Origin of the sequence: Streptomyces sp. NPDC051218, assembly GCF_044455475.1 — a bacterium.
Lineage (GTDB): Bacteria > Actinomycetota > Actinomycetes > Streptomycetales > Streptomycetaceae > Streptomyces.
In genome coordinates this window covers 1,195,132-1,419,777 of the sequence record NZ_JBITEU010000001.1, presented here as the reverse complement: position 1 = coordinate 1,419,777, position 224,646 = coordinate 1,195,132, and the positions used below count along the sequence as shown (strand labels likewise).

188 protein-coding genes, 3 tRNA genes, 1 rRNA gene, 1 other RNA gene, 1 pseudogene and 2 riboswitches (1 of these 196 only partly in view) are annotated in these 224,646 nt (G+C 70.3%); of the genes and pseudogenes, 125 read left to right on the top strand and 69 right to left on the bottom strand.

Features of this window, described 5'->3' with window-relative positions; genetic code table 11:
* Window positions 1-164 precede the first annotated feature (164 nt).
* Window positions 165-281, top strand: a 5S ribosomal RNA gene (gene rrf, locus ACIBCK_RS06335).
* Between the two features lie 108 nt (window positions 282-389).
* Here the strand turns inward: rrf and ACIBCK_RS06330 are convergent.
* The 5 genes from ACIBCK_RS06330 to ACIBCK_RS06310 form a co-directional block, all read right to left on the bottom strand.
* Window positions 390-1,700, bottom strand: a complete 1,311-nt coding sequence (locus ACIBCK_RS06330; RefSeq protein WP_399387150.1) for a DUF58 domain-containing protein — start codon at window positions 1,698-1,700, stop codon at window positions 390-392.
* Window positions 1,700-2,680 carry an AAA family ATPase gene (locus ACIBCK_RS06325; RefSeq protein WP_399387291.1) on the bottom strand — a complete coding sequence of 327 codons (981 nt, stop codon included), beginning with the start codon at window positions 2,678-2,680 and terminating at the stop codon, window positions 1,700-1,702. The genes ACIBCK_RS06330 and ACIBCK_RS06325 overlap by 1 nt, the downstream gene beginning before the upstream one ends.
* Complete coding sequence (locus ACIBCK_RS06320; protein WP_399387289.1) at window positions 2,680-3,996, bottom strand: DUF4350 domain-containing protein; 1,317 nt, start codon at window positions 3,994-3,996, stop codon at window positions 2,680-2,682. The genes ACIBCK_RS06325 and ACIBCK_RS06320 overlap by 1 nt, the downstream gene beginning before the upstream one ends.
* Window positions 3,997-4,550: 554 nt before the next feature.
* The gene (locus tag ACIBCK_RS06315; protein WP_399387148.1) at window positions 4,551-5,243 is read right to left on the bottom strand and encodes a DUF4129 domain-containing protein; all 693 of its coding nucleotides are present in this window, start codon (window positions 5,241-5,243) and stop codon (window positions 4,551-4,553) included.
* A 4-nt stretch (window positions 5,244-5,247) separates the two neighbouring features.
* Window positions 5,248-6,558, bottom strand: coding sequence for a glycerophosphoryl diester phosphodiesterase membrane domain-containing protein (locus ACIBCK_RS06310; RefSeq protein WP_399387146.1), 1,311 nt, complete (start codon window positions 6,556-6,558; stop codon window positions 5,248-5,250).
* 140 nt (window positions 6,559-6,698) lie between these two features.
* On the opposite strand from ACIBCK_RS06310, the gene mtnA reads away from it, so the two are divergent.
* From mtnA to ACIBCK_RS06275, 7 genes are all read left to right on the top strand, one after another.
* Window positions 6,699-7,892, top strand: coding sequence for an S-methyl-5-thioribose-1-phosphate isomerase (gene mtnA / locus ACIBCK_RS06305; protein WP_399387145.1), 1,194 nt, complete (start codon window positions 6,699-6,701; stop codon window positions 7,890-7,892).
* Between the two features lie 4 nt (window positions 7,893-7,896).
* Window positions 7,897-8,586, top strand: coding sequence for a two-component system response regulator MtrA (mtrA, locus tag ACIBCK_RS06300; protein ID WP_202121190.1), 690 nt, complete (start codon window positions 7,897-7,899; stop codon window positions 8,584-8,586).
* A gap of 1 nt (window position 8,587) precedes the next feature.
* Entirely contained in the window at window positions 8,588-10,714 is a 2,127-nt protein-coding gene (mtrB, locus tag ACIBCK_RS06295; protein ID WP_399387144.1) for an MtrAB system histidine kinase MtrB, read from the top strand.
* Window positions 10,704-12,557: an LpqB family beta-propeller domain-containing protein gene (locus ACIBCK_RS06290; RefSeq protein ID WP_399387143.1), complete on the top strand. Its 1,854-nt coding sequence runs from the start codon at window positions 10,704-10,706 to the stop codon at window positions 12,555-12,557. Before mtrB ends, ACIBCK_RS06290 begins: the two co-directional genes overlap by 11 nt.
* A 109-nt stretch (window positions 12,558-12,666) precedes the next feature.
* A complete protein-coding gene (locus ACIBCK_RS06285) occupies window positions 12,667-13,500 on the top strand; it encodes a ComF family protein (protein ID WP_399387141.1) in 834 nt (277 codons plus the stop codon).
* A gap of 316 nt (window positions 13,501-13,816) precedes the next feature.
* Window positions 13,817-14,509, top strand: a complete 693-nt coding sequence (gene hpf, locus ACIBCK_RS06280) for a ribosome hibernation-promoting factor, HPF/YfiA family (RefSeq protein WP_399387140.1) — start codon at window positions 13,817-13,819, stop codon at window positions 14,507-14,509.
* Window positions 14,510-14,705: 196 nt separating this feature from the next.
* Window positions 14,706-15,449: a response regulator gene (locus tag ACIBCK_RS06275; RefSeq protein WP_399387138.1), complete on the top strand. Its 744-nt coding sequence runs from the start codon at window positions 14,706-14,708 to the stop codon at window positions 15,447-15,449.
* Between the two features lie 7 nt (window positions 15,450-15,456).
* Here the strand turns inward: ACIBCK_RS06275 and ACIBCK_RS06270 are convergent, their stop codons facing one another.
* Together ACIBCK_RS06270 and ACIBCK_RS06265 are read right to left on the bottom strand one after the other, a co-directional pair.
* The gene (locus tag ACIBCK_RS06270) at window positions 15,457-16,644 is read right to left on the bottom strand and encodes a winged helix-turn-helix domain-containing protein (RefSeq protein WP_399387136.1); all 1,188 of its coding nucleotides are present in this window, start codon (window positions 16,642-16,644) and stop codon (window positions 15,457-15,459) included.
* An 82-nt stretch (window positions 16,645-16,726) separates the two neighbouring features.
* Complete coding sequence (locus tag ACIBCK_RS06265; RefSeq protein ID WP_399387135.1) at window positions 16,727-17,299, bottom strand: GNAT family N-acetyltransferase; 573 nt, start codon at window positions 17,297-17,299, stop codon at window positions 16,727-16,729.
* A gap of 223 nt (window positions 17,300-17,522) precedes the next feature.
* Here ACIBCK_RS06265 and secA point away from each other — a divergent pair, with 223 nt between their 5' ends.
* On the top strand, window positions 17,523-20,366 hold the full coding sequence (gene secA, locus ACIBCK_RS06260) for a preprotein translocase subunit SecA (RefSeq protein ID WP_399387133.1): 2,844 nt from the start codon (window positions 17,523-17,525) through the stop codon (window positions 20,364-20,366).
* 87 nt (window positions 20,367-20,453) lie between these two features.
* Here secA and ACIBCK_RS06255 read toward each other — a convergent pair whose 3' ends face one another.
* Window positions 20,454-20,900: an Rv3235 family protein gene (locus ACIBCK_RS06255; protein WP_399387132.1), complete on the bottom strand. Its 447-nt coding sequence runs from the start codon at window positions 20,898-20,900 to the stop codon at window positions 20,454-20,456.
* Between the two features lie 372 nt (window positions 20,901-21,272).
* Between ACIBCK_RS06255 and ACIBCK_RS06250 the strand changes: the two genes are divergently transcribed.
* On the top strand, window positions 21,273-21,722 hold the full coding sequence (locus ACIBCK_RS06250) for a DUF6912 family protein (protein ID WP_399387130.1): 450 nt from the start codon (window positions 21,273-21,275) through the stop codon (window positions 21,720-21,722).
* 177 nt (window positions 21,723-21,899) lie between these two features.
* Window positions 21,900-22,577 (top strand): HAD family hydrolase, encoded by a 678-nt coding sequence (locus ACIBCK_RS06245; protein WP_399387128.1) that lies wholly within the window; start codon window positions 21,900-21,902, stop codon window positions 22,575-22,577.
* A gap of 41 nt (window positions 22,578-22,618) precedes the next feature.
* Here ACIBCK_RS06245 and ACIBCK_RS06240 read toward each other — a convergent pair whose 3' ends face one another.
* Window positions 22,619-23,185 (bottom strand): DJ-1/PfpI family protein, encoded by a 567-nt coding sequence (locus ACIBCK_RS06240; protein ID WP_367042505.1) that lies wholly within the window; start codon window positions 23,183-23,185, stop codon window positions 22,619-22,621.
* 496 nt (window positions 23,186-23,681) lie between these two features.
* Here ACIBCK_RS06240 and ACIBCK_RS06235 point away from each other — a divergent pair, with 496 nt between their 5' ends.
* The 3 genes from ACIBCK_RS06235 (at window position 23,682) to ACIBCK_RS06225 (ending at window position 32,881) form a co-directional block, all read left to right on the top strand.
* Entirely contained in the window at window positions 23,682-28,628 is a 4,947-nt protein-coding gene (locus tag ACIBCK_RS06235; protein ID WP_399387126.1) for an NAD-glutamate dehydrogenase, read from the top strand.
* A gap of 192 nt (window positions 28,629-28,820) precedes the next feature.
* On the top strand, window positions 28,821-31,709 hold the full coding sequence (locus ACIBCK_RS06230; RefSeq protein ID WP_399387124.1) for a CDP-glycerol glycerophosphotransferase family protein: 2,889 nt from the start codon (window positions 28,821-28,823) through the stop codon (window positions 31,707-31,709).
* A complete protein-coding gene (locus ACIBCK_RS06225) occupies window positions 31,706-32,881 on the top strand; it encodes a glycosyltransferase (RefSeq protein WP_399387123.1) in 1,176 nt (391 codons plus the stop codon). The genes ACIBCK_RS06230 and ACIBCK_RS06225 overlap by 4 nt, the downstream gene beginning before the upstream one ends.
* Before the next feature lie 17 nt (window positions 32,882-32,898).
* Here ACIBCK_RS06225 and ACIBCK_RS06220 read toward each other — a convergent pair whose 3' ends face one another.
* Both ACIBCK_RS06220 and ACIBCK_RS06215 read right to left on the bottom strand, forming a co-directional pair.
* Entirely contained in the window at window positions 32,899-33,732 is an 834-nt protein-coding gene (locus ACIBCK_RS06220; RefSeq protein ID WP_399387121.1) for an ABC transporter ATP-binding protein, read from the bottom strand.
* Window positions 33,725-34,636, bottom strand: a complete 912-nt coding sequence (locus tag ACIBCK_RS06215; protein ID WP_399387119.1) for an ABC transporter permease — start codon at window positions 34,634-34,636, stop codon at window positions 33,725-33,727. Before ACIBCK_RS06215 ends, ACIBCK_RS06220 begins: the two co-directional genes overlap by 8 nt.
* A gap of 115 nt (window positions 34,637-34,751) precedes the next feature.
* Between ACIBCK_RS06215 and ACIBCK_RS06210 the strand changes: the two genes are divergently transcribed.
* The gene (locus tag ACIBCK_RS06210; RefSeq protein WP_399387118.1) at window positions 34,752-35,384 is read left to right on the top strand and encodes a TetR/AcrR family transcriptional regulator; all 633 of its coding nucleotides are present in this window, start codon (window positions 34,752-34,754) and stop codon (window positions 35,382-35,384) included.
* Between the two features lie 18 nt (window positions 35,385-35,402).
* Here ACIBCK_RS06210 and ACIBCK_RS06205 read toward each other — a convergent pair whose 3' ends face one another.
* Window positions 35,403-35,585: a hypothetical protein gene (locus tag ACIBCK_RS06205; protein WP_399387116.1), complete on the bottom strand. Its 183-nt coding sequence runs from the start codon at window positions 35,583-35,585 to the stop codon at window positions 35,403-35,405.
* Window positions 35,586-35,769: 184 nt separating this feature from the next.
* Between ACIBCK_RS06205 and ACIBCK_RS06200 the strand changes: the two genes are divergently transcribed.
* Together ACIBCK_RS06200 and ACIBCK_RS06195 are read left to right on the top strand one after the other, a co-directional pair.
* Window positions 35,770-36,936 carry a sensor histidine kinase gene (locus ACIBCK_RS06200; RefSeq protein WP_399387113.1) on the top strand — a complete coding sequence of 389 codons (1,167 nt, stop codon included), beginning with the start codon at window positions 35,770-35,772 and terminating at the stop codon, window positions 36,934-36,936.
* A complete protein-coding gene (locus tag ACIBCK_RS06195; protein ID WP_399387111.1) occupies window positions 36,924-37,568 on the top strand; it encodes a response regulator transcription factor in 645 nt (214 codons plus the stop codon). Before ACIBCK_RS06200 ends, ACIBCK_RS06195 begins: the two co-directional genes overlap by 13 nt.
* 49 nt (window positions 37,569-37,617) lie before the next feature.
* Here the strand turns inward: ACIBCK_RS06195 and galE are convergent, their stop codons facing one another.
* The 4 genes from galE to ACIBCK_RS06175 form a co-directional block, all read right to left on the bottom strand.
* Complete coding sequence (galE, locus tag ACIBCK_RS06190) at window positions 37,618-38,613, bottom strand: UDP-glucose 4-epimerase GalE (protein WP_399387110.1); 996 nt, start codon at window positions 38,611-38,613, stop codon at window positions 37,618-37,620.
* A 73-nt stretch (window positions 38,614-38,686) separates the two neighbouring features.
* A complete protein-coding gene (locus tag ACIBCK_RS06185; protein WP_399387108.1) occupies window positions 38,687-40,324 on the bottom strand; it encodes a glycosyltransferase family 2 protein in 1,638 nt (545 codons plus the stop codon).
* 35 nt (window positions 40,325-40,359) lie between these two features.
* Window positions 40,360-41,949 (bottom strand): hypothetical protein, encoded by a 1,590-nt coding sequence (locus tag ACIBCK_RS06180; RefSeq protein ID WP_399387106.1) that lies wholly within the window; start codon window positions 41,947-41,949, stop codon window positions 40,360-40,362.
* A complete protein-coding gene (locus ACIBCK_RS06175) occupies window positions 41,946-45,437 on the bottom strand; it encodes a CDP-glycerol glycerophosphotransferase family protein (RefSeq protein ID WP_399387104.1) in 3,492 nt (1,163 codons plus the stop codon). The genes ACIBCK_RS06180 and ACIBCK_RS06175 overlap by 4 nt, the downstream gene beginning before the upstream one ends.
* A 151-nt stretch (window positions 45,438-45,588) precedes the next feature.
* Between ACIBCK_RS06175 and ACIBCK_RS06170 the strand changes: the two genes are divergently transcribed.
* Window positions 45,589-47,688, top strand: a complete 2,100-nt coding sequence (locus tag ACIBCK_RS06170; RefSeq protein ID WP_399387102.1) for a CDP-glycerol glycerophosphotransferase family protein — start codon at window positions 45,589-45,591, stop codon at window positions 47,686-47,688.
* Here ACIBCK_RS06170 and ACIBCK_RS06165 read toward each other — a convergent pair.
* Both ACIBCK_RS06165 and ACIBCK_RS06160 read right to left on the bottom strand, forming a co-directional pair.
* Window positions 47,670-50,495 (bottom strand): stealth conserved region 3 domain-containing protein, encoded by a 2,826-nt coding sequence (locus tag ACIBCK_RS06165; protein WP_399387100.1) that lies wholly within the window; start codon window positions 50,493-50,495, stop codon window positions 47,670-47,672. The genes ACIBCK_RS06170 and ACIBCK_RS06165 overlap by 19 nt on opposite strands.
* Window positions 50,492-51,460: a hypothetical protein gene (locus tag ACIBCK_RS06160; RefSeq protein ID WP_399387097.1), complete on the bottom strand. Its 969-nt coding sequence runs from the start codon at window positions 51,458-51,460 to the stop codon at window positions 50,492-50,494. The genes ACIBCK_RS06165 and ACIBCK_RS06160 overlap by 4 nt, the downstream gene beginning before the upstream one ends.
* 155 nt (window positions 51,461-51,615) lie before the next feature.
* Here ACIBCK_RS06160 and ACIBCK_RS06155 point away from each other — a divergent pair, with 155 nt between their 5' ends.
* From ACIBCK_RS06155 to ACIBCK_RS06125, 7 genes are all read left to right on the top strand, one after another.
* Window positions 51,616-53,361 (top strand): hypothetical protein, encoded by a 1,746-nt coding sequence (locus tag ACIBCK_RS06155; protein ID WP_399387095.1) that lies wholly within the window; start codon window positions 51,616-51,618, stop codon window positions 53,359-53,361.
* On the top strand, window positions 53,358-54,521 hold the full coding sequence (locus tag ACIBCK_RS06150; RefSeq protein ID WP_399387093.1) for an acyltransferase family protein: 1,164 nt from the start codon (window positions 53,358-53,360) through the stop codon (window positions 54,519-54,521). Before ACIBCK_RS06155 ends, ACIBCK_RS06150 begins: the two co-directional genes overlap by 4 nt.
* 59 nt (window positions 54,522-54,580) lie before the next feature.
* Window positions 54,581-55,321 (top strand): methyltransferase domain-containing protein, encoded by a 741-nt coding sequence (locus ACIBCK_RS06145; protein WP_399387092.1) that lies wholly within the window; start codon window positions 54,581-54,583, stop codon window positions 55,319-55,321.
* A 55-nt stretch (window positions 55,322-55,376) separates the two neighbouring features.
* Window positions 55,377-56,195: a TylF/MycF/NovP-related O-methyltransferase gene (locus ACIBCK_RS06140; RefSeq protein WP_399387090.1), complete on the top strand. Its 819-nt coding sequence runs from the start codon at window positions 55,377-55,379 to the stop codon at window positions 56,193-56,195.
* A 186-nt stretch (window positions 56,196-56,381) separates the two neighbouring features.
* Entirely contained in the window at window positions 56,382-59,876 is a 3,495-nt protein-coding gene (locus tag ACIBCK_RS06135; protein WP_399387088.1) for a CDP-glycerol glycerophosphotransferase family protein, read from the top strand.
* On the top strand, window positions 59,873-62,719 hold the full coding sequence (locus tag ACIBCK_RS06130) for a CDP-glycerol glycerophosphotransferase family protein (protein ID WP_399387086.1): 2,847 nt from the start codon (window positions 59,873-59,875) through the stop codon (window positions 62,717-62,719). The genes ACIBCK_RS06135 and ACIBCK_RS06130 overlap by 4 nt, the downstream gene beginning before the upstream one ends.
* Window positions 62,716-63,897, top strand: coding sequence for a glycosyltransferase (locus ACIBCK_RS06125; RefSeq protein ID WP_399387085.1), 1,182 nt, complete (start codon window positions 62,716-62,718; stop codon window positions 63,895-63,897). Before ACIBCK_RS06130 ends, ACIBCK_RS06125 begins: the two co-directional genes overlap by 4 nt.
* 12 nt (window positions 63,898-63,909) lie before the next feature.
* Here the strand turns inward: ACIBCK_RS06125 and ACIBCK_RS06120 are convergent, their stop codons facing one another.
* The 6 genes from ACIBCK_RS06120 to ACIBCK_RS06095 all read right to left on the bottom strand — a co-directional run bounded on the left by ACIBCK_RS06120 (window position 63,910) and on the right by ACIBCK_RS06095 (window position 74,225).
* The gene (locus ACIBCK_RS06120; RefSeq protein WP_399387083.1) at window positions 63,910-64,797 is read right to left on the bottom strand and encodes a class I SAM-dependent methyltransferase; all 888 of its coding nucleotides are present in this window, start codon (window positions 64,795-64,797) and stop codon (window positions 63,910-63,912) included.
* 42 nt (window positions 64,798-64,839) lie between these two features.
* On the bottom strand, window positions 64,840-67,089 hold the full coding sequence (locus ACIBCK_RS06115) for a CDP-glycerol glycerophosphotransferase family protein (protein ID WP_399387082.1): 2,250 nt from the start codon (window positions 67,087-67,089) through the stop codon (window positions 64,840-64,842).
* Between the two features lie 160 nt (window positions 67,090-67,249).
* The gene (locus ACIBCK_RS06110; protein WP_399387080.1) at window positions 67,250-68,131 is read right to left on the bottom strand and encodes a carbohydrate ABC transporter permease; all 882 of its coding nucleotides are present in this window, start codon (window positions 68,129-68,131) and stop codon (window positions 67,250-67,252) included.
* A complete protein-coding gene (locus ACIBCK_RS06105) occupies window positions 68,128-69,408 on the bottom strand; it encodes a carbohydrate ABC transporter permease (protein ID WP_399387287.1) in 1,281 nt (426 codons plus the stop codon). Before ACIBCK_RS06105 ends, ACIBCK_RS06110 begins: the two co-directional genes overlap by 4 nt.
* A gap of 73 nt (window positions 69,409-69,481) precedes the next feature.
* A complete protein-coding gene (locus tag ACIBCK_RS06100) occupies window positions 69,482-70,876 on the bottom strand; it encodes an ABC transporter substrate-binding protein (RefSeq protein ID WP_399387079.1) in 1,395 nt (464 codons plus the stop codon).
* 154 nt (window positions 70,877-71,030) lie between these two features.
* Window positions 71,031-74,225 (bottom strand): FHA domain-containing protein, encoded by a 3,195-nt coding sequence (locus ACIBCK_RS06095; RefSeq protein ID WP_399387078.1) that lies wholly within the window; start codon window positions 74,223-74,225, stop codon window positions 71,031-71,033.
* A gap of 425 nt (window positions 74,226-74,650) precedes the next feature.
* Between ACIBCK_RS06095 and ACIBCK_RS06090 the strand changes: the two genes are divergently transcribed.
* From ACIBCK_RS06090 to ACIBCK_RS06075, 4 genes are all read left to right on the top strand, one after another.
* Window positions 74,651-76,273 carry a serine/threonine-protein kinase gene (locus ACIBCK_RS06090; protein WP_399387076.1) on the top strand — a complete coding sequence of 541 codons (1,623 nt, stop codon included), beginning with the start codon at window positions 74,651-74,653 and terminating at the stop codon, window positions 76,271-76,273.
* A 142-nt stretch (window positions 76,274-76,415) separates the two neighbouring features.
* Window positions 76,416-77,654: a serine/threonine-protein kinase gene (locus ACIBCK_RS06085; RefSeq protein ID WP_399387074.1), complete on the top strand. Its 1,239-nt coding sequence runs from the start codon at window positions 76,416-76,418 to the stop codon at window positions 77,652-77,654.
* Window positions 77,655-77,742: 88 nt separating this feature from the next.
* Window positions 77,743-78,849, top strand: a complete 1,107-nt coding sequence (gene prfB, locus ACIBCK_RS06080) for a peptide chain release factor 2 (protein ID WP_399387073.1) — start codon at window positions 77,743-77,745, stop codon at window positions 78,847-78,849.
* 290 nt (window positions 78,850-79,139) lie between these two features.
* On the top strand, window positions 79,140-79,802 hold the full coding sequence (locus ACIBCK_RS06075) for a hypothetical protein (protein WP_399387071.1): 663 nt from the start codon (window positions 79,140-79,142) through the stop codon (window positions 79,800-79,802).
* Between the two features lie 124 nt (window positions 79,803-79,926).
* Here the strand turns inward: ACIBCK_RS06075 and ACIBCK_RS06070 are convergent, their stop codons facing one another.
* Window positions 79,927-80,118 (bottom strand): hypothetical protein, encoded by a 192-nt coding sequence (locus ACIBCK_RS06070; protein ID WP_160505338.1) that lies wholly within the window; start codon window positions 80,116-80,118, stop codon window positions 79,927-79,929.
* Between the two features lie 240 nt (window positions 80,119-80,358).
* On the opposite strand from ACIBCK_RS06070, the gene ftsE reads away from it, so the two are divergent.
* From ftsE to dacB, 8 genes are all read left to right on the top strand, one after another.
* Window positions 80,359-81,048 carry a cell division ATP-binding protein FtsE gene (gene ftsE / locus ACIBCK_RS06065; protein WP_030788113.1) on the top strand — a complete coding sequence of 230 codons (690 nt, stop codon included), beginning with the start codon at window positions 80,359-80,361 and terminating at the stop codon, window positions 81,046-81,048.
* A gap of 43 nt (window positions 81,049-81,091) precedes the next feature.
* Window positions 81,092-82,009, top strand: coding sequence for a permease-like cell division protein FtsX (ftsX, locus tag ACIBCK_RS06060; protein ID WP_399387069.1), 918 nt, complete (start codon window positions 81,092-81,094; stop codon window positions 82,007-82,009).
* A gap of 78 nt (window positions 82,010-82,087) precedes the next feature.
* Window positions 82,088-83,269, top strand: a complete 1,182-nt coding sequence (locus tag ACIBCK_RS06055) for a S41 family peptidase (RefSeq protein WP_399387067.1) — start codon at window positions 82,088-82,090, stop codon at window positions 83,267-83,269.
* Between the two features lie 18 nt (window positions 83,270-83,287).
* Window positions 83,288-83,809, top strand: a complete 522-nt coding sequence (smpB, locus tag ACIBCK_RS06050) for an SsrA-binding protein SmpB (RefSeq protein ID WP_399387066.1) — start codon at window positions 83,288-83,290, stop codon at window positions 83,807-83,809.
* A 131-nt stretch (window positions 83,810-83,940) separates the two neighbouring features.
* Window positions 83,941-84,329, top strand: a transfer-messenger RNA (tmRNA) gene (ssrA, locus tag ACIBCK_RS06045).
* A 182-nt stretch (window positions 84,330-84,511) separates the two neighbouring features.
* On the top strand, window positions 84,512-84,784 hold the full coding sequence (locus ACIBCK_RS06040) for a hypothetical protein (protein ID WP_367042440.1): 273 nt from the start codon (window positions 84,512-84,514) through the stop codon (window positions 84,782-84,784).
* The gene (locus ACIBCK_RS06035) at window positions 84,781-85,575 is read left to right on the top strand and encodes a collagen-like protein (RefSeq protein WP_399387064.1); all 795 of its coding nucleotides are present in this window, start codon (window positions 84,781-84,783) and stop codon (window positions 85,573-85,575) included. The genes ACIBCK_RS06040 and ACIBCK_RS06035 overlap by 4 nt, the downstream gene beginning before the upstream one ends.
* A gap of 573 nt (window positions 85,576-86,148) precedes the next feature.
* Window positions 86,149-87,741 (top strand): D-alanyl-D-alanine carboxypeptidase/D-alanyl-D-alanine-endopeptidase, encoded by a 1,593-nt coding sequence (gene dacB, locus ACIBCK_RS06030; protein ID WP_399387062.1) that lies wholly within the window; start codon window positions 86,149-86,151, stop codon window positions 87,739-87,741.
* Here the strand turns inward: dacB and ACIBCK_RS06025 are convergent.
* Window positions 87,665-88,984 carry an MFS transporter gene (locus tag ACIBCK_RS06025; RefSeq protein WP_399387060.1) on the bottom strand — a complete coding sequence of 440 codons (1,320 nt, stop codon included), beginning with the start codon at window positions 88,982-88,984 and terminating at the stop codon, window positions 87,665-87,667. The two genes, dacB and ACIBCK_RS06025, sit on opposite strands and share 77 nt — an antisense overlap.
* Before the next feature lie 83 nt (window positions 88,985-89,067).
* Between ACIBCK_RS06025 and ACIBCK_RS06020 the strand changes: the two genes are divergently transcribed.
* From ACIBCK_RS06020 to ACIBCK_RS06005, 4 genes are all read left to right on the top strand, one after another.
* Window positions 89,068-90,090 (top strand): LysR family transcriptional regulator, encoded by a 1,023-nt coding sequence (locus tag ACIBCK_RS06020; RefSeq protein WP_399387059.1) that lies wholly within the window; start codon window positions 89,068-89,070, stop codon window positions 90,088-90,090.
* Window positions 90,091-90,432: 342 nt separating this feature from the next.
* A complete protein-coding gene (locus ACIBCK_RS06015) occupies window positions 90,433-91,023 on the top strand; it encodes a hypothetical protein (protein WP_399387058.1) in 591 nt (196 codons plus the stop codon).
* Window positions 91,020-93,314, top strand: coding sequence for a polysaccharide deacetylase family protein (locus ACIBCK_RS06010; protein ID WP_399387056.1), 2,295 nt, complete (start codon window positions 91,020-91,022; stop codon window positions 93,312-93,314). Before ACIBCK_RS06015 ends, ACIBCK_RS06010 begins: the two co-directional genes overlap by 4 nt.
* A complete protein-coding gene (locus ACIBCK_RS06005; RefSeq protein WP_399387054.1) occupies window positions 93,311-94,597 on the top strand; it encodes an acyltransferase in 1,287 nt (428 codons plus the stop codon). The genes ACIBCK_RS06010 and ACIBCK_RS06005 overlap by 4 nt, the downstream gene beginning before the upstream one ends.
* Before the next feature lie 66 nt (window positions 94,598-94,663).
* On the opposite strand, the gene ACIBCK_RS06000 is transcribed toward ACIBCK_RS06005, so the two are convergent.
* On the bottom strand, window positions 94,664-95,311 hold the full coding sequence (locus ACIBCK_RS06000; RefSeq protein ID WP_399387052.1) for an NAD(P)-dependent oxidoreductase: 648 nt from the start codon (window positions 95,309-95,311) through the stop codon (window positions 94,664-94,666).
* Between the two features lie 74 nt (window positions 95,312-95,385).
* On the bottom strand, window positions 95,386-96,336 hold the full coding sequence (locus tag ACIBCK_RS05995) for an EamA family transporter (protein WP_399387050.1): 951 nt from the start codon (window positions 96,334-96,336) through the stop codon (window positions 95,386-95,388).
* A gap of 145 nt (window positions 96,337-96,481) precedes the next feature.
* Here ACIBCK_RS05995 and ACIBCK_RS05990 point away from each other — a divergent pair, with 145 nt between their 5' ends.
* The 5 genes from ACIBCK_RS05990 (at window position 96,482) to ACIBCK_RS05970 (ending at window position 101,722) form a co-directional block, all read left to right on the top strand.
* Window positions 96,482-97,021, top strand: coding sequence for a MarR family winged helix-turn-helix transcriptional regulator (locus tag ACIBCK_RS05990; protein ID WP_399387049.1), 540 nt, complete (start codon window positions 96,482-96,484; stop codon window positions 97,019-97,021).
* Between the two features lie 234 nt (window positions 97,022-97,255).
* Window positions 97,256-97,918, top strand: a complete 663-nt coding sequence (locus ACIBCK_RS05985) for a hypothetical protein (RefSeq protein ID WP_399387047.1) — start codon at window positions 97,256-97,258, stop codon at window positions 97,916-97,918.
* A 26-nt stretch (window positions 97,919-97,944) separates the two neighbouring features.
* On the top strand, window positions 97,945-98,943 hold the full coding sequence (locus ACIBCK_RS05980) for a hypothetical protein (RefSeq protein WP_399387045.1): 999 nt from the start codon (window positions 97,945-97,947) through the stop codon (window positions 98,941-98,943).
* A 125-nt stretch (window positions 98,944-99,068) separates the two neighbouring features.
* Entirely contained in the window at window positions 99,069-100,427 is a 1,359-nt protein-coding gene (locus tag ACIBCK_RS05975; protein ID WP_399387043.1) for a nitrate/nitrite transporter, read from the top strand.
* Between the two features lie 131 nt (window positions 100,428-100,558).
* Window positions 100,559-101,722: a uroporphyrinogen-III synthase gene (locus ACIBCK_RS05970; protein WP_399387041.1), complete on the top strand. Its 1,164-nt coding sequence runs from the start codon at window positions 100,559-100,561 to the stop codon at window positions 101,720-101,722.
* Here ACIBCK_RS05970 and ACIBCK_RS05965 read toward each other — a convergent pair.
* The gene (locus ACIBCK_RS05965) at window positions 101,674-102,258 is read right to left on the bottom strand and encodes a DUF1772 domain-containing protein (protein WP_399387039.1); all 585 of its coding nucleotides are present in this window, start codon (window positions 102,256-102,258) and stop codon (window positions 101,674-101,676) included. The genes ACIBCK_RS05970 and ACIBCK_RS05965 overlap by 49 nt on opposite strands.
* 166 nt (window positions 102,259-102,424) lie before the next feature.
* Between ACIBCK_RS05965 and ACIBCK_RS05960 the strand changes: the two genes are divergently transcribed.
* The 6 genes from ACIBCK_RS05960 (at window position 102,425) to ACIBCK_RS05935 (ending at window position 109,363) form a co-directional block, all read left to right on the top strand.
* The gene (locus tag ACIBCK_RS05960; RefSeq protein WP_399387038.1) at window positions 102,425-103,012 is read left to right on the top strand and encodes a CGNR zinc finger domain-containing protein; all 588 of its coding nucleotides are present in this window, start codon (window positions 102,425-102,427) and stop codon (window positions 103,010-103,012) included.
* A gap of 96 nt (window positions 103,013-103,108) precedes the next feature.
* Window positions 103,109-103,693, top strand: a complete 585-nt coding sequence (locus tag ACIBCK_RS05955) for a sigma-70 family RNA polymerase sigma factor (protein ID WP_399387036.1) — start codon at window positions 103,109-103,111, stop codon at window positions 103,691-103,693.
* Window positions 103,690-104,490 carry an anti-sigma factor family protein gene (locus ACIBCK_RS05950; RefSeq protein WP_399387034.1) on the top strand — a complete coding sequence of 267 codons (801 nt, stop codon included), beginning with the start codon at window positions 103,690-103,692 and terminating at the stop codon, window positions 104,488-104,490. The genes ACIBCK_RS05955 and ACIBCK_RS05950 overlap by 4 nt, the downstream gene beginning before the upstream one ends.
* Before the next feature lie 82 nt (window positions 104,491-104,572).
* Entirely contained in the window at window positions 104,573-106,936 is a 2,364-nt protein-coding gene (locus tag ACIBCK_RS05945; protein WP_399387033.1) for a HelD family protein, read from the top strand.
* Window positions 106,937-107,340: 404 nt separating this feature from the next.
* Window positions 107,341-108,786, top strand: coding sequence for an NAD-dependent malic enzyme (locus ACIBCK_RS05940; protein ID WP_399387032.1), 1,446 nt, complete (start codon window positions 107,341-107,343; stop codon window positions 108,784-108,786).
* Between the two features lie 295 nt (window positions 108,787-109,081).
* Window positions 109,082-109,363: an HU family DNA-binding protein gene (locus tag ACIBCK_RS05935; RefSeq protein ID WP_016645140.1), complete on the top strand. Its 282-nt coding sequence runs from the start codon at window positions 109,082-109,084 to the stop codon at window positions 109,361-109,363.
* Window positions 109,364-109,456: 93 nt separating this feature from the next.
* Here the strand turns inward: ACIBCK_RS05935 and murA are convergent, their stop codons facing one another.
* The gene (gene murA / locus ACIBCK_RS05930; RefSeq protein ID WP_399387030.1) at window positions 109,457-110,797 is read right to left on the bottom strand and encodes a UDP-N-acetylglucosamine 1-carboxyvinyltransferase; all 1,341 of its coding nucleotides are present in this window, start codon (window positions 110,795-110,797) and stop codon (window positions 109,457-109,459) included.
* Window positions 110,798-111,041: 244 nt separating this feature from the next.
* Between murA and ACIBCK_RS05925 the strand changes: the two genes are divergently transcribed.
* Entirely contained in the window at window positions 111,042-111,650 is a 609-nt protein-coding gene (locus ACIBCK_RS05925) for a YqgE/AlgH family protein (protein WP_399387028.1), read from the top strand.
* Here ACIBCK_RS05925 and ACIBCK_RS05920 read toward each other — a convergent pair.
* Window positions 111,619-111,963 carry a LysR family transcriptional regulator substrate-binding protein gene (locus ACIBCK_RS05920; RefSeq protein ID WP_399387026.1) on the bottom strand — a complete coding sequence of 115 codons (345 nt, stop codon included), beginning with the start codon at window positions 111,961-111,963 and terminating at the stop codon, window positions 111,619-111,621. The two genes, ACIBCK_RS05925 and ACIBCK_RS05920, sit on opposite strands and share 32 nt — an antisense overlap.
* Before the next feature lie 92 nt (window positions 111,964-112,055).
* On the opposite strand from ACIBCK_RS05920, the gene ACIBCK_RS05915 reads away from it, so the two are divergent.
* From ACIBCK_RS05915 to ACIBCK_RS05890, 6 genes are all read left to right on the top strand, one after another.
* Window positions 112,056-112,364, top strand: coding sequence for a DUF3039 domain-containing protein (locus tag ACIBCK_RS05915; RefSeq protein ID WP_160505308.1), 309 nt, complete (start codon window positions 112,056-112,058; stop codon window positions 112,362-112,364).
* 96 nt (window positions 112,365-112,460) lie between these two features.
* Window positions 112,461-114,077: a beta-N-acetylhexosaminidase gene (locus ACIBCK_RS05910; protein WP_399387025.1), complete on the top strand. Its 1,617-nt coding sequence runs from the start codon at window positions 112,461-112,463 to the stop codon at window positions 114,075-114,077.
* Window positions 114,078-114,374: 297 nt separating this feature from the next.
* Complete coding sequence (locus ACIBCK_RS05905; RefSeq protein ID WP_399387024.1) at window positions 114,375-115,277, top strand: FAD binding domain-containing protein; 903 nt, start codon at window positions 114,375-114,377, stop codon at window positions 115,275-115,277.
* Window positions 115,274-116,953 (top strand): 2Fe-2S iron-sulfur cluster-binding protein, encoded by a 1,680-nt coding sequence (locus ACIBCK_RS05900; protein WP_399387022.1) that lies wholly within the window; start codon window positions 115,274-115,276, stop codon window positions 116,951-116,953. The genes ACIBCK_RS05905 and ACIBCK_RS05900 overlap by 4 nt, the downstream gene beginning before the upstream one ends.
* Window positions 116,950-119,262 carry a xanthine dehydrogenase family protein molybdopterin-binding subunit gene (locus ACIBCK_RS05895; RefSeq protein ID WP_399387020.1) on the top strand — a complete coding sequence of 771 codons (2,313 nt, stop codon included), beginning with the start codon at window positions 116,950-116,952 and terminating at the stop codon, window positions 119,260-119,262. The genes ACIBCK_RS05900 and ACIBCK_RS05895 overlap by 4 nt, the downstream gene beginning before the upstream one ends.
* A gap of 8 nt (window positions 119,263-119,270) precedes the next feature.
* Entirely contained in the window at window positions 119,271-119,795 is a 525-nt protein-coding gene (locus tag ACIBCK_RS05890; protein WP_399387285.1) for an AAA family ATPase, read from the top strand.
* Between the two features lies 1 nt (window position 119,796).
* On the opposite strand, the gene ACIBCK_RS05885 is transcribed toward ACIBCK_RS05890, so the two are convergent.
* The 3 genes from ACIBCK_RS05885 to ACIBCK_RS05875 all read right to left on the bottom strand — a co-directional run bounded on the left by ACIBCK_RS05885 (window position 119,797) and on the right by ACIBCK_RS05875 (window position 120,635).
* Window positions 119,797-119,871 (bottom strand) — tRNA-Cys (locus ACIBCK_RS05885).
* A gap of 96 nt (window positions 119,872-119,967) precedes the next feature.
* Entirely contained in the window at window positions 119,968-120,375 is a 408-nt protein-coding gene (locus ACIBCK_RS05880) for a PIN domain nuclease (RefSeq protein ID WP_399387018.1), read from the bottom strand.
* Entirely contained in the window at window positions 120,372-120,635 is a 264-nt protein-coding gene (locus ACIBCK_RS05875) for a type II toxin-antitoxin system VapB family antitoxin (protein WP_399387017.1), read from the bottom strand. The genes ACIBCK_RS05880 and ACIBCK_RS05875 overlap by 4 nt, the downstream gene beginning before the upstream one ends.
* 141 nt (window positions 120,636-120,776) lie before the next feature.
* Between ACIBCK_RS05875 and ACIBCK_RS05870 the strand changes: the two genes are divergently transcribed.
* The 4 genes from ACIBCK_RS05870 to ACIBCK_RS05855 all read left to right on the top strand — a co-directional run bounded on the left by ACIBCK_RS05870 (window position 120,777) and on the right by ACIBCK_RS05855 (window position 126,068).
* The gene (locus ACIBCK_RS05870) at window positions 120,777-122,228 is read left to right on the top strand and encodes an MFS transporter (RefSeq protein ID WP_399387015.1); all 1,452 of its coding nucleotides are present in this window, start codon (window positions 120,777-120,779) and stop codon (window positions 122,226-122,228) included.
* 122 nt (window positions 122,229-122,350) lie between these two features.
* Entirely contained in the window at window positions 122,351-124,147 is a 1,797-nt protein-coding gene (locus ACIBCK_RS05865) for a DEAD/DEAH box helicase (RefSeq protein WP_367042373.1), read from the top strand.
* 330 nt (window positions 124,148-124,477) lie between these two features.
* Window positions 124,478-125,119 carry a helix-turn-helix domain-containing protein gene (locus ACIBCK_RS05860; RefSeq protein ID WP_160505296.1) on the top strand — a complete coding sequence of 214 codons (642 nt, stop codon included), beginning with the start codon at window positions 124,478-124,480 and terminating at the stop codon, window positions 125,117-125,119.
* 142 nt (window positions 125,120-125,261) lie between these two features.
* On the top strand, window positions 125,262-126,068 hold the full coding sequence (locus ACIBCK_RS05855; RefSeq protein WP_399387013.1) for a S16 family serine protease: 807 nt from the start codon (window positions 125,262-125,264) through the stop codon (window positions 126,066-126,068).
* Between the two features lie 147 nt (window positions 126,069-126,215).
* Here ACIBCK_RS05855 and ACIBCK_RS05850 read toward each other — a convergent pair whose 3' ends face one another.
* The 6 genes from ACIBCK_RS05850 to ACIBCK_RS05825 form a co-directional block, all read right to left on the bottom strand.
* The gene (locus tag ACIBCK_RS05850; protein WP_399387011.1) at window positions 126,216-126,830 is read right to left on the bottom strand and encodes an ArsR/SmtB family transcription factor; all 615 of its coding nucleotides are present in this window, start codon (window positions 126,828-126,830) and stop codon (window positions 126,216-126,218) included.
* A gap of 90 nt (window positions 126,831-126,920) precedes the next feature.
* Entirely contained in the window at window positions 126,921-127,892 is a 972-nt protein-coding gene (locus ACIBCK_RS05845; RefSeq protein ID WP_399387009.1) for a glycine betaine ABC transporter substrate-binding protein, read from the bottom strand.
* A complete protein-coding gene (locus tag ACIBCK_RS05840; RefSeq protein WP_399387283.1) occupies window positions 127,889-128,773 on the bottom strand; it encodes an ABC transporter permease in 885 nt (294 codons plus the stop codon). The genes ACIBCK_RS05845 and ACIBCK_RS05840 overlap by 4 nt, the downstream gene beginning before the upstream one ends.
* Window positions 128,774-128,799: 26 nt before the next feature.
* Window positions 128,800-130,092 (bottom strand): betaine/proline/choline family ABC transporter ATP-binding protein, encoded by a 1,293-nt coding sequence (locus ACIBCK_RS05835; protein WP_399387008.1) that lies wholly within the window; start codon window positions 130,090-130,092, stop codon window positions 128,800-128,802.
* Window positions 130,085-130,732 (bottom strand): ABC transporter permease, encoded by a 648-nt coding sequence (locus ACIBCK_RS05830; protein WP_399387006.1) that lies wholly within the window; start codon window positions 130,730-130,732, stop codon window positions 130,085-130,087. Before ACIBCK_RS05830 ends, ACIBCK_RS05835 begins: the two co-directional genes overlap by 8 nt.
* A gap of 103 nt (window positions 130,733-130,835) precedes the next feature.
* Window positions 130,836-131,306, bottom strand: a complete 471-nt coding sequence (locus ACIBCK_RS05825) for an Lrp/AsnC family transcriptional regulator (protein ID WP_399387004.1) — start codon at window positions 131,304-131,306, stop codon at window positions 130,836-130,838.
* A gap of 133 nt (window positions 131,307-131,439) precedes the next feature.
* Here ACIBCK_RS05825 and hppD point away from each other — a divergent pair, with 133 nt between their 5' ends.
* Window positions 131,440-132,609, top strand: a complete 1,170-nt coding sequence (gene hppD, locus ACIBCK_RS05820; RefSeq protein ID WP_399387002.1) for a 4-hydroxyphenylpyruvate dioxygenase — start codon at window positions 131,440-131,442, stop codon at window positions 132,607-132,609.
* Window positions 132,610-132,655: 46 nt separating this feature from the next.
* Here hppD and ACIBCK_RS05815 read toward each other — a convergent pair whose 3' ends face one another.
* Complete coding sequence (locus ACIBCK_RS05815; RefSeq protein WP_399387000.1) at window positions 132,656-134,248, bottom strand: tetratricopeptide repeat protein; 1,593 nt, start codon at window positions 134,246-134,248, stop codon at window positions 132,656-132,658.
* A 98-nt stretch (window positions 134,249-134,346) separates the two neighbouring features.
* On the opposite strand from ACIBCK_RS05815, the gene ACIBCK_RS05810 reads away from it, so the two are divergent.
* The gene (locus tag ACIBCK_RS05810; protein WP_399386998.1) at window positions 134,347-135,726 is read left to right on the top strand and encodes an FAD-binding oxidoreductase; all 1,380 of its coding nucleotides are present in this window, start codon (window positions 134,347-134,349) and stop codon (window positions 135,724-135,726) included.
* 37 nt (window positions 135,727-135,763) lie between these two features.
* Here the strand turns inward: ACIBCK_RS05810 and ACIBCK_RS05805 are convergent, their stop codons facing one another.
* A complete protein-coding gene (locus tag ACIBCK_RS05805) occupies window positions 135,764-136,243 on the bottom strand; it encodes an SsgA family sporulation/cell division regulator (RefSeq protein WP_399386996.1) in 480 nt (159 codons plus the stop codon).
* Between the two features lie 220 nt (window positions 136,244-136,463).
* Between ACIBCK_RS05805 and ACIBCK_RS05800 the strand changes: the two genes are divergently transcribed.
* Window positions 136,464-137,954: an RDD family protein gene (locus ACIBCK_RS05800; protein ID WP_399386994.1), complete on the top strand. Its 1,491-nt coding sequence runs from the start codon at window positions 136,464-136,466 to the stop codon at window positions 137,952-137,954.
* Between the two features lie 104 nt (window positions 137,955-138,058).
* Window positions 138,059-138,706, top strand: coding sequence for an RDD family protein (locus tag ACIBCK_RS05795; protein WP_399386993.1), 648 nt, complete (start codon window positions 138,059-138,061; stop codon window positions 138,704-138,706).
* 61 nt (window positions 138,707-138,767) lie between these two features.
* Here the strand turns inward: ACIBCK_RS05795 and ACIBCK_RS05790 are convergent, their stop codons facing one another.
* Complete coding sequence (locus tag ACIBCK_RS05790) at window positions 138,768-139,061, bottom strand: hypothetical protein (RefSeq protein ID WP_399387281.1); 294 nt, start codon at window positions 139,059-139,061, stop codon at window positions 138,768-138,770.
* A gap of 473 nt (window positions 139,062-139,534) precedes the next feature.
* Here ACIBCK_RS05790 and ACIBCK_RS05785 point away from each other — a divergent pair, with 473 nt between their 5' ends.
* Complete coding sequence (locus ACIBCK_RS05785; RefSeq protein WP_399386991.1) at window positions 139,535-141,949, top strand: immune inhibitor A domain-containing protein; 2,415 nt, start codon at window positions 139,535-139,537, stop codon at window positions 141,947-141,949.
* 147 nt (window positions 141,950-142,096) lie between these two features.
* Window positions 142,097-142,450 carry a hypothetical protein gene (locus ACIBCK_RS05780; protein WP_399386989.1) on the top strand — a complete coding sequence of 118 codons (354 nt, stop codon included), beginning with the start codon at window positions 142,097-142,099 and terminating at the stop codon, window positions 142,448-142,450.
* A gap of 181 nt (window positions 142,451-142,631) precedes the next feature.
* Here ACIBCK_RS05780 and ACIBCK_RS05775 read toward each other — a convergent pair whose 3' ends face one another.
* Both ACIBCK_RS05775 and ACIBCK_RS05770 read right to left on the bottom strand, forming a co-directional pair.
* Window positions 142,632-143,216 carry an isochorismatase family protein gene (locus tag ACIBCK_RS05775; RefSeq protein WP_399386987.1) on the bottom strand — a complete coding sequence of 195 codons (585 nt, stop codon included), beginning with the start codon at window positions 143,214-143,216 and terminating at the stop codon, window positions 142,632-142,634.
* Window positions 143,217-143,363: 147 nt separating this feature from the next.
* Window positions 143,364-144,692: a nicotinate phosphoribosyltransferase gene (locus ACIBCK_RS05770; RefSeq protein WP_399386985.1), complete on the bottom strand. Its 1,329-nt coding sequence runs from the start codon at window positions 144,690-144,692 to the stop codon at window positions 143,364-143,366.
* 80 nt (window positions 144,693-144,772) lie between these two features.
* Here ACIBCK_RS05770 and clpS point away from each other — a divergent pair, with 80 nt between their 5' ends.
* The 10 genes from clpS to ACIBCK_RS05720 all read left to right on the top strand — a co-directional run bounded on the left by clpS (window position 144,773) and on the right by ACIBCK_RS05720 (window position 152,739).
* Window positions 144,773-145,087, top strand: a complete 315-nt coding sequence (gene clpS, locus ACIBCK_RS05765; RefSeq protein WP_160505277.1) for an ATP-dependent Clp protease adapter ClpS — start codon at window positions 144,773-144,775, stop codon at window positions 145,085-145,087.
* Window positions 145,088-145,098: 11 nt separating this feature from the next.
* Window positions 145,099-145,695 (top strand): DUF2017 domain-containing protein, encoded by a 597-nt coding sequence (locus ACIBCK_RS05760; protein WP_399386983.1) that lies wholly within the window; start codon window positions 145,099-145,101, stop codon window positions 145,693-145,695.
* Window positions 145,696-146,057: 362 nt separating this feature from the next.
* The gene (locus tag ACIBCK_RS05755; protein ID WP_399386981.1) at window positions 146,058-147,533 is read left to right on the top strand and encodes an amino acid permease; all 1,476 of its coding nucleotides are present in this window, start codon (window positions 146,058-146,060) and stop codon (window positions 147,531-147,533) included.
* A gap of 90 nt (window positions 147,534-147,623) precedes the next feature.
* A complete protein-coding gene (locus ACIBCK_RS05750) occupies window positions 147,624-148,046 on the top strand; it encodes a Mov34/MPN/PAD-1 family protein (RefSeq protein WP_399386979.1) in 423 nt (140 codons plus the stop codon).
* Window positions 148,036-148,184: riboswitch (cobalamin riboswitch) on the top strand. (Overlaps the previous gene by 11 nt.)
* Before the next feature lie 44 nt (window positions 148,185-148,228).
* Window positions 148,229-149,179, top strand: coding sequence for an ABC transporter substrate-binding protein (locus ACIBCK_RS05745; protein ID WP_399386976.1), 951 nt, complete (start codon window positions 148,229-148,231; stop codon window positions 149,177-149,179).
* Between the two features lie 131 nt (window positions 149,180-149,310).
* Window positions 149,311-150,396: a FecCD family ABC transporter permease gene (locus tag ACIBCK_RS05740; RefSeq protein ID WP_399386974.1), complete on the top strand. Its 1,086-nt coding sequence runs from the start codon at window positions 149,311-149,313 to the stop codon at window positions 150,394-150,396.
* On the top strand, window positions 150,393-151,199 hold the full coding sequence (locus tag ACIBCK_RS05735) for an ABC transporter ATP-binding protein (RefSeq protein WP_399386972.1): 807 nt from the start codon (window positions 150,393-150,395) through the stop codon (window positions 151,197-151,199). Before ACIBCK_RS05740 ends, ACIBCK_RS05735 begins: the two co-directional genes overlap by 4 nt.
* Before the next feature lie 44 nt (window positions 151,200-151,243).
* A complete protein-coding gene (locus ACIBCK_RS05730) occupies window positions 151,244-151,345 on the top strand; it encodes a putative leader peptide (RefSeq protein WP_336605789.1) in 102 nt (33 codons plus the stop codon).
* Between the two features lie 155 nt (window positions 151,346-151,500).
* The gene (locus ACIBCK_RS05725) at window positions 151,501-151,779 is read left to right on the top strand and encodes a MoaD/ThiS family protein (protein WP_367042342.1); all 279 of its coding nucleotides are present in this window, start codon (window positions 151,501-151,503) and stop codon (window positions 151,777-151,779) included.
* A gap of 6 nt (window positions 151,780-151,785) precedes the next feature.
* Window positions 151,786-152,739, top strand: a complete 954-nt coding sequence (locus ACIBCK_RS05720; protein ID WP_399386970.1) for a PLP-dependent cysteine synthase family protein — start codon at window positions 151,786-151,788, stop codon at window positions 152,737-152,739.
* Window positions 152,740-152,819: 80 nt separating this feature from the next.
* Here the strand turns inward: ACIBCK_RS05720 and ACIBCK_RS05715 are convergent, their stop codons facing one another.
* The gene (locus ACIBCK_RS05715; protein WP_399386968.1) at window positions 152,820-153,281 is read right to left on the bottom strand and encodes a type II toxin-antitoxin system PemK/MazF family toxin; all 462 of its coding nucleotides are present in this window, start codon (window positions 153,279-153,281) and stop codon (window positions 152,820-152,822) included.
* Between the two features lie 223 nt (window positions 153,282-153,504).
* On the opposite strand from ACIBCK_RS05715, the gene ACIBCK_RS05710 reads away from it, so the two are divergent.
* Entirely contained in the window at window positions 153,505-154,257 is a 753-nt protein-coding gene (locus ACIBCK_RS05710) for an MBL fold metallo-hydrolase (RefSeq protein ID WP_399386966.1), read from the top strand.
* A gap of 11 nt (window positions 154,258-154,268) precedes the next feature.
* On the opposite strand, the gene ACIBCK_RS05705 is transcribed toward ACIBCK_RS05710, so the two are convergent.
* The 3 genes from ACIBCK_RS05705 to ACIBCK_RS05695 form a co-directional block, all read right to left on the bottom strand.
* A complete protein-coding gene (locus ACIBCK_RS05705) occupies window positions 154,269-155,186 on the bottom strand; it encodes a hypothetical protein (protein ID WP_399386965.1) in 918 nt (305 codons plus the stop codon).
* Between the two features lie 88 nt (window positions 155,187-155,274).
* Window positions 155,275-156,540 carry a PTS transporter subunit EIIC gene (locus ACIBCK_RS05700; RefSeq protein ID WP_399386963.1) on the bottom strand — a complete coding sequence of 422 codons (1,266 nt, stop codon included), beginning with the start codon at window positions 156,538-156,540 and terminating at the stop codon, window positions 155,275-155,277.
* A gap of 266 nt (window positions 156,541-156,806) precedes the next feature.
* Window positions 156,807-158,120 carry a PTS transporter subunit EIIC gene (locus tag ACIBCK_RS05695; protein WP_399386961.1) on the bottom strand — a complete coding sequence of 438 codons (1,314 nt, stop codon included), beginning with the start codon at window positions 158,118-158,120 and terminating at the stop codon, window positions 156,807-156,809.
* A gap of 235 nt (window positions 158,121-158,355) precedes the next feature.
* On the opposite strand from ACIBCK_RS05695, the gene ACIBCK_RS05690 reads away from it, so the two are divergent.
* The 4 genes from ACIBCK_RS05690 to rdgB all read left to right on the top strand — a co-directional run bounded on the left by ACIBCK_RS05690 (window position 158,356) and on the right by rdgB (window position 160,651).
* Window positions 158,356-158,589 (top strand): PTS glucose/sucrose transporter subunit IIB, encoded by a 234-nt coding sequence (locus tag ACIBCK_RS05690; protein ID WP_367042331.1) that lies wholly within the window; start codon window positions 158,356-158,358, stop codon window positions 158,587-158,589.
* Window positions 158,590-158,691: 102 nt separating this feature from the next.
* Entirely contained in the window at window positions 158,692-159,444 is a 753-nt protein-coding gene (gene rph / locus ACIBCK_RS05685; protein WP_399386959.1) for a ribonuclease PH, read from the top strand.
* Between the two features lie 168 nt (window positions 159,445-159,612).
* Window positions 159,613-160,008 carry a hypothetical protein gene (locus tag ACIBCK_RS05680; protein ID WP_399386957.1) on the top strand — a complete coding sequence of 132 codons (396 nt, stop codon included), beginning with the start codon at window positions 159,613-159,615 and terminating at the stop codon, window positions 160,006-160,008.
* Window positions 160,009-160,045: 37 nt separating this feature from the next.
* Entirely contained in the window at window positions 160,046-160,651 is a 606-nt protein-coding gene (gene rdgB, locus ACIBCK_RS05675; protein ID WP_399386955.1) for an RdgB/HAM1 family non-canonical purine NTP pyrophosphatase, read from the top strand.
* Between the two features lie 68 nt (window positions 160,652-160,719).
* Here rdgB and ACIBCK_RS05670 read toward each other — a convergent pair.
* From ACIBCK_RS05670 to bcp, 4 genes are all read right to left on the bottom strand, one after another.
* Window positions 160,720-160,803, bottom strand: a tRNA-Leu gene (locus ACIBCK_RS05670).
* A 14-nt stretch (window positions 160,804-160,817) separates the two neighbouring features.
* Complete coding sequence (locus ACIBCK_RS05665) at window positions 160,818-161,861, bottom strand: HNH endonuclease (RefSeq protein WP_399386953.1); 1,044 nt, start codon at window positions 161,859-161,861, stop codon at window positions 160,818-160,820.
* Window positions 161,862-161,994: 133 nt separating this feature from the next.
* Entirely contained in the window at window positions 161,995-163,491 is a 1,497-nt protein-coding gene (gene proP / locus ACIBCK_RS05660) for a glycine betaine/L-proline transporter ProP (RefSeq protein WP_399386951.1), read from the bottom strand.
* Between the two features lie 134 nt (window positions 163,492-163,625).
* Window positions 163,626-164,093 (bottom strand): thioredoxin-dependent thiol peroxidase, encoded by a 468-nt coding sequence (gene bcp, locus ACIBCK_RS05655; RefSeq protein ID WP_399386949.1) that lies wholly within the window; start codon window positions 164,091-164,093, stop codon window positions 163,626-163,628.
* A gap of 203 nt (window positions 164,094-164,296) precedes the next feature.
* On the opposite strand from bcp, the gene ACIBCK_RS05650 reads away from it, so the two are divergent.
* From ACIBCK_RS05650 to ACIBCK_RS05640, 3 genes are all read left to right on the top strand, one after another.
* Complete coding sequence (locus tag ACIBCK_RS05650) at window positions 164,297-164,626, top strand: DUF3618 domain-containing protein (RefSeq protein WP_367042322.1); 330 nt, start codon at window positions 164,297-164,299, stop codon at window positions 164,624-164,626.
* Window positions 164,627-164,791: 165 nt separating this feature from the next.
* Window positions 164,792-165,094: a co-chaperone GroES gene (locus ACIBCK_RS05645; RefSeq protein ID WP_190080540.1), complete on the top strand. Its 303-nt coding sequence runs from the start codon at window positions 164,792-164,794 to the stop codon at window positions 165,092-165,094.
* A gap of 84 nt (window positions 165,095-165,178) precedes the next feature.
* Window positions 165,179-165,240: riboswitch (guanidine-III (ykkC-III) riboswitch) on the top strand.
* 49 nt (window positions 165,241-165,289) lie between these two features.
* A complete protein-coding gene (locus tag ACIBCK_RS05640) occupies window positions 165,290-165,610 on the top strand; it encodes a DMT family transporter (protein ID WP_399386947.1) in 321 nt (106 codons plus the stop codon).
* A 29-nt stretch (window positions 165,611-165,639) separates the two neighbouring features.
* On the opposite strand, the gene ACIBCK_RS05635 is transcribed toward ACIBCK_RS05640, so the two are convergent.
* Entirely contained in the window at window positions 165,640-168,171 is a 2,532-nt protein-coding gene (locus tag ACIBCK_RS05635; protein ID WP_399386945.1) for a transglycosylase domain-containing protein, read from the bottom strand.
* Between the two features lie 197 nt (window positions 168,172-168,368).
* Between ACIBCK_RS05635 and ACIBCK_RS05630 the strand changes: the two genes are divergently transcribed.
* The 4 genes from ACIBCK_RS05630 to ACIBCK_RS05615 are packed head-to-tail and all read left to right on the top strand — an operon-like array spanning window position 168,369 to window position 171,838.
* Entirely contained in the window at window positions 168,369-169,190 is an 822-nt protein-coding gene (locus ACIBCK_RS05630) for an ABC transporter permease (RefSeq protein ID WP_399386943.1), read from the top strand.
* On the top strand, window positions 169,183-170,046 hold the full coding sequence (locus ACIBCK_RS05625) for an ABC transporter permease (RefSeq protein ID WP_399386941.1): 864 nt from the start codon (window positions 169,183-169,185) through the stop codon (window positions 170,044-170,046). The genes ACIBCK_RS05630 and ACIBCK_RS05625 overlap by 8 nt, the downstream gene beginning before the upstream one ends.
* Window positions 170,047-170,052: 6 nt before the next feature.
* Window positions 170,053-171,018 carry an ATP-binding cassette domain-containing protein gene (locus ACIBCK_RS05620; protein ID WP_399386940.1) on the top strand — a complete coding sequence of 322 codons (966 nt, stop codon included), beginning with the start codon at window positions 170,053-170,055 and terminating at the stop codon, window positions 171,016-171,018.
* A 10-nt stretch (window positions 171,019-171,028) separates the two neighbouring features.
* Entirely contained in the window at window positions 171,029-171,838 is an 810-nt protein-coding gene (locus tag ACIBCK_RS05615) for a DUF1707 domain-containing protein (RefSeq protein ID WP_399386938.1), read from the top strand.
* A 10-nt stretch (window positions 171,839-171,848) separates the two neighbouring features.
* On the opposite strand, the gene ACIBCK_RS05610 is transcribed toward ACIBCK_RS05615, so the two are convergent.
* Window positions 171,849-173,168, bottom strand: coding sequence for an SGNH/GDSL hydrolase family protein (locus ACIBCK_RS05610; RefSeq protein WP_399386936.1), 1,320 nt, complete (start codon window positions 173,166-173,168; stop codon window positions 171,849-171,851).
* A 430-nt stretch (window positions 173,169-173,598) separates the two neighbouring features.
* Between ACIBCK_RS05610 and ACIBCK_RS05605 the strand changes: the two genes are divergently transcribed.
* Window positions 173,599-174,810 carry a DUF445 domain-containing protein gene (locus tag ACIBCK_RS05605; protein ID WP_399387279.1) on the top strand — a complete coding sequence of 404 codons (1,212 nt, stop codon included), beginning with the start codon at window positions 173,599-173,601 and terminating at the stop codon, window positions 174,808-174,810.
* A gap of 99 nt (window positions 174,811-174,909) precedes the next feature.
* Window positions 174,910-176,367: an MFS transporter gene (locus ACIBCK_RS05600; RefSeq protein ID WP_399386934.1), complete on the top strand. Its 1,458-nt coding sequence runs from the start codon at window positions 174,910-174,912 to the stop codon at window positions 176,365-176,367.
* A 110-nt stretch (window positions 176,368-176,477) separates the two neighbouring features.
* Here the strand turns inward: ACIBCK_RS05600 and ACIBCK_RS05595 are convergent, their stop codons facing one another.
* Complete coding sequence (locus ACIBCK_RS05595; protein WP_399387278.1) at window positions 176,478-177,410, bottom strand: GlxA family transcriptional regulator; 933 nt, start codon at window positions 177,408-177,410, stop codon at window positions 176,478-176,480.
* A gap of 263 nt (window positions 177,411-177,673) precedes the next feature.
* On the opposite strand from ACIBCK_RS05595, the gene ACIBCK_RS05590 reads away from it, so the two are divergent.
* Both ACIBCK_RS05590 and ACIBCK_RS05585 read left to right on the top strand, forming a co-directional pair.
* The gene (locus ACIBCK_RS05590) at window positions 177,674-178,915 is read left to right on the top strand and encodes a cytochrome P450 (RefSeq protein ID WP_399386933.1); all 1,242 of its coding nucleotides are present in this window, start codon (window positions 177,674-177,676) and stop codon (window positions 178,913-178,915) included.
* Window positions 178,916-179,084: 169 nt separating this feature from the next.
* Window positions 179,085-179,558 carry a hypothetical protein gene (locus tag ACIBCK_RS05585; RefSeq protein ID WP_399386931.1) on the top strand — a complete coding sequence of 158 codons (474 nt, stop codon included), beginning with the start codon at window positions 179,085-179,087 and terminating at the stop codon, window positions 179,556-179,558.
* Between the two features lie 63 nt (window positions 179,559-179,621).
* Here the strand turns inward: ACIBCK_RS05585 and ACIBCK_RS05580 are convergent, their stop codons facing one another.
* Window positions 179,622-179,948: a hypothetical protein gene (locus tag ACIBCK_RS05580; RefSeq protein WP_399387276.1), complete on the bottom strand. Its 327-nt coding sequence runs from the start codon at window positions 179,946-179,948 to the stop codon at window positions 179,622-179,624.
* A gap of 219 nt (window positions 179,949-180,167) precedes the next feature.
* Between ACIBCK_RS05580 and ACIBCK_RS05575 the strand changes: the two genes are divergently transcribed.
* Together ACIBCK_RS05575 and ACIBCK_RS05570 are read left to right on the top strand one after the other, a co-directional pair.
* Entirely contained in the window at window positions 180,168-181,430 is a 1,263-nt protein-coding gene (locus ACIBCK_RS05575; RefSeq protein WP_399386929.1) for an FAD-dependent oxidoreductase, read from the top strand.
* A gap of 255 nt (window positions 181,431-181,685) precedes the next feature.
* Complete coding sequence (locus ACIBCK_RS05570) at window positions 181,686-181,958, top strand: hypothetical protein (protein WP_399386927.1); 273 nt, start codon at window positions 181,686-181,688, stop codon at window positions 181,956-181,958.
* A 311-nt stretch (window positions 181,959-182,269) separates the two neighbouring features.
* On the opposite strand, the gene ACIBCK_RS05565 is transcribed toward ACIBCK_RS05570, so the two are convergent.
* The 3 genes from ACIBCK_RS05565 to ACIBCK_RS05555 form a co-directional block, all read right to left on the bottom strand.
* Complete coding sequence (locus ACIBCK_RS05565) at window positions 182,270-183,328, bottom strand: hypothetical protein (RefSeq protein WP_399386925.1); 1,059 nt, start codon at window positions 183,326-183,328, stop codon at window positions 182,270-182,272.
* 683 nt (window positions 183,329-184,011) lie between these two features.
* A complete protein-coding gene (locus tag ACIBCK_RS05560; RefSeq protein WP_367042294.1) occupies window positions 184,012-184,209 on the bottom strand; it encodes a DUF397 domain-containing protein in 198 nt (65 codons plus the stop codon).
* Window positions 184,206-185,054, bottom strand: a complete 849-nt coding sequence (locus tag ACIBCK_RS05555; protein ID WP_399386924.1) for a helix-turn-helix domain-containing protein — start codon at window positions 185,052-185,054, stop codon at window positions 184,206-184,208. Before ACIBCK_RS05555 ends, ACIBCK_RS05560 begins: the two co-directional genes overlap by 4 nt.
* Window positions 185,055-185,353: 299 nt before the next feature.
* On the opposite strand from ACIBCK_RS05555, the gene ACIBCK_RS05550 reads away from it, so the two are divergent.
* Window positions 185,354-185,896, top strand: a complete 543-nt coding sequence (locus tag ACIBCK_RS05550) for an ATP-binding protein (RefSeq protein ID WP_399386922.1) — start codon at window positions 185,354-185,356, stop codon at window positions 185,894-185,896.
* A 23-nt stretch (window positions 185,897-185,919) separates the two neighbouring features.
* On the opposite strand, the pseudogene ACIBCK_RS05545 reads toward ACIBCK_RS05550, so the two are convergent.
* Window positions 185,920-188,142: pseudogene (locus ACIBCK_RS05545) on the bottom strand (DUF3427 domain-containing protein); the annotation flags it as partial.
* Window positions 188,143-188,251: 109 nt separating this feature from the next.
* Window positions 188,252-189,277, bottom strand: coding sequence for an SEC-C metal-binding domain-containing protein (locus ACIBCK_RS05540; RefSeq protein ID WP_399386921.1), 1,026 nt, complete (start codon window positions 189,275-189,277; stop codon window positions 188,252-188,254).
* 126 nt (window positions 189,278-189,403) lie between these two features.
* On the opposite strand from ACIBCK_RS05540, the gene ACIBCK_RS05535 reads away from it, so the two are divergent.
* The 4 genes from ACIBCK_RS05535 to ACIBCK_RS05520 all read left to right on the top strand — a co-directional run bounded on the left by ACIBCK_RS05535 (window position 189,404) and on the right by ACIBCK_RS05520 (window position 192,720).
* Complete coding sequence (locus tag ACIBCK_RS05535; RefSeq protein WP_399387275.1) at window positions 189,404-190,222, top strand: class E sortase; 819 nt, start codon at window positions 189,404-189,406, stop codon at window positions 190,220-190,222.
* Between the two features lie 185 nt (window positions 190,223-190,407).
* Window positions 190,408-190,737: a DUF6412 domain-containing protein gene (locus tag ACIBCK_RS05530; protein ID WP_399386920.1), complete on the top strand. Its 330-nt coding sequence runs from the start codon at window positions 190,408-190,410 to the stop codon at window positions 190,735-190,737.
* Between the two features lie 110 nt (window positions 190,738-190,847).
* Window positions 190,848-191,630 carry a YidC/Oxa1 family membrane protein insertase gene (locus ACIBCK_RS05525; protein ID WP_399387273.1) on the top strand — a complete coding sequence of 261 codons (783 nt, stop codon included), beginning with the start codon at window positions 190,848-190,850 and terminating at the stop codon, window positions 191,628-191,630.
* A gap of 232 nt (window positions 191,631-191,862) precedes the next feature.
* A complete protein-coding gene (locus tag ACIBCK_RS05520; protein ID WP_399386918.1) occupies window positions 191,863-192,720 on the top strand; it encodes a fumarylacetoacetate hydrolase family protein in 858 nt (285 codons plus the stop codon).
* A 142-nt stretch (window positions 192,721-192,862) separates the two neighbouring features.
* Here ACIBCK_RS05520 and ACIBCK_RS05515 read toward each other — a convergent pair whose 3' ends face one another.
* Both ACIBCK_RS05515 and ACIBCK_RS05510 read right to left on the bottom strand, forming a co-directional pair.
* Window positions 192,863-193,393: a heme-degrading domain-containing protein gene (locus ACIBCK_RS05515; RefSeq protein ID WP_399386916.1), complete on the bottom strand. Its 531-nt coding sequence runs from the start codon at window positions 193,391-193,393 to the stop codon at window positions 192,863-192,865.
* The gene (locus ACIBCK_RS05510) at window positions 193,390-194,514 is read right to left on the bottom strand and encodes a Gfo/Idh/MocA family oxidoreductase (RefSeq protein ID WP_399386915.1); all 1,125 of its coding nucleotides are present in this window, start codon (window positions 194,512-194,514) and stop codon (window positions 193,390-193,392) included. The genes ACIBCK_RS05515 and ACIBCK_RS05510 overlap by 4 nt, the downstream gene beginning before the upstream one ends.
* Window positions 194,515-194,579: 65 nt before the next feature.
* Between ACIBCK_RS05510 and ACIBCK_RS05505 the strand changes: the two genes are divergently transcribed.
* From ACIBCK_RS05505 to ACIBCK_RS05445, 13 genes are all read left to right on the top strand, one after another.
* On the top strand, window positions 194,580-195,794 hold the full coding sequence (locus ACIBCK_RS05505) for an ROK family protein (protein WP_399386914.1): 1,215 nt from the start codon (window positions 194,580-194,582) through the stop codon (window positions 195,792-195,794).
* Window positions 195,795-196,398: 604 nt separating this feature from the next.
* Window positions 196,399-197,301, top strand: a complete 903-nt coding sequence (locus ACIBCK_RS05500; RefSeq protein ID WP_399386912.1) for a hypothetical protein — start codon at window positions 196,399-196,401, stop codon at window positions 197,299-197,301.
* A gap of 347 nt (window positions 197,302-197,648) precedes the next feature.
* Window positions 197,649-198,407 (top strand): GntR family transcriptional regulator, encoded by a 759-nt coding sequence (locus ACIBCK_RS05495; RefSeq protein ID WP_399387272.1) that lies wholly within the window; start codon window positions 197,649-197,651, stop codon window positions 198,405-198,407.
* Between the two features lie 164 nt (window positions 198,408-198,571).
* Complete coding sequence (locus ACIBCK_RS05490; protein ID WP_399386909.1) at window positions 198,572-199,696, top strand: TIGR03364 family FAD-dependent oxidoreductase; 1,125 nt, start codon at window positions 198,572-198,574, stop codon at window positions 199,694-199,696.
* A gap of 5 nt (window positions 199,697-199,701) precedes the next feature.
* The gene (locus ACIBCK_RS05485) at window positions 199,702-200,403 is read left to right on the top strand and encodes a phosphonatase-like hydrolase (protein WP_399386907.1); all 702 of its coding nucleotides are present in this window, start codon (window positions 199,702-199,704) and stop codon (window positions 200,401-200,403) included.
* Entirely contained in the window at window positions 200,400-201,476 is a 1,077-nt protein-coding gene (locus tag ACIBCK_RS05480) for an ABC transporter ATP-binding protein (protein ID WP_399386906.1), read from the top strand. The genes ACIBCK_RS05485 and ACIBCK_RS05480 overlap by 4 nt, the downstream gene beginning before the upstream one ends.
* Entirely contained in the window at window positions 201,469-202,341 is an 873-nt protein-coding gene (locus tag ACIBCK_RS05475) for a 2-aminoethylphosphonate ABC transporter permease subunit (protein ID WP_399386904.1), read from the top strand. The genes ACIBCK_RS05480 and ACIBCK_RS05475 overlap by 8 nt, the downstream gene beginning before the upstream one ends.
* Entirely contained in the window at window positions 202,328-203,125 is a 798-nt protein-coding gene (locus tag ACIBCK_RS05470) for an ABC transporter permease (RefSeq protein WP_399386901.1), read from the top strand. The genes ACIBCK_RS05475 and ACIBCK_RS05470 overlap by 14 nt, the downstream gene beginning before the upstream one ends.
* Before the next feature lie 42 nt (window positions 203,126-203,167).
* Entirely contained in the window at window positions 203,168-204,253 is a 1,086-nt protein-coding gene (locus ACIBCK_RS05465) for a 2-aminoethylphosphonate ABC transporter substrate-binding protein (protein ID WP_399386899.1), read from the top strand.
* Between the two features lie 178 nt (window positions 204,254-204,431).
* Window positions 204,432-205,928 (top strand): alkaline phosphatase family protein, encoded by a 1,497-nt coding sequence (locus ACIBCK_RS05460; protein ID WP_399386896.1) that lies wholly within the window; start codon window positions 204,432-204,434, stop codon window positions 205,926-205,928.
* Between the two features lie 71 nt (window positions 205,929-205,999).
* The gene (locus ACIBCK_RS05455; protein ID WP_399386894.1) at window positions 206,000-206,779 is read left to right on the top strand and encodes an HAD-IIA family hydrolase; all 780 of its coding nucleotides are present in this window, start codon (window positions 206,000-206,002) and stop codon (window positions 206,777-206,779) included.
* A 71-nt stretch (window positions 206,780-206,850) separates the two neighbouring features.
* Complete coding sequence (locus ACIBCK_RS05450; RefSeq protein ID WP_399386893.1) at window positions 206,851-207,414, top strand: hypothetical protein; 564 nt, start codon at window positions 206,851-206,853, stop codon at window positions 207,412-207,414.
* A 15-nt stretch (window positions 207,415-207,429) separates the two neighbouring features.
* Window positions 207,430-208,107 carry a class F sortase gene (locus ACIBCK_RS05445; RefSeq protein WP_399386891.1) on the top strand — a complete coding sequence of 226 codons (678 nt, stop codon included), beginning with the start codon at window positions 207,430-207,432 and terminating at the stop codon, window positions 208,105-208,107.
* 308 nt (window positions 208,108-208,415) lie between these two features.
* Here ACIBCK_RS05445 and ACIBCK_RS05440 read toward each other — a convergent pair whose 3' ends face one another.
* Window positions 208,416-209,174 carry an ANTAR domain-containing protein gene (locus tag ACIBCK_RS05440; RefSeq protein WP_399386890.1) on the bottom strand — a complete coding sequence of 253 codons (759 nt, stop codon included), beginning with the start codon at window positions 209,172-209,174 and terminating at the stop codon, window positions 208,416-208,418.
* 162 nt (window positions 209,175-209,336) lie between these two features.
* Between ACIBCK_RS05440 and ACIBCK_RS05435 the strand changes: the two genes are divergently transcribed.
* Window positions 209,337-210,371, top strand: coding sequence for a glycoside hydrolase family 6 protein (locus tag ACIBCK_RS05435; protein ID WP_399386887.1), 1,035 nt, complete (start codon window positions 209,337-209,339; stop codon window positions 210,369-210,371).
* 99 nt (window positions 210,372-210,470) lie between these two features.
* Here the strand turns inward: ACIBCK_RS05435 and ACIBCK_RS05430 are convergent, their stop codons facing one another.
* The 4 genes from ACIBCK_RS05430 to ACIBCK_RS05415 all read right to left on the bottom strand — a co-directional run bounded on the left by ACIBCK_RS05430 (window position 210,471) and on the right by ACIBCK_RS05415 (window position 215,575).
* Window positions 210,471-212,411 (bottom strand): galactose oxidase-like domain-containing protein, encoded by a 1,941-nt coding sequence (locus ACIBCK_RS05430; RefSeq protein ID WP_399386885.1) that lies wholly within the window; start codon window positions 212,409-212,411, stop codon window positions 210,471-210,473.
* Window positions 212,408-214,393 (bottom strand): glycosyltransferase family 2 protein, encoded by a 1,986-nt coding sequence (locus ACIBCK_RS05425; protein WP_399386883.1) that lies wholly within the window; start codon window positions 214,391-214,393, stop codon window positions 212,408-212,410. The genes ACIBCK_RS05430 and ACIBCK_RS05425 overlap by 4 nt, the downstream gene beginning before the upstream one ends.
* Window positions 214,394-214,694: 301 nt before the next feature.
* Window positions 214,695-215,423 (bottom strand): FadR/GntR family transcriptional regulator, encoded by a 729-nt coding sequence (locus tag ACIBCK_RS05420; protein WP_399386881.1) that lies wholly within the window; start codon window positions 215,421-215,423, stop codon window positions 214,695-214,697.
* A gap of 78 nt (window positions 215,424-215,501) precedes the next feature.
* Window positions 215,502-215,575: transfer RNA gene (locus ACIBCK_RS05415), tRNA-Lys, on the bottom strand.
* Window positions 215,576-215,808: 233 nt separating this feature from the next.
* On the opposite strand from ACIBCK_RS05415, the gene ACIBCK_RS05410 reads away from it, so the two are divergent.
* From ACIBCK_RS05410 to ACIBCK_RS05370, 9 genes are all read left to right on the top strand, one after another.
* Entirely contained in the window at window positions 215,809-217,113 is a 1,305-nt protein-coding gene (locus ACIBCK_RS05410; protein ID WP_399386879.1) for a peptidoglycan-binding protein, read from the top strand.
* A 97-nt stretch (window positions 217,114-217,210) separates the two neighbouring features.
* Window positions 217,211-218,401 carry an SPFH domain-containing protein gene (locus ACIBCK_RS05405; protein ID WP_399386878.1) on the top strand — a complete coding sequence of 397 codons (1,191 nt, stop codon included), beginning with the start codon at window positions 217,211-217,213 and terminating at the stop codon, window positions 218,399-218,401.
* Complete coding sequence (locus ACIBCK_RS05400; RefSeq protein WP_399386876.1) at window positions 218,388-219,101, top strand: nucleoside/nucleotide kinase family protein; 714 nt, start codon at window positions 218,388-218,390, stop codon at window positions 219,099-219,101. The genes ACIBCK_RS05405 and ACIBCK_RS05400 overlap by 14 nt, the downstream gene beginning before the upstream one ends.
* Before the next feature lie 65 nt (window positions 219,102-219,166).
* Entirely contained in the window at window positions 219,167-219,769 is a 603-nt protein-coding gene (locus tag ACIBCK_RS05395) for a lytic polysaccharide monooxygenase (RefSeq protein ID WP_399386874.1), read from the top strand.
* Between the two features lie 119 nt (window positions 219,770-219,888).
* Entirely contained in the window at window positions 219,889-220,389 is a 501-nt protein-coding gene (locus ACIBCK_RS05390) for a DUF3592 domain-containing protein (protein ID WP_399386873.1), read from the top strand.
* Between the two features lie 53 nt (window positions 220,390-220,442).
* Window positions 220,443-222,107: an AMP-binding protein gene (locus ACIBCK_RS05385; protein ID WP_399386871.1), complete on the top strand. Its 1,665-nt coding sequence runs from the start codon at window positions 220,443-220,445 to the stop codon at window positions 222,105-222,107.
* A gap of 452 nt (window positions 222,108-222,559) precedes the next feature.
* The gene (locus ACIBCK_RS05380; protein WP_399386869.1) at window positions 222,560-223,843 is read left to right on the top strand and encodes a sensor histidine kinase; all 1,284 of its coding nucleotides are present in this window, start codon (window positions 222,560-222,562) and stop codon (window positions 223,841-223,843) included.
* Complete coding sequence (locus tag ACIBCK_RS05375; protein ID WP_399387270.1) at window positions 223,828-224,481, top strand: LuxR C-terminal-related transcriptional regulator; 654 nt, start codon at window positions 223,828-223,830, stop codon at window positions 224,479-224,481. The genes ACIBCK_RS05380 and ACIBCK_RS05375 overlap by 16 nt, the downstream gene beginning before the upstream one ends.
* A gap of 51 nt (window positions 224,482-224,532) precedes the next feature.
* Window positions 224,533-224,646, top strand: partial view of a hypothetical protein gene (locus tag ACIBCK_RS05370; RefSeq protein ID WP_160505209.1) — the start only. 168 nt of this gene lie beyond the right edge of the window; only the first 114 of its 282 coding nucleotides appear in the window; it begins with the start codon at window positions 224,533-224,535; its stop codon lies off the right edge, out of view.

The window sequence follows — 224,646 nt, the reverse complement described above, 5'->3', positions numbered from 1 at the left end:
GTTGATAGGCCAGATCTGGAAGCCCGGTAACGGGTGGAGGTGACTGGTACTAATAGGCCGAGGGCTTGTCCTCAGTTGCTCGCGTCCACTGTGTTGGTTCTGAAACCACGAACAACCCCGTATGTCGGGCCACGACTACGGTGCGGTTGACAGTTTCATAGTGTTTCGGTGGTCATAGCGTGAGGGAAACGCCCGGTTACATTCCGAACCCGGAAGCTAAGCCTCACAGCGCCGATGGTACTGCAGGGGGGACCCTGTGGGAGAGTAGGACGCCGCCGAACTATTATTGACGGGAAACCCCCGCACCCTCTGGGTGCGGGGGTTTTCTGCGTTATGGACTTTTGTTGGTCAGGGCCCCTTTCCGGGGCCTTTTTTGTTTCCGTCTCCGGTCAGAGGCGGCCGGCTGCCTTTAGGGACAGGTAGGCGTCTGCCAGTGCCGGGGCCAAGTTCGTCGGTGTCGCGTCTACGACCGTGACTCCGTGGCGGATGAGTTGTTCTGCCGTGCGGTGGCGTTCTGTGTGGGCCTGGGCGGCGGCGGCAGCGTCGTACACGGCCTCTGTTGTTCCGCGGGCCCTGGACATCTGCTCTATGTGCGGGTCGGCCACCGATGCCACGACGACTGTGTGGCGTTGGGTGAGGCGGGAGAGCACGGGGAGCAGGCCTTCCTCGATGGGGGCCGCGTCCAGGCTGGTCAGCAGCACTACCAGGGAGCTGCGGGTTGCCGTACGGAGGGCCGTTGAGGTCAGGCCTCGGGCGTCCGTTTCGACGAGTTCCGGTTCGAGCGTGGCCAGTGCGTTGACGACCGAGGGGAGTACCTCGCCTGCGGCTTTGCCTTGGACCAGGGCGCGTACCCGACGGTCGTATGCGAGGAGATCCACCCTGTCGCCCGCTCGGGAAGCCAGGGCCGCGAGGAGAAGGGCCGCGTCCATCGAGGCGTCGAGGCGCGGGGCGTCGCCGACGCGGCCCGCCGAGGTGCGGCCGGTGTCGAGGACCAGCAGGATGTGGCGGTCGCGTTCGGGGCGCCAGGTGCGGATCGCGACATTCGACTGGCGGGCGGTGGCGCGCCAGTCGATGGAGCGGGTGTCGTCGCCGGGGACGTAGTCGCGGAGGCTGTCGAATTCCGTGCCCTGGCCGCGGGTCAGGACGCTGGTGCGGCCGTCGAGTTCGCGGAGGCGGGCCAGCTTGGACGGGAGGTGCTTCCGGCTGGTGAAGGGGGGCAGGACGCGGAGGGTCCAGGGGACTTTGTGGCTGCCCTGGCGGGTGAGGAGGCCGAGGGGGCCGTACGAGCGGATGGTGACGCGGTCCGCCTGGTGGTCGCCTCGGCGGGTGGGGCGCAGGCGGGTGGTGAGCCGGCGGCGTTCGCCGGGAGGCACCGTCAGGCGGTGGCGGGATGCGTCGACCTCGGTGCCGGGCTGCCAGCTGCTCGGGGGCCAGGCGTCGCGGAGCTGGGCGCGCAAGGGCCGGCCTGAGGGGTTGGTGACGGTCAGCTCGATGTCGGCGGGTTCTCCGAGTCGTACGGAGGTGTCGCCTGTGCGGGTCAGGCCCAGGCGTCGTACGGGAGCGGCCAGGGCGAAGTCGCAGGCGCAGGCCAGGGCCAGCGGGGCGTTCACGGCGAGGATGCCTGTCCAGCTGGGCTCCCAGATGCCTACGGGGAGGCTGCCGAGGGCCGCCAGGAGGGCTGTGCGGCCGGTGAGGGCCATCAGCGGGGGACCGGGACGTGGGCGAGGATCGCGTTGATCACGGAGTCTGCTGTCACGCCCTCCATCTCGGCCTCCGGGCGGAGTTGGACGCGGTGGCGGAGGGTGGGGAGGGCGAGGGCCTTCACGTCGTCGGGGATCACGTAGTCGCGGCCCGTCAGCCAGGCCCAGGCGCGGGCTGTCGAGAGGAGCGCGGTCGCGCCTCGCGGGGAGGCGCCCAGGGTGAGGGACGGGGACTCGCGGGTGGCGCGGCAGATGTCCACCACGTACGCGGTGATCTCCGGGGAGATGGATGTCTTGGCGACCGCGTTCCGAGCTGCCTCCAGGTCGGCGGGGCCCGCTACGGGGCGGATGCCGGCGGCCTTGAGGTCGCGGGGGTTGAAGCCTTCCGCATGGCGGGTGAGGACGTTGATCTCGTCCTGGCGGGAGGGGAGCGGGACGGTGAGCTTGAGGAGGAAACGGTCCAGCTGGGCTTCGGGGAGGGGGTACGTGCCCTCGTACTCGACCGGGTTCTGGGTGGCTGCGACGAGGAAGGGCTCGGGGAGGGGGCGCGGGGTGCCGTCGACCGTGACCTGGCGTTCCTCCATCGCTTCGAGGAGGGAGGACTGGGTCTTGGGCGGGGTGCGGTTGATCTCGTCGGCGAGGAGGAGGTTGGTGAAGACCGGGCCGGGCTGGAACGAGAACTCCGTGGTGCGGGCGTCGTAGATGAGGGAGCCGGTGACGTCGCTCGGCATCAGGTCCGGGGTGAACTGGACGCGCTTGGTGTCGAGTTCGAGGGAGGCGGCGAGGGCGCGGACGAGCAGGGTCTTCGCGACTCCCGGGACGCCTTCGAGAAGGACGTGGCCGCGGCAGAGGAGGGCCACGACGAGGCCCGTCACCGCGGGGTCCTGGCCGACCACGGCCTTGGAGATCTCGGTGCGCAGGGACTCCAGGGAGGAGCGGGCGCTGCCGGAGCTCCCGGCGTTGTCAGTGGTCGGGTCCATCATGAAGTACGTACCTCTCTTTCGAGGGCGTCGAGTTGGTCGGCGAGGGTGATGAGTGCTGTGTCGGTGGCGGGGGGTGGGCCGAAGAGGAGGGGGTGGAGGTCCTGGCCGGGGGCGTGGAGCCTGGTGGACAGGGCGGGGAGCAGGGTCTCGGGTGTATGCGCCTGGGCGGGGGAGACACCGAGGAGGGGGGCGATGCGGGTGCGGGTGGCCGAGCGGAGGGCGGCGGAAGCGCGATCGCGGGCGTTCGCCTTGCGGTAGAGGCGGGCTCGGCCTTCGACGGTTTCGGAGGCGCGGATGGCGACGGGGAGGCGTTCGGGGACCAGCGGGCCGAGGCGGCGGGCTCGCCACAGGGCGGCGAGTGCGGCGGCGACGGTGAGTTGCAGGGTGCCCCAGAGCCAGCCGTCGGGGATGAGGTCGAAGAAGCTGCGGTCGGCGGTGTCGTCGGTCGCCGCGTCGTCGGCGGGGGAGGGGAGGTACCAGACCAAGTTCGGGCGGGAGCCGAGGAGTTGCAGGGCCAGTGAGGCGTTGCCCTGTTCGTCGAGGCGGTCGTTGAAGAGGATGTCGGGGGCGCCGATTACGACGGTGTCGCCGGGCCCTTCCGCGGCCGGGAGCCGCAGCAGGCCGGGGAGGCCGTCGCTGAGGTAGCAGGCGTCGGCTGCCGGGGCGAGGGTGTCGTAGCGGCGGCCGCCGACGTCGGCGGGGCCTGCGCGTTCGGCGGCGGGGAGGTCGCAGCGGGGGGAGAGCGTCGAGTCGAGGCTGGGGGTGGCGTCCACCGTGACCCCGGGCGCGAGGGTGCTGGTCGATGGGGTGCCGGGGGCGAGCAGCACGGTGCGGCCCCGGGAGTCCTCGGTGACCGCGCGCAGGCGTGACTGCTGGCGCTCGGTGAGCCGGTCGGGCTCGGCCACCAGGAGTGTGGTGTCCCTACCCGCCGCTGACCTGGCCTCCTCGGAGGTGGTGACCACGCGGGTGGATACGCCGCGGTCGGCGAGGAGTTCGGCGACGGCGCGGCTGCCGTAGGGGTCGGCGGAGCGCGGGTCGAGGCGCCCGTGCTGGCCGCCGGAGCGGACGGCCGCGATGGCGATGGCGGCTGCCAGGAGGACGACCAGGGCGAGGAGGATGCCGCGGGTCCTGGTCCAGAGCTGGCGGGGGGTGGGGGCGGAGGAGGTGGGCGCCGGGGAGGTGGGGGTGACGGGGCCGGGGGAGGCCCCGAGGCCGGGTTCCGCCTCGGCGCCGGGCCCGGCTGCCGGATCGGGGGCGAGGGCTGTGGTGGCGCGGGTGGTAGGGGTTGTAGTGGCTGTGGCGGAGGGTGCCATGGTCACGCGGGTGGCCGGGGTGGCCGGGGTGGCCGGGGTGGTGGTGGGGGCTGGGATCGCAGAGGTGGTGGTGCTGCCGGTGGGTCCGGCATCGATGCTGCTTTCGCTTTCGCCGGGGTGTGGGCTCGCGCCGGGGCGGGTGCTGTTCTGGTCCTTGCCCTGAGTGGCGTGGGTGCTGTCCTCGCCCCTGGCGGCGTAGGCGTTGCTCGCGTCCCCGCCTCCACTGGGGCGGGCGTCGTCGTTGTCCTCGCCGTTCTTGTTCGTCGTGGCGTCGGCGCGGGTGTTGTTCCGGTCTTCGCCCTCGGCGGCGTAGGTGCTGTTCGTGTCCTCGCCGCTGTCGGGGCAGGCGTCGGTTCTGTCCTCGTCGTTCGCGGCTGTCGTCGTATCCGCGCGGGCGTCGCCGTCGGCCTCGTCCCCGGGTGGCGTGGGGCCCTCGGCTCCGGGCGTTCCGCCGGGGGCGCGGGCGTTGCGCTCATTCTCGTTCGCCGTCGCGTCGGGCGTAGGGGAGGAGGGGTTTGGGGCGTCGGCCGGGTTGGGTGGGTCCTGGGGGGCCGTCACTTGGGGGCTCCCTGAGGGGTGTGGGGCAGGGTTGGTTTTGTTGCTGTTAGGGCCTTGTCCAGGGTGGTCAGGCGGTTGTACGTCGGCTCTGTCGCTGTGCGGGCGCCGTACGTGATGGCGTCGAACGACTGGGCTGCCACGCGGAGTTCGGCGGCGTGGGTCGGCATGACGACGGCGGCTTCCGCTGCTGCTTCGTCCGCTGTGCGGCCCGGACGGGGGTCGAGGAGCGCGCGCTCCTCCAGGGAGCGGACCATCGCCCGCATGCGTTCCTGGACGGCTTGGTTCCAGTGGCCCTGGGCTGCGTGTGCCTCGGCGGCGGCGCGGTGTTCCGCCGCGGTGCGCGGGCGGTCGTCGAAGAGGGCGGGGGACGCGGTGGGGGCGCGGTGCGGGGTGCCGAGGCGCCACCACAGGGCCGCCGCGATGGCCAGTACGGCGACGATGATGACGAAGAGGCCGAGGGCGCCGCCCGGGGTTGCCCCCGAGGCGGCGGTGAACAGGCCGTCCACCCACTCCCAGAAGCGGTTCAGGGCGCGTTGCAGGAGGCTGGGGTCGTTCTCGTGGTACGCGGGGTCGGACAGTTCGCGTTCGGCCGCCTCCCGTGCGGGGGCGCGCGGGATCGTCACCGGTGGGTCGTCGTCGCCCCTGCGCAGGACGACCGCCGTTGCTCCGCGCAGCGCTGCCCCCGTCACCGCATCAGCTCCCCGGAGTTCCGGGGGTGTTGGGGCCGCCGGTGCCCTGGAGGCCCGCCGCGCGCGCCAGTTCGAGGTCGAGAGCCTCGCGGCGGATGCGCTGGTCGATGTAGAGCAGGACCGTGACGCCTGCCGTGATCGGGAACGTGAGCATCGAGCCGATGACCGAGCCGATGCCGCTGACGATCAGGAAGGTCCAGCCGAGGTCGCCGGTGCCGCTGTCGAGGAAGCCGGTGACGCCGTCGCCGCTCACCGCGCCCGCGATGAGGGTGAAGGGGATGACGATGATCGACGCCACTACGTTGGCGATGATCGCGGCGAGCAGCTGGATGCCGAAGACACGCCACCAGGAGCCGCGCACCAGCTTCACCGAGCGAGTCATCGACTTTTTCACGCCCTGCTTCTCCAGCATCAGGGCGGGCGAGGCGAGCGAGAAGCGGACGAGCAGCCAGATGGCGACGATCAGGGCGGCGAAACCGCCGAGGACCGCCAGGCTGATGCCCGCGTCCGTCGCACCGGCCACCGCGATCAGTACGCCGGGCACGGAGCCGGCGGCGACGACGGCCACGCCGATGAGCGGCAGCAGCAGCGTCAGGCCGATCAGCCTCGGCAGCTGTGGCTTGGCGTCCTGCCAGGCCTCGGTCGTGGTGACCGACTTGCCGAGCACCGCGCGGCTGGTGACCATCGTCAGCAGGGCGGTGGCGACGACCGTGCCGAGCAGGGTGATCAGCAGGACCACGCCGGAGCTCAGCAGGGTGTCGCCCAAGGCGCGGGTCAGTTCGCCGACGGTCGCGCTCGGGTCGTCCAGCGCCTCCGTGGAAGCGCTGTCGTTGAGGACGAGCCCCTGGAGCAGGATGACGACGATCTCCGTGAACACGGCCACGGCGAGGGAGATGCCGAGCACGGTGCGCCAGTACGTACGCATCGTGGAGACCGCGCCGTCCAGGATCTCGCCGACGCCCAGGGGCCGCAGCGGGATCACGCCGGGCTTGGCGGCGGGCGGCGGGCCCTGCCAGGAGCCCCAGCCGGGGTAGCCGCCAGGACCACCGGGACCACCGGGGCCGGGGCCGCCCGGACGTCCGCCGCCCCAGCCGCCGCCGGACGGCGGCGGGGGAGGAGGCGGGGTCTGGCCGGGGGCCGGCGGGCTGGGGGCGGACCACTGGGCGGGCGGCGGCTGTTCCTTGGACCACTTCGATGGAGGACCGTCGGGCCGGTCCGCGGGCTCGGCGGGTTCGCGCGTGCCGGAGTCCTGTCCGTCGTCGGAGGGGTCGGAGGGGGCAGATCCGGGCGAAGCCCAGCCCGGAGAGTCGTTCATCGTCGCTCCTTCACGGTGCCCGTCCGCGGTCGCGGCGGCAGGTTGCCAGCCATCGTGCCACGGCACACCCGTGCGGTGACCGGGCAGCGTATGGGCTGCACACCTTCAATTGTCCGTCAGGTACGGGGCAGACTGGGCGGATGGCTGATCAGTACGCGCAATCAGGCGAGGACACACGGCCGACCGGGACGCCGACGAGCTCGGCCGACACAGGCAAGGCGGCGCAGCCAGGGATCTCCGCGATCCGCTGGGCCGAGCCGCCGGAGGGCCCCGTGCTGGTCCTCCTGGACCAGACCAGGCTGCCCGGCGAGGAGACCGAGCTGGTGTGCACGGACGCGCCCGCCCTGGTGCAGGCGATCCGCACGCTGGCGGTGCGCGGGGCGCCGCTGCTCGGCATAGCAGGTGCCTACGGCGTCGCGCTGGCCGCCGTACGCGGCTTCGACGTGGCCGAGGCCGCGGGCGCGATCGCGGGGGCGAGGCCCACCGCGGTGAACCTCGGGTACGGCGTACGCAGGGCCCTGACGGCATACCGCGCGGCGCTCGCGGACGGGGCCGGCCAGGAGCGGGCGGGCGCAGCGGCGCTGGCGGCGGCGCGGGCGCTGCACCGGGAGGACGCCGAGGCCAGCGGGAGGATGGCGGAGCACGGTCTGGCGCTCCTCGACGAGCTGCTGCCCGGCGGCGGTCACCGGATTCTCACGCACTGCAACACGGGGGCGCTGGTCTCCGGCGGGGAGGGTACGGCGTTCGCGGTGGCCCTTGCCGCGCACCGGCAGGGACGTCTTCGCAGGCTGTGGGTGGACGAGACGCGTCCCTTGCTGCAGGGTTCGAGGCTGACCGCGTATGAGGCGGCGCGGGCCGGAATGGCGTACACCTTGCTTACGGACAATGCGGCGGGGTCGCTGTTCGCGGCGGGTGAGGTGGACGCCGTGCTGATCGGCGCGGACCGCATCGCGGCCGACGGTTCGGTGGCCAACAAGGTGGGGAGCTATCCGCTCGCGGTGCTCGCCCGCTACCACCATGTGCCGTTCATCGTGGTGGCGCCGGTCACGACCGTGGACCCGGACACCCCGGACGGAGCGTCCATCGAGGTGGAGCAGCGGGCGAGTCATGAAGTGACGGAGGTCACGGCACCCTATGTGCCGATGGCCGGGCTTGAAGCGGGAGGCGGGATCGCGGTGGCACCTCTGGGGACCCAGGCGTACAACCCCGCGTTCGATGTGACACCGCCGGAGTTGGTGACGGCGATCGTCACCGAGGAAGGCGTCGTGTCGCCCGTGACAGCAGGGGGCCTGGGCGAGCTGTGTGCCAGGTCACGCCAGGTATCGATGAGCTAATGGGATGATGTCAGGCATGAAGGGACGAGTCCTTGTCGTCGACGACGACACCGCACTGGCCGAGATGCTCGGGATTGTGCTGCGTGGTGAAGGTTTTGAGCCGTCGTTCGTAGCTGATGGCGACAAGGCGCTGGCCGCTTTCAGGGAGGCAAAGCCGGATCTTGTACTGCTGGATTTGATGTTGCCGGGCCGTGATGGCATCGAGGTGTGCCGCCTGATCAGGGCGGAGTCCGGGGTGCCGATCGTCATGCTCACGGCCAAGAGCGACACCGTGGACGTCGTCGTCGGCCTTGAGTCCGGCGCCGATGACTACATCGTGAAGCCCTTCAAGCCGAAGGAGCTCGTGGCCCGCATCAGGGCGCGGCTGCGGAGGTCCGAGGAGCCGGCGCCGGAGCAGCTGACCATCGGTGACCTGGTCATCGACGTGGCGGGGCACTCCGTGAAGCGGGAGGGCCAGTCGATCGCGCTGACCCCGCTGGAGTTCGACCTGCTCGTCGCGCTGGCCCGCAAGCCGTGGCAGGTGTTCACGCGTGAGGTGCTGCTCGAGCAGGTCTGGGGCTACCGCCACGCGGCTGACACCCGCCTGGTGAACGTGCACGTCCAGCGGCTGCGCTCGAAGGTCGAGCGGGACCCCGAGCGCCCGGAGATCGTGGTGACCGTCCGCGGTGTCGGCTACAAGGCCGGACCGAGCTGACATGTCACGGGACAGTTCCCCCGTGCCGCCCGGGGCTCCGGCTCCGGGCGGTCGCCCGGGGCGGACTGGGGGGCGGCGGGCCTCGACGTTCGGGCGGCTCCTCGACGGCGGTCTGCTGCTGCAGGACGGGGTCCAGGGCAGTCCCGTCCTGAGGCTCTTCGTGCGCTGGGTGCGGCGTCCGCTGCTGCCCGCCGTGCGGCTGTGGCGGCGCAACATCCAGCTGAAGGTCGTCGTCACGACCCTGCTGATGTCGCTCGGCGTCGTGCTCATGCTCGGTTTCGCCGTCATGAGCTCCGTGAACAACGGCCTGCTCAAGGCCAAGGTGAAGGCCTCGCAGAGCCAGGCCGACGGTGGATTCAGGGCGGCTCAGGAGGAGGCGAACTCCGCTCGGCCGCGCTCCGGGCAGGACAGCGGTGGCGGCACGCCCGACGGAGGGGCCACGCCGCCCACGGCCGTGTGGATGTCCGACCTGGTCGAGCAGCTCTCCAGTGGTGGCCAGAGCGCGTTCAACGTGGTGACGCTGAGCCCGACGTCGCCCGCCCGCGACGACAGTGTGCGCGGGCCGCGTGCCTCCGGGGGCGTGGACCCGATCCAGAGCGTTCCCGAGGCGCTGCGCAGCAGCGTCGACGAGGGCACCAGGGCCTATCAGAGCAATACGCGGATCGTCTTCAACGACGGTCGTGACGCACAGCCGGGCCTGGTCATCGGCAAGCGTCTGAACGACCTGAACGGCAAGCCGTACCAGCTGTACTACCTCTTCCCGCTGACGCAGGAGGAGGAGTCCCTCGGCGTCGTCAGGACGACGCTGGCCACCGCGGGTCTGTTCGTCGTCGTGCTCCTCGGTGCCATCGCCTGGCTGGTGGTGCGCCAGGTCGTCACGCCGGTACGGATGGCGGCGGGCATCGCCGAGCGGCTGTCCGCCGGGCGCCTTCAGGAACGTATGAAGGTCACCGGCGAGGACGACATCGCGCGGCTCGGTGAGGCCTTCAACAAGATGGCGCAGAACCTCCAGCTGAAGATCCAGCAGCTGGAGGAGCTCTCGCGGATGCAGCGGCGGTTCGTCTCGGACGTCTCGCACGAGCTGCGCACGCCGCTGACGACCGTACGGATGGCGGCCGATGTCATCCATGACGCGCGCGTGGACTTCGATCCGGTGACCGCGCGGTCGGCCGAACTGCTCGCCGACCAGCTGGACCGCTTCGAGACGCTGCTCGCGGATCTCCTGGAGATCAGCCGGTTCGACGCGGGCGCGGCGGCCCTGGAGGCCGAGCCGATAGACCTGCGTGAGGTCGTACGACGGGTCGTGGGCGGCGCGGAGCCGCTGGCGGAGCGCAAGGGGACGCACATAAGGATCGTCGGGGACCAGCAGCCCGTGGTCGCCGAGGCCGACGCGCGCCGTGTGGAGCGTGTCCTTCGCAATCTCGTGGTCAACGCCGTGGAGCACGGAGAGGGCCAGGACGTCGTGGTGCGGCTCGCGGTGGCGGGCGGCGCGGTCGCGGTAGCGGTGCGGGACTACGGGGTGGGCCTCAAGCCCGGCGAGGCGACCCGGGTGTTCAGCCGCTTCTGGCGGGCCGACCCGGCACGCGCGCGTACCACCGGTGGTACGGGCCTCGGGCTCTCCATCGCACTCGAAGACGCACGGCTGCACGGCGGCTGGCTGCAGGCGTGGGGTGAGCCGGGCGGCGGTTCGCAGTTCCGTCTGACGCTGCCGCGCACGGCGGACGAGGCGCTGCGGGGCTCGCCGATACCGCTGGAGCCCGAGGATTCGCGGCGCCACCGGGGCTTGAACGACGCGGGCCTTCCGCTCGGCGGCGGGAACAAGCTCGCCACGGTGCCCGCGCAGCCCGCGGTGTCGGAGCGGGTGCCGCCGCCTGTCCCGGCGAAGGCGCCGATCGCGCCGCGCCTCGCCCAGGCGGCCACGACGGCGGATCCCACGGCGTTGCCCGGCAGCGGTGCGCGGGTCGTGCCGCGGCGCCCGCTGGACGACGAGGACCCGGGCTCCGGCTCCGATGTCCCGGGGGCGGACGCCGCGACGGACTCGGGGCGCGCGAGGGCCGGCGCGGGCGAGCACGCGGGCGAGACGGATACGGATCCCGCAAGGGAAGGGGAGGCCTCTCGTGGGCGCTGACCACGACCGCCGCGCTCGTCGGCGTCCGCTGCGGGCCGGTGTGCTGTTCGGCTCCTGCGGGGTGCTGCTCGCGGGGTGTGCCTCCATGCCCGACAGCGGGAACCTGAAGGCGGTCGACGCCTCCCAGCGGCCGGACTCGCAGTCGCAGGTGCGGGTCTACGCGATGCCGCCCGGCGAGGACGCGGCCCCGGTGGAGATCGTCCAGGGCTTCCTGGAGGCGCTGACCAGCGATGACCCCGAGTTCGCGATGGCACGCAAGTATCTGACCAAGAGGGCGTCCAAGACCTGGAACCCCGATGTGCAGACCACGGTGCTCGAGAACGGCCTGACCCCGGGGACGGGCAGCGTCGGGGACGACGGTGACACCGGGCGCTCGTTCCCGCTGACCGGCCGCAAGGTCGCCACCGTGGACAAGGAGCACGCTTACCAGCTGGACGACCGCCCGTACAGCGAGTTCGTGCACCTCACCCAGCAGGACGGGCCGAACGGCAAGGAGTGGCGGATCGACCGGGTTCCGCAGGGCGTCGTGCTCGGACAGTCCGACTTCCAGCGCATCTACTGGTCCGTCAACAAGTACTACTTCGCGACGCGTTCGTCCGGCACGCCCAGTGGCGGCCAGGAGGGGCTCGTCGCCGACCCCGTCTACATACGCCAGCGAATAGACCCGGTGACGGAGACGGTCAAGGCGTTGCTCGACGGGCCGACCGCCTGGCTCAAGCAGGTCGTGGGCACGCGCTTCCCGTCGGACACGCGGCTCAAGGCGGGCACCAAGACGCTGGCGCCCGACGACCAGGGCAAACTGACGGTGCCGTTGAACGGGAAGGCCGACGCCATAGACCAGGAGCGGTGCACGGAGATGGCCGCCCAACTGCTCTTCACCCTCCAGGACTTGACGTCATCCGGCGTCAAGGAGGTGGAGCTCCAGCGCCACAACGGCTCGCAGCTGTGCGTCCTGAGCAAGGAGCGGGCCGAGTCCGTCGCCTCGCGCCGCACCGCGGAGAACCCCGTCTACCAGTACCTCATCGACGACAAGCGGCGCCTGGTGCGGATGCGGGCCGGCGAGAGCGACAAGAAGCCACCGGAGCCCGTGCGGGGGCAGTTGGGCAGTGGCGGGCAGCCGCTGCGCTCCGCCGCCGTGTCGCGGGACGAGGAGCGGGCGGCCGGGGTGTCGCTCGACGGGCGCTCGCTCTACATGGGGTCGCTGGTCTCCGAGAGCGCGCTCGGCAAGCCTGAGGTGCGCAGCAAGGCCAAGTCGGAGGAGGACGGTCTCTCGACGCCGAGTTGGGACGGCCGAGGCGACCTGTGGGTGGCCGACCGCGACCCGAAGCGGCCGCGGCTCCTGTGGCTCGAGCAGGGCGCGGGTGAGCCGCTGTCGGTCAAGATCCCCAACCTGGACGGGCGGATCGAGGCGGTGCGGGTGTCGGCGGACGGTGTGCGGGTCGCGCTCCTCGTGAAGAAGGACGGCAAGACGTCCCTGCAGATCGGCCGGGTCGAGCGGACCGGCGCCAAGGGCGAGCAGCCGGAGATCTCCGTGGACGAACTGCGCCGGGCCGCACCGCAGATGGAGGAGGTCACCGCCATGTCGTGGGCGGGCGGCAGCCGCCTCGTGGTGGTCGGGCGTGAGTCCGGCGGTGTGCAGCAGATGCGGTACGTGCAGAGCGACGGTTCGGTGCCCGTGGGCGCGACGCTGCCCGGCCTCACCGGCGTGAAGGAGATAGCGGCCTCCGAGAACGAGCGCCAGCCGCTGGTGGCGCACTCGGACGACGGGATAGTGCGGCTGCCGACGGGTGCGCAGTGGCAGACGGTGGTCAAGGAGGGGACGGCGCCGGTTTATCCGGGCTGAGCCCTGATCCCCTGGCCCCGATCAACGCGGTGTCCGCGTCCCGGAGTTGTCCACAGGCGGTTGTCCACAGGGGTGGCAGGGGTGCGTGCGTCTTGGCACAGTGGAGGGCATGCCGAGGTGGTGGCAGGACCTCACCGATCTGGTGCTGCCGGCCGAGTGCGGAGGCTGCGGCAGGCCTCGTGCGGCGCTCTGCGCACAGTGCCGCGAGGCCTTGTACGGGGCTGCGCCGCGCCGAGTGAGCCCTGATCCCCGGCCGCGGGGGCTGCCGGTGGTGCACGCGGCGGCTCCGTACGGGGACGCGGTGCGGGCGGTGCTGCTCGCGCACAAGGAGCGGGGTGCCCTGGGGCTCGTGGGGCCGCTGGGTGCGGGGCTGGCCGGGGCTGTGCGTGCGGGGCTGCGGGAGAGCGCGGGGCGGGAGAGCGAGGGGCGGGAGGGGGTTGCGATGCGGCAGGGTGACGGTGCGCGGGAGGGCGCAGCTGGGGTCGCCGGTGACGCTCCGGTACTGCTCGTGCCCGTGCCGTCGGCTCCCGCGGCCGTGCGAGCGCGAGGGCACGATCCCGTACGGCGGATCGCGCTGGCCGCCGCGGGTGAGCTGCGGCGGGGCGGGACACGGGCCCAGGTGCTCGGCGTGCTGCGCCAGCGGCGAGCCGTGGCCGACCAGGCGGGGCTCAACTCCCGTCAGCGGCAGGTGAATCTGCGGGGTGCCCTTGAGGTGACCGCCGGGGGCGGGCGGCTCCTCGCCGGTGGGCGGATCGTGATCGTGGACGACCTGATGACCACGGGCGCGTCCCTGGCCGAGGCCGCGCGCGCAATACGTGACGTACACACGGAAGGTAAAGGGCCGGCCGCGTTGGTAACAGCCCGTGAAATTACCCGCGAGAACACGATCACCGCGGCTGTTGTTGCCTCCTCACCGGATTCTTTCGGAATAAACCGGAACTGACTGGGAACTTGCATCGTTGCAGGTAGTGAGAGGGTCAATGCACCTGAATGGGGGTACGCGACAGTAGAGGGTGACGACATCCGTCCGGGCGAGATATGTTCAGTTGTGAGGAATGGCGGAGGCCGTGCCTCGCATATCGGAATGCCGGTCGCCGGGTTTTTTCGTAAACAACCGGGCCGGTCGGGGTGGAGATCTTGTTCACGGGGGAGGAGGAGGTGGAAGTCACCGAGTCCGAGGCTCCGGGAGTCACCGGGGCCTGGTGCAAAAGGGAGATGCTCCGCCGCCGAAGCGGGGCGATCCGGGAACGGAGTTCTGCGTGGACATCGTCGTCAAGGGCCGCAAGACCGAGGTGCCCGAGCGGTTCCGCAAGCACGTGGCCGAGAAGCTGAACCTGGAGAAGATCCAGAAGCTCGACGGCAAGGTGATCAGCCTGGACGTCGAGGTGTCCAAGGAGGCCAACCCGCGTCAGGCCGACCGTTCCGACCGCGTGGAGATCACACTCCGCGGGCGTGGACCCGTGATTCGCGCGGAGGCCTCGGCAACCGATCCGTACGCGGCGCTGGACCTGGCCACAGCCAAGCTCGACGCACGGCTGCGCAAGCAGCACGAGAAGCGCCACAACCGGCGCGGCACCGGCAGGCTCTCCGCAGCCGAGGTGGCCGAGCGGGTGCCGGACGCGGCGACTCTCAACGGAGACGGCACCGTCGTACGTGAGGAAGAGCCGGACGGTATCCCCGTCAAGAGGATCGGCTCACTGGAGATCCAGGGCGAAGGCCCGCTCGTGGTCCGCGAGAAGAGCCACGTGGCGGCCCCGATGTCGCTCGACCAGGCGCTCTACGAGATGGAACTGGTCGGACACGACTTCTACTTGTTCGTCGACTCGGAGTCGAAGGAACCGAGTGTCGTCTACCGGCGGCACGCCTACGACTACGGCGTCATCCGCCTCAACACCGACCCCATGGTCGCGCGGGCCGAGTCCGCCGGCGGGGGCGGTGCGCTCGGCGGCTGATCCAGGCCGGTCGAAGGCCGAGATGGTGCCCCTGGAGCGCGTGTGCGCCCCCAGGGGCACCATCATGCGACCCCTGCGCGCACCGCGCGGCCGTCCGGGCATGAAATCATGGGCGGAGCCGGCCAACCGGTGTGCTGCTGCCTCGGGTTGGCGGCAGCCGACGCACAACGGGCCATGGCCTTCAGGGGGAGGAACGATGGCGGACAGTTTCGGACCGATGCGGGATGCCGATGACGACGACGGCATCGGTATCGGCACCGACATGGGCGCACCGCGCAAGGAGCCCATCAGGGTCCTTGTGGTGGACGACCACGCGCTCTTCCGCCGGGGCCTGGAGATCGTCCTCGCCGCCGAGGAGGACATCCAGGTGGTGGGGGAGGCCGGTGACGGCGCCGAGGCGGTGGACAAGGCCGCGGACCTGCTGCCGGACATCGTCCTGATGGACGTACGCATGCCCAAGCGCGGCGGGATCGAGGCGTGCACCTCCATCAAGGAGGTCGCGCCGAGCGCGAAGATCATCATGCTGACGATCAGCGACGAGGAAGCCGACCTCTACGAAGCGATCAAGGCGGGCGCCACCGGCTATCTCCTCAAGGAGATCTCCACGGACGAAGTGGCCACGGCGATCCGCGCGGTGGCCGACGGGCAGTCGCAGATCAGCCCGTCCATGGCGTCGAAACTGCTCACCGAGTTCAAGTCGATGATCCAGCGCACCGATGAGCGCAGACTCGTGCCCGCGCCGCGGCTGACCGAACGTGAACTCGAAGTGCTGAAACTTGTGGCGACGGGGATGAACAACCGCGACATCGCGAAGGAATTGTTCATCTCCGAGAACACCGTGAAGAACCACGTCCGCAACATCCTGGAGAAGCTGCAGCTGCACTCCAGGATGGAGGCGGTCGTCTACGCGATGCGGGAGAAGATCCTGGAGATCCGCTGAGGCCCGCTCAGCCCAGGGCGCGGACCAGCTCGGCGGTCAGCTCGGGACGGTCCACACGCTCCACCCGTACGGCATCGCAGTTGACCCAGGTCGCCGCTTCACGCAGTGCCTGAGCCACGGCGGGCACGGACTTGGGGCCGTCCAGCGACACCTGCTTGGCGACCAGCGTGCTGCCCGCGCGGGCCGGGTCCACCCGGCCGACAAGGTGGCCGCCGGCCAGGACCGGCATCGCGAAATAGCCGTGGATCCGCTTGGGCTTGGGCACGTACGCCTCCAGGCGGTGGGTGAAGCCGAAGATCCGTTCCGTACGGGCCCGCTCCCAGATGAGGGAGTCGAAGGGGGACAGGAGCGTCGTGCGGTGGCGGCCGCGCGGGGTCGTCTCCAGGGCCGCGGGGTCGGCCCAGGCGGGCTTGTCCCAGCCCTGCACCGTCACGGGGACCAGGCCCGAGTCTGCGACCACCGCGTCGAACTGCTCGCCCTTGAGGCGGTGATAGTCCGCGATGTCCGCGCGCGTGCCGACGCCTAGTGCCTGTCCCGCCAGACGCACCAGACGGCGCAGGCACTCCGCGTCGTCCAGATCGTCATGGAGCAGCGCTTCCGGAATGGCGCGCTCCGCGAGGTCGTACACCCGCTTCCAGCTGCGCCGCTCCGTGCAGACCACCTCGCCGTACATCAGTGCCCGCTCCACGGCGACCTTCGCGTCCGACCAGTCCCACCACTCGCCCTTGTTCTTCGCGCCGCCCAACTCCGTAGCAGTGAGGGGGCCTTCGGCGGTGAGCTGCTTGATGACCGTGTCGTACGCACCGTCCGGCAGGTCGTGGTGCCAGTGCGGGCGGGTGCGGTAGGCACGGCGGCGGAAGGCGAAGTGCGGCCACTCCTCGATGGGCAGGATGCACGCGGCGTGCGACCAGTACTCGAAGGCGTGCGGCCGGGCGGGTCCTGTGCCCGAGGTCCCGTCCCAGTACGCCGCCTCGATCCTGCCGCGGCCGACGGCGCCGAGCCTGGCGTACGGAATCAGCTCGTGCGAGCGGGCGAGGACCGAGATCGTGTCGAGCTGGACCGCCCCGAGATGCCGCAGCACGCCCCGCACACCGGACCTGCGGTCCGGCGCGCCCAGGAACCCCTGGGCGCGGAGCGCGATGCGGCGGGCCTCGTCGGCGGAGAGGTCGAAGGCGGGGAGCGGCGGGCTCGTCATGCCGGAAACGATAGGGGGCGGCACTGACAACGCCGCCTGGCCTGCGGGAACGGGGTGGCGGCGCGGGAGGCCGGAACGCGCTTTAGTGCCGCGCGGGCAGGTACGGCTGGATCGACGGCAGACCCATGTCGCCCGGCAGCAGGGCGCCCACCCAGCAGTCACGGAGCGTGGCCTTGTTGAGGAGGGCGCCGCGCAGGGTGCCCTCGAAAGTGAACCCGGCCTTCTCCACCACCGCGCGCGAGCCCGCGTTGCCGACCTCGGCGCGCCACTCCAGGCGGTTGCAGCCCAGGTCGGTGAAGGCCCACCTGGCCAGACCGAGGACGATCTCCGTCATGTAGCCGCTGCCCCGGTGCTCCTTCGCCGTCCAGAAGCCGACCTCCCAGGCGCCCGAGCGCGGGTGGTGGAGGCTGGCGGCCGCGATCAGCGGGCCGCCGCCCCGGGGGCGTACGGCGAAGGTGTACTCCATGTCGTGGCGCCAGCCGTCCGGCACCATGCGCGTGATGAAGCCCTCCGCGTCCGCGCGCGCGTACGGCGAGGGGATCGTGGTCCAGCGCTGGATGTCGGCGTCCTGGCAGGCTTCGAACGTCTCGTCCGTGTCGGCGGGCGTGAACGTGCGCAGGATCAGGCGTTCGGTGGTGAGGGTGACGGGCTCCATCCGGTGATTCTGCGGGGGTGAGGCCCGGTGGGCCAGTGCTTTTGGCCGAGCTTTCACCCGCATTTCGCCGAGCGCTGATCGGCACAACCCGGCACCTTCCAGGCCCCCCGTCCGTTGACGTACCGGCAGACCTCCCGGCGCGGCCCGCTCCTCGCTTACGATGGCCGTTGCCCTATGAGTAAACCGACCATGCCAGGCCCGACCGGCAAGGAGACCAACCCCCGTGTCCGTCCTCTCGAAGATCATGCGTGCAGGCGAAGGCAAGATCCTGCGCAAGCTGCACCGCATCGCGGACCAGGTCAACTCCATCGAAGAGGACTTCGTCAGCCTCTCCGACGCCGAGCTGCGCGCGCTGACCGAGGAGTACAAGGAGCGTTACGCCGACGGCGAGACCCTTGACGACCTCCTCCCCGAAGCCTTTGCCACGGTGCGTGAGGCCGCCAAGCGCGTCCTCGGCCAGCGGCACTACGACGTCCAGATGATGGGCGGCGCCGCGCTGCACCTCGGCTATGTGGCCGAGATGAAGACCGGTGAGGGCAAGACGCTCGTCGGCACCCTCCCCGCGTACCTCAACGCCCTGTCGGGCAAGGGCGTGCACCTGATCACGGTCAACGACTACCTGGCCGAGCGCGACTCCGAGATGATGGGCCGCGTCCACAAGTTCCTGGGCCTGTCCGTCGGCTGCATCATCGCCAACATGACGCCGGCCCAGCGCCGCGAGCAGTACGCCAGCGACATCACGTACGGCACGAACAACGAGTTCGGCTTCGACTACCTGCGCGACAACATGGCGTGGTCGAAGGAAGAACTGGTGCAGCGCGGCCACAACTTCGCGATCGTCGACGAGGTCGACTCGATCCTGGTGGACGAGGCCCGTACGCCGCTGATCATCTCCGGCCCCGCCGACCAGGCCACCAAGTGGTACGGCGACTTCGCCAAGTTGGTCACCCGCCTCACCAAGGGCGAGGCGGGCAACACCCTCAAGGGCATCGAGGAGACCGGGGACTACGAGGTCGACGAGAAGAAGCGCACCGTCGCCATCCACGAGTCCGGTGTCGCCAAGGTCGAGGACTGGCTGGGCATCGACAACCTCTACGAGTCGGTGAACACGCCGCTCGTGGGTTATCTGAACAACGCCATCAAGGCCAAGGAACTCTTCAAGAAGGACAAGGACTACGTCGTCATCGACGGCGAAGTCATGATCGTCGACGAGCACACCGGCCGTATCCTCGCCGGCCGCCGCTACAACGAGGGCATGCACCAGGCGATCGAGGCGAAGGAAGGGGTGGACATCAAGGACGAGAACCAGACGCTCGCCACGATCACCCTGCAGAACTTCTTCCGCCTCTACAAGCGCCACGACCACGACGGCAAGGAGACCCCCGGTCTCTGCGGCATGACCGGTACGGCCATGACCGAGGCCGCCGAGTTCCACCAGATCTACAAGCTGGGCGTCGTGCCGATCCCGACGAACCGGCCCATGGTCCGCGCCGACCAGTCGGACCTGATCTACCGCACCGAGGTCGCGAAGTTCGCCGCCGTCGTCGACGACATCGCCGAGAAGCACGAGCAGGGCCAGCCGATCCTGGTCGGCACGACCTCCGTGGAGAAGTCGGAGTACCTCTCCCAGCAGCTCTCCAAGCGCGGCGTCCAGCACGAGGTCCTCAACGCCAAGCAGCACGACCGTGAGGCGCCGATCATCGCCCAGGCCGGCCGCAAGGGCGCCGTCACCGTCGCCACGAACATGGCCGGACGAGGCACGGACATCAAGCTCGGCGGCAACCCCGACGACCTCGCCGAGGCGGAGCTGCGCCAGCGCGGCCTCGACCCCGTCGAGCACGTCGAGGAGTGGGCCGCGGCGCTCCCCGCCGCCCTGGAGAAGGCCGAGCGGTCCGTGAAGGCGGAGTTCGAGGAGGTCAAGAGCCTCGGCGGGCTCTACGTCCTTGGCACCGAGCGCCACGAGTCGCGCCGTATCGACAACCAGCTGCGCGGTCGTTCCGGCCGTCAGGGCGACCCCGGCGAGTCCCGCTTCTACCTCTCGCTCGGCGACGACCTGATGCGCCTGTTCAAGGCCCAGATGGTCGAGCGCGTGATGGCCATGGCGAACGTCCCGGACGACGTGCCCATCGAGAACAAGATGGTGACGCGCGCGATCGCGTCCGCCCAGTCGCAGGTCGAGCAGCAGAACTTCGAGACGCGTAAGAACGTCCTGAAGTACGACGAGGTCCTCAACCGCCAGCGCGAGGTCATCTACGGCGAGCGTCGCCGCGTCCTGGAGGGCGAGAACCTCCAGGAGCAGGTCACGCACTTCATGGACGACACGATCGACGCGTACATCGCGGCGGAGACCGCCGAGGGCTTCGCCGAGGAGTGGGACCTGGACCGGCTGTGGGGCGCCTTCAAGCAGCTCTACCCGGTGCGGGTCACCATCGAGGAGCTCGAGGAGGACGCGGGTGACCGCGCGGGTCTGACCGCCGAGTTCATCTCCGAGTCCATCAAGGACGACATCCACCAGCAGTACGAGGCGCGTGAGGAGCAGCTCGGCTCCGAGATCATGCGTGAGCTGGAGCGGCGGGTCGTCCTCTCGGTGCTCGACCGCAAGTGGCGCGAGCACCTCTACGAGATGGACTACCTCCAGGAGGGCATCGGCCTGCGCGCCATGGCGCAGAAGGACCCGCTGGTCGAGTACCAGCGCGAGGGCTTCGACATGTTCAACGCCATGATGGACGGCATCAAGGAAGAGTCCGTCGGCTACCTCTTCAACCTGGAGGTCCAGGTCGAGCAGCAGGTCGAGGAGGTCCCGGTGACGGACTCCGCCGCGGCCGGGGCTTCCCTGGACAAGAAGGACGCCGTTCCCGCCGGTGGCGGCCGTCCCGAGATCCGCGCCAAGGGCCTTGAGGCCCCGCAGCGGCCCGACCGTCTGCACTTCCAGGCGCCGAACGCCGAGGGCGGGGTCGACGAGGGTGACTTCGAGACCGAGGACGCGGGGGTGCGGTCCGAGTCGGACGGCATGACCCGGGCGGAGCGGCGCAAGGCTCAGAAGGGCGGGCGGCGCCGCAAGAAGTGACGCTGCGCTGAGCTGTGGCGGTGTCGGCGCTGCCGGCGGTTGCCATGACGTGGGGCCGGGCACGGGTGTGTCCGGCCCTTCGCGCTGTCAGGGGGGCGGGGGGCCGACCTCCACTGCTGTGCAGCGCCACCTCTGGTCCGAGCCGAGGCTCAGGCGGAACGCCAGGGCTCTGAGGGCGGGGCCCGCGCCGATCCTCGCGAAGACCTCGTAGACGCCGGGGCGGGGCTCGTAGTGGCCGATGCGGTGGATCGTGGGGCGGCGGCCGTTCACGGTCAGGGGGGTGCGCTCGGCGAGGCGGGTCAGGTCGTCGAAGGCGGTGTGGGCGATGTGGCGTGCCGCCCAGTGGACCGGCTTCTGGCCGCTGAGGACCAGGAGCAGCCGCTCGGTGAAGAGCTCCGTGGGGTGTGGTGGGGGCTGGGGCGGGGTCCTGAGGGGGCGCGTGGGCGTCCGTGGGGTACGTGCTGCCGTGGGGCGGCGGGGGTCCGTGCGGCCCGGTGGGCGGGTGGTCGCCGGGCGGGTGCGGGGCCTGGTCATCACCTTGTGCATTCCGTGTCGCCTCCGGCGTCGTGGGTCCCGGCTGTGCTGGCACGCGTGCTGTACCGGTACCGGGGAGTAACTTCCGTCGGAGATCTTGTACGGGGGGCGGGGCGGGGGGTGCAAGGGGCCGCGGGTGTGGTGGGTGTGGGCCGGGGGAGTCACCTATCAGGGTGATGGGGGGTCTTCGGATCCTTGGGGGCGTTGGGGTGGGCCGGGTGAACGGCGGGGGTGCGGGGTGACGCGGGGGGCGGGTGCGGGGGGCAGCTCGAAGGGGGACTCCCGGACGTATTCTGGGGGCCTGTTCCGGTGCCTACGGATGGCTTCTGGCGCCTTCAGGATTTGTGCTTCCGACTGTGAAAGCGGGCCGTCATGCGCGTCTACGTTCCCCTGACCCTCAGCCGCCTCGCCGAGGTGCACAAGGCGGGCGAGCTGGGGCCGGGGCCGCTGACCGCCTATGCGGTGACGCCCGCCCTGCGTGAGTGGTGCGGCTCCGACGACACCGAGGAGCTGGAGTACGCCGCCCTGAGCCAGGCCGCGGCGGCTTCGCTGGGGCTGATCGCCGGTGACTCGGGGGCGGCTCGCCGCCGGGTCGTGCTGGCTGCGGATGTGCCGGACGGGGCGCTTGGGCCGGGGGCGGCCGTGGGCGAGGTCGGTGAGGTGCTGGTCGACGGTGTGCTGCCGTTGAAGAAGGTCGCCGCGGTGCATGTGGATGCGGAGGGGGCTGAGGCGGATGTTGCTGCGGGGCTTCTGGGGGGTGAGGTCGAGGACCACGAGCTGCTGTGGTTCGCGACGCAGGAGATTTCTGGGCTGATCGCCTGAGGGGTCCCTGCGGGGCCCTGCGGGGCTAGGGCTGGGTTGCCCCGTAGCTTTTCCTGGACGAACGAGCCTTTCCCGCCCGCCCGCCCGATTGCCCCGCATCCGATCCTGGGCGAACGAGCCCTCCCGCCCACCCGCCCGATTGCCCCGGATCCGATTCTGGGCGGGTACCGTTTTGGCATGGGGACGTTGGCGCGTGGGGCGCATATCGTGTGGGACTGGAACGGGACTCTGCTGCATGACATCGATGCGGTGATCGAGTCCACGAACGCGTCGTTCGAGGAGATCGGGCTCGAACCGATCACGCTCGAGCGGTATCGCGATCTCTACTGCGTACCCGTACCGCTGTTCTACGAGCGGCTCATGGGGCGGCTGCCCACGGACGCCGAGTGGCAGGTCATGGACGCCGTGTTCCACAAGCACTACTGGGCGCGGGCCGAGGCCTGCGGGCTCGCCGAAGGCGCCGCCCAGCTGCTCGCGGACCGGCGGGCGTCCGGGCGTACGCAGTCGTTGCTCTCGCTCGCACCGCACGAGCACCTCGTGCCGATCGTGCGGCGGCACGGCATCGAGGAGCACTTCGTGCGCATCGACGGCCGTATGGACACCTCCCACGCCGGCAAGGCCGAGCGGATGGTGCGTCACCTCGCGGCTCTCGAAGGGGTCACCGCCGCCGAGCGGATTGTCGTTATTGGGGACGCCGTCGATGACGCGGTGGCCGCCGCGCACGTGGGCGCGCAGGCCGTGCTCTACACCGGCGGCTCCCACAGCCGCGCCAGCCTGGAGGCCGTCGGGGTCGACGTTCCCGTGGTCGACAGTCTGGCCGAGGCCGTGGATGTGGCCGAGCGTCTGGCTGCCTAGAGCCTGTTCAGGTCCTGCCTAGGTCCTGCCCAGGCCCCCGCCTACGTCACCGGCGCCTTCGCCCTCAGCACCGTCAGGAACTCCCGCATCCAGCCCGAGTGGTCCGGCCAGGCGCGGGCCGAGACCAGGGTGCCGTCGACCACCACCTCCGCGTCACGGAAGGTCGCGCCCGCGCTCTGCATGTCCAGCTCCAGGGCCGGATACGCCGTCACCCTGCGGCCGCTCAGGCCGCCGATCGCCGCCGTCAGGAGCGGGCCGTGGCAGATCTGCGCGACCGGCTTGTCCGCGTCGAAGAAGGACTTGAGGATCTTGCGGAGCTCCGGGTCGTTGCGCAGATACTCCGGGGCCCGGCCGCCCGGGATCACCAGGGCCACGTACTGGCCGGGGTCGACCTCGGAGAAGGCCAGGTCCGCGGGCCAGGTGTAGCCCGGCTTCTCCGTGTACGTGTCGAAGCCCGGCTCGAAGTCGTGCACCACGAACCGCAGCGTCTTGCGGGCGGGGGCGGCGATGTGGACGTCGTACCCCTCCTCGCGCAGCCGCTGGAAGGGGTAGAGGACTTCGAGTGACTCCGCTGCGTCGCCCGTCACTATGAGGATCTTGGCTGCCATCTCGGTGCTCGCTCCCATTCGCGCGCTGTCCGTCCGTCCCGCTCAACGTGCATCCGCCCGTCCGGTTTGCCAAGAGGGCCATCGGTCCGTGGAGAGGGGTCATCGCCGACAAGTGGCGCGAAAGTCTCTGTGCAGAGTGTCAAACTTCCACCCCTGCTCTTGTACACATACGGCTCATGACGACTCCCGGGTGGAGGGCGATAGCCTTGTCCCGTGATCAGCGCTATATCCCGCGGGGGCGTGTACGCCCCCGCCCTGCGCCCGGGGAACACGGAGGACATCCGTGCCCGGGGCGTCGCTGACGCTTCTTCGCGGTGCGGCCGACCGGATCATCCCGGCCATCGGTCAGCGAAACCGCTGAAAATGGCGGATAACCGCCCGCCCGTCTATCACCGCGGCATAACGTCGACTTCGACCGGAGACCCCGCGTCGCGGCGTTACGTCGGATCACTTCCTTATACGTCACGCAACGGCGCGCGACAGGAGTCAGAGGACAATGCAGACCAAGCTGGACGAAGCCAAAGCCGAGCTGCTCACCAGGGCGGCCCGGGTAGCTGAGAACAGCCCGGCCGGTGGCCGCCTACCCAATGGGGCACCGACCGGGTCGAAGGGCGACGAGGCCACTCCTGACGAGGACATGGCCCTCGCGTTCCTCCAGCGCTACTACCTGCACACCGCCCCGGAGGACCTTGCCGACCGTGACCCGGTCGACGTCTTCGGAGCAGCCTTCTCCCACTACCGGCTTGCCGAGAACCGCCCGCAGGGTACGGCCAACGTCAGAGTGCACACCCCGACCGTCGAGGAGAACGGCTGGACGTGCAGCCACTCCGTCGTCGAGGTGGTCACGGACGACATGCCCTTCCTGGTCGACTCGGTCACCAACGAGCTCTCGCGCCAGGGGCGCGGCATCCATGTCGTGATCCACCCCCAGGTCGTCGTCCGGCGCGATCTGACCGGCAAGCTGCTCGAAGTCCTCGTCGACCCCGGCACCGAGCGTCCGCACGACGCCGTGACCGAGTCCTGGATCCACGTCGAGACGGACCGCGAGACCGACCGCGCGGACCTGAAGCAGATCAGCGCCGATCTGCTCCGTGTCCTGTCCGACGTACGCGAGACCGTCGAGGACTGGGAGAAGATGCGCGACGCCGCGCTGCGCATCGCCGACGAGCTCCCCACCGAGCCGACCGCGGACGACCTGCGCGACCAGGAGGTCGACGAGGCCCGCGAGCTCCTTCGCTGGCTCGCCGACAACCACTTCACCTTCCTGGGCTTTCGCGAGTACGACCTGACGGAGGACGACTCGCTCGCCGCCGTGCCCGGCACCGGCCTCGGCATCCTGCGCGCCGACCCCAAGCACGAGGGCGACGAGGACCATCCGGTCAGCCCCTCCTTCAGCCGGCTGCCCGCGGACGCGCGCGCGAAGGCCCGCGAGCACAAGCTCCTCGTGCTCACCAAGGCCAACAGCCGCGCCACCGTGCACCGGCCCAGCTACCTCGACTACGTCGGCGTGAAGAAGTTCGACGGCGAGGGCAATGTCGTCGGTGAGCGGCGCTTCCTCGGGCTCTTCTCGTCCGCCGCGTACACCGAGTCCGTGCGCCGCGTGCCGGTCATCCGCCGCAAGGTCCAGGAAGTGCTCAGGGGCGCGGGCTTCTCGCCCAACAGCCACGACGGGCGTGACCTCCTCCAGATCCTGGAGACGTACCCCCGCGACGAGCTCTTCCAGACGCCGCCCGACGAGCTGCGCGCCATCGTCACCTCCGTGCTCTACCTCCAGGAGCGGCGACGGCTGCGGCTCTACCTGCGCAAGGACGAGTACGGCCGCTACTACTCCGCCCTCGTCTACCTGCCGCGTGACCGCTACACCACCGGCGTGCGGCTGCGGATCATCGACATCCTCAAGGAGGAGCTCGGCGGCGACAGCGTCGACTTCACCGCGTGGAACACGGAGTCGATCCTCTCCCGGCTGCACTTCGTGGTCCGCGTCGCGCCGGGCGGCGGGCTCCCGCAGCTCACCGACGCCGACACCGACCGCATCGAGGCCAGGCTCGTCGAGGCCGCCCGCTCCTGGGCCGACGGCTTCGGCGAGGCGCTGACCGCCGAGTGCGGCGAGGAGCGTGCCGCCGAGCTGCTCCGCCGCTACTCGGGCGCCTTCCCCGAGGGCTACAAGGCCGACCACACGCCGCGCGCCGCCGTCGCCGACCTCCAGCACCTGGAGGAGCTCAAGCACGGCCGCGAGGACTTCGCGCTCAGCCTGTACGAGCCGGTGGGCGCCGCCCCCGGTGAGCGCCGCTTCAAGATCTACCGCTCGGGCGGCCAGGTCTCGCTCTCCGCCGTCCTGCCGGTCCTCCAGCGCCTCGGCGTCGAGGTCACCGACGAGCGGCCCTACGAGCTGCGCTGCACGGACCGCACGAACGCCTGGATCTACGACTTCGGCCTCCGGCTGCCCAAGTCGCAGAACGGCAACGGCGACTACCTGGGCGACGACGGCCGCGAGCGCTTCCAGGAGGCCTTCTCCGCCGCCTGGACGGGTGAGGCCGAGGTCGACGGCTTCAACTCGCTCGTCCTGCGCGCCGGGCTCAACTGGCGCCAGGCGATGGTCCTTCGCGCCTACGCCAAGTACCTGCGCCAGGCGGGCTCCACCTTCAGCCAGGACTACATGGAGGACACCCTCCGCAACAACGTCCACACCACCCGGCTGCTCGTCTCGCTCTTCGAGGCGCGGATGTCCCCGGACCGCCAGCGCGCCGGCGTCGAGCTGACGGACGCCCTGCTGGAGGAGCTGGACGCGGCCCTCGACCAGGTGGCCTCGCTGGACGAGGACCGCATCCTGCGGTCCTTCCTCACCGTCATCAAGGCGACGCTGCGCACGAACTTCTTCCAGGAGGCGGAGGGCGGCAAGCCGCACAGCTACGTCTCCATGAAGTTCGACCCGCAGGCCATCCCCGACCTCCCCGCGCCCCGCCCGGCGTACGAGATCTGGGTGTACTCGCCGCGCGTCGAGGGCGTCCACCTGCGCTTCGGCAAGGTCGCCCGCGGTGGTCTTCGCTGGTCCGACCGGCGTGAGGACTTCCGCACGGAGATCCTCGGCCTGGTCAAGGCGCAGATGGTGAAGAACACCGTCATCGTGCCCGTCGGCGCCAAGGGCGGCTTCGTCGCCAAGCACCTGCCCGACCCGTCCGTGGACCGTGACGCGTGGCTGGCCGAGGGCGTGGCCTGCTACAAGACGTTCATCTCCGCGCTGCTCGACATCACCGACAACCTGGTCGCGGGCGAGGTCGTGCCCCCGGCCGACGTCGTCCGGCACGACGAGGACGACACCTACCTCGTCGTCGCCGCCGACAAGGGCACCGCGACGTTCTCGGACATCGCGAACGAGGTCGCCGAGTCGTACAACTTCTGGCTCGGTGACGCCTTCGCCTCCGGCGGCTCCGCCGGTTACGACCACAAGGGCATGGGCATCACCGCCCGAGGCGCCTGGGAGTCCGTCAAGCGGCACTTCCGGGAGCTGGGCACCGACACCCAGTCCGAGGACTTCACGGTCGTCGGCGTCGGCGACATGTCCGGTGACGTGTTCGGCAACGGCATGCTGCTCTCCGAGCACATCCGCCTGGTGGCCGCCTTCGACCACCGGCACATCTTCATCGACCCGAGGCCGGACGCCGCGACCTCGTACGCGGAGCGCCGTCGCCTCTTCGAGCTGCCGCGCAGCTCCTGGGCCGACTACGACAAGGAGCTGATGTCCGCGGGCGGCGGGATCTTCCCGCGCAGCGCCAAGGCGATCCAGCTGAACGCCCACATCCGCGAGGCACTCGGCATCGAGAAGGGCGTCGGCAAGATGACGCCGGCCGACCTGATGCAGACCATCCTCCAGGCGCCGGTGGACCTGCTGTGGAACGGCGGCATCGGTACGTACGTGAAGTCGTCGGTCGAGTCGAACAGCGATGTCGGCGACAAGGCGAACGACGCGATCCGCGTGAACGGCGCCGACCTGCGCGCCAAGGTCGTCGGCGAGGGCGGCAACCTCGGTCTGACCCAGCTGGGCCGCATCGAGTTCGCGCGGGCCGGCGGGCGCATCAACACCGACGCCATCGACAACAGCGCGGGCGTGGACACCTCCGACCACGAGGTGAACATCAAGATCCTGCTCAACGCGGTCGTCGCCAACGGCGACATGACCGTCAAGCAGCGCAACACGTTCCTCGCCGCGATGACGGACGAGGTCGGCTCCCTGGTCCTGCGCAACAACTACGCGCAGAACACCGCCCTGTCGAACGCGGTCGCCCAGTCCCCGTCCCTCCTCCACGCCCACCAGCGCTTCATGCGCCGCCTGGGCCGCGACGGACACCTGGACCGGGCCCTGGAGTTCCTGCCCGCCGACCGGCAGATCCGTGAGCTCCTGAACTCCGGCCGCGGGCTCAGCCAGCCCGAGCTCGCCGTGCTCCTCGCGTACACGAAGATCACGGCGGCCGACGAGCTGATCCATACGACGCTGCCGGACGACGCGTACCTGCGCGGGCTGCTGCACGCGTACTTCCCGAAGGCCCTGCGCGAGAAGTTCCCCGAGCAGGTCGACGGGCACGCGCTGCGCCGCGAGATCATCACCACGGTGCTCGTCAACGACACGGTGAACACCGGTGGTTCGACGTTCCTGCACCGGCTGCGCGAGGAGACGGGAGCCTCGCTGGAGGAGATCGTGCGGGCGCAGCTCTCGGCCCGCGAGATCTTCGGTCTGAGCAAGGTCTGGGACGCGGTCGAGGCGCTCGACAACGTGGTGGCCGCCGATGTCCAGACGCAGATCCGGCTGCACTCGCGCCGCCTCGTCGAGCGCGGCACGCGCTGGCTGCTCAACAACCGGCCGCAGCCGCTCCAGCTCGCCGAGACCATCGACTTCTTCCGTGAGGGAGTCGCCGAGGTCTGGACCGAGCTGCCGAAGCTCCTGAGCGGCTCCGACCAGGAGTGGTACCAGAGCATCCGCGACGAGCTGACGGACTCGGGCGTCCCCGACGACCTCGCCCAGCGTGTCGCCGGGTTCTCCTCGGCCTTCCCGTCACTCGACATCGTGGCGATCGCCGACCGCATGGGCAAGGAGCCGATGGCCGTCGCCGAGGTCTACTACGACCTCGCCGACCGGCTGCGGATCACCCAGCTCATGGACCGCATCATCGAGCTGCCGCGGGCCGACCGCTGGCAGTCGATGGCGCGTGCGTCGATCCGCGAGGACCTGTACGCGGCGCACGCCGCCCTGACGGCCGACGTGCTGGCCGCCGGGAACGGCGAGGACACTCCCGAGCAGCGCTTCAAGGCCTGGGAGGAGAAGAACGCGGCGATCCTGAGCCGGTCGCGGACGACCCTGGACGAGATCCAGAGCTCGGACGCGTTCGACCTGGCGAACCTCTCGGTCGCCATGCGGACGATGCGGACGCTGCTGCGTACGCACACGTAGGCCCCTGGCCCACAGCGGGAGAAAAGGGGACGCCCCGAGCCATCAGGCTCGGGGCGTCCCCTTTTCTCGCGTGGTGGCTCGCGCGCGACCCTATCGCGGCACCTCCGTAAGCCATTCACACCCCCTCGAAGGGTGCTAAACGGGCATTAGCGATAATTAGTAGGATGAGCTGTCATCTGACTGGAGGGACGCATGGGAGCGATAGGTGAGCGGGGGACGCCGGAGGCGCGACCCGATGTGTCCGTAGTGGTGATCGTCTACAACGACGCCGAGCGGCTGCCGACCGCCGTGCGGTCGGTGCTCGACCAGACGTTGCGCGGCGTGGAGGTCGTCATCGTCGACGACTGCAGCACGGACGGCTCGTACGAGACGGCGCAGGAGCTGGCCGCCGAGCACCCCGAGCGGGTGCGGGCCTACCAGCTGCCGGAGAACAGCGGTGGCTGCGGCGAGCCCCGCAACGTGGGTATCGGGCACACCGTCGGCAGCCACGTGATGTTCCTGGACAGCGACGACGTCCTGGAGCGCAACGCCTGCCGCAACCTCCTCGAAGCCGCCGAGCGCGACGGTTCCGACATCGTCTCCGGGCTCTGCGTACGGGTGCACATGGACACCCGTAACAAGAAGCGCGAGCCGTGGTACCCCTGGCTGTACGCCACGACCCGCACCCTGGACTCCGTCGAGGAGCTGACGGACCTGTTCGTCTGGGACACGCTGTCCACGAACAAGCTCTACCGGCGCGACTTCCTCATCGAGAACGGCCTGCGCTTCCTGAAAGGGATGTTCTACGAGGACCTGATGTTCATCGCCGAGGCCTACCTCGCCGCCGGGCGCATCACGCTCATCCCGAACCAGGTCTACTTCTGGCACGTCTACGCGCGCGGCCCGGTGAAGTCGGTGAGCAACCGGCGCCACGAGATGGTCAACTTCCAGCACCGGATGGAGATCCACCGCCGCATCGACGTGCTGCTCGCGGAGCGCGGCCTCGACGAGGTGCGGCTCGCCAAGGACGTCAAGTACCTCAAGCATGACCTGGTGCTCCACCTGCGCGACCTGCCGTTCCGCGACGCCGCCTACCGGCAGGAGTTCGCCGGGCTCGCCCGCGACTATCTCGCCGGGATCGACCACGCAGCGTACGACGAGGTGCAGCCGATTCAGGCCATCTGCGCCTACCTCCTGGAGCAGGGCGACTGGGAGAACCTGCTTCCGGCCGTCGACACCCTCACCAACCGCGACAAGATCTCCGCACCGCTCGCCGAGCGGGACGGGCGCGTGTACTGGTGCGCCGAGCATCTCGACGACCCGGTCGGCCGCCACGTCCTGGACGTGACGGAGCTCGGCTATCACACCAAGCGGCTCGACCAGATGTTCCTGCGCAACGTCCTGACGCGGTACGAGGAGACCGCGGGGACCGTCCGCATGGCGGGCCGCGTCACCAACCCGCTCGGCGTCGTCGGCCCGGACGCCGTGCTCACCGCCGATCTCGAGTTCAGCGCGCGCCGCCGCAGCCTGCAGTCCTTCCGCTTCCCGGTCACCGCCGTGCGGTACGAGGGCGACGCCATCGTCTGGGAGGCCTCCGTCGACCTCGCGCGGCGGCTGCGCCCGCTCGGAGTCTTCGACGCGGTGTGGGACGTGCGCCTGCACCTCGTCGCCGACGGCGTGCGCACCAGGACGCGGCTCACCGCGTGCGACCCGGGTCTCGCCGAGGGAAAGCTCCCGGTGCGGCCCCGGCTCACCCGCCTCGTCGCCGACCACATGGAGCCCGAGGTCTCGCAGCGCGGGCACCTCGCGTTCCGGCTCGTCACGCGGGAGGCGGCGGGTGACCGGATCCAGGACCTGGTGGCCCGCGGGACGCACGGCGTGCCGGGGCGCCTGGCCAAGTCCGGCTTCCGCAAGGCGAAGAAGCTGCGCAAGGACCTCACGTCCGGGCGGAGCAAACTGCGCGTGTACGACGAGGTGTTCAGCCGCCTGCCGGTCAAGAAGGGCACGGTCGTCTTCGAGAGCCATCTCGGCAAGCAGTACAGCGACAGCCCCCGGGCGATCTACGAGGAGATGCGGCGCCAGGGCCTCGACTTCGACGCCGTGTGGTCCTACGCGGACAGTCCTGAGGGCTTTCCGCGGGACGCCACGCTGGTGCGGCGCTGGTCGCTGCCGTATCTGAAGGCCCTCGCGCAGGCAGAATTCTGGGTCGACAACCAGAGCTACCCGCTCAAGCTCACCAAGCGGCCCGGTACGACGTACATCCAGACCTGGCACGGCTCGGCGCTCAAGCGCATGGGCTTCGACGAGCCCGCGTGGAAACTGCGCAGCAAGGCACGGCAGGAAGAGCAGCAGCGCGTCCTCGACCGCTTCGACCGCTTCCTGGTCCGCTCCGAGCACGACGTGCGGACCCTGGCGAAGGCCCTGCGCCTCAAGGAGAAGGTGCTGCTCAGGGTCGGCTATCCGCGCAACGACGCGCTGGTGCGGGCCAAGCGCGCCGAGGACGCGAGCGGAGTGCGCGAACGCGGCCCGCTGGCAGCCGAGTTGGGCATCCCCGACGACAAGCGGGTGCTTCTCTACGCGCCGACCTTCCGTCGCCACGGCGGCCGGCACGGACGCTTTGAACTGCCCTTCGACGTCGAGCGGTTCGCCGAGGAATTCGGCGACCGGTACGTGCTGCTCGTGCGCTCGCACTACCTCAACCACGTGGTGCTCCCGCCGTCCGTGCGGGGCCGCGTCATCGACGTCTCCGCCCACCACGACGTCACGCCGCTCTACGAGCTCGCCGACGCGATGATCACCGACTACTCGTCCGTGATGTTCGACTACGCCCTCCTCGACCGGCCGATGCTGTTCTTCACGTACGACTACGAGGAGTACGTGCACGAAGGGCGAGGGACGTACTTCGACCTGCGGGAGCGGGCTCCCGGGCCGGTGGTCGACACCGAGGACGAGCTGTTCGGCGCGCTCAAGGCCCTTGACGAGCAGGCGCTCGACTACGCGGGCGCCCGTCAGCGGTTCGTGGCCGATTTCGGTGAGTACGACCGGGGCGATGCCGCCAAGAGCGTCGTCGATCAGTTCTTCTCGCACTGGAGCGGCAAGTGAGTCAAGCAACAGCGATCGAGACGGCTCAGCGGACGCGGGACATCTTCTTCGTCTCCAACAGCGTCAACGAGCTGGGCGGGGTCACCAGTTGGTCCCACCAGATGGCCCGCCTCTTCGTCGAGCGCGGCCACCGCGTGCACGTCATCGGCATCACCGAGCCCGAAGTCCCGCAGGACGTCGGCACGGACCTGCCGTACCCCACCACGACGCTGTACGACGAGCACCCGCCCCGCGTCGGCCCCGCACGCGGCATCAAGGGGCGGCTCAACGTGGCCAAGCACCGGCAGCGCACACGGCGCGAGCAGGGCATGCACGAGCAGGCCGCCAAGCTGACCGCGCTCTTCGCGAAGGCCGGACCCGGGGCCGTCGTCATCGTCACGCAGGTATGGGCGATGGAATGGGTCGAACTCGCCGACACCAGCGGCCTGACGGTCATCGGCATGAGCCACGAGTCGTTCGCCTACTCGCGGGGGTGCTCGCGCTTCGGGCGGGTGCGCAAGCACTACAAGGACGTCGACCGGATGCTCGCGCTGACCCGCGAGGACGCCGACCTGTGGATCAGGCAGGGCATGGACAACGCGTCCTTCATGCCGAACCCGCTGCCGTTCATGCCCGACGTGCCGTCGCGGCGCACCGAGAAGATCGTCACCAGCATCGGCCGCCTGCACGACCAGAAGGGCATCGACATGCTCCTCGACACCTGGGCGGAGGTCGCGCCGCTGCACCCGGACTGGAAGCTGCGGATCTACGGCTCCGGCGAGGACGAGGCGATACTCAAGCAGCAGTGCACGGCCCTCGGCCTCGACGCTTCCGTGGAGTGGATGGGCCGCACGGGCGATGTGCCGGGGGCGCTGCGCGGCGGATCGGTGTTCGTGCAGTCGTCGCGCGGCGAGGGTTTCCCGCTCGCCCTGATGGAGGCGATGGCCGCCGCGGTGCCGTGCGCGGCCTTCGACTGCGCGCCCGGCGTGCACGAGATCGTCCAGGACGGCGTGGACGGGCTGCTGGCGCGGCTGGGGAACACGGGTGAACTGGCGCGCAGGCTCGACACGTTGATGTCCGACAAGGAGCTGCGGGACCGGATGGGGGAGCTGGCCAGAGTGAACATCCAGCGCTACACGACGGATGAAGTCGTGCGGCGCTGGGAGGAGTTGTTCGTCTTCCTGGAGCGGTGAGGACTGAGTCCTCAAGGCTACTTCTTGGCGCCCGTGAAGCGCTCGTACTCCTTCAGGACGTCCTCCGTGGGTCCGTCCATGCGCAGTTGGCCGTGCTCCAGCCAGAGCACGCGCTCGCAGGTGTCGCGGATCGACTTGTTGTTGTGGCTGACCAGGAAGACCGTGCCCGCACGCTTGCGCAGCTCGCGGATGCGGGCCTCCGAACGCTTCTGGAAGGAACGGTCGCCGGTGGCCAGGGCCTCGTCGATGAGCAGGACGTCGTGGTCCTTGGCCGAGCCGATGGAGAAGCGCAGCCGGGCCGCCATGCCGGAGGAGTACGTACGCATCGGGAGCGTGATGAAGTCGCCCTTCTCGTTGATGCCGGAGAAGTCCACGATGTCCTGGTAGCGCTCCTGGATCTGCTCGCGGCTCATGCCCATCGCCAGGCCGCCGAGGCGGACGTTGCGCTCGCCGGTGAGGTCGTTCATGAGGGCCGCGTTCACGCCGAGCAGGGAGGGCTGGCCGTCGGTGAAGATGCGGCCGTTCTCGACGGGCAGCAGTCCCGCGATCGCCTTCAGGAGGGTCGACTTGCCCGAGCCGTTCGTGCCGATCAGGCCGATGGCCTCGCCCTTGTGGGCGGTGAAGGAGACCTTCCTGACGGCGTGCACCTTGCGTACGCCGCTCTCCTCGCCGTCCTTCCTGCCGCGCTTGAGGATGCGGCCCAGGGCGGCGGTCGCGCTGCCGCGGCCCGCGGTGGCGCCGGCGCCGTGGACGCGGTAGACGATGTCGACCTGGTCGACGATGACGGTGGGGGCGTTGTCGTCGTTCCGGTCGTTCCTGGTGTCAGCCCGGTCATTCCTGGTGTCAGCCACGGCCGTACGTCTCCTCTGCCTTCCAGAAGTAGATGAACCCGCCGACGCCGGCGAGCAGCGCCCAGCCCACCGCCCACGCCCAGACGTGGTGCGGGAGCTGTCCCTCCCGGAAGGTGTCGATCAGCGCGAAGCGCATCAGGTCGATGTAGACGGCCGCCGGGTTGCACTCCAGGAGGAGCTTGAGCGCGTGCGGCAGGTGCTGGTCCTTGAGGACCGCGTCGATGCTCCACATCACCCCGGACACGTACATCCATGTGCGCAGCACGAACGGCATCAGCTGGGCGATGTCGGGCGTCTTGCTGCCCAGGCGGGCCACCACGAGGGCCAGGCCCGTGTTGAACGTGAACTGCAGGAGCAGGACCGGCACCACCAGGAGCCAGGACATGGCCGGCGGGACGCCGAAGCAGAGCAGGATCACGACGAGCGCGCCCATGGAGAACAGGAGCTGCTGGAGCTGTTGCAGGCTGAAGGAGATCGGCAGCGCGGCCCGCGGGAAGTGCAGCGCGCGCACCAGGCCGAGGTTGCCGGCGATGGCGCGGGTGCCCGCCATCACCGAGCTCTGCGTGAACGTGAAGATGAAGACGCCGGTGACCAGGAACGGGACGTAGTCAGGGACGTCGTGCTTGGTGTCCATCAGCACGCCGAAGATGAAGTAGTAGACCGCCGCGTTCAGGAGCGGTGTCATCACCTGCCAGACCTGGCCGAGCTTCGCCTGGCTGTACTGGGCGGTGAGCTTGGCGGTCGCGAAGGCGGTGATGAAGTGGCGCCGCTGCCAGAGCTGCCGGACGTACCCGGGGAGCGTGGGGCGGGCGCCGCTGACGGTCAGGCCGTGCCGGGCGGCGAGCTCGGCCGGGTCGGGGGCCGGTGCCACCGTGCGGGGTGGTGCGTCGAGGACCTGACTCACTTCCGCGGCTCCTTACTCGTTACGTCGGGACGGACCCGTATCGTCGCATCGTCGAGAGTAGGACGATGTGACGTCGGAACGCAACCGTATCGTCGTCACGTTCTATGCTGTCCGTATGACGACGAGCAGGCCAGGAGATGAACAGCCGCGTGAGCAGCCGCGCCGCAGGGCGCCCGCGGGCGCGGCGGTGCTCCGCGAGGATGTGACCGAGGCCATCAGGGCCGCCGTCTTCGAGGAGCTGGCGGCGGTCGGGTACGCGCGCATGTCCATCGAGGGCATCGCGCGCCGCGCGGGCGTCGGCAAGACCGCCGTCTACCGGCGCTGGCGCTCCAAGCTGCATCTCGTGCTCGACCTGGTGTCGGCGATAGCGGTCCAGGGCCTGCCGATGCCGGACAGCGGCTCCCTGGAGGGCGATCTGCGACTGCTGTACGAGGTGACGTCGCGCGCGCTGCGGCATCCCGTGGCCTCGCAGGTGATCCCCGATCTCCAGGCGGAGGCGGCACGCAACCCGGAGATCGCGGAGGCCATGCAGAAGGCCTTGCGGGAGGGGCAGCACGGGGTGGCGAACGGGATCGTGCGGGCGGCCGTGGCGCGGGGGGAGGTGCGGGACGGTGTCGACGAGGACCTCGCCCTCGACCTGGTGTCGGGGCCGCTCTACTGGCGGTCCGTGGTGGTGCGGGCCGAGCTGCCCAAGGGCTATCTGGGCAGCCTCGCCTCGGCTACGGCGGCGGCGCTCCGGGCGCTGTGAAATCGCCTCGGGACCGGGTCAGGCCCGCTTCTGCTGCCCCTGCCGCTTCTCCCGCAGCAGGAACAGGGCCGCGGCCGAGCCGAGCGTGACGACGCCGGTGCCCACGCTGATCAGGACCTGCTGCACTCCGTCGAAGGCGAAGCTGGTGGAGACGTTGGTGACCAGGGCGAGCGCGAGGACGAGCCAGAGCAGGGGCTTCATGGGGCGGGGCCTCTCAAGTCGGTTGCGGGGAGCGGGGCGTGTACCGCTGCGTGATCAACTCTGCCCGGGTGCGGGCCGCGTGGCGAGGGTGTGCTCTCCCGGGCCGGGGGTGTAGCCCGCTACACCCCCGGCCCGGGAGCGGCCTCGACCGCGCGTGCGAGCGGGGTCGCATAGCCTCATGGCCATGCGGGAGACACTGCGGCGTACGAGGCGGCCCCTGGAGCAACTGGCCGTGGCGGGGCTCCTTTCCCTGGCGTCGTACCTCTTCGTCGGGGTCATCCTCCTCACCCTCGTCACCACGCTCATCGTCGTCGGCGCGGGCGTCATGCCCGAGACGGTCCTGATGCTGCGCCGGATGGCGGGCTTCAAGCGGCGCCGCGTCGCGCTGTGGACGGGCACGGACATCCCCGAGGCGTACGTGCCGCTGACCGGCACGCTCTCCGAGCGGGTGCGCGCGGGGGTCACCGACCCGGCGACGTACCGCGATCTGCGGTGGCTCGGGCTGCACTTCGTCTACGGCTGGCTGCTGTTGTACGTGTCGCTGCCGGTGTTCGCCGTCGGGGTACTGGTCGACGGTGTGTGGTGCGGCCTTCTCGGCCGACGTGCGGTGGTGCTGCCGCTGGTGGCCCGTATCGCCGATCTGGAGGCCGCGTGGTCGGGGGCGCTGCTCAAGGCGTCGCCGGAGGTGGAGCGGGCCGCGCGGCTCACCGAGCGGGTGGAGGAGCTGACCGTCACGCGGGCCGGCGCGGTCGCCGCGCACGGGGCCGAACTGCGGCGCATCGAGCGGGACTTGCACGACGGCACGCAGGCGCGTCTCGTCTCGATGTCGATGCGGGTGGGGCTCGCGAGGCGTGCCTTCGACAAGGACCCCGAGGCGGCGCGGAAACTTCTCGCGGACGCGCAGGACCAGGCGGAGGAGGCCCTGACCGAGCTGCGGCACGTCGTACGCGGCATCCATCCGCCGATCCTGACGGACCGAGGTCTTGCGGGGGCGGTGCGGGCGCTGGCGGCGAGCAGTGGTCTTGAGGTGGCGGTGCGCGCGGAGGGCGTGGAGGAGGGCCCGCGGGCGCCGGCGGCCGTGGAGGCGGCGGCCTACTTCGTCGTCGCGGAGGCACTGACGAACGCCGCCAAGCACAGTGGGGCGGCGGAGGCCGCGGTGGAACTCCACCGGGTGGCGGGCATGTTGAGGATCTCGGTACGTGACGAGGGGCGGGGCGGCGCCGACGACGCGGGTGGCACCGGGCTGCTCGGGATGCGGCGCAGGGTCGCCGCGCTGGACGGGACCGTGGAAGTGGCGAGCCCCGTCGGGGGGCCGACCGTGATCGAAGTGGAGCTGCCGTGCGCGTGGTGATCGCCGAGGACAACGCCTTGCTGCGGGAGGGGATGGTCCTGTTGCTGTCCTCCGCCGGGCACGAGGTGGTGGCGGTGGCGGCGAGTGGCCCGGAGGTGTTGCCCGCGCTGCTCGCACACCGCCCGGATGTCGCGGTGCTCGACGTACGGATGCCGCCCGGCTTCCGGGACGAGGGGCTGCGGGCGGCTCTGGCGGCGCGGCAGGAGATCCCCGGGCTTCCGGTGCTCGTGCTCTCGCAGTACGTCGAGGAGACGTACGCCGCCGAGCTGTTGGGCGGGGGCGCGGGCGGCGTCGGCTACCTCCTGAAGGACCGGGTCGGCCGGGTCGACGAGTTCCTCGACGCGCTGGAGCGGGTGGCCGGGGGCGGAACGGCCCTGGACCCGGAGGTGGTCACGGAACTCCTGACCCGACGCCGGAACGACCCCCTGGACTCGCTCACGCCCCGGGAGCGCGAGGTGCTCCAGCTGATGGCGGAGGGCCGGGACAACGGGACGATCGCGACGGCCCTGACGGTGTCGGACCGGGCGGTGAGCAAACACATCGGCAACGTCTTCGCGAAGCTGGGCCTGCCACCGAGCGACAGCGGACACCGGCGGGTGCTTGCCGTGCTGGCGTATTTGAACAGGGGGTGAGAGGAGGAGCGCGACGCGGCGCCCTCTCCTGCATACGCCCTCGCCTTGCTTACGCCCCCTCCTGCTTCCTGTCCGCCCCCGGATGCGACCGCACCCATCCCGCCCACGCCGACGTCACCATCTCGCGTACGTCCCGTTTCGCCGACCAGCCAAGCTCTGTGGTGATGCGGGTTGCCGATGCGACCACGCGGGCGGGGTCGCCGGGGCGGCGGGGGGAGACGGTGGGTGGGTGGTCGTAGCCCGTGATCTCGTTGATCAGGGTGGCCATCTCCAGGACCGAGACTCCCTCGCCCCGGCCGATGTTGAGCGTCAGGTCCGTGCCCGCCGGGGCGGTGGCCAGCCTGCGGGCCGTCGCCACGTGGGCCTCCGCGAGGTCCGCCACGTGGATGTAGTCGCGTACGCAGGTGCCGTCCGGCGTCGGGTAGTCCGCGCCGAAGATGCGCGGCGCCTCACCGTCCGTGAGCTTCTCGAAGACCATCGGGACCAGGTTGAAGACGCCCGTGTCGGCCAGTTCGGGGCTCGCCGCGCCCGCCACGTTGAAGTAGCGGAGCGACGCCGTCGACAGGCCGTGCGCCCGGCCCGTCGCGCGGACCAGCCACTCGCCCGCCAGCTTCGTCTCGCCGTACGGGCTCATCGGGAGGCAGGGGGTCTCCTCCGTCACCAGGTCCACGTCCGGCATGCCGTACACGGCCGCGGAGGATGAGAGGACGAAGGAGGTGACGCCCGCGTCGGTCACCGCCGACAGCAGGACCCGCAGTCCCTCCACGTTCTCGTGGTAGTACCGCAGCGGCTGCTCCACCGACTCGCCCACCTGCTTCTTCGCCGCCAGGTGCACGACGCCGGTGACGGCGTGCTCCTTCAGCGTGCGGGCGAGCAGCTCCGCGTCGAGCGTCGAGCCGGTCACCAGCGGTACGCCCTGCGGAACGCGCTCGGCGATGCCCGTGGACAGGTCGTCGTAGACCACGGCCCGCTCGCCCGCCTCCGTCATGGCACGGACCACGTGTGCCCCGATGTAGCCGGCGCCGCCGGTGATCAGCCAGGTCATCGTCAGTCAGCCTTCTTCTGTGGGTTCCGGTGAATGGTTGTGCAGTGTCGCAGAGGTCCGTGTTCGGGCGGCGTCAGCGTCCCGCTCCGCTCACCCAGCGCGCGAGCCGCCTGCGCGCCACCCCGAGCACGCCCCGCACCCCCGGCGCGAGCCGCACCGCCAGGTTCCCGGCCTGCGTCCTGTACGGCTGGGCCAGCAGGATCCCCCGGCGGGTCAGCAGCGCCGTGCGCCGCAGCAGACCCGGGCCCGCCACCGCCCGCGCCGCCGTCTCGCGCGTCGTACCGTCGCCGAAGTGCAGGCGCAGCCGCAGGTCCCACACGCCGCCGCCGAGCGAGCCCAGGTCGAGGACCACCTCGGTGAGCCAGCACCCCTCGGCGTCCGGCGGGCCGAACGCCGCCGTGCGGCGCAGCGTGGGTCCGTCGGCGTTCCTCGGGGCGAGCTCCACGTCCACCGTGGTCGGGCCCGCTTCCGCCACCCGCCCGTACAGCTCGTGCAGCCGCAGGGTGAGACGGCTGCCGCCCGCGCGGGGGCGCAGCTCCGCGTCGACCGCCAGCGGGAGGAGGCGGATGGGGCGTAGGAGGAGGTGTTCCAGGGTCACCTGGGGGAGGTCGTCGGACCAGATGGGCGTGCCGTCGGGGGAGTGGGCGTAGGGCGGCGCGAGGCGTGCGGGGCGGGCCGCCACCTCCTGGATGCGGGTCAGGTCGCGCGGCTCGGGGGAGGCGAGGATCACGCGGGCGATGATCCGGCCCGGCGCGGGCGCCGCGTCCAGGTCGGCCGTGTCGAAGGCCGTGAGGTACGCGCGCGTGGCCGTCCACCACTCACGGCGGTACTCCGGGCTCCGCGTGGTGAGCTCACGCGCGTACATCCGCAGGCTGTGGTCGATGAACTTGGCGCGGGCGGCGCGCGCGAGCCGCTTGCCCGCGTCGCCGGACGCGCTGCGTGCCTCCCGGAGGATCTCGACCGACTGGCGGTGGGCCTCCAGACGGGCCTGCCAGTTCGCGATGGACGAGCGGTCCAGGGAGATCGACAGCTTGGCCGCCGTGCGGCGCACGTTCCACACGTAGACGGGGTCCGTGATCAGCGCGATGCGCGGGCCCGCCGCCAGGACGCGGGCCGTGAAGACGAAGTCCTCGTACGTGAAGTGGCCCTCGGGGAAGCGCAGGGTGTGCTTGCGCAGGAAGTCGGTGCGGTAGAGCTTGTTGACGCAGAGGGTGTCGTGGACCAGACGGGTGCGCAGCTCGGGCCGTGCGATGAGCCGGGGCTTGGTGTAGAGCAGGGGCTGCCAGGGGCTCTCGCGTCCGGAGGGCAGTTCGCGGCGCACGCAGAGCCCGGAGACCACCTCGGCGTCGTGCCGGGCCGCGGCCTTGAGCAGGGCGCCCACCGCACCCGGCGGCAGCACGTCGTCGCTGTCGAGGAACATCACGTACGCGGACGTCGTGGCCTCGATCCCGTCGTTGCGCGGAGTGCCGCAGCCGCCGCTGTTGGCGGCGCGGAGGATGGGTTTGACGCGCGGGTCCTCCCCGGCGAGCGCCGCGAGCAGCTCGCCGCTGCCGTCCGTCGAGCAGTCGTCGACGGCGATCACCTCGCGGACGGCGGGGCCCTGGGCGAGCGCCGAGCGCACCGCGTCCGTGACGTGCGCGGCGTCGTTGTAGCCGATCACGACGACGCAGACCTGGGGCGACGGGGGCGAGAGAGACAGAGAGGGATCCACGGGGGGAATTTTATAGGTTCCTGGTAATTATCCGATTAGGGGGTCTTGGGTTGTTTCGTACTTCCGGGGTCCGCGTCGGTGCTCCCGGCGCCCACGCCCGTGTGCCCGCCGCTCACCCGCGCAAGCACCTCGCCCGTACGCGGCCCCCACGTCACCACAACGGCCTCGTCCGGAACCTTCTGGTCGGGGGAGAGGAGCAGCCAGCGCACGTCGTAGCGGCGCACGATCCGTTCCCGCTCCGCGCGGGTCGAGTCGGGGGAGAGGTAGTCGCGCACCTTTTGGAGGCGGTGGTTGCGCGTGTCCTCGGCCAGCGATGCGTCCGGCCAGGCCGGGGCGACGAGATTGGCGCCGAACGCCGGGAGGGAGCGGGTGGGGTAGTAGCCGTTGGTCAGGACGACGTCGCCCCGGTCGACGTGGCGCACCGCCCAGCCGTAGCCGGGCCAGCGCGGCGGCTGGTCGAACCCCACCGGGTCCAGGGCGCGCGGCACGACAGCGCCGGCCTGGAGCGTGCAGAAGCCGATGGCCGCGCCGGTGGCCGCCACACCCCCCAGGGCCATACGCCACCGGCGCCAGGGGCGGGGCGCGGCCAGCTCGATCGCGAGGGCGAACTGGAGGGGGACCAGGGTCAGGCCCAGGATGCGCCCGTAGGTGTAGTGGCCGCTGAGCCAGCCGTACGCCACGACCGCACAGTCCAGGGCGAACATCAGGACCAGAGGGTCGCGCCGGTTCCTCCAAAAGCGCAGGGCGAGGGCGGGCAGGCCGATCAGCGCGAGCCAGAAGCGCTGCGGCATCTCGGTGTAGAGCTGCCGGTGGATCCAGTCGACGCTCTCGTCACCGACGAGGGAGAAGACGGAGAAGTAGGGCCAGCTCGCCGCGAGCAACGCCGCCGTCACGGCGGTCGCCGCCCACTTCCACACCGCCGCGAAGGGGCGAAGGCCCGAGGCCGCGAACGCCACGACCCCGATCACCGCCGCCACGGAGGAGATCGGATGGACGAGCAGGATCACCCCGCACAGCGCGCCGAGACCCACGTACGCGAGGACGCCCCGCGGAGACCTCGCGAGCGAGCCCGCCAGGCCCCACGCCCAGAACGCCAGGCCGATCGCGAACGTCGACGGGTAGCCGAGGTTCCCCGTCATCGACATCAGACCGAGGTAGCCGCTCCACCACGCCATCCGCGTGCCCCAGAGCACCACCATCGCCAACAGGGCGAGCACGGGCGCCCATTGACGCGCCGTCAGGACCTTCACGAACCGGCCGAGACCCGTCAGGAGCACCAGGAGGTTCAACGGCCCCGCGAGCTTCACGACCTCCCAGCCCGCAAGACCCGTCACGCGCGCGAAGAGGCCCTGCGCCACCGCGTACGGCGAGTAGTACGGGCTGCCCGCGCCCGGCAGGTCCGCCATCGGGTGGCGCGGGTGCAGCAGATCGGACTTGAGGCGCTCGACGACCGCGGCGTGCTGCCCGAAGTCGCAGCACATCGGCACCCGCCAGAAGGCGAGCGACATGACGATCCAGAAGAGACCGCCGAAGACGACGTACGGGCTCGGCCGCCACCGCTTGCGCCGGTTCAGAGCCGTCGCGCCGTGGGTCTTTCTTCGGGTCCCGAGCGTGGCGGTGGTCATCGCATGAGCCTCTCCGCGACCCGGGCCGCCGCCTGCCCGTCGTCCAGGTCGCAGTAGGCCTCGCGGAACGCCGCGTACGCCTCGGCGTGCCGGGTCGTGAGGGAGTCCAGGTCGCGCAGCGCCTCGACGACCTCGCCGGTGGAGGCGAGCAGCGGCCCCGGCGCGCTGGTCTCGAAGTCGAGGTAGAAACCGCGGACCGTGTCGCGGTAGTGCTCCAGGTCGTAGGCGTGGAAGAGCATCGGACGCCCGGTGTGCGCGAAGTCGAACATCAGGGAGGAGTAGTCCGTCACCAACACGTCTGCGATGAGGAGGAGTTCGGCCGTGCGGGGGTGTGCGGACACATCGCGTACGAAGGGTGCGCGGGCGCCGGGCAGCCGGCCCGCCGCCTGCGGGTGCTTGCGTACGAGCAGGACGTGGTCCTCGCCGAGCACGTCCTGCGCCGCGGCGAAGTCGAGCGCGGCCTCGTAGCGGAAGCGGCCGGGGGAGCAGGCGAGGTGGTCGCGGTAGGTCGGCGCGTACAGGACGACCCGCTTGTCGGGGGCGATGCCCAGCTCGTGACGCACGCGTTCGGCGACCTTGTCGCGGTCGTCGGAGAAGAAGACGTCGTTGTGGGGCGAGCCCGCCTCCATCACCTCGCCCTCGTAGGCGAGCGCACGTCCCAGGTGGGGTGTGGAGAAGCGGTTCGGGGAGACGAGCACGTCCCACTGGCGCGACAGCTTCGGCAGGACGTCGAGGTGGCCGTGGTCGGCGTAGAGCGTGTCGATGAGGTCGGTGCCGATGCGCTTGAGGGGCGCCCCGTTCCAGGTCTGTACGACGGTCTGTCCGTCCCGCCGCTCGAAGAAGTCGGGCAGATGGCCGGCGGTGACGATGCGGCGGCAGCGGGCGAGCGCCTCGTACCACGCGGTGCTGTGCTCCTCCACGCCCCGCGCCCCCGCGGGCACCCGGGTCTGCTGGTCCCGCGTCACCCAAAGGTGCTCGACGTCCACGCCGCGCCGCACCAGCTCCTCGTGGACCGCGCGCGGGGAGTCCCCGTCGAAGTAGAGGACCGCGTCCCGCAGTTGCTGCGTGCGCTGCCGCGGATAGTGCGCGGTGCGCAGCCGGTGCTGCCGGTAGGCTCCCCGCTCGCTGCGCGCGAGCACGGACCCCGCTTCGATGAGGAGCCGGTCGCCGAACCGCCGGTCCACGGTGAACTCCCGCCCCTCCACGGTCTGGTGGAGCGGAAAGGCGGCGGACTCGGAGGCGAGCAGCCGCACGGGCATGCCGTCCTGCGAGGCGCCGTGCGCGGCGGCGGCACCCGCGCCGGCCTCCGTCTCCCGCAGGAACGCATACCACCGCCCCTCCCGCAGCACCCCGCCGCCGGGCGCCACCACTGCCTTGAACCGCCCGTCCGTGCGCTCCACCGGCAGGGTCAGTTCCTCGTCACGGCCGCTGTGCCGGAGCACCAGTTCCGCCGTCTTCCAGCTCGCGTCGCAGGCCGTGCCCTCGATCGTCAGCGTGCCGTCCACGCTCCACGCCACCCGGTCGGCGACCGGCTGCCGGGTCAGCTCGACGACCAGCTGGCCCTGGTCGTTCGCCGTCGCGCACAGCTCGCGGCCGCCCGCGTGCGAGGCGTAGCGGCCCGGCGGCAGGTCGAGGGCCGCCGCGAGGGACTTGAGCTTGCCGTCGGGCAGGACCAGGTTGGCCTGCCAGCGGTCGCCGTGCGGGGGCTCGACCTCCTTGGGGGCCAGGTGCGGGGTCGGCGCGATGTCCTCCAGGTCCGCGAGGCGCACGCGCACGTCGAAGCGGTCGTCGCCGGGCAGCGTCACGGGGTAGTCGAACTCCGCCGCCGCGTGCTTGTGCGTCAGGCGCAGGGCCGTCGGGCGCAGGTGGCTCGGCAGCTGGCCGCTGAGCACCATCGCGTCGCCGTCCCGGTGGTGGGCGTCGACCCGTGCCACGTACGCCTGGATCTTCAGCACCAGGCGGCCCTTGCTGAAGCCGAGCACCAGGCGCAGCCCGTCGCCCAGTTCGCGTACGACGGACTGGGCGGCGGAACCGTCCAGGGGGCGGACCGCGGCCCGGCGCACCGAACCGTGGCCCGCGACGACCACGCCGAGCAGCCAGTTGCCCGGCCGCCACCGGCCGCCGGTCTTCAGCTGCTCGGGGTCGACGGTCAGCTCGAACCCGGAGAGGTCGTAGCAGTGCAGCTGCTGCCGGGAGTTCTCGGTGGCCTGCGGGGCGGCGACCGTCCGGGTCGGCACCCGCCTCAACTGCGTCCTGCTGTGCGCCGACTTGAGGATCGCGGCCTTGACGGAGTGCCCGGGGCGGGTCGCCTCCAGATTGCGCACGTACGCGTACCCGCTGATCCGCAGCAGCCCGTCCGCACTCCAACTGGCCTCCCGCACCCGGGCGATGACCGGCAGTTCGCCGCGGCCGAGCCGGGCGAGCTCCCGCGGCACCCGGATGTGACCGCCCGAGCCGCGCGGGTAGGCGGCGCTGCGCCGCACCACACCGCGGACCTCGAAGGCGTTCTTGTTGTTGTGCTGCTCGAAGGTGAGCAGCTCGATCAGGTCGGCGGTGCGCCCTTCGCGTACGAGATGCCACTTCACGCGCAGCGAGACCGGAAGCCCGGCGACGACGCCGGGATCCGCGCGGCGCAGGAACGCGGCGGCCCCCTTCATGAAGGCGGCGCGGTACTCGGGCCCGCCCATCGGCAGACCCTCCAGGAAGTACACGAAGTCGTCGCGCAGGCAGGAGGTGTCGTACGTGCCCCGCAGCTCGGGCGCGTGCTCGGCGAGGAACGCGCTGACGTGCGCGCACGCCGCGATCCGGTCGCGCACGCCCTTGACGTCCGTGCGCCGCCGGGTGATCGAACCCTCGCGAACCCGCCAGTAGTAGACGTGCTCGCTGAGCACGTCCACGGAGCCCGCGAGGAAGTGCGCGGGGATCATGACGGGCGTGTCCTCGTACAGCTTGCCCTCGGGGAAGGTGAAGCCGTGCCGGTCCCAGAAGGCGCGCCGGAAGACCTTGTTCCAGGCGACGCGGTCGGCGAGCAGCTCCAGGTCACGGCTGATGTGCGTGCGCGAGCGCGGTTCGGTGAGCCACTTGTACTGCCAGGCCTGCTGGCGCCCGCGCTCGTTCAGGCGCCAGACGTTGCCGCTGGCGAAATCGGACCCGGTCGAGTCCAGGCTCTCGGTCATCCGGGCGTACGCGTCGTGCGGCACGACGTCGTCGCTGTCGACGAAGGTCAGGTACTCGGCGGTGGGGGTCGCGTGCCGCACCCCGGTGTTGCGGGCGGCGCTGAGGCCGGCGTTCGGCTGGCGCACATAGACGAACCGTGGGTCCTTCGCCGCGAACTCGCGGGCGATCCGCGGGCTGCCGTCCGTGGAGCCGTCGTCGACGAGCACGGCCTCCAGATCGGCCATGGTCTGCCCGGCGATCGACTCCAGGCACTCCTCCAGAAACTCTTCGACGTTGTAGATGGGCACGACGACGCTGAGACGGGGCTGCACGGCGACCGGCCTTTCACGGGGGAGCAATCATGGGAGTACGGGCGTATTCATCCCTTTTGCCCGTTCCGGTCAAGTTCTTTGCCCCTCTTCACCCCAATGAGTGAGGGAGGGTCTTCGACAGGCCGTGTCCGGCTGGCTACGGTCGGTGTCCATGTCGCGCTTCTCGGTTGTCGTCCCCGCCCATCGCGTCCAGGGCTACCTGAGGGAATGCCTGGACTCCGTGCTCGACCAGAGCTTCGGCGATCTGGAGCTGATCGTCGTGGACGACGCGTCACCGGACGCGTCCGCCGCGATCGCCGCGGAGTGTGCGGAACGCGACCCGCGCGCGCAACTCGTACGCGTCCCGGCCCACGCGGGCACCGGCCCCGCCCGCAACATCGGCGCGGACCGCGCCACCGGCACCTACCTCCTGTTCCTCGACGGCGACGACCTGCTCAAGCCGGGCGCCCTGGAGGTGATCGCCGAAGCCCTGGACGAGGCCGAGGACCCGGACGTCCTGCTCTTCGCCCATGACCGCGTCGACTGGTGGGAGAACGTGCGCGCGGGCGGCGACGACCTGGCCGGGGACCCCCTCGGCGTCACCGTCGCCGCCTGGAACCGCGTCTTCAGGCGCGGCTTCTGGCAGGAGCGCCGCCTGGCGTTCAGCGAAGGACCGTACGAGGACGTGGTGCCGGTACGCCGCGCGGCCATGGCCGACGGCGCCCGCACCGTCACCCTCGACACGCCCTGCGTCCGCTGGCGCGAGCGGCGCGGCGGCAGCTTCGCCAAGACCCCGGGCCGGGCGCACTTCGCGGTCATCGGGCGGTACGAGGAGCTGCTCGCCGCGGCCGACCCCGCCGACCGCGCCCGGCTCGTCCCGCACGCGGCCGCGCATCTGCTCGCCGTACTCGACGACGCGGGCCGTATCGCGCCGGGCGACCGGCGGGACTTCTTCCGCGGGGCGGCCCGCCTCTACCGGACGTACGGTCCCGCGGGCCCGGCGCAGACCCCCGGCGAACGGGCGCTGGCCACCGCCTCGTACGCCGCCTACGAGGCGCACCGCAAGAGCCGGTCCCGCAGGAGCAGCGTCACCCGCAAGCTCAAGGACCGGAAGAAGAAGCTGCGCGCCCGCGTCATGCGCCTGACCTACCGCGCGGATCTGCGCCGCCCCCTCGACCCCCACCTCGCGGTCTACGGCGCGTACTGGAACCGCGGGGTCTCCTGCAACCCGGCCGCCATCCACGCCAAGGCCCGCGAACTGGCCCCGCACATCAGGGGCGTATGGGTGGTCTCCAGCCGCAACAAGCACAAGGTGCCCGCGGGCGTCGAGTACGTCATCGAGGGTTCGCGCCGCTACTGGCAGACGATGGCGAGAGCCACGTACCTGATCAACAACTCCAGCTTCCCCGGCGGGTTCACCAAGCGCCCCGGCCAGGTCTACCTCCAGACCCACCACGGCACACCGCTCAAGAAGATGGGCCTCGACCAGCGCCGCTATCCGGCGGGCACGCACGGCATCAGCTTCCAGAAGATCCTCGACCACACCGACCAGTGGGACCTCAGCCTCTCCGCGAACCCGCACTCCACGGAGGTCTGGGAGCGCGTCTACCCCTCGACGGCATACCAGTCCCTGGAGGCCGGCTACCCGCGCAACGACGTCTACTTCACGGCGGTGGCGGGCGAAACCCTGCGCCTGCGCGAGGAGTTGGGCGTGGCCGACGGCCGGACGGTCCTCCTCTACGCGCCCACGCACCGCGACTACCAGAAGGGTTTCCTGCCGGGCCTCGACCTGGAGCGCTTCGTGCGCGCGCTGGGCGAGGAGTATGTCCTGCTGGTGCGCGCCCACTACTTCTACGGCGCCGAAGCGGGCCTGCGGGCCCACCCCCAGCTCGTCGACGTCACCGGCCACCCGCGCGTCGAGGACCTCTGCCTGGCCGCCGACGCGCTGATCACGGACTACTCGTCGCTGATGTTCGACTACGCCTGCCTCGACCGCCCGATCGTGACGTACGCCCCCGACTGGCAGGCCTACCGCCTGGCCCGCGGCACGTACTTCGACCTCCTGTCGGGGCGTGCGGGGGAGACGCCGGGGGGGGTCGCCACCAGCGAGGACGAACTCGTCGAACTGTTCCGGGGCAAGGACTGGAACTCGGCCGGGACGGCAGAGCTGCGAGCCGCCTTCCGCGACCGCTTCTGCCCGTACGACGACGGGGGCGCCGCGGAGCGTGTGGTGCGACGGCTGTTCCTCGAAGGTCAGGCGCCGCGCTCGTAGGGCGAGCGCACCGGGAAGTACGCCGTCAGGAACGAGCGGATGGCCAGGGCCATTTCCTGCTCGGTCAGTTCGCTCTCCGGGGACTCGCCGATGCAGAAGGCCGTCTTGTTGCGGCCCTGGAGCAGTTGGCCGAGGCGCGCGTGGTCGCCCCGGCTGCCGATGTCCACGAAGTCGTAGGCGATGCCCGAAGGGACCGCGCGGCCGGTGAGGTACGCGTAGTGGTGGTGCAGGGACGACACCAGGGCGAGGTCGCTGTGGGAGCGAAAGCGGCTGCGGGCGGTGGCTTCCAGCTCTTCGGGGAAGCGCTCGGTGAGCTCCGCGAGGACGCTGCGGTGCAGGGCGTAGGGGGCGTGGAAGAAGCTGTGGGTCGTCGTGCGGCCGAACTCCCTGCGCAACAAGTCCCGGTTGTTCTTGGCCGCCGCCAGATACCCCTCGTCGTCCGGGGAGACGGGCAGCGCCGGCACGGAGGCCGAGGACCAGAAGAAGCGGGCGGTGCCCGAGCTGAGGAAGAAGGTCTCCGGAGTGGTGGGGCGGCCGAGGAACATGTCGTCGTTCAGGTAGAGGAAGTGCTCCGACAGGCCATCGATGCGGTGCAGCTGGCTCTCGATGGAGTGGGAGTTGAAGGTGGGGAGCGCGGCCTGCGGGTCGGCGAAGAGATCCCGGTGGTCGATCACCGTGATGCCCGGGTGCTCCTCGTTCAGCCAGGCCGGGGTCTGGCCCGCCGTGACGAGGTAGATGTGCCGGATCCAGGGTGCGTACATCGCCAGGGAGCGCAGCGAGTAGCGCAGCTCGTCACGGTTGCGGAAGCGGACGGCGCCGTGGTCCGGCGACGCGTCGTCCTCGGGGCGGCCGAGGGCCGCGGCGCGGAGGGCGCGCCACTCGGGGTCGGAGTCGTCGACCCAGGTGTAGACCGCGTCGATGGGGAAGTCCACGTCACCGATGAGGACTTGGGCGAAGACGTCGAGGGTGGGGTACGTCCGGTCGCCGACCCGGAGGGTGGCCGTCGGCTTCAGCGAGGGAAGCTCCGCCCCGGCGAGCGTGGTGCCGAAGGGCGCGCGCCGGGCGTCGGTCCCGTCGCCCGCGAGCCGCGGCCAGAACGCCACCGTGCAGGCCTGCTGCACGCCGTGGCGCAGGGAGAGGGTCGTGGTGGTCACCGGCTTGAAGAGCTTGACGCCCGCGACCTCGCCGACGCAGTCGAGCCGCTCGGCGAGCACGGCCCCAGGGGCCGCGTCCCGGGGGTGGACGAGCTCAGCGTAGACGGGCTGGCCGTGCAGGGACTCGGAGAGCGCCTTGAGCGCCCCGTCGCGTTCGTCGTCGGCCACGGCCAAGGTGTGCGCGACGCCGGACGTGCGGACGAGGATGTAGGGGATGTCCGCCGACTCCAGTGCGGTGGCGGTGAGTTGGAGGTTCCAGTCGGCCATGCCGGGTGCCAGTACGTCGTCGCGGCGCTCGGCGAGGCGGCCCACGGAGCGGATGATCAGGCCGGTGGTGTCGGCGGCGGCGATCTCGTCCTCGCGGGCACGCTCGTCCTCCCCGGGGGCGGCGTTCAACGTGTACGGGGCGGTCGGGCGGAAGCCGCTGCCGCCCGACGCCACACCGAGCGCCACCCGGTCCGCGCGGTCGTCGAGCCGCTCAGGGGCGTCGCTCCGGGCCACGAGCCGGGAGTAGAGCTCCTGCCAGCGGGCCGTGACGTCCGTGGAGGAGAAGCGGGCGTAGACACCTTCGCGGGCCGCGCGGGCGTAGGACCGGCGGGTCTCCGGGTCGCCCATCAACTCGCTCATCGCAGCGGCCAGTTCCCGCACCTCGCCGGGGGGTACGAGCAGTCCGTCGACGCGGTGCCTGACGATCTCGGCGGGCCCGGTCAGGACGTCGTACGCGACGACGGGCACACCCGCGGCGAGCGCTTCGAGCAGCACGAGCGGGAACGCCTCGTTGTGGGCGGTCATCAGGGTGAGGCCCGCCTTGGCCCACTCGGCGGGCATGTCCTGGCAGGTGCCGAGGAGTTCGACGCGGTCCTGGAGCCCGAAACCGTCGACCAGGCGGCGAAGGTGCTGCCTCCGGGGCCCGTCACCGAAGACGCGCAGGGTCCAGTCCGGGTAGGCGTCGGCGACTTCGGCGAAGGCCCGCACGGCGTGGTCGACGCGCTTCTCGCCGGTGAGCCGCGCGGCCATGACGATGACCTTGCTCTCGCCGTCGGCACGGGGCCTGAAGCCGTCGGGCACCGCGTTCGGGATGACCGCGAGCTCGGGGGCGGTGGTGCCCAGGGAGTCCGCGATCCAGTCGCGGGTGCGGTCGGTGAGCGTGACCAGGGCGTCGAGGCGCGGAGCGTGCAGGAGCAGGGGTTCACCCGAGCGGCCGCGGCGCTGGGTCGAGCGGTGCTCCAGGTGCACGGTGACGACCCTGGCCGGGACCAGCTCGACGGCGGCGGCCATCAGGGCGGGTGTCGTGGTGACCAGGACGTCGGTGTCCAGGGTGGCGAGGGCGGTGGCCATCTCGATGTCGGAGAGGCGGTCGAAGGCGGACTCCCAGGCGGGATCGATCAGTTGGCTGGGCAGCGCCGCCAGGGTCCGGCAGGCGGCCTCGTCGAGGCGCGAGCCGCGCACCGGACGCTCGGGGGATGCCGTGCGGTCGACGAGGTAGCGGACGGGGAGGCTGCGGGCCTCGGGGAAGAAGGGCTCGGGGCGGGTGCGGAAGACGGAGATGACCTCGACGTCGTTGCGGTCCGCGAGATGCTGCGCCTGGGTGTAGGTGGCCAGCTCGGTGCCGCCCATCTCGTCACCCCAGCCGAGGAGGTACGTGATCTTCATGAGGTCTCCTTCGAGATGTCCCAGCACGTCAGGCCGAAGGCGCCGGACTTGGTGAAGTGGGCGTGCGCGCGGACCAGGGAGCCGTCCGGCAGGGCGAAGACACGGAAGGGCGTCGGGTAGGCCGCCGAGGGGTCGCGTACGTCGGAGAGCCACCGCCCGAGGGGGAGCGAGGTGCCGGAGGTCTCCGCCTCCACGTGGAAGTCCCACACCCACTGGCCGGGGCTCGCCCCCGCCATCTCCTTGAGCGGCAACCGGAAGCTGAACTCGGCGCCGTCCCACACCGCCCCGACGGGCACGGTGACCCCGTCCCGACGCCGCACGGCCTTCGCACGCCACCGCCGCGACGTGCCCGCCATGACGAGCCGCCCGTGGACGACGATGCCGTCGCAGCCGGGCACGAACCGCGCGAGCTCGGCGCGCGGCCTGGAGCGTGTCACCTGCAGCACGGCGCGCCCGCTGCGGCACCGGACGACGCGGATGAGCGTGCCGGTGCGGGGGTCGGGGGCGTGCTGAAGGGTGGGCGTGGACGGCAGTTCGGGGTCCGCGTCGATGCCGATGCCGCGCCGCCGGACGCGGCCACGGGCGTCGGCGGTGACGACCGTGAGCCGCCAGACGCCTTCACCGAGACGTACGTCGTGAGCGGCGAGCGCGTCCCGTGCGTCGCGCAACGTGCCGGTGCCGGCCAGCAGCAGACCGCCGTGCGCGTGCTGTTCGAAGGCGAGCGGGACACGGAACGTGCGGGGGCCGCGCGAGATCGCCAGATGGGCCCGCTCGACCTGCTCGTCAGGGAGGGCGGCGACGGCGACGTTGAGCGTACGGCTGTCCCGGATGGACAGATGCACGGGCGCGAGGAGTGCCCGAGCCCCGCCGCCCACCCGCCCCGCGGCGGCGCGTTCCGCCCGGAAGCGGGTCGTCCGTGCGGTGGCGACGAGCCGCCGAGCTGCGGGCGGCAGGGCCGGGGTCATGGCGTGAACCCAATGTGGTGCATTACGCCACTTTGCCTGTTTTTCGTTCCGGAGTTGCCCGTTGTCCGCCCCGGCGCGGGGTGTGGCCGCCCGTGGGTCACCCGCGTGGCGGAAGGCAGGGTGACCGGGGGCGATTTGTGTAAGTTAGCCCCCTAATGACCAGTCCCCTCGCGCAGTTCCAGCGCCGCAAGAAACCCAAGGAACCCTCCGCACGCCCGGCCGAATTCCCCTCTTCGGCCCGCCCGTCGACCCTCCGGTCGAGGTGCCGCCGCTGGGCCGACCCCACGGCCGTGGCGCTCGCGACCCTCCTGATCGCCTGGCGCGCGAGCGCCCTCGGTCAGTGGATCGTCGACGACGCTGCCATCACCTTCGCCTACGCCCGCAGCATCGACGAGGGCCTCGGCCCCGTGCAGCAGCCGGGCGCCGACCCCGTCGAGGGGTACTCCAACCCCTCCTGGCTCGCCCTGCTCATCGTCGGCCGCAGGCTCGGCCTCTTCGACCACGGCGCGCTCCTCGGCGTCAGCGACCTGGTGCTCTACCCCAAGGCCCTCGCGCTGCTCTGCACGGCGGGCGTGCTCGCCTGCGTGGCCGTGGCGGCGCGGGCCGTACTGCCGGGCCGCGCCTGGGCGGTGACGCTGTTCGCCGGAGTTGTCCTCGCCGCGAATCTGTCGTATGTGGCGTGGACCTTCTCGGGCCTGGAGAACCCGCTGTACGCGCTGACCGCCGCCGCGACCGGAGCACTCCTCGTCCGCAGCGTCGTGCGCGGCACCCTGCTGCGGCCCGCCGTCGCCGCGACCGCGGGGGCCATCGCCCTGCTCGCCGCGCTGACCCGGCCGGACGGCGCGGTGCTCGCCGCGGCCTACCCCGTGACCGTGCTGCTGTTCCTGCGCCGGGACGGCATCGCGCGCGCCGTGCGGGCGGCGGCCCTGAGCTGCGCGACCTTCGCGCTGCCGTACGGGGCGTTCCTGCTGTGGCGCCGCGCGACCTTCGGGCTCTGGGTGCCGAACACCGCGGTCGCCAAGGCCCAGAAGCCGCCGCGGCCCGGTCAACTCGCCACCGCGGGTGAGCTGTTGACGTACGGCGGCTGGGCGCTCGCTCTGATCGGCGCGGCCTGCGCCGGCATCGCGCTCGCCCGCCCCGGAGCGCCCCGCAGAGCCCTGGCCGCGCTGCTCGTCCCGCTGGCCCTGACCCTCCTCGCGTACGGCGTGCTCGGCAGGGACTGGATGGCGCTGTACCGCTTCGCGACTCCGGTGTGGGTGCTCGCCGCGACGGCGTTCGCCCTGGCCGCGGGCACGGTGTGGCGTGCGGAAGGTCCCCGCGCGCGTGTCCTGCTCGGCTGCGCGCTCGCGGGCGCCCTGCTGCTCTCGGTCACCGGACAGGCCGCGCAGAACCGCAAGTTCGTGCACCGCCCGACCCTGTCCATGTGTTTTGTGGCCGAGCGCTACGGCGACACCTTCAACGCGTACGCCACCCGCCTCGGCCTGCGCGACGCCACCGTCGCCCTGCCCGACCTCGGCGGCACCCTGCTGACCTCGCGGCTGCGCGTCCTCGACCTCGCGGGCCTGACCGACCGCCGCGTGGCCGACGCGTACGCGGCCCGCGACACGGCCGCCCTGCGCCACCACGTCCTGCACGAGGTGCGCCCCGAACTGCTGCACGTCCACGCGGCGTGGACCGCGAAGACCGGCCTGACCGAGCCCCTCCTCGCGACCGCGGGATACGTCCCGCTCTACCGCGAGGGCAACGGCGGCGACTACGTCCGAAGCGACGCGGTGCGCGACCCGGCCCGGATCACCGCCCTGCGCGAACGCGTGCGCCCGTCCCTGGACGCCATGGTCGCCGAGATGCGCCCTGCAGGCTGCGCCCCGGCCCTGCGGGCGGGAGAGGAGACCACCGCATGACGACGGCACTTCCGAGGCAGACCCGCCCCCTCCCGGAATCCGGGACCTCCGCCGAGACCGCGTCCCGGGTCGACTCCCTCACCGGGATGCGCTTCCTCGCCGCCTTCGCGGTGTTCGTGCACCACTTCACCGGACTCAGCGCGTACGGGGGCGTCGCCCACGCGCCGCTGCTCTTCCCGTACTCCAGGCTGGGCGCGACCGGCGTCGACTTCTTCTTCGTGCTCTCCGGGTTCCTGCTCACCTGGGGGCACCGCCCCGGCACCCGCGCCCGCCACTTCTACTGGCGCAGGTTCGGCCGCATCTGGCCCGCCCACCTGGTCGCGACCGTGCCCTGCATCTGGGTCTTCTATCTCTGGGGCGGGGTGCCGACGGACGTCCTCAGCTTCGTCGCCTCGCTGTTCCTCGTGCAGACGTGGCTCCCCGGCGTCACCCCGGTGTTCCCGGGCAACGGGGTCGCGTGGACCCTCAGCGTCGAGGTCTTCTTCTATCTCCTCTTCCCCTTCGCGATCCGCTACGTCCTGCGCCTGCGCACCCGCACCCTGGTGCCGCTGGCCGTCGGCGGGCTCGTGGCGATGTGGGCGCTCAACTGGTGGACCGCCACCCACCTTTCCCCCTTCGCCAGCGAATGGATCATGCGGCACCCGGTGACCCGGCTTCCGGAGTTCGGCGTGGGCATGGCCTGCGCCCTGGCCCTGCGCCGGGGCCACCGGCTGCGGCTCAACCCGTCCGTGCTGTTCGCCTGCTTCGCCGCGTACGCCGTCATCCACAGCAATCGTGCCTCGCTGTTGGGCCCGTACGCGGCCGGGCAGCTCACCTGGGCCCTCAGGTCGGTCGCGGCGCTCTTCGCCGTCCTGTTCATCGCCGCCTACGTCCAGCGCGAGCTGACCGGACACCGCGGCTGGCTCTGCTCGCGCCCGATGGTGCTGCTCGGGCTCTGGTCGTACGCCTTCTATCTGCTGCACCAGACCCTCAACCGGCTGATCATCGACACCTGGGGCCGCCCGCAGCCGGAGAACTCCGCGGTGTTCATGCTCCTCGGCGTCGGGGTCACCGTGATCGCGCTGTCCTGGGCGATGTTCACGTACGTCGAGGAACCGGCGAGGAAGTGGTGTGCCCGGCGCACTCCGCGCAAGTGGAGCAGCTGTGTCGATCCACGGTAAGTGCGGTTGATGCGGAGAAGATCCCCCTTCAGGCCCTGTGTACCAGTGTTGGAGGATACGTGCACCAGTCCGCGTACGAACAGATGGAACTCTGTGTGGAGCAGTACATGCCCACGGGGAAGCGTCACCGGGTGGTCGACCTCGGGGCCCGGGTCTCCGACGGGCAGACCCGCACGCACAAGGCGCTGCTCGAAGGACGCGAGACGGAGTACGTGGGCGTCGACGTGCTCGACGGCCGCAATGTCGACGCGGTGATGACGAAGCCGTACCGCATCCCCGTGAAGTCCCGCAGCGCCGACTTCGTCATCTCCGGGCAGGCCTTCGAGCACATCCCCTTCTTCTGGGCGACGATGCTGGAGATCGCGCGCGTCCTGAAGCCGGAGGGCATCGCCTTCATCACGGCGCCCTCGCGCGGCCATGTGCACGACGCGCAGGACTGCTGGCGCTACTACCCCGACGGGTTCCGCGCCCTTGCCGCGTACACCCGGCTCGAACTCCGCGAGGCCTACACGGACTTCCCGCCGATGAAGGGCATCCGCCACGCCTACGGCGACATCGACGCCAAGCACGCCTACTGGGGCGACTCCGTCGGCGTGTTCCAGCGGCCAAGGAACTATCCGAGCCTCACCATGGCCTTCGTGCGCGGCACCACCAACTGGTGGGCGAACAAGGTCGGCGGGGTCGACGGCGTCCCGCTGCCCAAGCCCGCCGAGGGGCGCGCCGAGTGCGGCAGGCCGAAGGTGATGGCGCCGCGCGAAGGGGTCGAGGAGTCCGTTTCGGCCGCAAGTGACGCCAGATGAACACGTGTTGACGGAATGTGGCAATACGGATGACTTGCGCGTACTGTCCGCTTCCATGGCATGGCGACGCGCTGTGAATGGCGCATTGAAGCAACTGACCGGATACCAGCTGACACGCACCCCGGTGCCGGCCCAGCGTGTGGCGGCGGCCCCGGCGCCGAAGCCCGCCCCGGCGCCCAAGCCGAAGCCGAAGGGCCTGAACCTCCCCGCCGACTACGACGAAGAGGCGAAGGAGATCATCCGTGCGGTGAAGCCGTACACGATGACCTCTCCCGAACGGCTGAACGCCTTCATCCTGGCGACCCGGCACGTCGTCCGGCACAACATCCCCGGCTCCGTCGTCGAGTGCGGTGTGTGGCGCGGCGGTTCGATGCAGGCCTGCGCCAAGGCGCTGCTCGCCGCCGGTGAGACCGAGCGCGACCTCTACCTCTTCGACACCTACGAGGGCATGACCCCGCCCACCGAGGAGGACCTGCGCCTGGACGGCAAGTCCGCCGAGGAACTGCTCGCGCAGCAGGGCAAGGACCGCCCGATCTGGGCGGTCGCCTCCCTCGACGACGTCAGGTCCGGATTCGAGAAGGTGCCCTACCCCAAGGAGCGCGTGCACTACGTGCGGGGCAGGGTCGAGGAGACCATCCCGCGCGAGGCACCCGAGCAGATCTCCGTCCTGCGCCTGGACACCGACTGGTACGCCTCGACCCAGCACGAACTCGAGCACCTGTACGGGCGGCTGGTCAGCGGCGGCGTCCTGCTCATCGACGACTACGGCTACTGGCAGGGGTCGCGTCAGGCGGTCGACGAGTTCCTGGACAAGACCGGCGAACAGCTGCTGCTCCTGCGCATGGACGAGGGCCGCATCGCCGTGAAGCCCTGACCGGCGGCGGCACGTGAGAGGGGCCCGGTGCCCGGCGCCTTCGGCCGCCGGTGCCGGGCCCGTTCGCGCGCTCACTCGTATGGCTCTGTGCGGGTGACCCGCAAGGGCGGTCGTTGTTAACCGAGTGGCCCTCAGCAGGACGCGCAGCCGTGCCCGTCAGTACTCCGGAAGGAATGTGCGCAGCGCATGACACCCCGACTCGCCGTCGTCGTCCCCGTCTACAACGTCGAGGAGTTTCTCGCCCCTTGCCTTCGGTCACTGGCCGAGCAGACCATGCCGGACCTCGAAGTCGTCATGGTCAACGACGGGTCCACCGACGGGAGCCCGGACATCGCCCGCGCGTTCGCCGCGCAGGACGGCAGATTCCGTCTCGTCGAGCAGGAGAACGCGGGGCTCGGGGCGGCACGGAACACGGGGGTGCGCGAGGCGCGGGGCACGTACCTGACGTTCGTCGACAGCGATGACGTCGTTCCGCGGGACGCCTACGAGCGGATGCTGGCCGCGCTGGAGGACTCGGGGTCCGACTTCGTCACCGGCAACGTCCACCGGCTGCGCTCCGCCGGCAGGAGCGAGCAGTCGCCGATGTTCCGCAAGATGATGGAGAGCGACCGCAGCGCGACGCACGTCACCCGCGACTGGGTCCTGCTCGGCGACCGCATCGCCTGCAACAAGGTCTACCGCAGGGACTTCTGGGACCGGAACGCCTTCACCTTCCCCGAGGGCGTGCTCTTCGAGGACACCCCGGTCACGGTCCCCGCGCACTTCCTCGCCCGCTCCGTCGACGTACTGAAGGAGCCCGTCTACCTCTGGCGCGACCGTGACGGCTCCATCACCAGCCGCCGCGCCAAGCCCCGCGCCGTCCGCGACCGCACCGCCGCCGTCCTCGCGGCCAGTGGCTTCCTCGCCGCGCAGGCCGCCGAGGCGGCGGGCACGCCGCGGGCTGACGTGTTCACGGACGCCAAGCGGCGCTACGACACGACGGTGCTCTCCGGTGACCTGTGGCTGTTCATGGAAGCCCTGCCGCACGGCGACTCCGCGTACCACGACGTCTTCATGGAGCAGGCCAACGCCTTCGCCGACACCGTCGACCCCGCGGTCCTCGCCGCGCTGCCGCTCGCCCTGCGCGTGCGCTGGCAGCTCATCCGCCGCCGCCGGGTCACCGACCTGATCGCCTTCATGACGTACGAGAAGTCCCACCCCGAGGCCTTCCGGGTGCGTGGTCTGCGCCGGCGCAGGGCCGAGTTCCCCGGGATCGGCGGACTGCCGCGCGAGACCGTCGCCCTGCAGCGGTCCGACCTGCCGCTCAACGCGCGGCTCACCCACGTCGCCTGGGACGAGCAGGGCAGGCTGCGGCTCAAGGGCTACGCCTACATCCCCAACCTGCCCGCGGGACGTGTCGGAGCGCGCGCCAGGGTCGCCTGGCTGCGGGCCGGGCGGCGGCGCGTGCTGCCGCTGAAGCTGCGCACGGTGCGGGCACGCGAGGCGACGTACCGCTCCAAGCAGGGACTGCACAGCTACGACCGGTCGGGGTTCGAGACGGTCATCGACCCCCGCAGGACCGTCACCAAGCGGCGCAGCACCACCTGGAAACTGGAGATGGGCGTGGTCAGCGGGTGGCTGCCGCGCACCGGGCCGGTCCGGACGCTCAGCCCGCCGCGGCTGCCCGTGCGGTATCTGGAGGAGTTCCTCCGCGTGGCCGTCACCCTCAGCAAGGGGCGGCTGAGGCTGCGCACGGAGCGGGTGGCGGGGCGGCTCGTCGCGCACGAGGGCTGCGGCGCCACCGTCCGGCTGCACGGGAGGCTCGCGCCGGGGGAGTCGCGGGCCGTCGACGCCCTGCGGGTGGAGAACTGGGCCACCAAGGAGGCGCACTACGTCCCCACCCTGGTGAACGGCCGCGACTTCAGCGCCGACGTGCCGCTCGGCCTCTTCCACGCCGCTGAGGACGAGCGCACCGGTCAGCCGCGCAAGGCCGACCCGTGGGGTGTGGCGCTGGTCCGCGAGGGCGGCGACCGCACCCCGCTCGCCGCCTGCCCCGATGTGCCGGCCGGGCGGTACGGACTCCTTCCGGGGCGTGAACTCCTCGTCCTCGCCAACGCGTCGGGGAACCTGGAGCTGCGCGACCAGACCGTGCGGCCGCTCGTCGACTCCGTGACCTGGGAGGACGAGCTGATCGTCGAGGGCAGCCATCCCGACGCGGCGGCCCGCGCCGGGGAGCTGGTCCTCGTGCACGGCGGCCACGGCGACGAGGCCGTGGCGGCGGTGCGCATCGAGGGCGGGAGGTTCGCCGCGGCGCTGCGTCCCGAGGCCGTGCCGGGGCCCGGAGGCACCCTGCCGCTCGCCGAAGGCCGCTGGAACCTCTTTCTGCGCGAGCCGGGCGCGAGCGACCCCGAGCAGTACACCCCCGTGTGCGTGGCGCCGGGCAAGGGCCGTGAACTGCCGCTCGTACGCACCAGGTCAGGCCGCGACATCAGCCTGCAGCGCCACGCCCACGACGGCCTCCACCTGCGCTCGGGCTCCGCGCTGCCCGTGGCCGACCGGGGCGGCCCGCGCCGGCGCCAACTGCGCGAACAGTACGCGGCCCTGCGCGGCGCGCCGCTGCGGGACGCCGTCCTCTACTGCAGCTTCGACGGACGGCAGTACTCCGACTCGCCCCGCGCCGTGCACGAGGAACTCGTCGCCAGGGGCGCCGCGTTGGAACACCTGTGGGTGGTCCGCGACCAGCAGGTCGCGCTGCCCGAGAGCGCCACGCCCCTCGCCCTGTGGTCCGCCGAGTGGCACGAGGCCCTCGCCCGCAGCCGCTACATCGTGACCAACACCCAGCTGCCCGAGTGGTTCGAGCGCGCCGACGGCCAGTACGTCGTGCAGACCTGGCACGGCACCCCCCTCAAGCGCATCGGCCGCGACCTCGCGGGCCACGCATCCGGGGACCGCGCCTACATGGCGACCCTGCCCGGCCGCGCCGACCAGTGGAGCGTCCTCGTCTCCCCGAACCGCTTCTCGACGCCCGTCCTGCGCGGCGCCTTCGGCTACACCGGCGAGGTCCTGGAACGCGGGTATCCGCGCAACGACCTGCTGCACGCGGCCGACCGCGCGAAGGTCGCGGCGTCCGTGCGCGAACGGCTCGGCATCCCCGAAGGCAGACGCGTCGTCCTCTACGCGCCCACCTGGCGCGAGAACCAGCCCAAGCAGGCAGGCCGCTACACCCTCGACCTCCAACTGGATCTCGACGCCGCCGAGCGCGCCATCGGCGACGACACGGTGCTCCTCGTCCGCAGGCACTACCTCGTCGGCGGCACCGTCCCCGGATCGGACTTCGTGCGCGACGTCACCCGCCACCCCGACGTCAGCGAACTGCTCCTGATCAGCGATGTCCTCGTGACGGACTACTCGTCCCTCATGTTCGACTTCGCGCAGACCGGCCGCCCGATGCTCTTCCACACCTACGACCTCGACCACTACCGCGACACCCTGCGCGGCTTCTACTTCGACTTCGAGGCGCAGGCGCCGGGACCGCTGCTCGCCACGAGCGACGAGGTGATCGCCGCGCTGCGCGACCCGCAGGCCGCCACCGCCCCCTACGCCGACGCGTACGACAGGTTCCGCGAGGCCTTCTGCGACCTGGACGACGGGCACGCGGCCACGGGTGTCGTGGACGCCATGCTCGAAGGGGGCCGCGCATGAGCACGCCGGATCTGCACGACGTCAGCTGTGTCGTGGTCGCGGGAACGGACGCCGACGCGCTCGATCTCTCGGTGCGGTCCGTGCTCGACCAGACGATGAGCAACGTCGAGGCGGTCCTCGTCGACCCCGGGGCGGACGGGCCCGCCCGCGACGCGGCGCAGGCGCTCGCCACCGACCAGCCGCACCGGGTGCGCCTGGTCCGCGCCGGGAGCGTGCTGCCCCTCGCCGCCGCGCGGAACCTCGGGCTCGACGCGGCGCGCGGGCGCTACGTCATCGTGCTCGGCGAGGGCGAACTCCTGGAGCGCAACGCCTGTCGCAACCTCTTCGAAGCCGCGCGCTCCACCGGAGCCGATCTGGTGGCGGGGCGCTGGACGCGGCTCACGAGCAGTGGCAAGAAGGAGCACGGCCCGGCCTGGCAGGTCGAACTGCACGCGCGGACACGGAAGATCGAGAACCTCTCCGACGCCCCCGAACTCGTCACCAGGGACTCCCTGATCGCCGGGTTCTGCGTCCGCCGCGACGTACTCGACCGCATGCGTCTGCGGTACGCGCAGGACCTCGACCACAGCGAGGTCCTCTTCGGCGTCGAGGCCGCCCTCGGGGTCCGCGGCATCACCCTCGTGCCGAACCTGATCACCACCCACCGCGCGGCGTCCGACCCCGCCCGCGAGACGCCCGCGCTCGCCACCGCCAACGACCGGGTAGCCGGGCTCCTGGTGAGCCTCGGCCGCCTCGACCTGGGCGACCGGCGCGAGCGTGCCTTCCTCGTCGACCATGTGCTGCCCTGCGCCCGTACGTTCCCGCGGCTCACCGCGGAGGAACGGCGCCGGGCCGCCGCGGGGATCGCCCCGCACCTCCAGGGGCGCGTGGACCTGCGGGCCCTGGACGCACTCGACCCCGTGGAGCGGGTGTGCGTGCGGCTGCTGGCGGACGGCGACACGGACGGCGTGCTCGCCGCCGCGTACGCGCTCGCGCGGCCGGGCACCGTCGTCTCGGAGCTGACCGAGCGGGAGGGGAAGGTCTACTGGCGCGCGGACGGGCTCGACGACCCGCGCGTACGACAAGTGCTCGACGTCAGTGAACTCGGGTATCAGCACCGCGAGTTGGCCGACACTCCGCTCCTGAACCGCCTCACTCGGTACGACGTCGAAGGAGGCGAGGCGGTCCTCGAAGGGCGCGTCGTGCTGCCCGGCGGCCTGGTGCCCGACCGGCCGCCGCTCACCGCCCGCCTCGACGTGCGGGCGCCGGGCGCGGGACGGCGCGGCTTCCGCGTACCCGTGGAGGAGGTCCACTACGACGGCGGCGCGGTCGTCTGGCGTGCCAGGACGGGCCTCACCGCCCGGCTGCGGGACCTCGGCGTCCGTGACCGCGCCTGGGAGCCGCGGCTCCGCCTCACCGCGGGCGGCCGGGAGCTGACCACCGAACTCGTCGCCGAGCCGGAGACCGTGGGGGAGGGCCAAGGGGCCACCGTCACCGGCGGGAACAAGCTGGAGCTGCGCCCGGCGCCCCGCCACCGCGCCGCACGCACGCTGCGCTCGGCCCTGCACTACGTCACGCACTTCCGCCCCGCGCGCAAGCTCAAGGTCCGGCTGCGCGCCCTGCGCAAGAGGTGGGACAGGCTCGGCGGCAAGGCGGTCAAGACGCGCGTCTACCGGCGGGCGCTGCTGCGGCTCCCCGTCAGCAAGGGCTCGGTCGTCTTCGAGAGCCACATGGGCAGGCACTACGGCGACAGCCCGCGCGCGGTCCACCAGGAGATCGTCGACCGGCGGCTGCGGCTTCGCTGCACCTGGTCGTACGCCGTTTCGGCCGAGGGGTTCCCCGACTCCGCCCGCCTGGTGCCCCGTTGGTCCTGGCGCTATCTGTGGGCGCTCGCCCGCGCCGAGTTCTGGATCGACAATCAGGGCTTCCCGCACGCACTCGACAAGCCGCGCCACACCACGTATCTCCAGACCTGGCACGGCTCCGCGTACAAGCGGATGGGGTTCGACGAGGCGCGCCTGAAGATGCAGAACACCCCCCAGCGCGAGCGGCTCAAGGAAGCCGTCGACCGCTTCGACCACTTCCTGGTGCGCTCCGAGCACGACGTCACGACCCTGGCCCGCGCCTACGGCATCCCCGACGAGCGGCTGCTGCGCTGCGGCTACCCGCGCAACGACCGGCTGGTCGCCGCGCGCGCCCGCGACGAGGCATCCGGCCGCTTCCCGCGGCCGTCGGTGGCCGCCGAACTCGGCATCCCCGACCACAAAACGGTGGTCCTGTACGCGCCGACGTTCCGCGGCCTGCCCGCCGGTGACAACAAGCCGGTACAACTACCCCTCGACGTAGGCAAGTTCGCCGCGCGCTTCGGCGACACCCACGTCCTCCTGGTGCGCGCCCACTACATGGAGGCGGCCGGCGTTCCGGTCTGCCCGCCCGGCACCGTGATCGACGTGTCCGCCCATCACGACGTGAGCGAGCTGCTGTGCCTCGCCGACGTCCTGGTGACCGACTACTCGTCGATCATGTTCGACTTCGCGCTCCTGGACCGGCCGTTGGTGCACTTCACGCCGGACCTCGACGCGTACGCGGCCGAGCGTGGCTGCTACTTCGCGCTGCGGGACGAGGCGGGCGGGCCCGTCGTCGAGACGGAGGAGGAGCTGCTGCGCGTACTCGCCACGCTGAAGCAGGCCGATGTGGCGTGGGCGGAGCCCCGGCGGGCGTTCGCCGCGCGGTTCGGCGCGTACGACCGGGGGCGGGCCGCGGCCGGCGTGGTGGACGCGCTCTTCGGGGAGCGGTTCGGCAACGGGGAGCGGTTCGAGGACGGGGAGCGGTTCGGGAACACGGAGAAGAGGGACGGGGCATGACCACGACGATCGCGACCACGAGGATCGCGGCCGCCAGGAAGAGCCGCGACGTCTTCCTCGTGGCGAACACCGTCGACGAACTCGGCGGTGTCACCGCCTGGGCCCACCAGATGGCCCGCCTTTTCCAGGGCAACGGCCACCGGGTGCACGTCATCGGCGTCCACGAGGCCGAGCTGAAACTGGCCCTCCCCGACGACCGCGGCTACCCCGTGACCAGCCTCTACCGCGAGCATCCGCCGACCCCGCGCCCGGTGAGCGGCCTGGGCAGGCTCAACGTGGTGGCGTGGCGGCGCGAGGCCGCGCGTGCCGCCGCCAAGCGCCGCACCGTCGACCGGCTCTCGCAGCTCTTCCGTGCCGCACGCCCCGGCGCGGTCGCCATCGTCACGCAGGTCTGGCCGATGGAGTGGATCAGGGAGGCGGACACCGCGGGCCTGCGCGTCATCGGCATGAGCCACGAGTCGTACGCCTACACCCGCGCCTGCCACCGCTACCGCGCGATCAGGCGCAGCTACCCCTCCGTGGACCGCTGGCTGGCGCTCACCCAGGAGGACGCCGACGACTGGATCGCCGACGGCATGCACAACGTCGGCGCGATGCCCAACGCCCTGGCCCACCTCCCCGAAGTGCCCTCACGCCGCGACCGCAAGGTGGTCTGCAGCATCGGCAGGCTCGCCGACCAGAAGGGCGTCGACATGCTCGTCGACACCTGGGCGCTGGTCGCCCCGCAGCGCCCCGACTGGACGCTGCGGATCTACGGCGCCGGAGCGGACGAGGCCGACCTCAGGCGGCAGTGCACGCGCCTTGGCCTCGACGGTTCGGTCCAGTGGCGTGGCCGCACCAGCGATGTGCCCGGCGTGCTCGCCGAGAGCTCCCTGTTCGTGCAGTCGTCCCGCGGCGAGGGCTTCCCGCTGGCCCTGATGGAGGCGATGGCCAGCGCGGTGCCCTGCGCCGCCTTCGACTGCGCACCCGGCGTCCGCGAGATCGTGCGCCACGGCGAGGACGGCCTGCTCGCCCCCGCCGGCGACATCGAGGCACTCGCCGACCGCATCCTGCGCCTCACCGGCAACCCACGGCTGCGGGACGCGATGGGCGAAAGGGCCCGCAGGAACGTACAGCGGTTCTCCGAGGCGCGGGTCCTCGAACGCTGGGAGGAACTCTTCGAACTCCTGGAGCGGTGAACTCTCCGGAGGTCAGGAACGGCCCGAGCGCGTGAGCAGGGAGGAGAGCAGGCCCTTGGCCCGGCTCCCGGCTCCCGCGGGCGTGGGCGGGGGCGCGGGCGTGTCGGCCGGGAGCTCCGGGGCCCCTTCGTCCGCGTGCCGTGACACCGGGTGCTCCGGCTCCCTCGCCTTCTTGCCGCTGATCCGGATCATCGGAAAGCCCGCGACCTCCTCGGCGCCGTGCCACATGTCGTCGCGCTCCTTCAGGAACGCGGCGAGATCGGCGTGGATCGCGTCGTAACTCCCCCATGTCCCATAGAACTTGGTGGCCGTGATGGTCAGCGGTTTGAGCCCGGTGCTCGCCACGGCCCCCCAGGTCGCCGCGGCCACGCCCGGACAGTGTTCGGCCCGGAAGTCGTCGAGCACCACGATCCCGTCCGGCCCGAGCACCTCCTTGGCGGCGGCGATGTCCGCGTGGACGTGCTCGTACAGATGCGAGGCGTCGATGTGCACGAAGCGGCAGCTGTCCGGCTCCACGTGCGCGGTGATCCCCGATGACGGCTCCTGGACGATCTGCGGCAGACCGTCGTGGAAGGAGCGGTAGTTGGCCTCGAAGGCGCGGCGCGTCAGCGTGGCGTACGAGCGGCCCATCTCGGCGGAGTTGGCCTCGTCGGGGGCGGGGGAGTCGAAGAGGTCACAGACGGTGAATGTCTCCTCCGGGCGGAGATACGCACCCATGAAGATGGCGCTCTTGCCCAGATAGGCGCCGAGCTCCAGCAGATCACCCCGCTGCTCCAGATCGCGCTGCCGACTCAGGATCCAGTCGAAGAGCACCTGGTCGACCGGGTGGAACCACCCCTTCACGTCGGAGAGCCGGCTCGGCCGCGGCAGGTGGCCGGTGTTGGCGGAAGCGTTCTGCATATCGGGTCCCAGGGGATGGGGGAAGGAGGACGGTGCGGGGGGTCAGCAGCGCGGAGTGGGCGGCAAGACGTCGGCTCGCGGCAGCGGCACGTCGGCCACTCCGGCGGCCGGCGCCGGATGCCGGTCCGCCAGTGGCGCCACAGACGGTAGACCCCCTGCCTCACCGAGCACCACATGTCTCACAACTCGTTCAGCGGCCCGACCGTCGTCGTACACGCAGAAGCGGTCTCGGAAGGCGGCGCGCAGCTGCGCCGAGCGCGAGCCGCGCCAGTGGCCGGTGGCGAAGATGTCGGTGAGCTCGTCCTCGCTGCGCGCGATCACGCCGGGCGGGAACTCCCGCACGTCGAAGTAGGTGCCGCGGGCCGCCTCGTACGCCTCCCAGTCGGTGGCGTACAGGACGACGGGGCGGTCGAGGTTGGCGTAGTCGAACATCAGCGACGAATAGTCGGTGACCAGGGCGTCGGAGGCCAGGCAGAGGGTCTCGACGTGCGGATGGTGCGACACGTCGATCAGCCGGTCCGACGAGGGCGCCAAGGGGGCCTCGTACGAGTGGTGGGCGCGGGTCAGGATGACGAAGCGGGGGCCGAGCCCGCGCAGGATCCGCTCCAGGTCGAGGGAGCGCAGCTGCGAGTGGCGGTAGTCGCGCAGGGTGGGCGCGTAGAGGATGGCGATGGCGCCCCGGGGGATGCCGAGGGACTCGCGGTGGCGGGCCACGTCGGCGGAGCTCGCCCGCTGGTAGATGTCGTTGCGGGGATAGCCGTACTCGAGCGTGGTGAACGAGGCGGGGAAGACGCGCTCCCAGACCAGCGTGGAGTGGCGGTTCGCCGACAGGACGTAGTCCCACTTGTCGGCGTTGCGCAGGAGGGCCGCGAAGTCCATGCCACGGGCCGCGGCGGGACGGTCCTGGAGGTCGAGGCCCATCAGCTTCAGGGGCGTGCCGTGCTGGGTCTGGATCATGATCTGGCCGGGGCGCTTGACGAGCCTGCGGTCGAAGTTGACGTTGTTGACGAGGTACTTGGAGCGTGCGAGGGCGCTCCAGTACGCGGCCGTCCCGGGCCGCAGCCTGCGGGTCGCCGTGGGCAGGGTGTGGTGGTGGGCCGGGTCCGCGATCCACGCGGTGCGCATGTGTGGGACGTGCTCGCGCATCGCGGCCTCCAGCGCGCCGGGGTTGCAGCCGTAGCCCCGCCCCCAGTACGAGGAGAAGACCGCGCGGTCGGCGCGCAGCGGCAGGCGCAGCTGGACGCGGTAGTGCAGTTGCAGCAGGGCGTCCTTGGCGCGGCGGTGTGCGGTCGTGGCGTACCGCTTGGCCCGTGATCTGACCCGCAGCGCCGCCCACAGGGTGCGGTAGGTGCGGTGGGTGCCCAGGCGCACCAGGCCGTGCCGCACGCGGGCGCGGGCGCGTGGCCTGGCGCCGGGGACGCGGTAGCGGCGGTAGTGGGAGCGGGCCCTGCGCAGGAACTCGGCGCGGCTGCCGCGCGGGAGGCGGTCGCGCTTGGTGAAGACCGCCGAGAGATGGTCGACCATCTTCCTGAAGAGGACGGCCCGCCAGGCCGCCGAGAGCTCCGGGTGCTCGTCGAGGAACGCGAAGACCCGCTCGTACTGGTCGAAGATCTCGAAGTGTCTGCGGGTGGTGGTGCGCAGGATGCTGCCGCGGCGGCGCTGGAGGTAGTGCACACAGACCCGGTCGAGGGTGGCGATCGCGTCCGCCTTCATCAGGACAGGAGCGGTCCAGGGCGTGTCCTCGTAGAGGCCGGGCGGGAAGGTGAAGCCCTCGCGTTCGATGAAGTCGCGGCGGTAGGCCTTGTTCCAGGCGACCATCAACAGGCGCAGCAAGCCCGGCCGGTCGATCAGCCGGAAGGGTGCCCGGCCCTCTTCCCTCAGGAGGGCCGCGAACTGGTTGCGCACGGCCTCGCCCGACCAGAACGTGCGCGCGTAGTCGTAGATCAGGACGTCCGGGCTCTCCGTCTCCTTGAGGCGGTCGGAGATCGCGTGCAGGGCGCCGGGGGTGAGGGTGTCGTCGCTGTCGAGGAAGATCAGGTACTCGCCGGTGGCGTGCTCCATGCCCGCGTTGCGCGCCCGGCCGAGTCCGACGTTCTCCTTGAGGTGGACGGCCTTCACCCGGGCGTCGTGGGCCGCGTGTTCGTCGATGATGGCGCCGCACGCGTCCGGGGATGCGTCGTCGACCGCGATCAGCTCAAGATCCGTGAACGACTGCCCGAGGACGGATTCGAGGCATGCGTGCAGATATGCCTGCACCTTGTACACGGGCACGATGACACTGAACCGGGGCAAGGCACATCCATGGGTCGGCGCGGGCATACTGCCCGGAAACGGCCCGGCGGCCGGTCGAGTTACGCCGAATGTGGCATTTGGGGGAGGGGTGCGGGTGAGGCGGCCCTGCTCGCGGGCCGCCTCACTCGTCGAACGTATGCACCTGTGCCGGCAAGGTCCGTTACTTGACCGCGCCCGCCATCACGCCGGACACGAACTGCCGCTGGAACGCGAAGAACACGGCCAGCGGGATCACCATCGAGATGAACGCGCCCGGCGCCAGGATCTGCACGTTGTCGCCGAAGGACCGCACCTGCTGCTGGAGCGCGACCGTGATCGGCGGGCTCTGCGAGTCGGCGAAGATCAGCGCGATCAGCATGTCGTTCCAGACCCAGAGGAACTGGAAGATGCCGAGCGAGGCGATCGCGGGCGCGCCGAGCGGCATCACGACCCGGAAGAACAGCCGCAGTTCACCGGCTCCGTCCAGGCGTGCCGCCTCCAGGAGTTCGCGGGGTATCTCCGCGAAGAAGTTCCGCAGGAGGAAGATCGCGAACGGCAGCCCGAAGGCCACGTGGAAGATGACCACGCCGATCGTCGTCTCGAAGATGCCGATCGCGCCGAAGATCTTCGACACCGGGAGCAGCGCCACCTGCACCGGCACCACGAGCAGCCCGACGACGCCGATGAACCACCAGTCGCGGCCCGGGAACTCCATCCACGCGAAGGCGTATCCGGCGAGGGACCCGATGATCACGACGAGCAGTGTCGCCGGGACGGTGATCATGATGCTGGACAGGATCGAGTCGGTGATCGTCTCGTCCTTGAGCAGGGTCGTGTAGTTGTCCAGCGTCATCTGCGACGGCGTGGAGAAGACCTTCCACCAGCCGCTCTCCGCCATGTCGGCCGAGCTGCGCAGCGAGCCGAGCAGCAGACCGATCGTCGGCACCAGCCAGAAGAGCGCGACGACGACGAGGAAGACACGTACGGCGCTGCCGCTCAGGACGGAGGCGATCCGTCCGCCGAGCGACTCCTTCGCCTTCACCGCTTCGACTTGGGTGGTCATCGTCGTCCCTCCCGCCGCAGTCGCCGGATGTTGAAGAGCATCACCGGGATCACGAGGAGGAAGAGGAGCACGGCGATCGCGCTCGCCACACCCGAATCCTTGTCGAGGAACGCGGAGTTGTAGAGCTGGAGCGCCAGGACGTTCGCGTCGTCCTTCGAGGAGTTCGGCGCGATGATGAAGATCAGGTCGAAGATCTTCAGTACGTTGATCATGAGCGTGACCGTCACGACCGCGAGCACCGGCGCGAGGATCGGCACCGTGATCCTGCGGAACACCTGCCACTCGTTGGCACCGTCCACCCGGGCGGCCTCCAGGAGTTCACGCGGCACACTGGCCAGACCCGCCGCGATCAGGACCATCGCGAAGCCCACCCAGATCCACAGGTACGAGCCGATGACCGCCGGCGTGATGAGGGAAGGGCCGAGCCAGTCCACGCCGTTGTACGGCTCGCGGAAGTTCGACGCCGGGAAGCGCAGTTGGGCCCCGTCGGCCTCCTTGGGGAGGGCGAAGGTGCCGTCCGCCGCGGCCTCGGCCGATGCCACCACCTTGCCGTTCTTGACGGCTTCGACCTTGATCCCGGGGTAGCCGAACTCGGCCTTGTCCGGGGCGTTCATCTCTCCCCGGCCCTTGCCGCGCGTGAAGTCCTGCCAGGCCGTTCCCGTGACCTTGTCGGGGTCCGGCTTCGCGGCCGCGGCGGACTCGGCGTCGTCCGGCATGCTGTCCGGCGCGACACCGGTCAGCGGAAGCATTACCGGAGTGCCCGCGCTGACCGGCTTCCGCGTGATGAAGGCGCCGCCGCTCGCCGACTTCAGCGGCGACTCCGTACTGGGATGCGCCTGCGGGAAGGCGGACGACTCGGCGAAGGTGTCGTGCGCGGTCACGGCGACGGCGTTGGCGACACCCCGGTCGGGGTCCGACTCGTAGACGAGCCGGAAGATGATGCCGGCCGCGAGCATCGAGATCGCCATCGGCATGAAGATGACCAGCTTGAACGCCGTGCCCCAGCGGATCCGTTCGGTGAGCACGGCGAAGATCAGGCCGAGACCCGTCGCGACCGTCGGGGCGACCACCACCCAGATCGCGTTGTTCTTGATCGCGGTCAGGATGGTGTCGTCCGTGAAGAGGGTCTTGTAGTTGCCGAACGCCGTGAAGTCGCCCGACTTGTCGAAGAAGCTGCGGAAGACCGAGTACCCGATGGGGTAGAGGACGAGCGCGCCGAGCAGCACGAGCGCGGGCGCCAGGAACAGCACCGCCATGCCCTTGCGGGTGCCGGTCACGCTCTTGCGCGGTTTGGGGGCCGGGGGCAGCGCCGCACTCGGCGCGCCCCCGGCGTTCGCGGTCGCCACCGGGTCAGTCCTTGTAGGCCGCGGCGGCGGCCGTCTCCAGCGCCTTCTGGGTGCCCGCCACGTCCTTGGGGTTCTTCAGGAAGTCCTGCAGCGCCTTCCACTCGCCCTTGCCGGGAGTGCCGCCGAAGGCCTGCGGGGCCTGGTCGGACATGTCGAAGCGGATGTCGTCGCCCGCCGCGATCAGCGCCTTGGCGATGTCACGCTGCACGTCGTTCGGGTACGCCGCCAGGTCGAGGCTCTTGTTCGGCGAGACGAAGCCGCCCGACTCCGCCCAGATCTTGGCCGAGTCCGGTGACGCGAGGAAGGTGAGCAGCGCCTGGGCGCCCTTGCTGTCCTTCAGCGCCACGGCGGCGTCACCGCCGACGACCGCGGGGGACTCGTCGCCGACCGCCGGGAAGGGGAACACCTTGGCGTCCGTACCGATCTTGGCCTTCGTCTCCGAGATCGGCAGCGAGACCATGTCGCCCTCGAAGACCATGCCCGCCTTCGGCTGGTCGCCGCCGGTGAACGTCTGCTTCACGGAGGCGGGGAACTCGGTCTGCAGCGCCTTGTCGGCGCCGCCCGCCACGAAGCCCTTCTTGCCGAAGAGCTCACCGAGCGTGGTCAGCGCCTCCTTCACGGAGGGGTCCGTCCACTTGATCTCGTGCTCCGCGAGGTCGTCGTACTTCTCCGGGCCCGCCTGCGAGAGGTAGATGTTCTCGAACCAGTCGGTGAGGGTCCAGCCGTCGGCGCCCGCGACCGAGATCGGCGGCACACCGGAGTCGTACACGGTCTGGGCCGTCTTCAGAAAGTCGTCCCACGTCTTGGGCGCCTTGGCGCCCGCGTTGTCGAAGACCTGGGTGTTGTACCAGACCAGGGACTTGTTGGCGGCCTTGAAGTACACGCCGTACTGCTTGTCGTCGACGGTTCCGAGGTCCTGCCAGCCCTGCGCGTAGTTCTTGTCGAGCTGCTTCTGCGCCTCGGGCCCGACCGGCTTGGCCCACTTGTTCTCCACGGCCTGCTCGATCGCGCCGACCTGCGGAAGCATCGCGACGTCCGGCGGCTGGCCGCCCGCGACCTTCGACTCCAGGAAGCTGATGATGGGGTCCTGGGCCGGTACGAAGGTGACCTTGGCCCCGGTCCGCTTCTCGAACTCGTCGAGGACCTTGAGGAATACCTTCCGCTCCGAGCCGCCCCAGACGGCGGCGACGGAGACGGTCTGCCCGTCCAGCTTGGGCAGTTGGACCGTGGCGCCGCTCTCCTTGCCGCCGCCCTTGTCCTCGCTGTCCTTGTCGCCGCCGTCGTCCCCGCCGCACGCGGTGACGGTGAGCGCGAGCGCGCCCGCGACGAAGGCCGCGGCGAACTTGGCTGTGGTACGCCGGTGTTGCGGTGTCCTGCGTGATCGAAGACTGCTGCGCATCACTGCCCCGTTTCTCTGCCCTGGCATGTGCCGTGCGGTCTGTCTACGCCCGCGCGGGGAGGGGCGGCAAGAGCGCAAACAGTGTCAACCAGGTGATCGTGATGGCGTTGTGACGTGCCGCCATGACCTGCGGGGTGTCCCCACCGGGCGTGCGTTACAGGAGAGACGGCACCTGATCCGCGGCGACGGAGCGGGCTGCGCGCTCCAACGCGCTGGCCAGGAGCGCCAAGTCCGTTGGTCCGTTGCCCAGTTCGCGCACCGGGCGACGCGCCGGCGGGTCGCCCATCCGCTCCCACTCCAGGGGGACCACCGTGGGTCGCACCGTGGACGTACGAGGAATGCGGCCCGTAACCCGGCCTGCCTGGAAGGGACTTGTCCGCCCATCGGCCGTACGAAGCTCTCCTCGCCCCGGTGCGGGCTCCTCCGGCCCCGGAGTGACGGCGTCCAGGACGATCCGCAGAGCCGCCCGCCGCCCCAGCTCCGTCTCCGCAGTCCGCTCACTGCGCGCGGTGGTGGCCACCAGATGCACCCCGAGCCGCTCCCCGTCGCGGGCCACCGCTTCGAGCGCCCGCACGACGGACCCCGCGGCGGGGCGCCCCGGCGACCCGAGAGCGGGCGAGAGCAGCGCGTCGAAGTCGTCGACGAGGACGACGAGACGGGGCAGCGGGGGCCCCGGCTCCGCCCCCTTGCGGGCGGCGGCGGGCCGCAGCCGCATCGTGGAACTCGGCGGCGGGTCGAGATCGCCCCCGGGGCTCATGGCGACCACGGCGTCCCCGCCGCTCCCGCCCGCCATGCTTCCCGCGCCCGGCACGCCGCCCACACCGGTCGAAGGGCGCTGCGCGTGCCACTCGGCGAACCCGAGCCGTCCGAGCAGCTCGGCCCTGCGCTTCAGTTCGGCGGTCAGCGACTGGGCGAACTCCCGCATCCGCACGGGGTCATTGGCGGCGAGATGCGTCGTGACGTGCGGCAGGTCCATGCAGACCGCGAGCCCCTCGACCAGCTTTACGTTCCCCCCGTTCGTGCCGCTGCCCCCGCTTCCCGTGCTGTCCCGCCCGTCGATCAGGACCATGCCGAGGCGGTCCGGGCGCTCCGCCGCGGCCAGCGAGGCGGCGATGGAGCGCAGCAGCTCCGTACGACCGCTGCCCGAAGGGCCCTCGGCCAGGAGATGCGGGCCTTCGGCGGCGAGGTCCACCACCACGGGGCCGCGCGGGCCCGCCCCGAGGACCGTCCAGGCACGCCCGCCCAGCGCGTCGGAATCATCGGCGGCCGCCGCCCACCGCGCCATCAGGGACGCGGGGGTGGCCCGTGCGAGCCCCAACTCGTCCAGGAGCCGGGCCATCTGGGGCAGCGGAGCGGACACGCGCGCGTGCCCGTCGCCGGACGACCCGTCCGTGCGGAAAGGCGCGAGGGCGCGGGCGAACCGCTCGGCCCAGGCCTGCGACACCGCGTCCACCGCGGCGACCGTGCCATGCCCCGCGGGCTGCCCGTCCACGGTCCGCAGCAGCCGCAGCGCGGTGGCCACGTCACCGCTGAGCAGCGCGACGGCACCGCAGGCGCGGAAGGCGGGGGCCACGGAGCAGGCGGCTTCGTACGTGGCCGACACCGGGGAGGCGGGTGACGCCGCGGGGGTCTCCGCCAGGCAGACGACATGGATGCCGGCGGCGGCCCCTTCCCGCGTGAGGCGCACCACGGCTTCGCGCAGCCCCGCGGACCCGGGATCGCCGTCCACCACGACGACGGTGCGGGGGCCGTGGTCGGGGCCGGGGTCGAGGTCGGGGAAAGTGCCGCCGGAGCTGTCGGCCGCGTGGTCGTCGAGGCGTCGCACCAGCTCGCCCGTGCGCGCCGCCGCCTGCTCGCGGTCGTAGGCAAGGAGGAGGCGGCAGTCCTGGCCGTGCGTGGGCCGCAGATGCGGGAGCCAGCCGAGCCAGGACCACTCGGCGGCGCGCTCCGGTCCGGTCCGTGCGCGGTCCGTGCTGAGCAGCACGATCTCCAGGGCGTCGGGGGAGTGCAGCGCGGCGAGCTGGGCGACGACCGCGCGGGCGAGCCCCGTCAGGCGCTCCCGCGGGCCCGCGAGGCCGAGCGCGCCCGCCTCCCGCAGGCTGACGGTCACGGGGACGGCGGGCAGCAGGCCCCGCTCGTCCGGGGCCGCGCGGTCCACCGTGCCGAGCCGGACCGCGAGCGCCTCGGGGTGGCCCGGTCCGCGCTCCCAGAGGCGCGGGCCCGGCCCCAGCGCCGTGAGCAGCAGGGCCGCGGGGTCGGGCCAGGACTCCGGGGTCCGCGCGGCGGCGGCCACCGCGAGGTCCTCCGGGGTGGGGGCCGCCGGCTCCGGGGACGCGACGTCGCTCTCCGCGCCGTACCCACCGGCTTCGTGGCCCGACGGTCCGTACGCGTCGTCGCGGGTGCCTGTCAGCCGCCGGGCCCAGGACGAGAGGGAGCCCCGCTTGCGGAGCGTGCGCGGCACGGGGGTCCCGCGCGCGGGGGTGCCGACGCGGGTGCTCTCGGCGTCCGGGGCGCTGCCCTGCTGGGGCACGAGCGGCACGTCGCTCAGGGGCGTCTGCCCGAAGGCGCCGCCCTGGCTCCCCTCGCCCGATGCGCCCCAGCCCGCGGAGCCGTACGCATGGTGGGTGCCGTCAGCCGGGGTGCCGCCCGCTTCCGGGGGCGCGCTGCGGGGGGCTTCGGCGCTCGCGGCGACCCGCACGCGCACGTGTCCCTCGCCGTCCGGGGCCGTCGGCAGCGCGCCTCCCGTCCCGTCCCCGGCGGTGAAGCGCAGCGCGGACTCGCCGAGCCGCAGCAGGGAGCCGGGGGTGAGGCGCACCGGGTGGCCGGTGATCTCGTGGCCGTCCACGGTCGTGCCGTTCGTGGAGCCCAGGTCCGTGACGGTGACCTGGCCGTCCGGGGTGAGGGTGACCGCGCAGTGCAGCCGCGAGACGTCAGGGTCGTCCAGCGGGACGTCCGCGTCCGCCGAGCGGCCGACCCGGATCTGGCCGCCGTGCAGGAGGTGCACACCGCCCGCGTCGGGGCCCGCGACCACGTGCAACTGGGCGGCGGCTCCCGCAAGTTCGGGGCCTGGCTCGGCAGGGGAGCCGAGCGAGAGCACCGCTCCGTCTATCAGCGGGGGCTCACCGAGGGTGCAGCGCTGGGCGTCGAGGCGCTCCGAATCCGCGTACAGGACGAGGGGGCCTTCGCCGCCCGCGACGGCGGCGGCGAGACCGGAGGCGACCGTGGCGAGCGCGGTCCCCGCAGGGGCGGTGACCAGCACGTCACTGGCGCCGCGGGGCACGGCGGGGCGGCCATGGGGCTCGGCGGTCTGGCCGCTGCGCGGCCCGAGGACGGTCAGCCGGATCTGCATCGCCGTCAGCGGTCCCTTCTGCCCTTGCCGCAGGGCACGGGGACTCGCGCTGTGATTCCCCCCACCGCACACGGCCACGTCGGCCAGTAACAGACATGCATCCTCGCACCTGCCACTGACAACACGCCCGGCGGCCACCCGTAAGTGATCTTGATTGGTCGGCTCTGCTCGGAAAAGTGCCTGCTTGGACCGTTGCGATCGCCGGTCATCTCATCGTGACGAAGGTCAATTCGACGCCATTCGGCAACCAACGCGACCCATGAGGCGTCTTTCCACCGAACAGCTATCCGGTCACCCGGCGGCCGGGGCGGAATGTGACCGGCCGGTGCCCCGTTCGGCGGCATTACAGTGGGTCGGAACATCTTCCGGCGGGTAGCCGGGTCCGGACACACCAGCCAGATCAGCAGATCAGCAGGGAGCATGACGTGCGGCCGGTAGGCAGCAAGTACCTGCTCGAGGAGCCGCTCGGGCGCGGCGCCACGGGCACCGTCTGGCGAGCCCGCCAGCGCGAGACCGCGGGGGCGGAGGCGGCCGTCGCCGGCCAGCCCGGCGAGACCGTCGCGATCAAGGTCCTCAAGGAAGAGCTCGCCAACGACGCGGACATCGTGATGCGGTTCCTCCGCGAGCGATCGGTCCTGCTCAGGCTCACGCACCCGAACATCGTGCGGACCCGTGACCTGGTCGTCGAGGGGGAGCTCCTGGCGCTCGTCATGGACCTGGTGGAGGGCCCTGACCTGCACCGCTACCTCCGCGAGAACGGCCCGCTCACGCCGGTCGCGGCGGCCCTCATGACCGCCCAGATCGCCGACGCCCTCGCCGCGAGTCACGCGGACGGGGTCGTGCACCGGGACCTGAAGCCCGCGAACGTCCTGCTCAAGCAGGACGCCGACGGTGCGATGCACCCGATGCTCACCGACTTCGGCATCGCGCGTCTCGCCGACTCACCGGGCCTGACCCGCACCCACGAGTTCGTCGGTACGCCCGCCTATGTGGCGCCCGAGTCCGCCGAGGGCCGCCCGCAGACCAGCGCGGTCGACATCTACGGCGCGGGCATCCTCCTGTACGAGCTCGTCACCGGACGCCCGCCCTTCGGCGGCGGCTCGGCCCTGGAAGTGCTGCACCAGCACCTGAGCGCCGAACCGCGCCGCCCCTCCACGGTCCCGGACCCGCTGTGGACGGTCATAGAGCGCTGCCTCAGCAAGAACCCCGACCACCGCCCGAGCGCCGAGAACCTCGCGCGCGGCCTGCGGGCCGTCGCGGACGGCGTGGGCGTGCACGCGTCCAGCGCGCAGATCGCCGCGGCGGAGGGCGTGGGCGCCCTCCTGATGCCCGACCCGGACCCCGCCATGGTGCCGGGGACGGCCGGAGCCGCCGATCCCACCCAGGTGCTCCCGAACAACGCGGGCGCGTACGACCCGAACGCGGCGACGAGCGTCATGCAGAACACCAGCGGCTCCGGTGGCCCCGGTTCCGGGGGCGCGGACCCGACATCGGTCATGCCGCCCGTACCGCCGAACCAGCCCGGAGCCGACCCGAACGACCCGCACCCGTGGCAGAACCAGATGCGGGCGGCGCGCGACCGCAACGAACAGACGCAGGTCCAGTCGTACCTCGACCCGAACGACGACCCGCTGCGCCGCCGGCGCCCCCAGCGCCAGGTGCAGCAGCCGCAGCCGCAGCAGCGCCCCCAGCAGTACGCGCCGCAGCAGCAGCGTCAGCAGTACGCGCCCCAGCCGCAGCAGCCCCAGCAGCCGCAGCGCCAGCAGTACGCGCCGCCGCAGCAGACGCCCCCCCAGCAGCCGCCCGCGGGCCGGCCGCCGCGTGAGCCCAGGCAGCGCGGCTCGAACCCGAACCGGATGAAGATCCCGGGTCTCGGCTGCCTCAAGGGATGCCTCTTCACCGTCATCATCCTCTTCGTGGCGAGCTGGCTCGTCTGGGAGCTGAGCCCGCTCCAGGAGTGGATCGGCACGACGAAGGGCTACTGGGACCAGCTGACGGACTGGTACGACACGGTTTCCGGCTGGATAGGGAAACTGGGCGGCAAGTAGCGGCTCACCGGTCAGTGATGGACGAATTCCCCGCCGACTCCGGGGATTTGTCGACACCTGCGGGGTGATTTCTGCTCCTGGAGTGAAGGTTGGCGTCGAGGCCGCGTAGTTTTGTCGCCAACACGCATCCGTAGGAGCAGTCTTGGCACGCAAGATCGGCAGCCGGTACACCGCCCACCAGATCCTTGGTCGGGGCAGCGCCGGCACGGTGTGGCTCGGCGAGGGACCCGAGGGTCCCGTCGCCATCAAGCTGCTGCGCGAGGACCTCGCGTCCGACCAGGAGCTGGTCGGACGCTTCGTCCAGGAGCGCACGGCTCTGCTCAGCCTCGACCACGCGCGCGTGGTGGGCGTCCACGACCTGGTGGTCGACGGGAACGACCTCGCCCTGGTCATGGACCTCGTCCGCGGCACGGACCTGCGCACCCGCCTCGACCGCGAGCGCCGCCTCGCCCCGGAGTCGGCGGTGGCGATCGTGGCCGACGTGGCGGACGGCCTCGCGGCGGCGCACGCGGCGGGGATCGTGCACCGTGACGTGAAGCCGGAGAACGTCCTGCTCGACATGCAGGGACCGCTGGGCCCCGGGGGCTCGCACCCAGCCCTGCTCACGGACTTCGGCGTCGCCAAACTGATCGACTCCCCGCGCAGGACCCGCGCGACGAAGATCATCGGTACGCCGGACTACCTCGCCCCGGAGATCATCGAAGGCCTGCCCCCGCGCGCGGCCGTCGACATCTACGCCCTCGCCACGGTCCTGTACGAGCTGCTCGCGGGCTTCACCCCCTTCGGTGGCGGCCACCCCGGGGCGGTGCTGCGCCGCCACGTCACGGAGACCGTGGTCCCTCTTCCCGGCATCCCGGACGAGCTCTGGCAGCTGATGGTCCAGTGCCTGGCGAAGGCCCCGGCCTCCCGCCTGCGGGCGTCGGAGCTCGCGGCGCGGTTGCGGGAGCTGCAGTCGCTCGTGGCGGGGATGCCGCCGCTGGACGTGGACGAGCCGGATACGGAGGCTCCGTCCGAGGAGGCGGAGGACGAGCCTGCTCCTCCGGCGGCGGCTCCGGGCGCGCCCCGGCGCGGGGCGGTCCCCCTGGTCCCCGCCTCGCCCCCCGACTCGAACCGCGACACCCACACCTCCATGCGCGTCCCGGGTCCCGACGAGCTAGCCGGGGGCGCCCGAGGCACGGCCCGCGCCCCCCGCGCGTCCGGCGCGGCCCGCCCCGGCTCGGCCCGCCACCGCGCGTCGGCCCGCCGCCGCAGGATCACGCTCGGCGTGGCGGGAGCGGTACTCGTCGCTGCCGCCGGGATCGGTACGTGGGCGGCCACGAACGGTGACGACGCGAGCGGAACCCCCCAGGACACGAAGAACTCCGCACCTGAGGCCCCCTGACCCGGGCCGGCCCCCCCAGAGCAAGGCCCAGGGGCCAGTGAGCAGCCGGGAGGCCGGACCGCTTGCGCCCAGCCGTTAGGCTGGACCCGTGGCAGTCGTCGATGTATCCGAAGAGCTCAAGTCCCTCTCCTCGACCATGGAGTCGATCGAGGCCGTCCTGGACCTCGACAAGCTGAGGGCAGACATCGCCGTGCTCGAGGAGCAGGCGGCCGCGCCGTCCCTCTGGGACGACCCGGAAGCGGCACAGAAGATCACCAGCAAGCTGAGTCACCTCCAGGCGGAGGTGCGGAAGGCCGAGGCCCTGCGCGGGCGTATCGACGACCTCAGCGTGCTCTTCGAGATGGCCGAGGAGGAGGACGACCCGGACACCCGCGCCGAGGCCGAGACCGAGCTCACGGCCGTCAAGAAGGCGCTGGACGAGATGGAGGTCCGCACGCTCCTCTCCGGTGAGTACGACGCCCGTGAGGCGCTCGTCACCATCCGTGCGGAGGCCGGCGGCGTCGACGCATCGGACTTCGCCGAGAAGCTGCAGCGCATGTACCTGCGGTGGGCCGAGCGCCACGGCTACAAGACGGAGCTCTACGAAACCTCGTACGCGGAAGAGGCCGGCATCAAGTCGACCACCTTCGCCGTCCAGGTCCCGTACGCGTACGGGACGCTCTCCGTCGAGCAGGGCACCCACCGTCTGGTGCGCATCTCGCCCTTCGACAACCAGGGGCGCCGCCAGACCTCCTTCGCCGGAGTCGAGATCCTGCCGGTCGTCGAGCAGACCGACCACATCGAGATCGACGAGTCCGAGCTGCGCATCGACGTCTACCGCTCGTCCGGCCCCGGCGGCCAGGGCGTCAACACGACCGACTCCGCGGTCCGCCTGACGCACCTCCCCACCGGCATCGTCGTCTCCTGTCAGAACGAGCGCTCGCAGATCCAGAACAAGGCGAGCGCGATGAACGTCCTCCAGGCCAAGCTCCTCGAGCGCCGCCGCCAGGAGGAGCAGGCGAAGATGAACGCCCTCAAGGGGGACGGCGGCAACTCCTGGGGCAACCAGATGCGTTCGTACGTCCTGCACCCGTACCAAATGGTCAAGGACCTGCGCACGGAGTGCGAAGTGGGCAACCCCGAGTCCGTGTTCAACGGCGAGATCGACGGCTTCCTCGAAGCCGGAATTCGCTGGCGCAAGCAGCAGGAGAAGTAAGCACCGCTTTATCGACAAGGCAACGTGCAGCGACGCAAGGCAACTGCCGCCCATGAGGCGGCAGTTGCCTTTTACGTCACAGTCACATCTCCGTAGGCCGGTCAACTGCTGCTATTTCAGACATCGCGTACGCAACGACCTTGACGTGTCTGGGGAAACTGGAAAGGCTAGCGAGCGGCATGCGTATCTCTGGGGCGCGTGTGATCTGTGGGGGCGGATAGCAGCGCTCCCGACGAACGCAGTCCCGGACGCTGCCTCACTGACGATTAGCTACTGGGGGTAGCAGCCAGATGACCAAGAAGACGCGGATCCGCGTAGCGCGAATAGCGGCTGGTGCGGTGATCGCCGCCGGCGCTTCGCTGACCGCCGCCGGTGCCGCCTCGGCCCTCGACGTGGGTGTCGACCTCGGCGGCGCGAGCGCCAGCGCCAGCGCCGACGAGAACGGCATCGGTGTCGACGTCGGCATCGGCGACGACGAGCCGACCGAGGAGCCCACGGAGATCCCGGAGCCCACGGAGGAGCCGACGGGAGAGCCGACGGAGCCCACCGAGGAGCCCACCGAGCCCACGGAGGAGCCCACCGAGCCCACCGAGGAGCCCACGGAGCCGACCGAGGACCCGACGGAGCCCACCGAGGACCCGACGGACCCCTCGGACCCGGGTACGCCCACCGAGGACCCGAGCGACCCCGGTAACGGCGGCGGCACCGGTGGCAACGACAACGACCCCGACGGCGGCTCCAACCCCGTCGAGCAGGGCAAGGGCAAGGACAGCCTGACCGACACGGGTTCCGCCCCGGTCGAGCAGGGTGACAAGGCCGACAAGGGCGAGCTCGCCGAGACGGGCGCCGCCGAGACCACGTTCCTGCTGATCGGCGCCGCGACGATGATCGCCGGCGGCATCGGCTTCCGCATCCTGCCGCGCTTCGTCGGCAACCGCGGCGCAGCCGCCTGATCCAGGGCGACGGCATCCGCGTACGGGACCGTGCGCGGCGCATGACATGACAGAAGGGCCCGGAGCAGCCAGCTCCGGGCCCTTCTGGGTGTTCTGGGTGTTCTTGAACGCGCCTCCTGGCGCGTCAAGCGGTCTGGTGCGCCAGCAGGGCCACCGCCGCGATCAGCACGACGAGCACCCCTATCAGGGCCGCAGGGCTGAGACCGCCGAACGGTCCCTCCTGCTGCAGGCGCTCGCGGCTGGCCCGGCAGACGGGGCAGCGGCCTTCACTCACGGGCCCCGCGCAGTTCGCGCACACCAACCTGTCATGGGTCATGCGCTTCTCCTCCCGCACAGTTACAGCCTGCCCAACGCTGGAGGGAACCCAACCGTTCCCCCTACCACTGTGCCAGCTTCCACGAATTTCGGCGCGGCCCGCCTGTCCTCGCCGGTTTCAGACTGTTACGTTCCGTGGTACATCCGCGACAATTCGCGCAACTCAGGACGCTGACTGCGCTCGCGTACCGGCTTCGCGTATGGTCACGCTCACCTACCCCCGGCGACCCGTGGTGCATCCGTGATCCGATTCGACAACGTCTCCAAGGCCTACCCCAAGCAGACCCGGCCCGCCCTCCGGGACGTCTCCCTGGAGATCGAAAAGGGCGAGTTCGTCTTCCTGGTGGGCTCCTCCGGCTCCGGAAAGTCCACCTTCCTGCGTCTCGTCCTGCGCGAGGAGCGCACCAGCCACGGCCAGGTGCACGTCCTCGGCAAGGACCTCGCGCGCCTCTCCAACTTCAAGGTGCCGCACATGCGGCGCCAGTTGGGCACCGTCTTCCAGGACTTCCGCCTCCTTCCGAACAAGACCGTGGGCGAGAACGTCGCCTTCGCGCAGGAAGTCATCGGCAAGTCCCGTGGCGAGATCCGCAAGTCCGTGCCCCAGGTCCTCGACCTCGTCGGCCTCGGCGGCAAGGAGGACCGGATGCCCGGCGAGCTCTCCGGTGGTGAGCAGCAGCGGGTGGCGATCGCGCGCGCCTTCGTCAACCGCCCGAAGCTCCTCATCGCCGACGAGCCGACCGGCAACCTCGACCCGCAGACGTCGGTCGGCATCATGAAGCTGCTCGACCGGATCAACCGGACCGGCACGACCGTCGTCATGGCGACCCACGACCAGCAGATCGTGGACCAGATGCGCAAGCGGGTCATCGAGCTGGAGAAGGGCCGTCTCGTCCGCGACCAGTCGCGCGGCGTCTACGGCTACCAGCACTGACGACCCGTACTGATCCATCGCACTGATCCACTGAAAGGGAGCCATGCGCGCCCAGTTCGTCCTGTCGGAGATCGGCGTCGGTCTCCGCCGTAATCTCACGATGACCTTCGCGGTCATCGTCTCCGTAGCGCTCTCGCTCGCCCTGTTCGGCGGCTCGCTGCTCATGCGTGACCAGGTGAGCACGATGAAGGGCTACTGGTACGACAAGGTCAACGTCTCGATCTACCTCTGCAACAAGGGGGACGCGGAGCAGGACCCGAAGTGCGCCAAGGGCGCGGTGACGAACGAGCAGAAGGACCAGATCAAGACCGATCTGAAGAAGATGCCCGTCGTCGACACGGTGCAGTACGAATCGGCCGACCAGGCGTACAAGCACTACAAGGAGCAGTTCGGCGACTCCCCGCTGTCCAGCTCCCTCACGCCGGACCAGATGCAGGAGTCGTACCGCGTCAAGCTGAAGGACCCGGAGAAGTACCAGGTGGTCGCGACCGCCTTCTCCGGGCGTGACGGCGTGCAGTCCGTGGAGGACCAGAAGGACACTCTGGACAGCCTCTTCGAGCTGCTCAACGGCATGAACTGGGCGGCGCTCGCGGTGATGGCGCTGATGCTCGTCGTCGCGCTGATGCTGATCGTCAACACCGTGCGCGTATCGGCGTTCAGCCGCAGACGTGAAACCGGCATCATGCGGCTCGTCGGCGCGTCCAGCTTCTACATCCAGATGCCGTTCATCATGGAGGCCGCCGTCGCCGGCCTCATCGGTGGCGCTCTCGCCTGCGGGATGCTCCTCGTAGGGCGGTACTTCCTCATCGATCACGGCCTTGCGCTCTCCGAGAAGATGAATCTGATCGATTTCATCGGGTGGGACGCGGTCCTCGCCAAGCTGCCGCTGGTGCTCGCCATCGGCCTGCTGATGCCCGCGCTTGCCGCGTTCTTCGCGTTGCGCAAGTACCTCAAGGTGTGACAAGACCCGCCTGTTCCGAAGGGCGTCGTACGGTTCAACCGGCCGTGCGGCGCCCTTCGTTGTCCTAGACTCACCGGCATGTCAGGCCCCGACCGGTTCTGTGAACTGCTCTCCCGGCCCCGCCGTATCCGCCGCGGGGCGGCCCTGACATTGGTGTTCGCGAGCGTGCTCGCCACCGGTGCGGCCACGGGGTCCTGGAGCGAGGCATCCGGGGAAGGCCGGAAGTCGCCCGCGCCGTCCGCCCGTTCCGTCGCCTCGTCCGGTGACGCCGCCGACCAGGCCGCCGACGCGGCGGCCGAGGCGATGGCCGACGGCAAGTCCGGCAAGAAGGCCGCGGAGGAAGTCGTCAGCCGCAGCGGCGACCGCTGGGGTTCGGTGTACTCCCCCGGGGAGTACCGGGAGTTCGAGCAGGCCCTCGACGGCGCGTACACCGGCGTCGGTCTCTGGGCACGGCGCGCGGAGGACGGGCGCATCGAGGTCTCCCGGGTCCAGCCCGGCGGCCCCGCCGATCAGGCCGGCATCCGCGAGGGCGATCGGCTCAGGAGCATCGACGGCAAGCGCGTGGCGGGACGTCCCGTCACCGAGGTGGTGTCCCTGCTGCGTGGCGCCCGCGCCGGCACCCCGGTCGAGCTCGGCCTGGAGCGGGGCACGCGCGCGTGGACCGAGACACTGCACCGGGCCCGCCTCTCCACGGACTCCGTCACGGTCACGCAGCTCGCGGGCGGCGCCGTCATGATCAAGGTCGAGGCCTTCACCAAGGGGGCCGGCGAGCGCGTGCGGTCCGCAGTGCGAGAGGCGCCCGAGGGCGCCGGCATCCTGCTGGACCTGCGCGGCAACTCCGGGGGCCTGGTGGCGGAGGCGGTGACCGCCGCGTCGGGTCTCGTCGACGGAGGCCTGGTGGCGACGTACGACGTACGCGGGCGGCAGAAGGCCCTGCACGCCCAGCGGGGCGGTGACACCACCAGGCCGGTGGTCGCGCTGGTCGACGGCGGCACGATGAGCGCGGCCGAACTCCTCACGGGCGCCCTGCAGGACCGTGGCCGCGCGGTCGTGGTGGGCTCGAAGACGTTCGGCAAGGGCTCGGTCCAGATGCCGAGCCGGCTGCCCGACGGCTCGGTCGCCGAGCTGACGGTCGGGCACTACCGCACTCCTTCGGGGCAGGCGGTCGACGGCAGGGGCATCACGCCGGACCTGGAGGTCGAGGACGGCGCCGAGACGCGGGCCGAGACAGTATTGACTGGCCTCGGACCCCCCTCGTAGTGCGAAAATGGCCGCACTATGGCGAAGGAAAAGGTAAAGCGCAAGGCTGCCAAGGCCGCCGAGAAGGCCCCCAGCAAGAAGATCGTCGCGCAGAACAAGAAGGCGCGGCACGACTACCACATCCTGGACACGTACGAGTGCGGCCTGGTGCTCATGGGCACCGAGGTCAAGTCGCTGCGGATGGGCAGGGCCTCCCTGGTGGACGGCTTCGTGCACATCGACCACGGCGAGGCGTGGCTGCACAACATCCACGTCCCGGAGTACGTGCAGGGCACGTGGACCAACCACTCCGCCACGCGTAAGCGCAAGCTGCTGCTGCACCGCGCGGAGATCGACAAGCTGGAGTCCAAGTCGCAGGAGACGGGTCACACGATCGTGCCCCTGGCCCTGTACTTCAAGGACAGCCGGGTCAAGGTCGAGATCGCCCTTGCCAAGGGCAAGAAGGAGTACGACAAGCGTCAGACGCTCAAGGAGAAGCAGGACCTGCGCGAGACGAACCGCGCCATCGAGGCGGCCAAGCGGCGCCAGCGCGGCGCCTAGCCCGGGGGCTCCCCGTGGGTCCCCGAGGGGTCCTGGTGGGGCGCGCGGGAATTGGCTGGCCCCGTCGGGCGTTGGTCACGTACGATGGGCACTGCCCCGCACAGCCGGGGCGGCTATTGAAAAAACAACATGGGGATGATCGGTTTCGACAGCGGATGTCGAAGCAGGGGAAGCGAGCCGAGGAAGCGGCAATGATCTCGTAAACCATATGTCGCAACCAATAATCGCCAATTCCAAGAGCGATTCCCAGTCCTTCGCCCTCGCTGCTTAATTAGCGGTGAGTGAAGGACCCTTAATGGGTGTCAGCCCGGGGGTGTTCCCGACCCGGACCCTGGCATAATCTAGGGAACTAAACCATCGAGCCCGGTCACGGGGTTCGATGGGAAATCAAACAGTGACTGGGCCCGTCGGAGACTTGTTCGCGAGATCGCCGGGGCCGAGAAAATCGAAGCGAACTGCGCTCGGAGAAGCCCTCCTTTTGCACCGTTGGACGCGGGTTCGATTCCCGCCATCTCCACAATTCCCATGTGAGGTCTAAGCCTCCTGGCCACCAGGCCAGGGGGCTTTTTCCGTGTGCGGGGCACGGAACACTGGGGCACATCTTCTGGGCATGTGACTCGTTACTGCAACCGAGTGCAGGTTCCCGAACGGCCGGGCGGCACGGAAGTCCGGCCGAGTACGCAAGGTGCAGGAGGCAGTCGCTTGGATGCCACCATCACTCTCTTAGGTTCCCTTCTCGCCAGCCTCGGGGTTCTCGGCGCGGCAGTGGTGGCCTATCTCGGTAAGCGCGGTGAGAACGCGCTCATGGGCTTTTCCAGTCTTACGGAAAAGCTGCAGACCGAGCGAGACCGGTTGGAGCGGCAGGTCGCTGAACGCGACACGAAACTCGCTGAGTTGAATGCTCTGCACGTTCACGACCAGAGCGAGATCGCCCGGCTGCTCATCGCCAACCAACGGCTCGGAGGCACTCCGTGATCCAGCTCGAGCGACTCCTGGCCCGCCGTTGGCGCACCGTGTTCCTCGTCTGTGTGCTGGTCGCGCTCTGCGGTGTCGCGGCGCTGCTGTGGGCCCGTATCGACGCCGGCGACCGCCGTGCCGACCGGCTCGCCACCGAGGCGGACCGGCGGGGCGAGGCCGTGTCCACCCTGGCCCGTGATGTACGGACCCTGCGCGCGCAGGTCCGCTCCCATGGCGACACCCCGGCGGCGCCGGACCCCTCCGACGCCGTCGATGATCTCGTCTCCCGGGTGCGGGTCCCGGGTTCGCCCGGCGCCGCGGGATCACCGGGCGAGGACGGGAAGCCGGGGGAGAAGGGGACGCCGGGGAACGGCGGCCGCAAGGGGGAGCAGGGTGAGCCGGGGGAGGCCGGTGAACCGGGAGCGGAGGGTGGCGACGGCGCGGCCGGTAAGGACGGCGCGGACGGCGAGCGGGGCCCGGAGGGACCGGCGGGAGCGGCGGGCCCTCCGGGAGCCGACGGCGCCAACGGCGCTGACGGCTCCCGCGGCTCCGACGGTGCGGGCGGCGCCGCGGGCCCCGAAGGCCCGGCGGGCCCCGCGGGACCGCGCGGCGAGCGCGGCCCCAAGGGCGAGTCGGGCGCCGCGGGCCCCAACTGCCCCGACGGCTACAGCCTCCAGCAGTCCCAGGCCGACCCGGACGCCCTGGTCTGCCGCCGAGCCGCCATAACCCCCTCGGACCCGGCCCCCGCGATCCTGCTCCTGGCCACACTGCTGCCCCGCCGCCGCAGCGACGCGGACGCTTCGGACTGAGGGCGGGCGCGGGGGTTGTTATCAGCGGGGTGACCCCTGCTGCGGGCAGCCTGCGGGGTGGCCCCTGCCCCGGGCTGCCCGCGAGCCGCCCCCGCCCCCGGGCTGACCGCGGGACGGGGTGTCCGCTCCGGCTGCCCGCTGGTGGGTTGCGGGGTCCGCAGCCCATCGCTGGGCTGAAGTGGGCCGCCGCGTGTCCGCGAGGCGAGCCGCCCCTGCCCGCGGGCAGCCGGCGAGGAGCCGCCCCCGCCCCCGGTCTGCTCGCGGGCGGGGTTCCCCCTCCTGCCGTTCGCTGATGGGCTGAGGGGGGCCGCAGCCCATCACCGGGCCGAAGCGGGCCGCCACGCCTGCGCGGGGCGAGCCGCCCCCGCCCAGCGGCCCCCCGGCCGGGGCGCGCCCGCCGTGGCGTTCACGTACCGCGGCCGGGACTCGCCCCGCGTCTGCTCCCGGCACGCGGTGACGTGCCCGGCGGCCGCGCTGGGCGGGCCGGGTGGCGGTGGCAGATGTGGCGTGTCGGTGTAGTCGACCGGAGTGGGGGCTGTTGTAGGGGCGGGGAGTCGGGGATGCTGCTGGGTCATGAGTAGACCCGTGAGACGCGTCAACGTCCGTATGCGCCACTGGATCTGGCCCGCCGTGCTCGGCGTCGCGGCGGCCACCCTCTCCGTCAGTTCGCCCGCCGGGGCGGATTCCGAACGCAGCGGCCTGCCCGAGGCCATCGACACCATCCTCGGCGATCCCCGGATGGAGGGCGGCGCGGCGAGTGTCGTCGTCGCCGACGCCGCGTCCGGCGACGTGCTCTACCAACACCTGCCCAGCGGGCGCCTGATGCCCGCGTCCAACACCAAGCTCCTGACGTCGACGGCCGCCATGGAACGGCTCGGCCCCGACTACCGCTTCACCACCGATGTGCTAACCGACGGCAAGCGGCGCGGCACCACCCTCTCCGGAAACCTGTACCTGCGCGGCGCCGGCGATCCGACGACCCTCGCCGAGGACTACGGACGGCTGGCCGAGAAAATCGCAGACTCAGGCGTCCGGAAGGTCTCCGGGCGCCTCGTCGCGGACGACACCCGGTTCGACGACCGGCGCATCGGCGACACCTGGGCCGGCGACGACGAATTCGCGTACTACGCCGCCCAGATCTCCCCGCTGAGCGTCGCCCCGGACACCGACTACGACACCGGGACGGTCATCGTCGAGGCCTCGCCCGGCGCGAAGCCCGGGGACAGGCCCAAGGTGTCGGTGACGCCGAAGACGGACTACGTCGACGTCGACAACAGCGCCAGAACCGTCCCCGCCGGCGGCGAGGACACGCTCACCATCGAGCGTGAGCACGGCACGAACACCATCACGGTCACCGGCACCGTTCCCATGGGAGGTGATGCCACCAAGGAGTGGATCACCGTGTGGGAGCCCACCGGATACGCCGCCGCCATCTTCCGTGACGCCCTGAAGGCGCACGGAGTGCGGGTGAGCGGGCCCACCAAGGCCGGGATCGCCACCCCCAAGGGCGCGCGGCGGCTCGCGTCGCACGACTCCATGCCCCTGAAGGAGCTGATGATCCCCTTCATGAAGCTCTCCAACAACATGCACGCGGAGAACCTCACGAAGACCATGGGGTACGAGTCGACAGGGCGGCCCGGCAGCTGGCCGGACGGACTCGCCGCCATCGGTGGCTACTTGAAGACCGCCGGTGTCGACCCCGGCAAGCTTCGCCACGTCGACGGCTCCGGCCTCTCGCGCAAGAACAACGCCCCCGCCGATCAGCTGACCGAGCTGTTGCTCTCGGCGCAGGACGAGCCCTGGTACGCCGACTGGTACAAGTCGCTTCCGGTGGCCTGCGACCCGGACAAGTTCGTCGGCGGCACCCTGCGCACCCGGATGTGCGGAACGCCGGCGGCCCTCAACGTAAGGGCGAAGACAGGGTCGTTGACCGGGGCGTCCGCTCTTTCCGGGTACGTGAAGGACGCGGGCGGGCGTGAGCTGGTGTTCAGCATCATCCTGAACAACTACATGCCGTCGTCGGTGAAGGCCCTGGAGGACGCGATCGTCGTGACGCTCGCCAAGTCGACGGAGGACAGGGCCGTGTTGGTCAAACCGCGCTCGGAGCGTGCGGCCGAGCCGAGCGGGGACCTGGAGTGCTCGTGGCGCAAGCCTGCGCGATGCTGAGCAGCAGCGCGCAGCACGCGGCGGTGACCGGGACCGCGTAGCCCCCGGCGGGACTCAAGTGTTCGACCATCCAGCCGCCGGCCGCGGCGCCGCAGGCGATGCCTCCGAGGAGACCGGTGACGGCGAGGGTCATGCCCTCGTTCAACCGGCCCTCGGGGGTGCGCTGTTGGATCAGGCTCATGCCGGTGACCATCGTCGGGGCCGTCGCCATTCCGGCGACAAGGAGAGCCCCGGCGAGCACAAGGAGCGAGCCGGTGAGCGTGGCCGCCAGGAGCGGCAGCGTCATCAGGGCCGCCATCGCGGTGGCGCACAGGACATGACGGCGGTGCGCGGACCCGCCCGGCCCGACCGCCCCGTACCCGACCGCCCCGTAGAGGAGGCCCGCCGCACAGGAGCCCGCGGCCTGGAGCGCGAGGATCACGCCCGCGGCTGCCTTGTGGCCCTGGGCATCGGCGTAGGCGATCGTCACGACCTCCATCGAGCCGAAGACGGCGCCGGTGGCGAGGAAGGCGGCGAGCAATGTGGGCATCCCGCGCGCGTGGAGGGGTGACTTCTCCTTGTCCGTCGTACGTCCCCGGGGCGGCGGTTCGGTCCCGCGCTGCGCGGCGAAGAGCAGCACGCCGGTCAGGAGCAGCACGACTCCGATGAGGGTGCCCGCTTCCGGGAAGAGCGCCCCGCACAGGAAGGCAGCGAGGACGGGGCCGAGCATGAAGCACAGCTCGTCCGCTGCCTGTTCGAAAGAGTTGGCGGTGTGCACGGCCCGCTCGTCGTCCTTCAGGAGGTGCGCCCAGCGGGCCCGGGACATGCCGCCCGTGTTGGGCGTGGTGGCCGTCGCGGCGTACGAGGCGAAGAGGGTCCAGTCGGGCGCCCCGTAGTGCACGCACAGCAGCAGGGAGAGGGAGCCGAGCGCGGCGATCGCGGTGGCCGGGACGGCGATCCGCGCCTGGCCGTGCCGGTCGACGAGGCGGGCCGTCCAGGGGGCCACGACGGCGGTCGCGGCGAGGCCCGTGGCGGTGACGGCGCCGGCGAGCGCGTACGAACCGCGTGCTCCGGCGATCATGATGACGGCGCTCACGCTGAACATGCCCATGGGGAGGCGGGCGATGAGGTTGCCGATGGTGAAGGCGGTGGCTCCGGGTATGCGGAAGAGGCGGGCGTAAGGGTTGCGGCGGGGCGTGCGGGGCGTGCGGGGCGGGCGGGATCGGCGGGGCTCGTGGGGCCCAGGGGATTCGGCGGGCGGCATGGGATCACCCTCACCGCGGCGGTGCTGCGGGGTCCAACACCTTCTGGGGCCCGACTCACGCACTCCCGTTGTAAGTTCCCGGGGTGACAGCAGAGCCGCGGGCACAACCCCGCATACCCGGTGCGCCCCGCGACCTGGCCCCCCGCCTCCTGCGCGCCTTCCTGGCCGTCTCCGAAGAGCTGCACTTCACGCGGGCCGCCGCCAGGCTGTACGTCGCCCAGCAGGCGCTCAGCCGCGATGTGCGGCGCCTGGAACGGGAGTTGGGGGCCGAGCTGTTCGTACGGACGACGCGGCACGTAACGCTGACCGCCGAAGGCGAGCGGCTGCTGCCGTACGCGCGGCGGCTCATCGAGGCCCAGGACGACCTGACGGCGGCCTTCGCGCGCGGCACGGGAAGCGGAGGCGCGGCGCGTCCGCTGCTCGTGGACCTGAACAGCCCGGGGCTCACCTGTGGCCGCGTCCTGGCGAGGGCCCGCGAACTCGTCCCGGAGTGTGAGCTGATGGCCCGCTTCGAGAGCGGACTCACCGGGGCCGCAGCCGAGATCCTTGCCGGGCGGCTCGACGTCTCCTTCGGGCGGTACGCCGGGCTCGAACCCGCGGTGCGGGCACGGCTCGCCCACCAGCCCGTGCGGTACGAACCGATGGCGGTCCTGCTGCCGCTCGGCCACCCCTTGGCCGAGCTCGACGCGGTGCCGCTCGGCGCGCTCGCGGGGGAGAGCGTGTACGCGGGGGCGGGAAACCCGCGGACGCTGGAGTGGACGGACCTCGCGCATCGCCTTTTCGAGGGACGCGGGATCGAGGCGGCGGCGCCCGCGCCCCTCGCGGTGGGCACCGAGGAGTTCGGGCGGATCATGGCCAAGAACCGGACCCCGGTGCTCACCGTGGTGGAGTTTCCGGCCATGCCCGAATCGGTCCTGCGGCCGCTGATCGACCCCGTACCACTGTCACCTGTGTCCCTGGTGTGGAGAAAGGGGCTCGCGCACCCGGGGGTCGACGCTCTGCGTGCGGCGGCGGCCGAGCTGTCCGCTGCCGAGGGGTGGTTGCGAAGGCCCGGGGACGGGTGGGTTCCGGCCACGGATGCACTCATCATGATGAGCCTGGATTGAAGGATTAGTACGACTGTCACCGCCGTGCGCTACATTCATGGTCCGGGCGCGGTGTGATAGGGGGGCGCTCGGGCCGGGTGGGGGCCCGGTCCGACGGCAAGTTTGCCCGGAGTCGTGCGCGCCCGAGTCAGGTTATGTGGGGGGTTGTGCGTACGCATGGAGAATTGGCGAGAAGGTGCCCTACCGGAACACACCCATGATCCGAACGAGGTCACCGTTCAGATCGACGGGGTGGGGCGACAGCTGGCGGATCTTGCCGCCGAGAGTGACCAGAATGCGCCTGACGGGCCGGTTTTCGTCGACGAGACGGGCCGCCGCAGCCGGAGGTACCGCCGGATAGGCGTGACCGTCGGCATAGCCTGCGCCGTCTACGCGGTGATCATCGTGAGCACCCTGCTCTCGGGCAACTCCAGTGCGCCCTGGCTGCCGATCAACCCCAAGGACGAGAAGCCGGCGAGCAAGGTGGACACACCGAACCGCCCGGCCGACTCCCTCGACCCCTCCGCCTCACCCGGCGCGACCCCGTCACCCGGAGCGTCGGAGAGCGGCACCACCGCTCCGGCGACCGGCGACGACGGCAAGCCCGACCCGTCGAAGACGAAGGACGGCAAGACCGAGCCGGGCGAATCGCCCGACCCCGACCCCACGGACGGCGGCGGCAAGCCCGACCCCGACCCCACGGACGGCGGCGGGGACCCCGACCCGACCGACGACCCCCCGAAGCCGGACCCGGACCCGGACCCGACCGACGACCCCACGACGCCGGACCCGGACCCGTCGACCGAGACCCCGCCCGGCGCGTCCGGAGGCGGCGGCGAAGTCCCCGCCGTGCAGTCCGCCGCCGATCAACAGTCCCCGCAGAGCGTCCGGGCGGCCGGTCAGCTGTCCCCGCGAGGCGCAGGCCAGCAGCCCTCGGAGGGCGCACAGCTATGAACACCCGCACCAACAGGGGCCGGTCCGCCGGCTCCCGGCACAGTCACGCCCAGCCCCGGAACGCCCGCGCCCAGAACAGGAACGCCCGCGCCCAGACCCGTGGCGGCGGTGGCGGCGGCCGACGCCGCGCCCAGCCGGCCCGCGGCGGCAAGCGACGCAGGCTGCCCCTGCGCTATCTCCTGCCCCTGCTCCTCCTGGTCGCCCTGATGGCGATGCTCATGCTGCGCGGCTACACCCACAGCGAGATCCTCGCCGATCACCGCGTGCGCCCGCCCGCGGCCACCGACCAGGTCCCGAAGAAGATCCTCGAAGGCGGCGGCCCGGTCATCGACACCCGCGGCGGCCACGAGGAGACGCTGAGCGTGCCCCGGCACCGCCTCGTGCTGACCTTCGACGACGGTCCCGACCCGGAGTGGACGCCCAAGGTCCTCGACGTACTGAAGAAGCACCAGGCGCACGGCGTCTTCTTCGTCACCGGCACGATGGCATCGCGCCACCCCGACCTGGTCGAGCGCATGGTGGACGAGGGCCACGAAGTCGGCCTGCACACGTTCAACCACCCCGACCTGTCGTACCAGTCCAAGAGCCGCATCGACCGGGAGCTCTCGCAGAACCAGCTCGCCCTCGCGGGCGCCGCCGGTGTCCGCACCTCCCTCTTTCGCCCGCCGTACTCCTCGTTCTCCGACGCCATGGACAACGAGTCCTGGCCGGTGACGAAGTACATAGGCAGCCGCGGCTACCTCACCGTCGTCAACAACACCGACAGCGAGGACTGGAAGCGCCCCGGCGTCGACGAGATCATCCGCCGGGCCACGCCCAAGGACGGCGAGGGCGCCATCGTCCTGATGCACGACTCCGGAGGCGACCGTTCGCAGACGGTGGCCGCGCTGGACACGTTCCTGCCCGATCTGCGGGACAAGGGCTATCAGTTCACCAACCTCACCGAGGCCCTGGACGCTCCCAGCGCGCACGCGCCGGTCAGCGGCCTCGACCTGTGGAAGGGCAAGGCCTGGGTCTTCCTGGTCGGGGCGTCGGAGAAGATCACCGGCGTACTCGTCGTGGCCCTCGCCGTGATCGGGTCCCTGGTCATGCTCCGCTTCGGCATGATGCTGCTGCTCTCCGCGGTGCACGCGCGCAAGGTGCGCAGGCGTGGCTTCCGCTGGGGCCCCGACATCACCGAACCGGTGTCGGTCCTCGTGCCCGCCTACAACGAGGCCAAGTGCATCGAGGCCACGGTCCGTTCACTGATGACGAGCGACCACCCCATCGAGATCATCGTCATCGACGACGGCTCGTCCGACGGCACCGCGCTGATCGTCGAGGGACTCCGCCTGCCGAACGTACGCGTCGTACGGCAGCAGAACGCGGGCAAGCCCGCCGCCCTCAACCGCGGTATAGCCAACGCCCGTTACGACCTCATCGTGATGATGGACGGCGACACGGTCTTCGAGCAGTCCACCGTGCGCGAGCTGGTGCAGCCGTTCGGCGACCCGCGCGTGGGCGCCGTCGCGGGCAATGCGAAGGTCGGCAACAGGGACTCGCTGATCGGCGCCTGGCAGCACATCGAGTACGTGATGGGCTTCAACCTCGACCGCCGGATGTACGACATGCTCGGCTGCATGCCGACCATCCCCGGCGCCGTGGGAGCCTTCCGGCGCTCGGCCCTGGAGCGGGTCGGTGGCATGAGCGACGACACGCTCGCCGAGGACACCGACATCACGATGGCGATGCACCGCGACGGCTGGCGGGTCGTGTACGCCGAGAAGGCGCGCGCGTGGACCGAGGCGCCGGAGACGGTGCAGCAGCTGTGGTCGCAGCGCTACCGCTGGTCGTACGGCACCATGCAGGCGATCTGGAAGCACCGCCGCTCGGTGATCGAGTCCGGTCCCTCGGGCCGCTTCGGCCGCGTGGGCATGCCCCTGGTCTCCCTCTTCATGGTCCTGGCCCCGCTCCTGGCCCCCCTGATCGACGTCTTCCTGCTCTACGGCCTGGTCTTCGGCCCCACCCAGAAGACGATCATCGCGTGGCTCGGCGTGCTGGCCGTCCAGGCGGTGTGCGCGGCGTACGCCTTCCGGCTCGACCGCGAGCGCATGACCCATCTGATCTCACTGCCCCTCCAGCAGATCCTCTACCGGCAGCTGATGTACGTCGTGCTGCTGCAGTCCTGGATCACCGCCCTGACCGGAGGCCGCCTGCGCTGGCAGAAGCTCCGGCGCACGGGCGTCCTTGGAACTCCGCCCTCGATTCCGCAGCAGCGGACGGGCAGCCCTGACCGGAGGCCCGTCGCATGACCTACCCCACGCAGCCGATGCCCCAGGTGCCGGCGCAGGCCGCCGACCCTTGGGCCACCGCGGCTCCGCCGGTGGCCACGGCACCTCCGGCCGCCCCGGCCACCCCGGCCGCCCCCAAGAAGCCGGGCCGCGACCGCTACTTCGACGTACTGCGCTCGCTGGCCCTGGTCCGCGTCGTCATCTACCACCTGTTCGGCTGGGCCTGGCTGACGATCCTGTTCCCCTCCATGGGCGTGATGTTCGCCCTGGCGGGCGCGCTGATGGCCCGCTCGCTGAAGCGCCCGGCATGGGGCGTGATCAGAGGCCGGATACGCCGACTGCTCCCGCCCATGTGGGCGTTCAGCGCGGTCGCGCTCTTCCTCCTCTTCTACGGCGGCTGGAACGTCACCAAGGACCCGGACCACGGGGACACGTGGGGCCTGGTCAGCTTGGTCAACTACGTGTTCCCGATCGGCGCCCCACCCTTCCCCTGGCACATCGGGGACAAGGCGGGCCTCCTGGAGGACACCTGGCCGGCCCAGGCGGCGGGCCCGCTCTGGTACCTCCGCGCGTACCTCTGGTTCGTCATCGCATCGCCGCTCCTGCTGTGGGCGTTCCGCAGGGTCCCGTGGGCGACGCTCTTCGCCCCGCTCGCCCTGACGGCGGTGCTGGCCACGGAGATCGTCAAGATCCCCGGTGAGACGGGCAACGCGGTCTCGGACTTCGCGGTGTACGGCAGCTGCTGGGTCCTCGGCATGGCCCACCAGGAGGGCGTACTCGCCCGTGTCCCGCGCTATGTGGCGGTGTCGGTCTCGGCCCTGATCATGGCCTTCGGCCTGTGGTGGGCCTCGGGCCATCTGGGCCCGGACGGCTGGGATTTGAACGACATCCCGCTGGCCCAGGCGGCCTGGTCCTTCGGCTTCGTCGTCATCCTCTTCCAGTACTCACCGTCCTGGCAGGAACTGCCGGGCCGCCTGAAGAGCTGGGACAAGCTCATCACCCTCTCCAACAACCGAGCGGTGACGATCTATCTCTGGCACAACCTCCTGATCATGGCCACGGTGCCGATCATCGACATGGCGTACGACCTGCCGTTCATGCAGGACGAGCGCTGGAGCTCGGCGCTCGACTCGACGTACATGTTGTGGATGACCGTCCTGGTCTGGCCGTTGATCGGCCTGATGGTGATGGCCGTCGGGTGGATCGAGGACCTCGCGGCGAAGCGGAGTCCGAGGCTGTGGCCGAACGGGGCCAAGTCCCGGCGCTCTGCCGCGCCTTCGCGGGGCGGGGCGCACCGGGGCTGAGTTCCGCGGGGGGCGCTGAGCGGGAGTTCCAGCGGGCCTGAGGCGGGGCCCGCTGGAGCGGGGCGGTCAGTACCCGGCGGTGAAGCGGGTGCGGTGGTGCTTGGGGCGTTCGGCCTCGTCCAGGACCGCCACGGCCAGATCCTCCATGGAGATGGCCGAGTTGCCGTCGGCGTCGACGATCAGCTCGTCGGCGCCGAGCCGGTAGGTGCCGGTGCGGATGCCCGGTTCGAGCAGGGCCGACGGGCTCAGATACGTCCAGTCGACCTCGGTGTCGGCGGTGCGGACGGCGTCGAACTGGGCGTTGGAGGCCTCGGCGATATGCCGCCAGGCGGTGGGGACGTAGGCGGGGTCGTCGATGGCGAGGACGCCGCCGCTGCCGGGCACGGTCAGGCTTCCCGCTCCGCCGACGATCAGCAGGCGTACGCCGTCGACGCGGGCGAGGCCGGCGAGCAGGGCCCGGCTGATGGCTGCGTGTTCGGGTTCGCGGCCGGGGGCGGGTCTGGTGGCGTTCACCACGAGATCTTGCCCGGCGCTCAACTCGGCGACGTGCTCGGGGACTCCGGCGTCACCGGCGCGATGCGTGGCGCCCGGGTGGAGCTCGCCGAAGCGGGCGGGGTCGCGGACGACGGCGGTGACCTCGTGGCCGCGGGTGAGGGCTTCGGTGACGACGCGGCTGCCGACGTTTCCGGCTGCTCCGAAGACGGTGATGCGCATGGGGGTTGCTCCTTGGGTTCGGTGGGTGCGGTGGGTGAGGGGGAGGGGTGCTGAGTTAGTTCGTAGCCCCGGGGCTACGAGTTGCGGGTCCTGCGGCGGCGGCCCTGCCCGACCAGAACGCTCGCCACGACGAGTACGAGCCCGGCGAGCTGCCAGAGGGTGAGCGTCTGCCCGAGCAGGAGCAGCCCGGCGAGGGTGGCGACCACGGGGTTGGTGAGCCCCAGGAACGAGACGGACGACGCGGGGAGCCGCTCGATGCCGCGGAACCAGAGGGCGTACGCGACGGCGGTGCCGATGATGCCGAGGTAGGCGTAACCGGCGAGGTTGGCCCCGGTGAAGTGGTCGGGGAGCCCCTCGAAGGAGAGGGCGATCGGCGCCAACACCAGCCCGCCGGCGGTGAGTTGCCACCCGGTGAGAGCGAGCAACGAGACGCCGTCCGGCCGCCCCCAGCGCTTGCTGAGTACGACGGCGAGGGCCATGAGCGTGGTGGCGACCAGCATGGCCACGATGCCCGCGAGGTCGACGGAGGCGCTGCCGCGCAGCACGAGCAGCCCGACGCCGCCCACCCCCACGAGCCCGGCGATCAGCGTGCGCCGCGTGGGCCGCACCTTCAGCACACCGATCCCGAAGCCCGCGACGAGCAGCGGCATCACGGCGCTGACCGTCGAGGCGACGCCGCCGGGAAGGTGGTAGGCGCCGAAGAACAGCAACGGGAAGAAGGCCCCGAAGTTGAGCAGCCCGAGAACCCCCGCCTTCCACCACCAGTCGCCGCTCGGCAGCCGCCGGGTGAGGGCGAGAAGGATGAGCCCGGCGGGCAGCGCGCGCAGGGCCGCGGCGAGCAAGGGGCGGTCCGGGGGCAGGAGTTCGGTGGTCGTGACGTAGGTGGTGCCCCACGTCGCGGGGCCGATGGCGGCGAGGCCGGCGGCGGCGAAAGCGGAGGTACGCGGTGCGGGGGCGGGCCGACGCTCGCCGGTGGCCTGGCTGGCGGCGGTGCCGGTGCCGGCGCGCGGGCTGGTGATGGACATGAGGCTCCCCCTAGGTTTCCCTGAACGCTGTTATTCTCAACGTTGAGATAATCATGAGCCCCTAGGTCTACGAACGTCAAGTATCTGAACATTGAGATAACTGATCGGCCGGCGGACCCTGGGGCAGGAGAGGATGGACCAGCCAATGCCCGACCCGAAGACCGACGGCGTCGCTGACACCGACGCCATCGATGAGCTGCGCGCCCAGTGGCACCGAGAGCGCCCGGACATGGATGCGGCGGGCCTGGACGCGATGGCACTGGTGGGCCGCATCAAGCGGGCGGACCACCTGCTGAGCAAGGGAATGAAGCCGATCTTCGCCGAACACGGCCTGGAATTCCCGGAGTTCGACGTACTGGCCACCCTGCGCCGGGTGGGCGCCCCGCACGAGCTGACGGCGGGCGGCCTCCTCAAGACGGCCATGGTGACGTCGGGCGCGATCACCAACCGCCTCGACAAACTGGAACGCAAGGGCCTGATCGAACGCCACCCCGACCCGTCCGACCGCCGGGCGATCCGGGTCCGCCTGACGGAGGCGGGCCGCGAGCTGGTCGACCGCGCGGTGGTGGACCACGTGGCGAACGAGGAACGCATGCTGGCCCCCCTGTCGGCAGCTGACCGCCGGGCGCTGGACGGGGCGCTGCGGAGGTTGTTGGTGTCGCTGGGGGATACGCACTTGGGTTGAGCGCGGCAGGCGCCTCGATGACTTCGCTGAACCAAAGGGTCGGGGGCGCCGAGGGTCGCGCCTGATGGTGATCGCCAGGCGGCGCTGAGCGACGGGTATCGGTCAACGCCGGTCGCGTACAGGTGCTATGCCCGCCTATGTCTCCCCGGGCTGCGGACCTCGACGTGACGTCGCCCTTGCCTCATGGATAGCTTGGTTCACTCCAGAGAACCCTCGCCTCATCAGGAGCTGACCGTGAACCGCCGACCCACCCTGCTCGCAGCGGCCACCCTGACTGCTGCCGCAGTCCTTTCGCTTTCTGCTTGCGGAGGGGGCGATGGCGACTCCAAGGAGAACGACAAGATCGCGGGTGCGGGGTCGGGCGACGAGAAGAGAGAGTCGCCGTCGCCGAGGGTGTCCGACGACGGGATTGAGCGGCCCTCGATCAAGCTGCCTAAGGACGTAAAGCATGTCTTCGAGGGCGGCAAGACAGGCGACCCGAAGAAGGATGCGATCCTCGCGGACAACGAGCGGAGGATTGCCTCGCTAGACGAGGCGATCACGGTCGATGCCGAGGAGCACCCGGCGCTGAAGTTCTATTCGTCGGGCAATGCGTTGCTGTCGGCGGCGGACTACGTGCAGGGCTTCTACAAGAGGGGCAAGACCTTCGTCGGGACCAGCCGGTATTACGACCGCGAGGTCACGTTCCTCAAGGATGGCGCCGCCGCGGTGACGTACTGCGAGGACACCAGCAAGACGTATCCGAAGGATCGCAAGACCGGCAAGGTGGACAGGTCGATCCCGGAGTCCGACCAGGACTATGCCTTCTACAACACCCGACTGGAGAAGAACGAGGACGGCGTCTGGCAGACCACAAGCGTGTTGACCACGACGGCAGCGAAGCGGTGCAAGCGGTGAACCAGCACAGGCTTAGCCGCCGGTTCGTGTCTCTCCTCGCGTTGGTCGCCGCCCTGGTTCCGGGTATCGCTTATGCCTCTGGCGGTAAGGGGGCGGAGGTAACTGCTCCTCAGGCCAAGGGCGGGCATCAGGACCAGAACCTCACCGTCGAGACAAAGATCCAGACGACCGTCAACGGCGCACAGGAAACCGCCAAAACCGGATCCCTCACCCCCGCCAACAGCAACTGGGACCCCCCGGCCTGCTGGTACGAGCCCGCCTATTCGCCGAAGCAGATCCAGGCCACCGTCAAGGCGTTCCGGCAGATGAAGACGTTCGGGATCGGGGACTTCGTGGGCGGAGTGTTCGACTCGTACTTCAAGGAAGGCAACCCCTACAAGAACTACAACCTCGACAAGCAGGGCGAGGGACAGTTCTGGGCGGCGGCCATCAACGAGAAGCGCAAGGACGAGCCCGAGGCCAACTCCTGCGACAAGCTTCCCTTCTGGGTGCCTACGGGCGACACCCCCAAGGAACCCCTCGCGGTCTCGCCGAAGATCCTCGCCGAGTACGCCTACGACGAACTGCCCGTACCCAGCACCGAGATCAAGATGGCGCCCGAGGGTACGACGAAGGTCAATCTCCCGACCTGGGCCTGGCTGGACAAGGCGAAGTTCAAGAAGGTCTCCGTCACCGCGAGCATCCCGGGCTCGGGGCTCTCCGCGACCACGACCGCTGAACCCATGTCGCTCTCGATCGACCCGGGGACGAAGGACGCCGAGACCTACCCCGCCTCCGGGGCATGCCCCATCGTGAACGGCAAGATCGGCGCCCCCCGCGCAAAAGGCACCCCCGGCGACACCCAACCCCCCTGCGGCGTGAAGTACCTCCGCTCCTCCGGCGACGGCTCGTACAACCTCCAGGCGACCCTCACCTGGAAGATCAGCTGGACCAGCACCACCGGCGAGGGCGGTGACCTGCCCCCGGGTGAGTTCGGCGCGGATCAGCAAGTGGCGGTGGAGGAGATCCAGTCCATCAACCGGTGACCTCGCTCGCCCCTCACCAACCGCCCCACCCCCACGTGAGAGCGAAGTTCCCCGCCGGTCACCGCGGGCCACAGGGCTGAAACCCGGGGTCCCTACCTTCGGGCCATCACTCGCTAGTCGTGGAGATGAGGGCTGTCATGTGGATCCAGCGGTGGGACCCCGAGGACGAGAGGTTCTGGACGGAGGAGGGGGGCGAGCGCGTCGCGCGGCGGAATCTGGGGTTCTCGATCCTTTCGGAGCACATCGGGTTCTCCATCTGGACCCTCTGGTCCGTGATGGTCCTGTTCATGGGGCCCGAGTACGGGATCGACCCCGCCGGGAAGTTCTTTCTGGTCTCCATGGCGACCCTCGTGGGAGCCGTCGCCCGTGTGCCGTACACCTTTGCCGTCGCCCGCTTCGGGGGGCGCAACTGGACGATCATCGCGGCCGGCGCGCTGCTCCTGCCCACCACCGCGGCCTTCGCCGTCATGGAGCCGGGGACCTCCTACACCACCTTCATGGTGTGCGCCCTGCTCACCGGCGTCGGCGGGGGCAATTTCGCGTCCAGCATGACCAACATCAACTCCTTCTTCCCGCTGCGGAAGAAGGGGTGGGCGCTCGGGCTCAACGCCGGGGGCGGCAACATCGGCGTACCCGTCGTGCAGCTCGCCGGGCTCGCGGTCATCGGGGCCGGGGGCGGGCCCCGCGTGCTGCTCGGGATCTACATCCCGCTCATCCTCGTCTCCGCCGTCTGCGCCGCCCTCTTCATGGACAACCTCGCCACGGTGAAGAACGACACCGGCGCGGCGAAGGAGTCCGTCCGCGATGCCCATACGTGGATCATGGCGTTCCTGTACGTGGGGACCTTCGGGTCCTTCATCGGTTACAGCTTCGCGTTCGGGCTCGTGCTGCAGACCCAGTTCGGGCGTACGCCGCTGCAGGCCGCGGCCGTCACCTTCATCGGGCCGCTCCTCGGCTCGCTGATCCGGCCCGTGGGCGGACGGCTCGCCGACCGGTTCGGCGGGGCCCGCATCACGCTGTGGAACTTCGTCGGGATGGGCGCGGCCACCGCCGTCGTCGTCATCGCCTCCATGCGGGAGTCGCTCGCCCTCTTCGTCGCCGCCTTTGTCGTTCTTTTCGTGCTGAGCGGGTTGGGAAATGGGTCGACCTACAAGATGATCCCCGGCATCTTCCAGGCCAAGGCCCTCCAGAAGGGGCTCCAGGGGGAGGCCGCCGCGGCCTACGGGCGGCGGCTCTCCGGGGCCTCCATGGGGCTCATCGGCGCCGTCGGGGCGCTCGGCGGGCTCGGGATCAACCTCGCCTTCCGGCAGTCCTTCCAGACCGTGGGGTCGGGGACCGGTGCCTTCGTCGCCTTCCTCGTCTTCTACGCCGCCTGCTTCTGCGTCACGTGGGCCGTATACCTTCGCCGCCCGGCGACCACCCCGGACTCCGGGCCGACCCCGGACGCGGAGGCGAAGCCCCAGCTCACGTACGCGCAGGTCTGACGGATGGGTGGCCGTAGCCTGGTGTAACACGTACGACATCGTGGTGAACCGGGGTTGTCACGGGCCGTTGGCAGGCTCGTTCAACCCGGGATCATCCATCACGCGGTACTAGCGGGACGAAAGCAGCTGCCATGCACGGGACCCCTCCGACCGGTCGACAGGCCGGTCGTCAGAACGCCCCCCTCGCCGGATTCACCGTCGGCGTCACCGCCGCGCGCCGCGCCGACGAGCTCGGTGCGCTGCTCCAGCGGCGTGGCGCCACCGTCCTGCACGCACCCGCACTGCGCATCGTTCCGCTCGCCGACGACAGCGAACTCCTCGCCGCCACCAAGGAGTTGATCGACCACGCGCCCGACGTGGTGATCGCCACCACCGCGATCGGGTTCCGCGGCTGGGTCGAGGCCGCCGACGGGTGGGGGTTCGGGGAGGCGCTCCTGAAGTGTCTGCGGGGCGTCGAGCTGCTCGCCCGCGGGCCCAAGGTCAAGGGCGCCATACGCGCCGCCGGGCTCACCGAGAAGTGGTCACCCTCCTCCGAGTCCATGGCCGAGGTGCTGGAGAAGCTGCTCGACGACGGTGTCGACGGCAAGCGCATCGCCCTCCAGCTGCACGGCGAACCGCTGCCCGGCTTCATCGAGTCGCTGCGCGCCGGGGGAGCGGAGGTCGTCGGCGTGCCCGTCTACCGGTGGATGCCGCCCGAGGACCTCGCGCCCGTCGACCGGCTCCTCGACGCCACCGTCGCCCGCGGCGTCGACGCGCTGACCTTCACCAGCGCCCCCGCCGCCGCGTCCTTCCTGGCCCGCGCCGAGGACCGCGGCATGGCCACCGAGCTCCTCGCCGCCCTGCGGCACGATGTCCTGTCCGCCTGCGTGGGCCCGGTCACCGCGCTGCCGCTGCAGGCCCGCGGCGTCGACACGGTGCAGCCCGAACGCTTCCGGCTCGGCCCCCTCGTACAGGTCCTGTGCCAGGAACTGCCCTCCCGCGCCCGTACGTTGCCCATCGCGGGGCACCGCGTCGAGATCCGCGGCCACGCCGTCCTGGTCGACGACGAGCTGCGGCCCGTGCCACCCGCCGGCATGTCGCTGCTGCGGGCCCTCGTGCGGCGCCCGGGGTGGGTGGTCTCCCGCGCCGAACTCCTGCGCGCGCTGCCCGGCGCCGGGAGCGACGAGCACGCCGTGGAGACCGCGATGGCCAGGCTGCGTACGGCACTTGGCGCGCCGAAGCTCGTCCAGACGGTGGTCAAGCGTGGCTACCGGCTCGCGTTGGATCCGGCCGCGGAGTCGAAGTACTCGGACTGACGCGCCCCGGCACGTGACCTGGTGTCCCGTCCCCGCAGCACGAGCGCCCGAGCGAGCAGGCCGAGCGCGACGGTGGACAGCAGGGTGCGCACGGCGTTCCAGGCCAGCCACGGGTCCTCGAACGTGTCGCGCACCGCGCCCGGATCGCTGATCTTCGCCGGGTCGCCCGCGTCCGCGAGTTCCTCGTTCAGCGGCACGTTCACGACCGATGTGATCGCGAAGGCCACGAGATAGACGACGAGCGCCGCGAGAACCCACCGGTAGGGGCCCGTGCCGCGCAGCTGCCACGCGGCGACCGCCGTGAAGAGCAGCGCCCCGAGGAAGCTCGCGAAGAAGACCGGATTGTTGAACGCGTCGTTCGTGTTCTGCATGACCTCGATGAAGACGCGGTCGTCGCTGCGTCCGAGGCCCGGCATGACACCGCAGGAGAAGATGTAGAAGGTTCCGGCGATCAGGCCCATGGCGACGACGGCCGCCCCCAGCATCACATCGGCGGTGCGGTGCACCCGCCTGTTCGTCTCACGGTTCGCTTTCATGCAACCGAGTCAACCGGCCGGAGGGCCGCCCGGCCATGGTCTCGAAGCGCGCCTCCATAAGCGGGCGTCTCAGCCACGCCCGGTGGCAGGGGTTCCGCGCCCGCCCGCGGCGAGGCACTGTAAGGGGGAGCACTCACCGGTAACCCCACAAGGCGGTGACAGGCGCATGGCACTGGGCATGGACCCGGCCACGTACGAGCTGCGATTCGATGCCGGGCGGAGCTGTCTGGACCTCGTGGCGACGAACCATCCCGTGGAACGGCTCGACTCCGTGGACCGGCTGCGCGCCTGGCTCGCGGGCGCCGGGCTCATCCCTGATCGCACGGCCCTGCGGGGGGCCGGTCCGGCCTGGCTCGTCGACTTTCGTGAACTGCGCGCGCACATCGGCCAGTTGGTGCTTGCCGAGCTCGAAGGGCGGCCCGCCGACCCCCAGTTGGCCCGGGTCAACGCCCTCGCCGCGGCCGCGCCGCCGGCCCCGCGCGCCGTGCGGCGGCCCGACGGCAGCCTCGTCCGCGCCCTGGACGGCGACCCCGGCTGCGCGGCCGTGCTCGCCGCCGTCGCGCGGGACGCCGTCGACCTGCTCACCGACCCCGCCGCGCGCGCCCTGCTGCGCCAGTGCGAGGGCGACAACTGCCCTCTCGTGTACCTCGATACGTCCCGCGGGCGGCGCCGCCGCTGGTGCTCGAGCGAGGTGTGCGGCAACCGTGAACGCGTGGCGAGGCACCGGCGGCGGGCGGCGCTCGCGCGTGCCTGATCGAAATTCTTCCGGGGGCGGCTGAACACAACCGCTCCCGCCTACGTACATCCCCGGTGAGCCAGCCAAGACGAAGAGCGGACACCGGAGGCAGACGTGCGCAAGGATTCCGCCGTGGCCGATGAGCGCCCGCAGGAGCGTCCTCGCCGACATCGCCTGGTCCCTGAACGCCACGGACCCGACGAGGAGTTGATGCGCGCCCTCTACCGCGAGCACGCGGGTCCTCTGCTGGCCTATGTGCTCCGCCTCGTGGCGGGCGACCGGCAGCGCGCCGAAGATGTCGTACAGGAAACGCTCATCCGTGCCTGGAAGAACGCCGGTCAGCTCAATCGTGCGACCGGTTCGGTACGCCCCTGGCTGGTGACGGTCGCCCGGCGCATCGTCATCGACGGCCACCGCAGCCGGCAGGCCCGGCCGCAGGAGGTCGATCCGTCGCCGCTGGAGGTCATCCCCGCGGAGGACGAGATCGATAAGGCGCTGTGGCTGATGACTCTCTCGGACGCGCTCGACGACCTGACTCCCGCGCACCGAGAGGTACTTGTCGAGACCTATTTCAAGGGGCGTACGGTCAATGAGGCGGCCGAGACACTGGGTATACCGAGTGGGACGGTGCGCTCGCGGGTCTTCTACGCGCTGCGCTCGATGAAGCTTGCGCTCGAGGAGCGGGGGGTGACGGCATGAACGAGTCCTACGGACATGACGCGTGGGGGCAGGCTGACGCGGGCGACGTGCACGAGACCGTCGGCGCCTACGCCCTCGGCATCCTGGACGACGCGGAGGCCACGGCCTTCGAGGCACATCTGGCGGGCTGCGAGTTCTGCGCGCACCAGCTGGAGGAGTTCTCCGGCGTGGAGCCGATGCTGGCCGCGCTCGCGGACTTTCCGGGGGCCCGCGGCGTACCGGCGATCGGTGAACAGCTGGCCGCGCGGCCGAGCCCGCGCCTCGCGGACCGGCTCGTGGACGAGGTCTCCGTGAAGCGTGCGCAAAAGCGCAGGCGCGGCATGTTCCTGGTGGCCGCGGCGGCGGCCCTGATCGTGGGCGGCCCGCTCACGGTCCTCGCGGTGAACGACGACGGCGGTTCGACGGACGTGGCGGGCGAACCACACCCCACGAGCCCCGCCGAGGACGCCTTCTTCAACCACATGGACGACAAGATCAAGGCCACGGACCCCACGACCAAGGTCAGCGCCACGGTCGGCACGGAGAAGAAGGCCTGGGGCACGCACACCGTCCTCGAGCTGAAGAACGTCAAGGGCCCGCTCAAGTGCTCCCTGGTCGCCGTCGGCAAGGACGGCGAGAAGGAGACGGTGACCACCTGGTCCGTCCCGAAGTGGGGGTACGGCATCGAGGACAGCCCGAACAAATGGGCGCGCAGCCCCCTGTACGTCCACGGGGGCGCCGCGATGGACCGTAACGACATCGACCACTTCGAGGTGACCACCTTCGACGGCGACCGTCTCGTGGAGGTGGACGCCTAGCGGAAGTGCACACAGGGGCCCCCTTTCGCGTACGGTAGACGGCTGCTCGATTGGGCAGCTGCACGTCCGGAAAGGGGCCTCGGTGGCCGACGTACGCGACCGTGAGATCAGCGTCGAACAAGAACATCTCGACCAGGTCTACCGGCGTCTCGAGGAGAAGATCCACGAGGCCGAGTTCCTCATGACCGACGCGGCCAAGCGCTCCCAGGTCGGCACGCCCGGCGCGCTCGCCGAACGGGACGCCCAGGTGTTCCGCGCGGGAGTGCATCTCAACCGCCTCAACAACGAGTTCGAGGACTTCCTCTTCGGGCGCATCGACCTGCTGCTCGGCAAGGACGGCAAGAAGGGCCCGGACGGCGCGTACACGTCGGTCGAGCCCGCCGAGGACGCCGTCAGCGCGAACAACACCGCCCAGATCGCCGAGACCCTGCACATCGGCCGCATCGGCGTCCTGGACGCGGACTACTCCCCGCTGGTGATCGACTGGCGCGCCCCGGCCGCCGCGCCGTTCTACCGCTCGACGCCGGTCGACCCGGGCCGTGTCGTACGGCGCAGGGTCATCCGCTCCAAGGGCCGCAAGGTCCTCGGCGTCGAGGACGACCTGATGCGTCCGGAGCTCAAGGCCACCCTGGGCGGGCAGTCGCTGCCGGTCATCGGCGACGGCGCCCTGATGGCGGCGCTCGGCCAGGCCCGCAGCCACACGATGCGGGACATCGTGGCGTCGATCCAGGCCGAGCAGGACATGGTGATCCGGGCCCCCGCCGCCTCGGTGACGTACGTCGAGGGCGGCCCCGGCACCGGCAAGACCGCCGTGGCCCTGCACCGCGCGGCCTACCTCCTCTACCAGGACCGCAGGCGGTACGCGGGCGGCATCCTCATCGTCTCGCCGACCCCGCTGCTCGTGGCCTACACGGAGGGCGTGCTGCCCTCGCTCGGCGAGGAGGGGCAGGTCGCCATCCGCGCGGTGGGCGAGCTGGCCGACGAAGCCGCACCCGAGGGTGCGACCGTCTACGACTCTCCGGCGGTGGCCAGGGTCAAGGGCTCCTCGCGGATGCTGAACGTCCTGCGGAAGGCCGCACGGGGCGCGCTGGAGGGCGGGACGGCCACCGCCAAGGCCGCCTCGCAGGAGGGCCAGCTCTCGTTCGGCGACGCATTCGGCGACGACGAGGACGAGGACGGGCCCCGGACCCCGGTGGAAACCCCCACCCGGCTGCGCGTGGTCGCCTTCGGCCGCCGCCTGGAGCTGGAGGCCGACGCGCTGGGCCGTATCCGGCGCAACGCGCTCAGCGGCACGGCCCCCGTCAACCTGCTGCGCCCGCGCGCCCGCAAGCTCCTCCTGGACGCCCTGTGGTCCCAGTCCGGCTCCGCGGGCCGGCACAGCGACCCGGAGCTCGCCGCCGAGCTGCGCTCGTCCTTCGACGAGGACATCACGTCCGAGGACGACTTCATCCGCTTCCTCGACGCCTGGTGGCCCGAGCTCACGCCGCGCGCCGTGCTCGCCGCGATGGGCGACGAGCGGCGCCTGGGCCGCTGGGCGCGCCGCGTCCTGAACCCGGGCGAGGTCCGCAAGGTCGCCCGCTCCCTCAAGCGCGACGCCCTGTCCGTGCACGACGTGGCGCTCCTCGACGAGCTCCATTCGATCCTCGGCACGCCGCACCGGCCCCGCAAGAAGAAGGATCTCGACCCCCTCGACCTGCTCACCGGGCTCGACGAACTGATGCCCCAGCGCGAGGAGTCCCAGCGTGAACGCGCCGAGCGGCTCGCCGCGGAGCGCACCGAGTACGCGCACGTCATCGTCGACGAGGCGCAGGACCTGACCCCCATGCAGTGGCGCATGGTCGGCCGCCGGGGCCGGCACGCCACGTGGACGATCGTCGGCGACCCCGCCCAGTCCTCCTGGTCCGACCCGGACGAGGCCGCCGCCGCCCGCGACGAGGCCCTCGGCACCCGCCCGCGCCGCCGCTTCACCCTCACGGTCAATTACCGCAACCCCGCCGAGATCGCCGATCTCGCGGCCAAGGTGCTCGCGCTCGCGATGCCGGGCTCCGAGTCCCCGTCAGCCGTCCGGTCCACCGGCGTGAAGCCTCGCTTCGCCGTCGTACGGGACAAGGACCTGGGCGCGTCTGTGCGCGAGGAGGCGGCGCGGCTGCTCGACCAGGTGGACGGCACCGTCGGAGTCGTCGTGGCGATGAACCGCCGCGAACAGGCGGCACGCTGGCTCGCCGGACTCGGCGACCGGGTGGTCGCCCTGGGCAGCCTGGAGGCCAAGGGCCTGGAGTACGACGCGACGGTGGTCGTCTCGCCCGCGGAGATCGCGGACGAGTCCCCCGCGGGCCTGCGAGTCCTGTACGTGGCGCTGACCCGGGCCACGCAGCAGCTCACGGTCCTGTCGGGCGAGCGCGACGAGCCGGACGCCGAGGGGGTTCCGGACCTGCTCCGCGAGTGAGGTCCCGGCCTGCTCCGCGAATGACTTCGGAGACTTCTCGGGACGGGAATTGCCTTACGGGGATCGTTTGTTACCGTTGATGTGGCACCGGCCCGATCCAAGCCCCCGGGCCCAACCATCGTCGCTACGAGCGACCACTTGCCGCGAGGCGAGCATGGCGGGTCGGTGTCACTAAGCGTCAGGAAGAGGCCCCCGTCACCACGTGACGGGGGCCTCTTCCGGGTTTCAACCACCGGTTTCCGTTTCCCCCTACCGACCGCCTCCAACTTCTCGTATGGTGGAAACCAGTTTCCGAAAAGCTGGTGAACGAAAAGTTCGCAATCCGAGGCGGCTACCACGTACTCAGTGGTAGGTGCGACCATCGGACGGCAAGAGCAACACGGTGAAAGCAGAGGAAGTCGGCCATGGCAACGGCGCCCAGCGTCTCCTACTCGAACACGGTCCGGTTGGAGGTGCCGGCGAGCGGCACCGCGGTCTCCCAGATCACCACGGCCGTCGAGTCCCACGGAGGCTCGGTGACCGGCCTCGACGTCACGGCGTCCGGCCATGAGGCACTGAGGATCGACGTCACGATCGCGGCGACCTCCACGACGCACGGCGACGAGATCGTCGCGCAGCTGCGCACCATCGAGGGCGTCACGGTCGGCAAGGTCTCCGACCGTACGTTCCTGATGCACCTCGGCGGCAAGATCGAGATGCAGTCGAAGCACCCCATCCGGAACCGCGACGACCTCTCCATGATCTACACCCCGGGCGTGGCCCGCGTGTGCATGGCGATCGCCGAGAACCCCGAGGACGCGCGCCGCCTCACCATCAAGCGCAACTCCGTTGCGGTCGTAACGGACGGTTCGGCCGTCCTCGGCCTCGGCAACATCGGCCCGAAGGCCGCGCTGCCCGTCATGGAGGGCAAGGCGGCCCTCTTCAAGCGCTTCGCCGGGATCGACGCCTGGCCGCTGTGCCTGGACACCCAGGACACGGACGCGATCGTCGAGATCGTGAAGGCGATCGCCCCCGGCTTCGCGGGCATCAACCTCGAGGACATCTCGGCGCCGCGCTGCTTCGAGATCGAGGCACGCCTCCGCGAGGCCCTCGACATCCCCGTCTTCCACGACGACCAGCACGGCACCGCGATCGTCGTGCTCGCCGCGCTGACCAACGCACTTCGCGTGGTGGGCAAGGGAGTCGGCGACGTACGCGTCGTCATGTCCGGCGCGGGCGCGGCCGGTACGGCCATCCTCAAGCTGCTCATCGCCGCGGGCGTCAAGCACGCCGTCGTGGCCGACATCCACGGTGTCGTGCACGCGGACCGCGAGGACCTCGTGGACGCCGCGCCGGACTCGCCGCTGCGCTGGATCGCCGACAACACCAATCCCGAGGGCGCCCGCGGCACCCTCAAGGAAGCGGTCGTCGGCGCCGACGTCTTCATCGGCGTCTCGGCCCCGAACGTCCTGAACGGCGACGACGTCGCGGCCATGGCCGACGACGCCATCGTGTTCGCGCTCGCGAACCCCGACCCCGAGGTCGAGCCCACGATCGCCCGCCAGACGGCGGCCGTCGTGGCCACGGGCCGCTCGGACTTCCCGAACCAGATCAACAACGTCCTGGTCTTCCCCGGCGTCTTCCGCGGTCTGCTCGACGCCCAGTCGCGCACCGTCAACACGGAGATGATGCTGGCGGCGGCGGGCGCCCTCGCGGACGTCGTCGCCGAGGACGAGCTCAACCCGAACTACATCATCCCCAGCGTCTTCAACGACAAGGTCGCGGGCGCGGTCGCCGATGCGGTGCGCAGCGCGGCGAAGGCCGCTGGGGTGACGGCCGGGGTGGCTGTGACAGGCGCCACGGCCCAGTAGTACGGCGCGTCGCGGAACGCAGGGCCCTCAAAGGCCCTCTAGGGTGGCGTGGAAGCGCGCCCCCGACTGCCACCTTCCCAGGGGCGGTGAAGCTTTTCGTGTGACCCCAAGGGGCCCGGATTGGCTTTCCCGCCGCAGGTGGGGGCAGGATGCCTTTCTGGGCGCGAGGGTCCGGACGACGGACCCGGGTCCGGGGCCTGACCGAGGACCCTGGCAGCATCGGCTTCGCTGTGCCCATCATGCGGCCCCGCCGCGTGGCACGCCTCAACGGCAAGAAGAACACGGGAGTACAAACATGAACCGCAGTGAGCTGGTGGCCGCGCTGGCCGACCGCGCCGAGGTGACCCGCAAGGACGCCGACGCCGTGCTGGCGGCGTTCGCCGAGACCGTCGGCGAGATCGTTGCCAAGGGCGACGAGAAGGTCACCATCCCCGGCTTCCTGACCTTCGAGCGCACCCACCGTGCCGCTCGCACCGCCCGGAACCCGCAGACCGGCGAGCCGATCAACATCCCGGCCGGCTACAGCGTCAAGGTTTCGGCGGGCTCCAAGCTCAAGGAAGCGGCTAAGGGCAAGTAGCCTGAAGCAGTGAAAGGGGCGGCCACCCGGTTTGGGTGGCCGCCCCTTTCGCGTGCCGTCTAAAAGATGGCCTCAAACGCCGGCCGGGCTGAATTACAGCGTCGCCCGCCCGGGCAGCTCCACCTTCGCGCCGAGCTCCACGAGCTTGTCCATGAAGTTCTCGTAGCCGCGGTTGATCAGGTCGATGCCGTGGACGCGGGACGTCCCCTGGGCCGCCAGAGCGGCGATCAGGTACGAGAAGCCGCCGCGCAGGTCGGGAATGACCAGATCGGCGCCCTGGAGCTTCGTGGGGCCGCTGACGACCGCCGAGTGGAGGAAGTTCCGCTGCCCGAAGCGGCAGTCGGAGCCGCCGAGGCACTCGCGGTAGAGCTGGATGTGTGCGCCCATCTGGTTGAGCGCGGAGGTGAAGCCGAGGCGCGACTCGTAGACCGTCTCGTGCACGATCGACAGGCCCGCGGCCTGCGTCAGGGCGACGACCAGGGGCTGCTGCCAGTCCGTCTGGAAGCCGGGGTGCACGTCCGTCTCCAGGGCGATGGCGTTCAGCGAGCCGCCCGGGTGCCAGAAGCGGATGCCCTCGTCGTCGATCTCGAAGGCACCGCCCACCTTCCGGTAGGTGTTCAGGAACGTCATCATCGACCGCTGCTGGGCGCCGCGGACGTAGATGTCGCCTTCGGTCGCCAGGGCCGCGGAAGCCCACGAGGCGGCCTCCAGGCGGTCCGAGAGGGCGTGGTGGTTGTAGCCGCCCAGGCTGTCGACACCGGTGACCCTTATGGTCCGGTCGGTGTCCATCGCGATGATCGCGCCCATCTTCTGCAGCACGCAGATGAGGTCTTCGATCTCGGGCTCGACGGCGGCGTTCGAGAGCTCCGTGACGCCTTCCGCGAGGACGGCGGTCAGCAGGACCTGCTCGGTGGCGCCCACGGACGGGTACGGCAGCTGGATCTTCGTGCCGCGCAGGCGCTGCGGTGCCTCCAGGTACTGGCCGCCCTCGCGCTTCTCGATGGTCGCGCCGAACTGGCGGAGCACCTCGAAGTGGAAGTCGATCGGCCGGCCGCCGATGTCGCAGCCGCCGAGGCCGGGGATGAAGGCGTGCCCGAGGCGGTGCAGGAGCGGCCCGCAGAAGAGAATCGGGATACGCGACGACCCGGCGTGGGCGTCGATGTCCGCGACGTTGGCGCTCTCCACGTGCGAGGGGTCCATGACCAGCTCGCCCGGCTCCTCACCGGGGCGTACCGTCACGCCATGCAGCTGCAGGAGTCCGCGTACGACGCGCACGTCGCGGATGTCTGGGACATTGCGCAGCCTGCTCGGAGCGCTGCCGAGCAGCGCGGCGACCATGGCCTTGGGCACGAGGTTCTTCGCGCCGCGGACACGGATCTCGCCCTCCAGCGGGGTTCCGCCGTGGACAAGCAGTACATCGTCGGTGACGGTCATGAATCTCGCGTTCCGATTGGATGGACGGGTGGACCAAAGGGCAAGCGTAATGGGCGCGTACCCCCCTTCCGTAAGGCTGAGGACGCGTAAACCGTGTCAGGAGCCCGTGACAACACGAACCGTTCGGAACCGGACACTCCGGGTCACCGCCCAAAGTGTGCGCTCCAGCCGCCCCAGTGCGCCCTGAGCTGCGTTCACTCCGGTAAGGCCATTGCCTCCCCTCGCGGGGCAAAGATGCGGGATCATGTCGTTCATGACCGAGGTGTCCTCGCTCACAGGGCGGCTGCTCGTGGCCACGCCTGCCCTGGCGGACCCGAACTTCGACCGTGCGGTGGTGCTGCTCCTCGACCACGACGAGGAGGGCTCGCTCGGCGTGGTCCTCAACCGGCCCACGCCGGTGGACGTCGCGGACATCCTCGAGGGCTGGGGCGAACTGGCCGGCGCGCCGGGCGTCGTCTTCCAGGGCGGCCCCGTCTCGCTCGACTCGGCGCTCGGCGTGGCGGTCATCCCCGGCGAGGAGGGCGAGGCTTCCACCGCCCGCCCACGCCCCGGCCGAGGCGAACCGATCGGCTGGCGCCGCGTGCACGGCGCGATCGGCCTGGTCGACCTGGACACACCCCCCGAACTCCTGGCCCCCGCGCTCGGCTCACTGCGCATCTTCGCCGGGTACGCGGGCTGGGGCCCGGGCCAACTGGAGGACGAACTCGTCGAGGGCGCCTGGTACGTGGTCGAGTCCGAGCCCGGCGACGTCTCGTCCCCGGACCCGGAGCGGCTGTGGCGAGCGGTGCTTCGGCGCCAGCGGAGCGAGCTGGCGATGGTGGCTACTTATCCGGACGACCCTTCGCTGAACTGAGATCTCGGAAGTAGCGCTCCGCCAGTGGGTGTGTGTCGTGGGTCGGGACGGCCAGGTGTACCGGCACCTGGGGTGCGTTCTTCAGGCGTACGTAGCGCAGGTTGGGGTGGCTGTGTCTGCGGGCCACCGGTTCCGGGGCCACGCCCACGCCGTGGCCGGCCGCCACCGCCTCCAGCCATGCGTCGAAGTTGTCGTCGGTGCAGGCGAGTTCGGTCTGCGCGTCCCGCGGCCACAGGGCGGGGTGCCCACCGGGCGGACAACTGCGTTGGGATCGCCCGCGTGGGCCATGAGCGCCAGATGGCTCGGTCGGCAAGTGGTCTGTTCTGCCCTCTCACCCTCCCACCGGGTGCCCGCCCCGGCACGGACGCTGCCCGGACGCCGTGGGCGTAGGTACCCTTGGATGCCATGAGCACTCTTGAGCCCGAGCCCGAGCGCGGGGCAGGTACGGGGACCCTCGTTGAGCCGACGCCGCAGGTGTCGAGCGGTGACGGTGACCACGAGCGCTTCGCGCACTATGTCCAGAAGGACAAGATCATGGCCAGCGCGCTCGACGGTACGCCCGTCGTCGCGCTCTGCGGCAAGGTGTGGGTGCCGGGTCGCGACCCGAAGAAGTACCCCGTCTGCCCCATGTGCAAGGAGATCTACGAGTCCATGAGCGCCGGTGGCGACAAGGACAAGGGCGGCAAGGACGGCAAGGGCGGCGGCAAGAAGTAGCCCCCGGGCGCGGTTCCAGGACCCTCCTCGCGAAAGGGCGTTGCGTGTACCGCAACGCCCCTTTTGCGTCGTGCAATCGCGTGGCAGATTCGCCGCATGACCTTTGAGCAACTCATTCCGGCGCCCGCACGCGCCGAGGGACCGCATTCCGAAGGCTTCATCCTCGACTCCTCCACCGCGCTCCGGGCAGGACCCGGCACCGAGTCCACCGAGCGCTGGCTGCGTGCCACGCTCGGTGGGGCGCTGGGGGTGCCGCTCGCCCCCGGTGACGGCAGCGGTGTCTCGCTGGGCATCGACGACTCCCTCGCCCCCGAGGCGTACCGGCTCACGGCGGGGGAGGCGGGCGTCGAGATCCACGGCGGCGCAGCTCCCGGCGTCTTCTGGGGGGCGCAGACGCTGCGGCAGCTCATCGGGCCCGAGGCCTTCCGGCGCGCACCGCTGCGGGCCGCGGGGCGGTATCCCGTCCCGGGGTGTCTGATCGAGGACAGCCCCCGCTTCGGCTGGCGCGGCATGATGCTCGACGTGGCCCGGCACTTCATGCCCAAGGACGGCGTCCTGCGGTATCTCGATCTGCTCGCCGCCCACAAGCTGAACGTCTTCCACTTCCACCTCACCGACGACCAGGGCTGGCGCATCGAGATCAAGCGCTACCCCAAGCTGACGGAGGCCGGTTCGTGGCGGCCGCGCTCGAAATGGGGCCACCGCGCGTCCGAGTTGTGGAACGACACCCCGCACGGAGGCTTCTACACGCAGGACGACATCCGCGAGATCGTCGCCTACGCCCATGAGCGGCACATCGCCGTCGTACCGGAGATCGACATCCCCGGGCACTCGCAGGCCGCCATCCACGCCTACCCGGAGCTCGGCAACACCGACGTCGTCGACACCGGGTCACTCGGCGTCTGGGACACCTGGGGCGTCAACCCGAACGTCCTCGCCCCGACCGAGAACACCCTTCGCTTCTACGAGGGTGTGTTCGAGGAGGTGCTCGACCTCTTCCCCTCCACCTTCATCCACGTCGGGGGAGATGAATGCCCCAAGGACCAGTGGAAGGCGTCGCCCACCGCGCAGGCCCGCATCAAGGAGCTCGGTGTCGGCGACGAGAACGGGCTGCAGAGCTGGTTCATCCGGCACTTCGACACCTGGCTGACCGAGCGCGGACGCCGCCTCATCGGCTGGGACGAGATCCTGGAGGGCGGCCTCGCGGACGGCGCCACCGTGTCCTCCTGGCGCGGGTACGGCGGCGGGATCGCGGCGGCCAAGGCCGGTCACGACGTCGTCATGTGTCCCGAGCAGCAGGTGTACTTGGACCACCGGCAGGACGGCGGCCCCGACGAGCCCGCGCCCATCGGCTTCGTCCGCACCCTGGAGGACGTCTACCGCTTCGAGCCGCTGCCGCCCCAGCTCACCGCCGACGAGGCCCGCCACGTCCTCGGCACCCAGGCCAACGTCTGGACCGAGGTGATGGAGTACCACGCACGCGTGGATTACCAGGTGTTCCCCCGCCTCGCCGCGTTCGCCGAGGTCGCCTGGAGCACGCTCCCGCCGTCCGCCGAGCGTGACTTCGCCGACTTCGAGCGGCGAATGACCCCGCACTACGCGCGACTTGACGCACTCGGCGTCGACTACCGCCCGCCCGGCGGCCCGTTGCCGTGGCAGAAGCGCCCGGGGGTGCTCGGACGCCCGATCGACGGGGCGCCCCCGAACGTGTGAGGCGCACCCCATAGTCCGCGTGTCGGGCCGCCCGCGCTGAGAGCGTGGGCGGCCTGACCAAAGCCGTACAAGGGTCACCGAAGAGTGGCAATTCCCGCTGACCGGCGAGGGCGTGTGAAAACGGCACATCCCCCAGGTCTACGGACGAATGGCTCCTAGCGGACCCCCGCGCCGGGGGCCGGGGAAGATGTGCCAGAGTTGCCACGTCCGGGCTGTGAGCACGTACCGTACGGCGGAACAGGCGTAACGGTGGACACGGTGAGAAAGCCGCCGGGCATCGGGAAGGGGCAGCCGGTTTTGAGCACGCACGCACCGCAGGCGGCGCACACAGCGCAGACGGCGAAGCTGCCTGCGACGTTGGACGAGGCCGTGGAGGCACTCGCCGCGATGCCCGCCGCCGTGCCCGTGGCCGGCGGCACCGACCTCATGGCCTCCGTCAACGCGGGCCTCCTGCGCCCCGCCGCGCTCGTCGGCCTCGGCCGCATCAGCGAGATCCGCGGCTGGCAGTACCAGGACGGTCACGCGCTGCTCGGCGCCGGTCTCACCCACGCACGCGTCGGGCGGCCCGACTTCGCCGCCCTGATCCCCGCGCTCGCCGCCGCCGCACGCGCCGCCGGACCCCCGCAGATCCGCAACGCGGGCACCCTCGGCGGCAACATCGCCACCGCGGGGCCGACCGGCGACACCCTCCCCGTCCTGGCCGCCCTGGAAGCCGTCCTCATCATCGCGGGACCCGGCGGCGCGCGCCGCGAGGTCCCCGTCTCGCACCTGCTCGCGGGGATGGACATGCTCCGCCCCGGCGAACTCATCGGCTTCGTACGGCTGCCGCTCCTGCACGCCCCGCAGGTCTTCCTGAAGGCCACCGGACGCACCGGCCCCGGCCGCGCCATCGCCTCCGTCGCGCTCGTCCTGGACCCCGCGCGCCGCGGTGTGCGCTGCGCGGTCGGCGCCGTCGCGCCGATGCCGCTGCGGCCCCTGGAGGCCGAGCAGTGGGTCGCCTCGCTGATCGACTGGGACGGCGAGCGCACGATCGTGCCGGAGGCGCTCACCGCCTTCGGTGAGTACGTCGCCGCCGCGTGCATCCCCGACCAGCCTCCGGCGGACGACGGCTCACCGCAGCCGCTGCCGCCCGCCGTACTGCACCTGCGGCGCACGGTCGCCGCGCTGGCCCGACGAGCACTGGGGAGGGCGCTGTCGTGAGGGACGACCAGACCGACGGGAACGCCGCGAACGCCGCGGGCGGCGGCTGGCAGCCGCATCCGCAGGGCGAGTACGACTCGGACGCCACGGCCTTCGTGCAGCTGCCGGAGGGCGCCCTCGACGCCTTCGACCACTCGCCGCTCGCCGCGCCCGGCCACGGTTACGTGCCGCCGCAGATAACGGTCACCCCCACGAGCGCCGACGCGACGGACCCGTCCGCCACCGGCGTCTGGGTCATGCCGCCCGAGGTGACGGGCGTGGGCACCGGCGTCGGTGGCGCGGGCGTGCAGAACGTGCGGTGGCCGGACGCGGGCGGTGTCCCCGAGCCCGAACCGCCGGTCCACGAGCAGGAGCACGGGTACGACCCCCGGGCCACCGGGCAGTGGAGCTTCCACGAGGCGGAGGGGCACGCGCCCGCCGCCCCTGCCCCGGCGGATGTCACCGGGCAGTGGTCGATCCCCGTAGCCAATGGTGATCTTCCGGATGAATCGGGCGAGTTCACCGCGTCCTCGCTCGCGGCGCAGTGGGGCGGTACGCCGCCCGCGACGCTGCCCGGTGGCGCGGCGGCTCCGTGGGCCACCGGTGGCGCGGGTGCGGGTTCGCCGTGGTCGGAGCAGCCGGTGCAGGAGTCGGTGCAGGAGTCGGTGCAGCAGCCGCACGTCGAGCTGTATCCGCATGCCGAGCACGTCGAGCAGGCAGAGCACGTGGAGCCTGCCGAGTACGTCGACCACACCGGGCCGTACCCGTATCCGCAGCCGCGCGTCCAGCCGCAGCCCCACGAGCCGGTCGTGCCCCCGGAGGCGTTCGTCCCCGAGCCGCCGGTCGCTCCCGAGATGCATGTGGTGCCCGAGGAGCCCCTGACACCCGAGGTGGCCGCGGAGCCGGAGCCGGAGCCCGAAGCCGAGCCCGCAGCGGACACCGAGCCCGAAGCCGAGCCCGACGCCGAAGCGGACGTCGAAGCCGAAGCCGAAGACGGGGTCGATGCCGAGGCCGAGGCCGAGGAAGACGACTCCGAAGAGGCCGTCACCGCCACCGCCCTCGCCGACGAACACCCCCTCTGCTCCTACGTCCTGCGCGTCAACGGCGCCGACCGCCCCGTCACCGGCGCCTGGATCGGCGAGTCCCTCCTCTACGTGCTGCGTGAGCGCCTCGGCCTCGCGGGCGCCAAGGACGGCTGCTCGCAGGGCGAGTGCGGTGCCTGCAACGTCCAGGTGGACGGCCGTCTCGTCGCTTCCTGCCTGGTGCCCGCGGCCACGGCCGCCGGGAGCGAGGTGCGCACCGTCGAGGGTCTCGCCGTCGACGGCAGGCCCTCCGACGTACAGCGGGCGCTCGGGGCCTGTGGCGCCGTCCAGTGCGGCTTCTGCGTACCGGGCATGGCGATGACCGTGCACGATCTCCTCGAGGGCAACCCCGCCCCGTCCGACCTGGAGGCCCGCCGCGCCCTGTGCGGCAACCTGTGCCGCTGCTCCGGCTACCGCGGCGTGCTCGACGCCGTGCAGGAGGTCGTCGCCGAACGTCAGGCGTCCGCCGCCGCCGCGGAGCCGTCGGCGCACGACGACCACGCGGGCGAGGCACGCATTCCGCACCAGGCGGGACCGGGCGCCGGAGGGGTCAACCCGACGGCGCACGGCGGATCGTACGAAGGACCTTACGGACAGGACGGAGGCCAGGCGTGAGCAACGAAGCCGCGGGCACGGCGAACACCGCGACCGCAGTGGACACGCAGCCCGGTCCCGAGCCGCTGCCGCACGGCATCGGTGCGTCGCTGCCGTCCGCGGAATCCCGCGCCAAGACCGAGGGCACCTTCCCCTACGCGTCCGACCTGTGGGCGGAGGGGCTGCTGTGGGCGGCCGTCCTGCGCTCACCGCACGCGCACGCGCGCATCGTCTCCATCGACACATCCCAGGCGCGCGAGATGCCGGGCGTGCGGTCCGTCGTCACGCACGAGGACGTGCCCGGCGACGCGCTGCACGGCCGCAAGACCCCGGACCGGCCGGTCTTCGCCTCCGAGGTCGTACGCCACCACGGCGAGCCCATCGCCGCCGTGGCCGCCGACCACCCCGACACGGCACGGATGGCCGCCGCCGCGATCTTCGTCGAGTACGAGGTCCTCGAGCCGGTCACCGACCCGGAGAAGGCCTTCGCGGCCGAACCCCTGCACCCCGACGGCAACTTGATCCGGCACATCCCGCTGCGGCACGGCGACCCGGAGGCGGCGGGCGAGCTCGTCGTCGAGGGTCTGTACCGCATCGGCCGCCAGGACCCGGCGCCGATCGGCGCCGAGGCGGGGCTCGCAGTGCCGCGTCCCGACGGGGGTGTGGAGCTGTACATCGCCTCCACCGATCCGCACACCGACCGCGACATGGCCGCGTCCTGCTACGGCATCGACCCGGACATCGTGAAGGTCGTCGTGACCGGCGTCCCGGGGGCCACTGCCGACCGCGAGGACGCCAGCTTCCACCTGCCGCTCGGTCTGCTCGCCCTGACGACGGGCTGCCCGGTGAAGCTCACCGCGACCCGCGAGGAGTCCTTCCTCGGCCACGCCCACCGCCACCCGACGCTGCTTCGCTACCGCCATCACGCGGACGCCGAGGGCAAGTTGGTGAAGGTGGAGGCGCAGGTCCTGCTCGACGCGGGCGCGTACGCGGACACATCGTCCGAAGCGCTCGCCGCCGCCGTCTCCTTCGCCTGCGGTCCCTACGTCGTCCCGAACGCCTTCATCGAGGGCTGGGCGGTCCGCACGAACAACCCGCCGTCCGGGCATGTCCGGGGCGAGGGCGCCATGCAGGTCTGCGCGGCGTACGAAGCCCAAATGGACAAGATTGCAAAGAAGTTGGGCATCGACCCGGCCGAGGTGCGGCTGCGCAACGCGATGGCGACGGGAGACATCCTCCCCACCGGCCAGACGGTCACCTGCCCCGCCCCCGTCGCCGAACTCCTGGCTGCCGTACGGGACTTCCCGCTCCCCGAGTTGCCCAAGGACACCCCCGAGGACGAGTGGCTGCTGCCCGGGGGCCCCGAGGGCGCCGGTGAGCCGGCCGCGGTGCGCCGGGGTGTGGGCTACGGCCTCGGGATGGTTCAACTCCTGGGCGCCGAGGGCACGGACGAGGTCTCCACGGCCACGGTGAAGGTCCACGACGGGGTCGCGACGGTCATCTGTGCTGCGGTCGAGACGGGCCAGGGCTTCACCACGCTCGCCCGCCAGATCGTCCAGGAGACGCTCGGCATCGACGACGTCCGCGTGGCTCCGGTCGACACCGACCAGCCGCCCGCCGGGCCCAGCTGTCACGGCCGCCATACGTGGGTGTCGGGCGGCGCGGTGGAGCGCGCGGCGAAGATGGTCCGCACGCAGCTTCTCCAGCCGCTGGCCCACAAGTTCGGTATGTCGACCGAGCTGCTCCAGATCACGGACGGCAAGATCACCTCGTACGACGGGGTGTTGAGCACGACGGTGACGGAGGCGATGGACGGCAAGGAACTGTGGGCCACGGCCCAGTGCCGCCCTCACCCCACCGAGCCCCTCGACGAGGCGGGTCAGGGCGACGCGTTCGTAGGGATGGCCTTCTGCGCGATCCGCGCGGTCGTCGACGTCGACATCGAGATCGGTTCCGTACGGGTCGTGGAGCTCGCGGTCGCCCAGGACGTGGGCCGCATCCTCAACCCGTCCCAGCTGAAGGTGCGTATCGAGGCGGGCGTCACGCAGGGAGTCGGCGCCGCGCTCACGGAGAACCTCCGCACGCCGCGCGGCCTGGTCCGCCACCCGGACCTGACGGGCTACGCGCTGCCCACCGCCCTGGACGCCCCCGACATCCGCATCGTGAAGCTGGTGGAGGAGCGGGACGTGGTGGCACCCTTCGGCGCGAAGGCCGCGAGCGCGGTGCCGGTGGTGACGACTCCGGCGGCGGTGGCCTCAGCGGTGCGGGCAGCCACCGGCCGCCCGGTGAACCGCCTCCCGATCCGCCCCCAGGCGGCAGTGGCGACGTGACGGCGCCACTGAGCGGGGTCGTCGTCATCACCGGCATCATGGCGGCGGGCAAGTCCACGGTGGCGCAGGCCCTGGCCGAGCGGCTGCCGCGCGCGGCGCACGTACGGGGTGATGTCTTCCGCCGCATGATCGTGTCGGGCGGCCAGGAGTACGAGCCCGGCGCCTCGGACGAGGCAGCGGCCCAACTCCGGCTGCGGTACGGCCTGTCGGCGGCGACGGCCGACGCGTACGCGGCCGCGGGCTTCGTGGCGGTGGTCCAGGACGTCATCCTGGGCGAGGAGTTGAAGACGTACGTGGATCTGCTGCGTACGCGTCCCGTCCACGTCATCGTGCTCGCCCCGAGGCCGGAGGCGGTCGCGTCCCGGGAGGCCGGGCGGGGCAAGACCGGGTACGGCGCGTGGACGGTGGCGGACCTGGACGCCGGGTTCCGGTCCACGACCCCGAGGATCGGTCTCTGGCTGGACAGCTCGGACCTGACGGTCGAGGAGACGGTGGACGCGATTCTCGCGGGGCTCGACGAGGCGCGGGTCTGACTGGAGGCCGTGGCGGGAATCGAACCCGCGTTACTGGATTTGCAGTCCAGCCCCTGAGCCACTCGGGCACACGGCCGAGGTTGATCTCGACTCCTTGAACCTAAGCGCCCGAGACCGGCGGCTCAAGAGAATCACCGGCCCCGCAACGGGACTGCCATGCGGCGTTCATGAATCACGGCGCAAGGAAGAGCGTGGGCTGCCCGGTGTGGCGCGCGATCGTCTCGAAGTCGTGGTCACGGTGGAGCAGCGTGCGCTCGGTCAGCTCGGCGGTCGCGGCGGTGAGCAGATCGACGACCCCTGGCGCGCGGTGCTCGCCGTGACGGGTCAGCGTGTGCTGGACCTCGCGTGCGCGCGAGTAGACGCTGTCGGGGACGGGAACCCACGCGTAGGCGAGGTTCAGGGTGCGCAGGATGACGGCGCGATCGGCCGCTGAGCGGGCGGTGTAGAGGAATTCCAGCTCCGTCACGTCGCAGATCCCGACCAGTCCGGCGTCGATCGTCTGGTTCATGCCGTGGCGATCTTCCAGGTCGGGCAGCAGAAGCGTGAGGGCCGAGCTGTCGGCCAGGAAGCGCACGGTCATTCGGCGGTCGTCCGGTCCTTGCCGGTCGGCTTGTGCAGGTCCTCGTAGGAGTCGTAGCCGTGCTTCTCGTTGAGGGCGTCGAGGTCGATCGCGCCGGAGGCGACGAGCTGGGCCAGCTCACGACGGGCCTGCGCGCGCACGGAGCGCTGCCTTATGTCGGCGAGCGCCTGGTTCACGGTGTCCTTCTTGGTCGCCGTGCCCAGGATCTTCTGGGCCTCGGCCAGCGCTTCGTCGTCGATGTCGATGAGCATCTTCGTCATGACCACTCCCTCACGTATATACGTCAGCTTAACACGTATATATCGCGGCCGGGTCTTGCGTGGGACGTACGACCAAAGGCCCGGAAGGTCACCGACCCCAGACAGGGGTCACAGTGCTCCAAGCCCCTTACCCTGGCCGACATGAGCGCTCTGGAACCACGCGACGCCGAAGTCGCCGCCGCCCCGATAGTCCCGCCGTCCGAGCTCGAGGGCGGAGTGCTCCGTGCGCCCTACCGCGCCCTCAGCCTCGGCATCGTCTCCGTGGTGCTGCTCATCGCCTTCGAGGCGACCGCCGTCGGGACCGCGATGCCGGTGGCCGCCCGTGAGCTGAACGGCGTCTCGCTCTACGCCTTCGGCTTCTCCGCGTACTTCACCACCAGCCTCTTCGGCATGGTGCTCTCCGGGCAGTGGGCCGACCGGCGTGGGCCGCTCGGGCCGCTCGCCACCGGGATCGGGGCCTTCGCGGCGGGGCTCGTGCTGTCCGGGACCGCGCAGGCCATGTGGATGTTCATCCTCGGCCGAGCCGTGCAGGGGCTCGGCGGCGGGCTCGTCATCGTCGCGCTGTACGTGGTCGTCAGCCGCGCCTACCCGGAGCGGCTGCGGCCCTCCATACTCGCGGCGTTCGCGGCCAGCTGGGTCGTGCCGTCCGTGGTCGGGCCGCTGGTGTCCGGCACGGTTACCGAACACCTGGGCTGGCGCTGGGTCTTCCTGGGCATTCCGGTGCTCGTCGCGGCGCCGCTCGCGCTCGCCCTGCCGCAGATCCGGCGCCGGGCCGCCGGGCCCGTCTCCGATGCGCCCGCCGGGCCCTTCGACCGCCGCCGCATCCGGCTCGCGCTCGGCATCTCGCTGGGCGCCGGACTCCTCCAGTACGCAGGTCAGGAGCTGCGGTGGCTCTCGCTGCTGCCCGCGGCGGTCGGGGCCGTGGTGCTCGTGCCCGCCGTGCTCGGACTGCTGCCGCGCGGCACCTATCGGGCGGCCCAAGGCCTGCCGTCCGTCGTGCTCCTTCGCGGCATGGCCGCGGGGTCGTTCATCGCCGCCGAGTCCTTCGTGCCGCTGATGCTCGTCACCCAGCGCGGGCTCTCGCCGACCATGGCCGGTCTCTCGCTCGCCGTGGGCGGCGCGACCTGGGCGCTCGGCTCGTTCGTACAGTCGCGGCCCGGCATGGAACCGCACCGGACGCGGCTCATGGTCGTCGGGATGCTCCTGGTCGCCGCGGCCATCGCCACCGCGCCGACGGTCCTGATCGATGCCGTCCCGGTCTGGATCGTGGCGGTGGCCTGGGCCTTCGGCTGCCTCGGCATGGGCACGGTCATCGGCTCCACCAGCGTGCTCCTGCTGCGCCTCTCGCCCCCGCAGGACGCGGGCAGCAACTCCGCCGCCCTCCAGATCTCCGACGGCCTCTCCAACGCCCTGCTCCTGGCAGCGGGAGGCGCCGCCTTCGCCGCGCTGGGCGGCGGCATGGTCGACGCCCACGGCTCCACCGAGGCGGGCGCGTCCCACCCGGGGGCCTTCGTCGCCGTGTTCCTGCCGATGGCGGTGGTGGCGCTGGTGGGGGCCTGGGTGGCGGCGCGGTTGAAAGAACGTGCCGCCTGAGGGCGGATGTGAGACGGGTCGCATCCGATCCGGGCCCCGCGCCGCTCTCCGCGGGGCGTCAACCTTCACCGGTAGGGTGGCCCGGTTGTCGTACGTACCCGAGCTGCCAAATACCGGAGACCGTGACTACCACCGCCGCCAACTCCGCATCGCACCACCTCTCTCCCGCCTTCCCCGGCCGCGCCCCCTGGGGCACCGCCAACAAGCTGCGTGCCTGGCAGCAGGGGGCGATGGAGCGGTATCTCCAGGAGCAGCCGCGCGACTTCCTCGCCGTCGCGACCCCCGGCGCCGGCAAGACGACGTTCGCGCTGACGCTCGCGTCCTGGCTGCTGCACCACCACGTCGTGCAGCAGGTGACGGTGGTCGCGCCGACCGAGCACCTGAAGAAGCAGTGGGCGGAGGCCGCGGCCAAGATAGGGATCAAGCTGGACCCGGAGTACAGCGCGGGCCCGCTCAGCAAGGAGTACCAAGGCGTCGCGATCACGTACGCCGGTGTCGGCGTGCGGCCCATGCTCCACCGGAACCGGGTCGAACAGCGCAAGACCCTCGTCATCCTCGACGAGATCCACCACGCCGGTGACTCGAAGTCGTGGGGCGAGGCCTGCCTGGAAGCCTTCGAGCCCGCCACCCGGCGCCTCGCGCTCACCGGCACGCCGTTCCGGTCCGACACCAACCCGATCCCCTTCGTCGCGTACGAGGAGGGGAACGACGGCATCCGGCGGTCCGCCGCTGACTACACGTACGGGTACGGGAGCGCGCTCGGCGACGGCGTCGTCCGGCCCGTCATCTTTCTTTCCTACTCCGGCAACATGCGGTGGCGCACGAAGGCGGGGGACGAGATCGCCGCGCGGCTCGGGGAGCCGATGACCAAGGACGCCATCTCGCAGGCCTGGCGCACGGCCCTCGACGCGCGCGGCGAGTGGATGCCGAACGTCCTGAAAGCCGCCGACCAGCGGCTCACCGAGGTGCGCAAGGCCATCCCGGACGCCGGTGGTCTCGTCATCGCGTCCGACCAGGACTCCGCACGCTCGTACGCCAAGCTGATCCGCGAGCTCACGGGGGAGAAGGCCACCGTCGTCCTCTCCGACGACGTGGGTGCCTCCAAGCGCATCGACGACTTCACCGCGAGCACCGACCGGTGGATGGTCGCCGTCCGTATGGTGTCCGAGGGCGTCGACGTGCCGCGGCTCGCCGTGGGGGTCTACGCCACGACCATCTCGACGCCGCTGTTCTTCGCCCAGGCCGTGGGCCGCTTCGTGCGGTCCCGGCGGCGCGGCGAGACCGCGTCGGTCTTCCTGCCCACCGTCCCCGACCTCCTCGGCCACGCCAACGAGATGGAGGTCGAGCGGGACCACGTACTCGACAAGCCGAAGAAGGAAGGGGAAGAGGACCCCTACGCCGAGTCCGAGCAGGAGATGGACGAGGCGAACAAGGAGCAGGACGAGGACACCGGCGAGCAGGAGCAGTTCTCCTTCGAGGCGCTCGAGTCCGACGCCGTCTTCGACCGGGTTCTCTTCGACGGCGCCGAGTTCGGGATGCAGGCCCACCCGGGGAGCGAGGAGGAGCAGGACTATCTCGGCATCCCCGGCCTCCTCGAACCCGACCAGGTGCAGATGCTGCTCCAGAAGCGCCAGGCCCGGCAGATCGCACACAGCAAGAAGCGGCCCGACGAGGAAGCCGACCTGCTGGAACTGCCCGCCGAGCGGCGGCCCGTGGTCTCCCACAAGGAGATGCTGGAGCTGCGGAAGCAGCTCAACACGATGGTCGGCGCGTACTCCCACCAGAGCGGTAAGCCGCACGGTGTGATCCACACCGAGCTGCGCCGCACCTGCGGCGGACCGCCGAGCGCGGAGGCTACCGCCGGGCAGCTGCGGCAGCGGATCGCCAAGGTCGGGGAGTGGGCCACCCGCATGAAGTGAGCGTGCGCTCTCCGGACCCCGGGTCTTTCACCGCGGGGGAGGAGGCGTGTGTTCCGCGTGTGCGGGAGTCGTGTGCACCCCTGGTGGAGGGCCCCGCGTATGGGGCATTGCGCCCCTAACAACCGGAGTCGTGCCCGGATTCTGGACGGAGTCTTCCGCTGAGCGGGACGGCCTCGCTAATGTCCCCGCAACGTACACGCCCCGTGGCAGCGCCGCCGCGGAGCGCAGCCGGAGTTCCGACCGGCGGCCTCTGACGCGCGTCGCCCACGGGACCGGCGACGCTACCGCCGCGTAAAGGGGCCGTCGACCCTCATCTAAGGAGTGGGCGTCGTGACCGCGGAGACTTCCCAGACGCTCGACCGAGGACTGCGTGTCCTCAAGCTGTTGGCCGACACCGATCACGGGCTCACCGTCACCGAGCTTTCGAACAAGCTCGGTGTGAACCGCACCGTGGTGTACCGCCTGCTCGCCACCCTTGAACAGCACGCCCTGGTCCGTCGTGACCTGGGCGGCCGGGCCAGGGTCGGCCTCGGGGTGCTGCGCCTGGGCCGCCAGGTGCATCCGCTGGTGCGCGAGGCCGCGCTGCCCGCTCTTCGCTCCCTCGCCGAGGACATAGGCGCGACGGCGCATCTGACGCTGGTGGACGGCACCGAAGCCCTGGCCGTCGCCGTCGTGGAGCCGACCTGGACTGATTACCACGTGGCCTACCGGACCGGCTTCCGGCACCCCCTGGACCGCGGCGCCGCGGGCCGCGCGATCCTCGCCGCCCGGCAGGGCCTTGCCACCGACCCCGGCTACGCGCTGACCCACGGCGAGCTGGAGGCCGGCGCGAGCGGGGCCGCGGCGCCCTTGGTCGGCGTGACCGGGATAGAGGGCAGCGTGGGCGTGGTCATGCTGGCGGACTCCGTGCCGGAGCGGGTGGGGCCGCGGGTGGTGGATGCGGCTCGCGAGGTAGCGGACGCGTTGCGCTGAGGCCGCGCGGGCGAGGTTTCTTTTGGGCACCGTTGATCACCGGTCCGCCGCGTTCGTCCTCAAGCGCCGGACGGGCTGAATGCCGCTCGTCCGTCGCCGCCTGACAGGCGGGCTGAAAATCCTCGTCCGTTAGATTGATCCCGTGTTCTCCCTCTCCAGCCTCACGCGCCCCAAGGCCCTCGCCGTCTGTGCCGTCCCCGTGGTCGCCCTGCTCGCCGTCGCCGGCCTCGCGCCGTTGCCGTTCGCCGTGGCCCAGCCGGGGTCGACGGCGAACGTACTCGGCGAGAGCGAGGGCAAGCCGGTCATCACGATCACCGGCTCGCCCACCCGCGAGACGCAGGGGCAGCTGCGGATGACGACGATCGTGGCCACCGGGCCCGACATGGACGCGAGCCTGAGCGACGTGGTGGACAGCTGGTTCCGTACGGACCGCTCCGTGATGCCCAAGGATGCGGTGTACCCCACCGGCGACAACGTGAAGGAAGTCGAGAAGCACAACCTCGGCGACATGAAGAAGTCGCAGGACACGGCCACGCGGGCCGCGCTCTCCTACCTCAAGGCGAACGGCGTCGACGGCACGGACAAGGTGAAGGTCAAGGTCGACCTCGGCAAGATCGGAGGGCCGAGCGCGGGGCTCTTCCTCTCGCTCGGCATCATCGACCTGATCGACGGCAACGGCAGCGGCGGGGACCTCACGGGCGGCCGGAAGATCGCGGGCACGGGCACGATCTCCGATGACGGCAAGGTCGGCCCGGTCGGCGGCGTCGCGATGAAGACGCAGGCCGCGAAGCGGGATGGTGCGAGTGTCTTCCTGGTCCCGAAGGCCGAGTGCTCGGACGCTCAGGCGGAGCTGCCGGCGGGGCTGCGGCTGATCCCGGTCACGACGCTGTCGGGCACGGTTGACGCGCTGCGTTCCCTTGACCGGGGCGGGAAGGTCCCGAGCTGCTGACCAGACGCAGGCCCAACTCGACCATGGCCCAGCCCAGTTGACTACGGAGCTGGGGGCGCGCCTTCCGTAAGGGGGCGGTGCGGCGCAGGTCGGTGGCTCGGGTGTGGTGGAGCAGTAGGTGTATGTCGGGGTGCATGGCGTCGCCTCTCAGTCGTCCGCACTTGGTTTTCGGGGGAACAGGTAGGTGTGTACGTGCACCATGGCTGAGCGTGGGCTGCCCGGGTCCGGCGCCAACGAGCGGTACTTGTGGACGAGTTCGCGGAACTCGTCGCGCAGCGCCGAGGTGAGTTCGGGCGTCAGTCGCAAGAGGGAGTCGCTCATGTCGGAGCTGTCCACCCATTCCTGGGGCCACTCGTCACGCGTGCCGATCCACGTCGACAGGGACTGGGCGTAGTACGTGGCCACTTGGTGCTGGTACCAATTGGCCGCCGCGCGTACCTCAGGGTTCGCGTCGCGCGTCAGCGAATCGTCGAACATCGTGCTGTCATGCGTGGAGCGCCACCATCGCTCCCGCCCCTTGCCTCGCTCCGGGGCGTCCTCCACGAACCCGTACTCCGCGAGTTGCCGAAGGTGATAGCTGGTGGCTCCGCTCGACTCGCTCAGTCTCTGGGCGAGTTGTGACGCGGTCGCCGGCCCGTCGATCCGAAGCGAGGAGAGCAGCCGCATGCGCAGTGGATGCGCGAGCCCGCGCAGGTTGCGCGGGTTGAGGTCGATGGTCTTCAGCGGTACCGCTCGCTGCTCCGGCGGCGATTCTTCTGTCATGCCTCAACCGTAGACATGCAAAGACTCCGTTGCAACGCTTTCTCTGCAACGGAGTCTTTGCAAGTAGCCGCACCGCCCGAAGGGCGGGAACTACCCCTCCTTCACGAACCCCTCCTGCACCAGCCAATCCAGCGCCACCTCATGCGGATCCTGCCCCTGCACATCCACCTTGGAGTTCAGTTCCTGGGCCACCGTGTTGTTCAGCTTCTTCGTGATGGGGTCCAGGATCTCCGCGATCTTCGGGTGCTCCTTGAGCGCCTTGCTGTTGATCTCCGGGGCGGCGTTGTAGTTGGGGAAGAAGTGCTTGTCGTCCTTCGTCAGCGTCAGGTCCATCGCCTTGATGCGGCCGTCGGTGGTGAAGACCTCGCCGAACGTGCAGGTGCCCTTGGAGACCTGGGTGTAGATGATCCCGGTGTCCATCTTGGTGATGTTGGAGGTGGGGATCTTCATCCCGTACTCCTTCTGCATGCCCGGCAGACCGTCCTCGCGCGAGGAGAACTCGCTCTCCACGCACAGCGTGACCGCGTCCGGGTCCTTCTTCGACAGGGCCGCCACGTCCGAGAGGGTCTTCGGCTTGTACTTGGCCTCGTTCTTCTTGTTGATGGCCAGGGAATACGTGTTGTTGAGCTCGGCGGGCGGCAGCCACGTGACGCCGTTCTTCGCGTCCGCCTTGCGCACCGCCTCCCACTGCTTGCGCGGGTCGTCGATGGGCTCGGTGTTGCCGAGGTACGTGATCCAGGCGGTGCCCGTGTACTCGTACATGGCGTCCGCGTCACCGCCCTTGACGGCCTCGCGGGCGCCGATCGAGCCCTGGATGCCCGTCCGGTCCAGGACGTTCGCACCCGCAGCCTCGAAGGCGATGCCCATGATCGCGCCGAGGATCAGCTGCTCGGTGAACTCCTTGGACGTGACGGTGAGATCGACGCCCTTGAGGGGGAGCCCCTTGCCGATCGTGCCCGGTTTGACGTCGTCCACCATCGGGCTGCCGCTGGTCAGTCCGCAGCTCACCAGCAGGGCTCCGCCCAGCACACCGACGGCCGCCGTACGCAACGTAACCCTCATGAGCCCGCCTCCAATCCACGCGGACGCAGGACCAGTTCGGCCAGCGAGGCCAGCCAGTCCACCAGGAGCGCGAGCGCGATCGTCAGGATCGAGCCGAGCATCAGGACCGGCATCCGCTGGTTGGTGATCCCGGTGGTGATGAGGTCGCCGAGCCCGCCGCCACCGCCGAAGGTGGCGAGCGTCGCCGTGCCCACGTTCAGGACGAGTGCGGTGCGCACACCCGCCAGGATCAGCGGTACGGCCAGCGGGAGTTCGACCTTGCCGAGGACTCCCCACTGCGACATGCCGATGCCGCGTGCCGCCTCCAGGAGCGTCGGGTCATTGGCGTTCAGGCCCGCGATCGTGTTGGAGAGCACCGGCAGGACGGCGTAGATGATGATGCCGATCAGGGCCGCTTTTTCGCCGATGCCGATCCAGATCACCAGGAGGGCGAGGAGGCCGATCGCGGGCGTCGCCTGGCCGATGTTGGCCAGGGCCATCGCGCCGGGCGCCGCCTTGCGGAGTTTCCTGCGGGTCAGCAGGATGCCCAGCGGGATCGCGATGATCAGCACGAAGAACGTGGAGATGGCCGTCAGTTGGATGTGCTGGCGCAGCCTGAGCCAGACATTGCCGTCCGCCAGGGCGTTCTGCGAGATCGAGTCCAGGTCCGCCTGCTCGAACCACCACCAGGTGAGCAGCAGGATGAGGGCGATGAACGCCGGCAGGATGGTCAGCTTCTGCCAGCCGATCCGCCCCCTGCGGCCGGTGGAAGCCGCGGCCCGCGGGGGCGGCGGCTCCGGCTCGGCCTCGCCGGTGTCGCGGAAGAGGTGGCCCTTGACCTCGTGCTCGCCGTCGGGCCGCGGCCCCGGCCCGTCCTCGGGAGCCGGTGTGCGGTCGGGGATCCGGGGGTTGCTCCCGGGGACGCCTTTCACGCCTTCGCACCCCCTGCGGGGCCTTCCTGCTCGTGATGGGTGAACTCGGCCCGCTGCTCCTGGAGTTCGTGCTGGTGCTCCACCGCGTCCAGCCGGTCGGCCTCCAGCATCTCGTGCACGGAGTTCATCAGCGTCTCCATGTCCACGACGCCGGTGTACTCCCCGCGCCGCCCGGTGACCGCGACCCGCCCCGCGTTGTCCGTGAGCACCGCTTCGAGCGCGTCGCGCAGGGTGGCGTCACGGGTGACCGTGTCGTGGACGAGGGTGCCCGCGCGGGCCAACGAGCCCTTGGCCCGCATCAGGTCGCCGCGCCGCAGCCACTTGTAGGGGCGGCCGCGTTTGTCGAGGAGCAGCAGTTCGTTCGTGCCGCTGGCCCGCAGCCTGTCGAAGATGTCCTGGAGCGGGTCGTCGACGGTCACCGTCGCGAAGTCGGCGATCTCCACGTCGCGTACGCGGGTGAGGTTGAGCCGCTTCAGGGCCGCGCCCGCGCCCACGAAACCGGAGACGAAGTCGTCGGCGGGGTTGGTGAGAATGGCTTCCGGGGTGTCGAACTGCGCGATGTGCGAGCGCTCCCGCAGGACCGCGATGCGGTCGCCGAGCTTGATGGCCTCGTCGAAGTCGTGCGTGACGAAGACGATCGTCTTGTGCAGCTCGTGCTGGAGCCTGATCAGCTCGTCCTGGAGATGGTCGCGGGTGATCGGGTCGACCGCGCCGAATGGCTCATCCATCAGGAGTACGGGCGGGTCGGCCGCCAACGCCCTTGCTACGCCCACGCGTTGCTGCTGGCCGCCGGAGAGCTGGCGCGGATAGCGGCCGTGGAACTCGGCGGGGTCGAGTCCGACGAGGTCGAGCATCTCCTCGACCCGGTTCTTGATCTTCGACTTCCCCCAGCCGATCATCCTCGGCACGAGGGCGATGTTCTGGGCGACCGTCATGTGCGGGAAGAGCCCGGACGACTGGATCGCGTAACCGATCCGCCGGCGCAGCTTCACCGGGTCCATGTCGGTGACGTCCTCGCCGCCGATACGGATGCGGCCGCTGGTCGGCTCGATGAGCCGGTTGATCATCTTCAGCGTGGTCGACTTCCCGCACCCCGAGGGTCCGACGAGGATGACGATCTCGCCCGCCTTGATCTCCATGCTGACGCTGTCCACCGCGGGGTCGCCACTGCCCGCGTACCGCTTGGTGAGGTGTTCCAGCTCGATCGTCGCGCCGGTGGGGGCGTTCGGGGGCGCCGCCGCGTCCTTGGCCGTCGCCCCGTCGGTGGAAGTCGCGGTGGTCTCAGACACGGATACCCCTCGAAATGGTCAGGCGGCCGATCAGGACGTACGCGGCGTCGAAGAGCAGGGCCAGGATGATGATCCCGAGCGTGCCAGCGAGCACCTGGTTGAGCGCGTTCTTGCTGCCGAGCGAGCCGATGCCGCGGAAGATCTCGTTGCCGAGGCCGGGGCCCGACGCGTACGCGGCGATGGCCGCGATGCCCATCAGCATCTGCGTGGAGACGCGGATGCCGGTCAGGATCGGCGGCCAGGCGATCGGCAGCTCCACCTTGACGAGGCGTGCGGCACGCGACATCCCGATGCCCTTGGCCGCGTCGACCAGCGAGGGATCGACGCCGCGCAGCCCGACGATGGCGTTGCGCACGATGGGCAGCAGGCCGTAGAGGGTCAGGGCGATGACCGTCGGGGCCACGCCGAGGCCGACGACGGGGATCAGCAGACCGATCATGGCGAGCGACGGGACGGTCAGGATCGTGGAGGTCGCGGTCGTGGCCAGATTGCCCGCCCACTCGCTGCGGTACGTGACGATGCCGATCAGTACGCCGATGACGGTCGCCACGACCATGCACTGGAAGACCGCGCTTGCGTGCTGGTACGCGTCCGTCAGCAACTGCTGGTGGCGGTTGCCGAGGTAGTCCCAGAAGTTCACTGAACTGCTCACCTGCCCGGCGCGGTTCAGACGGCGCCGGGAGTCTCCCGCCGCCCGCGTGCTGCGTGCGTGGTGCTGCTGTACGCCGTGCTACCTACCCGCATCAGGTGTCTTCTGACGCCTGTTCGACCAGCGGGATGATCCGCAGGGGAACAGGGTTCTCCATGACGATCGCCGTGGAGGCCCGGACGATGCCATCAAAACCCACGACCCGGTCGATCACACGTTGGAGATCCGCGTTCGAACGGGCCACCAGACGGCAGAGCATGTCGCCGTGGCCGGTGATGGTGTGCAGTTCGAGCACCTCGGCGACGGTCGCCAAATGCGCCCGTACGTCGGCGCCCTGGCCCTGTTTGATCTCCAGCGTGGCGAAGGCGGTCACGGGGTAGCCGAGGGCGGCGGGGTCGACCTCCGGTCCGAAGCCGCGGATGACTCCGTTCGACTGAAGGCGGTCCATCCGGGCCTGCACGGTCCCGCGCGCGACACCGAGCCGGCGGGACGCCTCCAGGACGCCGATACGGGGCTCGCGGGCGAGCAGCACGATGAGCCTGCCGTCCAGGTGATCGATCGCCATGGTGCGCTCATCTCCGCTCCGAGGGTGGTCATCATGTACAGATAGCCCGTTCATCCTGGCCTGCCGCTGTGCATATTGCCCACTGAAAACGCAAACTATTGCGCACCTTGCGATACGGCGGGAGCCTGCGGACATGGCAGCTACCGCGAACACCCAGCCCACGTCGGCCACCTCCGGCACCCCCAACACCGCGCGCGAGGCAGACCCCTTCCCGGTCAAGGGAATGGACGCGGTCGTCTTCGCCGTGGGCAACGCCAAGCAGGCGGCCCACTACTACTCCACGGCCTTCGGCATGAAACTCGTGGCCTACTCGGGCCCCGAGACCGGCAGCCGCGAGACGGCCTCCTACGTCCTGACCAACGGCGGCGCCCGCTTCGTGCTCACCTCCGTCATCAAGGCGTCGACGGACTGGGGCCACTTCATCGAGGGCCACGTCGCCGAGCACGGCGACGGCGTCGTCGACCTCGCCATCGAGGTGCCGGACGCGCGCGCCGCGTACGCGTACGCCGTCGAGCACGGCGCCCGCGGCCTCACCGAGCCCTACGAGGTCAAGGACGAGAACGGCACGGTCGTCCTCGCCGCCATCGCGACGTACGGCAAGACCCGCCACACGCTCGTCGACCGCAGCGGCTACGACGGCCCCTACCTGCCCGGTTTCAAGGCCGCTTCGCCGATCGTCGAGCCGCCCGCCAAGCGCACCTTCCAGGCGATCGACCACTGCGTCGGCAACGTCGAGCTCGGCAAGATGAACGAGTGGGTCGCCTTCTACAACAAGGTCATGGGCTTCACGAACATGAAGGAGTTCGTGGGCGACGACATCGCCACCGAGTACAGCGCGCTGATGTCGAAGGTGGTCGCGGACGGCACCCTGAAGGTGAAGTTCCCGATCAACGAGCCCGCCATCGCCAAGAAGAAGTCCCAGATCGACGAGTACCTCGAGTTCTACGGCGGCGCGGGCGTCCAGCACATCGCGCTCGCCACGAACGACATCGTGGAGTCCGTACGCACCATGCGCGCGGCCGGGGTCCAGTTCCTGGACACCCCCGACTCGTACTACGACACGCTGGGCGAGTGGGCGGGCGAGACGCGCGTCCCGGTGGAGACCCTGCGCGAGCTGAAGATCCTGGTCGACCGCGACGAGGACGGCTACCTGCTGCAGATCTTCACCAAGCCGGTCCAGGACCGCCCGACGGTCTTCTTCGAGATGATCGAGCGGCACGGCTCGATGGGCTTCGGCAAGGGCAACTTCAAGGCGCTGTTCGAGGCGATCGAGCGCGAGCAGGAGAAGCGCGGCAATCTCTGAGCCCGCGGCTCCGCCGTGAGCCCCACGCGCGGCCCCACGCGCAGCCCTACGCGGCGGAGGGGCTCGGGGTCGGTTTCGGGGTGGGCTTCGGGCGGGGGCGGGTGGGGGTCGTCTCCTGGGGCGAGGGCGGTTCGGGGGCGTACATCTGGGCCGGGCCGCCGTCCGGGGGCTCGCCCAGGGACTCCATGGCCTGGCGGGCCTTCGGGGCCAGCAGGGGCGAGAAGTACGGGTTCAGGCGCAGCGACTCGCCGATGTGCCGCCGTGCGGCCCCGTACCGGTCGAGCTGCCGCTCGATCTCACCTCGGTGGTAGGCGAAGACCGCGCTCAGCGGGCCCTTGTCCGTCGCCCGCGTCGCGTACTTCAGGGCCTCCTCGTCCTCACCGGCCCGGTGCAGCGCCCACCCCAGCGCGTCCGCCGTCTCCGGGCTCCCGTGGCGTTTGAACTCCGCCCGCAGGCGGTCCACCGCCGCGTCCGCGTCCCCGTGGTCCGCCTCGTAGAGGCCGAGGATCCGCTGATCGTTGACGCCGTTGACCCCCACCTGCTTCACGCGGGCCCGCAGCACGTCGTACTGGGCCCGCGCGGCCGGAGCCAGCTTCAGCGACTCGTACAGCTCGCCGAGCGCCAGGGCGTACTCCGGCGCCGGCTGCTTGACCAGCGCGCTGTGATAGGACCGCAGCGCCTCCGACGTGCGGCCGAGAGCCGCGAGCGCCCGGCCCTTTCCGGCGAGGGAAGGGTGGTGGTCGGGGTCCGCCACCAGCGCCGCCTCGTAGTAGCGAAGGGCCTCCGCCGGTTCGCCCCGCTCCCAGGACAGCTCGCCCACGCGGTACAGGCACACCGCCTTCTCCGCTGGGCCCGCCGCGAGCGCCGCCGCGTCCATCAGCTTCGAGGCCGCGTCCTCGCGCCAGCCGCGGTCGCGGTAGACCTGACCGGAGCGGGCCAGCACGGCGGAGGCGCCGGGGTTCAGCTCCTTGAGCGTCTCCAGGGCCTTCCCCACGCCCTTGGCGTCACCCAGACCGCTGTACGCGTCGATCAGCGGGGGATACGCCGACCACCGCTTCGGCGCCAGTTTCACCGCGCTCTCGGCCCACGTCTTCGCCCCGCGGAAGTCGTGCCGCGCGTTCGCGAGCGCCGCCATGCCCGTCAGCGCCTGCGCGTTGCCCACCGGCCGCGTCTTCAGGGACGTACGCAGCGCCTCCTCCGCCTTGGGGTAGTAGGCGGAGTCCGCGGTCCGCAGGCCCCGCTCGACGTAGGCGGCCCCGAGCACCGCCCACGACTCGTCGTCCCCGGGATGCCTGCGCACCTGCGCCTCACGCTCCCCGATCAGCACGGTGAGGTCCGGCAGTGCGGCCGGAGCCCCCGCGCCCGCCGCCGCCATCGCCCGCCCCGCGGGCCCGAGGGCGGGCGGCGCCGCCTTCTTGCCCCCGTCGGGCAGCAGCACCACCACACCGCCGAGCACCAGGCACCCGGCGACGGAGGTGAGCAGCACCCGCCGCAGGGAGGGGGAACGGCGCGCGTCCCGCGACGACTCGCTCCAGATGGCGGGCGCGGACGGCGGACGGCGGCTCTGCGGGGCCGCAGGGGCCGCGGGCGCTGCGGGGGCCTTCTGGGTCTCGGACTCGGACCCGGTCTCGATCTCCATGGCGCTCACTGTGCGTCAATACGAAGAGCACATCCCGGCACGCGGACGGGCGTCGCACACGGGTTCACACCGATGGCCCCGAGTGCGAGGCTGTGATCATGAGCCGCACACTCATCGAACGTCTCTGTGTCGGTCGCGAGGCCCTCCCCGCCGACGCCGTCCTCACGGACCCCGACATCACGTCCTCGTACGCGAACGACATGGCCAGCTTCTGCGACGCCGGAACCCCGGCCGTCGTGGTCCTGCCACGGACCGTCGAGCAGGTCCAGCACGTCATGCGCACGGCGACCGAGCTACGGATCCCGGTGGTCCCGCAGGGCGCCCGCACGGGCCTGTCGGGCGGCGCGAACGCCAGCGAGGGCTGCATCGTGCTGTCCCTGGTCAAAATGGACCGCATCCTGGAGATCAGCCCCGTCGACCGGATCGCGGTCGTCGAGCCGGGCGTCGTCAACGCCACGCTCTCCCGCGCCGTGAACGAACACGGTCTCTACTACCCGCCGGACCCGTCCAGTTGGGAGACCTGCACCATCGGCGGGAACATCGGCACGGCATCGGGCGGCCTGTGCTGCGTGAAGTACGGGGTGACGGCGGAGTACGTGCTCGGCCTCGACGTCGTCCTCGCCGACGGACGGCTCATGAGCACCGGACGGCGCACGGCCAAGGGCGTCGCCGGCTACGACCTCACACGCCTCTTCGTCGGCTCCGAGGGCAGCCTCGGCATCGTCGTCCGCGCGACCCTCGCCCTGAAGCCCCAGCCGCCCCAACAGCTCGTACTGGCCGCCGAGTTCAGTTCCGCGCAGGCGGCCTGCGACGCCGTATGCAGGATCATGGAGGGCGGGCACGGCCCCTCGCTCCTGGAACTGATGGACCGCACGACCATCAGGGCCGTGAACGCCCTGGCCCACATGGGCCTCCCGGAGACCACCGAAGCGCTGCTCCTCGCGGCCTTCGACACCCCGGACCCCGCCGCGGACCTCGCGGCGGTCGGCGCGCTCTGCGAAGCCGCGGGCGCCACCCAGGTGGTCCCCGCCGAGGACGCGGCGGAGTCCGAACTGCTCCTCCAGGCACGGCGGTTGTCGCTCACCGCTCTCGAAGCCGTCAAGGGCACGACGATGATCGACGACGTGTGCGTGCCGCGCTCGAAGCTCGCCGACATGCTCGAAGGCGTGGACCGCATCGCCGAGAAGTACAGCCTCACGATCGGCGTCTGCGCGCACGCGGGCGACGGCAACACCCACCCCACCGTCTGCTTCGACGCCGCGGACGCCGACGAGGGCCGCCGCGCCCGTGAGTCCTTCGACGAGATCATGGCCCTCGGTCTGGAACTCGGCGGCACGATCACCGGCGAGCACGGCGTGGGCGTCCTCAAGAAGGACTGGCTCGCCCGTGAACTCGGCCCGGTGGGCGTGGAGATGCAGCGCGCCGTCAAGGCCGCGTTCGACCCGCTCTCCCTCCTCAACCCCGGCAAGCTGTTCTGACCTCGGCCTGTGTACGTCGCCCCCGGGGCGGCGGAGTTCACTCACCGTCCTTGGACTCGTCCGAGGGCCAGGGGTCGCGCAGCCACAGCTCGTCGGCGCGGCCCGTGGTCGGTGTGAGCAGCTCGGCGAGGCCGTCGTCGATGCCGAGCCGCTCAGCCTCGGAGCCCGGAGGGACCACCCGCAGCGTGCGCTCGAGCCATGCGGACACGGCGGGCGCGGGCGCCTCCAGGAGGGCGTCACCGTCGGGTGAGGTCAGCGCCATCAGGACGACGCTGCGCCCCTCCACCTTGGTCGGCCAGACCCGGACGTCGCCGTGCCCGCAGGGCCTGAACACCCCCTCGACCAGAAGTTCGCGTGCGAACGTCCAGTTCACGGGGTGCTCGGAGCCGATGTGGAAGGCGATGTGGATGGCGTAGGGATCGTCGGTGCGGTACGTGAGGCGGGCCGGGACAGCGATCGCGCGTTCCGGCGAGAGGACGAGTTTGAGCTCTAGCTCGCGTTCCACCACGGTGTGCATGTCGGTGCTCTTCCTTCCGTGTCCGGGGCCCCGGAGCGGGCCCGTGCAGGGAGAGAGCGCGATGGTCGCGGAGCATTACGCGGGTTCGGGAAAGTTTTCCGTACGTGCTTGAACTGTGCCCGGAAAGTGGTCTGTAGCGCAGGACAGGCACAGGCGCACGCGGAGGTCTGATAGATGTGGAGCCTCAAAAAGACCCCCGAGCAGATACGGGACGACGGACATGAGCGCCCCAACTCCGGCCCCAGGCGACGACAGGCCCCGCGAAGGCTACTACCCCGATCCGTCCATTCCCGGATATGTCCGGTACTGGAACGGCGCGGCCTGGGTGCCCGGGACCAGTCGTCCCGCCCCGACCGACGGCGAATCGCTCCCCGCGCCTCCGGGGGCGGGAGCGGCGGCGCCCGCGCCCGCGGAGGAGACCGGGCCGCACTTCTTCGACGAGGAGCCCCTGGGGGCACCCGAGGCGGCGGCCGGCACGGTGGACGCCGACGCCTCGCAGCACGGGTCGAGGCCCGAGCCCGCCTCCGCCTGGCAGGCGGACGCGGCTCGGCAGACGGGACTCGGCGGGGAGCAGGAGCGGCGGATCTCGTGGGGTGAGCCCGAGCAGCGGAGTGCTTCGGGGGCCCGGGACCCGCGTGACCCTCGCGTGCCGAGCGCGCCGACTGCCGGTCCGGGCTCCGCTTCCGCCTCTTCTCCTGAGGAGGCGCCCTCGCCTCAGGCTCCTCAGGCTCCTCAGGCTCCTCAGGAGCCTCAGGAGATGAACGGGCCGGGCACGGTGCAGATCCGGGCGATCAAGCCGGGCGGCCCGCCGCAGCAGGAGCAGCCCCCGGCGGAGGGCACCGTGACGTTCCGCAGGCCCTCGGGACCGGTGCGGCCCACCGCGGCTGCTCCCGCCACCGAAGGCACCATGGCGATCCGGGCACTGCGCCCGAAGTCGTCCGGCGCCGCGGCGCAGACCTCGGCGCCCCCGCAGGCCGCCGTGCCCCCGCAGGCCTCCGCGCCCGCGCCCGCGCCTGCGCCGGCCCCCGTACAGCCGTCCGTCCCGCACCAGGGCGGTGCGCCGGGTGGCGCGGCGTCGCCCGTGACCTCGGGGCCCGGTGGCGGCTCGCCCTCGTGGGCGCAGCAGGTGCACCGGCTCGCCGCCGAGGGTGACGGACAGCAGCAGCCGGTCGTGCCGTGGAAGCCGGTGGCCGACGACCCGTTCCTCGCGATGGCGCAGAACCAGGCGGCGGGGCGGCCCGCGGGGCTCGGCAAGCGGTTCGCGGCGCGGCTCATCGACACGGTCGTCCTGGCCGCCGTGACCGGGGCCGCGGCGCTGCCGCTCGGCACGAAGGCCGCCGATCACGTCGACAGCAAGATCGACGCGGCGAAGATGTCGGGCGAGAAGGTCACCGTGTGGCTGCTCGACGGCACCACGGCGGGATATCTGGGGATGGTCCTGGGCGTCCTGCTCCTCTTCGGCGTCCTCTACGAGGTGCTGCCCACGGCCAAGTGGGGGCGGACGCTGGGCAAGAGGGTCCTGGGTCTCCAGGTGCGTGACATGGAGGAGCACGAGACGCCGTCGTTCGGATCGGCGCTGAAGCGGTGGCTCGTCTACGCGGTGCCGGGGGTCCTGGTCGTCGGGGTCGTCGGGGTCCTGTGGTGCGTGTTCGACCGCCCGTGGCGCCAGTGCTGGCACGACAAGGCTGCGGGAACGTTTGTGGCGGGTTAGCTGTCGCACGCCGGAGGAGCTGAAAGATTCAGCCCCTCCGGCTCCTTAACCCAGACAGCCCCTCGCCGGATGCGCCCCCGGCGCCCCCGCGGTCGACTCGCCCCATGAGTACCGAACCGCCGCAGTACCCGCCGCCCCCCGACGACAACGACCCCTTCAGGAAGCAGCCCCCGCCGGACAGCGGATCGGGCTCCCCCTACGGCACGCCCCCGCCACCCCCGCCGTACGGCGGAAGCGGCGGCCAAGGCCCCTATGGCGGAGGCGGAGATCCCTACGGCGGCGGAGGGAACGACCCCCTCGCCGGCATGCCGCCCCTGGCGGACAGCGGCAAACGCGTGCTCGCCCGCATCCTCGACATGATCCTCGTCGGCGTCGTCGTCTGGCTGCTCTCCTGGGGCTTCGGCACCAGCGAGTTCGACGTGGACCCGGACAAGGTGCAGTACGGGAAGAGCTTCGGGCAGTCGGTGCTCGCCGCCGTGCTCTACATCGCGTACGACACCTTCATGATCTCCAGGACGGGCCAGACCCTGGGCAAGAAGTGGCTGGGCCTCAGGGTCGCGAACCTCAACGACGGTGCGACCCCCACCCTGCAGACCGCGCTCGTCCGCGCGGCCGTACTGTGGCTGCCCTTCGCGTTCTGCTGTGCCTGTATCTGGACGGCGATCTGCGGCGGCTGGAGCTTCTTCGACAAGCCCTACAAGCAGGGCCTGCACGACAAGGCTGCCAAGACGGTGGTGGTCAGCACCGGCTGATCACGTCGGACCGCTGCGGCGGCAGAGCGGCAGAGCGGCAGTTGCGGCGCGCTCGTGAACCTCACGGGCCCGCCGGCTCGCGTACGGACTCGGCGAGTACGTGAGCGGAGGCACGCTGGGCCGGGACGCGTCCGTCGGCGGCTTTCGCGGCGGGAGCGACGCGTGCGGCCGGTGAGGCCGCGGGTTTTGGCTGTGGCACCGTCATCGCCACCAGTAATCCGAGCATGAGCGCGGCCGCGGCTATCACCGCCACCCCGATGCCCGAACTCGTCTGTGAGAGCAGCAGCATGGACAGCGTGGAGAAGACCACGGTCAGCGTGCCGTAGGTGATCTGGGCGGGGGTCGGACGAGGCAGCGGCATGGGACGAGGCATGGCGTAATCCGTCCTCGGGACAGCGGATGCGGGGTGGTCGTGCCCAATGTGAAGCTGTATGCGAATCAAAGGACGCCCGGCTGCGGCGACTTGAGATCTGCCACCTCGCGCTGTAGCGCACCGTCGATTGACTCTATTCCGCTGCATGCCCGACGGGAACGGGCGGTAAGCGTGACCTAACCCACGGTGCGGCAGCACAGGGGGCGCACGGGTTCATGACGTCCAGCAAGTGGACGGTGGGGCGCGCCTGTTGACCATGCGGACGGGCGGGCGCACGCGTCCGGATACCGGATCCCCGCGCCTGCATAGTGCACTTGGTATGTTCAAGTCAAGGTCTGTCTTTTCTCCCGCATCTCCGGTCGAATGTCGTCACTTGTGACGCGTATCGCGCGCGGACCTCCTCCGACCGGGACCTCGGCCCGCCTTCGCGCGGACGCGGGGGAGGACAGCATCAAGTGACAGTCAGTAGACGGACGTTCAGAGCCACCGCGGCTGCCGTGGCGATGGCCGCGGCAGCCGCCACGTTCTCGGCAGCCACCGCGTCGGCCAAGGACGATGGTCCGGGCGGCGCGCCCGCCATCGACCGGCAGGACCCGAGCAGGGCCAAGGCGCAGGTCGACCACGACCTGGACGGGCCCTTCAGCAAGCAGCAGGCCCAGCAGCGCAAGGCCGCCCTTCAGCAGGTCATCGAGGGCGACGCCAAGGTACAGAAGCGCGGCGGCTCCCAGGTCGTGAAGCTCGACGACAAGAAGTACGTCGAGCTCGGCCGGGAGAAGACCGACAAGATCTTCACGATCCTGGTCGAGTTCGGCGACAAGGTGGACGACACCACCATGTACGACCCCGACGGCCCGGAAGGACCCGAGGCGCCGATCAAGAAGTACGGGGGCAAGCCGGGCCCCGCGCACAACAAGATAGCCAAGCCGGACCGTGCGAAGGACAACAGCACGGCCTGGCAGAAGGACTACAACCAGAAGCACTTCCAGGACCTCTACTTCGGTGAGGGCAAGGACGCCAAGGGCAAGAAGAAGGAGTCCCTGAAGACCTACTACGAGAAGACCTCGTCCGGCCGTTACTCGGTCGACGGAGAGGTCTCCGACTGGGTCAAGGTCGACTACAACGAAGCCCGTTACGGCTCCAACTACTGCGGCGACACCAACTGCGCCAACGTCTGGGACGCGGTGAAGGACGGCGTCACCGCCTGGACCAAGGACCAGAAGGCCCAGGGCCGCACGGACGCCCAGATCAAGGCGGACCTCGCCAAGTACGACCTCTGGGACCGCTACGACTTCGACGGCGACGGCGACTTCAACGAGCCCGACGGGTACATCGACCACTTCCAGATCGTCCACGCGGGCGAGGACGAGTCGGCCGGCGGCGGCGCCGAGGGCACCAACGCCCTGTGGGCGCACCGCTGGTACGCGTACGGCAACGACGCGGGCAACACCGGGCCCGCGAACAACAAGTCGGGCGGTACGCAGATCGGCGACTCGGGCATCTGGGTCGGCGACTACACGATGCAGCCGGAGAACGGCGGCCTCGGCGTCTTCGCCCACGAGTACGGCCACGACCTCGGTCTGCCCGACCTGTACGACACCACGGGCAAGGGCGAGAACTCGGTCGGCTTCTGGTCGCTGATGTCGGCCGGTTCCTGGCTCGGCACCGGCAAGGACGCCATTGGCGACCTGCCCGGCGACATGACCGCCTGGGACAAGTTCCAGCTGGGCTGGCTCGACTACGCCAAGGCCAAGGCCGCGACGACCTCCGAGCACAAGCTGGGCGTCTCGGAGTACAACACCCGCCACCGTCAGGCGCTCGTCGTCGACCTGCCCAAGAAGGCCGTCACCACCACGGTCACCAAGCCCACCGAGGGCTCCAAGCAGTGGTGGAGCGACCAGGGCGACGACCTCAAGAACACCCTGACGCGCTCGGTCGACCTGACCGGCAAGTCCAAGGCCGCGCTCTCCCTTGACGGTTGGTGGGACATCGAGGCCAACTACGACTACCTCTACACCGAGGTGTCGACGGACGGCGGCGCCAACTGGACGCCCGTGGACGGCACGGCGGACGGCAAGGCCATCCCGCGCGACGCCGGTGACAAGCCCGCGTTGACCGGTGCGTCCGGTGCGTACAAGAAGCTGGCGTTCCCGCTGGACGCGTACGCCGGCAAGAAGATCGACATCCGCTTCCGGTACTCCACGGACGGCGGCGCGGGCGGCAAGGGCTTCGCGGCCGACGCCCTCGCGGTCACCGCGGACGGCGCCAAGGTCTTCGAGGACGGCGCCGAGGGCGACGACAACGGCTGGACGGCGAAGGGCTTTTCGCGCATCGGCGAGTCCTTCACCAAGAACTACGACCAGTACTACCTCGCCGAGAACCGGCAGTACGTGTCGTACGACAAGACCCTGAAGGTCGGCCCGTACAACTTCGGCTTCTCCAAGACCCGTCCGGACTGGGTCGAGCACTACCCGTACCAGACCGGCCTGATGGTCTGGCAGTGGGACACCTCGCAGAAGGACAACAACACCAGCGCGCACCCCGGCCAGGGTCTGATCCTGCCGGTGGACGCGCACGCCAAGCCGCTCAAGTGGACGGACGGCACCCTGCTGCGGAACAAGATCCAGCCGTTCGACGCGCCCTTCAGCAAGTTCGCGACCGACAAGTTCACGCTCCACAACGCGGACGTCGCGCTGAAGATCAAGTCCCAGAAGGGTGTCCCGGTCTTCGACGACCACAAGGGCACCTACTGGTTCAAGGAGAACCCCACGGGAAGTGTCAAGGTCACTGACACCAATACCCAGATCAAGATCATCAAGCAGCCGAAGGATGGCTCCTCGATGACGGTCCAGGTGGGCCCCTCCACGAAGTAATCGGCATTTCCGCAGGTCAAGCCATGATCGGCCGTCGCCCTCTAGCGGGCGGCGGCCGATCGTGTTTAGGTGCGTCCTGTGGATTTCTTATTGACACGGGGCTCGGCCAGGAGCTCCGTGCGACGTCTCACGGGGGTGTGACCAGCCATGTCCGCAGGAGGTTTCAGCAAGCTGCCGAACGGCAGCGTGGTGGTGGCCCTGACGCTGCCGAACCCCGCCCTGGGCGGCGGCAGCGTCCGGATGATCGTGCACGCGGTGAACCGCGCGAGGGCCCTGACCCGCCTGCGGAACCTGGGCCTGCGAGCGGTCTATCTGCGGGGCAACGCGGAGCCGCCGACGCCGGACGAGATCACGGCGGTCCTTCATCACCCGGACGGGCTGATATGGCGTACGTCGCCGGACGCTGCCGCTGAGCTCTGGCATCCGATTCGTGCCCTGAAGCGGCAGGCGCTTCAGGGTCAGAGACCCGGGCGGCCGGAGGCCAGCCCTTCAGGGGTCTGATCCGCGGGGGCTCGCTGGCTCGAACGCGCTCGGATCTTCCCCGCAGGCCCGGTGGGGGCTGATCGCGCAGTTCCCCGCGCCCCTTACGGGGCTCGCGTCCCTTGCGGGGCTCGCGTCCCTTGCGGGGCTCGCGTCCCTTGCGGGGCTCGCGTCCCTTGCGGGGCTCGCGTCCCTTGCGGGGCTACACCACCGGCTTCCCTGTCAGCTCGACGCCTGCCTCCCGCAGCTCCTCCAGAGCCCGCTCCGTCGATTCCTCCGCGACCCCCGCGGTCAGGTCGAGCAGGACCGCCGTGGTGAACCCCTCGCGCGCCGCGTCGAGCGCCGTGGCGCGCACGCAGTGGTCCGTGGCGATGCCCACCACGTCCACGTCGGTGATCTTCCGCTCCCGCAGCCAGTCCGCCAGCGGGACGCCGTTCTCGTCGGCCCCCTCGAACCCGCTGTAGGCGGCCGAGTAGGCCCCCTTGTCGAACACCGCGTCGATGGCCCCGGACGCCACGACCGGCGCGAAGTTCGGGTGGAACCCGATCCCCTCGGTCCCCGCCACGCAGTGCGGCGGCCAGGAGCGGGCGTAGTCCGGCCGGTCGGAGAAGTGGTCGCCCGGGTCGATGTGGTGATCACGCGTGGCCACCACGTGCCGGTAGCCGGCCGGCGCCTGGCCGATCAGCTCGGTGATCGCGGCGGCCACATCGGCACCCCCGGCGACCGCGAGGCTGCCGCCCTCGCAGAAGTCGTTCTGCACATCGACGACGATCAGAGCGCGGCGCATCGGGTGTCCTTCGGCTCGGCAAGACTCGTAGGCGTTGGGGGAGGGAGAGGGGACTCGGCCGGATGAACCGAGCGTAGAGACTTCGAACGCGATGCGGGAGAGGGCGTTCGAACACCCCCTCTCCGCTCCGGCGCACAATCAGCACGATCAGACGTACTCCGTCGGAATGACGGCCTCGCCCTTCGACAGCTGCGTGGCCGACAGGGGCAGCCGGCCCCGCGCCTCGGCGTGCCGGCCGCGCACGGTGTCCAGCGGCTCGCGCGCCACCACCTCACCGCCCTTGATCAGCTCGACGAGCAGCTGATGGTCGGCGAGCTCCACCGGCACGGCCCCCGTGCCGATCACCTCGGCCTCGGCGACCCCGTGCTCGTCGGGCCGGCGCGCGGCCCACTTGCGCCCGCCCACCGACGACTTGGCGCCGAGCGACTTCTTGGCCACCGGTTCGAGGCGGGCGTGCGGGTCCGCCGAGTGGGCGCGGGCCACCAGCTTGTAGACCATCGAGCAGGTCGGGTGCCCGGACCCGGTGACGAGCTGGGTGCCGACCCCGTACGCGTCCACGGGCGCCGCCGCCAGCGAGGCGATGGCGTACTCGTCCAGGTCGGAGGTCACGACGATCTTCGTCGCGGTCGCCCCGAGCTCGTCCAGCTGCTGCCGCACCCGGTGCGCGACCAGGAGCAGGTCCCCGGAGTCGATGCGCACGGCGCCGAGCTCCGGCCCGGCGACCTCGACGGCGGTGCGGACGGCCTCGGTCACGTCGTACGTGTCGACGAGCAGGGTGGTGCCGGGGCCGAGGGAGTCCACCTGCGCCTGGAAGGCGTCGCGTTCGTTGTCGTGCAGGAGGGTGAAGGCGTGGGCCGATGTGCCGACCGTGGGGATGTCGTAGCGGAACCCGGCGGCCAGGTCGGACGTGGTCGTGAAGCCGCCGACGTACGCGGCGCGCGAGGCGGCGACGGCCGCAAGCTCGTGCGTACGCCGCGCGCCCATCTCGATCAGCGGGCGCTCACCGGCGGCCGATGCCATCCGGGAGGCGGCGGCCGCGATCGCCGAGTCGTGGTTGAGGATGGAGAGGATCACGGTCTCCAGGAGCACGCACTCCGCGAAGGAGCCCTCGACGCGCAGGATCGGCGAGCCGGGGAAGTAGACCTCGCCCTCCGGATAGCCCCAGACGTCGCCGCTGAAGCGGTACGAGGCGAGCCACTGGAGGGTCTCCTCGTCGACGACACGGCGCTCGCGCAGGAAGCCGATGACGTCGGCGTCGAAGCGGAAGTTCTCCACGGCGTCCAGGACGCGGCCGGTGCCGGCGACCACTCCATAGCGGCGCCCCTCGGGCAGTCTGCGGGTGAAGACCTCGAAGACGGAGCGCCGGTCGGCGGTGCCGGCCTTCAGCGCGGCCTGCAGCATCGTGAGCTCGTAGTGATCCGTGAAGAGCGCGGTCGACGGAACATCCACCGGCAGCCCAAGGTCCGCTGTGTTCATACGAAGGATGCTACCCCGCATCTCGTCACTCTGACGATTTCCCGGGTCCATTTGTGCGAGGGCCCCTCGCGGGTGGCAGCATGGGACAAGTGAGTACGGCTCCCGCAGAGATCACCCGCCCGGAATCCGACGAAGAGACCTTCGCCGTCCCGGAGCCCGACGTCCCCTGGATCACGCTCGTCCACAACGACCCGGTCAATTTGATGAGTTACGTGACCTATGTGTTCCAGTCCTACTTCGGGTACTCGAAGGAGAAGGCCACGAAGCTGATGATGGACGTGCATCACAAGGGTCGCGCGGTCGTCTCCACCGGCTCCCGTGAGGAGATGGAGCGCGACGTACAGGCCATGCACGGATACGGTCTGTGGGCCACCCTCCAGCAGGACCGGAAGTAGCGACGCATCTGATGCCAGGACAATTCGAACCCATCCCCGGGGGCGGCGCGGCCGTCGCGCTCGACGAGGTCGAGATCTCGATCATCCGGTCCCTTGCCGTGCAGCTCCTGGAGCTGATCGGTCCGGGCCCGGCCGAGGACGCCCCCGACGATCCGCTCGCGGAGCTGTTCGCGGAAGGCCCCAGCGAGCCGCCCACCGACCCGGTCCTCCAGCGACTCCTTCCGGACGCCTATGGCGGGCCCGGCAGTGAGAAGGCCGACGAGAACGAACTGCGGGCCTACTCCTCGGAGTTCAGGCGCTTCACCGAGAACGACCTGCGGGCCAAGAAGCGCGAGGACGCCCTGGTGGTGATCCGCTCCCTGGACGCGCTGACGTCGAAGGGTGAGGGCGGCGCCGTCCTGAAGCTGTCCGCCGACGAGTCGCGGCACTGGCTCGGCGCGCTCAACGACCTCCGCCTCGCGATCGGCGCCCGCCTCGAGGTGACCGACGAGGAGGACACGGACCTGCTCTACCAGCTGCCGGACTCCGACGCCCGCAAGCCGATGGTGATGGCCTATCTCTGGCTCGGCGGTCTGCAGGAGACGCTGGTCGCCACCCTCATCGGTTAGAAGTCACACGGAAGCGGCCACGGTCGCCCGCAAAGTCGGTGTAAGCAGCAGCGATTACGCTGCGTTCGCTCATCGGACGCTCAAATCCGGATAACGATCGCGTCACTTCAATGCCCGATTTTGAGGCGTCAAGGGAATTTTGTCCGGTTCTTCTCGTGGTGTGAGCCACACGTGCCACGACCGATCACTGTTGCGGCCGTGATAAATCTTCACGACCACTCGGTGACGCCACCCATGTCACCGATGGCGCTCGGGCCGGCAGACCGCCGGTAGCACTCCATCCATATCCGGGGGGATCAGGACCTGATCCGTGGCCATCAACGCGACTGCGGGCACGGATCAGCGTGGAGAAAGGCGTCACCATGACCTCAGTGCAGGTCGAAGAGCATCACGACGGCAATGAGGCCGGCGGAACGGGCGGTTCGTCCGGCACGTCAGGCGAGGGTTATCAGCGCGGGCTCGGCGCCCGGCAGATCCAGATGATCGCGATCGGCGGTGCCATCGGCACCGGCCTGTTCCTCGGCGCGGGCAAGGCCATTCACAAGGCCGGTCCGAGCCTCATCCTGGCGTACGCCATCGCCGGCCTCGTCATCTTCTTCATCATGCGGGCCCTGGGCGAGCTGCTCATGTACCGCGCCGTGTCGGGCTCCTTCTCGGAGTACGCGCGTGAATTCATCGGCCCGTTCTTCGGGTACGTGACCGGCTGGACGTACTGGCTCTTCTGGGTCGTCACCGGCATCACGGAAGTCACGGCAGCGGCCCAGTACATGCAGTACTGGACACACGACGCCATTCCACAATGGGCCTACGCGCTGATCTTCACGGTCATCCTGTACGGCGCCAACCTGATCTCCGTGAAGCTCTTCGGTGAGCTCGAGTTCTGGTTCTCGATGGTCAAGGTCACCGCGATCATCGGCATGATCCTCATCTGCGCCGGCATCCTCACCATCGGCTTCTCCGACGCCGGGGACACCGCGTCCGTCTCCCACCTGTGGGACCAGGGCGGCTTCTTCCCGAACGGCATCGGCTCCACGCTGATGACGCTGCAGATCGTGATGTTCGCCTTCCTCGCCGTCGAGCTGGTCGGCGTCACCGCGGGCGAGTCCAAGGACCCGAAGACCGTCCTGCCCAAGGCCATCAACACCGTGCCGTGGCGCATCGCCGTCTTCTACGTCGGTGCGCTCGTCATGATCCTCTCGGTCGTGCCGTGGACGTCGTTCCAGCCGGGCGTCTCGCCGTTCGTGGCGGCCTTCCAGGAGATGGGCCTCGGCATCGGGGCCGCGATCGTCAACTTCGTCGTCCTGACGGCCGCGCTGTCCTCCTGCAACTCGGGCATGTACTCCACCGGCCGCATGCTGCGCGACCTCGCGCTCAACGGCCAGGGCCCGAAGTTCTTCACCAAGCTGACGAAGAACGGCCTTCCGCTGGTCGGCACCACCTTCTCCGCGTCCCTGATGCTGGTCGGCGTCTGGATCAACTACCAGTGGCCGGGCGAGGCGTTCAACTACGTCGTCTCCTTCGCGACCATCTCCGGCATGTGGGCCTGGATCATGATCCTGATCTGTCAGATCAAGTACCGCCGCAAGGCCGACCGCGGCGAGCTGCCGATGTCCACCTTCCGTGCGCCGGGAGCTCCGTACACGAGCTGGTTCGCGCTCGCCTTCATCGCGATGGTCATCGTCATGATGGGCATCGACAAGGACGCGCGGATCTCGCTCTACGCCGCTCCGGTGTGGGCGCTGATCCTCGGCGTCGGCTACCTGGTCATGCAGAAGCGCAACGACACGCAGTCGACGGGTGGCGGCGAGGCCGACAAGCAGGACGCGATCAAGTCCTGACCGCCAGGTCATCCCCGCTCGATCCCAGCATGTGGGCCGGTCCGTACCACTCTTCGGTACGGTCCGGCCCTTCTGCTTATCCTGGCTGCCATGCTGACCCTGACCCAGGCCCTCCACGACCAGATCGTCGCGCACGCGCGCAAGGACCACCCCGACGAGGCCTGCGGTGTGGTCGCGGGCCCGGAGGGAACCGGCCGCCCCGAGCGCTTCATCCCGATGCTGAACGCGGCGCGTTCGCCCACGTTCTACGAGTTCGACTCGGGCGACCTCCTCAAGCTCTACCGCGAGATGGACGACCGCGACGAGGAGCCGGTGATCGTCTACCACTCGCACACGGCGACCGAGGCCTACCCCTCGCGCACCGACATCACGTACGCCAACGAGCCGGGCGCCCACTACGTCCTGGTCTCCACGGCCGACACCGACGACGCGGGCGACTTCCAGTTCCGCTCCTACCGGATCGTGGACGGCGAGGTCACCGAGGAAGAGGTGAAGGTCGTCCAGGCGTACTGATCCTCCAGGCATACTGAGCTTCACCTTTGAGGCGGCAGGACCCAGGAAGCCGGTGCGAATCCGGCACGGTCCCGCCACTGTGACCCCACCCTTCGCGGGTGGGGCAGTCAGGAACTGACCTGCCGCCTTCTTCTCCCACGACGCAGGGGACGCGGAAATCCCCTGGAGGAGGCAGCTCAGCCATGTCCCGCCCCATACGTCTGCTGCTTGCCGCGGCCCTGCTGGCCCCGCTCGCCGCGTGCTCGTCCTCCGACGGCACCGGCTCGAAGCCGGAGTCCAAGGCCCCAGGCTTCCCGTACACGGTCACGAACTGCGGTGTGAAGACGACGTACGAAGCACCGCCGAAGCGCGCCGTCACGATGAACCAGCACGTCACGGAAGTGATGCTGGAGCTGGGCCTCAAGGACCGCATCGCGGGCACGGCGTACCTGGACGACAAGGTCCTGCCGAAGTACGCGAAGGCCTACGCGGACACCCCCGTCCTCGCCAAGGAGTACCCCTCGTACGAGAAACTCCTGGCCGCGAACCCCGACTTCGTCTACGGCGGCTACGCGTCCGCCTTCCTCGCGGGCGAGGGCCGCAGCCGCGGGGCCCTGGCGAAGTCCGGCGTGGAGAGCCGCCTGAACGTAGAGGGCTGCGCCAAGAAGCCCGTCTCGATGGACGACGTCTACAGGGAGGTCCGCGAGGTCGGCAGCACGTTCGGGGTGCGGGCGCGGGCGGAGAAGTGGGTGGCCGCGGCGAAGCGCGAACTGGCGCAGACGGAGGCGAAGTCGAAGCCCGTCCCCGTCTTCGTCTATGACAGCGGCGACAAGACGGCGTTCACGGCGGGCGGCCGTGGCATCGGCAACGACATCATCGAACGTGCGGGCGGCCGCAACGTCTTCGCCGACCTGGACAAGTCCTTTGGCGACGCGTCCTGGGAGTCGGTGGTCGACCGCAAGCCCGAGGTGATCGTGATCCTCGACTACGGCGGCACGACGGTCGCCCAGAAGAAGAAGCGCCTCCTCGACGACCCGGTCCTGGCGGACGTCCCCGCCATCAAGCACAAGCGCTTCGCGGTACTGCCGCTGTCGGACACGGTGGTGGGGGTACGGGCCCCGGCGGCGGTGGGGAAGCTGGCGGATCAGCTGTGAAGGGCAGAATCCAGCCCGTCCGCCGGGCATTTCAGCCCGTCCGGCGTTTGAGGACGAACTCGGCGGAGCCGGTGATGGACGGCAACCAGTCCGGGGTCCGGGGCGGAGCCCCCCACGCGGCAGGGCCGCAAATGTCACAGCCGGGAAGGGGCGGGATTGGGGAAAGCCCCGCCAGGGCCACACGAACCCGCAGACGAGTGGGCTACGCGACAGTCATCGCGGCGCTCTGCGCAGCCCTCGCGGCAGCGGTCGTAGCGGGCCTGGCCCTGGGCTCCGTCCGCATCCCCACCGCCGACGTCCTGGAGATCCTGACGGGAGGTGCGGAACCTTCCCCGTTCCGCACCATCGTGCTGGACGTGCGGCTGCCCAGGGTCCTGCTCGGCGCAGCCGTCGGCGCCGGGCTCGCAGTCATCGGCACCGTCCTCCAGGCTCTCGTGAGGAACCCCCTGGCCGACCCGTTCCTCCTAGGCGTCTCCTCCGGCGCATCCGCCGGAGCCGTCGCCGTCATCGTCCTCGGCAGCGTCCTCGGCCTGGGCGCGGGCCTGGCCACCACCGTCACGATCCCGGCCGCGGCCTTCGCCGGCGCCCTGCTCTCGCTGCTCGTCGTCTACACCCTGGCGAGGTCCGGCGGCAGCTTCGCCACCGGCCGCCTGATCCTGGCCGGGGTGGCCGTCTCGTACATCCTGTCCGCCCTGACCAGCCTGATCCTGATCACGTCCGACAGCGCCGACCACCTGAAGGAAGTCCTGTACTGGACCCTCGGCGGCCTCGGCAGCGCCCGCTGGGACATGCTCGCGCTGCCCGGCGCCGCGCTGATCGTGGGCACTGCGCTGCTCGTCGCCCTGGCCCGCCCCCTCGACCTGCTCCTGGTCGGCGAGGAGGGCGCCACCGTCCTCGGCCTGGACACGGCCCGCTTCCGCGCCGCCGTCTTCGTCCTCGCCTCGCTCCTGACCGGCGTACTCGTCGCGTACAGCGGGGCCATCGGCTTCGTCGGCCTGATGGTGCCGCATGCGGCCCGGATGCTGGTCGGCGCCGCACACCGGGCGCTCCTGCCGGTGGTGGCCCTGATGGGCGCGGTGTTCCTGGTGGCGGCCGACCTCGCCGCGCGCACGGTCGCGGCGCCGCAGGACATCCCGGTCGGCGTCCTCACCGCGCTGACGGGCGGCCCGTTCTTCCTGTGGATGCTGCGCAAGAACCGTACGGAGGCGACGGCATGAGCCACCCGGCGGTTCTCCGCACCGAGTCCCTCACGTACCGCGTGGGGGAGAAGACCCTCGTCGACGACGTGACCCTGCACGCCGGCCAGGGCGAGACCATCGGCCTCGTGGGCCCCAACGGCAGCGGCAAGACCACCCTCCTGCGCTGCGTCTACGGCACCCTCGCGCCCACCGGCGGCCGCGTACTCCTGGACGGCGACGACCTGGCCGACCGCTCGGCCAAGGACCGCGCCCGCCGCATCGCCACCGTCCCGCAGGACGGGCACACCGGCTTCGAGCTCACCGTCCGGCAGATCGTCGCCATGGGCCGCTCCCCGCACAAACGCTTCTGGGAGGCGGACACCGCGCGCGACGCCGTCCTGGTCGGCGAGGCGCTGGAGCGGGTCGGTGCCGCGGACCTCGCCCACCGCGTCTTCGCCGGGCTCTCCGGCGGCGAGCGCCAGCGCGCCCTGGTGGCGAGGTCGCTGGTCCAGGAGCCCGCGGTCCTCGTCCTGGACGAGCCGACCAACCACCTGGACATCCGCTACCAGCTGGAGATCCTCGCCCTGGTCCGCGACCTCGGCACGACGAATCTGCTGGCCCTGCACGACCTCAATCTGGCGGCCTACTACTGCGACCGCCTGTACGTGCTCGACGCCGGCGCCCTCGTCGCGTCGGGACCGCCCAAGGAAGTCCTGACCAGCGAGCTCCTCGCCGAGGTGTACGGGGTCACGGCAGAGGTCTCGGTGCACCCCGCGACCGGGGCGCCGACGGTCACATACCTGCCCCATCCACGTGATGGACGCAAAGCATCCACGATGTGAGATCACATTCCAGAACCCGGACCGGGAATCGATACGATGACCGCATGGTTCCCCACGACGTGAGCGACAAGATGCCGGGCATGCTGCTCGTTGCGCGTCTGCACGTCGATTTGTGCAGGCTCTCCAGCGCGATCTGTTCGCGCTGACAGCCGCCGCCGTACGGCCGTGAGCCGCGGCGCCACCTCCGCGTATCGCCCTGCGCACTCGCGCATCCGCGCCCACGCACCCCGCACTTACGCACTCCGCACGACCGGGCCGCCGCGCGCCCACCCACGTGACTCTCCCGACAGGAGCCCAAGCCATGGCCATCGAGGTCCGCATCCCGACCATCCTCCGCACCTACACCGACGGCGCCAAGGCCGTCGAGGGCAGCGGCGACAACCTCGCCGAGCTCTTCAGCGACCTCGACTCGCGGCACGCGGGCATCGCCGAGCGCATCGTGGACGGCGACAAGCTGCGCCGCTTCGTGAACGTGTACCTGAACGACGAGGACGTCCGCTTCCTGGACGGCATCTCCACCAAGCTCGCGGACGGCGACAACGTCACGATCCTGCCGGCCGTGGCCGGCGGCATGGTCTGATCGCGGATGCCTCGCTACGACTCCCCGCTGGCGGCCGTGGGCAACACGCCCCTCGTCCGCCTGCCGCGGCTCTCCCCGTCCGACGACGTCCGCATCTGGGCGAAGCTGGAGGACCGTAACCCGACCGGTTCCATCAAGGACCGCCCGGCGCTGCACATGGTCGAACAGGCGGAGAAGGACGGGCGGTTGACGCCCGGCTGCACGATCCTGGAGCCGACGTCCGGCAACACGGGCATCTCGCTCGCGATGGCGGCCAAGCTCAAGGGCTACCGCATCGTGTGCGTCATGCCGGAGAACACCTCGCAGGAGCGGCGTGAGCTCCTCGCCATGTGGGGCGCGGAGATCATCCCGTCCCCGGCGGCCGGCGGCTCCAACACGGCGGTACGCGTCGCCAAGGAGCTGGCGGCCGAGCACCCGGACTGGGTGATGCTCTACCAGTACGGCAACCCGGACAACGCGGGCGCCCACTACGCGACCACCGGCCCCGAGATCTTCGCCGACCTGCCCTCCGTCACCCACTTCGTGGCGGGCCTCGGCACGACCGGCACGCTCATGGGCGTGGGCCGTTTCCTGCGCGAGCAGAAGCCGGACATCAAGATCGTCGCCGCGGAGCCCCGCTACGACGACCTCGTGTACGGCCTGCGGAACCTCGACGAGGGCTTCGTCCCCGAGCTGTACGACGCGTCCGTCCTGACCACCCGCTTCTCGGTCGGCTCGGCGGACGCGGTGACGCGGACCCGGGAGCTGCTCAAGGAGGAGGGAATCTTCGCCGGCGTCTCCACCGGCGCCGCCCTGCACGCCGCGATCGGCGTCGGCAAGAAGGCGGTGGCGGCGGGGGAGCCCGCCGACATCGTCTTCGTCGTGGCCGACGGCGGCTGGAAGTACCTGTCGACCGGCGTCTACACCGCCGAGACGACCGAAGCGGCCATCGAAACGCTCCAGGGCCAACTGTGGGCCTAGCGCCAAACGCAGACAAAAAACACAGACGAACGCGGGGCGGGCCGGACACATCCGGCCCGCCCCGCGTTTTCCGTCGCCGCTCAACCCGCCAGGTACCGGACCTGATCCCACAGCGCCGGATCCACGATCCCCGCCCGCCGCCGGAACTCCCACACCGGCACGTCCCGCAGCTCGTCCGTCTCCAGGAAACTGGGGCGGCCCCGCGCGTCCCCCACCGACCCGGGCGGCAGCGGAATCACCCCGGACCGTTCGTCGTGGTACTTGCTGGTGATCTTCGCGACGACCGCGCTCTGCCCCCGCACGGACAGCACGAGACAGGGCCGGTCCTTCGTACCCGGCCCGTCCTCGTAAGGCACCTTGGCCCACCAGATCTCCGAGGGCTTCGGCGCGGGCTGCCGACGCCGCGGCCCGCGTGGTCTGCCCGGCGGCCGGGTGGTCCGACCGCGGGGCCCGCGGTCGCTGCGGCCCCTGCCGTCCACCACCGCGGCGACCGCCGCGAGCACCACCACGGCGCCCAGCGCGAGCCACCATGACGTATCCATACCGCAGACGGTACCGGGGCGCTCCCGGCCCCGCGCGCCCCCCGAACCGGTGACAGAGCAGGTGAGTTCTCCCACAACGGCCCACGACGGAGGAGCGACCTGACGTTTTGCGCCTTACGCTCGACGGACCGCAGAACTCCCCGAAGAGCCTCGCGCAGGCTCCTCGTGAACCCCCCGCAACGCCCCGCACAACCCCCGTTTCGCCCCCGGAGGTTTCCGCTCCATGAAGCTCACCGTCGTCGGCTGCTCGGGGTCGTTTCCGTCCGCGGACTCGGCCTGCTCGAGCTACCTCGTCGAGGCCGACGGCTTCCGGCTGCTTCTCGACATGGGCAATGGCGCCCTGGGCGAGTTGCAGCGCCATGTCGGTCTCTACGACCTGGACGCGATCTTCCTCAGCCATCTGCACGCCGACCACTGCATCGACATGTGCGCCTACTTCGTGGCGCGCTACTACCGGCACGAAGGCGGCCGCTGCGCCCCCATCCCGGTCTACGGACCCGAGGGCACCGAACAGCGCCTGACCACCGCGTACGCCGACACCCCTTCGGCCTCCTCGATGAGCGAGGTCTTCGACTTCCACACCGTGAAGCCCGCCTCGTTCGACATCGGCCCGTTCTCCGTCCGTACGGAGAAGGTGTGCCACCCCGTCGAGGCATACGCCATCCGTGTCGAGCACGGGGGCAGGTCCCTCACGTACTCGGGAGACACAGGTGTGTGCCACGCGCTGGACGAACTGGCCACCGGCACCGACCTGTTCCTCTGCGAGGCGGCCTTCACGCACGGCAAGGAGAACATCCCCGACCTGCACCTCAACGGCCGTGAGGCGGGCGAGACCGCCCGGCGCGCCAACGCCGGGCGCCTGCTCCTGACCCACATCCCGCCGTGGACGGACCCCCAGGTGAACCTGGCGGACGCGCGCGAGGTGTACGACGGGACGGCCGAGCTCGCGCGGCCCGGCCACAGCTACGAGATCTAGCGCGCCGCCGGTCAGCGCCTGGACCCGCGGCCGCCCAGCGCCATCCTGTTCCAGGTGTGGCGGCGGCCGCGGATCGCGACGGAGTACGCGTACATGACCTCCGGATCGCACATGCCCGGCAGGTAGGAGTCACCGAAGTGGTGGGCGTCCACGCCTACTTCCTTCGCGTTCAGGGCCAGCTGCGGCACGACGTTCGCGTGGCTGCCCTCCTGGCTGGTGCCGATCGCCCCCATCACGACCGCCCCCGCGTCCTGCACCGCGGCCACCGCCTCGGCCGCCAGCTCCTTGGTGACCCCGGGCAGCGTCCCCGGCAGCGGCATGACCACACCGTCGGCGCCCGCGTCCACGAGCGAGGTGAGCCGCGCGGCCGTGACGCGCTCCGGGTGGCCCGCGTGGTGCATCTTGCCGCTCCACAGCGCGACGTCGTCCCCGAGGCCCTGCCGCAGCTCCTCCGTCACCCGCGCGAGCCCCTCGTACGAACCGCCCGTCCCCGGATTCGCCGTCAGGCAGAGCATCGCCGCGCCCATGTCGATGAGCCGCCTGGCGTACTCGGGCTTGGCGCGGCGGATCTCGGGGACGTCGCCGGGCTCCAGATTGACGCCCACGGGCCGGCCGATGAAGGCGGCGAGCTCGGCGATCGAGGCGAACGTGCCGAGGCCCGGCAGATCCAGCCGCTCGCCGTCCCAGGCCCGCTCGATCAGGTTCAGTACGACGATGTCGGCGCCGAAGGCCGCGACGAGCTCGGCGTTGTGCACACCGGGCATGCCCGGCATGGGAACGAGGGCGGCCCGGTCGGCGAAGACCTCGCCGACCATGGTGCGGCCCTCGGCGGCGGCCACGGAAGCGGTCAGGGCGCGACCGCGGAGGGCGGCGAGGCCGTCGCGGTCGAGGTCGAGGATGCGGGGGGTCGTCATGCGAGGGGTCGTCATAAGGACGACCGTAGGCGGACGGAACGGACAAAGCCCCGCACCGTTGGTCGCAACGGTGCGGGGCTTACGTCCCGAAGTGGGGCGGAGGCTACTTGCCCTCGGCCTTCTGGAGCTCGGCGATCTCCTCGTCGGACTCGCGGCCCGGCGTCGGAAGGTTGAACTTGATGATCGCGAAGCGGAAGACCACGTAGTAGAGCGCGGCGAAGCAGAGGCCCACCAGGGCCAGGCCCAGCGGATTCTTCGCGATGCCGAAGTTGATGGCGTAGTCGACGAATCCGGCGGAGAAGCCGAAGCCGTCCTTCATGCCGAGCGCCCAGGTCAGCGCCATGGAGACACCGGTGAGCACCGCGTGGATCGCGTACAGGACCGGGGCGATGAACATGAACGTGAACTCGATCGGCTCGGTCACACCCGTGACGAACGCGGTGGCCGCGAGCGAGAACATCATGCCGCCGACGACCTTGCGGCGCTCGGGACGGGCGCAGTGCGTGATCGCGAGGCAGGCCGCGGGAAGGGCGAACATCATGATCGGGAAGAAGCCGGTCATGAACTGGCCCGCGGTCGGGTCGCCCTCCAGGAAGCGGGCGATGTCGCCGTGCTTGCCCTCGTAGTCACCGGCCTGGAACCAGGGGAAGGAGTTCAGGAGGTGGTGCATGCCGACCGGGATCAGCGCGCGGTTGACGACACCGAAGATGCCCGCGCCCACGGCGCCCGAACCGACCAGCCACTCACCGAAGTTGTGCAGACCGGTGCCGAGGACCGGCCAGATGTAGCCGAAGAGGATGCCGATGAACAGGCCCGCGAAGGCCGACAGGATCGGGACCAGGCGGCGGCCGCCGAAGAAGCCGGCCCAGTCGGGCAGCTTCGTGCGGTAGAAGCGCTGGTAGATCAGGGCGACGACGATGCCCATGACGACACCGCCGAGGACGCCCGCGTCGACGGCCTTCTCGGCCATGACTATCTTGCCGTCGACGACGGTCGCTTCCTTCGGCAGGTTGCCGTCGGTGAAGGTGCCGAGGACGTTCTTGAAGACCAGGTAGCCGGTGACGGCGGCGAGGGCGGTCGAGCCGTCCGACTTCTTGGCGAAGCCGATGGCGATGCCGACGGCGAACAGCAGCGCCATGTTGTCCATGATCGCGCCGCCGCCGGCGGCCATGAAGCCGGCGATCTTGTTGATGAAGTCCGGCATGGACGGCTTGCCGAGCATGTCGTCGTGGCCCAGACGGACCAGGAGCGCTCCGGCGGGCAGCACGGCGACCGGCAGCATGAGGCTGCGGCCGATGCGCTGCATGACAGCCATCACGCCGGCGCCCTTCTTCTTCTCGGCCGCGGGGGCGGAACTGGCCGTGGACACAACTTCCTCCAGTGGGCAAGGCGCCGCCTGGGGACACGGAAGTGGGGGACGGCGGCGTCTCCGGGGGCCGCGGCCGACGGCCGCGTGGTCTACACCAATTAGTGGTGTAGACCTGTTGTAGCACGGTGAAGGTGACGTAAGGAACCCACGAGTTTTGTGGGGTCCGCCATAACGCGAAATACGCGCCGAAAGACCCTCGGACCTTGAGGTCCGAGGGCCTTCCGCTGAGGTGCGGGAGCGGGCCGCGGCGCGAGCCCTGCCAGCGACTACGCCTTCGTCTGCTCCGAGTCCTGTGCTTCCGCTTCTTCCTCCGGCTCGCGCCCCGGCGTATGCAGGTCGAACTTGCGGATCACGAAGCTGAACAGGACGTAGTACACGGCGGCGAAGACAAGACCGATCGGAATGATCAGCCAGGGTTTGGTCGCCAGACTCCAGTTGATGACGTAGTCGATCAGACCCGCCGAGAAACTGAAGCCGTCCTTGACCCCCAGCGCCCACGTCACCGCCATGGAGACACCGGTGAGCACCGCGTGGATCGCGTACAGCGCGGGCGCGATGAACAGGAACGAGTACTCGATCGGTTCGGTGATGCCGGTGACGAACGACGTCAGACCGACCGAGAGCATCAGACCGCCGACCACCTTGCGGCGCTCGGGGCGGGCCGCGTGCGTGATCGCGAGGGCCGCGGCGGGCAGGGCGAACATCATGATCGGGAAGAAGCCCGAAGTGAACTGACCGGCCGTCGGGTCGCCCGCGAGGAAGCGGTTGATGTCACCGTGCACGATCGTGCCGTCCGGCTTGGTGTAGTCGCCGAACTGGAACCAGACGAAGGTGTTCAGGAACTGGTGCAGACCGACCGTGAGCAGCGCGCGGTTGGCCACGCCGAAGATGCCCGAGCCCAGCCAGCCGAGGTCCACCAGCCACTTGGAGAAGCTGGTCAGCGCGTCACCGATGGGCGGCCAGACCCACACACAGAGCCCGGCGAAGACCAGGCCGACGAAGGCCATGATGATCGGCACCAGCCGGCGGCCGTTGAAGAAGCCGAGCCAGTCGACCAGCTTCACGCGGTGGTAGCGCTGCCAGAACCACGCGGCGAGCAGGCCCATCACGATGCCGCCGAAGACCCCTGGGTTCTGGTACGCCGCCTGCGCGGGCGTCCCGTCCTCCGCGATACAGACGCCGCTCCACATCCCGGCGGCGCCGAAGGTGGTGTCCGCCGGGCAGTCGTCGGGGAAGGCGCGAAGCACCGCGTAGTACACGAGGAAGCCCACGACCGCGGCGAGCGCCGTCGAGCCGTCCGACTTCTTCGCCATGCCGATCGCGACACCGATGCAGAACAGCAGGGGCAGGCCGAGGGTGGAGTCCAGGAGCGAGCCGCCCGCCGCCGCGAAGACCTTGGCGACGTTGTCCCAGCCGAGGCCGTCCGCGCCGAAGACGTCGGGCTGTCCGAGGCGGTTCAGGATGCCGGCGGCGGGGAGGACGGCGATGGGCAGCTGGAGGCTGCGGCCCATCTTCTGCAGGCCCTGGAAAAGCCCGTTCCACCACCGCTTCTGCGGCACCGTTGCTGCTTCGGAACTCATCGGCGTCCCCTCCGGAACAAGCCAGGTTTGGCGGGCGTTGAAAACTGGTGTAGACCAGTTGCGGAACGAGTGCGGTGCCGTCCCGGCAGGAATGGCAAGAGGGATGGCACCTTGATCGCCATCATTGGGTACGAGTGCCGCAACCGCCCGCGAAGATGCTCCAACCGTGCGTTACCGTGACAAAGCGGGCCTACGGTGTGGTGAGGCCGCGTCCTTTAAGAACAGGGAGAACACCATGGCCAGCAAGGCTGAGAAGATCGTCGCCGGGCTCGGTGGCATCGACAACATCGAAGAGGTCGAGGGCTGCATCACCCGCCTCCGCACCGAGGTCAAGGACCCGGGCCTGGTCGACGACGCCGCGCTGAAGGCCGCCGGCGCCCACGGCGTCGTCAAGATGGGCACCGCGATCCAGGTCGTCATCGGCACGGACGCCGACCCGATCGCCGCCGACATCGAAGACATGATGTGAGCGACTGACCTCGCAACACCCGAGGGCCCCGCCGACGACCGGCGGGGCCCTCGGCCATGCGCGGACGCGGGACCCCCTCCATCTGCCGATAGGGTCAGCCGCATGTCCTCCACGCCTCTCTCCGCGCCTCGCATCGACGGCCGTACCCCCGAACAGCTCCGCCCGATCACCATCGAGCGCGGCTGGAGCAAGCACGCCGAGGGCTCGGTCCTCATCTCCTTCGGCGACACCAAGGTCTTCTGCACCGCCTCCGTCACCGAAGGCGTCCCGCGCTGGCGCAAGGGCAGCGGCGAAGGCTGGGTCACCGCCGAGTACTCGATGCTCCCGCGCTCCACCAACACCCGCGGCGACCGCGAAGCCGTACGCGGCAAGATCGGCGGCCGCACCCACGAGATCTCCCGGCTCATCGGCCGCAGCCTCCGCGCCGTCATCGACTACAAGGCGCTCGGCGAGAACACCATCGTCCTCGACTGCGACGTACTCCAGGCCGACGGCGGCACCCGCACCGCCGCGATCACCGGCGCCTACGTGGCCCTGGCCGACGCCGTCGCCTGGGCCCAGGGCAAGAAGCTCGTCAAGGCCGGCCGCAAGCCCCTCACCGACACCGTCTCCGCCGTCTCCGTCGGCATCGTCGCCGGCGTACCCCTCCTCGACCTGCGCTACGAGGAGGACGTCAAGGCCGACACCGACATGAACGTCGTCTGCACCGGCGACGGCCGCTTCGTCGAGGTCCAGGGCACCGCCGAGGCCGAGCCCTTCGACCGCAAGGAACTCAACGCACTGCTCGACCTCGCGGTCGGCGGCTGCGAGGACCTGGCCGCGTTCCAGCGCGAAGCGCTCGAAGCGACGAAGTAGAAGCAACGAAGTAGAAGCAACGAAGTAGAAGCAGCGAAGTAGGAGCAGCGGAGCGCCAACCGGGCGCGGCCCACAGGCAACCAACAGGCCCCCCACAAGCGTTCTTACGGTTACGGGCGCACGGGAAAAGCCGTGCGCCCGTAACAGCACTCGGGGAGGGACCCACGCATGGCCGCGCGCCACCGCCGTATCGCCATCGCCATCACATCAGTTCTGATCGCCGTACCGGCGGGCGTAGGACTGGTCGGCTGCGACGCCGTCAACAAGGCCCTGGACTGCGTCCAGACCGCGGACGCCATCGCCGACAGCGTCACCGACCTCCAGCAAGCCGTCGAGAAGGCGGGCGACGACCCCACACAGGCGGACGAGGCCCTCGACAAGATCGACAAGAACATCGACGAGATCGGCGACAAGACCGACAACACCGACGTGAACAAGGCCGTCGACGACCTCGACAAGGCCGTCGGCAACGTCCGCGACTCCGTCAACAACGGCGACGCGACACCTGACCTCAAGCCGATCGTCGACGCGACGAGCGAGCTGACCAAGGTCTGCACCCCGTAGCGTCCGGGGGCCGGGACGCTGGTCGATACTGGTCACCATGACCCGCCTCATCCTCGCCACCCGCAACGCCGGCAAGATCACGGAACTCAGGGCGATCCTCGCCGACGCAGGCCTCACCCACGACCTCGTCGGCGCGGACGCCTACCCCGAGATCCCCGACGTCAGGGAAACCGGCGTCACCTTCGCCGAGAACGCCCTCCTCAAGGCCCACGCCCTCGCCAAGGCCACCGGCCTCCCCGCGGTCGCCGACGACTCCGGCCTCTGCGTCGACGTCCTCGGCGGCGCCCCCGGCATCTTCTCCGCCCGCTGGGCAGGCAAGCACGGAGACGACGCCGCGAACCTCGCCCTGCTCCTGGCCCAACTCGGCGACATCGACGAGGACATCCACCGCTCGGCCCACTTCGCCTGCGCAGCAGCCCTGGCCCTCCCGGACGGCACGGAGAGGGTGGTGGAGGGCCAACTCCGCGGCACACTCCGCCACACCCCGTCCGGCGCGGGCGGCTTCGGCTACGACCCGATCCTCCAGCCGGAGGGCGAGTCGAGGACCTGCGCGGAACTCTCCCCGACAGAAAAGAACGCAATCAGCCACCGGGGCAAGGCGTTCCGGGCGCTGGTGCCGGTGGTGCGGGAGCTGTTGGACTGAGGCCCGGCATGTACGCCGAAGGCCCGCCTCACGGAGTGCGTGAGGCGGGCCTTGGATGCGAGAAATCGTGCGGCGGAAGGGATTCGAACCCTCAAACCCTGTCACGGGTCACTGGACCTAAACCAGCTGTGTCGCCATTGCACCACCGCCGCTGGTAGTCAGCATGCTAACGGGCCGAGGGTTCGGACGGCACGTGGCCCGTCGATCCGGTACTCGGGTGCGGGACTTTCCGCCTTCTGTTTCTGCACCACGTCTCCGTCAGCGCGTGACAGTTGGGGCACAGATACCGAAGGTTCTCCCGCCGGTTGTCGCGCCAGTCTCCGTTGACGTGGTCGATCTGCAGGGTGATCGGGCGCCCGAGCCACTCACCGGTGCTGCCGCACCCGGCACACTCGTACGGCACGCCGATCTCGGTCAGGGCTCGGTGGAGCCGTGCCCTGTTGGTCCGTCCGGCATGATCCGGCAGCACGATCAGCACCCGAGGGGCGATGGGTGGGGGTGCGGGACGCTCCGGCTGCCCCCAGGCCCTGCGTTTGAAGTGGCTGGTGTCGAGGCTGAGGCGCGCTGCCGCGCGCCGAATACGGCGGTGGTTGGTGTCATTGACCTCCAGGCCGAGACCGCGCATCACTTCGGCGTAGCTGCCGGAGTTACGTACCAGGTCTCGGAGTTGTTGCTCCGGGAACGATGGCCGCTGGTGAGAGAAGTGCGCGGTGTCGACGCCCTGCGCGCGCAGTATGCGGCCCAACGTTGCGCGCGAGCGGCTGTCGTCAGGTATCCCCAAGGCGCGCGCCACGCCGCGCACGCTGGTCGCGGCCAAGGCCGCTGCCCGGAGTTCCTCGGCGGTGAAGGGAAGGTCCAGTTCGGGGCGGTCGATGCCGGGGAAGTGGCTGATGTCGATGCCCGCGGCACTCATACGGCGGCGGATGTGCGAGAGCGTCCCCGTGGTTGGTGTGGCGCCCAGTTTCAGTGCTACTTCGCGAAGCGAGGACGACGACGCGGCGGCATCGGCTATGGCGGCGTCCGGATACTTGCGCCACGGGCTGCGTTTCGTGAAGTGGCTCGTGTCGAGTCCGTGACCGGCCACCTTCTCCTGCAGCACACGCCGCTGCCCTCCACTCGTCCCGAGGCCCAGGCGCCGCATCAGGTCAGTCCAGTTGCGAGCCTCAGCGACGACTGACGTCAGCCGATCCTTGCTGTACGGGTCCGACATCGTTTCCCCTCCCACCCGGCCACGCGTTCGCAGCCTCGTACGGGCTAACGAAACGACTATCGGACCGTCACGTCCGGAATGCGGAACGGCCCGCCCCACTTTGTGTGGGGCGGGCCGGGAGAGGCGGGGAGGGTCAGAAGCGGGGGGTTGGGGCCGCTGCCTCGACCATTTCCGCTGCTTCCTCCTTTGTTTCCACCGACGGCGGCGAGCCCGACAGTGGCTTTTGGGCTGTTTCCTTCATGCAAGCCACCGCGATGATGCCGACGAGGGCCGCCGCCATCGAGTAGTACGCCGGGATCATGTCCGTCCCCGTGATGCTGATCAGGGAAGTGATGACCAGGGGGGCCGTGCCACCGAAGAGGGAGGCGGAGATGTTGTAGCCCACCGACAGGGAGCCGTAGCGGACCGAGGTGGGGAACAGGGCCGGGAGCGTCGCCGACATCGTGCCCAGGAGGCAGAGCAGGGAGAGGCCCAGGAGGAGCATGCCGCCGGAGACCGCGATCAGGCTGCCCTGCTTGATCAGGAGGAACGCCGGGATGGAGATGACCAGGAAGCTGACCATGCCGGTCATCAGGAGCGGCTTGCGGCCGAAGCGGTCGGACAGCTTGCCGACCTGGGTGATGAGCAGCATCAGGACGACCATGGTGCCGATGAGGATCAGCAGGCCGTGCGAGTCGTCGTAGCCGAGTTCGTCCGAGAGGTATGTCGGCATGTACGACAGGAGCATGTAGTCGGTGACGTTGTACGCGCCGACGAGCGCGATGCAGAGGATCAGCGTGGGCCAGTGCTCGCGGAAGATCTTGGCGAGGTCGCCCTTGGCCGTGGTCTCGACGGTGGACGCGCCTTCGGACGCCGAGTGGAAGGTGGCGTCCTCCATCTTCTGGAACGCGGGTGTCTCGTCGAGCTTCAGCCGCAGGTAGAGGCCGACGAGGCCGAGCGGCCCCGCGACGAGGAACGGGATGCGCCAGCCCCACTGCTCCATGGTGTCCGCGCCGAGTGCGCTGTTGAGGATGAGGACGAGACCTGCCGCGCCGGTGTAGCCGGCGAGGGTGCCCATCTCCAGGAAGCTGCCGAAGAAGCCGCGGCGCTTGTCGGGGGCGTACTCGGCGATGAAGGTCGACGCGCCGCCGTACTCACCGCCGGTGGAGAAGCCCTGGACGAGGCGGAAGAAGATCAGCAGGACCGGGGCCCAGAAGCCGATGCTGGCGTAGGACGGGATCAGGCCGATGGCGAGGGTGCCGATGGCCATGAGGATCATGGTCAGGGCGAGGACCTTCTTGCGGCCGATCTTGTCGCCCATTGGGCCGAAGACCATGCCGCCGATGGGACGCACCAGGAACGACACCGCGAAGGTGGCGAACGAGGAGATCAGCTGGACCGTGTCGTTCCCGGACGGGAAGAACACATGGCCGATGGTGACGGCGAGATAGCTGTAGATGCCGAAGTCGAACCATTCCATGGCGTTGCCGAGCGAGGCGGCTTTGACCGCCCGCTTCACCGCCGCCTCGTCCGTGACCGTGATGTCGGTGCGCCGCAGAGGGGGGTCCTTGCGCCGCTTGACGGCCCGGAAAAGGGTGCGGTGTCGCTTGAGCGCGTCGGCGTCGGCCTCGGCTTCTTCGTGGGCCGCCATGACGTGGTTCCTTCCATTCTGCGAACAGTCCTCCAGGGATCACTTGCTCGAAGATGGCCGATGCAAACGAAAGCCCCCTTGAAGGGGGCTTCGTCACAGCGGGTGGGAGGGGAGGGGGGCGGTTGCCCAGGTCCTCAGATGCCCAGGTCCTTGATGATCTTGGCTACGTGGCCCGTCGCCTTGACGTTGTAGAACGCGTGCTCGACCTTGCCGCTCTCGTCGACCACGACCGTGGAGCGGATGACGCCGGTCACGGTCTTGCCGTACAGCTTCTTCTCGCCGAAGGCGCCGTACGCCTCAAGGGTCTCCTTGGAGGGGTCGCCGACCAGCGTGACCTTGAGATTCTCCTGCTCGCGGAACTTGGCGAGCTTCTCCGGCTTGTCGGGGGACACGCCGATGACGTCGTAGCCCGCGGTGGCGAGGGCGTCGAGGTTGTCCGTGAAGTCGCAGGCCTGCTTGGTGCAGCCGGGGGTGAGGGCGGCCGGGTAGAAGTACACGATGACCTTGCGGCCCTTGTGGGCGGCCAGGGAGACCTCGTTGCCGTCCGCGTCCGGCAGGGTGAAGGCCGGGGCCGTGTCGCCGGGGGTGAGTCGCTCGCTCATCTTTCGGTCTCCTCGCACAGGATGTTCCCGCTCATGTCCATGATCATCAGCGGATGACTCGTCAAACGGGTGGTGAAAACGTCTGGTGACGGAGTCGAGCGTAATAGGGGTGCCGTGGGGTGCTGGGCGCGCGGAGCTGACAGACTGTCGGCGACACGTACAGAAGGAAACAGACAGCCGGACACGACCACGGAGGCAGCGCGGTGTCGGACACGTCGGACAGCAGGACCCCGGCGCAGATCGAGGCGGACATCAAGCGCCGCCGCGTGACGCTCGCCGAGACGCTCGACGAGATCGGGGTGCGGGTCCACCCGAAGACGATCGTGGGTGACGCGAAGGCCAAGGTCTCCGCGAAGGTGGACCACTCCCTCGGGCGGGCGTACGTCGGTGCGAACCGCGTGGTCTCCGATGTGCGGGGCCAGCTGGTGCACGAGGACGGTGCGCCGCGTCTGGAGCGCATCGTGCCGGTGGCGCTGGTGGTCGTCGGTCTGGTGGGGATGCTCGCGGTGAGCACGCGGCGTCGCAGGGACTGACCTCGCGGACCGAGAGGACGCCAGGACGCAAGGGCTGACTTGGCGGACCGCCGGGACGCAAGGGCTGACCCGGCATCGTCCGCGCGGGCCCGCGCCAGGTAGGTTCGGGGCGTGAGCGCCAAAAGCCAGGGACACAGCACCCACGACGACAAGCTGCCCATCCGGATGCTGCACGACCGTGTGCTCGTGCGGCAGGACACCGCCGAGGGCGAGCGCAAGTCGGGCGGCGGCATCCTGATCCCCGCGACCGCCGCTGTCGGCAGGCGTCTTGCCTGGGCCGAGGTCGTCGCCGTCGGGCAGAACGTGCGCGCGGTGGAGCCGGGCGACCGGGTGCTGTACGACCCGGAGGACCGGGCCGAGGTGGAGGTGCGGGGCGTGGCGTACGTGCTGATGCGCGAGCGTGATCTGCATGCCGTGGCCGCCGACCGGTTCGAGGGCTCCGAGGATTCGACGGGCCTGTATCTGTAGCCGTCGGGCCTTTGTCTGTAGCCGTTCAGAAGTAGTCGGTAAGGGGCTGGTGACCATCGTCACCAGCCCCTTACGCGTGTCGTTTGCTACCTTTTAAGGACCCCGACGAGACGCGCCGTACCGGGTTTCCGCAAAGACGACGCACCCCCATTGAAGTGACGCGATCTCGCGTCTCTACGTGTCGGAGGTGCCGTCGTGGCCTGGGTTCTGTTGATCGTCGCCGGTCTGCTCGAAGTGGGCTGGTCGATCGGGATGAAGTTCACCGAGGGGTTCACGCGGCTGTGGCCGAGCGTGTTCACCGGCCTCGGGATCATCGCCAGCATGATGCTGCTCTCGCACGCCGCCAAGACGCTGCCCATCGGCACGGCGTACGGCGTGTGGGTCGGTATCGGTGCTGCCGGTGCGGCGGTGGTCGGGATGATGGTGCTCGGTGAGCCCGCCACCGCCGCCCGGATCTTCTTCGTGGTGCTGCTGCTGGTCGCCGTCGTGGGCCTGAAGGCGACGTCGGGGCACTAGGAGTACGTGCTGGCCCCGGGGCGGGGGCCCTAGTAGTAGTACGCCGGGCTGCCCTCGCCCTTCCTTCTGGCCGCGCCCTCCGTCAGGCCGCCCAGGTCCGCGCCGCCGTCACCCGTTCCGCCGTCCACGGTGGAGCCGTCGGTCTGGCCGCCCTGGGCGGTGCCCGGGTCGGTGGGAATGCCGCCGTCGGTCGCTCCGCCGTCCACGGTGGCACCACCGTCCGTCTGGCCCTCGGTCTGACCCTGGTCCTGCCCCTCGGTCTGGCCCTGGTCCTGGCCCTGCGTCTGCCCTTGGTCCTGGCCCTGGGTCTGCCCTTGGTCCTGGCCCTGGGTCTGGCCCCCGTCCTGGCCCTGCGTGTCGTCACCGCCGGTGACCGCGCCGCCGGTGGCCGGGTCCTCCTCGACGTCCGAGGGGTCCGGGACGGGCGGCACGTCGGCGCCCTCCTCCAGTTGCAGGTCGAAGTCCTGTACGGGCTCGCCCTCCAGGGCGTCCCGGGTGAACTGCGCCCAGATCTGCGCGGGGTAGGCGCCGCCGTTGATGCGGGGCTGGCCGAGCGCCCCGTACAGCGGGGTGTGCGCGCCGGTGTCGGGGTTCTGGCCCATCACGGAGACCACGGTGGCGAGTTCGGGGGTGTAGCCCGCGAACCAGGCCGCCTTGTCCTCCTCCGCGGTGCCGGTCTTGCCCGCAGCGGGGCGGCCGGCGGCCTGCGCGGCCGTGCCGGTGCCGCCGTCGACGACGCTCTGCAGGATCGACGTGGTGGTGTCGGCGGCCTCGCGGCTGACGGCCTGCGCGGTCTTCGGCTCCGGCAGTTCGATCTCCTGGCCGTCCTTGGTGACCCGCTCGACCATCGTGTACGTGGGGTGCTTGCCGTGGTTGGCGAGCGTCGCGTACGCCTCCGTCATGTCCAGGACCGAGGCGGTGGAGGGGCCGAGCGCGATGGAGGGGGACGCGGTCAGGTCGGGGGTGGTCTCGGGGACGCCGAGGGCGACCGCGGTGTCCTTGACCTTGTCCGAGCCGACGTCGACGGCCATCTGCGCGTAGACGGAGTTGACGGACTTGTCGGTCGCGGTGCGGACGGTGATGTCGCCGTAGTTGACGTCGTCCTCGTTCTCGGGGGCGTACGCCCCGCCGTCCCAGCCCTGCACGGGGCGCTTGTTGGTGCCGTCGTAGATGGTGTTCGGAGTGATCGGGCGGCCGTCCTGCGTGACCGAGCCGTTCTCGACGGCAGAGGTGAAGACGAACGGCTTGAAGGTGGAGCCCACTTGGTAGTCGCGGCGCGTGGCGTTGTTGACGTACTGCTTCGTGTAGTCGATGCCGCCGTACATCGCCACGACCTTGCCGGTCTTCGGGTCGATCGATGCGCCGCCCGCGCGGACGTTGCGGTCGACCTTGCGGGCTTCCTTGTCGACCTTGGACATCACCTGGTCGTCGACGGCCTTCTTGAAGGCGTCCTGGCGGCCTTTTTGGAGGGTGGTGGTGATGCGGTAGCCGCCCTTGTCCAGGGTGTCCTCGTCGACGATGTCGTTGGCCGCCAGGTAGTCCTCGACGGCCTGGACGAGGTAGCCGCGCTGTCCGGAGAGGCTGGAGGAGCCCTTGGCCTCCTTCGGCGCGGGGAACTTGGTCTTCGCGCGCTCGGCGGGGCTGAGCCAGCCCTCCTTGACCATGCCGTCGAGGACGTAGTTCCAGCGGCCCACGGCACGCTGCTTGTTCTCCGGGTGTGTCGCCACGTCGTACGCGTTGGGGGAGTTGAGGAGCGTCGCCAGATAGGCGCCCTGCGCGGTGTTCAGCTTCTTGACGTCCTTGCCGAAGTACGCCTGGGCCGCGGCCTGCACGCCGTACGCGTTGCGCCCGAAGTAGCTGGTGTTCAGATACCCGGCGAGGATGTCGTCCTTGCTCACCTCGCGGTCCAGCTTGATGGAGATGAAGAACTCCTTGGCCTTGCGGGTGATCGTCTGCTCCTGGCCCAGGTAGTAGTTCTTCACGAACTGCTGGGTGATCGTCGAACCGGACTGCTTTCCCTTGCCGGTGACGGTGTTGTAGGCGGCGCGGATCATCGCCTTCGGGTCGACCGCGGACTCGCTGTAGAAATCCCGGTCCTCGGCGGCGAGCGCCGCGTGCTGGACTTCCTTGGGGATCTGGCTCAGCGGGACGTTCTCGCGGTTGACCTCGCCGTCGCGGGCCAGTTGGCTGCCGTCGGCGTAGAGGTAGACGTTGCTCTGCGCGGTGGCCGCCGCGTTGGCCGGCGGAATGTCGACGATCATGTAGCCCGCGGCGAAGCCGCCGACGCAGAGCAGGATCAGCAGGATGAATCCGCCGAGCACCATGCGCCAGGTGGGGAAGATGCGCCGCCAGCCCTTGCGCTTGGGGCGCTTCTTCTTGCCCGCCTTGCCCGCGTTGCCCGTCTCGCCCGCGTCGGCCTGCTCGCCCCGCTCGCCCTCGGCGGCGGGTGCCGCCGGCCCGGCAGGGGTCTCGTCCGGGGTCCTCGGGTCGTCCACGGGTTCGCGGGGCGCCCATCCCTCGGGCTTTTCGGCGCCCTGCTGCTGCGGCTCGTCGCTGCTCATATCTCGTGGAACTCCCGGTTCGCGTCGTACGTCACGCACGCCTCGTACGACCCATTGCACACTGTCGCTTCATGCGTTCCCCGCCAGGCACGCGCCGTGCGCCGAAAATGCCTGGCACGAGCGATGACGGCCGCACTAGGCTCCGTCCCTTTGGCCCGGAACGGGCAAGGCGTTCGTCAAGACTCTCGCTAAAGGGGATGCGTGTGCGTACAGGACGGTTCCGCTTGTACGCGGCCGTCGCTCGCGGCGGGTTCAGGCGATACGCGACCTATCGGACGGCGACGCTGGCGGGAGTGTTCACCAACACCGTCTTCGGGCTGATCCTCGCGTACACCTACATCGCGCTCTGGGACGAGCGGCCGGGGCTCGGCGGTTACGACCAGTCGCAGGCGCTGACCTTCGTGTGGCTCGGCCAGGCGCTGCTCACGGTGATGGCGCTGATGGGCGGCGGCTTCGAGGGCGAGCTGATCGAGCGGATCCGCACGGGGGACATCGCCGTCGACCTGTACCGCCCGGCCGACCTGCAGATCTGGTGGCTGGCGACGGACCTGGGCCGGGCGCTGTTCCAGCTGCTCGGGCGCGGTGTCGTACCGATGGTGGTCGGCGCCCTCGTCTTCGATCTCGCCCTGCCCAGCGAGCCGGGCCGCTGGCTCGCGTTCCTCCTCGCGGTGCTCCTCGGCGCGCTCGTGAGCTTCGCGATCCGGTTCCTGGTGGCGCTCTCCGCGTTCTGGCTGATGGACGGGGCGGGCACCTCGCAGGTGGCGATGCTCGCGGGCACGTTCTTCTCCGGGATGCTGCTCCCGCTGAACGTCTTCCCGGGCGCGCTCGGGGAGTTCGCCCGCGCGCTGCCCTGGTCGGCGCTGCTCCAGGTGCCCGCCGATGTGTTCCTCGGCAAGCACACGGGCGTGGACCTGCTGCGGACGTACGCCTTCCAGATCGGCTGGGCCGCGGCGCTGCTCACGGCCGGGCGGCTGCTGCAGGCCGTGGCCACGCGACGGGTGGTGGTCCAGGGTGGCTGACGTGACGCGGCCGGCTCAGAGCCGCAACCGGCTGGGGGAACGGCTGACGCAGGTGCGGGACGGGCTTCGCGCCTACCGGCTGATCTCCGCCATGTGGATCCGCTCCCTGATGGCCTACCGGCTGTCCTTCGTGATGACGGCGTTCGGCAACTTCGCGGTGACCGCCTTCGACTTCGCGGCGATCCTGCTGATGTTCTCCCAGGTGGACCGGCTCGGCGGCTACTCGCTCTCCGAGATCGCCTTCCTGTACGGCGCCACCTGCACCTCGTTCGGGCTCACCGACCTCGCCCTGGGGTCCATGGACCGGCTCGGCAAGCGGGTGCGTGACGGCACGCTCGACACGCTCCTGGTGCGGCCCGCCCCGGTGATCGCGCAGGTCGCCGCCGACCGCTTCGGGCTGCACCGGCTCGGGCGCCTGCTCCAGGCCTCGCTCGTCCTCGGGTACGCGCTGGTGGTCCTGGACATCGACTGGACCCCGCTGAAGGTGCTCATGGTGCCGTTGATGCTGCTCTGCGGCGCGGGCATCTTCGCCGCCGTGTTCGTGGGGGGCGCCGCCTTCCAGTTCGTGGCGCAGGACGCCGCCGAGGTGCAGAACGCGTTCACGTACGGCGGCACCACGCTGCTCCAGTTCCCGCCGACCGTCTTCGCCAAGGACCTGGTGCGCGGCGTCACCTTCATCCTGCCGCTGGCCTTCGTGAACTGGCTGCCCGCGCTGTACGTCCTCGGGCGGCCCTATCCGCTGGACCTGCCGACGTGGGTGGCGTTCACACCACCGCTGGTGGCCGCCCTCCTTCTCGCGCTCGCGGGCCTCGCCTGGCGCACCGGTCTTCGTTCGTATCGCAGCACAGGGAGCTGAACAGCCGTGGAAACGAACCTCATTGAGCTGGAGGGCGTCGAGAAGGTCTTCGACGTCGTCAAGAAGACCGGCTTCCTGCGGCGCGAGAAGCACGAGGTGCGTGCCGTGGACGGCATCTCCTTCACCGTGCCGCGCGGCGAGATGGTCGGCTACATCGGCCCGAACGGCGCCGGCAAGTCCACGACGATCAAGATGCTGACGGGGATTCTCACGCCGAGCGGCGGACGGCTGCGGGTCGCGGGCATCGATCCCTCCCGCGAGCGCACCCGCCTGGCGCGGCGCATCGGTGTGGTCTTCGGCCAGCGCACCACCCTGTGGTGGGACCTGCCGCTGATCGACTCGTACCGCCTGATGCACCGCATGTACCGGATTCCGGACGCCCGCTTCAAGGAGAACCTCGACCGCTGTATCGAACTCCTGGAGCTGGGCGCCCTGTTGGACGTCCCGGTGCGCCAGCTCTCGCTCGGCCAGCGGATGCGCGGCGACATCGCGGCGGCGCTGCTCCACGACCCGGAGGTGCTGTATCTGGACGAGCCGACGATCGGGCTCGACGTGATCAGCAAGGCCAAGGTCCGGGGCTTTCTGCGGGACTTGAACGCGGAGGCCGGTACGACGGTCCTGCTCACCACGCACGACCTCACCGACATCGAGCAGCTCTGCAAGCGGGTGATGGTCATCGACCACGGCCGCCTGATGTACGACGGCCCCCTCGCCGGGCTGCACGAGGTGGGGGAGAGCGAGCGCACCCTGGTCGTCGACCTGGAGCGCGAACTTCCGCCCATCGAGGTGGAGTCGGCGCGGGTGGTGAAGGTGGAGGGGCCGCGGCAGTGGCTCGCCTTCCCCGCCTCGGAGTCGGCAGCTCCGCTTGTCGCCCGGGTCGCGGCTCGGTATCCGATGGTCGACCTCTCGGTCAGGGAACCCGACATCGAGGCCGTCATCGCCAAGATGTACGCGGAGAAGGCGACCTCGTAGGCTGCTGCGTATGACCGACGAGCAGCCTCATCTCCCGGACCTCCGGGCCGCCGACGCCGACCGTGACCGCGTCGCCGAACGACTCCGTGACGCCATGGCCGAGGGCCGGCTCGACATGGAGGAGTTCGAGGAGCGCCTGGACGCGACGTACAAGGCGCGTACGTACGGTGAGCTGGAGCCGATCACTCGGGATCTGCCGGCGGCGGGCGCGAAGGTGTCCATCGTGAAGGGCCCGGTGAGCGACGATCCCGCCGCCATCGACTGGTCCGAACGGGTGGTGGGCGGCGAGCCGACGTCGAAGCTCGGCTTCGCCTTCTGGGGCGGCTTCAGCCGCAAGGGCAGCTGGACGGTCGGCCGGCAGTTCGACGGGATCGCGATCTGGGGCGGCGGTGAGATCGACCTGCGCGAGGCACGCTTCACGGAGCGCGACGTGGAGATCCGCTGCTGGACCCTCATGGGCGGCATGCAGGTCGTCGTGCCGCCCGAGATGACCGTCATGGTCAAGGGCTTCGGGTTCATGGGCGGCTTCGACGACAAGGCGACCGGCGAGGGCACCCCCGGCTCGCCCCGCGTGGTGGTCAAGGGCTTCGCTCTGATGGGCGGCGTCGGCGTGGAGCGCAAGCTGCGGCGTGCGGAGCGCCTGCGGCTCAAGGAGGAGCGACGGCTCGAGAAGCTGGAGCGGCGTGCGGCGCAACTCGAGCGCCGTGAGGCACATCTGGAGCGGGCCGATCGGCACCGGAAGCGCCACGGGGAGCGCCACCGCGGGTCCGACTCCTCGCATCCGGCGCCGGGGGACTACGGCGCCGGAAACGGCGAATAGCGGCCGGGGCCTACAGCTCGGCGGCGGCGGAGCCCCGCAGGTGCGCGAGGTTGAACGTCTCCGCCATCTTGCGGTAACCCGCGTCGCTCGGGTGCAGATGGTCGCCGGAGTCGAACTGGGCACGCAGCTTGCGGGGGTCGTAGGGGTCCCGCAGCGCCCGGTCGAAGTCGACGAACTCGTCGAACACCTTGCCGTCGCGGATCTGCTCGTTCACCGCCTGGCGCACGTTCTCCAGCTGCGGCTCGTACCCACGGTGGCCGCCGAACGGCATCAGGGTCGCCCCGACGACCCGCAGCCCGCGCGTGTGCGCCTGCCGGGTCAGCTCGCGCAGGCCCTCGACGATGCGGTCGGGGTCGTTCTGGTGCGGGTTGCGCAGGATGTCGTTGACGCCGAGCGCCACGACGACGGCCTTGACGCCCGTCCGGTCGAGCACGTCACGGTCGAAGCGCGTGAGCCCGCTCGGGTTGTCCGCGGGGGCGCCGTTGCCGTCCGAGAGGATGCGGTTGCCGCTGATCCCCTCGTTCACGACGCCGTAGCGCGGGCCGCCCGACTCCTCGCGGAGGCGGTCGGCGAGGGTGTCCGTCCAGCGGGCGTTGGCACCCATCGTGGAGGAGATGCCGTCGGTGAGCGAGTCACCGAAGACGACGACGGTGCCGTCCGACTCGTTGGACAGGACGTCCACGGCCGAGAGGTAGCGCCAGGAGGTGCTCTGCTGGGTGTACGCGGCGCCGTTCGGGTCCTCCGTACGGTCGCCGTCGGCGACGTAGCTGACCTGGCGGGCGTGCGGGTGGAAGGTGACCGGGCCCGAGGGCGTCGGCGAGAACGTCGAGACCAGCAGATCGGCGTCGTGCGGCACGCGCAGCCGCACCGCGTCGCTCATCACCTGCTGGCCCGCGGGGATCACCACGGACGTGTTGCCGTTGAAGCTCAGGCGGCGCAGGGTGCCGGGCGCGGCCGCCGGGTTGTTCGCACCCACGGCGACGGCGATCGAGGCGTGGGTGATGCTCAGCGGCGTCCGCCCGTACAGGTTCGACAGGGTGATGCGGGCGCTGTCACCGCCGACGCTGGTGTGCACGACGTTGCGGATGGAGCGGCCCGCGAAGCCGTTGCGGTGCGTGTTTGGTTCCGCGGCGGCGGGGGATGCGGCCCAGGAGCCGACCCACGTTCCTGCGGATGCGGGAGCCGCGGAGTTGCGCGGGCTGCGGGGCCCCGCGCTGATGGTGTCCTGAGATCCGTCGTCGCTGGATACACCTAGGTATATGGCGGCGGAAATCACCACTATTACCGCGAGGACCGCGGCAAGCAGGGCATAACCGTGACGCTTGGTCATGCGGGCTGTGTCTCCTCGAGCAGGGGGAGCCTGATCGAGGCTCCGATGTGATCACCCCATGATGCGTCATGGGCCGTGAGGCGGCCGACACTGCCCCCCTCCGACCATTCAGACGCCGGGAACTTGTGGACCGTTCCAGGAGTCGGTCAGGAAGGGACGCAGAGAGACGGGGACAATACGGATGAGGGCGCCGCGAACCACGCGAACGGGTCAGGTGGAGTGAGTGGAACGCACGAATCGATCAAGGCCGGAGGGCACGGCTGAAGCGGACTCTGCCGGGCAGCATGCCCACGGGCTCCGCCCTTCAAGCGGCGCCCCTTCCGGCACGTCCGGCTCCGGCACGTCCGCCTCCGGTACGTCCGCCTCCGGTACGGGCGGCGGCTTCACGTACAGCCCCGCCGACGAGGAGAAGCGGCGCGGCGTCCGCCGGATGAAGATCACCGCGACGGGCCTCCTCCTGTTCGTCGCAGTCGTCTACGTACTCGCCAAGTGGGCCCAGAACTCCGGCGCGGGCGCCTGGGCGGGCTATGTCGCGGCTGCGGCCGAGGCCGGCATGGTCGGCGCGCTCGCCGACTGGTTCGCGGTCACGGCGCTCTTCCGCCATCCCCTGGGCCTGCCCATCCCGCACACGGCGATCATCCCGAACAAGAAGGACCAACTGGGCGCCTCCCTCGGCGACTTCGTCGGTGAGAACTTTCTCTCATCCGATGTCGTACGGGGCCGGCTGCGCGCGGTGGGCATCGGCTCCCGCCTCGGCACCTGGCTCGCGGACCCCGAACACGCCGATCGGGTGACGGCGGAGCTCGCCACGGCCCTGCGCGGCGCCCTGACGGTCCTGCGCGACTCGGACGTCCAGGCGGTCGTCGGCGAGGCCATCACCCGCCGCGCCGACGCCCAGGAGATCGCACCGGGTATCGGAAAGATGCTGGAGAAGGTCGTCGCGGACGGCGGCCACAAACGGGTCGTCGACCTGGTCTGCGTACGCGCCCACGACTGGCTGGTCGAGCACGACGAGTCGGTCATGGACGCGGTACAGGGCGGCGCCCCCGGCTGGACCCCGCGGTTCGTCGACAAGAAGGTCGGCGAGCGGGTCTACAAGGAACTGCTGCGCTTCCTCACCGAGATGCGCGACATGCCCGAGCACCCGGCCCGTGGCGCCGTCGACCGTTTCCTCGCCGACTTCGCCAACGACCTCCAGTCCGACTCGGACACCCGCGAGCGCGTGGAGCGCCTCAAGCGTGAGGTGCTCGGCCGCGGCGAGGTGCAGGATCTGATCGCCTCCGCCTGGTCGGCGGTGCGCCAGATGATCGTGGCCGCCGCCGAGGACGAGCGCAGCGAACTGCGCCTGCGGGTGCGGGCCGCGCTGCTCTCCCTCGGCACGCGGATGGCGACGGACGGCCGCCTTCAACAGAAGGTGGACGGCTGGGTCGAGGGCGCCGCGGTGTACGTGGTGACGACGTACCGAGACGAGATCACCTCGCTGATCACCGACACGGTCGCGGGCTGGGACGCCGAGCACACCTCGAAGAAGATCGAGGCCCACATCGGCCGCGACCTGCAGTTCATCCGGATCAATGGCACGGTGGTGGGAGCGCTGGCGGGCCTCGCGATCTACACGGTGTCGCATGCGCTGGGCGGATGACCCGCCGACGGTCGAGGTGAACGGGGAGAGCGGGGCGTAAGCGCCGCCCGGCGGGGCACTCGTACGGCCGTCCACCCGCTTCGGTGCAAGGAGGCCCCGATGTCGTCCAGCGGCACCGAAGCCACGGTCACCACGGCCGTGCCCGCCCGTCTCGACCGCCTTCCCTGGTCCCGATGGCACTGGATGATCGTCATCGGCCTCGGGACGGTCTGGATCCTGGACGGTCTGGAAGTCACCACCGTCGGCAACATCGCGAGCCGCCTCTCCGAGGAGGGCAGCGGCCTCGCGATCAGCTCGGCCCAGATCACCGGCACCGCGGCGGCCCTGTACGTGGCGGGGGCCTGCGTGGGCGCCCTCTTCTTCGGCCGCCTCACCGACAAGTACGGCCGGAAAAAGCTCTTCATGGTCACCCTCGCGGTGTATCTCGGGGCCACCGCGCTCACCGCGCTCTCCTTCGACGCCTGGTGGTTCTTCCTCTTCCGCTTCCTCACCGGCTTCGGTATCGGCGGCGAGTACGCGGCCATCAACTCGGCCATCGACGAACTGATCCCGTCCAAGTACCGCGGGCGCGTGGACCTGATCATCAACGGCAGTTACTGGCTGGGCGCGATCGGCGGTTCGCTGCTCTCGGTCGTCATGCTGAACACCAGCATCTTCCCCAAGGACATCGGCTGGCGGCTCACCTTCGCCCTCGGCGTCGTCCTGGGCCTGGTCATCCTCCTCGTACGCCGCCACGTCCCGGAGAGCCCGCGCTGGCAGTTCATCCACGGCCGCGGCGAGGAGGCGGACGCCCTGGTCACGGCGGTGGAGCGGGAGATCGAGGAGGAGAAGGGCGAACGCCTGCCGCCGCCCGAGCGCGAGATCACCATCCACCAGCGCAAGAGCATCGGCTTCGGCCTCATCGCCAGGACCGTCTTCCGCGACTACCCCAAGCGGGCGGTGCTCGGCCTGTCCCTCTTCATCGGCCAGGCGTTCCTCTACAACGCGATCACCTTCGGCTTCGGCGCGATCCTCACCACGTTCTTCGACGTCCCCTCGGGCAGCACGGGTTACTACTTCGCCGTCATCGCCGCGGGCAACTTCCTCGGCCCGCTCTTCCTCGGCAAGCTCTTCGACACGGTCGGCCGCCGGATCATGATCTCGTCGACGTACATCGTCTCGGGCATCCTGCTCTTCGTCACGTCGTGGCTCTTCGACCGCGGCTCGCTGAGCGCGGCGACGCTGACCGCCTGCTGGTGCGTGGTCCTGTTCTTCGCGTCGGCGGGTGCGAGCAGCGCGTATCTCACGGTCTCGGAGATCTTCCCCATGGAGACCCGCGCCATGGCGATCGCCTTCTTCTACGCCATCGGCACGGCGGCCGGCGGCATCAGCGGCCCACTGATCTTCGCCAAGCTGACGGAGTCGGGCGTCGTCGGCGACACGGTCCTCGCCTTCCAGATCGGGGCGGGCCTGATGTGCGCGGCCGGTTTGGTGGCGGCGGTGTTCGCGGTCAAGGCGGAGCAACGTTCGCTGGAGGACATCGCCAGGCCGCTGTCGGAGGCGAAGGCTTCGGGCTGAGAGCGGCGGGGGCCTTCCTGGGCGGGGGGTCTCCCTGAGTGGGGCCTCCCTCGGCGGGGGGCCCTGGGCTCCTCCTCGGGTGGCTTGTCGGTCCGGTCAGCCCGGCCCCCTCAGGTCGGACCGCGCGTCCCCCTGAACGTCATCCGGTACGCCCCCGGCGACACCCCGAGTCCCGCCTGGAAGTGCTGCCGCAGTGAGGCTCCCGTGCCGAAGCCCGCTTCCGCTGCGATGCGGTCCACCGTGCGGTCCGTCTCCTCCAGGAGTTCGCGGGCCCGGTCCACGCGGCGCTGGGTCAGCCACTGCATCGGCGTAAGGCCCGTCTCCTCGCGGAAGCGGCGGCTGAAGGTGCGCACGCTCATGGACTCCCGCTCGGCCATCTCGGCCAGCGTCAGAGGTTCGGCCAGGCGCTCCTGGGCCCACTCCCTTGCCCGGCCCGTCGACGTGAGGTCGGGCTCCGCCACCGGGCGCCGGATGTACTGGGCCTGGCCGCCCTCGCGGTGCGGGGGTACGACATTGCGGCGGGCCACGTCGGCCGCCACCGCCGCCCCGTGGTCACCGCGGATCATGTGCAGGCAGAGGTCGATGCCGGCCGCCTCGCCCGCGGAGGTGAGGACCGGGCCCTCGTCGACGTACAGGACGTCCGGATCGACCGTCACAGCAGGGAACCTACGGGCGAAGAGGTCCGCCGACAGCCAGTGCGTCGTCGCCCTGCGGCCGTCCAGGAGACCCGCCGCCGCGAGGACGAAGGCGCCGGTGCAGATGGAGGCGATACGGGCGCCGGATGCGGATTCCAGCGCCCCCGCCAAGGCAGGTGACAGCCCGCCCGGCACCGGCCCCAGCGACTCGTCCTCCTCGTGCGACGCCGGGATGATCACCGTGTCCGCGGCGGCCACCGCTTCGGGGCCGTGCTCGGCGTAGACGGGGAAGTCCGCGTCTGTGCGGATCATGCCGGGGGTCAGGGCACAGGTCGCCAGCTCGTAGAGGCGCGTGCCCCGCGGCGAGCGTGCGTTGCCGAACAGCTGGTGGATCAGGCCCAGTTCCATCGGCAGGACACCGTCCCTGACGAGGACCGCCACGCGGTGCGGAACTTCCGTGTCCTGCGCTTGGTCTGCCCTCCGGGCTTCCTCCGCCCCCTGGGCTCCCTCTCCGCTCATGTCCGCATCCTTCCATCCGGCTCGCCGTGACCGGTGCGCAACGGAGCGGGGGCGATAAGTGGGGGCTGGTCCCCACTTCATGCTACGGTCGCCCCTGGAATAGAAATGGGGAGCCATCCCCATTTCCGCCCGCTTCTGTCAGGGAGTCGCGCATGCGCACGCAACACCCCACCGTCCGACTCGACGACCTCACCGACGACTTCACCGCCGACCCCTACGCCGCCTTCCGGGCACTGCGCTCGCGCGGACCCGTCCATCACGTGCGTTTCCCCACCGGGGACGAGTCGTGGCTGGTGGTCGGACGCGAGGAGGTGCGCGCCGCGTTCGCCGACCCCAGGCTGCTCAACGACGTACGGCACTCAGCCGACTTCGAGGACGACGGCCTGTACGCCGTGGGCCGCAACATGCTCCAGGTCGATCCGCCCGACCACACCCGCCTGCGGACGCTGGTGGCCCGCGAGTTCACCGCCCGCCGCGTCCAGGCACTGCGGCCCCGCATCGAGGAGGCGTCCGCCGCGCTCCTGGACGCCGTGGCCGCCGACGGCCGAGCCGACCTCGTGGCCGCCTACGCCTATCCGCTGCCGCTCACCATCATCTGCGAGCTGCTAGGTGTGCCGGACCTGGACCGGCCCGCCTTCCGGGCGTGGTCCACGAAGGTCGTCGCCCTCGACGAACCGGAGGAATCCGCGCGCGCCTCGCAGGAGATGGGCGCGTACCTCGCGGGGCTCGCGGAGGAGAAGCGGCAGCTGCGGGACGCGGCGGAGAGCGATCTGCTGCACGCTCTGGTCCGCGCCCATGACGGGGATGGTGCGGGCGCCGAGGGCGAGGCCGGCGAGGGGAGCGGGGTGGACCGTCTCACCCCGGAGGAACTGCTCGGCATGGCCTTCCTGTTGCTCGTCGCGGGGCACGAGACCACGGTCAACCTCATCGCCAACGCCGTACACCTACTGCTCGGTCACCCCGAGCAACTCGCCGCACTCCGCGCCGACCCCGAGCTGCTGAAGGGCGCCGTGGAGGAGACACTCCGCTTCGAGTCACCCGTACCGGCGGGCACGTACCGTTACGCCGCCGAACCCCTCACTCTCGGCGGCGCCGACATACCGGCGGGAGCGAGGGTCGTGCTCTCCATCGCCGCCGCGAACCGCGACCCCGCGCGCTTCCCCGACCCCGACCGCTTCGACATCCACCGCGATCCGGCCGAGACCCGCGCCCACCTCGCCTTCGGGCACGGCCTGCACCACTGCCTGGGCGCCCCGCTGGCCCGCCTGGAGGCGACCCTGGCCCTGCGCATCCTGCTGGACCGCTTGCCGGACCTCGCCTTCGACGGCGCGGGCACACCGCAGTGGCGCACCTCCCTCATGCGGAGCCTGCGGGAGGTGCGGGTGCGTTGGTAGACGGGGGCGCGTTCATTTCAGCAGGAGGCTCGGTTCTGAGTACGCGTACTCTGTCGCGCCCCCGGGGGAAGTCGGCAAGGTCGTACGCATGACGGCAAAGTCGATGCACATGAGCCCGCGGATATGGCAGCGGATGAGTCCGCGGACGAGCCCGCGAAGCTGGCGGCGCATGAGCCCGCGAATCCGGCAGCGCATGAGCCCGCGGATGTGGCAGCAAAACCTGCTGACACCCCTGCCCGGAGACCCGCCCCTGCGCCGCTGGACGACACGCGCGCTGGGCGCGGGCCTCGCGGTGGGGGCGTACCTCCTCTGCCTGCCCTGGGACCTGCGCAACCGCCCCGAAACGCCGGGCGCGATCAACGAGACGTCCCCGGTGACGGCGCTCGGCATCGCCGCCCTGACGGTCGCGATGCTGTCCCTGGCTGCCTACTTCGGCTACCGCGACCGCCTCGGCTGGGCACTGCTCCTGGTGGCGGGACCGCCGGCGACGCTGATGTACGTCTCCTTCAACAGCCACCCGGCACCGGACGCGGCGGTGTGGCCGCTGGCGTGGGGGTTCTTCGTGCTGGTGATGGGGGCGGGGGTGCTGGCGGTGGCAGGCTTCGCGCGCTTGTTCAGGGCTAGCGAGGAAGCCAGTCGTTAGCGTTGGCGTCCGGAAGCGCCGGGGTCGTACAGCACAGCCGCAACGGAGTCCGACGCCCCGGCGTCAAACGGCACCGGCGGACGCCCGATGGCCCCTCCGGTCGGCAAGAACCCACGAAGCGAGCCCCACGCCCCCCGCGACCCCGAAGACGGCGGGCCAGGCCCCGACCTTCTTGGCGAGGGGGTGGGACCCGGCGAAGGCGGCGACGTACGTGACGCTGAGCGCGGCAGCGGTCTTCGAGCCCGCGCTCTGCCGCCACCGCTGCGCAGCAGCGGCCCCCGCGGCGGCGAGGACGACACCACCGAGGGGCCGCTTCTTGGTCCAGCGCGCGACGGCGTACCCCCCGACGAGCCCACCGGCGGCCACTGCAGCTCCGGGTACCTTCGCCATGCCTGCCATGCCTGCCATGCCTGCCTCGCTTTCCCAGCTTTCGGCCGACGCTTCCGGCCACGCTTCGAGCCGATACGTCCTCAATGCATCCGAGGCCCGAGGCTAACGCGCCAGGAAAGCCTTGCGGCGAGGGGGCCTGCCCCGCGTAGGTTGGTGAGGGTGCGCGCTGCGGCCGAGCGGCGCGATAGAAGGCGCACCGACGAGGGACCGATAGTAGAGATGACCGCGCGAACTCCTGCTTCCAGCACCCGAACCGCCCTGGTCATCGGGGGTGGTATCGCAGGCCTGGTGGCGGCGATGGCACTGCACAAGGCGGGCATCGAGGCGAGTGTGTACGAGGCGTACGACGACGCCGTGCCCAAGGGCCGGGGCTCCGGCCGGGGCGGCGGGATGACGATCGCGCCGAACGGCCAGCAGGCGCTGGAGGCGATCGACGCGGCGCAGACGGTGCGCGCGATCGGCACGCCGGTGACCGCCCTGGGCCTGCGCAGCTGGACGGGCAGACACCTGGCCCAGCTGTCCCCGCCCGAGGAACTCCCCGCCACGCGCTTCGTCTGGCGAACGGAACTGTACGAGGCGATCGCGAGGGAGACGGCACGCCGCGAGATCCCCGTCCACCGGGGCAAGCGCCTGCTGGACGCGACCGACACCGGTGCCGGGGTGACGGCCCGTCTCTCGGACGGATCATTGGCGAGGGCGGACATCCTGATCGGCGCGGACGGCTTGCGCTCGACGGTGCGCAAACTGATCGACCCGACGACACCGAAGCCGCACTACGCGGGAACGCTGACCTTCACGGCACGCGTCCCGAGCACGGAACTCCCGTCAACTTCGGGGGTGTTGTACATGTGTTACGGCAAGCGGGCGTACTTCGCCTACCAGATCTTCGACGACGGCTCGGCGGCCTGGTTCGCGAACCTGCCGCACCGCGAGCCGATGACGTCGGCGGAGGCGCAGGCGGTGGGCGCGGGGGAGTGGCTGAAGCGCCTGGGAGAGGCGTTCGCGAGCGACCGCACTCCGGCGCCGGACCTGGTGCGGGACACGCCCGCGGAGGACTTGCTGATCACGGGCCCCACAGAAACGATGCCTCCGATCCAGACGTGGAGCCGAGGCCGCATGACCCTGATCGGCGACGCGGCGCACGCGACGCCGCCGACGTCGGGCCAGGGAGCGTCGCTGGCGTCGGAGAGCGCGGTGGAACTGGCCCGCTGCCTACGGGACTTGCCCCCGGGCAAGGCGTTCAAGGCGTACGAGTCCCTGCGCCGCCCCAGGGTGGACCGCATCCTGAAACACACGACGGCAACCCCGACGGCCACGTCAGCAGCAGCCCGCACGGCCACCCCAAAACCGGCGGGCCCGGTGAGCCGAGCCCTGCGGGACGCACTGCTGCCGGTGGCGACGAAGGTGGGCGGGGCCGGGGGAGCGGTATGGGGCACCTGGCAGTTCGACCACAGGATCGACTGGGAAGAGAGGGTCGGATAAGGGGCAGGTTCCGCAGGGTCCGCGGGGGCGCCTGTCTGGACCTGCGCGGTCGGGCGCCTGTCCGGGTGAGGGTCGGCCCGGTCGCGCGCCTGTCCGGGTGAGGGTCCGCCCGGTCGCGGGCCTGTCCGGGTGAGGGTGCGCCTGGTCGGGCGACTGTCCGGGTGAATTGCGGAGGGGCAGGTCTGTGCGATCAGGAAATAGGGAAAACCCCGCACACATCCCCCACCCCATGACCCCGTACCTGAAAGGGACCCCATGCGTATTCGTACCGCCTTGGCCGTCACCGCCCTCACCGCCGGCGCCGTACTGGGCGCCAGCGGCACCGCCCTCGCCGACGACGACCAGGGCTGGCGTGCCGGCTTCGCCTACGAGAACGTCGGCGGCCCCGCCGGTATCACCGGGGCCGCGGGCCACGGCGAAAGCAGCGACGACAACGGCTGGATGGCCGGCTTCACCTACGAGAACGTCGGCGGCATGGCAGGCATCACCAAGGCCACGGGCCACGGCGCGGGCCACCACGAGGACTAGTCCTCCAGCAACACCAAGCAGAACCAAGAAAGAGGGCCCGCCTGGAGCGGGCCCTCTTTCTGTTTCAAACAACGGTGGGGGATGAGGGGAGCGGACGTGGGCTCGGCATGATGTCAGTGTGGGACACAGGCAGCGACTGTGTCGTGAGCCTGCGGGGACCAGTCGGCCCTCGGTGAGGACCTTCGCTTCGGGTAGATCCGTCGGACCGTAACAGCGGGTCTAGGGATGCCCAGGACTGTCGCGGCCATGTCCAACCCGCCGGAGCCAGCGAAAAGGTCTACGAGATCGGCAGGGACGGGCTCCAGCGATCGCTAGCGACTGAAGGTTGGGCATTCGAGACATGGGACAGTCACTCTGCCAGTGGTCGCAGGAGGACGTGGCGCACCCCGAAACTCTGAGAAACCTCCCGTCTCGTTCCGGTAGATAACCCCGACGTCATGCTCCTCGAGGAGCTCGCGTATGTCTGTGTCGGGCAACTCAGGAGACAGCACCATGAGCCGGAGTGGCTGGCTGTGCTCCATCGAACGTAGATATCGACTGATGTCCAAGAGTTGAGCCAGAGCAGTCCGGATGGCTTCACGAGAGGTGCTACCGGCTGTCTCGTAGAGGGTGTTGTCGCTCTCGTCGTAGAGGTCAGAGAGAAGAGTGGCGGTTTTGTCCTTGATTTCTACTTGCAGGTGGCCGACCGAGTGGCCAGCTTCGCTCAGTCTGTCCTCGTAGCTCTCGCGCAATTCCTCACCGCGCTGCGCCACCATGGCCTCGGGCGTAAGGCTGCGTTGCTGTCTCCGTTGCCTCCGCTGCGCCCTCGCTAGGCGCGTTGCTTCCCTGGCCCGTACGAAGATGGGCTTTGTCTGTCTTGCTCGGGGAAGCACATGTGCGTCGGACCGATACACCTCGTCAGTGGGGCGCAAGCGAAAGACGATGACGCTTCGGGCTGCCTCACCGTCACCGAGAGCCTGCCGCAAGTAGTAGGGCTCGCGCTCATCGACTTTGAAGGGGCCGACGTAGCGGTGCGTGCGAGCAGCAGATCCTTGAGACTTCCCCTCGGCTATGAACAGGTGAAGGGTGCGTCCGTGCTCGGTGTGCTGGAGAACAGCGGAGTTGCCCTTGCCGTACAAGCCGCCAAAAGTCTGATCCCCGTGAGTGCCCGCTCCCGTGTACGTGAAGATGGGGCCTAGGTCGTCTTCCTCGGCGAGCCAACCGTCGCGGTACCCGTACTGCTCACCAGCGTTGATGTCTGAGAAGAGAACGACGGTCTTCTTTGACTCCGACGGACATATGCCGCCTTGCGGGCTTCCCCCTAACACTGGACGGATTTCCGCTCGAGTGCGGACATCTCCGGGCTTGATGGCGGGCTCGGATGTCGTCATGGCGTAGAGGCTAGTCTGCGAGTCCCAAGAGGACACATGTAGGTCAATTCGCGGCCCAGTGTTCCACTTTGGTACGTCTGGCGGCGAGAGGTCGATGAGGGCATGGATCAGGGAATAGCTGCTGTACTGGCCGGCGGTATAGGGCTTGTGGGGGCTGTTGCAGGTGCCTTCGCTGGGGGAGTCTGGGCTGTGCGTGGGGCAAAGATCGGTGGATTCAAGGCAGTAGAGGCAGCGCGCCTTCAGGTGGAGGGTCAGGTTGCTGCCGAACACTTTCAGTGGGTGCGCAGCCAGCGACAGCAGGCGTACGGGCAGCTGCTTGACGCCCAAGCGGCAGTCGAAGACACGTTGGCAAGAGCGGCCCCCGGGATACGTGCGGGCGGGAGGCTTTCAGATGAAGCACGAGACGAGCTTGCTGAGAGAGCCCTGGCCATGCAGTCGCGTTCCAGGCAACTCGCCCTGTGGGGGCCCGAAGAGGTGATTCGCCTGGCGCATGAACTGACGGTGAGCACCCTTGAGGCGACCCAGGCGCTCAGAATGGCGCAAGGAGTGGGTGCTTCATCTACTGGAAGCCAGAGTCAGGCGTGGGCTCACTGGGATCGAGCCAACCGCGAAATGACGCATGCGCACTCGGCGTTCCTCGACCGAGCGGGGGCGATCATCCGCGACCCGCACCAGCCAGCCAGTTAACTCAGGTTCCCTGAGTGCACCGCGTCCAGGAAGGCTGCCCAGGGGCGAGCGCCCATCGTTATGTGGGGCCCAGATGGGGCTTTGGAATCCCTCACGGCAATGACGGCAGGGCGCGCGGCGACCTCAACGCACTCTCCCCCCATGCCGTTGCTGTAACTGCTCCTGCGCCACGGGACACTTAGGGCCAGCGTCATCGGGAGTGCTCCTCCAGAACTTTTTTGATCAGCAAGGTCGATCGCTGTGGACTCAAGGCAAGCGCCCTGAGGTGGTCGAATGCCTTCGCGTAGAGGTCCACATCCGCGGGGTGCTCGAGGTAGACGGAATCTGTCAGCCCTTCCCGGTACACCACGTCCGGGTCCTCTTGCTCGGGGAAGCCAAGGATCGTGAACGGCCCGGTTGTGGGGTACGCGCCTGCATCGAACGGCAAGACTTGGACCGTCACGTTCCTCAACTTCGCCATTTCCAGCATACGTTCGAGCTGTGCGGACATCACCTGTCGATTCCCAACGACGTGCATCAGCGTGCTCTGGTGCACAACTGCCCACAGGTCAGGCGCGCCATCCCCTGCCAGTAGATCTTGTCGCCGCATCCGCACGTCGACCATGCGCTGGATCCCTTCAGCAGTGTGGTCGACCCAGGCACGGCATTGTTCGAAGGCGTAGCCGGGCGTCTGGAGCAGGCCCGGGATGAACTCGCCCTGGTAGCTGCGCAAGCTGGAGGCGGCTTGCTCTAGGCCGACGTACACGGAGAACCATGAGGGGACGGCATCGCCGTGCGCGTGCCACCAGCCCTTCGTCTTCGACTCTTTGGCCAAGGACTTGAGTAGATCGCGCAGCTCGTCCGAGGTTTCGTAGAAGCGGCACAGCGCAGCCACGTCGGATGGTTGGACGCGCCCTTGCCCAGTCTCCATCCGGTTGACCTTGGAGCTGCTCCAGTCAAGCTCATTGCCCACCTGGTTGCAGGTGAAGCCGTTCTCCTCGCGGAGTTTCTTGAGCTCGATCGCCAATCGACGACGGCGAGCGGTCGGGGAACCGGCCATGTCAACTCCTCCTGCTGTAGCGGAGTTTCCATCTCACCGGAAGCGGCGCGGAAGGCCAATCACCCCTTAGGGGGAATCTCGCCGTGCATGTTGCATGACGGGAAACCCGCTGCGACTCTCTCACTAGGAGTGATCGACAGTCACGCAGCGCAGCGAGGTGCGATGCACGGAGGTAGGTGGCCATGATCTACGCGAGCGAATGTGTCCGGCGGGGCCCTTGGGTGCAACCTTTCCTGGCTGAACCCAGCGAAATTTCGGGACTGCGGCGTGCGTTGAGGCTTCGGCTGCCCTTGTGGGGCTTGCAGGAGCTGATCGAGCCAGCGCAGACCTGCGTCGCGGAACTGGCATCAAACGTCATCCGCCACGTGGGCGTCGGCACGGCAGCCACTCTCACGGTGGTCATGAGAGATGCGTATCTCCGTCTCGAGGTTCGTGATCCGGATCCGCGAGCACTTCCGACGCTCATCGACGCAGCATCTGATGCTGAGGCGGGGCGAGGGATGACCCTCGTCGATGCAGTCTCCGATCACCGCTGGGGCGTGGTGCTCTGTGGTGACTCGAAGGTGGTGTGGTGTGAGTTGGCGACAGATCTTGATGCGCCCCTCGGAGATGCCAGAGGTCCGCGAGTCATGCGGGCTGAAGAGCACCTACTGCTCTACGGCGGCGTACGCCCGGGGTGGGTGTCAGGCTCGGGGCGTCTTGCCGTAGCAGTAGCGGAGGAGGTGGCGATCGATCTGATCACCGACCTCCTTCACTGGCTTCGGGCCCGCGGCTGTGATCCTGAGGAGGTGTTGGACCGGGCGCAGATGCACGTCGAGGCGGAGTCTGGAGCAGAGACTTGACCCTAAGTTCGCACCCTGCCCGCTCAGTTGCAGGTAGCTGCCGAGTACGTCCATACGTCGGCCGGCATCTCCTGCTCAAGCTCCCACTTCACTGCCATGGGCTTGCTGCCCTGGTGGGAGACATAGCGGGCGGGACCCAGGAGCATCCAGGGCTCGGCGCCGCCGATGTCTGTGTTCTTGTATCGGCGAACGAAGAGCAGGATGTGGCTGCCGCGACTCACATGCTCGCGGTATCGGCGTCCTGTTGCGGAGTCTTCGTCGGTAGTGCTCTGCGACTCCCAATGGAAAATAGAGGGACTCAGAGCGTAGTCCTTGTATCGGATAGTGGGTGAGAAATCCTTCTCGTCTTTCTCCAGCGTGATGAGCAAGGCGTCGGTATCGAGCGACTTCGCGTCTACTACGCCTTGGGCAAAAGATCCTGGCATCTGTCCGCCGAACCGGGCCACGCCGAGGGCGGCGAGGACTTCGGAACGGTTATAGGAGCTGTGGATCTTCAGCGGGACATCGCAGTGTGCCCCTTCAAGGGGAAGAGGGAAATGATCTGCAGTGGCTAGGCAGTGGTCGAGCACCTGGTGGAGTTCATGGCGGAACGCACCTTGCCCGCGCAGTGAACTCAGCCCCTCCTGGTAGGTCGAGTAACCACCCGCCTTGTCCCAAATGTTGAAGAACAGCATGCGGGCATAGCCCTGCTCTACCGGAGTCAAGGTCTCATATGGAGGTGCGTTGTCGGCCAGGAGTTGCTGGTAAGCCTCGATGCGCTCCCGGTCATCTACGTGGAGGAAGGAAGGGATGCGCTTGAGTAGTCCCGACTCTCCTGCGGGGGCTGGGCCCGTGAGCAGGCTGGTGCGACGCAGCAGGTTCGTCCATGAATTGCCATTGCCTCCACGGTAGACCTCCTTCAGTTCGCGCCCGCTCTCCTCTAGATAAGTTGCTAGGCGGGTCTCGGCATACGCGGATACCTCGCGGGCAAGCGCGGATACGTTGACGTTGAGCTGTTCCTTGATGTTCGCGATAATGGTCTGCTTGGCCTTGGCTTCCAGGATGATCTGGCAGCTTGCAGGCAGCAGGGGGAAGTCGTTGTTCAGGTTGTCGAGCAGACGCTTCCTGGTGAGATTCGTCAGAGCTCGGAATTGGTTCTCGAAACGGAACTCTTTACGGTGCTGTCCGATGAAGTCGAGAACTGTGAGGAATTCCTTGTTCTCCGTACGGCGCAGACCGCGACCGAGCTGCTGGAGGAAGAGTGTGGCGCTCGCAGTGGGGCGAAGTAGAAGCAGCGTATCGACATCGGGGACATCGAGGCCCTCGTTGAAAAGGTCGACAGAGAAGATGGCCTGAAGCTTGCCAGCCTTGAGGTCGGTGAGTGCTTGCTCCCGGACGTCCGTTGAAGTCTCGCCGGAGAGGGCCACGGATCTAATCCCGTACTTACAGAACTGGCGGGCCATCAAGTGTGCATGGTGGACGGAGACACAGAAGCCAAGGGCGCGCATCTTGCTCGGGGCTGCGACCCGCTCACGTACGGACTTCACAACGAGGCGTGCGCGTATTTCGCTCCCCGTGAGGACGTTGCTAAGAGAAGCCGAGTCGTAACCGCCGCGCTTCCACTCCACGGACCTGAGATCCGTCTCGTCGCTGATACCGAAGTAATGGAAGGGGCTGAGCAAATCGTTCTCCAGGGCCTCCCATAGTCGCATCTCGGCAGAGATGTGGCCGTCAAAGAACTCATCCTGAATGTTCTTGCCGTCCATGCGCTCGGGCGTCGCAGTCAGGCCGAGTAGCTCGCCAGGTCTGAAGTGATCAATGATCTTTCGATATGTGGGAGAAGTGCCGTGGTGGAATTCATCGATGACGATGACATCGAAGTGATCACGGGCAAGCCTCTCTAGCGCCTTTGCGTTGAGAGACTGGACACTTGCGAATACATGCGTCCAATCTTGCGGAATCTCACCGCTGTACAGGAGCTCACCGAAGTCCGCGTCGTCCAGCACGCCTCGATATGTGCGCAGAGACTGGTCCAGAATCTCCTTGCGATGCGCGACAAAAAGGAGACGTAAGTCGCTCCCTGCCTTGTTGCGCAGATGCTTGTAGTCGAGGGCTGCCATCACGGTCTTGCCTGTTCCAGTCGCAGCGACCAGAAGGTTGCGGTGGCGGTTTCGAACCGAGCGCTCGACCTCCAAGCGCTCCAGCATGTCCTTTTGATGCGGGTAGTCGGTGACTATCAGGCCAGAGACAGTAATGGCGTACCTTCCAGAGGCTGTAGACGGGTCGGTCACTCATGATTGCGATCAGGCCACCTGGAGCCTGGAAGGGGGCTAGCGCGTCCGCTCCCAGTGCCCTACTTACGACCGACCTGACGCTCTAGCTTTGCGGCGCCCCGTGGCATTCCCCATAACCCCGCCCCGACCCACACCAACACCCCGCCCCCGCCTCCGGCGGCCACCCCGCAGCGCGCCCCCGTGCCGCCAGCGTCGTGGCGTACTGCGGTAGCAAGGAGACGTCCGTCGGGTCTGTGCCCTCTGAGGCTGCGAAAGCCTCGTAGGACGGGACCGTGCCCGTCACGATGCCCAGGTTTGGGGTGCCGGACGTCGCGAGTTCCCTTAGGGATTCCTCTATCGTTGCCAAGTGGGCCTCGTGGGACGGGTATTCCGATTCCAGGCTCGGGTACGCCGTCAGGAGTTCCGTCAGTTCCGTTGCCGGCCAGTGCAGGACCGCTACCGGGAACGGGCGGGAGAGCGCCTCTCTGTACGAGCCCAACTCCGCCTGGATCCGGGAGATTTCCGCTCGTAGTTCCGCTGGGTTGTCCGAGCCCAGGGACCAGATTCGCTTCGGGTCGTGCAGTTCGTCCAGGGGGACGGGGGACGACGAGACCTCGTCCGCCAGGGCGTCCCATGCGTCGTGCTCCGCGCCCAGCAAGCGGCGCACCCGGTGGCGGCCGAACAGCAGCGGGCGTTGGTCGTAGGACGGGGCGCCCGCGGAGCCGCCGGGCGGCAGGAGGAGTTCCAGGGCCTGGGTGAACGTTTCCTGCGCTTGCGTCAGCTCGTCGTGGGCCTCCAGCGACTCCGCCACGATCACCCACGGTGCCGGGTCGCGGGGGGCCGCCGCACGGACTCCGTCGATGATTGCCCTTGCCTCCGCCTCGTGGCCGTACTCCCAGAGGTTCGAGGCCTTCAGGGCTCGGATGAGGGTGGGCGCCGACGCCGGGCGGGGGGCGTCGGGGGCCAGCAGGCGGTCGTAGAGCGTGGTCGCGCGGTCGCGCTCGCCCGCCAGCTCCAGGTGGGCCGCGGCCTGGACGAGCAGGTGCTCGGTGTCCTCGGGGTACAAGCCGGCAGTCCGCTCCAGGCGCTCGGCTTCGGCGATGTGGTCGGCAGGCGTGTCGGGGCGCATACGGGACACCGTACTGCCGAGTGGGGGCGTTGCAGGAGGGTTGCCGTGCGGATCCGGATGGCGGATGCATGGCTACTTGGCGGACCTGGCTCTATCGTGCGGGCGGCCGGGAGAGGGGTGGTGGCCTTGCGGGAGCGGGTTCCTGTGGTGGTGCAGGGGCGGAGGAAGGGCCGGGGTGCCGTCCTGCGGGGGGTGTGGGGGTGTGCCGAAGCTGCTGTCACCTGCGGGCTTGTGCTGCTGCTCCTCGTCGCCCACCAGCTGTGGTGGACCAACCGCCAGGCCCGCGAAGGCGCCGAGCGTCAGGTCCAGGCCCTTGAGCGGGAGTGGGGGAGCAGTCCGAGTTCCTCTTCCTCCTCTTCCTCCCCTTCCTCCTCCTCTTCTTCCTCCTCTTCGGCTTCCGGTTCCGACTCCGGTGCCGCGTCGGGCGCCGGGGGCGGGGCCCGCTCGCGGGCCGCCGGCGCGGGTGCTGGAGGGGCCGCTCCCACCCCCGACTGGGACCAGGCCTACGCCGTCCTCCGCATTCCCCGCATCGGGATACGCGTGCCCGTCGCCGAGGGCGTCAGCAAGAGCGGTGTGCTGAACAACGGGTACGTCGGGCACTATCCGCGCACCGCCCAGCCCGGCCAAGGGGGGAACTTCGCGCTCGCCGGGCACCGTAATACCCACGGTGAGCCCTTCCGTCGCATCAATCGGCTGGGGGACGGGGACGAGCTCGTCGTCGAGACCGAGCGGGCCGTCTACACGTACGTCGTGGACAAGACCTTGGGCCAGACCTCCGCCCGTGACAGCGGCGTCATCCGGCCCGTGCCCCGCAGTGACGTGAAGTCGGGCCACGGCTACCGCTCTCCCGGGTACTACATCACCCTCACCACCTGCACCCCCGAGTACACCTCCAAGTACCGGCTCATCGTGTGGGGGAAGCTGCAGTCCATGCGGCCGCGCTAGGGGGCTCCCCGGAGCACCGGAGCACCGGAGCACCGGAGCACCGGAGCACCGGAGCCGCGAAGCCGCGAAGCCCCGGAACCGCGGAAGCCTCCGGGCTCTCCTTCCGGCCTCCAACGCCGATCCTGTATAACGGGCAATACCTAGTAACGAGGGATCTTGAGGATCAAGGAGAGGGGGCGAGAGCGATGCAGGACGCCACGAACCTCATCCGCAGCTGGAAAGCCGCCCTCCGGCCCACCGGGCTCCTCCTCTTCCTCCTCGTCGAGGTCGTCCTCCTCGACGCGAGCAGCCTCACCGCTGCCGTCGCGCTCGCCGCGACCGCCGCCGCGGGCTCCGCGCTCGCCGTCTGCTCCCTCATCGCCGCGCGCTGCGCTCCCGCTGTGCCCCGCACCCGGGTGCGTACAGCCATGCGCGACCGCGAGAAGCGCACGGCCTTCCTGCCGCAGCGCGATCCCGACGCCGCCGGGCGCAGGCGGCCCCGAGCGCCGGGCCGTCCCGTCATGACGGCCGCGTAGGGAGCACCGCACACCCGAAGCCCCCTTCGTGGGCCGTCACGCCGAAAAGAGCACCGCCCCTTTTCCTCGGCACGACGAGACCCCCGGAGGGCTTCTCCATGTCCGGCTTCCTGTCCAGTTTCATGTCCCTGTTCGCTGATCTGGTCGGTTCCCTCGCCGACCTGCTCGAACCGCTCTTCCACGCTTCCGCGATGGCCGCCGCCATCGTCCTGTTCACCGCGTGCGTACGACTCCTCGTCCACCCCTTGTCGCGGGCCTCGGCCCGCGGTCAGAAGGCGCGTGCCAAGCTCTCGCCGCAGATCGCCGAGCTGCGCAAGAAGCACGCCAAGAACCCCGAGAAGTTGCAGAAGGCGGTCCTTGAGCTGCACGCGGCGGAGAAGGTCTCGCCGCTCTCCGGGTGCCTGCCCAGCCTGTTCCAGCTTCCGGCGTTCTTCCTGCTCTACCACCTGTTCTCCAACTCCAGCATCGGCGGGGAGGCCAACGCGCTGCTCGGCCACAAGCTGTTCGACGCGCCGCTCGGCGGGCGGTGGGCCGACGCGCTCGGTGAGGGTGGGCTCTTCGGAGCGCAGGGGCTCGTCTACCTCGCGCTCTTCGCGATCGTCGCCGCCGTCGCGACCTTCAACTTCCGGCGTACGAAGGTGCAGATGGCCGCGTCGGCCGCGTCGGCCGGGGCCACGCCGGCCGGAGACGCGGGGCAGCAGGTGCCGGGCATGGGTGCGATCACCAAGGTCATGCCGTTCATGTCGTACATGACGCTGTTCACCGTCGCCTTCGTGCCGCTCGCCGCCGCGCTGTACGTGGTCACCAGTACGACCTGGAGCGCCGTCGAGCGCGCCGTGCTCTATCGCGACATGCCGTACGGGGCGAGCGGGGCGTTGGCCACCGCCGCCTGACCGGAGCGAACGGCGCGCCAGGCGCAGCTCGACCGCGTGGCTACCGGTGGGTAACGGTCCGGTCTGTGAACAGGGTCTTGCGGGATGGACACCGACCTTGGAGGATCTTCCAACCTCCGATGGCCGCAACCCTTCCCCAAGCTCTCAACTCCGTTCGAGCAGGGGAGGCCCCAATCCGGGCCACGCGATCGCCGGAGGTGAGTGGGCGCGCTCGACCAAAGGGAGATTGACCATGAAGCTGCTGCGAGTCGGTACGGCGGGGGCCGAGCGCCCGGCGCTGCTCGATGCCGAAGGCACGCTGCGGGACCTCTCAGGGACCGTCACGGACATCGACGGGGCGCTGCTCGCCGACACGGCGGCCCTCGACCGGATCCGGTCCGCCGCCGAGGCGGGCGAGCTGCCCGTGCTCGACGCGGCGGGGCTGCGGGTCGGGCCGCCGGTGGGACGGATCGGCAAGGTCGTGTGTATCGGGCTCAACTACCACGACCACGCGCAGGAGACCGGGGCGGCGACGCCCGCCGAGCCCGTCATCTTCTTCAAGGCGGCGGACACGGTGGTCGGCCCGCACGACACGGTCCTGGTGCCGCGCAAGTCGGAGAAGACCGACTGGGAGGTCGAGCTCGCGATCGTCATCGGGAGCACCGCGCGCTACCTGGAGTCGCACGAGCAGGCGCTCGCGCACGTCGCCGGATACGCGGTGTCGCACGACGTCTCGGAGCGCGAGTTCCAGATCGAGCGCGGTGGCACCTGGGACAAGGGCAAGAACTGCGAGACGTTCAACCCGCTGGGTCCGTGGCTGGTGACGGCGGACGAGGTCGCCGACCCGCAGGCGCTGTCCCTGAAGCTCTGGGTCAACGGCGAGCTGAAGCAGGACGGGACCACGGCTCAGCAGATCTTCCCGGTGGCCGAAGTGGTGCGCTACGTAAGCCAGTTCATGACCCTGTACCCGGGTGACGTCATCAACACCGGTACGCCGGCGGGGGTGGCCATGGGGCAGCCCGAGCCGAAGCCGTATCTGCGGGCCGGTGATGTGGTGGAGCTGGAGATCGCGGGGCTTGGGCGGCAGCGGCAGGAGCTCAAGCAGGCGTAGGCGCCTTGAGCGGGGTGCTGCGGGCGTAACTTGCCGTGACTATGGGCTGCTTAGTGCCCCGCAGACGGTGCTGACGGAGGGGTTTCGTCGTCGTGCGCCGTCTGCGGGTGCGTCGCGGCCGAGCGCGCAGTTCCCCGCGCCCCTAGCGGGGCGCGAAGCGTTCCAGTGCCTCCACCACCAGTGCGTGGTCCGCCGCCTGCGGGAGGCCCGAGACCACCACCGTGCCGATGACGCCCGCGCCCCGCACCGCGATCGGGAACGCGCCGCCGTGCGCCGCGTACACGTCCGGGTCCAGTCGGGACGACTCCTCGAACGTCGTCCCCTTGGCGCGGAAGCGCGTGCCCACCAGGAACGACGAGCAGCCGTAGCGCTCGACGACGCGGCGCTTGCGGGCGATCCAGGCGTCGTTGTCCGGGGTCGATCCCGGCAGCGCCGCGTGGAAGAGCTGCTGGCCGCCCCGGGTGATGTCGATGGCCACCGGGGCCTGGCGTTCGCGGGCCAGGTCGACCAGGAGCGTGCCGAGCGCCCAGGCGTCCTCGTACGTGAAGTGGGGCAGGACCAGGCGGAGTTCCTGGGTCTCCAGTTCTTCCACCGTGGGTGCCGTCGGCGAGGCGGCGGGCTTCGGTGTGGCGGGCGTCTGTCCGGCGGGGGGCGGTGTGGCGGGCGTCGTCATACGACCACCGTCACACCGTCGCGGGCCGAGCGGCGTGCGGCCTCGAGGACGTCGAGGGCCGATGCGGCCTCGTGCGCGGAGACCGGGTTGTCGCGCGTGCCCCGGAGTGCCGCGGCCACGGCCGCGTAGTAGGCGGGGTAGTCGCCCGGCAGTGTGCTGACCGGGGTGCCGCCGCCGGTCAGCGGGGACTCGCCGGAGCCGACCCGGCCCCACATGGACTCGGGCTCCTCGCCCCAACTTCCCTCGCCCGTGGGCCGCTTGCCGTCGCGCAGGGCGGCTTCCTGCGGGTCGAGGCCGTACTTCACATAGCCCGCCGACGAGCCCAACGCGCGGAAGCGCGGGCCGAGTTGGGCGGTGGTGGCGCTCACGTACAGGTGGGAGCGGACGCCGTTCTCGTGCGTGATCGCGATGAACGTGTCGTCGTCGGCCTCGGCGCCGGGACGGCGGACGTCGGACTCGGCGTACACGGAACGGGCGGGGCCGAAGAGTACGAGTGCCTGGTCGACGACGTGGGACCCGAGGTCGTACAGCAGGCCGCCGATCTCTTCCGGGTCCCCGGACTCGCGCCAGCCGCCCTTGGGCTGCGGGCGCCAGCGCTCGAAGCGGGACTCGAAGCGGTAGATGTCGCCGAGCTCGCCGTCGGCGATGAGCTTCTGGAGCGTACGGAAGTCGTTGTCCCAGCGGCGGTTCTGGAAGACGGAGAGGAGCAGGCCGCGGTCGTCGGCGAGTGCCGCGAGCTCGCGGGCCTCGGCGGCCGTGCCCGCGATCGGCTTGTCCACGACGACCGGGAGGCCCGCCTTGAGGGCGGCGGTCGCGAGCGCGACGTGCGTCTTGTTCGGGGACGCGATCACCACCAGGTCGAGCTCGTCCGCGCGGGACCAGAGGTCGTCGGCCGACGCGGCGAAGCTCAGCCCGTCGCCGAACTCGGCGCGGGCCTGGGCCTGCCGCTCGGGGTTCGACGTGACGACCGTGTCGAGGACGAGGCCCTCGGTGGCGGCGATCAGCGGGGCGTGGAAGACGGAGCCGGCGAGGCCGTATCCGATGAGGGCGACGCGTAGAGGGGTGTCGGAGCCTGAGCCTGAGCCTGAGCCAGCCGAGCCTGTACCAGTCATACCTGTCATACCAGTCATGCGTTCCACTTAAGCAACGGTGTTGCCAAAGCGCAAGCGCGGGCGACAATGGGGGTGTGAACAGCACTGATGCGGCGAGGCCGGATACGGGAAGCGGTGGCAGTGGCGGCAGTGGCGGCAGTGGCGGCAGTGGTGGCAACGGTGGCAGGACGGGCGCCGGGGTGAACCTGCCGGCGCTGCGCGGGCACAACGCCGCCCTCGTGCTCGACCTGCTGCGCACGGCGGGGGGCGGCGGGATAAGCCGCCTCGAACTGGCCGAGCGTACGGGGCTCACGCCGCAGGCCGTCAGCAAGATCACCGCGCGGCTGCGTACGGAGGGGCTTGCGGCGGAGGCGGGCCGGCGGGCGTCCACGGGGGGCAAGCCGCGGACGCTGCTTCGCCTGGTCCCGGAGGCGGGCCACGCGATCGGCCTCCACCTGGACCGCGACGAGCTGACGGCAGTCCTGGTGGACCTGATGGGCCACGTGGTCGCGGAACGCCGGGCGCCGCTGGATTTCGCCGCGGGTGCGGAGGCGGTGGTGGACGTGGCGGTGGAGGTGGTGCGGGGTCTGGCGTTGAGCGGGGCGGCTTCGCCAGGGCCGCCCGCACCTGGACTGCTCGGCGTCGGCATCGCACTGCCCGGCCCGCTCGACCACGCCTCCGGGGTGTTGCACCGCGTGACCGGCTTTCCCGCGTGGGACGGTTTCGCGCTGCGGGACGCGTTCGGTGGGCGGCTCGGGCTGCCGGTGGTGGTGGACAAGGACACGAACGCCGCGGCGCTGGGCCTCGCGCTGGGCGGGGTGGCGGAGTCCTTCGCGTATCTGCACCTCGGGACGGGTCTGGGCGCGGGCCTCGTGCTCGGCGGGGGGCTTTACCGCGGGGCGCGGACCGGGGCGGGCGAGTTCGGCCACCAGGTGATCCAGCTGGACGGCCCGCAGTGCGAGTGCGGTGCCCGCGGCTGCATCGAGGCGCTGTGCCTCGCGGCGGTCGCACGGGGTGATCTGGACGAGGCGGCGCGGGTGCTCGGGGCGGGGGCGGGGAATCTGGTCAGCCTGCTCGACATCGACCTCGTGCTGCTCGGTGGCCGGGCGGTTTTGGCGGACGAGGAGCGCTTCGTACGAGGGGTGAGCTCCGTCGTCACCGCCCGTACCCGGCGGGGCGGCGGGAACTCGGAGGTTCCGGTCGCCGTCGCGGCCGGGGGTGAGCGGGCCGTCGCGGAGGGCGCCGCGCAACTGCTCCTTGCGCCGTTGTTCGGGCGGGCGGATGTGGCGTTTTCGGTGGGCCGGGGGTAGTCGCTGCGCGGGCGCTGCGCTGGGCGCTGCGCTGGGCGCTGCGCTGGGCGTGTGTGGTGGTCTGCCGGGGGCGTTGGGGCGTTTCGGCGTTGGGGGGGGGGGGGGCGGGGCTGTTGGCTTGGTTTGGCGGTGCGGGTTTGTGGGGGCTGGTCGCGCAGTTCCCCGCGCCCCTTATAGGGGCTGACGCGCCGGGGGGGGGTGGGCGGGGTGTCCTGCGGTCCGGCCCTTCGCTGCGGGTTTGTGGGGGCCGGTCGCGCAGTTCCCCGCGCCCCTTACGGGGCGTGGTGTTGCGCGGCGGTGCTTCGGAGGGGCCGGGGGCAGGCCTCGCTGGTCCCCGTGGTCCCCGTGGTCCTCGCTGGTCCCCGTGGTCCCCGTGGTCCTCGCGGGGGCGCGGTCGGCGCCGGTTGTGCCCGGCGTAACCCGTATCAGCTGAAAGTCGGCTGATAGGAGGAACTTGCGCGGGTCAGTCGGCGGTACGAAGTTGTGGCGCCCCCGGAGGACCGCATCGGACGTGGCAAGGTCGCGGGCCATGAGCCGTGTCATAGGGGCCTAGCCCCGCCTCCGTGCCCTGCCCCGCCCGCTCCGAGCTCAGCAAAGGTCCCTCATGCGACTCCGCCGCTCCCTCGCCTCCGGCATCACCGCCGCTGTCGCCGCCGCGCTGGCGATCGGGGCGGCGGGAGCGCTGCCGGCGAGCGACGCCGTGGCAGCAACCGCGGTCGTGCAGCGGCCGCACGCGGCTCAGCCCCCCACCTGCTCCGAACCCAGCGGTGACCGCGGCTTTCCCATCGGGACCCGGATCAAGGGTGGGCCCGCCGCCTACGAAGCCGGGGGTGGGTTCCGGACCTGGTCCGTCGAGTTGGGCAACACCACTCGCGGCAGCTGCGAGAACATCCACCCCGTCGTCGTCATCGTCGACAAGGAGCGCGAGCTGCGGCCCCGCCAGGTCCAGTTGGAGTTTCACGACGGCACGAACTGGCGGCCCGTCCGCTTCGAGCGGACCGACCGGGACGAGAACGTCGGCGTCTTCGACGACGAGTTCCCCGGTTTCACCGTCGAGGCGGGGCGGACCCTCACCGTCAAGGTGCGGCTCTCCTTCACCTCCGAGGCTCATTCCGAGCGGGCCGTCATCTCCGCCGCCGTCGTCCAGCGCCGTGCCGACGACGGCGACTGGGTGGGGGAGTCCGAGGACTACCCCTTCGGTATCAGCACCGAGGCCGTGGAGGGTGAGGGTGAGGACGTCGGGGGCCCCGACGGGGGCCGGGACGGCGGCGGTGTCGGCCCCGACACCGGAGCGAGCCCCGGCGTAGGGCGCGACGGTGGGAGCAGTGGCGGGCGTGAGCTCTCCGACTCCGGCGACTCCGGCGGCTTCTCGTACGCCGATGAACTCGCCGCCACCGGCCCCCGCGCCCTCCTCGGTGTCAGCGCCGTCGCCGCGGCGCTGTTCGCCACGGGCTGGGCCCTCGTCGCCGGCACCCGCCGCCTGCGAGCCGCAGCGCGCAGGCGTTGAGCAGCGCCACGTACGAAGCCGCGGGCTGGGCTCCCGTGACCGGGCCCCGCCGCTTGTGAGCCGCAGAGCCGCAGATCCGCAGCCGTAGCCCCACAACGCCGCGCCCCACAACGCCGCGCCCCACAACGCCGCGCCCCACAACGCCGCGCCCCGCAGCGCCACAAAGCCACAGCCCAGCCCCACAACCCCGCAGCCCCCCACCCCCCAGCCATCAAGCGCCGCCACCCACGAAGCCCCCCGCGTTCACCTGCCTGTTCACGTGGGTCTGCGAACATTCCCCGGTGGACAACCCGAATCCCCCGCACCCTCACCCCCCTCACCCTCCGCACCCGCACCCTCCCGCCCACCTGCTCGCCCAGGCCCCCGGCGCCCCCATCCGCTCCGGTATTCCCGAGCACGGCCGCATCCCGAAGTACTACGCGGTGAAGGCCAGGATCGCCGACCTCATTGAGGAGTTGGGGGACGGGCAGACGCTGCCGACCGAGCGGGATCTTGCCGTGCGGTACGAGGTGGCCCGGGAGACCGTGCGGCAGGCGCTGCGTGAGCTGTTGCTCGAAGGGCGGCTGCGGAGGCAAGGGCGCGGAACCGTCGTCGCCGGGCCCAAGCTGGAGCAGCCGCTGGCCCTCGCGAGCTACACGGAAGGCGTACGGCGCCAGGGGCGCATCCCCGGGCGGAATCTCATCTCCCTCGATCGGTTTCCCGCCCCGGCCGCCCTCGCCGCCGAGATCGGCGTCGAGCAGGGAGAGCCCGTGTGGCACATGGAGCGCGTGCTGCTCGCCGACGACGAGCGGGTGGGCCTGGAGAGTACGTACGTCTCCGTCGCCCGCGTCCCCGCGCTCGATCGCGAGTTCGAGCCCGATTCCTCCTTCTACGCCTACCTGCGCGACCAGCTCGGCATCTCCTTCGGCGACGCCGACGAACGCATCGAGACCGTCCTCGCCACCCCCCGCGAGGCCCTGCTCATCGGCACCCCTCCCGCGCTGCCCATGCTGCTGATACACCGCGTCTCGCGGGACACCGCGGGCCACCCCCTGGAGCGGGTCCGCACCCTCTACCGCGGCGACCGGTTCTCCTTCTCCACCCATCTGGGCAACAGCGGCGGTTGACCTCCTGCCGAACTCCCGAACTCCTGAACTCCCCTTCCCTGTGCGGCGATCGGGAAGAATGGTAACGGAACAATAACGGGTCTAGTCCAACCTTGGGTGGCAGTTCACCGTCCCGTTGCCATCAGGACCACGGCGGGTCACTCGTCCCCAGGAGCGTTGCCGCCGTGAGAGTCATCGTCGTAGGAGCCGGCGTGGTGGGAACCATGCACGCCTGGCACGCAGTGGAACGCGGCCACGAGGTCGTACAGATCGAGCGCGAGAGCGAGGCCCGAGGAGCCTCGCTGCGCAACTTCGGGCAGATATGGGTGAGCGGCCGCGCCGGGGGCGAGGAGCTGGACACCGCCCTGCGGGCCCGTGAACTGTGGGAGGAGATAGGCGCGCGGGTGGAGGGCCTCGGCTTCCGGGCCAACGGTTCCCTCACCCTCGTCCGCAACGAACGCGAGCGCGCGGTCGCCGAGGCCGCGCTCACCCGGCCCGACGCGGCGGCCCGCGGCTACAAGCTGCTCGACGCCGACGAGGCCCGTGCCCTCAACCCGGCGCTGCGGGGCGACTTCATCGCAGGGCTGTGGTGCGAGCGGGACGCGGCCGTCGAGCCGCGGACCGCTCAGCTCCGGCTGCGCGAGGCCCTTCGCGCCTCGCCCCGCTACACCTTCCTGCCCGGCCGCGAGGTCCGCGAAGTCGTCGGCGAGAACGCGGTGCGGGACGACCACGGTGACGTACACACCGGTGATGTCGTCGTGCTCGCCACCGGCGCCTGGCTCGGCGGTCTCGTGCGGGAGCTGGCCGGGCCCGACCTGCCCGTGCGGCGCGTACGGCTGCAGATGATGCAGACGGAAGCCCTCGGTGAGGAGCTCACCACCTCCGTCGCCGACTCCGACAGCTTCCGCTACTACCCGGCGTACAAGTCCGACGCCCTCGACGCGCTCAATGCCGGGCAGGCGCAGACGCCCACCGCCGCCGAGCACAAGATGCAGCTCCTGATGGTGCAGCGCAAGGACGGCGGCCTGACCATCGGCGACACCCACGAGTACGAGCACCCCTTCGCCTTCGACACCCTCGAAGACCCCTACGACCACCTGACCGAGGTCGTCGAGGGCTTCCTGGGCCGCCCGTTGCCGAAGATCAAAAGGCGCTGGGCCGGCGTGTACGCCCAGTGCGTCGACACGGCCCGCGTCGTGCACCGGCAGCAGGTCCGTGAGGGCGTGTGGCTGGTCACCGGGCCCGGCGGGCGCGGCATGACGTGTTCGCCCGCGATCGCGGAGAAGACCGCCGACGAGTTGGGATGGTGAGTGGAATGACCGCACGCAGCAGCAGCATCGGCCTCGTGGTCCTGGACATGGCGGGGACCACCGTCGCCGACGGAGGCCTCGTCGAGCAGGCCTTCGCGGCCGCCGCTCGGGAGCTCGGCGTCGAGCCCGGCTCGGCCGACCACGCCGAGAAGCTGGAGTATGTACGCGCCACCATGGGCGAGTCCAAGATCTCCGTCTTCCGGTATCTGTTCGGCGAGGAGGCCCTCGCCCAGCGGGCCAACGTGGCCTTCGAGAAGGCGTACGGGGAGCTGGTCGACGGCGGCCTGATCGCCCCGATCCCCGGCGCGCGGGAAGCCATCGAGGAGCTCAAGTCGGCCGGTCTGACCGTGGTGTTGTCCACCGGGTTCGCGCGGGTCACCCAGGACGCCATCCTCGGCGCCCTCGGCTGGCGGGACCTGGTCGAGCTGACCCTGTGCCCCGCCGACGCGGGCGGCCGCGGGCGGCCCTACCCGGACATGGTGCTCAGCGCCTTCCTGCGCACGGGCGCGGTGGACGACGTCCGGCAGGTCGCCGTCGTGGGCGACACGGCGTACGACATGAGGAGCGGGGTGCGGGCCGGGGCCGGTGTGGTCGCCGGGGTCCTCACCGGGGCGCACGACGCCGAGGCGCTACGGGGGGCCGGGGCCACCCACGTCCTTGGATCGGTCGTCGAACTCCCGGAGACACTCAGGGGTGTTGACGGATGAGCGGCAGCACCCCCACGCGCGTGCACAGCGGTATCCGCTTCGAGAACGTCTCGGTCGCCTACGGCAAGAACACCGTGCTCGACTCGCTCGACCTGACCGTCGAGCCCGGCGAGGTCATGGCCCTGCTCGGGCCATCGGGCTCGGGAAAGACGACCGCGCTGCGGGCCGTCGCCGGGTTCGTGCGGCCCGCGTCCGGGCGGGTGTTCATCGGGGAGCGCGATGTCACCGGCCTTCCGCCGCATCAGCGGGGCATCGGAATGGTGGTTCAGCAGTACGCGCTCTTCCCGCACATGCGGGTCGAGGAGAACGTCGCCTTCGGCATGAAGGCGCAGAAGGTCGCCAAGTCCGAGATCCCGGGGCGGGTCGCCGAGGCGCTCGAGATGACGGGGATGGCCTCGTACGCCAAGCGGTTTCCCCGGGAGCTCTCCGGAGGGCAGCAGCAACGCGTCGCCATCGCACGGGCGTTGGCCATCCGGCCGGGGGTGCTCCTGCTCGACGAGCCGCTTTCCGCGCTCGACGCGCAGTTGCGGTCGGGGATGCTGGGCGAACTCGCCCGGCTGCACCGGGAGTTGCCCGACGTCTCCATTCTGTACGTCACCCATGACCAGGTGGAGGCGCTGACCCTGGCGGATCGCATCGCCGTCATGGACAAGGCGCGCCTTCAGGACTGTGGCACGCCCCAGGAGCTTTACCGGGCGCCTCGGACCGAGTTCACGGCGTCCTTCGTGGGCAACGCGAATCTCCTCACGGTGCGGGTGGGTTCCGGCACCGTCTCGTTCGGTGGCGCCGACCTGAAGGTCGACACGGCGGACGCGGCGCCCGGCGCCACGGCCACGCTGTGCGTGCGGCCGCATCTGGTCGGCCTGGGGGAGGGCCCCAACGCCCTGACGGGCAGCGTCGCCGAGGTCCAATGGCGGGGGGCCACCCACCGGTTGTACGTCGATGTCGCCGGGCAGCGGGTGAAGGCGGACCTCCGGGAGCTGCGGACGCCGCCCGGTATCGGTGACGAGGTCACGCTGCACTTCGCGCCCGAAGACGGGGTGCTGCTGGGTGCGGGGGTGACCGATGGCTAGCGCCACGCTGACCGCACCCCGCGCGCAGAAGGGCAAGCCGCCCCTGAAGGTGCCGAGGTGGGTATGGGCCCTGCCCCCCATCGCTCTCCTCGCCCTCTTCTTCCTCTACCCCCTCGCCCTCGTCGTCCAGCAGTCCGTTCAGCCCGACACCGGCGGGACCTCCCTCCAGCCCTACTCCGACGTCTTCGCCTCCGACGCCTTCCGGGAGGCGCTCGGCACCACCGTGTGGCTGGCCGTCGGGTCCACCGTCGGGTGTCTCGTGCTCGGGTTCGCGCTCGCGCTGATCATCGCCTTCGTACCGTTCCCGGGAGGGAAAGCCGTCGCCAGGTTCATCGACGTCTTTCTCTCCTTTCCGTCGTTCCTGATCACCCTCGCCCTGCTGTTCCTCTACGGCACCAAGGGCATGGCCAACGGCATGTGGACGGACGCCACCGGGGCCGCCGAGGGGCCGTTCCAGTTCCTCACCACCCCGTGGGGGGTTCTCCTCGCCGAGATCACGTACTTCACGCCCTTCGTGATGCGCCCCCTGCTCGCCGCCTTCTCGCAGATCGACACCGCGCAGCTCGAAGTGGCGTCGAGCCTCGGGGCCAGGCCCGGCCGCGTCATCCGGCGGGTCATCCTGCCCGAGGCGCTGCCCGCCCTCGCCGCGGGCGGCAGCCTCGTACTCGTCATGTGTCTGAACGAGTTCGGGATCGTCCTCTTCACCGGAGCCAAGGGGGTCACGACCCTCCCGATGCTCGTGTACAGCAAGGCCATTCTCGAGTCCGACTATCCGGCGGCCTGTGTCGTCGCGGTGGTCAACATCGCGATCTCCGTGGGTCTTTACAGCCTCTACCGGGTGGTGAGCCGTCGTGTTGGTGCATAGCCGCAAGGGGAAGCTGGCCACCTGGGTCTTCTTCTTCGTCTTCTTCCTGCCTCTCTTCGCGCTGCCCCTCCTCGTGATCCTGGCCGCCTCGTTCTCCTCGCACTGGTCCGGCGCCTTTCCGTCCGGATTCACCACGGGGCACTACGAGTCCGCCACCCGAGGGGAATCGCTCAAGGCGCTCACCACCAGCCTGGTCACCGCCGTCAGCGCCAGCCTGCTCGCGCTGGCCGTCGGGTCCTGGGCCGCGCTCGCCGCGGCCTCGCTGAAGAACGTGGGCAAGCGGGTGCTCGACACCCTGTTCATGCTGCCGGTGGCCGTGCCCTCCGTCGTCGTCGGGCTCGCGATCCTCGTCGCGTTCAGCAAGCCGCCGATGATCCTCAACGGCACGCGCTGGATCGTGATCCTCGCGCACACCATTCTTGTCACGGCGTTCGCCTACCAGTCGGTTTCGGCTGCCATCGTGCGACTCGACCCGGCGTACGAACAGGCCGCCGCATCGCTCGGTGCCCAGCCCTCGTACGTCCTGTGGAGGGTGAAGCTGCCGCTCCTGCTGCCGTCGCTCACGGCGGCCGCGGGCCTGTGCTTCGCGCTCTCCATGGGCGAGCTGAGCGCCACGATGATGCTCTACCCGCCGGACTGGATGCCGCTGCCCGTGCAGATCTACGCGGCCACCGACCGCGGCTCCCTCTTCACCGGTGCCGCCGTCGCGGTGGTCCTGATGGCGGCGACGCTGCTCGTCCTCTTCGGCGTCTCCCGCATCCGCACCCGCGCCTCCTACCGCTGAGCCCCGACCTCATCCCCCAGGCTTCAAGGAGCACACAACGTCATGTCACGCCTTACCCGAGTCCGAGTCCGACACGTCCGCACGCTCGCCGCCGTCTCCGGCAGCCTCGTCCTCGCCGGGTCCCTCACCGCGTGCGGCGGCGAGTCCTCCGCGTCGAACGCGAAGGAGGTCACCGTCTACAGCGCCGACGGCCTCAAGGGTGAGAACGGCGACGGCTGGTACGACCAGGTCTTCAAGGACTTCGAGAAGAAGACCGGCATCAAGGTGAACTACGTCGAGGGCGGCTCCGGCGAGATGGTGCAGCGCGCCGTCCGCGAGAAGTCCAACACGCAGGCCGACGTCCTCATCACCCTGCCGCCGTTCATCCAGCAGGCCGACGAGAAGGGCCTGCTGCAGGCCTACAAGCCCAAGGGCTCCGACCAGGTCGACGGTGCCGACAAGGCGCCCGACGGCAAGTGGACCTCCGTGGTGAACAACTACTTCGGCTTCATCTACAACAAGAAGGAGCTCGGCGGCGGCAAGGCGCCCACGACGTGGGAGGACCTCACCAAGTCCGCGTACAAGGACAAGGTCCAGTACTCCACGCCCGGCGTCGCGGGTGACGGCACCGCCGTGCTCATCAAGGCGATGCACGACTTCGGCGGCAAGAAGCCCGCCATGGACTACCTGAAGAAGCTCCAGACGAACAACGTCGGCCCGTCCGCCTCCACCGGCAAGCTCGCGCCCAAGGTCGACAAGGGTGAACTCCTCGCCGCCAACGGCGACGTCCAGATGAACTACGCCCAGTCCAAGGACATGCCGAACCTCGGCCTCTGGTTCCCGGCCAAGGAGGGGGGCAAGCCCACCACCTTCGCGCTGCCCTACGCGGCCGGCCTGGTCAACAAGGCCCCGCACAACGCGAACGCCAAGAAGTTCCTCGACTACCTGCTCGGCCAGAAGGCCCAGCAGCAGGTCAGCGAGATCGGCGGCGGCTTCGCCGCGCGCAAGGACATCAAGGCCACCGACCCCAACGCGGTCGCCCTCGACAAGATCGTCGACGGGGTCGAGGTCTTCGAGCCGGACTGGTCCGACATCTCCAAGAACCTCCAGACGTATGTCGAGGACTGGAAGTCGGCGACCGGTAGCTGAGAGTTCACCGACGCACCGAGAGTTCACCGTCGACCCCTTGGCCCCGGGGGTTCGATAGCGAAAAGATAACGGGTATGGACCCAACGCCCCTGGTTCTCCAGGGGCGTTGGCGTGCGCCCGCCCTCACGAACGCCAGCCCCTCACGAACGCCAGCCCCCTACGCACCTCGGAGGACCACGTGTCGTCGCACGGCATATCCCGCCGCTCGCTCCTCGTCTCCACCGCCGCCATCGCGGTGGCCGCAGGACCACTCGCCGCCGTCGCGAGGGCCGCGGCCAAGACCCCCAAGGTCCTGGTCATCGGCCTGGACGGCGCCCTGCTCGGCAGGATCAAGGAGGCCGACGCGCCCGCGCTCAAGGGCCTGATGAGCGCGGGGCTCACCGCGCCGAGCAGCATCTACGCCAACCCGCTCGCGCCCACCTCGTCGGGCCCCGGCTGGTCGACGCTCATCACGGGCGTCTGGCCCGACAAGCACCGGGTCGTGAACAACGAGTTCACCGGCCACAACCTCGCCGCCTACCCGGACTTCATGACCCGGATCGAGGCCGCGAAGCCGAACCTGCGGACCTACGCGGTCTCGTCCTGGGCCCCGATCACCGACATCGTCTTCTCCGCGAAGGTCGACACCCGGGTCTCCACACCCAGCGCCGAGTACGACACCGGGACCACCGCCCGCGCCGTCGCCGAGATCAAGGGCGGCAACCCCGACGCGGTCTTCGTCCAGCTCGACAACATCGACCACGCGGGCCACGACAGCGGCGCCGCGAGCCAGGCCTATCTCGACGCGATCCACGGCGCGGACACCCAGGTCGGGCAGATCGTCGCCGCGGTCAAGTCCCGCGCCACGTACGGCGAAGAGGACTGGCTCATCATGATCACCGCCGACCACGGGCACACCGACGCCGGCGGCCACGGCGGCTCCAGCTGGCCCGAGCGCCAGACCTTCATGATCGCCACCGGTGGCGGGGTGACGGTGGGTTCGGTACGCCACGACATCCGCATGCCCGACATCGCCGCCAGCGCCCTCGCCCACCTCGGCGTCGCGATCGACCCGGCCTGGGGCCTGGACGGCCGCCCCGTGCAGCAGCCCACGCCGGACGCGTTCGACGCCCTGCGCGCCAAGCTGACCGGGCCCGTCGACGAGACCGGCATCGGCGCCGGAGTCATCGGCTTCACGCACACACCGCCGAGCGGCTGGAGCGTCGACAACTCCCGGATGGGCACGGGCGGCATCACCGAATGGCGCGGCTGGTCCTTCACCACGGACGAGTTCTGGACGAAGACCGAGCGCGACCAGCAGCGCGAGCTCAACATCCGCGCACGCAACGTCTTCGCGGTCGCGGACGGCGACGAGTGGACCGACAAGTCCTTCTCGGGGACCTTCGACTCGACGCTCGTCAGCCCCCCGTACGAGGTGCGGGGTGGCGCGCGGGCCACCCTCACCTACACGACGTACTACCGCCAGGAGGCCCCGCAGAAGGGCGAGGTGCTCGTCTCGTACGACGGAGGCGCCCCGGCCGTCGTGAAGACGTACACGGCGGACACCCCGTCCGTCGTCGAGAGCATCGCTCTCCAGGTCCCGGCAGGCGCCACCAAGGCCCAGGTCCGCTTCCGCTACACCGGCGGCAACAACTGGTACTGGGTGATCGACGGGGTCACGATCATCGCTTCCTGATTAGGGTGGGGGCGTCGGCACAGCGCTGTCCCGGCGCCCCAGCCAACCCGTACACCGCAGGAGTGCACCCCATGGCAGAGCGCAAGCCCATCGAATCGTGGCTCACCGACATGGACGGCGTGCTCATCCACGAGGGCGTTCCGATCCCCGGCGCCGACTCCTTCATCAAGAGGCTCCGTGAGTCCGGCAAGCCCTTCCTGGTCCTGACGAACAACTCGATCTACACCGCGCGCGACCTCCAGGCCCGGCTGAACCGCATGGGCCTCGAAGTGCCCGTCGAGAACATCTGGACCTCGGCGCTCGCCACCGCGAAGTTCCTGGACGACCAGCGCCCCGGCGGCACGGCCTACGTCATCGGCGAGGCGGGTCTCACCACCGCCCTGCACGACATCGGGTACGTCCTGACCGACCACGCCCCGGACTACGTGGTGCTCGGCGAGACCCGTACGTACTCCTTCGAGGCCATGACCAAGGCCGTACGGCTGATCAACGGCGGGGCCCGCTTCATCTGCACGAACCCCGACGAGACCGGGCCCTCCATGGAGGGCCCGCTGCCCGCGACCGGGGCCGTCGCCGCACTGATCACCAAGGCCACCGGCCGCAACCCCTACTTCGCCGGAAAGCCGAACCCGCTGATGATGCGGACCGGCCTGAACGCGATCGGGGCGCACTCCGAGACCAGCGCCATGATCGGCGACCGCATGGACACGGACATCCTCGCCGGTCTCGAGGCCGGGATGGAGACGTTCCTGGTGCTCACGGGCCTGACGAGCCGTGCGGACATCGACCAGCACCCGTTCCGTCCTTCCAACATCGTGGACTCCATCGCTGACCTGGTCGATCGCGTGTAGAACCACCCGTTTGCCGCACACGGGAGGCGTGAGCCGCCGCCGCGCGTGAACCTCGGAACAGGAGGTTCACGATGCGTAAAGGATCACTCACCTTGTGTGGCATAGCCGGGGCCGCTGTCCTCGCCGTGCTCCCGATGGCCGCCACGGCGCCCGCGTACGCCCATGACGAGGCCAAGGTGCACGCCACGGTCGCACCGGACACCGTGGCCGCCGGGGCGAAGGTGGAGATCAGCGTCACGGGCTGCGACGGCACGACCGGGTCCGCCGGGTCGGGGGCGTTCACGGGGGACGCGAAGCTCACCGGCAGGGACGGTGACAAGTACACCCTGAACGGCTCGGCCACCATCCGGGACGGCGTCGAGGGTACGCACGACGTCACCGTCGTCTGTGACGGCCACCCGCACCAGGGCGTGGGCACCTTGCGCGTCATCCAGCAGAACGCCGAACCCCCCAACCAGCAGAACGCCGAACCCCGCTCGCCGGTCCGCGCGGGCGGCGGCGGCTCCGCCGAGCTGGCCGCGCACGCCCAGGAGGCCGGCCCCGGCACCCGGCACGCGGTGATCGGCCTGGTCCTCGCAGGGGTGGCGGCCGTGGCCGTGGCCGTGCGCAGCGTGCGCCGGCGCCGCTCCGAGTGACGGGCGACGAGCGACATGGCAGGTCACGATGCGGACCATGAGAGGCCGACCGGGCACGGGCGCTTCCTCACCGGGATCGCCTGGGCGCTGGCGCTCGTAGGGCTCTGGCTGTGGGGCAGCGAGATCACCGACGTACGGGGCGGTGTCTCGGAGCCCACGAACGGCGACGTGGCGGCGGTCGGCCGGCCGTTCGCCGTCGAACTCCCGGACGCGCACGAACCGTTGGGCGCCGCGAGGCCGCTGCGCGTCGATGTCCCCTCGCTGCGGGTACGGGCTCCCGTGATCACCCGCGGGCTCGATCAGTACGGTGCCATCGATCCGCCGCCCTTCGAGCAGGCGGGCGCCGTCGGCTGGTACGGCGGCGGCACGCGCCCCGGCGCCGAGGGCACGTCCCTGTTCGTGGGCCACGTCGACACCGAGACGCGCCCCGCGGTCTTCTACGACCTCAGCGCGGTGCGCCCCGGCGAGAAGATCCGGGTGACCCGGGACGACGGCTCGGTCGCCGAGTTCACCGTGGACGACGTCCAGGTCATCAACAGGAAGCACTTCGACGCGAAGAAGGCGTACGGCCCCCATGAGGAGGGCCGCGCCGAGCTCCGTCTGATCACGTGCGGAGGCACGTTCGACCGGGCCACCGGGACGTACTCGGCGAACGTGGTGGTGTCCGCCTACCTCACCGGAGTGGGGTCGTAGGGCACGCAGGGGCGCATGGTCCCGGGATCGGGACAACCCGGCCCGGTCGGCGGCCCGCTCCCCCCGGAGCCGTCGACCGGGCTGGTCCTCGACCGCGCGCGCACGAGCTGCGGGAGTAACCCGGCGCCGACGCGGGAGGTTCGGTGGCCAACCCCGCTGTGCGGGATGGGCGATCAGGCCGGGGGCTTGGGCCGTTGAGATGACTGTAGAACGGATGAGAGCCGGAGCCTAGAGGTGGATTGACGCCAAGTCGTGAACCGCATCCACCCCGTGATCACCGCAGGTGGCGGCGGTTTACGGGGCGTACCTCAGGAAGACCCGGACCAACTGCCGCGCAGCGAGGCGTCATCGAGCGATCCCTTGATCACCTCGGTGGCGACCACGTCCATGACCAGCCGTTCTCTGCGTGCGTACCGCCGCAGCGCCTCGAAGGCCTCGTCCATCCCGGTGTGCCAGCGCTCGGCGAGTATGCCCTTGGCCTGTTCGATGCGTACGCGGCTGGTCAGGGCGGCCTGGAGCTGTGTGGCGAGGGTCCGGTACTCCGTGTAGGCGCGGTGGTTGTGCAGCCCCACCGAGGTGGCGTCGGCGATGGCCTGCGCCAGGCTCAGCTCACCGTTGGTGGCGTGCGGGCCCCGGGAACCCTCGGGCACGAAGACGTTGAGCGCCCCGAGCAGGGCCCCGCGCTGACGCAGCGGCACCGCGTACGTCACTCCGATGCCGTGGCGCCGGGCCAGGGCGGTGAACTCCGGCCAGGACCTGGCGGGTTCGGCCGCCGTGAGCCGCACCGGCGCCACGAGCCGCCCCGTGCCGAGGCTCTCCACGCAGGGCCCGCCGCTCTGCTGGGCACCGAGCAGGCCGAGCGCGAGGTCGCGGGGGTGCCCACCGGTGGCGAGCGCGGGGGTGCCGGGGGCGTCGAAGATGACGGCGGTGGCCGACGCGTCGAGCAGTTCCACGCAGTGGCCCGCGACCCGGTCGAGATAGCGCTCCGGGTCGAAGTCGTCGTCCAGGGTGTCCGTGGTCTCCACAAGCACGTGGGCCAGCCGTAGTTCAGAGATGCGATCCCGCATGGTCTCCTCCCCTACAGCGTCACCCCGCGCACTGCGCCTACCCCCTGGGCGCCGTGCTGTAACAGGTCTCCTACAGGTCTCCGCAGCCGACGGGCGGGCCTCGTGAGCCGGGAGTGCGTATGTCAGGATTGAGAATCGGACAGTGCACCCAAGGGGGAGTGGATGTACCACAAAGACACCGGCCGCGGTCATCGGACCGCGTCCCGGGGGGTGAAGGCTGCGGCGGCGTTTGCGGGGGCTGCGCTGCTGCTGTCGGGGTGCTCCTCCGATGACGGCTCGGGCGAGGAGGGGTCCTCGGGGCAGCCGGTCAAGCAGCAGCCCAAGGGCTCCGATCCGTACTGGGTCAACCCGGAGGGGAACGCGGCCAAGCAGGTCGCCACGTACGAGAAGGACGGCAAGAAGGACGACGCCGGGCTCATCCGGAAGATCGCCGAGCAGCCGGTCGCCGAATGGATCGTCCCGGAGAACGCGGAGGACCAGGCGCGCGGTTTCACCGAGGCCGCCCAGAAGGCCGACCGGGACGCCCTGTTGGTTCTCTACAACATCCCGCACCGCGACTGCGGTCAGTACTCGGGCGGTGGCGCGGCCGACGGCAACGAGTACAGGAAGTTCATCGACCAGGTCGCCAAGGGCATCGGCGACCGCAGGGCCACGGTCATCCTGGAGCCGGACGCCGTGCTCCACATGGTCGACAACTGCACGCCCGAGGAGTTCCACGAGGAGCGGTACGACCTCCTCAAGGGCGCCATCGGGAAGCTCAAGTCCCTGAAGAACACCAAGGTGTACCTCGACGCGGGCAACGCGGGCTGGAAGAACCCGGACTCGCTCTGGGAGCCCCTGAAGTGGTCGGGCGTCGAGCAGGCCGACGGCTTCTCGGTCAACGTCTCGAACTTCCAGACCACCGAGGCGAGCACGGAGTTCGGCAAGAAGCTCTCGGCGAAGATCGGCAACAAGCCGTTCGTCATCGACACCGCGCGCAACGGCAACGGTGCGTACACCAAGGGCAAGGACACCTGGTGCAACCCGCCGGGCCGCGCGCTGGGCGAGGCGCCGACCACCAAGACGGGCGACCCGCTGGTCGACGCGTACCTGTGGATCAAGCGGCCCGGTGAGTCCGACGGGACGTGCCGGGGTGGCCCCAAGGCGGGGGAGTGGTGGCCTGAGTACGCGCTGAAGCTGGCCGCGGGCGCCAAGTAGCGAAAAGCCGCAGTCGCAACTGCCGGGACCCCGGCAGTTGCGACTGCGGCTTTTCGCGCGCTGAGCGCGCAGTTCCCCGCGCCCCTTACGGGGCGCTACTTACGGCACGTGGACCCACTGCGCCTTGCTCGGTGTGCCCTGGTCGTCCGTGACGAACAGCATGTACCAGCCGGACTCCACCAGGCTCTTCTCCTTCGGGATCGTCACCGTGACGCCGCCCGCGGACTTCTTCAGGTCCAGCGCGACGGACGTCTGGTCGATGTCCGTGACGTGCGTCGAGGCGCTCGGCCTGATCAGGCGGGCCGTCTTGATGGACGAGGCGTGCTGGGTCTTGTAGGTCCCGGACCCGCCCCGCTTGATCTCCTCCGGGCCGCCGGTGAGCGTGGGCTGCGAGCCCTGGTAGAGATACGGCGGGGTGTAGATCTCGATGCGCTGCTCGAACTCGCCCGGCTTGGTGTTGGCCTTGTCGGAGTAGAGCGAGTCGGAGCCGAAGAACATCACGCGGCCGTCGGGCAGCAGGATCGAGCCCGAGTGGTAGTTGCGCCCGACCTCCGGGTCCGCGACCCGCCGCATGTCGCCGGTCTTGGCGTCGTAGATCCGCGCCTGCTTGATGTTCGAGTCACCGCGGCCGCGGTAGTCCTCGGAGCCGCCGGATATCAGCACCGTGTCGTCGGGCAGGGTCGAGGCCTGCGGGTAACGCGTGCCCTTCTCCAGCTCGGGGCCGTCGGTGAACTTCGGGTCGTCGTCCAGGAGGTCGACGATGCGGGTCTTCTTGCTGGACTTCTTGGACTCGCCGACACCACCGCCGCCGACGACCATGTACTTCTGGTCCTGCGCGGGCGGCAGTTCGACCGTGTTGGAGGTCTCGAGGAGATTGGGGTCGCTCATCCCCGGGATCCCCTTCCAGCTGCCCTTCTTCTCCAGGTCCCAGGTGCCGGGCTTGCGGCCGACGTCATCGGGGCCGTAGCCCGCGTTCGAGCCCGAGTAGAAGAGCCTGCCGCTCTCCAGCTGGAACACGGCGGGGTAGGTGGGGAACTGGCGGACCTGCTTGGTGTAGGTCCACTTCTTCGTCTTGGGGTCGTAGATCTCGTTCTTGCCCGGGACCAGCTGGCCGATCTCGTCGAGGCCGGAGAGGCTGAGCACCTTGCCGTCCGAGAGCGTGGTCAGCGTGGGGTACCAGCGGGCCTCGTTCATCGGGTCGACCTTGATGTACTTCTCGGCGACCGGGTCGAACTCGAAGGCGTCCTTGATCCCCTGGAAGTCCTTCTTGTCCAGGGCGAGCTTCTGCGCGATGCCGTACGTGTTGCGGGTGGCGGCGCCGCTCAGGCCCTGCACGCGGTAGTTGTCCTGCGTCCCCGTCTCGTACTTCGTGCCGCTCTTCTGCGCCTCCACGTACACCCGGCCCAGGCCCGGTTCATTGCGTACGAAGGCGCCGGTCTGCTTGTCGAAGACCTTCTTCGCGCGCTCGACGACCACCGGGTCCTTGGAGACGAACGTCTTGCCGTTCTTCTTGCCGGTGAACTTCGTGCCCGCGGGCAGCGTGATCGGCTTGTCCGGGTCTTCGTTGTGCACCACCATCAGGCCGCCGGCCTTGGTGATGTCGCCCTTGAGCTTCTCGTAGCGCTGCGTGCCGCCCGCGATCAGGAGATTGCCGTTCGCGAGCTGGGTGTGGCCGGTGCAGAAGAGGTCGACGGGCGTCTTGATCTTCTTGATCGTGTTCTTGACCGGGTCCCACAGGCGGGTGTCGAACTTCTTGGCGTCGAAGTTCTTCTGGTTGTTGCCGGAGCCGGCGACCAGGAGGATCTTGCCGGTGTGCAGGAGCGCCGCGTGGATCGTGTTCTGGCGGTACTCCTCGGGGAAGTTCACGACCTGCCAGTGGCCGTTGTCGGCCTTGTACTCCGGCTTGTTGATCTTGTAGTCGTGGTACTTCTCCGAACCCACGCGCCACAGCCACGGGCCGTTCATCCCGGCCAGCGCTATGACCACCGCCGCGCCTATCGCGATGCGGCGGGCGCGGCGGCGGCTGGAGCGGTCCTTCATTTCTTACGTCCCCCAAGGGCGATCTGCATGGTCTGGTCGTTCGCTGCCCAGCTGGGCTTCTGCTGCGGCGCGTGCGGCGCGTGCGGAGGCTGGTGTGCCTGCGGCAGCTGCGCCGTGGAGTCACGCTGCTGCGGCACCATCGGGTCCCCGCCGCCAGGTGGCGGCCCCGAAGCTCCGGACCCGTGCTGGGACTTGCGCTTCTTCTTGTCCTGCCGCATCCCCCAGCGCCAGGCGAAGATCGGCGCCGCCGTGATGAGCAGGGCGAACGTGGCCCAGATGATCATCGCCGGGTGGACGTGGTCGAACACGAACGCGGCGGCCATCGAGCCGGCGAAGACCAGGATGAAGAACAGGTGGATCCGGAACGTGCCGAACAGGGTGTCCGGGCTCGCCGAATCGCCCTTGGGGGTCACCACGAACTTGCTCTTGCGGCGCAGCACGGCGTCGAGCAGGGAGCGTGCGTAGACCGGCGCGGAGAGGGCCGACATCACCATGCCCGCGATCCCGCCGGAGCCCTCGGGCTCGTGCGGCGAGACGTTGTGGCGGCGGTTCCAGATGTAGAGGCCGATCTGGAGCGCCGATGCGTTGCCGTACAACATCAGCCAGATCGTCGGGTCGATGTTCACGCCCGATGCGCCCATGCCGAGGAACAGCGCGCAGGAGAGCGCGGCCAGGATCCAGTTCATGGCGGACATCGGGTAGAAGATGACCATCATCGTGTAGTTGAAGAGGCGGCCCGGCGGCAGCGAGAACGGCGCCTTCCAGAACTGCTTGAGGATGGTCTCGTACGTTCCCCGTGACCAGCGCAGCTGCTGTGTGAAGAAGTCCGTCCAGGCGTTGGGGCCCTCACCGACCGCGAGGACGTCCGGGGTGTAGACCGACTTCCACTTCTTGCCGGTCCTCGGGTTCGTGGCGCGGTGGATCTCGAAGCCGGTCGCCATGTCCTCGGTGATCGAGTCGTACAGACCACCGATCTGCTTCAGGGCGCTGATGCGTACGGCGTTGCTCGTGCCGACGAACATGGGGGAGCCGTAGGCGTTGCCCGCGCGCTGGATCAGCGCGTGGAAGAGGAACTGCTGGGACTCGGCGGCCTTGGTGATGAAGTTGTCGTAGTTGCCGTAGACCTGCGGGCCGATGACGAAGCCGACGTTCTCGTCGCGGAAGAAGCCGAGCATCCGCTCGAGGTAGTTGGGCATCGGGACGTGGTCGGTGTCGACCGATGCGAAGTAGTCGTAGTCGTCGCCGTGCGCGTCCAGCCAGGCGTTGTAGTTGCCGTGCTTGGTCTTGGCGCGGTGCGGGCCCTTGCTCATGTTCCACTTCGCTATCCCCTTGCGGGAGAAGTGGTGCACGCCGAGCCGCTGGCAGACCTCCTTGACGGCGGGGTCGTCGCCCTCGTCGAGGAGCCATACGTGCATCAGACCGCGGTGGCGGATCTTGACCGCCGCCTCCAGCGTCTTCGTGACCATCTCAAGGGGTTCCTTGCCGGGCACGAAGGAGGTGAGGAAGGCGACGCGGGTGCCGGTCTCGGGCACCACGGGTATCGGGTCACGGGCTACGAGCGTGGCGTGCGCGTTCGACAGCACGTTCATGCAGCGGAAGAACTCGATCAGGCCGATGGATATGAGCATGACGATGTCGAGCGTGGGCAGCCAGTCGTTGGCGACGTAGTCACGCTTCGTCCAGTGCGTCGGCTGGAGCAGCCAGGCCAGCAGCACGAGGGAGAGCAGCGGCGCCGCTCCCAGCATCAGCGCGGCTCTGATCCGGTGCGGTTCCTGCGAGAGCAGGGAGCGGTACTGCACCTTGTACGGCTTGGTCGGATCGGGCTGCGTCAGTGGCCCCGCGAGACGGCTGTAGTGCTCGTAGTCGTACCTCGGCAAGGCTTTCTTGATACGCCGGAACCCGCCTGTCCGGTGCGATGGCACCCGCAGCTGAGTCGTCTCTGACGGGTCGTTCGGCCGGGCGCCCGTCGGCGTCGACGTCATGAGTCATCCCCCCGCACGCGGTCGTCCGCGTGTTCGTTGGTCTTTCCGTCCGACTCGGTCCCCCGACCTTCACGGACGCATCAGTGGCAGGCCACCGTCCCCTTAGACATGGAACAGCTACCTTCCGGTTGCATGATGCCCCCCTCGGCATCCAATCGTTAACGGGACCCCCCGGTCCCCATCCCCGTCCGGGCTTCGGGCGGGCCCCCAACTGCCCCGCACCGCCTGCCTCATGGGAGCCAATGGCTCCAGCACAAGGTTCTACGCCCTTTGCCATGATCGCAAGGGCGAAACAAGGGGTTTACCGGTCATACGAGCGATTTGAGTTGCCTGTTGGGACAGGAGCGCTCAATCGCGTTCGAATATTACCGAAGTGTTCCCGTATCGCCCGCTCGGCCCGGAGCACATCGCCGGACCGGACCGCGTCGAGGATCTCCCGGTGCTGGCGGCAGGTGACCTTGGGGTCCTGCGGAACGTCGACCAGATCGGTACGTACCTTGTGGAAGGCGTCCCAGAACGCTTCCAGGACCTCGCCGAGCAGCGGATTGCGCAGACAGCGGTAAAGAGTGGCGTGAAACGCTCGGTCGGTTTCGGTGCGCACGGCGCCCGGCCGTTCACCTCCACCGTCGTCCGCCGCCTCGGTGTCCATCCGGTCCACGAGGGCGTCGAGTTCGGCCAGGTCCGCGGCGGGGATACGGCCGGCGAGGCGCGCGATGAGCCCGGTCTCCACGGCCTCCCTGAGCTCCAGGAGCTGGAGCAGGCTGTCCTCGCCGCGGTAGTGGCCGGCCACTGTGCGGAAGGTGAGGCCCTCGATCATGGGGGCCATCGACATGGGTCCGACATAGGTGCCGAAACCGTGCCGGATCTCCACGATGCCCATCGCCTGCAACGCCTTGAGGGCTTCTCGCACGGAGTTCCGACTGACGCCGAGGTGTTCCATCAGTTCGGGCTCGGTCGGCAGAGAGGCCCCGGAGGGCAGTCGCTGGTCGATGATGAGCTTCTTGATCCGCTCCTGTATGTCGCGCGCCATGGCGCAACGGTAGCGGTAACTCCACCGGGGGCAGCACGACGAAAGCCCCCCGTGTGAACGGAGGGCTTTCGCTGTCTGTGCGCCGCCAGGGACTCGAACCCCGGACCCGCTGATTAAGAGTCAGCTGCTCTAACCAACTGAGCTAGCGGCGCCTGCTGACCTGGAGAACTCTACCGGATGCCGACGGGTGCTCCGGACCACCGCGGCCCCGCGCGGGGTGCCTCCGCGCATTGCCCCGGGGCGGACCGGGGGAGGGCCCGGGAGCCCGAATGCGGACGCCTCCATCATTCGGACCGTCAACATGCGATATCACCGGACAGTTGAGAAGCTGACGACTGTGCAGATGCGACGCAGGCATTCTTTCCTGGAGTGTGAGGGGAATCGCATGGACGTTGCTCCGGTATTCGAGGAATTCGACCCGGAGAGCGACTGCGACTGCCCCGGATGTATTCACAGGCGACGAGCCATGACCCACGCACTCCCCGTACGGCAAGGCGGTCACCCGGCGGCGCACGGCGCGCGGCGCGCCCTGGTCATCGCAGCGGCGGCGGGCACCGTGCTCGGCGGCGGCCAGGTGCTTCCCGCGGTGGCGACTCCGGGCATCCAGGGCGCTCCGGCGGACGAGGACCCGGGGGCGAAGGACCCCGCCCCCGACAGCCCGCAGGGCCACACGAGCGCACTGCACGGTGCGCCGGGCTCCCCGGGCCCCGTGGCGTCGGCGGCGCCGGCCACGACGCGGGCCGAGATCATGGCCCGCGCCAAGAAGTGGGTCGCGGCGAAGGTGCCGTACAGCATGAGCGCGTACTGGTCCGACGGATACCGGCAGGACTGCTCGGGCTATGTGTCCATGGCCTGGAATCTCGGCACCAATGAATGGACGGGCAGCCTTTCCTCGTTCGCCGTACGCATTACGAAGAGCGATCTGCAGCCCGGCGACATCCTTCTCTTCCATAATCCGGCGAACCCCGAGAAGGGGTCGCACGTCACGATTTTCGGCGGCTGGGCGAACACCGCGGGCACGCAGTACATCGCGTACGAACAGGCCCGCCCGCACGCCCGGAAGCAGACGACTCCCTATGCCTATTGGAGCAATGCGAACCGCTATCTGGCGTACCGCTACAAACAGGTGACGAGCTCTACGCCGGGCGGCAAGGGGCCGGCGACCGCGACGCGCTACCCCGGAGCGGGATCGTTCGGCCCCGGCGCCAACAACAAGTACGTCACGCAGCTCGGCAAGGCGCTGATCGGGCGGGGCGGCGCGCGCTTCTACACGACAGGGCCCGGCCCGCGCTGGAGCGAGGCCGACCGCAGGGCCACCCAGGCGTTCCAGCTGGCGCAGGGCTGGACCGGCCGTGACGCGGACGGCCTGCCGGGCCCCGCCACCTGGTCGTACCTGATGACGGGCAAGGGCCGTGACATCCCCCGCGCGGGTGCGGCCCCCCAGGCCGGGGCGCCCGCCTACCCCGGCAGGGGAGTGTTCCGCCCCGGCCGGCCGAGCCCGTCGGTGGAGAAGCTCGGCAGGCAGCTGGTGAAGAAGGGCTACGGCAAGCACTACGCACAGGGTCCTGGACCGCTCTGGAGCGAGAGCGACCGCCGCAACGTCGAGGCGTTCCAGCGGGCGCAGGGCTGGCGGGGCGCGGCGGCGGACGGCTTCCCCGGCCCCGAGACCTGGCGGCGGTTGTTCGCATGAACCGGGTTGTGGATGGCGCCGGGGGGCGAGTGGGGCCGGGGCGCGAAGGGGACCGGGGCGTGGATGGGATCGAGGCACGTATGAGGTGGAGGCAAGGATGAGTGCGACAGCGGCATCACGGTCACAGGCCCCTCAGCCCGAGGAACCGCGAACCACCGGCGCCCCGGACACGCCCGTCGCGCGACCGCCGCGTCTGATCCACAGCGAGGCCACCACCGAGATCCCCATCCATCTGCTCTTCCGTGACGATCCCGGCGACCCCGGGGTCTCGCTGTCGCCCGCCGTGGTGGGGCGGCGGCACGGGACGGGGGAGCAGCCCCGCGCCGCCCGGCGGCCCCCGGCGAGGGTGGCCGCGCGCCCGCTGCCCGAGGTGGATCCGGCGCTCGGCGAGCGGCCGGCCCGCGTGCTGCCCGGGGCGGTCGGTGTGCTCGGCGGGAGCGCCGGGGTCGCCGGGTGCGCGGCCGCGCTGTGCTGGGCGGGGGTGCTGCCGGAGCCGCTGGTGCGGGCCGCCGGGCTGCCCTGGCCCGACGGGCACGGCGGCTACGACACGAACGCCGGGCTCGGCGTCGCGCAGTGGGCCTCCCTCGCAGGGTCGGGCGCGCTCGCCCTGTTCGGGTTCGGCGGGCTCGCCCGCGGCCGGGTCGGCTCGGCGTGGGTGCTCTCCCTCTTCGGGCGGTACCGCGGCAGCGTCCGCCGCACCGGCCTGATGTGGGTCAACCCGCTCCTTTTGCGCCGCCGTGTCGACGTACGCCTGCGGCACTGGCGCAGCGAGCCGATGCCCGCGGTGGACCGGGGCGGGGTCGCGCTGCGGGTCGTCGTCCTCGTGGTCTGGCGGGTCAAGGACGCGGCGCGCGCGACCCTCGGGGTCGCCGACCACCAGGAGTATCTGCGCGAGTGCGTCGAGGCGGCGACCGCCCGCGTCCTGTCCAGGCTGCCCGCCGACGCCTTCCACGACGACACCCCGACCCTGCGCGACGCGGACGCGGTGGGCGACGCGCTCACCCGGATGCTCGCGGCGGAGACCGAACCGGTCGGCGTCGAGATCTTCTCCGCCCAGCCGACCCGCATCGAGTACGCCCCCGAGATCGCCGACACCATGCGGCTGCGCAGGGTCGCCGCCCTGGACGCACGGCATCGCGACAGCGTGCTGACCTCGGTGGTGGACTCCGTCGAGGACACGGTGACCCGGCTGACCACCCGGGGCCTCGTCGAGCTCGACGACTACGAGCGCAAGGCCTTGGTCAAGGACCTGACGGTGGCGTTCTATACGGGGCATGGAGAACGATGACCACGCCCCTGAGCAAGTAGTACCCGGCCACGCCCCTGAGCGAGCCACCGCCGATGCCCCCGGCCTCGCGGACCTCGCCCGGGACGCCTGGCGGCTGACCGCGGACCGGCCCCGCACCCTCCTCGGGATCGCGGGGCCGCCCGGCGCGGGCAAGTCGACGTTCGCGCGGGCGCTGGTGGCGGAGATCGGCGAGGGGGCCGCATATCTGCCGCTCGACGGTTTCCACCTCTCGAACGATCAGCTGGAGCGCCTCTCCCTGACCTCCCGCAAGGGCTCGGAGCCGAGCTTCGACGTGCGGGGGTACGGAGCGCTGCTCGGCCGGGTCCTCTCCGACACCGGCCACGACATCTACGTACCCGATTACGACCGCACTCTCCACGAACCGGTGGCCGCCCGGCACCGGGTCCCGCCGACCGCCAGGCTCGTCGTCACCGAGGGGAACTATCTCGCCTGCGATCTGCCCGGCTGGCGCGCGGCGCGGGAGCTGATGAGGGAGTGCTGGTATGTGGCGGCACCAGCAGAGGTACGCCAACAGCGCCTGATCGAACGGCAGTTGGCGGGCGGCCGGACGGCCGACGGGGCGGCAGCCTGGGTGGCGACGAACGACAGCCCGAACGGTGACCTCGTGGAGAAGTCGCGTCATCGCTGCGATCGGATCGTCTCCACGGTTGGTATGGACATGTTCAACTACCGCCCATAATCTGGGCTTGGTCTAGACCGCAGGCACGGCTCACGGAACCCCCACGTTTCCCCTGGAGCGGCAGCATGCGAAACAAGAAGTTGTACGCGGCCATGCTCGGCGCCACCACGGTCGGGGCCTTCGCGCTCTCGTCCGGCGGTGCGAGCGGCCACGGATACACCGACCTGCCCGCCAGCCGCCAGATCAACTGTGCCAACGGCACGGTGAGCGGCTGCGGTTCCATCCAGTACGAACCCCAGAGCGTCGAGGGCCCCAAGGGCTTCCCGGCGTCAGGGCCGGCCGACGGCAAGATCTGCTCGGCGGGCATCGGCGGCTTCGACTCGCTCAACCAGCCGAAGGCGCCGGGCGGCGGAGCCTGGCCGACGACCAGTGTCAGCGCTGGTCAGAACTACACCTTCCGGTGGCAGTTCACGGCACGTCACCGCACCACCGACTTCAAGTACTACATAACCAAGCAGGGTTGGGACGAGAGCAAGCCGGTGACCCGCGCCGCCCTCGACACGGCCCCGTTCCTCAACGTCCCCTACAACGGCCAGCAGCCGCCCGCCACGCTCTCGCACTCCGGGACGATTCCCGGCGGCAGGAGCGGACACCACGTGATCGTCGCGGTGTGGACGGTCCACGACACGGCGAACGCGTTCTACGCCTGCTCCGACGTCAAGTTCTGAGCAGGGCTTGAGGCTCTGGCGCACCCCCCGCGGGTAGGTTCCGCGTACGCCGTCCACGACCAGGACGGCGTACGCGGAGCAGTACCGGCGACAATTTATCGGGGGATGCAGTGGAGTTCATGTTCTACGTCGTGCCGGCGTTGATCTGCGCCGCGGTGATCGCGATGGCGGTCACGGTGATCAGGCGCTACACGCAGGTGCGGCAGGCGTGGTCGAGCGGTCTGACGGCGGAGGCGCGCTGTCTGCGCACATACACCACGACCAGCCGCCACGGCGACAGCAACCACATTAGGACCACGCTGCACCACGTCTACGAGTTCACACCGCCCGCCGGACGCCCCGTCCGGTTCGAGGAGGAGAACGGGCCCGCGACGACCGTCGAGGGCGACTTCGTCACCGTGTACTACACGGCGGACCGTCCCGAGCGGGCGACGGCGCACGCGCCGAGCCCCGCCAGAGGCGCGGCGGCGACGATCGGCGTGCTCTGCTTCCTCGGCGTCATGCTGGCCTTCTGCATCTTCTTCATGGTCACGGCGAACGACATGTTCGGCACGGCCGACGTGTTCGACTCGGGCGAGGGCTTCGAGCCGGACGACGGCTTTGAGCCGGACCTGCCCTAGCCCTCCCTCCCGGCTCTCCTCATCTGACGGCTCATCAATTATGGTGCGCGGCCATGAAGTCCACCGGGAGCACCGTCGCGGAACTCGTACAGGCACGTTGGGGCGACCACCGCCCCGGCCTGCGCTTCGAGCACCAGGAGATGACTCACCACCAGGTCGCGGCGGGCGCCGCGGCGAGGGCGGCGCTCCTGGCCGACCTGCTGCCGGGAGGGGCCGAGCCGCACGTCGGCGTGCTGCTCGACAACACCCCCGAGTACCCCTTGTGGCTGAGTGCGGCGGCGCTCGCGGGCGCGGCCGTCGCGGGCATCAACCCCACGCGCAGGGGCGCGGAACTGGCCCGCGACATCGTGCACACCGACTGCCGGGTCCTGATCACGGAACGGACGCACCTCGCCCTCCTCGACGGCCTCCAACTCCCCGGCGTGCGCGTCCTGGTGACGGACACGGAGGCGTACGGGGAGCTGCTGGCCCCTTATGCGGACGCGCGCCCGGAGATCGCGCGAACGGCGGCCCCGTCACGCCGGATGCTGCTGTACTTCACCTCCGGCTCGACCGGGGCGCCCAAGGCCGCGATCTGCACCCAGGGCCGTCTCGCCGCTGCGGGCCACTCCCTGTCCACCCATTTCAGGCTCGGCCCTGACGGGGTCCACTACATCTGCATGCCCATGTTTCACGGCAACGCGGTGATCGCGGACTGGGCGCCCGCGCTGGCGGCCGGGGCGGGGGTGGCGCTGCGGCGGCGCTTCTCGGCCTCGGCGTTCCTGGACGACGTACGGGCGCATGGGGCCACGTACTTCACGTACGTGGGCAGGGCGGTGCAGTACATCCTGGCCACGCCCGAGCGCCCCGACGACACGGACAACCCCCTCCTGATGGGCTTCGGTACGGAGGCCGGTGCGGTGGACGCGGCGCGCTTCGAGAAGCGGTTCGGGGTGCGGCTCGTCGAGGGGTACGGGTCTTCGGAGGGCGGGGCCGCGATCCAGCGCACGCCGGATACGCCGGCCGGGGCGATCGGGCGTGCGGCGCCGGGGGACGAGCTGGCGGTGGTGGATCCCGGGACGCGGGAGGAGTGCCCGGCCGCTGCCTTCGCGGCGGACGGCAGGCTGCTGAACGGGGACGCGGCGATAGGGGAGTTGGTGAACAAGGGGCGCACGCCGTTCGAGGGGTACTGGCGCAACTCCGCGGCGGATGCGGCGCGGCTTCGGGACGGCTGGTACTGGACGGGGGATCTCTTCTACCGGGACGCGGAGGGGTTCCTCTACTTCGCGGGGCGTACGGATGATCGGCTCCGCGTGGACAGCGAGAACCTGGCGGCGGCGATGATCGAGAACATCCTCGCGCGGTGGGAGGGGGTGGCGGCGGTCGCGGTGTACGCGGTGCCTGATCCTGTGGCGGGGGATCAGGTGATGGCCGCGGTCTGTCCGCGGGCGGGGGCGGAGTTCGAGCCCCTCGCCTTCGCCGAGTTCCTCTGGTCCCAGCCGGACCTGGGGACGAAGATGGCGCCTCGTTTCGTGCGGGTGGTCGGGCGCATGCCCATTACGGCCACCAACAAGGTGGCCCGCTCTGCTCTACGCCGGGAGGGTTTCCGCTGCGGGGGCCCTGTCTGGTGGCGCCCCGCCCCCGGGGCGGGGACCTACCGCCGGTTCACCCCCGCCGACGAGTCCGCACTGCTGGCCCAGTACCGCGCCCAGGGCCGCGAGGGCCTGCTGCCGGCTTGAGCTTGCTCTCGCCGCCGGGGGCCTCTCCACCGCCCGATTGCCCCGCATCCACCCCGTGCCGAACAGGCCTCTCCCACCCACCCGCCCGATCACCCCGCATCCACCCCGTGCCGAACAGGCCTCTCCCACCCACCCGCCCGATCACCCCGTGGTGACGGGGGTGGGTAGGGGAGATGGCGCATGGGTGGGATGGGGCCAAACCGGCATGGAGGGAGGGAGAGGCGGTGGGCATGGCGGGTGGGCGGGGTAGTGCCACGCGCCTGCAGTCGGCAGTGAGACGCGAGGGGACGTGGCGGTATGTCTGCCCGGAGCACGGTTCGCGGCGCTCCCTCGCCGGAGTATCCAGTCGGCCACCGGACGATAGCGAGGACGGACATACCGGCGCGGCCCCGCACCCACAGATGAACAGCCCCCGACCCACCCGCGAGGCACCCTCCGCATACCGTGACCCCATGGCCAGGGAGAGTGCGTGGGTGGGGCTTCGGAGTCGGGCGCCCTGGAGAGGGGTGGTTTACCTGCTCGGGGGTGTACTCCTGGGAGGGGTGGTTCTTGTCGGTGGGGTGGTTGCCCTCCTGCTCAGCGCCGCCCTCGCCCTCGTCCTCGTAGGGATACCCCTCCTCCCCCTCCTCGCCCTCACCGGCATCCCCATCGCCGCCATCGAACGCCGCCGCCTCCGTATCGTCGACCCCGCCCCCACCGCCCGCTCACCCCACCGCACCCCCGAAGCCCCCGGCATCCCCGCCTGGTTCAAGGTGCGTTTCAGGGAGCAGGCCACCTGGCGCGAGCTCGCGTACGCCGTCCTGCTCGCCCTCGTGCTGTGGCCCCTCGACCTCCTCGTGCTCGCCTGCACCGTCGGCGCCCCCGCCCTCCTCATCGGCGTACCCGCCCAACTCGCCGTCGACGGCGGCGAGATACGCGCCGCCAAGCTCTGGCTCGTCAGCGACTACCCGCACGCCTTCGCCACCGCTCTCCTCGGGCTCCTCCTGCTCGCCGCCCTGCTCCACCCCCTCGGCGCCTACGCCACCGCACGAGCCGCCCTCGTCCGTCTCCTCCTCGCGCCCCGCGAGGCCGAGCTGGCCACGCAGCTGGCGGAAGTCACCCGCTCCAGGGCCCGCCTCGTCGACGCCTTCGAAGCCGAACGGCGGCGTATCGAGAGGGACTTGCACGACGGCGCCCAGCAGCGGCTCGTCGCGCTCACCATGACCCTGGGCCTCGCCAGGCTCGACGCCGCCCCCGGCAGCCCCCTCGCGGCCCAGCTCGCCACGGCCCACGACGAGGCGGGGAACGTCCTCACGGAACTGCGTGAGCTCATCCGCGGCATCCATCCCCAGGTCCTCGTCGACTACGGCCTCGCCGCCGCCATCGAGGACGCCGCCGACCGCTCCCCGATCCCCGTGGACACCGACCTGGCCGGCCTGCCCCGCCTCCCCGAACCCGTGGAATCCGCCGGGTACTTCACCACCCGGGAAGCCCTCACCAACATCGCCCGCCACAGCGACGCGCCCCGCGCGCACATCAGCGCACGGCACGAGCAGGGCACTCTCCGCATCGACGTGCGTGACGAGGGCAAAGGCGGCGCGGACCCCGGCCGCGGCTCCGGCCTCACCGGCCTGGCCGACCGGCTCGCGGTGCTCGATGGCACACTGACGCTCACCAGTCCGCCCGGCGGCCCGACCGTACTGTCCGTGGAGATACCGTGCCGAGCCCAGCACCCGCAAGCATCCACCGCCGACTGAGGGTCGTCGTCGCCGAGGACAGCGTGCTGCTCCGTGAGGGGCTCATCGGCCTGCTCACCCGCTTCGGCCACGAGGTGCCGGCCGCGCTCGGCGACGCGGAAGGGCTGCGCGCCGCCGTCGACGCGCACGAACCGGACCTCGTCCTGACCGACGTACGCATGCCGCCCACCTTCCAGGACGAAGGCCTGCGCGCGGCCCTCGCCCTGCGGGCCGCGCGGCCGACGCTCCCCGTCCTCGTGCTCAGCCAGTACGTGCAACGTTCGTACGCCGCCGAGCTCCTGGACACCGGCGACGGCACCGGCGTCGGCTATCTGCTCAAGGACCGGGTGGGCCAGGTCGAGCAGTTCGCCGACGCGGTGACGCGGGTCGCGGACGGCGGCACGGTCGTGGACCCGGAGGTCGTACGGCAGTTGATCAGACGCCGCCGCGACCCCCTCGAACAGCTCACGCCGCGCGAGCGCGAGGTGCTCGGCCTGGTGGCCGAGGGCAGGTCGAACGCGTCGATCGCCGCCGAACTCGTCGTCAGCGAGGCCGCGGTGGGCAAACACATCGGCAACATCCTCGGCAAGCTGGACCTGCCCCCCGGGGACGGAACCCACCGCCGGGTCCTCGCGGTCCTGGCCTATCTCCGGGCCTGAGCCGGGAAAGCGTGCACAGGCCACCGGTCAGGTCGATTACGATTCCGGACCATGAGCACGTCAGACCAGATACGGGCAGGCCTCACGCCGCGCCAGGCCCGCCGCATACGCATCGCCGCGGCCTCGGTGCTGATGGCCGCGGCGGCCGTAGTGCTCGCCGTACGA

Bases quoted from the DNA above. Each gene is read 5' to 3' on its own strand.
- ACIBCK_RS06330 (WP_399387150.1), bottom strand. From the start codon at position 1,700: ATGGCCCTCACCGGCCGCACAGCCCTCCTGGCGGCCCTCGGCAGCCTC.
- ACIBCK_RS06325 (WP_399387291.1), bottom strand. From the start codon at position 2,680: ATGGACCCGACCACTGACAACGCCGGGAGCTCCGGCAGCGCCCGCTCC.
- ACIBCK_RS06320 (WP_399387289.1), bottom strand. From the start codon at position 3,996: ATGGCACCCTCCGCCACAGCCACTACAACCCCTACCACCCGCGCCACC.
- ACIBCK_RS06310 (WP_399387146.1), bottom strand. From the start codon at position 6,558: ATGAACGACTCTCCGGGCTGGGCTTCGCCCGGATCTGCCCCCTCCGAC.
- mtnA (WP_399387145.1), top strand. From the start codon at position 6,699: ATGGCTGATCAGTACGCGCAATCAGGCGAGGACACACGGCCGACCGGG.
- mtrA (WP_202121190.1), top strand. From the start codon at position 7,897: ATGATGTCAGGCATGAAGGGACGAGTCCTTGTCGTCGACGACGACACC.
- mtrB (WP_399387144.1), top strand. From the start codon at position 8,588: ATGTCACGGGACAGTTCCCCCGTGCCGCCCGGGGCTCCGGCTCCGGGC.
- ACIBCK_RS06285 (WP_399387141.1), top strand. From the start codon at position 12,667: ATGCCGAGGTGGTGGCAGGACCTCACCGATCTGGTGCTGCCGGCCGAG.
- ACIBCK_RS06275 (WP_399387138.1), top strand. From the start codon at position 14,706: ATGGCGGACAGTTTCGGACCGATGCGGGATGCCGATGACGACGACGGC.
- ACIBCK_RS06270 (WP_399387136.1), bottom strand. From the start codon at position 16,644: ATGACGAGCCCGCCGCTCCCCGCCTTCGACCTCTCCGCCGACGAGGCC.
- ACIBCK_RS06265 (WP_399387135.1), bottom strand. From the start codon at position 17,299: ATGGAGCCCGTCACCCTCACCACCGAACGCCTGATCCTGCGCACGTTC.
- ACIBCK_RS06255 (WP_399387132.1), bottom strand. From the start codon at position 20,900: ATGACCAGGCCCCGCACCCGCCCGGCGACCACCCGCCCACCGGGCCGC.
- ACIBCK_RS06250 (WP_399387130.1), top strand. From the start codon at position 21,273: ATGCGCGTCTACGTTCCCCTGACCCTCAGCCGCCTCGCCGAGGTGCAC.
- ACIBCK_RS06245 (WP_399387128.1), top strand. From the start codon at position 21,900: ATGGGGACGTTGGCGCGTGGGGCGCATATCGTGTGGGACTGGAACGGG.
- ACIBCK_RS06240 (WP_367042505.1), bottom strand. From the start codon at position 23,185: ATGGCAGCCAAGATCCTCATAGTGACGGGCGACGCAGCGGAGTCACTC.
- ACIBCK_RS06235 (WP_399387126.1), top strand. From the start codon at position 23,682: ATGCAGACCAAGCTGGACGAAGCCAAAGCCGAGCTGCTCACCAGGGCG.
- ACIBCK_RS06230 (WP_399387124.1), top strand. From the start codon at position 28,821: ATGGGAGCGATAGGTGAGCGGGGGACGCCGGAGGCGCGACCCGATGTG.
- ACIBCK_RS06210 (WP_399387118.1), top strand. From the start codon at position 34,752: ATGACGACGAGCAGGCCAGGAGATGAACAGCCGCGTGAGCAGCCGCGC.
- ACIBCK_RS06205 (WP_399387116.1), bottom strand. From the start codon at position 35,585: ATGAAGCCCCTGCTCTGGCTCGTCCTCGCGCTCGCCCTGGTCACCAAC.
- ACIBCK_RS06200 (WP_399387113.1), top strand. From the start codon at position 35,770: ATGCGGGAGACACTGCGGCGTACGAGGCGGCCCCTGGAGCAACTGGCC.
- galE (WP_399387110.1), bottom strand. From the start codon at position 38,613: ATGACCTGGCTGATCACCGGCGGCGCCGGCTACATCGGGGCACACGTG.
- ACIBCK_RS06180 (WP_399387106.1), bottom strand. From the start codon at position 41,949: ATGACCACCGCCACGCTCGGGACCCGAAGAAAGACCCACGGCGCGACG.
- ACIBCK_RS06170 (WP_399387102.1), top strand. From the start codon at position 45,589: ATGTCGCGCTTCTCGGTTGTCGTCCCCGCCCATCGCGTCCAGGGCTAC.
- ACIBCK_RS06165 (WP_399387100.1), bottom strand. From the start codon at position 50,495: ATGAAGATCACGTACCTCCTCGGCTGGGGTGACGAGATGGGCGGCACC.
- ACIBCK_RS06160 (WP_399387097.1), bottom strand. From the start codon at position 51,460: ATGACCCCGGCCCTGCCGCCCGCAGCTCGGCGGCTCGTCGCCACCGCA.
- ACIBCK_RS06155 (WP_399387095.1), top strand. From the start codon at position 51,616: ATGACCAGTCCCCTCGCGCAGTTCCAGCGCCGCAAGAAACCCAAGGAA.
- ACIBCK_RS06150 (WP_399387093.1), top strand. From the start codon at position 53,358: ATGACGACGGCACTTCCGAGGCAGACCCGCCCCCTCCCGGAATCCGGG.
- ACIBCK_RS06140 (WP_399387090.1), top strand. From the start codon at position 55,377: ATGGCATGGCGACGCGCTGTGAATGGCGCATTGAAGCAACTGACCGGA.
- ACIBCK_RS06135 (WP_399387088.1), top strand. From the start codon at position 56,382: ATGACACCCCGACTCGCCGTCGTCGTCCCCGTCTACAACGTCGAGGAG.
- ACIBCK_RS06130 (WP_399387086.1), top strand. From the start codon at position 59,873: ATGAGCACGCCGGATCTGCACGACGTCAGCTGTGTCGTGGTCGCGGGA.
- ACIBCK_RS06125 (WP_399387085.1), top strand. From the start codon at position 62,716: ATGACCACGACGATCGCGACCACGAGGATCGCGGCCGCCAGGAAGAGC.
- ACIBCK_RS06120 (WP_399387083.1), bottom strand. From the start codon at position 64,797: ATGCAGAACGCTTCCGCCAACACCGGCCACCTGCCGCGGCCGAGCCGG.
- ACIBCK_RS06110 (WP_399387080.1), bottom strand. From the start codon at position 68,131: ATGACCACCCAAGTCGAAGCGGTGAAGGCGAAGGAGTCGCTCGGCGGA.
- ACIBCK_RS06100 (WP_399387079.1), bottom strand. From the start codon at position 70,876: ATGCGCAGCAGTCTTCGATCACGCAGGACACCGCAACACCGGCGTACC.
- ACIBCK_RS06095 (WP_399387078.1), bottom strand. From the start codon at position 74,225: ATGCAGATCCGGCTGACCGTCCTCGGGCCGCGCAGCGGCCAGACCGCC.
- ACIBCK_RS06075 (WP_399387071.1), top strand. From the start codon at position 79,140: ATGACCAAGAAGACGCGGATCCGCGTAGCGCGAATAGCGGCTGGTGCG.
- ACIBCK_RS06070 (WP_160505338.1), bottom strand. From the start codon at position 80,118: ATGACCCATGACAGGTTGGTGTGCGCGAACTGCGCGGGGCCCGTGAGT.
- ftsX (WP_399387069.1), top strand. From the start codon at position 81,092: ATGCGCGCCCAGTTCGTCCTGTCGGAGATCGGCGTCGGTCTCCGCCGT.
- ACIBCK_RS06055 (WP_399387067.1), top strand. From the start codon at position 82,088: ATGTCAGGCCCCGACCGGTTCTGTGAACTGCTCTCCCGGCCCCGCCGT.
- smpB (WP_399387066.1), top strand. From the start codon at position 83,288: ATGGCGAAGGAAAAGGTAAAGCGCAAGGCTGCCAAGGCCGCCGAGAAG.
- dacB (WP_399387062.1), top strand. From the start codon at position 86,149: ATGAGTAGACCCGTGAGACGCGTCAACGTCCGTATGCGCCACTGGATC.
- ACIBCK_RS06025 (WP_399387060.1), bottom strand. From the start codon at position 88,984: ATGCCGCCCGCCGAATCCCCTGGGCCCCACGAGCCCCGCCGATCCCGC.
- ACIBCK_RS06010 (WP_399387056.1), top strand. From the start codon at position 91,020: ATGAACACCCGCACCAACAGGGGCCGGTCCGCCGGCTCCCGGCACAGT.
- ACIBCK_RS06005 (WP_399387054.1), top strand. From the start codon at position 93,311: ATGACCTACCCCACGCAGCCGATGCCCCAGGTGCCGGCGCAGGCCGCC.
- ACIBCK_RS06000 (WP_399387052.1), bottom strand. From the start codon at position 95,311: ATGCGCATCACCGTCTTCGGAGCAGCCGGAAACGTCGGCAGCCGCGTC.
- ACIBCK_RS05995 (WP_399387050.1), bottom strand. From the start codon at position 96,336: ATGTCCATCACCAGCCCGCGCGCCGGCACCGGCACCGCCGCCAGCCAG.
- ACIBCK_RS05990 (WP_399387049.1), top strand. From the start codon at position 96,482: ATGCCCGACCCGAAGACCGACGGCGTCGCTGACACCGACGCCATCGAT.
- ACIBCK_RS05975 (WP_399387043.1), top strand. From the start codon at position 99,069: ATGAGGGCTGTCATGTGGATCCAGCGGTGGGACCCCGAGGACGAGAGG.
- ACIBCK_RS05970 (WP_399387041.1), top strand. From the start codon at position 100,559: ATGCACGGGACCCCTCCGACCGGTCGACAGGCCGGTCGTCAGAACGCC.
- ACIBCK_RS05965 (WP_399387039.1), bottom strand. From the start codon at position 102,258: ATGAAAGCGAACCGTGAGACGAACAGGCGGGTGCACCGCACCGCCGAT.
- ACIBCK_RS05960 (WP_399387038.1), top strand. From the start codon at position 102,425: ATGGCACTGGGCATGGACCCGGCCACGTACGAGCTGCGATTCGATGCC.
- ACIBCK_RS05950 (WP_399387034.1), top strand. From the start codon at position 103,690: ATGAACGAGTCCTACGGACATGACGCGTGGGGGCAGGCTGACGCGGGC.
- ACIBCK_RS05940 (WP_399387032.1), top strand. From the start codon at position 107,341: ATGGCAACGGCGCCCAGCGTCTCCTACTCGAACACGGTCCGGTTGGAG.
- ACIBCK_RS05935 (WP_016645140.1), top strand. From the start codon at position 109,082: ATGAACCGCAGTGAGCTGGTGGCCGCGCTGGCCGACCGCGCCGAGGTG.
- murA (WP_399387030.1), bottom strand. From the start codon at position 110,797: ATGACCGTCACCGACGATGTACTGCTTGTCCACGGCGGAACCCCGCTG.
- ACIBCK_RS05925 (WP_399387028.1), top strand. From the start codon at position 111,042: ATGTCGTTCATGACCGAGGTGTCCTCGCTCACAGGGCGGCTGCTCGTG.
- ACIBCK_RS05915 (WP_160505308.1), top strand. From the start codon at position 112,056: ATGAGCACTCTTGAGCCCGAGCCCGAGCGCGGGGCAGGTACGGGGACC.
- ACIBCK_RS05910 (WP_399387025.1), top strand. From the start codon at position 112,461: ATGACCTTTGAGCAACTCATTCCGGCGCCCGCACGCGCCGAGGGACCG.
- ACIBCK_RS05880 (WP_399387018.1), bottom strand. From the start codon at position 120,375: ATGACCGTGCGCTTCCTGGCCGACAGCTCGGCCCTCACGCTTCTGCTG.
- ACIBCK_RS05875 (WP_399387017.1), bottom strand. From the start codon at position 120,635: ATGACGAAGATGCTCATCGACATCGACGACGAAGCGCTGGCCGAGGCC.
- ACIBCK_RS05870 (WP_399387015.1), top strand. From the start codon at position 120,777: ATGAGCGCTCTGGAACCACGCGACGCCGAAGTCGCCGCCGCCCCGATA.
- ACIBCK_RS05850 (WP_399387011.1), bottom strand. From the start codon at position 126,830: ATGACAGAAGAATCGCCGCCGGAGCAGCGAGCGGTACCGCTGAAGACC.
- ACIBCK_RS05845 (WP_399387009.1), bottom strand. From the start codon at position 127,892: ATGAGGGTTACGTTGCGTACGGCGGCCGTCGGTGTGCTGGGCGGAGCC.
- ACIBCK_RS05825 (WP_399387004.1), bottom strand. From the start codon at position 131,306: ATGGCGATCGATCACCTGGACGGCAGGCTCATCGTGCTGCTCGCCCGC.
- hppD (WP_399387002.1), top strand. From the start codon at position 131,440: ATGGCAGCTACCGCGAACACCCAGCCCACGTCGGCCACCTCCGGCACC.
- ACIBCK_RS05815 (WP_399387000.1), bottom strand. From the start codon at position 134,248: ATGGAGATCGAGACCGGGTCCGAGTCCGAGACCCAGAAGGCCCCCGCA.
- ACIBCK_RS05810 (WP_399386998.1), top strand. From the start codon at position 134,347: ATGAGCCGCACACTCATCGAACGTCTCTGTGTCGGTCGCGAGGCCCTC.
- ACIBCK_RS05805 (WP_399386996.1), bottom strand. From the start codon at position 136,243: ATGCACACCGTGGTGGAACGCGAGCTAGAGCTCAAACTCGTCCTCTCG.
- ACIBCK_RS05800 (WP_399386994.1), top strand. From the start codon at position 136,464: ATGAGCGCCCCAACTCCGGCCCCAGGCGACGACAGGCCCCGCGAAGGC.
- ACIBCK_RS05795 (WP_399386993.1), top strand. From the start codon at position 138,059: ATGAGTACCGAACCGCCGCAGTACCCGCCGCCCCCCGACGACAACGAC.
- ACIBCK_RS05780 (WP_399386989.1), top strand. From the start codon at position 142,097: ATGTCCGCAGGAGGTTTCAGCAAGCTGCCGAACGGCAGCGTGGTGGTG.
- ACIBCK_RS05775 (WP_399386987.1), bottom strand. From the start codon at position 143,216: ATGCGCCGCGCTCTGATCGTCGTCGATGTGCAGAACGACTTCTGCGAG.
- ACIBCK_RS05770 (WP_399386985.1), bottom strand. From the start codon at position 144,692: ATGAACACAGCGGACCTTGGGCTGCCGGTGGATGTTCCGTCGACCGCG.
- clpS (WP_160505277.1), top strand. From the start codon at position 144,773: ATGGGACAAGTGAGTACGGCTCCCGCAGAGATCACCCGCCCGGAATCC.
- ACIBCK_RS05760 (WP_399386983.1), top strand. From the start codon at position 145,099: ATGCCAGGACAATTCGAACCCATCCCCGGGGGCGGCGCGGCCGTCGCG.
- ACIBCK_RS05755 (WP_399386981.1), top strand. From the start codon at position 146,058: ATGACCTCAGTGCAGGTCGAAGAGCATCACGACGGCAATGAGGCCGGC.
- ACIBCK_RS05750 (WP_399386979.1), top strand. From the start codon at position 147,624: ATGCTGACCCTGACCCAGGCCCTCCACGACCAGATCGTCGCGCACGCG.
- ACIBCK_RS05745 (WP_399386976.1), top strand. From the start codon at position 148,229: ATGTCCCGCCCCATACGTCTGCTGCTTGCCGCGGCCCTGCTGGCCCCG.
- ACIBCK_RS05740 (WP_399386974.1), top strand. From the start codon at position 149,311: ATGTCACAGCCGGGAAGGGGCGGGATTGGGGAAAGCCCCGCCAGGGCC.
- ACIBCK_RS05735 (WP_399386972.1), top strand. From the start codon at position 150,393: ATGAGCCACCCGGCGGTTCTCCGCACCGAGTCCCTCACGTACCGCGTG.
- ACIBCK_RS05730 (WP_336605789.1), top strand. From the start codon at position 151,244: ATGGTTCCCCACGACGTGAGCGACAAGATGCCGGGCATGCTGCTCGTT.
- ACIBCK_RS05725 (WP_367042342.1), top strand. From the start codon at position 151,501: ATGGCCATCGAGGTCCGCATCCCGACCATCCTCCGCACCTACACCGAC.
- ACIBCK_RS05720 (WP_399386970.1), top strand. From the start codon at position 151,786: ATGCCTCGCTACGACTCCCCGCTGGCGGCCGTGGGCAACACGCCCCTC.
- ACIBCK_RS05715 (WP_399386968.1), bottom strand. From the start codon at position 153,281: ATGGATACGTCATGGTGGCTCGCGCTGGGCGCCGTGGTGGTGCTCGCG.
- ACIBCK_RS05710 (WP_399386966.1), top strand. From the start codon at position 153,505: ATGAAGCTCACCGTCGTCGGCTGCTCGGGGTCGTTTCCGTCCGCGGAC.
- ACIBCK_RS05705 (WP_399386965.1), bottom strand. From the start codon at position 155,186: ATGACGACCCCTCGCATGACGACCCCCCGCATCCTCGACCTCGACCGC.
- ACIBCK_RS05695 (WP_399386961.1), bottom strand. From the start codon at position 158,120: ATGAGTTCCGAAGCAGCAACGGTGCCGCAGAAGCGGTGGTGGAACGGG.
- ACIBCK_RS05690 (WP_367042331.1), top strand. From the start codon at position 158,356: ATGGCCAGCAAGGCTGAGAAGATCGTCGCCGGGCTCGGTGGCATCGAC.
- rph (WP_399386959.1), top strand. From the start codon at position 158,692: ATGTCCTCCACGCCTCTCTCCGCGCCTCGCATCGACGGCCGTACCCCC.
- ACIBCK_RS05680 (WP_399386957.1), top strand. From the start codon at position 159,613: ATGGCCGCGCGCCACCGCCGTATCGCCATCGCCATCACATCAGTTCTG.
- rdgB (WP_399386955.1), top strand. From the start codon at position 160,046: ATGACCCGCCTCATCCTCGCCACCCGCAACGCCGGCAAGATCACGGAA.
- ACIBCK_RS05665 (WP_399386953.1), bottom strand. From the start codon at position 161,861: ATGTCGGACCCGTACAGCAAGGATCGGCTGACGTCAGTCGTCGCTGAG.
- proP (WP_399386951.1), bottom strand. From the start codon at position 163,491: ATGGCGGCCCACGAAGAAGCCGAGGCCGACGCCGACGCGCTCAAGCGA.
- bcp (WP_399386949.1), bottom strand. From the start codon at position 164,093: ATGAGCGAGCGACTCACCCCCGGCGACACGGCCCCGGCCTTCACCCTG.
- ACIBCK_RS05645 (WP_190080540.1), top strand. From the start codon at position 164,792: ATGCTGCACGACCGTGTGCTCGTGCGGCAGGACACCGCCGAGGGCGAG.
- ACIBCK_RS05635 (WP_399386945.1), bottom strand. From the start codon at position 168,171: ATGAGCAGCGACGAGCCGCAGCAGCAGGGCGCCGAAAAGCCCGAGGGA.
- ACIBCK_RS05630 (WP_399386943.1), top strand. From the start codon at position 168,369: ATGCGTGTGCGTACAGGACGGTTCCGCTTGTACGCGGCCGTCGCTCGC.
- ACIBCK_RS05615 (WP_399386938.1), top strand. From the start codon at position 171,029: ATGACCGACGAGCAGCCTCATCTCCCGGACCTCCGGGCCGCCGACGCC.
- ACIBCK_RS05610 (WP_399386936.1), bottom strand. From the start codon at position 173,168: ATGACCAAGCGTCACGGTTATGCCCTGCTTGCCGCGGTCCTCGCGGTA.
- ACIBCK_RS05605 (WP_399387279.1), top strand. From the start codon at position 173,599: ATGAAGATCACCGCGACGGGCCTCCTCCTGTTCGTCGCAGTCGTCTAC.
- ACIBCK_RS05600 (WP_399386934.1), top strand. From the start codon at position 174,910: ATGTCGTCCAGCGGCACCGAAGCCACGGTCACCACGGCCGTGCCCGCC.
- ACIBCK_RS05595 (WP_399387278.1), bottom strand. From the start codon at position 177,410: ATGGAACTGGGCCTGATCCACCAGCTGTTCGGCAACGCACGCTCGCCG.
- ACIBCK_RS05590 (WP_399386933.1), top strand. From the start codon at position 177,674: ATGCGCACGCAACACCCCACCGTCCGACTCGACGACCTCACCGACGAC.
- ACIBCK_RS05585 (WP_399386931.1), top strand. From the start codon at position 179,085: ATGAGCCCGCGAATCCGGCAGCGCATGAGCCCGCGGATGTGGCAGCAA.
- ACIBCK_RS05580 (WP_399387276.1), bottom strand. From the start codon at position 179,948: ATGGCGAAGGTACCCGGAGCTGCAGTGGCCGCCGGTGGGCTCGTCGGG.
- ACIBCK_RS05575 (WP_399386929.1), top strand. From the start codon at position 180,168: ATGACCGCGCGAACTCCTGCTTCCAGCACCCGAACCGCCCTGGTCATC.
- ACIBCK_RS05570 (WP_399386927.1), top strand. From the start codon at position 181,686: ATGCGTATTCGTACCGCCTTGGCCGTCACCGCCCTCACCGCCGGCGCC.
- ACIBCK_RS05565 (WP_399386925.1), bottom strand. From the start codon at position 183,328: ATGACGACATCCGAGCCCGCCATCAAGCCCGGAGATGTCCGCACTCGA.
- ACIBCK_RS05560 (WP_367042294.1), bottom strand. From the start codon at position 184,209: ATGACGCTGGCCCTAAGTGTCCCGTGGCGCAGGAGCAGTTACAGCAAC.
- ACIBCK_RS05555 (WP_399386924.1), bottom strand. From the start codon at position 185,054: ATGGCCGGTTCCCCGACCGCTCGCCGTCGTCGATTGGCGATCGAGCTC.
- ACIBCK_RS05540 (WP_399386921.1), bottom strand. From the start codon at position 189,277: ATGCGCCCCGACACGCCTGCCGACCACATCGCCGAAGCCGAGCGCCTG.
- ACIBCK_RS05530 (WP_399386920.1), top strand. From the start codon at position 190,408: ATGCAGGACGCCACGAACCTCATCCGCAGCTGGAAAGCCGCCCTCCGG.
- ACIBCK_RS05520 (WP_399386918.1), top strand. From the start codon at position 191,863: ATGAAGCTGCTGCGAGTCGGTACGGCGGGGGCCGAGCGCCCGGCGCTG.
- ACIBCK_RS05515 (WP_399386916.1), bottom strand. From the start codon at position 193,393: ATGACGACGCCCGCCACACCGCCCCCCGCCGGACAGACGCCCGCCACA.
- ACIBCK_RS05510 (WP_399386915.1), bottom strand. From the start codon at position 194,514: ATGACAGGTATGACTGGTACAGGCTCGGCTGGCTCAGGCTCAGGCTCA.
- ACIBCK_RS05500 (WP_399386912.1), top strand. From the start codon at position 196,399: ATGCGACTCCGCCGCTCCCTCGCCTCCGGCATCACCGCCGCTGTCGCC.
- ACIBCK_RS05485 (WP_399386907.1), top strand. From the start codon at position 199,702: ATGACCGCACGCAGCAGCAGCATCGGCCTCGTGGTCCTGGACATGGCG.
- ACIBCK_RS05480 (WP_399386906.1), top strand. From the start codon at position 200,400: ATGAGCGGCAGCACCCCCACGCGCGTGCACAGCGGTATCCGCTTCGAG.
- ACIBCK_RS05475 (WP_399386904.1), top strand. From the start codon at position 201,469: ATGGCTAGCGCCACGCTGACCGCACCCCGCGCGCAGAAGGGCAAGCCG.
- ACIBCK_RS05465 (WP_399386899.1), top strand. From the start codon at position 203,168: ATGTCACGCCTTACCCGAGTCCGAGTCCGACACGTCCGCACGCTCGCC.
- ACIBCK_RS05455 (WP_399386894.1), top strand. From the start codon at position 206,000: ATGGCAGAGCGCAAGCCCATCGAATCGTGGCTCACCGACATGGACGGC.
- ACIBCK_RS05450 (WP_399386893.1), top strand. From the start codon at position 206,851: ATGCGTAAAGGATCACTCACCTTGTGTGGCATAGCCGGGGCCGCTGTC.
- ACIBCK_RS05445 (WP_399386891.1), top strand. From the start codon at position 207,430: ATGGCAGGTCACGATGCGGACCATGAGAGGCCGACCGGGCACGGGCGC.
- ACIBCK_RS05440 (WP_399386890.1), bottom strand. From the start codon at position 209,174: ATGCGGGATCGCATCTCTGAACTACGGCTGGCCCACGTGCTTGTGGAG.
- ACIBCK_RS05435 (WP_399386887.1), top strand. From the start codon at position 209,337: ATGTACCACAAAGACACCGGCCGCGGTCATCGGACCGCGTCCCGGGGG.
- ACIBCK_RS05430 (WP_399386885.1), bottom strand. From the start codon at position 212,411: ATGAAGGACCGCTCCAGCCGCCGCCGCGCCCGCCGCATCGCGATAGGC.
- ACIBCK_RS05425 (WP_399386883.1), bottom strand. From the start codon at position 214,393: ATGACGTCGACGCCGACGGGCGCCCGGCCGAACGACCCGTCAGAGACG.
- ACIBCK_RS05420 (WP_399386881.1), bottom strand. From the start codon at position 215,423: ATGGCGCGCGACATACAGGAGCGGATCAAGAAGCTCATCATCGACCAG.
- ACIBCK_RS05410 (WP_399386879.1), top strand. From the start codon at position 215,809: ATGGACGTTGCTCCGGTATTCGAGGAATTCGACCCGGAGAGCGACTGC.
- ACIBCK_RS05405 (WP_399386878.1), top strand. From the start codon at position 217,211: ATGAGTGCGACAGCGGCATCACGGTCACAGGCCCCTCAGCCCGAGGAA.
- ACIBCK_RS05400 (WP_399386876.1), top strand. From the start codon at position 218,388: ATGGAGAACGATGACCACGCCCCTGAGCAAGTAGTACCCGGCCACGCC.
- ACIBCK_RS05395 (WP_399386874.1), top strand. From the start codon at position 219,167: ATGCGAAACAAGAAGTTGTACGCGGCCATGCTCGGCGCCACCACGGTC.
- ACIBCK_RS05390 (WP_399386873.1), top strand. From the start codon at position 219,889: ATGTTCTACGTCGTGCCGGCGTTGATCTGCGCCGCGGTGATCGCGATG.
- ACIBCK_RS05385 (WP_399386871.1), top strand. From the start codon at position 220,443: ATGAAGTCCACCGGGAGCACCGTCGCGGAACTCGTACAGGCACGTTGG.
- ACIBCK_RS05380 (WP_399386869.1), top strand. From the start codon at position 222,560: ATGGCCAGGGAGAGTGCGTGGGTGGGGCTTCGGAGTCGGGCGCCCTGG.